The sequence below is a fragment of the Erwinia sp. LJJL01 genome (assembly GCF_047300805.2).
GTDB classification, from domain to species: domain Bacteria; phylum Pseudomonadota; class Gammaproteobacteria; order Enterobacterales; family Enterobacteriaceae; genus Erwinia; species Erwinia aphidicola.
Genome location: NZ_CP178576.1, coordinates 978,274 through 1,205,898 on the forward strand (window position 1 = coordinate 978,274; position 227,625 = coordinate 1,205,898).

Sequence of the window (227,625 nt, forward strand, 5' to 3'; positions counted from 1 at the left end):
GGTTTTCGATAATATGCCCGAGGTGCGCCAGCCCCTGCTGCTCATCGTCAAACGCGATATGCCCGAAGCTGTCGCGGTCCCAGACTTCCATGCCATGGTAGGCGCTGGCGCGAGCGGCGAGGATGGTGCTCCAGACGCCAAGATGCTGCAGCAGGCGTTCGCTGGCGGCGTTGATCGCCGAGACGCGCAGCCCAGGGGCCGCATCGGCCTCAACTGCCGTCGGCACTTCGCGCTCCAGCACGGCCACGCGTAGCCCGCTGCCCTGTAGGCCACAGGCCACGGCCAGCCCGACCATACCGCCACCGGCGATGATCACATCATAGGTTTGCATTACTGCTTTCTCCTCAACGCTTAACCCAGCCCAACGTGCGCTCGGCCAGCAAATTACGTAACAGCGGCAGATGATCCATCGCCAGCAGTCCCAGATTGCGCCCAATAACCAGCGGCGTATAACGGTTTGCAAACAGTCTGACCAGCCCATCGGTAATGCCGATGGTGGCCTGCGCGTCCGGCTGACGGCGCTGCTGATAGTGTTGCAGGGTGGCGAATGCGCCCACGCCCTGCCCGGCGCGCCATGCCGCCGCCAGCGTTTCCGCCAGCGACATCACGTCACGAATACCGAGATTAAAGCCCTGCCCGGCGATGGGGTGCAGAGTCTGTGCCGCATTGCCGACCAGCGCAAGACGATGGCCAACATGCTGTGCAGCGGTTTGCAGCTGCAGTGGATAGCTGTGGCGCTGGCCGACATGAGTGATGCGCCCCAGCCGCCAGCCGAATGCACGCTGCAACTCCGCAATAAAACGCCCGTCGTCCCAGCCGTCCACAGCGGATTTTTGCGCGAGCGGATGGCACCACACCAGCGAACTGCGCCCGTTCTGACATCGGCAACAGCGCCAGCGGGCCATGTTCGGTAAAGCGCTCGAACGCCCGCCCCTGATGCGGCAGCTGAGTTGAGACATTGGCAATCACCGCGACCTGCTGATAATCCGCCCGCTGCCAGCTGATGCCACAGGCGGTTGCCACCTGCGAATGCGAACCATCAGCGGCCACCAGCAGTTCGCCGCCGAGCGTTTCCCCACTGGCGAGCGTGACGCTGACGCTATTCTGGGTACGCGTCACCTGCAACACTTTATCCGGGCAGCGCAGCGTGACCCCTGGCGCCTGCTTCAGGCGGTTGAACAGCCGCTGCCCGACCTCGTGCAGCTCAACCACCTGACCCAGTGCAGAAACGCCGTAGTCGGCCGCGCTGAGTGAAACAAAGCTAGCGTGGCCGCGATCGCTGACGTGAACGTCGGTAATAGCCGTGGCGCAGGAGGCCAGCAGCGGCCACAGATCAATCGCGGCAAGCTGCTGACAGGTACCTTCCGCCAGAGCAATAGCACGCCCGTCGTAGCCAGGATGCGCCCGGCTGGCAGGTTCTGTGGCTTCCACCAGGGTGACCGCCAGCTTTCCCTGAGTCAGATGGGAAATGGCTAACGCCAGCGTGGCCCCCGTCATCCCGCCGCCTGCGATAATTATGCTCATGAACGCTTCGCTGCCGCCATTAGTGCTTCAATCTCATCCGCATCTTTCACCACCGTGTCGGTCAGGTTTTCATTGCCATCTGCGGTGATAATAATGTCATCTTCAATTCGGATACCGATACCGCGATACTCAACGGGTACGTCCGCGTCCGGAGCGATATACAGCCCCGGTTCAATGGTCAACACCATGCCCGCTTCAAGAATGCGGTCGCGGTCCACGCCGTAGTGACCGACATCGTGCACATCCAGACCCAGCCAGTGGCTCAGACCATGCATAAAGAACTGGCGATGGGCATTTTCAGCGATCAGGGTATCGACATCGCCCTGCATCACGCCCAGCTCCACCAGGCCGCTCACCATAATCTTCACCACTTCCGCCGTCACTTCACGGATGCTGATGCCGGGTCGATACAGTTCCAGCGCCTTATTCAGCGAAGCCAGCACAATATCGTAAATGGCGCGCTGCGGTGCGCTGAATTTGCCACCGACCGGGAAAGTGCGGGTGATATCGCCAGCATAGCCCTTGAGCTCGCAGCCCGCGTCGATCAGCACCAGCTGGCCGTCGTGCATCTGGCTCTCGTTTTCGGTGTAGTGCAGAATGCAGCCGTTCTCCCCGGCACCCACGATGGTGTTGTAAGAGGGGTAGCGGGCGCCGTGGCGGTTGAATTCATGATGAATCTCCCCCTCCAGCTGATATTCATACATTCCCGGACGCGATTTCTGCATAGCGCGGGTATGAGCCAGCGCGCTAATACGGCCCGCTTCACGCAGTACCGCCTGCTCTTCCGCGGACTTAATCAGGCGCATCTCATGCACCCACGGGCGCCAGTCGGTCAGCGTGGCCGGAGCGGAGAGATTCTGGCGCGAGCCACGGCGCAGGGTATCCAGCGCGCTGAACACGATGCTGTCGGCCCCGGCGTACTGGCCCTGCGCGTGGTACACCACGTCCAGCCCGTTAAGGAGCTGGTGCAGCTGCTCACCGATATCGTCCCACGGCAGCGCACGATCCACCGCCAGAACCGCAGGCGCAGCATCCTGCCCCAGACGGCGGCCAAACCAGATTTCAGCCGTAAGATCGCGCACGCGGTTAAACAGCACGCTGTGATTGTGATTCTCATCGCTTTTAATCAGCACCAGCACCGCTTCCGGTTCATTAAACCCGGTGAAGTACCAGAAATCGCTGTTCTGCCGATAGGGATACTCACTGTCGTTGCTGCGAGTTGCTTCCGGGGCGGCAAAAATCAATGCCGCACTGGCCGGGGCCATTTTTGCTAACAGCGCCTGGCGGCGGCGCAAAAACTCTTGCTGGGTCATACGATCTCCTGAATGCTGTTCCATTAAACCGCTGAGTAGCGACAGTTTAGTGCAGCGTTGGCTTTTTCATTACCACATTGGTAGGCACGACACGGGTGAAGGTGTCGTGGCACAGCAGGGCCGCTACGCGCACGTATTCGATCACCTCTTCCAGCGACTGCTCCAGCTCTTCTTCATCTTCGTCTTCGTCATAGCCCAGCTGGGCAATGGTACGCAGATCGTCGATGGCTTCTCCCGTCTCCCCTTTCACTTTGTCGAGCTTCGGCTGCGTGACGCCAAGGCCGAGCAGGAAGTGATTCACCCAGCCCGCCAGCGCATCGGCGCGGTCAAACACAGTGATATCATCGTCCTCAGGCAGGTAAAGCTGGAACAGGAAGCCTTCATCTTCCAGCGAGTTGCCCGTCGCTTCGTGCAGCTGCTGCAAAGGCAGTGACAGCGTCTGTGAAAACGCCATGCCCTCGTTAGTCAGGTCGTGAACCAGCGATTGCCAGCTGCTGTCCTGGTTGCCGCCACAGATCAATCCGCTGATCAGGCCGTGCATTTCGGCAGGGGTCATTCCGACTCCCTGCTGCGTCAGTACTGAGGCCAGCTGGTCATAGCCCGGCATTGTGTTAGTTAGTGACATACGTTTTGGCCGTCGTTGGCGAGTTTAGTTCGTGATATGCTACCACCAGGTGCCTCAACGATTCCAGAAAGGGGTTGTTTCTTCTATTAGGGGTAGTTATAGTGGCGCCCCTCCCAAGCCATTGAGTGGTAAGGGTGATTGCGGGCGCAGTAATCAGTCAGGAAGGTGGCATGTCTGCACAACCGGTAGATATTCAAATTTTTGGCCGTTCATTACGAGTAAATTGTCCGCCGGAACAGCAAGATGCGCTGAACCTGGCCGCCGAGGACCTCAATCAACGGTTGCAAGACTTAAAAGTTCGCACTAGAGTCACAAATACTGAGCAGCTGGTTTTCATCGCCGCACTCAATATTTGCCATGAACTGGCGCAGGAAAAAGTCAAAACTCGTGACTATGCGTCCAACATGGAGCAGCGTATTCGCATGCTGCAGCAGACCATTGAACAGGCATTGCTTGAGCAGGGTCGCATAACTGAACGCACTGGTTCTAAGTTCGAATAACACTTCAACGTTAGCTATGATAGAGTGACGGTGAAGTAAAAAATTCTCTGAGATGTTTGCAAGCGGGCCCGTCCCCTGAGCCGATAATTAATACCAAACAGAGTGTGACGCTCTGTAACCTGTGCGCAAGCTCGGTCCGTCCGAGAAGCCTGATGGTTACGACGGCATACTCACCTTGAACCATGGGTTCAAGGGTTACAGCCTGCGGCGGCATCTCGGAGATCCCCATTTTTTAAGATCTCCCCTTCTTTCTGGCATTTACACTCCCAGCCTTACCCGGCAATCTGAAAACACCATCCGCACATGGAGTTGCCAGAAAATGAGCCTCAATCTTCTCGACCGTCAGGATATCCGCACCCACGTCCGCCACCTGCGGCGCGAACTCAGTGATGAGCAGCAGCAGCTTGCCGCCGTGCAGGTCGCCGAACACGCGCTCAATTTTGCCCCGCTGCAGCAGGCAAAAAACATTGCGCTGTTTCTGTCGGTAGATGGTGAACTCAATACCCGTCCGTTAATTGCCAAGCTCTGGCAGCGCAAACAGCAGGTCTATCTGCCCGTGCTGCATCCGTTTTCTGCGGGCCAGCTGCTTTTCCTGCGCTATGACGAGCATACCGAGTTGAAGATTAACCGCCTGCGCATCCCGGAGCCGCCGCTGGATATCCGTCGTCTGCTGCCGTTAAGCGAGCTGGATGTGCTGATGGTGCCGCTGGTGGCGTTTGATGCCGAAGGGCAACGTCTGGGAATGGGTGGCGGATTTTACGACCGCACCTTGCAGAACTGGCAGCAGCATGGCTTTTTGCCCGTGGGGCTGGCGCATGACTGTCAGCAGGTCGAGAAGCTGCCAGTGGCGAAGTGGGATATCCCGTTACCGGCGCTGATTACGCCGTCGAAGATCTGGCAGTGGTGATTGATTGCGGCGGTGTCAAACACCGCCCGGGGCCGATCGAAAAGAAGATCGGCCCCTATAGCATTTAGTAAAGCAGACGGGCGCGAATGGTACCCGGTATCGCTTTCATCAGCTGCAGCGCTTTGTCGGCTTCATCCTGCGACGCATCAACATCAATGACCACATAACCCATCTGCGGTGTGGTCTGCAGATACTGGGCTGAGATGTTGATGCCCTGATCGGCGAAAATCAGGTTGATAGCCGTCAGCACGCCTGGACGGTTTTCATGAATGTGCATCAGACGGCTGGCATTAGCACCGTGCATTGGCAGCGAGGCTTCCGGGAAGTTAACCGCTGACAGCGTTGAGCCGTTATCAGAGTATTTCGCCAGTTTGCCCGCCACTTCAATACCGATATTTTCCTGCGCTTCCTGAGTTGAACCTCCAATGTGTGGGGTCAGGATCACGTTATCAAACTCGCACAGCGGTGACAGGAAGGGATCGCTGTTGGTCGCTGGCTCTTCCGGGAACACGTCAATCGCCGCGCCGGCCAGATGCTTGCTCGCCAGCACTTCGCACAGCGCAGGGATATCGACCACGGTGCCGCGTGAAGCGTTAATCAGCAGCGCACCTGGCTTCATCAGCGCCAGCTCTTCCGCTCCCATCATATTCTGCGTCGACGGCGTTTCCGGCACGTGCAGGCTTACCACGTCGCTCATATTCAGCAGGTCGGAGAGATGCTGCACCTGGGTCGCATTGCCCAGTGGCAGTTTGCTTTCGATATCGTAGAAGAAGACGTGCATACCAAGGCTTTCCGCCAGCACGCCCAGCTGCATACCGATATGGCCATAGCCAATGATACCGAGTTTTTTACCGCGCGCTTCAAACGAACCTACCGCCAGCTTGTGCCAGACGCCACGGTGCGCTTTGGCATTAGCCGCAGGCACGCCGCGCAGCATCAGCAGCAGTTCGCCGATAACCAGTTCAGCTACGGATCGGGTGTTGGAGAAAGGTGCGTTAAACACCGGAATACCGCGGATAGCAGCGGCATGCAGATCAACCTGGTTGGTCCCGATGCAGAAGCAACCGACGGCAACCAGCTTTTCCGCCGCCGCGAAGATCTCTTCGGTGAGGTTGGTGCGCGATCGAATCCCGATGAAGTGTGCATCGCGGATGGACTCTTTCAGCGCTTCGCTGTCCAGTGCGCCTTTATGAAATTCAATGTTGGTGTAACCAGCAGAGCGCAGGTTATCGATGGCGCTTTGATGCACGCCTTCCACCAGCAGGAATTTAATCTTGTCTTTCTCCAGTGATACTTTTGCCATTTCCCGACCCTATTTAGCAGACTTCAATGATGGCTGATATAAGCCAGCCTTCTGTCAAAATAACAAAATTTACGCCTGCGGCAATACAAACGATTGCCTGACGCTCAGCACGGCGATGCTCTGAGCCAGAACAAAGCGATAGAAAATCATGGTGCAATGCGCACGACCAGGAGGATAGTGCGGCAGGCAGGCACAATGTGACATAAGTCACCAAATTTAGCCTGCAAAAGAAAAGATGTTTTTTGGCAAAAAATATCTGGCGCCGCGTGGGCGCCGGACAGATCATTTTTTGATGGTCTTCACGCCATCCGGCGTACCAATCAGCGCCACGTCAGCACAGCGCGCGGCAAACAGCCCTACGGTGACCACGCCTGGCAGCGCATTGATCGCGGCTTCCAGCTTAATCGGTTCCATAATCTTAAGATTATGCACGTCGAGAATAATGTTGCCGTTGTCGGTCACCACGTTCTGACGGTACTCCGGCAGCCCGCCGAGCTTAACCAGTTCCCGTGCCACATAGGCACGCGCCATTGGGATCACCTCAACCGGCAGCGGAAAATTGCCCAGCACATCAACCTGTTTGGAGGCATCCGCAATGCAGATGAAGCGATCGGCCACCGCAGCGATAATCTTCTCGCGCGTCAGCGCCGCACCGCCGCCTTTTATCATCTCCATCTGGCGGTTGATCTCATCGGCACCGTCAACATACACCGCCAGCTGGTCGACTTCGTTAAGGTCAAAAACGGGAATGCCGTACTCTTTCAGCTTCGCGGTGGAGGCTTCAGAGCTGGAAACAGCCCCTTCGATCTGATGCTTAATCGAGGCCAGCGCATCAATAAAGTGTGCGGCGGTCGAGCCAGTGCCCACACCAACAATCGTGCCCGGCGTGACGTAATCAAGCGCTGCCCAGCCAACGGCTTTTTTCAGTTCATCCTGCGTCATGGTATGTTTAAAACCTGTGCTGCATTGTGTGCGCGTAGTATAAAGCAAGGCTGCAAAAAAAAACCGCTATGCGCGGCATTTGATTGGCAGGATTGGAACACAGCCCACAAAGTGGTTGATTCATAAAGTGAGGTTAGCACGGCGCAAAATGCGTAAAATATGGCATAGTGCAACTTCCACACCTGAAAGAGAGTAGAACGACTGATGAAACGCCCGGATTATCGAACGCTTCAGGCGCTGGATGCAGTGATTCGCGAGCGCGGCTTTGAACGTGCAGCACAAAAGCTCTGTATTACCCAGTCTGCGGTTTCCCAGCGCATTAAGCAGCTGGAGAATATGTTCGGACAGCCGCTGCTGGTGCGCACCGTACCACCGCGTCCGACAGAACAGGGGCAAAAACTGCTGGCGCTGCTGCACCAGGTCGAGCTGCTGGAAGAGGAGTGGCTGGGCGATGATAACGGCGGCACCACTCCCCTGCTGCTGTCGCTGGCGGTCAACGCCGACAGCCTGGCAACCTGGCTGTTACCGGCGCTGAAAACCGTACTGACGGATTCGCCGGTGCGTTTGAACATTCAGGTGGAAGATGAGACGCGCACGCAGGAACGCCTGCGTCGCGGTGAAGTGGTCGGCGCAATCAGTATTCAGCCGCAGCCGTTACCGAGCTGTCTGGTCGATCAGCTGGGCGCGCTGGACTACCTGTTCGTCGGCTCAAAAGAGTTTGCCGCCCGCTACTTCCCCAATGGCGTCACGCGCTCCGCGCTGCTGAAAGCCCCGGCGGTCGCCTTTGACCATCTGGACGATATGCATCAGGCATTTTTACAGCAGAACTTTGACCTGTCGCCGGGCAGCGTACCGTGCCATATCGTTAACTCGTCGGAAGCCTTTGTGCAGCTGGCGCGTCAGGGAACGACCTGCTGTATGATCCCACACCTGCAAATTGAGCGTGAACTGGCGGAAGGTGAACTGATTGACTTGACCCCGGGGCTGTTGCAGCGCCGCATGCTCTACTGGCATCGCTTCGCGCCGGAAAGCCGGCTGATGCGTAAAGTGACCGATGCGCTGCTGGCGCACGGCCATCGCGTGCTGCGTCAGGATGCGGAATGACCGCATGCCGGGCATTTGTAGGGGCCGATCTTCTTTTCCGATCGGCCCGTGCAAGATTAAGGATTACGCTGCAATTCAAACACCACGTCAACCTGGTCGTCGAAGTGAATGCTCTGCTGCTCGTAGGTCTGCGCGGCAGACGTCATCGGGGCGGCATCTGCGGTTTTATACATGCGCGCCATCGGCATGGGTTGATAGTTCGCCACGTGATAACGGATGCTGTAAACCGGGCCAAGCTGGGTGTTAAAGCCCTGCGCCAGTTCGCCTGCCTGCCTGGTGGCATCCTCGATCGCGGCTTTACGCGCTTTCGCTTTATACTCTTCAGGATTGGCCACGCCCAGCTCCACTGAACGGATCTCATTCAGGCCCGTCTTCAGCGCACCATCCAGCAGATCGTTAAGCTTATCGAGCTTGCGCAGCGTTACCTGCACCTGGCGCACCGCACGGTAGCCTTTCAGCACCGATTTGCCATCTTTGGTGTAGTCATATTCAGGTTGGGTCCGCAGGTTGGCGGCGTTGATATCTTTCTTCTCAATACCGTTCTTATCGAGGAAGTCGAAATACTGCTGGACGCGGCTGTCCGCCTGTTTCTTCGCTTCGCCCGCATCCTTCGCGGAAACATTCACTTCGATAGCCAGCGTGGCGATATCCGGGGTGGCATCGACGCTGGACTGCCCGGACGTCACCACGTGCGGGCCATTAGGTAACTCGTCTGCCTGCGCAGCTAATGGCAGCGTTCCCAATCCAATCATTGCGGCCAGGGCCAGTTTAGTCAGCTTCACTGCTTCCTCCATGGGGTATTTCATCGGCTTCGTATGAGCAGCTGCCGCAGAAAAGCGCTGCGGCAGCGAATTGTTCCGTCTCAGAGCAACGGTTCAGCATATTTTAGTGCGTGATAACCGCTCACGCTATGACATCAATTCCTGGAGTGAAGTTCCCGTCAGAGGAAAGAGAGGGCCTGCAGTGCCAGTTTGAGGGCGATGGCCCACATAACCAGCCCGACCAGCAGGTTGATGATGCGCTGGGCTCGGCGGGTGTTGAGCAACGGCGACAGCCAGGAGGCCAGCAGGGCAAGACCGAAGAACCACACCACCGAGGCACTGGCGGAGCCGAGCGCAAACCAGCGGCGCGCTTCTTCAGGCAGCTGTCCGCCCAGGCTGCCAAGCACCACAAAGGTATCAATGTAGACATGCGGATTGAGCCAGGTGACGGCCATCATTGTCGCCACGATACGCCAGCGCCCCTGCTTTAACGCCTTAGCCGACGCGAGATCAACATCGCCGCTAAACGCGGTGCGCAGGGCACCAAAGCCGTACCACAGCAGGAAGGCCACACCGCCCCAGGTCACCAGATTAAGCATCAGCGGTGACTGGTTGAGCAAGGCGCTACCGCCAAAAATCCCACCGCAAATCAGCACGATATCGCTCAGCGTGCAGAGTGCCGCCGTCATCAGATGATACTGACGTCGCACGCCCTGGTTCATCACGAACGCATTTTGCGGACCGAGCGGTAAAATCAGCGCTGCGCCCATGGCAACACCTTGAAGGAAAACAGATAACACAGGAAAGCCCTCACCGGATAACGATGGCGGCAAGTGTATAGCGCGGGCATTATTAGTGGAAATGGAAAAAATTAATGGTTAATAAGAAAATCTAATAAAGGGTCAGCCCTGTGACTGGCTGACCCGGAAAGCATTACTCCGCTTTTGCCGTTTCGGCTTCAGGCGCTTTGACCTGATGCAGGTGCACGTCCATCTGCGGATAAGGAATACCGATCCCTTTAGCATCCAGCGCGCGCTTGAAGTTCTTCATCAGATCCCAGTACACGTTCTGCAGATCGCCCGCTTTGCTCCAGCAGCGGATCACCACGTTGACGGAAGAGGCCGCCAGCTCGTTCAGGCCGATCTGCACGCCGCGCTCCTGCAGTACGCGTGGCTCCGCATCAACCACCTCACGCAGCAGGGTCAGCACTTGATCAATATCGGCATCGTAGGCCACGCCAATGATGAATTCGTTACGGCGCTCCGGCTCGCGCGAGAAGTTAACGATGTTACCGGCGATAATTTTGCCGTTAGGCACCACCACGATTTTGCCGTCGGCAGTTTTCAGGGTAGTGGAGAAGATCTGCACGTTCTGCACAGTGCCCATTACGCCAATATCGATAAACTCACCCGTGCGGAACGGACGGAAAGTGACCAGCAGGACTCCGGCCGCCAGGTTTGAGAGCGAGCCCTGCAGTGCAAGGCCGATAGCCAGGCCGGCAGCACCCAGAACGGCAATTACCGAAGCAGTCTGCACACCCACGCGGCCCAGCGCGGCAATCAGGGTGAAGGCAATGATTCCATAGCGCACCAGAGCCGACAGGAAGTCAGCCACCGTGGCATCGATATGGCGCGCACGCATCACTTTGTTAATCGCGTTGGAGATAATGCGTGCGACGATCATCCCGACGATGATGATTGCCAGGGCAGCCACGATATTGACTGCATAGCTCAGCAGCAGCGCCTGATTGCGCACCAGCCAGCCCCCGGCACTGTTAATACCACCAACTACATTTAAATCGTCCATAAACTGATCCCGTTGTTGCCCAAAAGGGCGTTCAAAACTCTGCCAGCAAGCGGCAGCCGATGCCGTTAAGGGTATGCAAAAAATTGCAGTTTTGCCAAACAAGTCACGAAATCACCTGAACATTCCGAATTGATTGCATAAAAAAAGGCCCCTCAGGGCCTTTTTTGAGCAGAAGCTGAATTACAGTACGTCGACCGCGTTCAGTTCTTTAAATGCCTGCTCCAGGCGAACAATCATTGAAGACTGGGAAGCACGCAGCCATACGCGTGGATCGTAGTACTTCTTGTTCGGCTTATCAGCGCCTTCCGGGTTGCCCAGCTGCGCCTGCAGATAACCTTCGTTCTTTTTGTAGTACTGCAGGATGCCGTCCCAGGTTGCCCACTGGGTATCGGTATCAATGTTCATTTTGATCACGCCATAACCGATAGACTCTTCGATTTCAGCCGCAGATGAACCGGAACCGCCGTGGAATACGAAGTCCAGAGAGTTCACTGGCAGACCGTGTTTTTCGCTGACGTATTTCTGAGAATCACGCAGGATGGTCGGGGTCAGTTTCACGTTGCCTGGCTTGTACACGCCGTGCACGTTACCGAATGAAGCAGCGATAGTGAAACGTGGGCTGATGGCGTTCAGCTTGGTGTAAGCGTAATCAACGTCTTCTGGCTGGGTGTACAGCGCGGAAGCGTCCATGTGGCTGTTGTCCACGCCATCTTCTTCACCACCGGTGCAGCCCAGTTCAATTTCCAGGGTCATGTCGATTTTCGCCATGCGCGCCAGGTACTTGCTGCAGATCTCGATGTTTTCTTCCAGCGACTCTTCAGACAGGTCGATCATGTGAGAAGAGAACAGTGGCTTACCGGTTTTGGCGAAGTGAGCTTCACCCGCTTCCAGCAGGCCGTCGATCCACGGCAGCAGTTTCTTCGCGCAGTGGTCGGTGTGCAGGATAACCGGCACGCCGTAATGTTCAGCCATCAGATGCACGTGGTGTGCGCCAGAGATTGCGCCAAAGATAGCAGCAGCCTGTGGCTTATCTGATTTCAGGCCTTTACCGGCGATGAAGCCAGCGCCACCGTTGGAGAACTGAATGATGACCGGTGCTTTTACTTTCGCAGCGGTTTCCAGAACGGCATTGATGGAGTCAGTACCCACGCAGTTAACTGCTGGCAGGGCGAACTTGTTCTCTTTCGCCACTTTGAAGATCTTCTGAACGTCGTCACCGGTGACAACGCCTGGTTTTACGAAATCAAAAATTTTAGACATGTTAGCTTGTCCTGTTTCTTCGGTCGTATTAAAGGATTCAGATCTCACGCGGGGCATCAAACACCCCGCACTGAGGATTAATTAGTTCTGCTTCGCACGCTCTTCCAGCATGGCAACCGCAGGCAGAGTTTTGCCTTCCACGAACTCGAGGAATGCACCGCCACCGGTAGAGATATAGGAGATTTTATCTTCAATACCAAACAGGTCGATGGCCGCCAGCGTATCACCGCCGCCAGCGATGGAGAATGCGTCACTGTCTGCAATCGCTTTAGCAACGATTTCAGTGCCTTTACGGAAGTTAGGGAATTCGAACACGCCAACCGGGCCGTTCCACAGAATAGTTTTAGCTTCTTTCAACAGCTTAGCCATTGCTTCTGCGGTTTCATCACCGAAGTCCATGATCTCTTCATTGTCCTGAACTTCAGACACTTTCTTCACGGTAGACGGTGCAGTTTCAGAGAATTCCGTGCCGACGCGAGAGTCGGTAGGAACCGGGATTTTGAACTCATCGCGCAGTTTTTTCGCCGCTTCAACGAAATCTGGCTCGTACAGTGATTTACCGACGTTGTTGTCGATAGCCACGAAGGTGTTAGCAATACCACCGCCAACAATCACGGTGTCAGCAATCTTCACCAGCGAGTTCAGCACGTCAAACTTAGTGGAGACTTTTGAACCGCCAACCACTGCCACCATTGGGCGTGCAGGGGTTTTCAGGGCTTTACCCAGCGCTTCCAGTTCGTTGGCCAGCAGCGGGCCAGCACAGGCGATTGGGGCAAATTTACCCACGCCGTGCGTTGAAGCCTGTGCGCGGTGCGCGGTGCCGAAGGCGTCCATCACGTAGACGTCGCACAGGGCCGCGTATTTTTTAGAGAGCGCTTCGTCGTCTTTCTTTTCGCCCTTGTTAAAACGAACGTTTTCCAGGACCACCAGCTTGCCGGCTTCCAGCTCAACGCCGTCGAGGTACTCTTTCGCCAGGGAGACGTTTTCCGCGCCCAGCTTATCTTTCAGGTAGTTCACTACCGGCAGCAGTGAGAACTCTTCGTTGTATTCACCTTCGGTCGGGCGACCAAGGTGGGAGGTTACCATCACTTTTGCGCCCTGCTTCAGGGCCGCTTCGATGGTCGGCAATGAAGCACGAATTCGTGCATCAGACGTCACTTTCCCTTCTTTCACTGGCACGTTTAAATCGGAGCGAATTAGTACGCGTTTACCAGCAAGATCCAGATCGGTCATCTTAATTACAGACATGGTGAATCCTCTCGTTTAACTCTTAAGTTTTACAGGCGCAAACCGCGCCCTACCTGAAACCGCTTGCGGCCATCGCTAACGTGGTATCAATCATCCGGTTAGCAAAGCCCCATTCGTTGTCGCACCAGACTAAAGTCTTAATCAGGTGCTGACCGCTGACCCGCGTCTGCGTGCCGTCCACTATGGCACTGTGCGGATCGTGGTTAAAATCTATCGAGACTAACGGTAATTCCGTATAGTCAACTATACCACTAAATGCCCCTTCTGACGCACTTTGCAGCAGGGCGTTGACCTCACATGCCTTTACCGCATCACGCACGCTGACGCTCAGGTCAATGGCCGTCACGTTGATGGTCGGCACGCGCACCGCAATCGCTTCGAAGCGATCGTTAAATTTCGGAAAAATACGCGTAATGCCGGCGGCCAGTCGGGTGTCGACCGGAATAATCGACTGGCTGGCAGCGCGGGTGCGCCGTAAATCCGGGTGATAAGCATCAATCACCTGCTGGTCATGCATCGCCGAATGAATCGTGGTGACGGTGCCGGACTCAATACCCCAGGCATCATCCAGCAGCTTGATAATCGGAATGATGCAGTTAGTGGTACAGGAAGCATTCGACACCAGCAAATGCTCCGGCAGCAGCGCTTTCTCATTCACGCCGTAAACCACGGTGGCGTCCAGATCGTGGCCGCCCGGGTGAGAGAACAACACCTTTTTCGCCCCAGAGTGCAGGTGGGCTTCACCATCGGCACGGCTGCCATAAACGCCGGTACAGTCAAGCACGACATCAACATTCAGCTCTCGCCACGGCAGGTGCTCGATTTCTGCCACATGCAGCAGGCGGATGGTGTCATCCCCTACCGTCAGCAGGTCGCGCTCCTGACGCACGTCCCAGGCGAATCGCCCGTGGCTGGTATCGTATTTCAGCAAATGTGCCATGCCCGCGGCGTCCGCCAGCTCATTGATGGCGACGACCGTAATTTCAGCACGTCGCCCGGTCTCGTACAGCGCGCGTAAAACATTGCGCCCAATGCGACCAAACCCGTTTATGGCAATGCGAACCGTCATATTACTCCTGCACCAGAATTCACCGTAAAATCGGACAATTAGCCTGAGCCAGCCGTGGCGATTTGTACAGCAGATTCTTATCGAATGGTCGGCGAAAATAACAGGGCCCACTGACAACTGAAACGCTTCAGCCAGAATAATAGAAGTCAGGAATAATAGGAATGACTGGGATCAATTGCGGCGCGTAAGTTTGGATCTACGTCACAAATTTAGAATTTATCGGTGGGAACAAAAAAGGGGCGGGTATGCCCGCCCCCTACGCTATAACATCCTGAGGCGAGGCATGCCTCGCCCGCTGCGTGATTACAGCAGCGCTTTCGCTTTAGCGACCACGTTATCCACGGTGAAGCCAAACAGGTCGAACAGCTTCTCGGCCGGTGCAGACTCGCCGAAGCTGGTCATACCGACGATGGCACCGTTCAGGCCGGTGTATTTGAACCAGTAATCTGCGATACCGGCTTCAATCGCCACGCGCGCGCTGACAGCTTTCGGCAGCACCGATTCACGGTAAGCGGCATCCTGCTTGTCGAAGGCATCAGTAGACGGCATGGAAACCACGCGCGCCTTACGGCCTTCAGCAGTCAGCTGCTCATAAGCGCCCACCGCCAGCTCAACTTCTGAACCGGTAGCGATGAAGATGACCTCCGGCGTACCGTCGCAATCTTTCAGCACGTAAGCACCACGCGCAACGTTAGCCAGCTGCTCAGCGGTACGATCCTGCTGTGCCAGGTTCTGACGCGACAGGATCAGCGCAGTTGGGCCATCCTGACGTTCGATGCCATATTTCCACGCAATCGCCGACTCAACCTGGTCACACGGGCGCCAGGTGCTCATGTTCGGCGTCACGCGCAGGCTCGCCAGCTGCTCTACCGGCTGGTGAGTTGGGCCATCTTCGCCCAGACCGATAGAGTCATGGGTATAGACCATCACCTGACGGATCTTCATCAGTGCAGCCATACGCACCGCATTACGGGCATATTCGACAAACATCAGGAAGGTCGCGGTGTACGGCAGGAAACCACCGTGCAGGGTGATACCGTTAGCGATAGCGGTCATACCGAATTCGCGCACGCCGTAATGGATGTAGTTACCCGCTGCATCTTCGTTGATTGGCTTAGAACCAGACCACATCGTCAGGTTGCTTGGCGCCAGGTCAGCGGAGCCGCCCAGATATTCCGGCAGCAGTTTGCCAAAGGCTTCGATGGCATTCTGTGACGCTTTACGGCTGGCGATTTTCGCCGGGTTCGCCTGTAGCTGTTCAACAAACTTCTGCGACTCAGCAGCCCAGTTTGCCGGCAGCTCGTTATTCATGCGGCGCTTGAACTCAGCGGCCAGCTCCGGGAAGGCTTTAGCGTAGGCAGCAAACTTCTCGTCCCATGCAGCTTCTTTCGCCTGGCCCGCTTCTTTCGCGTCCCACTGTGCATAGATGTCTGAAGGAATTTCAAACGGCGCGTGGTTCCAGCCCAGCTGCTTACGGGTCAGTGCAATCTCTTCATCGCCCAGCGGCGCACCGTGGGAGTCGTGAGTACCGGCTTTGTTCGGCGAACCGAAGCCAATAACCGTTTTGCACATCAGCAGGGAAGGCTTATCGCTCACCGCTTTGGCTTCTTCCACCGCTTTCTTAATCGCGTCCGCATCATGACCGTCCACGCCGCGCACCACGTGCCAGCCGTAAGACTCGAAGCGCTGCGCGGTGTCATCGGTGAACCAGCCATCAATGTGGCCGTCGATGGAGATACCGTTGTCATCATAGAACGCGACCAGTTTACCCAGCTTCAGCGTACCCGCCAGCGAGCACACTTCGTGCGAGATGCCTTCCATCATGCAGCCGTCGCCCATGAACACGTAGGTGTTATGGTCAACAATATCGTGGCCCGGACGGTTAAACTGCGCGGCCAGCGTGCGTTCTGCAATAGCAAAACCGACCGCGTTGGCGATACCCTGGCCCAGTGGACCGGTGGTGGTTTCCACGCCTACGGTGTAGCCGTATTCAGGGTGACCTGGGGTTTTGGAGTGCAGCTGACGGAAGTTAGCCAGTTCACTGATTGGCAGATCGTAACCGCTGAGGTGCAGCAGGCTATAGATCAGCATTGAGCCGTGGCCGTTTGACAGCACGAAGCGGTCGCGGTCTGCCCACAGCGGGTTAGTCGGGTTGTGATTCAGGAAGTCACGCCACAGAACTTCGGCGATATCGGCCATGCCCATTGGGGCGCCCGGGTGGCCGGATTTGGCTTTTTGCACCGCATCCATACTCAATGCGCGAATGGCGTTGGCAAGCTCTTTACGAGAAGACATTTTCTACTCCAGGTCGGATTTAACGCTTCGCCGTCCTTAACCTATTGTAATGAATGAGTTATCAGGCAAAGCCGAAGGAAAGTCGACAATCAATGTACATGAAACACGGGTAACATGTACATGGCGCAGGATGTAAAAAAAGTCACATTAGTGGCCCTTTCGGAGCAGTGGTGCTATGCATTTATACCAGCAAAGGCTATAACTCCGGTTTCGCTGGCAATAATTCGCCCAGCATAAATTGACAACTTTTTGATTTCTATACCTTGTTACCTAAATGGATGAACTGGAATGATGAAACGTATTTCTGTTAGCGCGATCGCACTCGCGACATTAGTTTCCGGCTGTCAGAATTTTGACAGCAATGCCCTGATGCAGTCAGGCGCGCAGGCTTACCAGGCTGCTACCCTGAGCGATGCGCAGGTTAAAGAGCTGAGCGAAAAATCCTGTCAGCAGATGGACAGCGAAGCGCAGATTGCTCCCGCCAGCAGCACTTATGCTCAACGCCTGAAGAAGATCTCCGCTGCGCTGGGCGACAATATCAACGGCACGCCGGCTAACTACAAAGTCTACGTCACCAAAGATGTCAACGCGTGGGCGATGGCAAACGGCTGCATCCGCGTTTACAGCGGCCTGATGGATATGATGACCGATAATGAAGTGGAAGGTGTGCTGGGCCACGAAATGGGCCACGTCGCGCTGGGCCACTCGCGCAAAGCGATGCAGCTGGCTTACTCCACCACCGCTATCCGCACCGCGGCCGCTTCTGCTGGCGGTATTGCCGCTTCGCTGTCTCAGTCGCAGCTGGGTGACCTGGGTGAAAAACTGGTGAACGCGCAGTTCTCCCAGAGCCAGGAATCACAGGCCGATGACTACTCGTTTGATCTGCTGAAAAAACGCAACATCAACCCGCAGGGTCTGGTGACCAGTTTCGAGAAGCTGGCCAAGCTGGAAGGCACGCACGAAAGCAGCATGTTTGACTCGCATCCGGCTTCTCAGGCGCGCGCCGACCATATCAAAGAGCGTATCGCGGCCGGTAAGTAATTCCGGGCGCGGCAGGGGGCGGGCATGCCCGCCCCGAATCATTAATATAAGGTTTTCTGCGGCGGACCGGCAAAATGCAATGGTCCGATTTCGCTCATTTTAACCTCCACCAGCGTTGGCCCCGGCATCGCTATCGCTTCCGCCAGCACGCTGCTGAACATGGCGGCATCGCTGATGCTCCAGGCCTGCATCCCCATCGACTGCGCCAGCAGGGTATAATCCGGCGTGTGCAGTTCGTTGTAATACTGCCGCCCGCCAAAATACTTATCCTGAATGCCACGCATCACGCCGTAACCTCCGTCGTTCATCACCAGCAGCGTCACGTTAGCCCGCTCCTGTACCAGCGTCGCCAGCTCGCCGACGCCCAGTGCCAGCCCGCCGTCTCCGACCAGACCAACCACTTTACGCTGCGGATTGGCCAGCGCGCTGCCAATCGCCATCGCCAGCCCCATCCCGATTGCCCCCGCCAGCGAATGAATATTGGCTAAGGCACCGTTGGCACGCAGTAAACGGCTGCCCCAGACGCTGCCGGAAACGGTAATATCACGCACCAGAATCCCCTGCGCAGGCAGCGCGGCGGCAACGGCATCGTTCAGCCCGGCATACACTCCGCACTGCGCGCGCAGTTCACGCTCCGCTTCTGCTACCGCCTGCGCAATCTGACGATCGCCCGCCACATCACTGACCGGTGACAGGCGCTGTGCCAGTGCATTCAGCAGCGCACGGCAGTCGTAGTTCAGCACCTCATCCGCCAGATAATTTCGGCTGGCCGCTGCCGGGTCGATATCAATCTGCACCCGCGGCTGTGGCAGCGTCAGGGTCCAGCTGCGCGTCTCATTACTGCGCAGGCGCGAACCGGCGATCAGCGTTAAGTCACATTCTGCCATCACGCTTTCCACCGCAGAAGAGTTGTGAAATGCGCGCAGGCTGCGCGGATGAGCATCCGGTAAAATACCGCGACCGTGCGCGCTGGAGATCACCCTAAACCCGGCATCGGCCAGTTTTCTTATGGCCTCACTACAGCCTGATGCTCCGCCGCCGACCCACAGCAGGGGGCGGCTGGCACGTTTCACCTTTTCCGCCAGTGCGGCAATCACGCTTTCCGGCGGCGCTGGCGGAGAAAGAGGAGCGACCGGCGTCGTCACCAGCGAGTCGGGTATCAGGCTGTTCTGGATATCTATCGGGATCTCAACCGAAACCGGACCGCACGGCGGCGTCTGAGCTATCTGAATTGCCCGGTGCAGCAGCGCCACCGCCTGCTGCGGCGAGTGCACGCGCAGCGCGGCTTTACCGCTGCTGCGCAGCAGCCCGAGCTGATCGCGGGCTTCGTGAATAAATCCGCTGTCGGCATCAAGATATGCCTTCTCAACCTGCCCCGTCAGATGCAGCAGAGGCGTACCGGCGTTCATCGCTTCGAGCAGCGATCCCACCGCATTGCCCGCTCCGGCACCGGTACTGGTTAACGCTACGCCCAACCCGCTGAACCTGCCGTGCGCATCAGCCATGGTCACCGCACCCGCCTCGCCGCGAGCGGGAACAAAGTGCAGCCTCCCGCGCTGGCCGATGGCATCGGCAATTGGTAAATTGTGAATAGAGATAATCCCATACAGCGTTTTAACCCCGTATAACTCAAGAGTCCGCGCCAGCGCTTCACCCACCGTTATCATTTCGCTCATCGCTACTTCCCGTTCCATAGTTAGTCACTCCAGGCGTTAATTGCCGGGGTCATAGCCAGATAGATGCTCTTCTGCTGCATCCAGGCCTTAATGCCCTGCAGCCCCTTTTCGCGCCCAAGCCCACTCTGCTTGAAACCGCCAAACTGCGTGGCTATCGAAAAGACTTTGTAGGTGTTGATCCACACCGTTCCGCACTCCAGCCGATCGGCAAGCTGCAAGGCATAAGGGATGTCGCGCGTCCAGATGCCGGCCGCCAGGCCATAGATCGAATCATTGGCCTGCGCTATCAGCTGCTGCTCATCATCGAACGGCATCACCACCAGCACCGGGCCGAAGATCTCCTCCTGGCACACTCTTGCCGCGTTATTCAGCCCGGCGATAATCGTCGGCTGGAACCAGTTACCTTTCGCCAGCGCCGGATCGGCAGGGATCTCTCCCCCGCACAAAATCTCGCCACCCTCTTCCCGCGCCAGCGCCACATAGTCCATCACCGACTGGCGATGCTCGGGGCCGATCAGCGGGCCAATATGGGTGCCGGGACGCAATGGGTCGCCAAGACGCAGGCCATCCGTTAACTGCAGCAGTCTGTCGATCAGTCGTGGGTAGAGCGCGCGATGAATAAACAGCCGCGATCCGGCAATGCACGCCTGCCCGCCAGAGCTGAAAATACCGTAGCAAATGCCGCGTGCGGCCTGCTCAATATCGGCGTCGGCCAGCACAATGGTCGGGGATTTCCCCCCCAGCTCCAGCGAAGTGCCGATCAGTTTGTCCGCCGCGATATGCGCCAGCCGCTGCCCGGTGCGGGTTCCACCGGTAAAGGAGATCTTCTTCACCAGTGAATGACGCGCCAGCGCTTCCCCGACTATTGAGCCTTTGCCCGGCAGTACGCTCAGTAGCCCCGGCGGCAGCCCGGCCTGCTCAAACAGCGCGGCCAGCTCCAGCGCCATCAGCGGCGTGGCTTCCGCCGGTTTCAGCACCACGGCATTGCCTGCCGCCAGCGCCGGGGCAATTTTTTGCATCTCACTGGCAATCGGTGAGTTCCACGGCGTGATTGCCGCCACCACGCCGATCGGCTCATAGCGACTGAGAGTAATAAAGTCGTTGCTGCGCGGCGGCGGGAGCTCCCCCTCCATCACTTCACAGACGGCCGCAAAATAGTGGGCGGTTGCGGCAGCGCTGGCGACCAGCCCGCGCGTCTCCGCCAGCGGTTTGCCGTTGTCGCGCGTCTGCAGCTGCGCCAGTGCCTCCAGCCGTTGCGTAATCAGCTCACCCACACGATGCAGGATCGCGGCACGCTGGTGTGGCAGCCTCTGCCGCCACTGCGGCGCCCGCCAGGCGCGCTCGGCCGCGTTAACGGCCAGCTCAACATCGTCCAGGCTGGCGGCATGCAGCCAGGCATTAACCGATCCATCGGCCGGGTTAGTGCTGCAAAAACGCTCACCGCGCCCTTCGCGCCACTCGCCGGCCAGGTACAGCTTTAACGTTTCCATCAGGATTCCTTAGAGATAGAGCAGCTGACGGCAGGCCTGTACGGCACTGAGTGCTGCCAGCATGGAGGTTTTCGCATTGCTGCTTAGCGGGTAACCACGAAGTTCCAGGTACAAATCGCCGAACTTTCCCGCCGCCTGTAGCGTATGGGTATTGCGCTGCGTTGTCGGGTCAACCATCAGCTCAACCTGCGTCTGGTCCATCCCAATCCCAGCCAGAGCAATGGTTGCCGCCACATTGGCGTTAGCCGGGAACAGTCGTGCAGCTTCACGCGCGCTGCCGCGCCAGAACACCTGACGTTCGCTGACCGCCATCAGGTCTATCTGCGTTTCTGCATGGCTACCCCGCCAGCTGGCCGGGCTTTTACACGACTGATAGATCACATGATCCAATCCGCCCTCGCGCGCGGCAGCCAGCCCGTCCAGCCCGGCGACGGCACCAGAAAGCGGGATCAACCGTCCCTCCCCGCTATGGCAGGCCGCCAGCAGGCGCTGATGCAGTAACTCATCCGCCAGCGCGCCGGTAGAAATCACCGCCAGCCACCAGCCGCGCAGCAGAACATATTGAGCATATTCGACGACTGCCTGCTGGCTGGCGCACTCCAACACCAGCTGCGGCTGCCCGTCACAGGCTGCGGGAGAAGTCAGTGCGGCAACCCGAGCGCCAAAGCGATCGCGGATCGCCGCATGATGGCTTTCCCGCGCCACTATCCAGCCAGGCTCAACGCCCTGCGGCAGCCGCGCCAGGACTTCCTGGGCCATGGCACCAAAGCCGATTAGCATGATCTTTTTCATCATTTACCCTCATAGCTGGCGGGAAAAGCCGCCTGAGACATCCAGCGCCGCCCCGGTAGTGAAAGAAGCCAGCGGCGAGGCGAGAAACAGCAGCGCGCGGGCCGCCTCTTCCGGCTTGCCAAGCCTGCCGAGCGGGATCCCGCGCCGCCGGGCCAGCGCAGTCGTCCACTGCTCCCAGTTGAGATCGCGATCTTCCCGCTGCTCAAAGCGCCGCCGCCACTGGCCGGACTCCACCATGCCGAGCAGGATCGAATTCACCCGAACACCTTTAGCGATCAGATCTTTCGACAGCGTTAGCGTCATGTTCAATAGCGCAGCCCGCGCCGCAGAGGTGGCAATCATGTGCTCCTCCGGCTGGCGTGCCAGCAGCGAATTGACGCAGGTCACCGAAGCCATATCCGACTGTTCCAGCCACGGCAAAAATGCCTGCAGCGGGTTGAGCACGCCAAACAGTTTCAGCCCGGCTTCCTGCAGCCAGGCATCGCGCGGCGTGTCTGCGTAGTTCGCCACATAGCCCTGCCCGGCGTTGTTAATCAGCATATCCACCGCGCCAAAACGTTTGCTGACCGCCAGCGCAAAGCGCTCAACCTGCTCCTGCACCAGCACATCACAGTGGTGCGCCAGCATATCGGCATCGGGGAACTGCTCCCGCAGCGCAGCCTGCGCACTGGCCAGTCGCGCCGTATCGCGCCCGCAGAAGGCCACTCTGGCGCCGGCTTCCAGTAACAGCTGTAACGTGGCGAAGCCGATGCCGGAGGACCCCCCGGTAACCACCGCCACGCGCCCGTTAATTTGCAGGTTCATTTTCGGCCTCCGTTATACGCTGCAGCTGGCGATTAAAAAAAGCCGCATTATCGAGATAGCAGGCATGCCCGGCAGTCGGGATCGTCAGGTAAGGCAGACTCCAGCGGCGCGCAAGCTCACGCACCCGTGCTGGCGGCGTAATCTCATCCTGCTCACCGCACCACACCTCTGTCGGGCAGTGAATATCCGCCAGCCAGTGATGGATATCCTCCGTGGCCAGCATGGATGCCGCCTGGAGATATGCCGCCCGATTTAGCCGCCGCATTCCCGCCGCCACCGTGGCAATATCGCGCTCGTCAGCCCGCGGGCGCAGCAGATGCGCAGCACGGTCGTCGGCCAGCGTCTTCAGCCCGCCAGCCAGCTGCTGTTCCCGCTGTTCCAGCACCTGGCGTTGCTGCTCCGGCGCGGCGCTGCCGTAGCCCTGCGCCGGATCGGCCAGCACCAGACGCGTAACGCGCTGTGGATAGCGCGCGGCGAACGCGCTGCCGATCAGCGCCCCCAGCGAGTGCCCGACCACCACCGCCCGTGAGATATGGGCATCATCCAGCATCTGCGCCAGCATATCGGCATACAGCGCGGCGGTGGGATGGGGGTGAGTGAGCGGCTGGCTCTGCCCGTAACCCGGCGCATCCCACGCCAGCATGTGGCAACACTGCTGCAGGCCGCTGTTATTTAGCTGCTTATGCCAGTTGCCGCTGCCGGAGCTGATGCCGTGCAGCAGCACCAGCGCCGGTCCATTTCCGGTCTCCCACCATTGGATCATTGACGTTTCACCTTAGCCAGCGGGTGATCGTGCGGATAGGTCGGGATATGCGGTTTCGCGGTGCCCAGCATCACGCACATCAACGCTTCTTCCTCGCCATGGTTAAACAGGCCGCGGTAAATGCCGGCAGGAACCGAGATCAGGTCACGTTCGTTGAGCACCGTTTCGCAGTAGCTGTCGCCCTCTTTGATCATCAGCGTGATGCAGCCTTTCAGCATGAAAAATACCTCTTCCACATCGTCATGCAGATGCAGCGGGCCTTCACTTTTCGCCGGTAGCACCATGGTTGAGAAGGTGAAATGCTCAGCAGGAACGGTGTTGCTGTCGCTGGACACGCCCGTCGCTCCGGTGCCGATATAGCGCATTTGAGCGCGGCGATATTTCGGGTCGAAGTCGGCCTGAAATTTCAGCGCGCTCCAGTCATATTTACGCCCGGAAAAACGTGCAATGCGCGACTCCACCCACTCATCCATTGACAGGTTGGCAGGTTTAACGGCAGCTTTAGTGATGCTTTCTGACATGGTTGATACTCCTCAGTAACGTTTCAGGATCGGCAGTAACAGCACGCAGCCCGCTGCGGCCACCACCACCAGAAACAGCAGGCCGCTGTCCATGCTGTGAGATTCGGCGATTATTGCCCCCATCAGTAGCGGTGCCAGCGCGCCGGCAAAATTCCCCAGCCCGTTAAACACACCGCCGGCGGCCGCGCTAACGTTGGGTGGCGTGGCTTTTGCCAGCAGGGCAAAGATATTCGGCGCCCCCGCGCCCCACATAAATGTGCTGAAGCTCATGGCAGCAATCACGCCCCCCTGCTGCTGGAGATGCAGCACTGCCAGCAGGCCGATTGCCGCGCCCCCCAGAGAGATAAAACAGGCCAGCGCACGGCGATCGGCACGGTCAGAGAGCCAGGACCCCACCCCTTCGCCTGCCAGCATGGCGATAAACGGCAGCGAAGAGAGCCAGCCCACATCCCGCAGATGAATGCCGCGCCCCTCCACCAGATAGCTGGGCAGCCAGCCGTTAATGCCCCACAGGTAGGTGAGATAGGTGATGTTGAACAGGCAGATAAGCCAGAAGTGACCGTTTCGATAGAGCAGCGCACGTGCCGCTTTGCGCGGCTGAGCGTTGCTGCGCGTCGCCGTCATTCCGCGGCGAATATTGCGTAGCGCGAGACAAATCCAGCCCACCACAGGCAGCGTCAGCAGAGCCATAAACCAGAAGGTGCTCTGCCAGCCAAAGTGGCCGAGAATAAACAGCGAGAGCGGAAAACCGATGGCGGCACCGATAGGCGTTCCCAGCAGCCACAGCATGGTGGCGCGCGCCTGCAGGTGCTGCTGGAAGTTATTGCGCACCACGGCAAATGCCAGCGGGAACAGCGGCCCTTCCGCCACGCCCAGTGCGATGCGCAATCCCAGCATGGTCCGATAGGAGTGACAGAAGCCCATCGCCACCATCAGCAGGCACCAGAGCAGCATCATGCCCACCAGTAAACGCTGCGGGTTGATGCGGTCGCCCAGCCCGCTGAGCAGCATCGAGGAGAAGCCATAGCTGAGCAGAAAGGCACTCATTAATAGCCCCAGGCGGGTGGTGTCAAAACTCAGCCCCATCGCCTGCTGAAATTGCACGTCAGAAAACAGGGCGGCAATGCTCACCTTGTCAAAAAAGGCCAGCAGCACGCAGGCAAACAGTGCCAGCGGGATCGACCAGCGAACCGTTTCAGCCTGCTGAGCGACCGTAAGCGGTGGGTGTTCAAGAGTACTCATCTGCCCGATCTCCGCTTACCGTAACGACATCAGTGAAAAGTCGGGGTCAGCCAGCTGCGCCGCATCCAGCTGGCGCTGAGCCAGCATCCAGCGCTTCGCCAGCTTAATGCTGCGCGCATCGTTAAACGCCACCAGCTGCTGCAGACGGCTGTCCGCTCCCAGACGGAACCACAGCCCACCTCCGGGCTGCGGCCGGACAATCGTCCTTCCCGCGTCACCGGGCAGGCCGAGGATCTGAATATTGACGTCGTATTGATCCGACCATAGCCAGGGGATCTCGCCATAGCCTGCCGCCTGCGGATCGAGCAGGGCCTGCGCGGTAGCAATGGCCTGATTTTGGGCAAAGGCCCAGGACTGCAACGAGATACCGTATTGCGGATGGCGCGCCACATCGCCGATGGCAAAAATTGCCGGATCGCTGGTCTGCCCGCGGGCATCCACTACGATGCCATTCGCCACCTCAAGCCCGGCCTGCTGCGCCAGTTCAAGATTTAGCTCAATCCCAATCCCCACCACCACGCGGTCAAAGGTTTCGGCTTCGCTGCTCGCGCAGCTCAGCTGTGGCCGATCGTGCTGTTGATGAAGTACGATTTCACCGCAGTCGAGATGCAGCCGCACCCCGTGCCGCTGATGTAGCGCCAGCAGCGCCGCCGACACCGCCGGGTCAATACTGCGTTGGCACAGCGCGGGCTGCCGTTCAAACAGCGTGACGGCAATACCTTTGCTGCGGGCAGAAGCGGCAATTTCTAATCCAATCCAGCCGCCGCCAACCACCGCCAGGTGCTGACAGTCGTTGAGCCCGGCTTTCAGCGAGATGGCGTCCTGCCAGCTGCGTAAGCTGTGAATACGGGGATGGTTATGCCACTCGCGCCCCGGCAGGCGAGGACGGCTGCCGGTAGCAATCAGCAGCCGATCGTAGGCCAGCTGCTGACCATCGCTGAGCAGCACGCGCTTTTGCCCGCGCAGGATCTGTTCGGCGCGCAGCGGGCGATACCAGCTGAGATCGAGTGCTGCCTGCACGGGCTCGCTAAACAGGCGAGTCAGGGCGACCTCATCCTGCAACAGCACACTTTTCGACAGCGGCGGTCGCTCATAAAAGTCCCACGGCTCGTCGGCCACCACGCTGATACGCTGGTCGTAGCCACCATCGCGCAGGGTTTTTGCCGCCCAGCCCGCCGCCTGCCCGCCGCCGATAATGACGATCCCGGCGCTCATAGCGCTTCCTCACGCTTAAGCTGGCGGCGGGTGGTGTAGTCGATACCCCCTTCTACCGCCCATTCAGTAAAGGAGACCAGCGAGTGCTCCAGCTCACGCGGCTGCCAGTTTTCCGTCAGCCAGTCATCGTTGGTGTAATACTCAAACGCACCACCAGCCGGGCTGTTGACGTACCAGAAATAGGCGGAAGAGACCGGATGGCGGCCGGGGCCAATAAAGGTGCTCCAGTGCTGTTTGTTCATCGCCAACCCACCGCCGACCACTTCATGGATATCGCGCACGGTGAACGCCACGTGGTTCAAACCGCGTTTACCATTCGGCAGCTGCAGTAAAAACAGGGTGTGATGGCCACCGCGCTGCTGAGCCCGCAGGAAGACCGCGCGATCGATATAGCGGTCAGAAATCTCGAAGCCGAGCACTTCGCGATAAAACTTCTCCGTCTGCGCCAGGTCGCTAACAAAAAACACCACGTGACCAATATTGATTGGCGTAGCCTGGGAATAGACCGGGCTGGGCTGGTCGATACGGCGAATATCGTCCCACTGGTTGATGCCCGGAACATCGAGCTCAACCTTTCGCTGCTGGCGGACAACAATACGCAGCGCCATACCATTAGGATCGGTGCAGTACAGCGCCCCGCCGCGCTCCTGATAACTGGGCTGGTCACGCATTTTCTGCGCAATGGCGGCCAGTGCCGCTGCGTCTCGTACGCCCCAGGTGACGCGCCGCAGGGTGGAGCCTGCTTCGAAGGGCACTGGCAGGTCAGGATTGTCCAGCGGGCTGAATTCAACCTGTGCGCCGCTCAGCGTTTGAAACAGACGATCGCTGCCGTTCACCGGCGACAGGCCAAAATCACGGATGAACTTGCTGCACAGTGGCGGGTCTTCAACGCCAAATTCCAGCTTTTCAATTCCAGTTACGCGCATGCTCTCTGCCTCTTTTTTGTTCAAAATGACGAATCTGGACGTAGAGATCCCCGACGCAATTAAGCGCCTGAAAAATTTACGCAGTTATTGGGTTAGCCAGCCTGGGCGTGATGCCCTAACAAGCCGGAGATTTTCAGCGCGGCATCGGCCACCAGCTGCTGCAAATGCCTGCGGTCAGCGGCCGGAATTTCATGCATTGGCACCATGATGCTGACCACTGCCGCCACCCGACTTCTGGGCCCGAAGATCGGGTAAACAATCGACGAAATCCCCGGACGAAAGAAGGATTCACCAATCACATAACCGCGCTGGTTGTCCTGCTGTACCATCTCCCACAGCGTTTCACGATCCTGGGATGGCACCTGGGCTGCGCCTTCAATCAGCGGCTCCGGATAGAGCTGTTCAAAATCGCTGCGGCTCAGATCGGTTAGCAGCACCCTGCCGAGGGAAGTGCAGTGAACCGGCAGCCGTGAACCGACGCTAACCTGATTAATCCGCGCACCTGCGGCGCTGACGCGGGCGATATAAATCAGATCGCGCCCATCGCGAATCGCCAGATGGCTGTTGCACAGGCTGCGGTCGCGCAGCTGCTCAATCACCGGCTGCCCCGCCTGCGCTACGTCCAGCGAGGCGATATATTCAAACCCCAGCCGCAGCACCATCATGCCAAGAGTAAAGGTGTTGTTACGCGGGTTACGCTGTAAAAAACCAAGGTGCTCCAGAGTCTGCACCACGCGGTAAGCGCTGGCTTTTGGCATGTCGACCAGCCGGTGTAGCTCGGCGAAGGTCATTTCGCGCTGCTGCGCGCCGAAGGCGAGTAGCAGCTGCAACCCGCGATCTAATCCCGGGATCAGGTAGCGGCAGCTTGATGCTTCAGACATAACGACTCCTGCACCTCAGTTAAAAACAAATCCACCGTTGACCGGCAGCAGCTGCCCGGTAACGAAATCAGACAGCGATGACAACAGCCAAATCACGCTACCGCTGACGTCCTGCGGATGCTGCGCTCCGGCGAGCGCGCGCCCCTGCTCATACAGCTGATGCCGCGCCGCCGGCACGTACTCTGTGGCGGCGACGCGCGTCAGCCCTGGGGCAATGGCGTTGACGCACAGCCCGCGCTCTCCCAGTTCCCGCGCCATGGAACGCGTCATCGCAATAATCGCGCCCTTACTGGCAACATATGCCAGCAGGTTCGGCGCGCCCCATAGGGCGGTATCCGACGCGACGTTAACGATTTTTCCACCGCGTTTCATCAGCGGCACCGCCGCTTTCGAAACCAGCCAGCTGCCACGCACATTGACCTGCATCACCCGGTCCCACAGCTCAATGTCGTACTCCAGCATGTTTTTGCCACCAACGCCGGTCGCCAGCGCGGCGTTATTGACCAGCCCATCAATGCCGCCCTCGCGGGCGACAAGCTGCATAACGTCGTTAATCGCCTGCGGGTCGGCAATATCCAGCGGCAGCGCTTCGACTCGCGCGCCCTGCTTGCGCAGCTGCTCAGCACTGGCTTCCAGCTCGGCTGCAAGAATATCGAGCATCACTACGCGTGCCCCCTGGCCTGCAATATCCTGAGCAAACTGCCAGCCCAGGCCACGCGCCGCACCGGTGATGACGATGCGTTTTCCTGCCAGCAGCCCGCCCATTACGAGGTCTCCTGGGCTGCTAACTCTGCCAGTCTTGCCAGCTGCTGCTTCGCCGCTTTCTGCATGTTGCGGCGCAGGCGTGACAGCCCGACATCATGCTGATAGAGATATTCATAGTTACGCGCAGCCGGGGCCATTGACTCAAGGATAATCCGGTCCTGTTCCAGCACGTCCCAGTGCAGCTTCTCCAGCCGGTTGCGGTAGAAGAAGCGCCACATATCACGCTGCCAGCCCTCAACCTGGCGAATGCGCCAGAAGAACACGCGGCAGCTCTCCTGGCTTTCCGGCACCGCCATGCCGATGATCCAGAACGGGCCGCCCGGTCCAAAACGTTTCTGATAGGGGATCGAGAGCCGCATCCACTGCACTCCGCTTTCACCAAACTCCACCCAGTCAAAATTCACCCCTTTCTGCCCATCCTTCTGGAACAGGAACCCGGTTTCAGTAGGCTGCAGTGACATATCCGCCTTACGGTCACCGTCCGCCATCGAGTGCGAAGAGGAGTGGAGGTAGGTGCCGTGCATCGGATCCATCACGTTTTCCAGCGCGTACTGATAATTGCAGTTCCATGCAGCGGTGCAGAGGAAATTGCTGTAAGACTTGCTGTCGGCCAGCTCCTGCGGGAACACCAGCTCCGTGGGTGGATCCTCTGCGGTCACGCCAAACCAGATAAAGATTGCGCCATGCGCTTCCTGCACCGGATAGGCGCGCACGCACGTCTGACCAACCAGTGGGCAGCGCTCGACCGCCGGTACATCTTTCACCGTACCGCTGCCCGCCACCTCCACACCGTGATACCAGCAGGCAATACGGTCGCCGAGGTTCCAGCCCATCGACAGGCGCGCACCGCGGTGCGGACAGCGATCTTCCAGCGCCTGCAGTTTGCCTTCTGCATCTCGCCATACCACCAGCTGCTGCCCCAGTCGCGTGATCCCCAGCGGCGCGGAGTGCACTTCCCAGCTCGCCAGCACCGGATACCACAGGCCGCGTAATCCTTGATCGAGATATTTCTGTACGTCAGTCATCTTCGCCTCCCCGTTCAGTAACCATTGACCTGAAGAAATTCGCGCAAGCTGGCATCGCTCCACGGCTTACCGCCGCGGTCGAAGATCCGCTGCTGATTAAGTGCCGCCACCAGCTGTTCCAGGGTATTTATCTCCTGGGAAAACAGCGTTTCCAGCGCGCTAATCAGGGTGATTTCAAAGGCATCAGGTTCACGACGACGCGTCTGCCAGATGATATTTTGATATTCACCCGGCTGATGGATGGCACCGTTCCCCCCCTCTTTCGGGGGAGTGAATTGCCAGCTCTGCGGCAAATGTGGATTAAATTCCGCTTGATTGCTCATGGTTGCTCATCCTCCGCAACGACAGTGATTTGTATTTGGTTATCGACTATCCGTAATGGATAGCGTTTCAGGTCGCGCTCCCCCGGCTCGCGCAGGCAGCGTCCCGTTCTGATATCAAAAACAGCCTCGTGCAGCGGGCACTCCACTTTGCCATCCTCAACAAACCCCTGGCTCAGCAGGGCGTAAGCATGTGGGCAGATATCCTCCAGCGCGTAATATTCACCCTCGACCAGATAAATTCCGATCTCCCGGCCATCAATATTGCCGGCGAAGGGAAAATCGGCCTGCACCTGCGAAATATCACAAATAGGGCTCCAGCTCATTATTTAACTCCAGCATCTGTTTCAGATATAAAACTTTGTTTCCTATCTAATACGGTCAATATAGAAGCGGAGGATTACGCGTCAATAGGCGATATTTGCTAAAAATTAAATGAGATGATTTTTATTTAAAACAAACGTGCAAGAGATCACGAAATAAAATAAATTCACCGCATTAAATCAAATCAGTAGCAAAAATCAGATCCAGACAACAGCAGCGAAAGATATTCTTTTAAAACAGCAGGAAAGCGACCTTCAGCGGGATAGCCAGTGCAAAAAATATTTTCCCTGGCTAATTATCACCGTTGAATAAGAATAATTGAAAGTTTCATCAGTAAAACAATTATGGCAACTTCCGGGAGGATTTTAAAAAAACACTACTAACGGCAGGGTCACGCTCTCTTCGGGGTAAATTAAGAGCAGGGTTAATTTGGGGGGCAGAGAGAGGGAGTATTTACCCCGCAGCGCATTTACCGCCGCGGGGCAGAATGATTAACCTTTGTTGGAAGCCTGCACGTGCAGCATATCCAGCGCCAGGCTGGCCGCCGCCAGCGCGGTAATATCAGACTGGTCGTAGCCCGGTGCGACTTCAACCAGATCCATCCCCACGATATTCATACCCTGCAAACCGCGGATCAGCTTGCTGGCCTTGTCACTGGTCAGGCCGCCGATCACCGGAGTACCGGTGCCCGGTGCATGTGCCGGGTCGAGGCAGTCGATATCAAACGTCAGGTAGATTGGCAGGTCGCCCACAATCTGCTTCACCTGCGCCAGAATATCGTCGACGCTGCGATCGTTGATCTGCGCGGCATCCAGTACGTTAAAGCCCAGTGACTTATCAAACTCGGTACGAATACCGATCTGCACGGAATGCTCCGGTGAGATCAGCCCTTCTTTCGGTGCCGTATAGAACATGGTGCCGTGGTCAAAGGTCGGGCCGTTAGAGTAGGTATCGGTGTGCGCATCAAAGTGCACCAGCGCCATCTTACCGAAAGTTTTGGCATGGGCGCGCAGCAGCGGCAGCGAGATGTAATGGTCGCCGCCAAAGGTCAGCATACGCTTGCCGTTCGCTAGCAGCTTCTCAGCGTGCGCCTGCAGCTTGTCGCTCAGATCCTGTGAATCACCGAAGGCATAGACCAGATCGCCGCAGTCAATCACGTTCAGGCGCTGACGCAGGTCAAACTCCCACGGCCAGCGGCAGCCTTCCCAGGCGAGGTTGGTCGAGATCTGGCGGATAGCGCCGGGGCCGAGGCGGCTGCCCGGGCGGCCGGAGGTTGCGGCATCAAACGGTACGCCGGTAATCACCCACTCGGCATCGCTGTCGTAGGGCTGGAAGTTAACCGGGAAACGCATAAAACCAAAGGCGTTAGACACCAGCGAGTTATCGTACTGATTACCCAGGGTGTTATACATAGCTGTTCCTCTCTGACTGACCAAAAAAAAGATGAAAAAAAATCCCCACCGCGTCGTTAAGCCCGACGAGGAAGGGATTGATTAAGCACTATTTTAACCTGGTTTAACGTTTAAAAATATCGTTAACAAAGTTACCTAAATCGGCAGAACCGGACTTCACTTCCGGCTTCACTTCGCCACCCGGCGAAATACCGTCGACAAAGTTCGGCAGGAACTGGCTGAGCAGATCGGTGGCCCCCTGTCGATCGGTGCCCAGCTTATCGGCCAGCGACTGGATCTCGCCACCGCCAAACGCCGACTGAATTTCACCGCTGCCAATCGCTGCATTCTGGCCGTTGCCAATCCAGGAGTTCAGAATGGCACCAAGACCGCCCTGCTGAAACTTATTAAACAGCACTTCAATGCCGCCCTGCTCCTGAATCCATTCCCAGATGGCCTGAAACTGTCCCGCGTTAAGCCCGCCGGCCGCGTTACCGCCGCCGCCGCCCAACGCACTTTTTAGTAAACCGTCAAGCAAACCCATATTCGACTCCTTCACTCTCGGCACTGAGTGCCTGGCTGGAGGCTTCTTATTTGCTGCGCGCCTGTAATAGCGCGCAGCGCCGGAAGATTATTCGTCTTCCAGATAAGTGTAGCCGTATAAACCGGCTTCGAACTCTTCCAGGAACTGCGCACGCAGCTCCTCATCCAGATCGCTCTGTTTGATCTGATTACGGAAGTGGGTCAGCAGCTCGGCCGGGTTCAGCTGCACATACTCCAGCATGTCCGCCACGGTATCCCCTTCATCGGACAGCTGAACTTCCACGCTGCCGTCAGGGAAGGCAAACACGTCGACCGCTTCGGTGTCGCCGAACAGGTTGTGCATGTTGCCGAGGATCTCCTGATACGCCCCGACCATAAAGAAGCCCAGCATCGGCGGGTTATCAATATCGTACTGCGGCATCGGCATGGTGGTGGCAATACCGTCGCCGTCAACATAGTGGTCGATGGTGCCGTCCGAGTCACAGGTGATGTCCAGCAGCACCGCACGGCGCTCCGGCACCTGATTCAGCCCTTCCAGCGGCATCACCGGGAACAGCTGGTCAATACCCCATGCATCCGGCATCGACTGGAACAGTGAGAAGTTGACGTAAATCTTATCCGCCATGCGCTCCTGCAGTTCGTCAATAATCGGACGGTGCGCGCGGTTGCTCGGGTCCAGATGCTGCTGAATGTAGTGGCAAATGCTGAGATAGAGCTGCTCCGCCCAGGCGCGCTGGGTCAGATCGTAAGTCCCCTGCGAATAACCGGTATGGATGTCAAACAGGTCCATCTGGCTGTCGTGCAGCCATTCGCGCAGCGAGCGGCGGTTATTCGGCTCGTGCATCTCCTGCCAGGTATCCCACATGCTGACAATCGGGCGCGGGGAATCTGCCTGCGGCGGCTGCGGCTCGCTGAACTCGTTGCGTTCCACACCAATGATGTTGGAAACCAGTACGGTGTGGTGCGCTGTCACGGCGCGGCCCGATTCAGTAATCACCGTTGGATGCGGCAGGCCGTGCTCTTCACAGGCATCGCCAATCGCCCAGATAACATTGTTGGCATATTCGTTCAGGCCGTAGTTGACCGAGCAGTCGCTCTGCGAGCGGGTGCCTTCATAGTCAACGCCCAGACCGCCGCCCACGTCGAAGCACTGGATATTGACGCCGAGCTTCGCCAGCTCAACGTAGAAACGCGCCGACTCGCGCACGCCGGTGGCGATATCGCGGATGTTGGCCATCTGCGAACCGAGGTGGAAGTGCAGCAGCTGCAGGCTCTCCATACGGCCCGCTTCGCGCATGATCTCTACCAGCTTCAGTACCTGAGTGGCAGAGAGGCCAAACTTGGATTTCTCCCCGCCGCTCGACTGCCATTTGCCGGAACCCTGCGATGCCAGGCGCGCGCGGATACCAAGGCGCGGCACCACATTCAGGCGCTCCGCCTCTTCGAGGACCAGTTTCACCTCGGTCATTTTTTCCAGCACCAGATAGACCTTGTGGCCCATCTTTTCGCCGATCAGCGCGAGGCGGATATATTCACGGTCTTTATAGCCGTTACAGACGATCACCGAACGCGTCATGCCCGCATGGGCCAGCACGGCCATCAGCTCGGCTTTGGAACCGGCTTCCAGGCCCAGCGGCTCGCCGGAGTTGATTAGCGACTCGATAACGCGCTTATGCTGGTTAACCTTAATCGGGTAAACCAGGAAGTAGTCACCGCGATAGCCGTAAGACTCGCGCGCGCGTTTAAACGCGGCGTTAATCGAACGCAGGCGGTGCTGCAGAATTTGGGGGAAGCAGAACAGGGCGGGCAAACGCTGGCCTTCGGCTTCGCGCTCTTTCACCAGCTTCGCGAGATCGACGCGCGCTTCCGGCACATCCGGATCCGGGCAGACGCTGATATGGCCCAGCTCGTTGACGTCGTAGTAGTTATTGCCCCACCAGGCAATATTGTAAGTGCGCAGCATGCGGCTGGCATCTTGATCGCTCATTGCTACCTCCTGCATCGAGCGGAGTACACCCTGTTCGCCAGCTGACGAACCCTTAATATTCTTCATGTCGTCAGACATCGCGAACCTCAAGTTGTAATGAAGCAAAACAGCCAGCAGCTACAGGAGCATCCTGTAGCAAGAAATCATCGACCGTCGCCCGGTTCAGCCCGACAGGCTGAGAGCGAAGAGTCGGCTTATGCAGTATAACATTGTAAAACAAGTCGCGGACTCCGTATCACCAGCCAGAGAGCCAACAGGGACAATACTCAGGATAATCCGAGAATATCGTGGTGTTGTGACAGTTTAACCCGTGTGTGGAAAAGCAAGAACTGAGGCTGAAAGTCAGTAAAAACACGGTGACTGACAGTCTGGTGCGGCGCAAGTCAAAACCGCAACGGCAGGCGCGGCGTTTTATACAGCTAACCCTGGGGAATTGCAAAATCTTACTGTGCTAAATGCGACCCCTGTCAGGATTAATTGCCACTCTTTACGCTAACTGAAAAATCCTTTAAGCAAAAAAAACTGGCAATCCGCTTAGCGTGTAACCTAAAATAGCCGTCCAGATGTTAATCCGTCTATACTGGTTAACTTCTAAGCGTCTTGTATTACTGCTCATGGCTTTGCCTGTGGGGGCGCTAATTCTGAGTGACCGGCTGGTTTCCAGTCTTTGCGCTATGCAGTCGATCTTCCACCCGTTCAAGTCAAGGTAAAGAATAAAATGGCTAAACACCTTTTTACATCCGAGTCCGTATCAGAAGGACATCCTGATAAAATCGCCGACCAGATTTCTGATGCCGTGCTCGATGCCATCCTCGAGCAGGATCCGAAAGCCCGCGTTGCGTGCGAGACCTATGTGAAAACCGGCATGGTGCTGGTCGGCGGTGAAATCACCACCAGCGCATGGGTTGATATCGAAGAGATCACGCGTCAGACCGTGCGTGATATTGGCTATGTTCATTCTGATATGGGCTTTGATGCCAACTCCTGCGCCGTACTGAGCGCCATTGGCAAGCAGTCACCTGATATTAACCAGGGCGTTGACCGTACCGATCCGCTGGAACAGGGTGCAGGCGACCAGGGCCTGATGTTTGGCTATGCCACCAACGAAACCGACGTGCTGATGCCAGCTCCCGTGACCTACGCTCACCGTCTGGTGCAGCGCCAGGCAGAAGTGCGTAAAAGCGGCACGCTGCCGTGGCTGCGCCCGGATGCAAAAAGCCAGATCACCTTCCAGTACGATGACGGCAAGATCGTGGGCATTGACGCGGTAGTGCTGTCGACTCAGCACGCGGAAGATATCTCGCAGAAAGATCTGCAGGAAGCGGTGATGGAAGAGATCATCAAGCCGATTCTGCCTGCTGAGTGGGTCAACGCCAGCACCAAATATCATATCAACCCGACTGGCCGTTTCGTTATCGGTGGCCCAATGGGTGACTGCGGTCTGACCGGTCGTAAGATTATCGTTGATACCTACGGCGGCATGGCTCGTCACGGCGGCGGTGCATTCTCCGGTAAGGATCCATCAAAAGTGGACCGTTCGGCGGCCTATGCTGCGCGCTACGTAGCGAAAAACATCGTTGCTGCCGGTCTGGCCGATCGCTGTGAAATTCAGGTTTCCTACGCTATCGGCGTGGCAGAACCCACCTCAATCATGGTGGAAACCTTCGGCACCGAGAAAATCTCCACCGAAACCCTGACCCTGCTGGTGCGCGAGTTCTTCGACCTGCGCCCTTACGGTCTGATCCAGATGCTGGACCTGCTGCATCCGATCTATCGCGAAACTGCCGCTTACGGTCACTTTGGTCGCGAACATTTCCCTTGGGAAAAAACCGACAAAGCAGCCCAGCTGCGTGAAGCTGCCGGCCTGAAATAACCTTTTCGGCTAACAGTTTCAAAGGGGTACCTTCGGGTGCCCTTTTTTTATTGGCGAGATGATAGCGGTTACATTTATAAATATCTTACTTTTCTGATAATTAAGATTTTCCTCTCTTAACATTTCGACATAAAATGCGCTATTTTCAGCACTGTCTGATGTTGATTGGGCTGCGAAATAATACACACTATAAATTGCTATGACTTACAGGTTACAAAGCGCAGCGGCAGGGAAAAAAGGCATTTTCAGATACTTCTGGTGTGTAAGCGATTACACCAGTGTGATCTGAAGCACAGTCTGATGCGCCTGGGTTTTCTAACATCTATAACAACAACAAGCGGTACTACCTAAACGGAGGCGTTATGCCTGATAATAAAAAACGCAGCAGAACATCGAACAAGGCCATGACCCTGTTCGTCTGTTTTCTTGCAGCCCTGGCCGGTCTGCTTTTCGGCCTGGATATTGGCGTTATCGCCGGTGCATTACCTTTCATCGCGAAAGACTTCAACGTCACGGCGCATCAGCAGGAGTGGATTGTCAGCTCAATGATGTTTGGTGCCGCCATCGGTGCCGTCGGCAGCGGCTGGATGTCTTCCTATCTTGGTCGTAAAAAGAGCCTGATTATCGGCGCGGTGCTGTTCGTTATCGGCTCCCTGTGGTCCGCATTTTCGCCAAACCCGGAAATGCTGATTGTTGCCCGCGTCCTGCTGGGCCTGGCGGTCGGTGTCGCTTCCTATACCGCCCCGCTGTACCTGTCTGAAATCGCCCCGGAGAAAATTCGCGGCAGTATGATTTCGCTGTACCAGCTGATGATCACCATCGGTATTCTCGGTGCGTATCTTTCCGATACCGCCTTTAGCTTCACCGGCGAATGGCGCTGGATGCTGGGCGTGATTACCATCCCTGCCCTGCTGCTGCTGGTTGGCGTCTTCTTCCTGCCTAACAGCCCACGCTGGCTGGCGGCGAAAGGTGACTTCCGTAGCGCCCAGCGCGTGCTGGACCGCCTGCGTGATACCAGCGAGCAGGCCAAACGTGAGCTGGATGAGATCCGTGAAAGCCTGAAGATCAAGCAGTCCGGCTGGTCGCTGTTCAAAGACAACAGTAACTTCCGCCGTGCGGTTTATCTGGGCGTGCTGCTGCAGGTGATGCAGCAGTTCACCGGGATGAACGTTATCATGTACTACGCGCCGAAAATCTTTGAGATTGCCGGTTTCACTAATACCACCCAGCAGATGTGGGGTACGGTGATTGTCGGTCTGGTGAACGTGCTGGCCACCTTTATTGCTATCGGCCTGGTTGACCGCTGGGGCCGTAAGCCGACGCTGATCCTCGGCTTTATGGTGATGGCGCTGGGGATGGGTATTCTGGGTACCATGCTGCATGTGGGTATTCACTCCGACACCGCACAGTACTTCGCGGTTGCCATGCTGCTGATGTTTATCGTTGGCTTTGCCATGAGTGCCGGTCCGCTGATCTGGGTACTCTGTTCTGAAATCCAGCCGCTGAAAGGGCGCGATTTCGGCATCACCGTTTCCACCGCCACTAACTGGATCGCTAACATGATCGTTGGCGCCACCTTCCTGACCATGCTGAACAACCTCGGCAACGCCAATACCTTCTGGGTGTATGCCGCGCTGAACCTGTTCTTCATCGTGCTGACGCTGTGGCTGATCCCGGAAACGAAAAACGTTTCGCTGGAGCACATCGAACGCAATCTGTTGGGCGGTAAAAAACTGCGCGATATCGGTCAGCGATAACTGACCTGTACTCTGGCCGGGGCAACCCGGCCAGCTTATTGCTTATCCCCTCATCCCACCGTATCCTTGCCCTGATGAAACCTCAGAGACTCCCCATCGCCCTGCAACAGGCGGTTATGCGCCAGCTGCGTGAAAAATTGCAGCAGGCTAACCTGCGCCTGGAACGTAGCTACCCGGAACCGGCGCTGGTCTATCAGCAGCGCGGCACCGCGGCGGGCACGGCATGGCTGCAAAGCTGGGAAATCCGCCTCAACCCGGTACTGCTGCTGGAGAATCAGCAGGCGTTTATCGATGAGGTGGTGCCGCACGAGCTGGCACACCTGCTGGTATGGAAGCATTTTGGTCGCGTCGCCCCGCACGGCAAAGAGTGGAAGTGGATGATGGAGAGCGTACTCGGCGTCCCTGCACGCCGCACCCATCAGTTTGAAATCAGCTCGGTGCGCAGCCGTGCTTACCCCTATCGCTGCCGCTGTCAGCAGCACCAGCTCACCGTACGCCGTCATAATCGGGTGATGCGTGGCGAGAGCGAATATCGCTGCCTGAAGTGCGGGGATATTTTAACAGCGGGTGATTTCCAGGATTCTTAAAAAAACCCATTTCGTTTAATAATCAGTCGATATCGGGCTGATATCTCAGCCAATTATTCGTAATTACGGGTACTTCTGTTACTCTCCACGCCTCTTTCATGGATTACAGATTTACTGGAATATGTCTCGCAAAATTTGGGCCGTTTTGGCTGTTACCCTGCTGCTTCCCTCCTTCTTTACCCAGGCACTCAGCCTGGATAACTATCACCAGAATAGCTTCAGCCAGGCTAAAGCCTATGCGGCGCAGATCAATGCCGCCGCCCCTGGTAGCTTTTACTGCGGCTGTAAAATTACCTGGCACGGCAAAAAAGGCGTGCCGGACCTCGCGTCCTGCAGTTACCAGGTACGTAAAGACGCTAATCGCGCCGGGCGCATCGAGTGGGAGCACGTGGTTCCGGCCTGGAGCTTTGGCCATCAGCGCCAGTGCTGGCAGAACGGCGGGCGTAAAAACTGTGCCAAAGACAGCGGTTATCGCCGTATCGAAACTGACCTGCACAACCTGCAACCATCGATTGGTGAGGTGAACGGCGACCGCGGCAACTTTATGTACGGCCAGTGGAACGGTGGGGAGCAGCAGTACGGTCAGTGTGCGATGAAGGTCGACTTCAAAAATAAGCTGGCCGAGCCACCCGCCAGGGCACGCGGCGCCATTGCCCGCACCTGGTTTTACATGCGCGATCGCTACCAGCTGAGTATGTCGAAGCAGCAAACGCAGCTGATGACCGCCTGGAATAAACTCTATCCTGTCAGCCGGTGGGAGTGTGAGCGCGATGAGCGCATAGCCAGCGTACAGGGCAACCACAATCCGTATGTACAGCGAGCTTGCCAGCGGTAAAATCACTGACCTACACTAAGCCGCATTCACAGCGATTTGATAACTTTCAACAGGATTTCCATGCGTATACCCCGCATTTATCACCCCGAAACTTTAGACGTGGGCAGTGAAATCGCCCTGAATGACGATGCGGCAAACCATATCGGGCGCGTACTGCGCATGGCGCCGGGCCAGCACCTGGAATTGTTCGATGGCACAAATCTGACTTTTTCCGCCGAGATTATTCAGGCCGATAAAAAAAATGTGCGCGTCAAAATCACCGCAAGCCGCGCCGATAGCCGCGAGTCACCGCTGCACCTGCACCTGGGGCAGGTCATGTCACGCGGTGAAAAGATGGAGTTCACCATCCAGAAAGCGGTAGAACTCGGAGTAAATGTCATTACCCCCTTGTTTTCTGAACGCTGTGGCGTAAAGCTGGATGCCGATCGACTGGCGAAAAAAATCCAGCAGTGGCAGAAAATCGCCATTGCCGCGTGCGAACAGTGCGGACGCAACAGCGTGCCGGAGGTTCGACCCGCGATGGCACTTGACGCCTGGTGTGCCGAGCAGGATAGCGGGTTAAAATTAAATCTTCATCCGCGGGCAGAGCACAGTATTAATACCTTACCGCTGCCGGCTGAGCGTGTTCGCCTGTTGATTGGCCCGGAAGGCGGGCTGTCAGCGGATGAAATCAACATGACAGCGCAGCACGGCTTTACCGATATCCTGCTCGGGCCGCGCGTATTGCGTACCGAAACCACCGCCCTGACGGCCATTACCGCCCTGCAGGTGCGCTTTGGTGATTTGGGTTAAACACAGCTAACTAATTTAGAGCGTAGTGGAGAAAAGAATGATCAAGCTTGGCATCGTGATGGACCCGATTACTTCCATCAACATAAAAAAAGACACCAGCTTCGCCATGCTGCTTGAAGCTCAGCGCCGTGGTTATGAAATTCACTACATGGAGATGAACGATCTCTATCTGCGTGGCGGTGAAGGCCGTGCGCGTACCCGTTTGCTGAGCGTTGAGCAGAACGTTGATAAGTGGTTTGAATTTGGCAGCGAACAGGACATCCCCCTGTCCGATCTCAATGTGGTGCTGATGCGTAAGGATCCGCCGTTTGATACCGAATTCATCTATGCCACCTACATCCTTGAGCGTGCAGAAGAGAAAGGCACGCTGATCGTCAATAAGCCGCAGAGCCTGCGCGACTGTAACGAGAAGCTGTTCACCGCATGGTTTGCCGAGCTGACGCCGGATACGCTGGTAACCCGCAACGCCAGCCAGATCCGTGAATTCTGGCAGCAGCACGGCGACATCATCCTGAAGCCGCTGGACGGCATGGGTGGGGCCTCCATTTTCCGCGTGAAGAAAGAAGACCCTAACCTGTCGGTGATTATCGAAACGCTGACCCAACACGGCAGCTTCTACTGCATGGCGCAGAACTTCATTCCCGGCATCAAAGACGGTGACAAGCGCGTGCTGGTCGTGGATGGCGAGCCGGTGCCTTACTGCCTGGCGCGCATTCCAAAATCGGGCGAAACCCGTGGCAACCTGGCCGCAGGTGGTCGTGGCGAAGCGCGTCCGCTGACCGAAAGCGACTGGGAGATTGCCCGCCGTGTTGGTCCAACCCTGAAAGCAAAAGGACTGATCTTTGTCGGTCTGGATATTATTGGCGACAAGCTGACGGAAATTAATGTGACCAGTCCAACCTGCGTTCGCGAGATCGAAGCCGCATTCCCGATTTCTATCACGGGTATGCTGATGGATGCGATCGAAAAACGCCTGGCCTGATTGTTGCGGCGGGGCCGGATTGCCCCGCTGCTCACCCTTAACGCCCGGGCTTTAGAGCCCGGGCGTTAACCAGACTACAGAACATTAAGTATGAATTTACAGCATCACTTTTTGATTGCCATGCCTACGCTGCAGGACCCGCTGTTCAAACGTTCAGTGGTCTATATCTGTGAACATAATAGTGATGGAGCGATGGGGATAATCGTCAACAAACCGATGGAAAACCTGACGGTTGACGGCATCCTGCAAAAATTGAAAATCTCCCCGGCACCGCGTGATAGCGAAGCGAAGCTGGATAAGCCGGTGTTTGCCGGCGGTCCGCTGGCGGAAGATCGCGGATTTATTCTGCATTCGGCGCAGAAAACCTTTTCCTCCAGCATTCGGGTATCGGATAACACCGTGATCACCACTTCGCGTGACGTACTGGAAACGCTGGGCACGCCCGAGCAGCCCGAGCACGTGCTGGTGGCGCTGGGCTACTGCGCCTGGGAGAAAGACCAGCTGGAAACCGAGCTGCTGGAGAATGCGTGGCTCACCACCCCGGCCAACAGCAATATCCTGTTCCACACGCGTATTGCCGAGCGCTGGCGTGAAGCGGCGAAAAGTATTGGCGTGGATATCCACAATATCGCCAGTGATGCAGGGCACGCCTGATGAGCCCTCAGACTCTGCTCTCTTTCGACTTCGGCACCAAAAGCATTGGCGTGGCCATTGGCCAGCAGCTGACCGGTACCGCCCGCCCGCTGGCTGCACTTAAGGCCAACGATGGCGTTCCCGACTGGAACAAAATTGAAGCGCTGCTGAAAGAGTGGCAGCCGGACCGCGTGGTGGTGGGGTTACCGCTCAATATGGATGGAACCGAGCAACCTCTCACCGCGCGGGCGCGTAAGTTCGCTAACCGCCTGCACGGCCGCTTTGGCGTACAGGTTGATCTGCACGACGAGCGCCTCAGCACCGTCGAGGCCCGCGCCGAACTGTTTGAACGCGGCGGCTTTCGCGCCCTGAGCAAGGGCAGCGTCGACTCGCTCTCTGCGGTGATTATCCTGGAGAGCTGGTTCGAGAATAATTACGAGTAGCCAGAGTAGATAGTGCATATCCCCGGCACGGTGCGACCGGAACAAATGGTCGCACCCTACAATTCCGGTCGCCCCGCAATCAACCTGCGGCCAATAACCCCCTTCTCTGCCGCTCCGCCATGCTCTGCTCGAAGGTCTGCATCCCCAACTGACTGCCGGTCTGCAACAGCGCGGGCAGCTGGTGTGTTTTTCCTTCGCGGATCAGGTTCGCTACTGCCGGGCTGTTGACCAACACCTCGAACAGCGCTACCCGCCCCTGCTGCGCCGCCACTAAACGCTGAGCGATCACCGCTTGTAAACTGCCTGCCAGCTGGCTGCGCACCAGATTCTTTTCGCTGCCCGGAAACACATCCACCAGCCGCTCCACCGCCTGAGCGGCGCCGCGGGTGTGCAGCGTCGCCAGCACCAGGTGCCCGGTCTCCGCGGCGGTCAGCGCCAGCTGGATTGTCTCGGCATCGCGCAGCTCGCCCAGCAGGATCACATCAGGGTCCTCACGCAGCGCCGCGCGCAGCCCATCACCAAAGCGGGTAAAATGCTGCCCCATTTCACGCTGCTGGATCAGCGACTGCGCGCTGCTGTGCAGAAACTCGATCGGGTCCTCCAGCGTCAGGATATGGCGCCGCTGCTGCTGATTCATCGCCGCAATCAGCGCCGCCAGCGTGGTCGACTTGCCGCTGCCCGTCGCGCCGACGACCAGCACCAGCCCCTCCTGCAGCTGTAGCAGCGTCTGGCTGATGGCGGGCAGGTGCAGCGCTTCCAGCGGCGGACAGTGGCTGGCAATCAGGCGCAGCGCCAGCGACAGGCCGCAGCGCTGGCGAAACAGGTTGGCGCGCAGCCGCACGCCATCCGGCAGGGTCAGGGCAAAATCCACCTGCCCGCTGCGCGCCAGCTCCTGATGCTGGGCCGTGCTCAGCCAGCGCAGCGCGAAGCTCTCCAGCCACTCATCGCGCATCACCCCTTCCCCCTCAATGCGCTCCAGGCGACCATTACAGCGCCAGAAGGGATAATGACCACTGCAAAGGTGCAGATCGCCTGCATTATGCTTTACACTAAGGGCCACAATTTCTTCAATATCCATATTTTCTCCCTGACTATGACTTCGATTGAGCACAACTTACAGCAAGTCCAGCTGCGGATCTCAGCGGCGGCAGCACAGTGCGGGCGCGATCCGAAAGAGATTACGCTGCTTGCAGTGAGCAAAACCAAACCCGCGAGCGCGATCGAAGAAGCAGTGGCTGCCGGGCAGCGCTGCTTCGGCGAAAACTACGTGCAGGAAGGCGTGGATAAAATCCAGCTGCTGGCGAATCCCGCACTCACCTGGCACTTTATCGGTCCCCTGCAATCCAACAAGAGTCGGCTGGTGGCGGAGCACTTTGACTGGTGCCATACCGTTGACCGTCTGCGCATTGCCAGCCGCCTTAACGACCAGCGCCCGGCAGGGTTAGACGCACTGAATGTTCTGATTCAGGTAAATATCAGTGACGAACAGAGTAAATCAGGCATTATGCTGGCTGACCTGCCTGCGCTTGCTCAGCAGATAGCGGAAATGCCGCGCCTGAAACTGCGCGGGCTGATGGCAATCCCGGCGCCGGAAAGCGACTACGCACGCCAGCTGGCGGTGTGTCAGCAGATGGCGCAGGCGTTCACGCAGCTGCAACAGGATTACCCCGGCGTCGACACGCTGTCGCTGGGAATGAGTGACGATATGGCTGCTGCTATAGCGGCGGGCAGTACCATGGTGCGTATTGGCACTGCAATTTTCGGCGCGCGCGACTACGGTCAGGCCGCTGCTAATCACAACAACTGAGGAACCTCATGCTAGCGTTGATCTTTCTGGTAACAACCGTGATGGCGATTTATATCAAAGTGTTGTTACTGCGCATCTGGATGCAGTGGGCGCGCTGCGACTTCTACAACCCGTTCTCACAGTTTGTGGTGAAAATCACTCAGCCGGTGGTAAAACCGCTGCGACGCATTATCCCCTCTATCGGGCCGCTGGATAGCGCTTCCCTGCTGATTGCGTATATCGTCAGCGTACTGCTGGGGCCGGTGCTACTGCGTCTGTTCGTGCCGGATCCGATCTTCCTCTACCTCGGACTGGTGATCCTGGTGAAAGCCGCCGGCGTGCTGGTGTTCTGGGTGATCATCGTGCGCTCACTGATGAGCTGGATAAGCCAGGGGCGCAACCCGGTTGACTATGTGCTGATCCAGTTGACCGAACCGTTAATGGCCCCGGTACGCCGCATTATTCCGGCGATGGGCGGCATCGATTTCTCAGCGATGGCGGTGATCCTGATCCTCTACATGCTGAATTTCTTAGGATTAGAGTACATCCCAGGCTGGGCCCAGTTTTAATTAATATCTCTTGGATTGAATATGCAAAAAGTCGTACTCGCCACCGGCAACCCCGGTAAAGTTCGTGAACTGGCTGACCTGCTGGCCGCGTTTGGCCTTGATATCGTGGCGCAGACGGAACTGGGCGTGGAGTCAGCCGAAGAGACCGGCCTGACCTTTATTGAGAATGCCATTCTGAAAGCGCGCCACGCGGCAGCCGTCACCGGCCTGCCGGCGATTGCCGATGACTCCGGTCTGGCGGTCGATGCGCTCGGCGGCGCACCGGGAATCTACTCGGCGCGCTACGCGGGCCTTGACGCCAGCGACCAGCAGAATCTTGACAAGCTGCTGGTCACGCTGGATCCCGTGCCGGATGGCCAGCGTCAGGCGCAGTTCCACTGCGTGCTGGTCTATCTGCGCCACGCTGAAGACCCAACCCCGCTGGTATTCCACGGCAGCTGGGAAGGTGAAATCACCCGCGCTGAAGCAGGCCAGGGAGGATTTGGCTATGACCCGATCTTCTATGTGCCGGAATTAGGGAAAACGGCGGCAGAGCTGACAAAGGACGAAAAGCGTGCGGTTTCTCATCGCGGTAAAGCGTTGAGCCTGCTGCTGGACGCCATGAAAAATGGTTAAGCTGCCCCCGTTAAGCCTGTACATCCACATTCCGTGGTGCGTACAGAAATGCCCGTACTGCGATTTCAATTCCCACGCATTAAAAGGCGAAGTGCCGCACGAGGAGTACGTGCAGCACCTGCTGAACGATCTGGATATCGACCTGCCGCTGACCGGGGGGCGCGAGGTCAGCACCCTCTTTATTGGTGGCGGCACCCCGAGCCTGTTAAGCAGCGAAGCGATGCAGATGCTGCTGGACGGCGTGCGGGCGCGCCTGCCGCTATCGCCAACGGCTGAAATCACCATGGAAGCCAACCCCGGCGCCGTGGAAGCCGACCGCTTCAGCGGCTATCAGCGCGCGGGCATTAACCGCATCTCGATTGGCGTGCAGAGCTTCAGCGCCGCCAAGCTGGAGCGGCTGGGGCGCATTCATGGCCCCGAAGAGGCCCGGCGTGCCGCAAAGCTGGCGGAAGACCTCGGCCTGCGCAGCTTTAACCTCGACCTGATGCACGGCCTGCCCGATCAGTCGCTGGCCGAAGCGCTGGACGATTTACGCCAGGCAATTGCCCTCAACCCACCGCACCTGTCGTGGTATCAGCTGACCATTGAACCGAACACGCTGTTCGCCTCACGGCCGCCGCGCCTGCCGGATGAAGACGATCTGTGGGATATTTTCGAGCAGGGGCATCAGCTGCTGAGCGCCGCCGGCTATCATCAGTATGAGACTTCGGCCTACGCCAAACCGGGCTATCGCTGCGAGCACAACCTAAACTACTGGCGCTTTGGCGATTACCTCGGCATCGGCTGCGGCGCGCACGGCAAGCTTACCCAGCCAGATGGCACGATTATTCGCACCACCAAAACCAAGCATCCGCGCGGTTTTATGGCCGGAAAATATCTTGATAAGCGCCATGAAGTGGCGGACAGCGAGAAGCCATTCGAGTTCTTTATGAACCGTTTCCGCCTGCTGGAAGCCGCGCCGCGTGCCGAATACAGCCTTTACACCGGTCTTGCGGAAAGCACCATCCGCGCGCAGATCGACGAGGCACTGGCGAAGGGTTACCTGACGGAAACCGCGGAATACTGGCAGATTACGGAGAAGGGGAAGCTGTTCCTGAATTCGCTGCTGGAGCTGTTTTTAACGGAATAAAAAAGGCCGACCGGAAAAAAGGGTCGCCCCCGACAGCAGTAGGGGCTGACCTTCTTTTTCGGTCAGCCCGCATAAACCACGATTACTTCAATCCGGCAATCAGCGCCTTGCGTTGCCCTTCCAGCGCGGTCACGCGATTACACACCTCATGACCAAAGTTCTGGAAATCCTGCTCCTGATTGCTCCACTCGGCCTGAATTGCCTGCTGTAAGCCACCAAGGTTGCCCATAATCGCCTGCAGCGGATTATCGCCGCTGGTCTGCTTGCTGCCCATCTCGTTCAGGCTGTCCTGCACCACGCCACCCAGCGCGTTCTGCACCAGCTGTTCACCGTCCTGACGTACCTGATTGACCGCCTGATGGTGGAAGGTCAAGCCGTCGCTGCGGTGCTCAATAATGCGGTTCATCTGCTGCTTGAGCTGGCCGTCCAGCGTCGTCAGGCGCTGACGCACCTTGCTGTTTTCACCCAGCTTCTGCACCACCACCCGGTCCAGCGCCACGCGGCCTTTCTCCAGGCGCTGCTGGGCACCACTATCAATCCACGGCAGATCGCGGCGCAGCGCGCCTTGGTAATCAATGGCTTTCTGGCGCGTGGCGGCGTCAACATCGACCACTTTGCCGTTGCGCTGCACATCGCCTACCGGAGAGATTGCCAGTTTACCGCTGGCACCCACCACCTCAACCTGGTTTGGGCTGATGATGATGTCGTCCTGAGGATTCACGCTGCACTGATAATCTGCCTGTGCCTGACCGGCGGCCAGCAGCAGTAATGCCCCGCTGAAAAGCGCTTTGCGCATAAATTTCGCTCCTTGATTGAGAAAGGGCCGATCGGAAAAAAGATCGGCCCCTACAATGGGTGATGTGCTTTCTTTCGTAAGGGCTGACCCTCTTTTTCGGTCAGCCCTGACAAGTTAGTCCCACCAGACGTCGAAAAGTTCGGTCACTTTAACATCGTTTAACTTACGCGCTTCCAGCCAGTTCTTCACCAGTTCGCGGTGCTCATCGGTGCATTTACCGATTTTCTGCAGGCAGATCAGACCTTCCCACTGCAGGTAGCCGCTGCCGTCAAACGCCAGGCCGTTAGGGTCGATCACTTCATTGATCAGGGCATCAACCGTACTGTCGATGGTCTCTTCGCTACTGCCTTCCGGGAAAGTGAAGCCCACGGAAAAACCTAACTCCTGAAACTCATCAATGTGCATTTTCTTACGAAGACGACGACTGCGTTGTGTAGCCATTATTTAACCCTCTCAAACATCAGATCCCAAACACCGTGGCCAAGACGCTGGCCGCGCTGCTCAAATTTAGTTAACGGTCGTGATTCCGGGCGTGGCACCCAGTTAGCCGTTTCCGACTGGTTTTTGTAACCGTCGATGCTGCTCATCACTTCGAGCATATGTTCGGCATAGGCTTCCCAGTCGGTAGCCATATGGAACACGCCGCCCAGCTTCAGCTTGCGCATCACCAGTTCGGCAAACGGCACCTGTACGATGCGGCGCTTATTGTGGCGCGCTTTATGCCACGGATCGGGGAAGAACAGCTGCACCATACGCAGCGAATTATCCGGGATCATGGTGTTCAGCACTTCCACCGCGTCATGGCACATTACGCGCAGGTTATCGACGCCCGCTTCCTGCGCGGTAGCCAGGCAAGCCCCTACGCCAGGCGAGTGCACTTCAATGCCGAGGAAGTTCTGCTGCGGATTGCTGGCCGCCATTGACACCAGCGAAGCGCCCATACCAAAACCAATCTCTAACACCACCGGCGCATCACGGCCAAACAGCGTGGTTAAATCGACCGGTTCCGGCTGATACTCAACGCCCATCACCGGCCACAGCTGATCCAGCGCCTGCTGCTGGCCTTTAGTCAGACGGCCCTGGCGGCGCACAAAGCTGCGGATCCGGCGCATAGCGCGGCCGTTTTCGTCAAATTCCGGTGAGATAACATCGTTTTTCATGATTCTGCCTGCGGCTGTGCACTTTGGAAAGCGGGCATTATGCCTTCAGGAAGGCAAAACATAAAGACCGCGCTGCTTGTCAGCTTACCCGGCTAGCAGTATAGACGCCGCAGGCATCGCTGGCTGCCTCCGGCCAGCAATGCGATAACAAATTACCGTGATTATCCGGTTTACACTCCTTACTGTCTGTGCTGGAATCCCTGCCTGATTTTTAGCAACGACAGGGCGGCGGTTCCGATGATGCAGGCAGCACAATTTTCTCAGCAGGTCCTGGCGTGGTATCAGCGCTTCGGGCGGAAAACCCTGCCGTGGCAGCTGGAAAAAACGCCGTACAAAGTCTGGCTGTCCGAGGTGATGCTGCAACAGACGCAGGTCACCACCGTCATCCCCTATTTTGAACGCTTTATGTCACGTTTCCCGACCGTCACCGACCTCGCCGCCGCGCCGCTGGATGAAGTACTGCATCTGTGGACCGGCCTCGGCTATTACGCCCGCGCGCGCAACCTGCATAAAGCGGCGCAAAGGGTGGCCGAGAAGCATGGCGGTCTCTTCCCGCAAACCTTCGCAGAGGTCGCTGACCTGCCCGGCGTCGGGCGCTCCACCGCCGGGGCTATCCTCTCTCTGGCGCTCGGTAAGCACTTCCCTATTCTTGACGGCAACGTGAAGCGCGTGCTGGCGCGCTGCTATGCGGTGGACGGCTGGCCGGGGAAGAAAGAGGTGGAGAAACGCCTGTGGCAGATCAGCGAAGAGGTCACTCCTGCCGAAGGGGTCAGCCAGTTCAATCAGGCGATGATGGATCTGGGCGCAATGGTTTGCACACGCTCCAAACCCAAGTGCGAGATCTGCCCGCTGAACCTCGGCTGCATTGCCTATGCGAACAGCAGCTGGGCACAGTATCCTGGCAAAAAGCCGAAGCAGACTATCCCACAGCGCACCGGCTGGCTGCTGCTGATGCAGCAGGGGCAGGATGTCTGGCTGGAGCAGCGCCCGCCGGTGGGGCTGTGGGGCGGCCTGTTCTGCTTCCCGCAGTACAGCACTGAAGAGGAGCTGCGCCATGCGTTACGTAACAATGGAGTGGATGACCAGCGGCTGCAGCAGATGACTGCCTTTCGCCACACCTTCAGCCATTTCCATCTGGATATTGTGCCTATGTGGCTGGATCTGCCTTCGGCCCGTGTGGCAATGGATGCCGGGCCGGGTCTCTGGTATAACTTAGCGCAGCCGCCCGCCGTAGGGCTGGCCGCGCCGGTGGAACGTCTGCTACAGCAGCTGCGTCAGCCGCAGCAAATGGCGCTGAGCGCTCGCGCGACAGAAGAAGAGGAAGAGTAATGAGCAGAACTATTTTTTGCACGTTCCTGCAACGTGACGCCGAAGGGCAGGACTTTCAGCTGTACCCGGGCGATGTGGGCAAGCGCATCTACAACGAGATTTCTAAAGAAGCCTGGTTAAAGTGGATGGCTAAACAGACTATGCTGATCAACGAAAGGAAACTCAGCATGATGAACCCAGATGACCGTAAGCTGCTGGAGCAGGAGATGATTAAGTTCCTGTTTGAAGGCCACGACGTCCATATCGAAGGTTATACCCCGCCAGAAGAATAAGCGTTGGGCCTCACAGATGAGGCCCTCTCAATTGTGGGCGAAGCATTAAACGATGAATAAGAAACTGATAAGTCTGCTGGTTATTGCACCATTACTGATCTCCTGCTCCGGCAAGAAACAGAATAACTATCATGAAGAGTGGGTGAAAGACACCAACGGCTTTGATATCCTGATGGGTCAGTTCGCCCACAACATTGAGAATATCTGGGGCATTAACGAAGTACTGATCGCCGGTCCAAAAGACTACGTGAAGTACAGCGATCAATATTACACCCGTAGCCACATCAACTTCGACGCCGGTAGCATTACCATTGAAACCATCGCCGGAACGGATCCCATGGCCAGCCTGCGCCAGGCGATTATCACGACCCTGCTGATCGGCGAAGATCCGGGTAATGTCGATCTCTACTCCGACGTTAACGATATACAGATCAGTAAAGAGCCGCTGCTGTACGGCCAGGTGCTGGATAACACCGGCCAGCCGATCCGCTGGCAGGGGCGCGCCGCCAGCTTTGCGGATTACCTGATCCAGAATAAGCTGCAAAAGCGTAACTCTGGCCTGCATGTGATCTGGTCCGTCACTATTCCGATGGTGCCAAACCACCTCGACAAGCGTGCGCACAAATACCTGCCGATGGTGCGTAAAGCCGCCGAGAAATACGGTGTCGATCAGTCGCTGATCCTGGCGATTATGCAGATTGAATCGAGCTTTAACCCCTATGCGGTCAGCCATGCGGATGCGCTGGGTCTGATGCAGGTGGTGCAGCACACTGCCGGGGTCGACGTTTTCCGTATGAAGGGGAAATGGGGCAAGCCGAGCCGTAGCTATCTGCTGGACCCGGAAAACAACATCGATGCCGGTACCGCGTACCTGTCGATCTTGCAGGGCAGCTATCTGTCCGGCATCAGCAACAGCACCTCGCGCCGCTATGCGGTGATCACCGCCTACAACGGCGGAGCGGGCAGCGTGCTGCGGGTATTCTCCAGCGATAAAAATCGCGCCTTCAGCAACATTAACGATATGTCACCGGCGCAAGTCTATCAGCAGCTAACCACCAACCACCCGTCAGCGGAATCACGCCGCTACCTGGTGAAAGTGACCAACGCGCAGAAAGGCTATCACCGCTACTGACAGCCGCAGAGGCCGGGCATGCCCGGCCTTGTTTTTGGCTGCTATTTAGCGACTGATGTTTTTGAATTTTTTGGTGGTGTCGGTCAGCGCCACTTCGGTTGGCAGGCGTTCCATCGAGCTGGCGCCGTAGAAGCCGTCGCACTGCGGGCAGTTTTCGAGGATGTACTGCGCATCTTGCGGGCTGGAGATGGGTCCGCCGTGGCACAGCACAATTACATCTTCGCGCACCGCTTTGGCCGCGGCGGCCCACTCGTTGACCAGCGGCACACAGTCCCTGAGCTGCAGCGCAGTTTCTGCACCGATGTTTCCGCCGGTGGTCAGGCCCATATGCGGCACGATGATATCCGCCCCCGCTTCGGTCATGGCCACCGCGTCTGCGGCGCTAAACACGTAGGGGGTGGTCAGCATCTCTTTCTGATTCGCCAGAACGGATCATCTCCACTTCCAGCCCGTAACCCATGCCGGTCTCTTCCAGATTGGCGCGGAAATTGCCGTCAATCAGGCCCACCGTCGGGAAGTTCTGCACGCCGGAAAAACCCAGCGCCTTGAGGTCGTCGAGAAACTTATCGAAATTGCAGAACGGATCGGTGCCGTTGACGCCAGCCAGCACCGGCGTCTGTTTCACTACCGGCAAGACCTCTTTCGCCATATCAACGACGATCTCGTTGGCATTGCCGTAGGCCAGCAGCCCGGCCAGTGAACCCCGCCCGGCCATGCGGTAGCGGCCGGAGTTGTAAATGACGATCAGATCGATACCGCCAGCCTCTTCGCACTTGGCCGACAGCCCGGTCCCCGCGCCGCCGCCGATGATCGGCTCGCGGCGGGCAATCATCTGTCTGAACTTAGTCAGCAGCTGCTGACGATTAAAAGCAGGCATAGTTATTTTCCTCTGGGTGCCAGTTGGCGAAATTGAGCCACCGCCGCAGCGGCAAATTGTGGATGATTAATATTCCACGGCAGTCTGATTATTTGTCGCAGCGTGGTTTGCTTTAGCTCAGCTTCCAGCGTGCGGATAAAGGCCCGATCCGCTTCCGGTGACCAGAACGGCTGGCCTTCTGCATCCAGCGCCGAGAAGCCACCTTCCGGGATCAAAAAGCGGATCTCACCCGCGCAGCGGTTGAGCTTTTCCGCGATCCAGCGTGCCATCGCCACATTCTCTTCCACCGTGGTGCGCATCAGCGTCACCTGCGGATTGTGGTGATAGAACTGGCGAGCCGCGTACTTTGCCGGAATAGTGGAAGGATGGCCGAAGTTGACCATATCCAGTGCCCCGCAGGAGATGACGCAGGGTACTTCGCTGCGCGCCAGCGCATCAAAACGATCTTCACCGCAGGCCAGTACGCCCTCAAACAACAGATCGCACACCTCGGTGGTGGTCAGATCCAGCATCCCGCAGAGCATATGGCTGTCTGCCAGCTTCTCCATGGCTTTGCCGCCGCTGCCGGTGGCGTGGAATACCAGACAGTCATAGTCGGCCTCCAGCCCGCTGCTGACGGCCTCAACGCACGGCGTGGTAACGCCAAACATCGTCAGGCCGATAGCCGGCTTATCGCTGCTGTCCGGCGGCACGGAAAACATTACCGCCCCGGCAATCTGATGCGCGGCATTGCCCAGCACCCGGCGCGAAATGCGGTTCAGCCCGGCAACATCCGTCACCGAGTAGAGCATGGCGATATCGCTGGCGCCGATATAGCCGGAAACGTCACCGGACGCCATGGTGGAGACCATCAGCTTCGGGATGCCCACCGGCAGCGCCTGCATTGCGGGCGTGATCAAGGCCGTACCGCCCGAACCGCCTAAGCCGATCACCCCGGCTACATCATCGCGCTGGCTAAGGAAAATCTCAAAAGCCCTGGCCATCGCCACTATCGCCTTCCCCCTGTCGCCACAGAACACCGCACCGCGCCCTTCAGGGTGGAAATCCGCCACGGTTTCGGCAGAAATATCACCGGTAAAAGGTGTGCTAAGTTGTTGAGTTGACAGGTCAACTGTAACGACTTTTACTCCAGCCTGAGCAATCAGCCCGCTGACGTAAAACAGTTCCCTTCCTTTAGTATCCGCTGTCGCAACAGCGTAGATGGATCCAGTATCATTATTCATTGGCGTTAAAAAAACCTGTTATTTAGATTAATAAAGAGTTGATTAACTTGAGATAAAAACGTAAATAACCATAAGGTACAAAGAAACCACACTAAGTGACGCTAACAGTAGCACCTTGAAGATTGATAAATCAATTGAATGAAATATGAGTCTCGTGGTGATTTTGACTACGCTTATAGTACCGGGAAACAGCCATAACCGTTCCCGGGCAGTCAACGCCGGTGACACATATAGCTGTCTGCCGACCCGAAGATGAGATCGTTTGAACTGGAAAAATGAGGTTATCGTGGAGCAAAGGGATTCCGCTGGGGTGTTAGGGTTAACATCAACACGCGCAAGAACACGCCGCTTACTGATTGATACAGCGATGAAATTGTTTGATAGCGGGGCCTTTCCCTCTATCACTGAAGTAGCCCAGGAAGCGCAGCTGTCGCGCGCCACGGCTTATCGCTACTTCCCCACGCAAAGCGCGCTGGTCTCAGCTATCGTCACGGAGACGCTTAGCCCGATTAAACACTGGCAGCCGACCAAAAAGGATGCCAGCGAGCGCATTGATGAGCTTCTGAGCTTTGCCTTTCCGCGCATGCTGAAGCATGAAGGTACGCTGAGGGCTGCGCTGCACCTGTCACTAACCCAGTGGGCGCAGTCGCAGTCGACCGATGCGGTGCCGCCAAAAGAGAAGCTGGTGCGCGGCAATCGTAAAGCGATGCTGACCCAGGTCGCCGCGCCGCTGAGTAAAGAGCTGCCGCCCGCGCTAATGGAGCGCGTGCTGCAGTCGCTGTCGCTGGTTTACGGCTCAGAGATTTTTCTGGTGATGAAGGATATCTGGGGCTGTGACAACGATGAGCTACAGGATATCGGCAAGTGGATTGCCAAAGCTATCGTGCGCCAGGCGCGGGAAGATGCTCTTGAACTGCAATAAAGCGTGGGTTAGTACCGGGCGAGGCATGCCTCGCCCCTGCGCTGAACCACCTTAATGGTCGGGCATGCCTCGCCCCTGCGCTGAACCACCTTAATGGTCGGGCATGCCTCGCCCCTGCGCTGAACCACCTTAATGGTCGGGCATGCCTCGCCCCTGCGCTGAACCACCTTAATGGTCAGGCATGCCTCGCCCCTGCGCTGAGTCACCGTAGTGGTCGGGCATGCCCGACCCAGTTTTTCACGCCAGCACATACCCCTGCAGGCGCTTCACGCCGTCTTCACCCGCTTCGACATACACGCCCTGCAACTCCGGTGAGAAGCCCGGCAGCAGGTTCAGCCCCTCTTCCAGCGCCAGGAAATAGCGCTGAACCGCCCCGCCCCACACTTCGCCCGGCACCACGCACAGCACGCCCGGAGGATAAGGCAGCGCGCCTTCCGCCGCGATGCGTCCTTCTGCCTCAGCGATCGGCACCAGCTCCACGTTCCCGCGAATAAATTCGATATTGGCATCCTGCGGGTTCATCGCCACTTTTGGCAGGCTCTGCTGGCGGAACATCGCCTTTTGCAGATCCTTCACGTCGTGGCTGACGTACAGATCGTGCATCTCCTGACACAGGCGCTTCAGCGTATAGCCCGCATAGCGGGCCGCATTTTTGCGGTAAATGGTCGGCAGCACGTCGCGCAGCAGGGCATCTTCTTTGATGTGCTGCTCGAACTGCGCCAGCTTCGCCACCAGCTTCGCCATCTTCTCTACGCTCTCCGCCGGGGTCAGCAGGAACAGGATCGAGTTAAGATCGCACTTCTCCGGCACCACGCCATTCTCACGCAGGTAGTTGGCGAGGATGGTGGCTGGAATGCCGAACGAGGCATATTTGCCGCTGGCGGCATCAATGCCCGGCGTGGTCAGCAGCAGCTTGCATGGGTCGACCAGATACTGATCCTTCTCATAACCGGCAAAGCCGTGCCACGCTGCGCCTGGCGCAAAGCTGAAGTAGCGCGGATCGGCGGCGATCGCATGCGTTGGCGCATCTTGCCAGGGTTTACCGTCAACCTCGTCGGGAATAAATGGTTGGATCATCTCACAGCGCGCGAGGATCGCCTTACGCGCATCAATCCCCAGCACCACGCACTCGTGCCACAGGCGGCGTCCGGCCTCGCCCTGATGCATTTTCGCGTTGATATCCAGCGCGGCAAACAGCGGATAGAACGGGCTGGTAGAGGCGTGCAGCATAAAGGCATTGTTCAGCCGCTTGTGGCTGCAAAAACGCTGCTGGCCGCGCAGGTGGTTATCTTTTTTATGGATTTGCGAGGTCTGCGAGAAGCCCGCCTGCTGCTTATGCACCGACTGAGTAACGAAAATGCCAGGGTCTGAGGGTTTGAGATCCAGCAGCAGCGGCGAGCAGGCCTGCATCACCGGAATAAACTGCTCGTAGCCGACCCACGCCGAGTCAAACAGGATGTAGTCACACAGGTGGCCGATGCTGTCGATCACCTTACGCGCGTTGTATACCGTACCGTCATAGGTGCCAAGCTGGATCACCGCCAGGCGGAACGGGCGCTCGTCGCTGGCGCGATGCGGCGCAACCTGCTGGATCTGTTTGCGCACGTACGCTTCATCAAAACAGTGCGCGTCAATGCCGCCGATAAAGCCAAACGGGTTGCGCGCGGTTTCCAGATAAACCGGCGTCGCCCCGGCCTGGATCAGCGCTCCGTGATGGTTGGATTTATGATTATTGCGGTCGAACAGCACCAGATCGCCACGCGTCAGCAGCGCATTGGTCACCACTTTATTGGCGCTGGAGGTGCCGTTAAGCACGAAGTAGGTTTTATCGGCGTTGAACACCTTCGCGGCAAACTTCTGCGCATGCTTGGCCGAGCCTTCGTGGATCAGCAAATCGCCCAGCTTGACGTCCGCATTGCACATATCAGCGCGAAACACGTTCTCGCCAAAGAAGTCGAAGAACTGCCGTCCTGCCGGATGCTTTTTGAAGAACTCACCGCCCTGATGGCCGGGGCAGGCAAAGGTGGTGTTATCCATCGCCACGTATTTGGTCAGCGTCTGGAAGAACGGCGGCAGCAGCTGCGCCTGGTACTGCGCGGCGGCGGCTTCCAGCAGCGCAGCATCTTCCGCCTCTCCGCTCAGCACGCCGTCCACCGCCGGCAGATCTTCCGCCTGCGAAGCATCATCCAGCGCGATAAATACCGGCAGGTTAAAACCGGTATGACGCAGCAGCGCCAGCACGCCGGAGCGCGAATCAGAAACGGAGAGCACCACCGCTGCCACATCGGTAAAGTCGGTGTTATCCAGCGTCACGACTTCGCGCCCGGTCTGGAGGTGAATAGCGACGGTGGTACTGGCTGCAATTTTCAAAGGTGTCATAGCACAAATCCCAGGCGGTCAAGGATGAGTGGGTGCCAGAGGCACAGCATAGCAAGGCGCAAAAACGCCTTGCTGGCGAAAGAGTCACAGGCTGTCAGCGATGAAGTGCCGCTCAGACCGATAGACATCAGTAAAATCAGATCGCGTCTGTTTTTACGCATGGCCAAAAGTTAAGCGTAAGAAAACCTCACCGCACGGTGAAAGAATTTATCAACAGGGTATTACAGCAGGAAGATCGGCGGGCGCCCGGCATCAGCAGATGTCGGTTACAGATGCTGGCTGGCAGCAGTGAACCTCTCATGGCGGCGACCTCGATACGGGGATGATGAACACGTCAGAATTTTCGCAATAATGGCATTTTTTAATTGCTGGTTCAACCGGCAAAACAGCCTGCGCGGCAGGGAGTTCAGCGCCTCAATGCTATAGATTTGCCCGAAAAAGTGACGATAAGTTGGTCTTTCAGAACAGTATTGATGGAAAAGAGTGCAATCAGTCGCTGTTCTTCAATAAAGCCGTTGACGGGATCGATGGCATACGGTTTAATGCGCCCCGTTGCCCGAATAGCTCAGTCGGTAGAGCAGGGGATTGAAAATCCCCGTGTCCCTGGTTCGATTCCGGGTTCGGGCACCACATTCAGAAGAACCCGCCTATGGCGGGTTTTTTGCTTTCTGCGGTATCTCACAGCGGAATCATCACGGCACATCTCCTTCTGCAAACTCACGCTGAAAGTTTTTATCCATCGCAACTAGACGACTGGTCTAATTGGTGTTAACTTTACTTCAGCCACACCGCAGGCACGAATCTCACCGCGCCATAGACGACTGGTCTAATTTAAACGCTAAACTTAACGGCAGGAGATTGATGATGAAGATTCTTATGGTGTTAACCTCACACGATCGGCTGGGCAATACCGGACGCAAAACCGGTTTCTGGCTGGAAGAGCTGGCTGCGCCCTACTACGCATTTAAAGATGCCGGCGCGCAGATCACCCTGGCCTCGCCAAAAGGCGGCAACCCGCCGTTAGATCCAAAAAGTAATGAGCCTGACTTCCAGACTGAGCATACTCACCGCTTTGAGGCCGATGCGGCAGCAACCGCCCAGCTCGCCGCGACAGTTCGCCTGGACAGCATTTCAGCGGCTGACTACGACGCAGTATTCTATCCAGGCGGCCACGGTCCACTATGGGATCTGGCCGAGGATGAAAACTCCATCAGGCTTATCGAGAACTTCCTGGCGGCTAACAAACACGTCGCCCTGGTTTGCCACGCGCCGGGCGTGCTGCGCCACGTCACAACGCCTGAAGGAAAACCGCTGGTGGCAGGCAGAAAGGTGACCGGCTTCACCAACAGTGAAGAAGAAGCGGTCGGCCTGACTGAGGTGGTGCCATTCCTGGTGGAAGACGAGCTGATTGCCAAAGGCGGGATCTACTCCAAAGGCCCGGACTGGAGTTCCTATGTGGTCAGTGATGGCCTGCTGATCACCGGACAAAACCCAACGTCGTCTGCAGCGACGGCAGAACAGCTGCTTAAACAGCTGGCTGAATAGCAGCAGGCTGATATTGTGGCGTGGACGAGTAGAGCCGTTTTTGTGAAAATAGGGTTCTACTCTCCCGCGAACAGACAACCGACCTGGCTTTTGATAACGTGACCCTATGACAACTGCAACTCAATTCCATGGCAATGAAATCCGCGACCACATTCTTGCTACAGGCCAGCGCATCATGGCCGGTAAGGGATTTTCTGCCGTTGGATTGAATGAAATACTCAAAGATGCGGGTGTCCCTAAAGGCTCGTTCTATCACTATTTCAGTTCGAAAGAAGCCTTCGGCGTTGATATGCTGGCGCACTATTTTGCGGATTATCTGGCAGAGCTCGACAGCACGCTCAGCCAGCCCGGTCTGACGATGGCGCAGCGGCTGATGAATTACTGGCGACTGTGGCAAGAAACACAGTCATTCTCCGATTGCCAGGGTAGGTGCCTTGCCGTCAAGCTCGGTGCCGAAGTGGCCGATCTCTCAGATAATATGCGTGCAACCCTTCGGTCTGGTACGTCTGGAATTATTTCGCGCCTGGCAGATGCGCTGGAGAAGGGCGTGGCCGAAGGCTCACTGGTGATTGATGATACTGCCGCTAACGTCGCTGAAAGCCTTTACCAGCTCTGGCTGGGTGCCAGCGTGATGGTCAAGATCGTGCGCAATACCAGCCCGTTTGATTCCGCCATGAGCCTGACGCAGAAAGTGATTCGCGTTACCCCATAGCGGCAAAGAGTACCTGATCAATCCAGAGAGCGTCTCCTCTCTGGATGTGATCCACAAAGGTATTACTCTGGACTCTCTTCCACTATCACCTTCTTCTTCGCCGCAAAGTTGTACACCACCAGCAGCGCAAAAATACCGGTAATGATCATGGTGATGGTGCCTTTATCCATAAAGCGCGCCATATTGCCGAGAAGAATACCCACCACGCCAAAATCGGTATCCGAGAAGGTGGTATTGGTCAGCCCAATCGCACCGAGCACCGGCAGCAGGGCCACAGGCAGGAAGGTGATCAAAATGCCGTGGGCAAACGCGCCGCAAATCGCACCGCGCTTGCCGCCGGTCGCATTACCAAATACCCCAGCCGTAGCGCCGCAGAAGAAGTGAGGTACCACCCCCGGCAGGATCAATACCCAGTGCAGCTGGCCGAGGATAAACAACCCCACCAGGCCGCCTACAAAGCTGGAAATAAAGCCCACCAGCACTGCGTTAGGGGCATAAGGGAAGACGATCGGGCAGTCCAGCGCAGGCCGTGCGTTGGGCACCAGCTTCTCAGAGAAGCCGGTAAAGGCCGGGACAATCTCCGCAAGGATTAAGCGCACGCCCTGCAGAATGATAAACACCCCAGCAGCAAAGGTGATCGCCTGAATAAAGGAGTAGACCAGGTAGTTTTGACCGTTGCTGAAGTGGCTCTCGACATACTCTTTACCTGCGGAAACAGACAGGATCAGGTAAATGATCATCATGGTCAGGGAGATGGAGATGGTGCTGTCGCGCAAAAAACTCAGGTTTTTTGGCATGTTCATCTCTTCTGTGGATTTCGAACCTTTCCCCACTACCGAACCAATCCAGCCCGATAACACATAGCCAATCGTTCCGGTGTGCGCCAGGGCTACATGATCGCCACCGATGATTTTACGCATATAGGGCTGGGCCAGCGCCGGGAAAAATGCCATCAGCATGCCCAGAGCCAGGGAGCCGGTGTAAATCAACTGCACCCCTTCAAAACCGGCCACCGACAAAATAATGGCCACCATACAGGCCATATAAAAAGTGACGTGGCCTGACAGATAGATATATTTCAGTCGGGTAAAACGGGCAACGACAATGTTAGCCACCATACCGAAAGCCATAATCAGCGTGGTCGGTGCGCCATACTTCGCCAGTGCAATGGATACCATCGCCTCATTGTTGGGGATGATCCCCTGCACATCAAAAGCGTGTTTGAAAATGTCACCCAGCGGCGTCAGCGAGCCGACCAGTACCGTTGCCCCGCCAGCCAGCACCAGAAAGCCGAGGATGGTTTTCACCGTCCCTTTAATCACCTCGGGGAAAGGCTTTCTCTGTGCCACCAGCCCGAATAGCGCCACCAGCCCCACCAGAATGGATGGCACCTTCAGCACGTCGACGACAAATTGCAAAAGGTTTTGAGTAAACATAGTAACCTCTAGGGTAAGGTGTTCATCTAAAGTGACAAATTTTTTATTTATCAAAATACTCGCGTATTTTATTTTCGACTTCTTTCAGGTCGATAATATTATTAATAATGATAACTTTTCCCTCCGGAAGGTTGGCGCTATAAGCAATATCCTTCGCCATGACGAAGACATCTGCCACATCAGGGGTCACAGACCCGAGATCGGAATGGTCAACATCCGCTTCGATTTCGAGTTTCTTCAGCACTTTCTTGATATTCATTTCCATCATGAAGCTGCTGCCTAAACCTGAACCACACACCGCCATAATTTTCATCTCAGACCTCATCACCTGTTGTTGATAATCACACTGTCAGTTAAGCATTGTCTGCTAACAGAATCTTTTTAAGCGCTTCCTGACTGCGCGCATTAAAAACTTTGTCCATTATCTCTTCGTCAGAAAGGACCTCCGCCAGCTGCGAGATCATTTCAATATGGCTATGACTGTCCGGGGCAGAAAACATAAAAATAGCGTCGACCGGGTCATTCTCTTCCGAATCAAACTTCACCGCCTGCCCCAGCTTGACGATAGATAACCCCAGCTGACTGGCCCCCTCTTCCGGGCGCGCATGGGGCATGGCAATATGTGGGGCGATGACAAAATAAGGCCCAATCTCCTCTTTCTGCCGAATAATGGCATCAATATAGCTCTGTGCGATTGCCCCTTCATTAAGCAGAGGACGCGCGGCAATTTGCAGCGCTTCTTTCCAGTCCGCCACGTTATCAACATACTGAATTTTTTCGTTATTCAACCACTGTGCCAGCTGCGACATCGCTTTTCTCCTGGGAAAGCTCGCAGTGATGTACAGTCAGCTTCGGGATCTGTGAATGAAGCTGATAGCGTTATCTGTCACATCATTGAGAGCTGCTGCCCCTGTCGCTTGAATTTAGTACTCTATAATCAAGTCTAGACAGGTTTAAGATGTATAGTCATCTTGATGATGAACCCGGAGGTGTACAGATACAATATGTAAAGTTAAAATAGTGCTGGACATGTTGAGCTTGAATGTAAATTCGTTAACTTGATCACAACTCGATGTCACTGAAGTGGCATACAGCAATAATAAAGAGCACACCTGTGCAGGCACGACTCAGGCGAGTCGGCCCTCACTCTGAGCGGGATGAATTGAAATGATCGATGGCATTACAGAAAAACAGAAAGAAGTTGTCGATTATATCCTGACAAAAATTAAAGCTGACAAACTGCTGCCCGGAGATAAGCTCGATACGGAAATTGCCATCGCCAAAAATATTGGCATTACGCGCGCAACCGTGCGCGAAGCGACGCGGATCCTGATTGAGCAGCAGCGAATATACCGGGTGAAAGGATCCGGGCTGTTTGTTGGCTCTATTGGCATCAGCAATAACGCCGGAAGGTTTCATGCCCTCTCCCCTTTTGATTATCAGGCGCAAAAGCACGGCCACAAAGGGGTGAGAAAAATTGTCTCGGTCAGTATTATGCGCGTGCCCTCGGCGGAAATAGCGCAGGCGTTACGCATTAAGAACAGCGACCAGGTCTATAAAATATTACGCCTGATGTGCTTCGATGATATTCCCGTGGCGCTGGAACACATTCACCTGCCGGTCAGCCTGTTTAGCAGCATGGAGTTCAGCAAGCTGGAAATATCCAAATACTCTTACCTTGAGCAGATAACCGGTAAAAAAATACAGCGCAGGGATCAAAACTTAACGGCGCTCAATCTCACCGATCCTGACGTGCTGGCCCTGCTTAACCTGGCGCAAAACGATGCGGTGATTGAAATCAACGAAACCGTGTTTCTTGATGATGGTCAGCCGTGCGAAGTGAATATTGCCATTATCAATACCCGCCTGTTCCCGCTGCGGCAAAACTCGCAGCGGCCGTGACCAAACGGCGAAAAAAAACCCGCCAGCGGCGGGTTTAATTTTATGCGGCGTATGCGGCTAATCTTTCTCTATTCTTTGCTACAAGAATCACGCCACGGCGCGATTCATCGGGGTGTAATGACCAGATCGCATCCTCTGGTATTGATACGCCATTATATATCAGGTGCTGCCCGTCATACGGGAAAAATGCTCCGAGGTCAGTATCGAGAACAAATATGGCGAGACTCTTTGATTGTTCCGCAATCTTTTTCCACAATGCTTTCCCGCCTGGGTAGTGCATGTGATTGCTCATAAGAACCACCCCACACTCATTAACCAGCGTTTCATACAGTAGAGTGGCTAACCCTAATTCGCGCTGTGTACCCTCTACGCAAACGCTCTCGACCTGTAAAGCATCGTCTTGCCAGAACCGTTCAACAGAGAGCACTACATCACCTACTGTCTTCTTACGTTCGAGCTCCAGGATAGCGATAGCGCGGTTACGCTTAACGCCATCGATTTCTTCCGGTTCAGTCTTAATGATGGCCGCACGTGGCGTCGCTGCATCATAAATAACAGCCATAGCCACGCCTGCAATCTCGAAGGAATGCACGATTTTGAATGCCCGCGCTACAGCGGATGGGCTGTAAGAGACTGGATAAACAATCATTGTACTATCCTCTTTCATGAGTACAGGCATAACAGACATCATCCTTGATATATAATTTCAAACGGTGACCATTCAGCCACTATGCGACTTTAAGGTTAAAAAATCAACAACCCGTCAAGTGAAAAATAATCAGAATTTATTTTTACCATTTGTATTTTAATGATTTTTTATCATTCCCCAAGCGGAACGAAACGGTAACGCCCCGGGTACGTCAGACTGAAAGTCCTCTTTACCTCGGGGCAACAAGCCCGGCTACAGCTATTCAGAGTGCCGCAGTGCCCCCTTGCCCTTCACCACTTCCTGCGCCTCAAGCTCCTCCGGGGTTTTTAGGAACGGGGTGAGCACACCGCTGAGCACATACAGCCCGGCATATATCCCCAGTACGCCGCCAGCACCCAGCGAAGAGTAAAATAGCGCGGTGATGGCAGGTGCGATAAACGCCCCCAGACCGGCCCCCAGGTTCAGCACCGACATCGCCGCCCCTTTGCTGTCCGGCGCCAGCATCGGGAACAGGGCCGACAGCGGCACATAGCCCGCCATGGTGATCCCGCACAGGCACAGCACAAACATCATCACATAGAAGTTGTGGCCCAGTACCTGCGGCACCGCCCACACCAAAATCAGCACCGCAGCATAAGCGAAGCCACCGACCCACATAATGGTGGTGCGCCAGCCAAATTTATCGCCGAAGAAGCCAAAGAACAGGTTGGCAAAAATCGCTACCAGGAATACCGCCGACCACATATGCAGCCACTCGGTTTTACTGTAGCCATAGCTGATCAGGTAGAGCGGCAGAAACGTCGCCAGGCCATATTGCGCAATGCCGTTGACCGATTTCACCACCAGCCCCATGGCAATCACCGGGCGTTGCAGGATGGTGATGCCCTTCAGCAACTCGGCGGCGCTGAACGGGTGGATCTCGGAAGCGGGCACCACGTCGCGATTCACCCAGATCCCCAGCACGGAGCCGACGATCACAAACAGCATCCCTACCCACAGCACGTGGATTTCGCCCAGCACCGGCAGCGCCAGCGAGGAGAAGAACGGCCCGATCACGCTCAAGCCCAGCGAGAAGGTGAACCAGAACCAGCCGACCGCCGTCGCGCGTCGTTCCACCGGCGTGCTGTAGTTAATCCAGATCAGGAACGAATAGGCAAACAGCGGATAGCCAATGCCGCGTATCGCATAGAACGGCAGCATCCACGCCATATGCATGGTTTGCAGGCCGAGGGCGATAAAGCCAATGCTGCCAACCACAAAGGTCAGCAGACCAAACAACATCACCTTACGCGGGCCGAGGGTTTGCACCAGCACGCCGGTCACCCAGGCGGCCAGCGTTACGGTCACGCCATAAGCGGTCAGCAGGTAAGAAGCCTGAGCGACGGAAAGCCCTTTTTCCACCAGCCAGATAGAGATCCAGGCTTGTTCAACCCCGTCGCCGATCATAAAAATAGTCAGGCCGATATAGCCCCACAGCAAGTTCTTAGGCAAACCTATTTTATTCAACATAGTTTCCCCCAGTGTCTGACACCGACTGGTAGTAAGTAAGAGGTAAGAGTCTGATTTTGTTTTTATTCGGCGATCATTTTCATCAGCATGCCCTGCACTTTCAGCGCGTCCTGGCTTTTGATCAGCTGGTCGATTTCAGCGATGCTCAGGCGGTCAATAAAGCCGGCCAATGCCTTGTACATACGGATGTTCTGCGCGCACTCGGCCACCGGGTCTTCGCGGCTTGGGAAAGTATCGAAATAGATCAGGCCGCTGAAATTCACGCGTTTTGCGTAATAGATGTATTCCAGGGTCTGCATCAGATGCACCGAGCCCAGCATCAGGCCATCGTCAAAATGTCCGTAGCCGTCATTCAGATGGAAGCCGACCAGGCGATTTTTGCGAGCCGACTGGAACAGTGAGAAAGCCGGGTTCTCTTTCTTCATGATCATGTGGCAGAAGTCGAGAGTAATGCCGAGATTATCCGCGCCCACATCGTCAATCAGCATCAGGGTCGATGACACATCGCCGATAAAGGAGAAGGTGCGAGGCTCGTAGGGTTTGTATTCAAAGCTGAACTGCATATCCGGGTGTGCATGGGTGACGGTCTGCAGGGCGCTGACCAGCAGCTCGTAAGCGCGGAAGTAGTCCTGCTGGAACGGATAGTCATAGCCATCGTAGCCAAACCACAGCGTGACGGTATTGCCACCGAGGTACTTGCACACTTCTGCCGCTTCCAGCGTAATATCAATCGCTTTTTGGCGCAGCGCGGCGTCGGGATTAGTGAATTCGCCGTCGATAAACTCCTTGTTATAGCGCAGCGCGATGCCACCTACCTGCAGGTTGTTATCGGCGATGGTCTTTTTAATCAGCTCTTTACTCTGGCCAACAAAGTGTTCCGGGTAGTTAAGTTCTATATGCGTTAAGCCATCTACGCTACCCATACGGGTAATCAGATCGCAGGTGTCCATTTTATTCTTAGCATCAAATAACTCGGGACGTGAACGAAATGAATTAATACGGGAAGAGAATTTCATTTTAAATATCCTTGCATGAAGTTTCCCTTGCGTTATAAGTGACTTTACCCGCCTGGTAAATGGTAAAAATCAAATAACACCGAAAATAAAACTGACAGAGAGTTTTTAATAGTGAAAATTTTACTATCAGTAAAACACTTTTAAAACAGATGTTTATACTTTCATTTTCCTGCCAGTAAAATGAAATCGCGTAATACGATGATTTTATTTTACTCACAGTAAAATGACATAGTAAAACGTTTTACAGCATGTGATCTGGTTAACACTTTTCGTTTACCCCCCATGCTAGTTTACGGATAAAGTTTTCTACGAGCCCTAATCATGCATAACCGACTTAAAGGCAATGAGATATTTTTACTGGCGCGAACGCTTGCACCCGAGCTGGGTAAAAAAGAACGTTCAATTGCCCGCTTTATTGATGACAACCCCCAGTCATTATCTAAAATGTGTATCACGGATATCGCTAATTATCTCAACGTCAGCGTTTCCAGTATTACCAAAGTGTCGAAAAAGCTGGGGTTCACCGGTTTTCACGATCTCAAGCTCAATATTGGCAGGCAGGTTAACTCGCAGGAGGAGATCGTCGATATTCCACTGATCCCCGACTCGGAAAAGTATGTCGAACAGGTTATTGAGAGCACCTTCCTGAATTCAGTGATGGCGCTCCAGGAGTCGTTGAGCGTGATTAACAGCGCGGTGATCAAGGCCGTCGCCTGGCTGTTCATTAACAAGCCGGAAAGCGCGCGCATCTTTATTGCCGGCTGCGGGGGGTCGGGATCGATCTGCGATGACTTCAATCATAAGCTGCTCAAGATTGGCATCTTCTCCTCGGTGTTCAGCGACAGCCACAAGCAGCTGATGACCGCCTCGCTGATGCAGCCGGGCGATATTCTGCTGGCGATTTCGCACTCCGGGCAGACCACCGATATTATCCAGATGGTCAAAGCCGCTAATGAGCACGGTGCCGAAACCATCTGCCTGACCAACTATCCCAACAGCCCGCTCAGCCTGATCGCCAAGCACTCAATTATCTCCTCGGTGAAAAACAACCCGATTACCGGGGAAAATGCCACCACGCGTATTGTCCACCTCAATATTCTGGACGCCATTTTCACCATTATTGCCAGCAAAACCAGTGAAAAGAGCCAGACCAGTTTACACAACACCAGAAATGCGGTGGCGTCCAAACGCACCGCCAATTAAGGGCCGAAATGATGAAACATCATGTTGTTGTTATTGGCAGTCTTAACTATGACATTCTCGTCCAGCAGGATCGCCTGCCGGAGATTGGGGAGACCTTCACCGGTAATGAGCTGATGCTGATGCCCGGTGGAAAAGGCGCAAACCAGGCGGTGCAGTGCGCCAAACTGGGGCTGAATGTGAATATGGTGGGCTGTGTCGGCAACGATATTTACGGTAGCGAACTGCTTAAATCGCTGAGCGAGAACGGGGTTTCCGTGACGCAAATTAGCCAGCGCGGAAAAACCTCCGGCATTGGCATCGTGCAGATCCTCGAGTCCGGTGACTATTGCAGCACGATTATTAAAGGGGCGAACTATCTGATCGGCGAAGCCGATATCACCGACGATCTGTTTCGCGATCGGCCGCTGGTAATACTGCAGTCCGAGATCCCTGAACAGGTGGTGGATCGCGCCATCGCCCTGGCGCGCCAGCACCACTGCCAGATCCTGCTGAACAATGCCCCTGCCCGCCACATCTGCGCGCAGGCGCTCAGCCAGGTCGATTTCCTGGTGGTCAACGAGACCGAAGCCAGCCTGATGAATCAAAGCTCCGTCGCCTCGGTGAGCGATGCCATCGCCTGCGCGGCGGAGCTGCATCAGCGGGTTAATGGCCAGGTGATTATTACGCTGGGGGAAAAAGGCGCCGTGCTGTCGAATCAGGCGGGAGCGCAGCACTATCCGGCGGTGTTTTGCCCGGACGTGGTGGATACCACCGGGGCGGGGGATTCATTTATCGGCGGCATCGCTTACTGCCTGGTCAACCATATTGCCCTGGAGGAAGCGATTCCCTTCGCGGCGGAGATCAGCTCCTGCTCAATTCAGAAATATGGCGGCCAAAGCTCCTTCCCGATGCTGCCCGACGTGGCGCACGCGCTGACGCAAAACCGCCAGCGGCTGTTTGGCTGATGGCGCAGGAGTAATAAAGCCCCGGCGATCGGACCGGGGCTTTGCCTGAAACCGTCAACCTCCTTCACGCGGGCCCCTGTTGCCGATGTTGCAGCGCAAAAGCGCGAAAATCTTCCATACTCAGCGGGCGCGAAAAGTAGAAACCCTGAAACGCCGTACAGCCGAAATCCTGCATCAGCGACCACTGCTCCGCCGTTTCAATGCCTTCCGCCAGCACTTCCAGCTTCAGCTCCAGCCCCATGCGCGCAATATTCCTGGCGATCACGGCACCCTTACGATTTTCACTGGCGCCGGAGATAAAGCTGCGGTCGATTTTGATCTGCTCCAGCGGCAGGCGGCGCAGGTAGCTCAGCGATGAAAAACCGGTGCCAAAATCATCGAGCGAGAAGCGGAATCCGGCGGCGGCCAGGGCAACCATTTTCGCCACCACGGCGTCAATATCGGAGGCAAACACGCTCTCTGTCAGTTCAAGCTTAACCCGCGCAGGGGGGATCTGCGCCCTGTCCGCCTGCTGGATCAGGCGCGCAACGAACTCAGGTTTCATCAGGTGATCCACGGTAACGTTGATCGACAGCGTAAGATGCGCCGTCGCCGGGTTCGCCTGCCAGTGTGCCAGCTCGCGAAAAGCGCTGCCGATCACCCAGTCCCCCACCGCAGGCATCAGCCCGGCCTGCTGGGCAGCGGGAATGAACCCGGACGGTGGCACCATTCCCTTACCCGGCAGCTGCCAGCGCAGCAGCGCTTCGGCTCCGTTAATCTGCCCGGTCGCATTCAGCAGCGGCTGATAAAACAGCACGAATTCGTCATTGTAGAGCGCATGCTGGATCGCGCGGATCTTCTCGCTGCGGCGGGAAAAGTCGGCCTGCATCGCCACGATGCCAGCGCATAAAATCCCCGTGGCTAAAATGACATTCACCAGCGGGATATAAATACGCAATTGGTGTTGCATGGGGTGGGCAAAGGGATAGACCAGGTCGGCACTGCTGAGAATAATAAACGCCAGCAGCGTGCTGGCGATAAGCGCCAGCTGTGCCAGCGTGTGCCTGCGCTGATAATTGATATAGCCCACCAGCGCGATAGTCAGCAGATACAGGTGCGTGGTTCGCGGGATCCCCTGGTCGGGAATATCATAGCGCAGGCAAAACACCACGACGTAAATAAGATGAAGCAGCTGGGCCAGCATCAGCCCGCTGGAAAAATTGCCGCGCATTGCCACCCGCCAGCTGGCCAGGGCTGCACCTGCCATCACCAGCAGTGATTCAACCTCTCCCCATTGGTGCATCAAACTAAATACCGCCAGCCACCCGACAATAACCCCTAAACCACTCAGGAAAGCCATCCGGCAGAGATATTCGAGATGTTCTTCGTTAGGGGTTTTACCTGTTCTTCGTCCTGGCATAATGCAAATAGCTCCAGTGAAATTGGATTTTTTTTATTATTTTAATGTGACTAAAAATAGCGAATCAGAAAGGCTCCAGTGATTTAACGTATTTTCCGAAACGCGTCAACAATTTACATATGGCACTCATTACTCATTTTCGTTACCGGGACCGGTCCTGTTCAACTCGCCGCACGGTTGATTCCTGGTAATAATTAAGGCTCAATCAGGCAGCCCATTTGATATAAGGATAAACTGGTGATGCCTCCGCTCATAAAACGCAGCCTGATCGTCTGGCTGATCCTGATGCTGATCCCGCTGGTGCTGGTGCCTGGCATGCAGCTTTATCAGCAGTGGAAAAGCTTTGAGGCCTCTTTTCAGGCACTGGAAACCCAGATTGCCTACCGCTTAACGCAAAATGCCGCCGTGCTGCCGCTGATCTCCCCCGGCAGCGATGCCGCCGCCCTGAACCATAAATTTCCGCAAATTGTGGCGATTGAGCCGCTGCCTGCCAACGCTTCGCAGGAGATCCGCATTACCCCAGCGGACAATGGCCGCTACTGGCTGAACAACCCCTGGCAGCAGGTGCGCGAACTGGTCGACTTCCGCCCGGTGATTGACGACGCGAGAAAACAGTCTGGCTTTCAGCATCTGGCGCTCAACTGGCAGGGCACCGTGCTGCTCAGCTCCCAGGCTCAGGAGAGCAGCGGCTGGTGGCACTGGAGCACCACCTTCGCCCAGGAGCTGCAGCCGTTCACGCTGACGGCCAGCGCATCGCCACGGTGGCAGGCGCTCGCACTGTGGCCACCGCTGCTGCTGGCGGTATTGCTGACGCTGATGATGGTGTTCGTGCACCAGTACCAGCGCCAGCGCCAGGCCGACCGCCGCGCGCAGTTTTATCAACATACCCGGCTGAATGCGCTGGGGGAAATCACCACCGGCATGGTGCATGAGATCAATCAGCCGCTGGCGGCGATTCAGAACTGGTTAAAGGCGGCACAGCATTTGCTGGCCAAAGGCGACGTCAGCCAGATACCTGCCGCGCTGGAAGGCGCGCTGGGTCAGACACAGCGCATCGCATCGCTACTACAGCGTTTTCGCGACCATCTGGAACAGCGTGAAGTCACGCTGGGCGCGGTAGAGATCAAACGCGTCTGGACGCGAGTGGAGGATCTGCTGGCGCGTGAAATTCGCGAAGGCGATATCACCGTGCAGCGCGACTTCTCCCCGCCTTCCCTACAGGTAAAAGCCGATCCGCTCTGGCTGGAACAGGTGCTGCACAACCTGCTGAGCAATGCGATACAGGCGCAAAGCAGCCAGCGCAAAGGCTGGGTGCAGGTGCACTGCCGCCGCGAAGAGGAGAGCGTGGTGCTAACCTTAACCGACGGCGGGCGCGGATTCTCAACCGAAGGAATGGAGCAGGCGCTGATGCCGTTTTACACCACCCGCAGTGAAGGAATTGGCCTTGGGATGTCGCTGGCTGAAACCCTGATGTTGCGCATGAACGGCAAAATCACCCTCGCCAACCATGCGGGCGGTGGTGCCTGTATCCAGTTGCATTTTCAGTTATGGGAGCAGCAATGAGTACCTCACCTATCTGGCTGATTGACGATGATGCCTCAATCCGCGACTCACTCAGTTTTCTGCTGCAAACGCTGGGCTGGCAGGTCACTACCTACAGCAGCGTGGCCGCCTTTGAAGCCGATAGCAGCGTAACGCCCACGCTAACCGGCTGCCTGCTGATGGACATTCGCATGCCCGGCAAAAGTGGCCTGAGCTGGCTGGAGGAGACCTCGCAGCACTATCCGCTGGTTCCGGTGATCCTGATGACCGGGCACGGCACCATCGACCTCTGCCGCCGCGCCTTTCAGCACGGTGCCTGGGAGTTTTTCACCAAGCCGCTCGACAGCGACAAGCTGATCGACTGCATCAGCGAAGCGCTGGTAGAGAGCGAGCAGCGGGCCGCGCAGCAGCAGGAGCGACAGCTGCTGGAGAACAAATTCGCCCAGCTCACCCTGCGTGAACGCGAAGTGCTCGAACTGCTGGTCGAGGGCCAAAGCGCCAAGGAGATCGCCCGCGCACTTTCGCTCTCACCGCGCACTGCCGAAGCTCATCGCGCCTCGATCTTCGCCCGGCTGGAAGTCAGCAGCCTCGCCCCGCTGGTCTGGGAGTACGCCCGGCTGAAAATGCTGTCGCAACCTGGTAAATCTACCAGGTCGAACGGGTAATTAACCGAATAGTTGTTACAGGGTATATTTCGCAAAATAGGGTTCTCTGAAAAATAACCGGAACCTCTAAAATGAAACTGACCTTCCCTGTACTCGCCGTTCTGGCTGGCCTGACGGCTCAGCCCCTGCACGCCGCCACCCTGACCGAAAAAAACATCTCACTGCAGCAGGCTAACGACCTCGCTGCTGCGGTGATCAAATCCTGCTCGGCCAAAAATTACAACGTTAGCGTGACCGTACTGGATCGCGGCGGCAATGTGAAAGCCCTGCAGCGCATGGACAATGCTGGCCCGCACACCATCGAAGCCAGCAAGATGAAAGCCTTCACCGCGCTCAGCACCAAAAACCCGTCTGGCAAAGTGATGGAAGCCGCTCAGTCTAACGCGGGCGCCGCCGGCATGCGTGAAGTCCCTGGCTTCCTGCTGCTGGCTGGCGGCCTGCCGCTGCGTGACGGCGACCAGGTGATCGGCGCAGTCGGCGTGGGCGGAGCACCGGGCGGCAATCTGGATGAGCAGTGTGCTCAGGCCGCAGTGGATCGCGTTATCAAAGGCTGATTACGCCTCGCGGGGTAACTTCCGCTCTTCCCTTCCCCGGCTGGCGATGCTGGCCGGGTTCCAAATCTTAAATTCCTCGGCTGAGCTGGGGATAAATCACAGAGGTATTCACCATGAAAATTCGTCTTCTGATGGCTTCACTGCTGATGGTCATGGGTTCAGCTCATGCCGCTGAAACCCTGACCGGCTGTGCCGCGAAACGTGCCGAAGTGGCGCAGCAGATCCAGTACGCCGAAGCCCATGGCAACAGCGCACAGAAAGCCGGTCTGGAGAGAGCGCTGAAAGAGATCGATCAGCACTGCACCGACAGCAGCCTGATGGCCGACCGTCAGCAGAAAGTGCAGGAAAAGATGGAAAAAGTCGCCGAGCGCCAGGCCGACCTGCGCGAAGCTCAGGCCGGTGGTAGCAGTAAGAAAATTGCTAAACAGCAGGAAAAACTGGCACGCGCCCAGCAGGAACTGCAGGAAGCACGCGACAGCCTCAGCCAGTAATCACTTCAACATCGGGCTAACGGGTGGTTTTTACCACCCGAGCCAAGGCCAGCTGCCAAACACCTTGACATCAACGAGACCTTAATCACAGTTTTCAATCCCTTAACTGCGCCGAAAAACCGCTTAGTCCGGCGAGCAACCGCTTATCGTTCTATACAACCGCTCAAGCAATAATCCCCCCTGATGGTATTGAAATTCGCCACCATAGACCCGTCTCTCTTACCCCTTTTTTCAACACGAAAATGACCAGGTTCCCTATGAATAAAAATAATTTTTTCAAACATATACCCTGGATGATCCTCGGCATCATCGGGGCTTGCTGCCTGGCTGTGGTGGCGCTCAGGCGCGGCGAACATATCAGCGCGCTGTGGATTGTGGTGGCCTCGGTATCGGTCTATCTGGTGGCATATCGCTACTACAGCCTGTACATCGCCCAGAAGGTGATGAAGCTCGACCCAACGCGCGCCACGCCTGCGGTGATCAATAACGACGGCCTCAACTATGTGCCGACCAACCGCAACGTGCTGTTTGGTCACCACTTTGCTGCCATAGCCGGCGCTGGCCCGCTGGTCGGCCCGGTGCTTGCGGCGCAGATGGGCTACCTGCCCGGCGTACTGTGGCTGCTGGCTGGCGTCGTGCTGGCCGGGGCGGTGCAGGACTTTATGGTGCTGTTTATCTCACAGCGGCGCAACGGTGAATCGCTGGGCGAGATGATCAAAAAAGAGATGGGTGCCGTGCCGGGCACCATTGCCCTGTTTGGCTGCTTCCTGATCATGATCATCATCCTCGCCGTGCTGGCACTGATCGTGGTGAAAGCCCTGGCGGAAAGCCCGTGGGGCGTGTTTACCGTCTGCTCGACGGTGCCGATCGCGCTGTTTATGGGCATCTATATGCGCTTTATCCGCCCGGGGCGCGTCGGGGAAATTTCGCTTATTGGCGTAGTCCTGCTGGTCGCCAGCATCTGGTTTGGCGGCGTAGTGGCCCAGGATCCGTACTGGGGCCCGGCGCTGACCTTTAAGGACACCACCATCACCTTTACTCTGATCGGCTATGCGTTTATCTCCGCGCTGCTGCCGGTGTGGCTGATCCTCGCGCCGCGTGACTATCTCGCCACTTTCCTGAAGATCGGCGTGATCGTTGGCCTGGCGATCGGCATCGTGATCCTCAACCCGGAGCTGAAAATGCCGGCGCTCACCCAGTACATTGACGGCACCGGGCCGCTGTGGAAAGGGGCGCTGTTCCCGTTCCTGTTTATCACCATCGCCTGCGGTGCCGTCTCCGGCTTCCACGCGCTGATCGCCTCCGGCACTACGCCAAAGCTGCTGGCCTGCGAAACCGATGCGCGCTTTATTGGCTACGGCGCGATGCTGATGGAGTCCTTTGTGGCGGTGATGGCGCTGGTGGCGGCATCGATTATTGAGCCGGGTCTCTACTTTGCCATGAACACCCCGCCTGCGGGCCTCGGCATTACCATGCCAAATCTGCACGAGCTGGGCGGCGATAACGCGCCGCTGATAATGGCGCAGTTAAAAGATGTCACGGCGCAGGCCGCGGCCACCGTCAGCTCTTGGGGCTTTGTGATTTCACCTGAACAGATCATGCAAACCGCTAAGGACATCGGCGAGCCTTCGGTGCTCAACCGCGCCGGCGGTGCGCCAACGCTGGCAGTGGGGATCGCCCACGTGTTCGATAAAATCATGCCGATTGCCGATATGGGGTTCTGGTATCACTTCGGTATCCTGTTCGAAGCGCTGTTTATCCTGACCGCGCTGGATGCCGGTACGCGCTCCGGCCGCTTTATGCTGCAGGACCTGCTCGGCCACTTTGTGCCGTTCCTCAAGAAAACCGACTCGCTGCTGGCGGGCATCGTGGGCACGGCGGGCTGCGTCGGCCTGTGGGGTTATCTGCTGTATCAGGGCGTGGTTGATCCGCTGGGCGGGGTGAAAAGCCTGTGGCCGCTGTTCGGCATCTCCAACCAGATGCTGGCTGCCGTCGCGCTGGTGCTGGCGACCGTGGTGCTGATTAAGATGAAGCGCACGCAGTATATCTGGGTAACGGTGCTGCCTGCTGTGTGGCTGCTGATCTGTACCACCTGGGCGCTGGGGCTTAAGCTGTTTAGCAGTAACCCGCAGATGGAAGGCTTCTTCTATATGGCCGGGGAGTATAAAGCGAAGGTGGCGGCAGGGGGTGAGCTGACGGCGAAGCAGATCGCCGACATGAACCATATCGTGATCAATAACTACACCAACGCAGGCCTGAGCATCCTGTTCCTGGTGGTGGTTTACAGTATTATCTTCTACGGTTTCAAAGCCTGGCTGAAAGCGCGCCAGATCGCGCAACCGACCGATACCGAAACGCCGTACGTGGCGGTGCCGAAAGAGGGGGTGAAGATTTCATCCGGCCATTAGCCACCGTGTGCGGGACATATCCCGCACTTTCGCAGGGGCTGGGCATGCCCAGCCCGCACAACGGGGAAGACACGATGTTCGACAACTTAGGCGCGGCAAAAAAATACCTCGGCCAGGCGGCGAGGATGCTGGTCGGTATTCCTGACTACGATACTTATGTGCTGCATATGCAGACCCATCATCCGGACAAACCGATGATGACCTACAAAGAGTTCTTCCGTGAGCGCCAGCAGGCGCGCTACGGCGGAGATGGCAAAGGCGGCATGCGCTGCTGCTGATAAGGAAAACACCATGAAACCGATTGCCGTTACCGTGCTCACCGGCTTTCTCGGCGCGGGCAAAACCACCCTGCTGCGCCACATTCTGCACGATCAGGATGATTACAAAATCGCGGTGATCGAGAACGAGTTCGGCGCCGTGGCCGTAGACGATCAGCTGCTCGGCGCACGCGCCACGCAGATCAAAACCCTGACCAACGGCTGCATCTGCTGCACGCGCTCCGGCGAGCTGGAGCAGGCACTGCTGGAGCTGCTCGCCAGCCTCGATAGCGGTGACGTTACCTTTGACCGTCTGGTGATTGAATGCACCGGCATGGCCGACCCCGGCCCGATTATTCAGACCTTTTTCGCACACGAGGTGTTGTGCGAGCGCTATCTGCTTGATGGGGTGATCGCGCTGGTCGATGCCGTACACGCCGAACAGCAGATGGACCAGTTCACTCTGGCGCAGTCGCAGATTGGCTATGCCGACCGCATTCTGCTGAGCAAAACCGACGTTGCCGGAACCCCAGCCAATCTGCTGGCACGGCTGCAGCGCATCAACGCCCGCGCGCCGGTTTATCCGGTGGTGAACGGTGAGATAGACCTCAGCCTGCTGTTTAACACCCGCGGTTTTATGCTGGAAGAGCAGGTCATCAACAGCGCACCGCGCTTTAATTTTATCGCCGATAAGCACAACGATATCAATTCAGTCGTGGTCGAGCTGGACTACCCGGTCGCGCTGGAGGCAGTATCAAAAGTCATGGAGGAACTGCTGTCCGGGTTCGCCGACAGCCTGCTGCGCTACAAAGGCATGTTGTGGATCGACGGTCAGCCCTGCCGCCTGCTGTTCCAGGGCGTGCAGCGCCTGTACAGCGCCGACTGGGACCGGGAATGGCAGCCCGAGGAGCAGCCCGCCAGTACGCTGGTGTTTATCGGCGTACAGCTGCCGGAAGCGCAGATCCGCACCGCATTTGCCGCGCTGAAGCCGCAGCCTGTCATTTAAGCGACACCCTGCCGTGTAAACTACAACCTGCCGTGTAAACTACAGCCCCAGCGCCTCCTTCAGGCTCTTGAGATAACGGCGGCTCACCGGCACGGTATGACCATCACGCAGCAGCAGTTCCGCCTGGCCGTTATCCTCCAGGCGGATCTCTTTCAGATGCGCCATATTCACCAGATACTGACGGTGGCAGCGCAGCAGCGGCGTGCGGTGCTCCAGCACCCGCAGCGTCAGCTCGGTAAACCCCTCCTTGCCGTCGTGGCTGGTGACGTAAACGCCGCTCAGGCGGCTGCTGACAAACGCCACCTCCTCCATCTGTAACAGCCAGATGCGGCTGTGCCCACTGCACGGAATAAACTTCAGCGGCTGCTGGCTCTCCGGCAACACCGAGACATCCTGCACCTCCTGCTGCTGATGGCCCTGGCGCAGGCGCGCCAGCGTCTTGCCCAGGCGCGCTGCCTCTACCGGCTTCAACAGATAGTCAAAGGCGTGCTCCTCAAAGGCCTGCACCGCAAACTCGTCAAAGGCGGTGAGAAACACAATCCACGGCCGCTGCTGCGGATCAAGCATGCTGACCATCTCCAGCCCGCTGATGCGCGGCATCTGGATATCGAGAAACACCACGTCTGGCCGCAGCTTGTGCACCATGGCGATGCCCTCAATGGCGTTGCCGCACTCGCCGACAATCGCGATATCGCCCTCCTGCTGTAGCAGGATGCGCAGGTTCTCCCGCGCCAGCGGCTCATCATCGACAATTAAAACGCTTAACATACTGGCTCCTCCAGCGGCAGGCGCAGGGTAATACGGGTAAAACGGTCCGGCTCGCAGGTCACGCTGATGCCGTAGCCGTCACCAAAACGCACGCGCAGGCGCTTATCCACCAGGCTCATGCCCAGCCCGCTGCCTTCACTCTTTGGCTGGTACAGCCCGGCGTTATCCTCAATCGCCAGCAGCAGATGCTGCCCGTCGCGGCTGGCGCGCAGCGTAATCTCGCCGTTGCCCAGCAGCTGTGAGGTACCGTGCTTGATCGCGTTCTCGACGATAGGCTGCAGGGTAAAGGCGGGCAGCTGGTGATGCGCCAACTCCGGCGGCACCAGCAGCTGCACGCAGAGCCGCGACTGAAAGCGCGCCTGCTCGATCTGCAGATAGGCATTTACATGCTCAATCTCATTGGCCAGCGTAACAATCTCCGACGGCCGCTTGAGGTTCTTGCGGAAGAAGGTCGACAGATACTGCACCAGCTGCCCGGCCTTGTCGCTGTCGTGGCGGATCACCGCCATCAGGGTATTGAGCGCGTTAAACAGGAAGTGCGGGTTGACCTGCGCATGCAGCAGTTTGATCTCTGACTGCGCCAGCAGCGCCTTCTGCCGCTCATACTGTCCGGCGAGGATCTGCGCCGACAGCAGCTGCGCGATGCCCTCTCCCAGCGTGCGGTTAATCGAGCTGAACAGGCGGTTACGCGGCTCGTAAAGTTTGATGGTGCCGATCACCCGCTGGTTTTCCCCGCGCAGCGGGATCACCAGCGTCGAACCCAGCTTGCAGTTAGGGTGCAGCGAGCAGCGATACGGCACTTCATTGCCGTCGGCGTACACCACTTCGCCGCTGTCGATAGCGCGCCAGGTCAGGGAAGAGGAGATCGGCCTGCCCGGCAGATGGTGATCATCACCGGTGCCGGTAAACGCCAGCAGCCGCTCGCGGTCGGTGATGGCCACCGCGCCGATATCCAGCGCCTGATACAGCACCTGCGCCACCTTCATGCTGTTCTCTTCGTTAAACCCCTGGCGCAGTATCCCCTCGGTTGAGGCCGCTACCTTGAGTGCGGTGGCGGAGAACGCCGAGGTGTACTTCTCAAACATCGCCCGCTTGTCGAGCAGAATGCGCATAAACATCGCCGCACCGACGGTATTCGTCACCATCATCGGCGCGGCAATGCTCTGCACCAGGTGCAGCGCATCGTTAAATGGCCGGGCGATCAGCAAAATAATCGCCATCTGCATCAGCTCGGCAAAAAAGGTGACCAGCCCTGCGGTGAGCGGGCTGAAGACCTTATCGCTGCGCCCGCGCCTGATCAGCACGCTGTGCACCACGCCGCCAATCAGCCCTTCGGCGATGGTCGAGATCATGCAGCTCAGCGCGGTCATGCCGCCAAGGGAATAGCGGTGCAGCCCGCCCGTCAGCCCCACCAGCCCGCCGACCACCGGCCCCCCCAGCAGCCCGCCCATCACCGCGCCAATCGCCCGCGTATTGGCAATCGAATCTTCAATATGCAGGCCAAAATAGGTGCCCATAATGCAGAAGATCGAGAAGGTGATGTAGCACAGTAGCTTGTGCGGCAGCCGCACCGTGACCTGCATCAGCGGGATAAACAGGCGGGTTTTACTCATCAGCCAGGCGATAACCAGGAACACACACATCTGCTGCAGCAGCAGTAAAATCAACGTAAATTCGTACATCCCTATAGCCCCCCGTTCAGGATGTTTGCAACATACACCGCTGCGCGGCAATTTGCCTGGCCTGGCACGACAAAATGCGAGCCGCTACGCAGGAAATATCCTGAAAAGATGGTTTACTGTCCGGCAAACCACCTCAGAAACACCTCAGAAATGAAATTTTCCATCAAGCAGATCGCCGCTCAGGCTGGCGTCAGTAAAGCCACGGTCGACCGTGCGCTGCATCAGCGCGGCGCGGTTCACGCCCAGACGGAGCGCCGAATAGCGCAGGCGCTGCGCGACCTTGAACAGCAGCAGCGCATGAGCCTCGCCAGCGGCCGCACTATCCCGATCGACGTTATCCTGCATACGCCCACGCGTTTCAGCCAGCTGGTGACCGATGCGCTGCTGGCGGAGATTGCCAGCTTTGCCCCTTTCCGCCTTACCCTGCGCCTGCATGTCTTTGAGAACACCGACCCCCAGCAGATCCGCCGGCTGATGCAGCGCTGCGCCAGCGACAGCTACGGCATTATTCTCAAGGCGGAAAATGACCGCATGCTGACGGAGGTTATTGAAGAACTGCTAAAGCAACGGGTGCCGGTAGTGACGCTGGTGACCGACCTGCCGGACAGCCAGCGCATTCGCTACGTCGGTATCGACAACCACTCGGCCGGGCATACGGCGGCGTATCTGATGGCGCGCCTGCTGGGGCAGCGCACGCCACAGGTGGCAGTGGTAACGGGCAGCGAACGCTTTCAGGGGGAACAGGATCGCGCCGCCGGGTTCTGCGCGGCGCTGGCGCAGATGGCCCCGGCGTTGACCACGCTGCGCATCAGCGCCGGATACGGCATCGATCACCCCACTTTTTGCGCGCTGGCGCAGCAGCTGGAGCGCCATCCGGCACTGGGGGCGGTGTACTGTGCAGGCGGCGGCAACAGCGCCATCGTGCGCGCTTTTGCCGCTGCCGGGCGGGAAATCGCGGTATTCATCGGCCACGACCTGGATAGTGAGAACCGCCAGCTGCTGAGCGAGGGAAAAATGGACCTGCTGATCCACCACGAGCTGCAGCAGGATGCACGCTGCATTTTCCAGAGCCTGCTGGCCTTTCACGGCTATATCCCACAGCCTGAAGTGAGCGCGCCGTTCTCACGCGTCAGTGTGATCACGCCATGGAACGCTTAAGCAGTCGGAATAACTAAACAAACCATCAATACCAGGGTAAAGAATCGCAAACAGCAAGATAAACACCACATCCGCATGTTATAACAGAGCCGTGTTCAACTACCGGAGACAATTTCCTTTCCGCACCGACGAAAAGCAACAACGCGGATAAGTTGTAAAAATTATGGATAATATGGTCAGGCTCGACCCCATCATGCAGTGCCCCGCTTTCTCTTCTGCCTTATCCCTTTCCGGTGAACAACACTGGCGTAACGCGCTTTAGTCCCGCTTTAACCCTACGACATTAAGCTGTTATATCCTGCCGCCAAGGCGGGCGCGTTATCCCCTGTTCTGTGGAAAATAAATCATGCTGTACTGGATGTTACTGGCTCTGGCGATCGCGCTGGAAATCACCGGCACCCTGCTGATGAAATGGTCTAGCGTAAGCGGCAATCCGGCGGGCTACCTGCTGATGCTGCTGTTGATTGCTCTCTCTTATATTGCCCTGTCGATTTCGATTAAAAAAATCGCCCTCGGCGTCGCTTACGCGATGTGGGAAGGCGTGGGTATTCTGTTTATTACGCTGTTCAGCGTGCTGCTGTTTGACGAGTCGCTCTCGCTCATGAAAATCGCCGGACTGGCGACGCTGGTGGTGGGCATTGCGCTGATTAAATCCGGCACCCGCACGGGAGGCCGTCATGTCAGCGTTTGAGTGGATTCATGCCGCCTGGCTGGCGGGTGCGGTGGTGCTGGAGATTGCTGCCAATATCTTTCTCAAGCTTTCCAACGGCTTTAAGCGCAAAGGCTACGGTCTGCTGTCGCTGCTGGCGGTGCTGGCGGCGTTCAGCGCGCTGGCCCAGGCGGTAGAAGGGATCGAGCTGTCGGTCGCCTACGCGCTGTGGGGTGGCTTTGGCATTGTGGCCACCATCGCGGCAGGTCGTGCGCTTTTCGGCCAGCGCCTGAGCGGCAAAGGTTGGCTGGGCGTGCTGTTGCTACTGGTCGGTATGGTGCTGATTAAATTCGCCTGACGGGCTGCCAGCCTGTAAAGTCAGCTAAAAATTTTCGGGCAGCGGATAATATGGATTACAGAAAAGCAACGGGGATTGGCCTCATCGCCATCCTGCTGTGGAGCACGATTGTCGGGCTGATACGCGGCGTCAGCGAGGGGTTAGGCCCGGTCGGTGGCGCCGCCGCTATTTACAGCCTCAGCGCGCTGATACTGCTGGTGACGGTCGGCCTGCCCAGGCTGAATACCTTTCCGCGTTCCTATCTGCTGCTGGGCAGCCTGCTGTTTGTCAGCTACGAAATTTGCCTCTCTTTATCCCTCGGCTATGCCGCCAGCAGCACCCAGGCCATTGAAGTGGGAATGGTTAACTATCTCTGGCCGGCGCTAACGGTACTGCTGTCGATAGCGGTGCTGCGGCAAAAGTGCAGCCTGCTGATCGTTCCCGGTCTGGCGCTTTCGCTGATCGGCATTTGTCGGGTGCTGGCGGGCGATCATCCGCTGTCGCTGGCGGAGATTGACCGCAGCGTCGCCTCGAACCCGCTCAGCTATGGGCTGGCCCTGAGCGGCGCGCTGATTTGGGCGCTGTACTGCGTGGTAACCAAAAAAATCGCCAACGGCAGCAACGGTATCACCCTGTTCTTCCTGCTTACTGCACTGGCGCTGTGGCTGAAATACTTCTCCGCTCCGCAGCCGGAGATGGTGATGAACTGGCGCGTCGGCGCTTGTCTGGCGCTGGCGGCGCTGGCGATGGGTTTTGGCTATGCCGCGTGGAATATTGGCATCCTGCACGGCAATGTCACCGTGCTGGCGACCGCCAGCTACTTTATTCCGGTGCTATCGGCGCTGCTCGCCGCCCTGCTGCTCAACTCCAGCCTCTCCTTAGCCTTCTGGCAGGGCGCAGGGATGGTCAGCGCGGGATCGCTGATCTGCTGGTGGTCAACGCGGCAAAAGGGTCAGCGCGGGGGGGGGCGGTGAACAGCGCTGTTGTAGCTGATTGGCTTGATGAGTTCCCATCTCCCAGCCAGATCATAACGAACGGTCCTACCAATTCAGAAAAAATCTGAATCCCGTCCACAGAAAACTAAAAAACTGCGCGCTGCGATTGTCTTTTCTGCACAAAATATTAACTATCAGCCCCTGAAAGCCGTAGATGCGCTGAATTGGTCGGACCGAGTTCAGCGGCGGAAATCCCTTCCACCAGCAGGAGCTGCCCAGACATGACCACCCGCGCTGACCACCTGGCGAGCCGCATTCAGGCGCTGATCGCGCAGCGACAGCTGGCCCCCGGCAGCCGCCTGCCTGCGGAGCGCAAGCTGGCGCAGGAGCTGACGGTATCACGCTCTTCGCTGCGCGAAGCACTGCAGAAGCTGGTCGGCGAAGGCGTCCTGTTCAGCCGCACCGGCGGTGGACACTATCTGTGTGACGCGCCCTCGCCGTGGTCGGAACAGCGTATTGTGCAGCCGCTGAAAGCGCTGGTCGCCGCCGATCCGGACTATCGCGATGACATTCTTGAGGCGCGCCACGCCATTGAAGCCAGCACCGCCTGGTTTGCCGCACTGCGCGCCACCGATGCCGATAAAGCAAAGCTGCAAACCTGCTTCGATGCCACGCTGAATTGTACCGAGAGCGATGCCCCGGAGCTGGCGGCGCAGGCCGACGTGCGCTTTCATCTGGCGATTGCCGAAGCCTCGCACAATGTGGTGCTGCTGCAGACCATGCGCGGCTTCTTCGATCTGCTGCAATCTTCGGTGATGCACAGCCGCCAGCGCATTTACAGCGCGCCGCACATTTTTGCCCAGCTGACCGAACAACACGAGGAGCTGCTGCTGGCGATCCTCGCCGGGGAGCCGGAGCGCGCCAGCCGCGCCGCCCGCGTCCACCTCGGCTTTGTCCACAGCACGTTGAAAACCATGCAGGAAGATGATGCCCGGCAGCAGCGCAGTACCCGCCTGCCGGACGATACAATCGATACACTCCAGGGAGAGAAACGATGATTATTTCAGCCGGCACCGACTACCGCGCCGCCGCAAAACGCATTCTGCCGCCGTTCCTGTTTCATTACATCGACGGGGGTGCCTACGCCGAACATACCCTGCGCCGCAACGTGGATGACCTGGCGAATATCGCCCTTAAGCAGCGCGTGCTGAACAACATGTCCGAGTTGAGTCTGCACACTACGCTGTTCAACGAAACTCTGGCGATGCCGGTGGCGCTGGCACCGGTCGGGCTGTGTGGCATGTACGCACGCCGTGGCGAAGTGCAGGCGGCGAAAGCGGCGGCGGCGAAAGGCATTCCATTTACCCTTTCCACCGTCTCGGTGTGCCCGATTGAAGAGGTGGCTCCGGCGATTAACCGCCCAATGTGGTTCCAGCTCTACGTGCTGAAAGATCGCGGCTTTATGCGCAACGCGCTGGAACGCGCTAAAGCCGCGGGCTGCTCGACGCTGGTGTTTACCGTGGATATGCCCACCCCGGGCGCGCGCTACCGCGATGCCCACTCCGGTATGAGTGGCCAGAACGCCGCGCTGCGCCGCTACTGGCAGTCGGTTACCCATCCACAGTGGGCGTGGGACGTTGGGCTGAACGGCAAACCGCACGATCTCGGCAATATCTCCACCTACCTCGGTAAACCGACCGGGCTGGAAGACTATATCGGCTGGCTGGCGAACAACTTCGACCCGTCGATCTCGTGGAGCGATCTGGAGTGGATCCGCGAGTTCTGGGACGGCCCGATGATCATCAAAGGCATCCTCGACGCTGATGATGCGCGCGATGCGGTGCGCTTCGGCGCCGACGGCATTGTGGTCTCTAACCACGGCGGTCGTCAGCTTGATGGGGTGCTGTCAACGGCGCGTGCGCTACCCGCCATTGCCGACGCGGTAAAAGGCGACATCACCATTCTGGCCGACAGCGGCATCCGCAACGGCCTGGATGTGGTGCGCATGATTGCGCTGGGTGCCGACAGCGTGCTGCTGGGCCGCGCTTATCTTTATGCGCTGGCGACCGCGGGTCAGGCGGGCGTGGAAAACCTGCTGACGCTGATTGAGAAAGAGATGCGCGTGGCGATGACGCTGACCGGCTGTAAAACCATTGCCGATATTTCGCGGGAATCGCTGGTGAACCGCGGCCTGGCATAAGGCTTGCTTCACTTTCCGCAGTGAGCGGAAAGTGAGGCTAACGTTTCCTGAACCCATCAATAACTTAATTGGTTTGCCCGCCAGGAACCGTTATACTGATTATAAATCCATCAGTTATGGAGCGAATCATGACCCACAAATTATCCCCTATCGTCTCGGAGTTTGAGACACAGGAGCAAGCGGAAAGCTATGACCGCTGGTTTCGCGATAAAGTCGAAACGGCCATCAACAGCAAGGCACCGCACTCCCCGCATGATGAAGTCATTGCCGGGGCAAAAAAAATGATTAAACAAGTGAAAGCAAGGAGAAAGCTGGCTTAATGCTCCCCATCAAATGGACTGATGAAGCAAAGAGGGACCTCTACGCACTTATTGCTTTCATTGCTGAAGAAAACCCTTACGCAGCGGAATCGCTGCTCCAGCAATTGCAGGAGTCTATTCTGCCTGTCGCTGAGCATCCCTATATGTTTCGCGCGGGCAGGGTTCCCGGAACCCGAGAAATTGTGGCCCATCCCAATTACATCCTCATTTACAAGGTCCTTAATGATGCCATTCTGGTGCTGGGCGTGCTTCATTCGCGTCGTGAGTATCCGTAGCGCATTATCACTCCCTCTCGCTTTTGTCTGTTTGAACATAAAAGGGGGCACAATCATTCCGCACTGGACACGGACTGTAACGATCGGTACAGTCAAGGCTCTTTAGTACACAAGCGGAGTTTTCCATGTCAGCTCTTGTCCCTCCCTTTACCCGTGAAAGCGCCATCCAGAAAGTTCGCCTGGCGGAAGATGGCTGGAACAGCCGCAACCCTGAAAGAGTGTCGCGGGTCTACACCCCCGACAGCCAGTGGCGCAACCGCGCCGAGTTCGTCAGCGGGCGTGAGGAGATCGTCTGCTTCCTCACACGCAAATGGGCCAGGGAGTTGGACTACCGCTTGATCAAGGAGCTGTGGGCGTTTGGCGATAACCGCATCGCGGTGCGCTTTGCCTACGAATGGCATGACGATAGCGGCAACTGGTTCCGCTCCTTTGGTAATGAGAACTGGGAGTTTGATAAGCAGGGGCTGATGCAACAGCGCTTCGCCTGCATCAACGATCTGCCGATTAGCGCGGACGATCGCAAGTTCTTCTGGCCGCTCGGCCGCCGCCCGGACGATCACCCCGGCCTGTCTGAGCTGGGACTGTAAGCGATGCGCAGCGTATATCAACGCGAGGACGTGCTGCCGCTGGTGGCGGGCGTATTCCGCGAGCTGGGCTATGACGGCACCAGCATCAGCCGCATTACGGAAAAGACCGGGCTGGGAAAAGGCAGCCTGTATCACTTTTTTCCCGGCGGTAAAGAGGAGATGGCCGCCGCGGTGCTGGCCGAGGTCGACAGCTGGTTTACGCTGAATATCTTCACTCCGCTGCATGAGCAGGCAGCGGCCAGCGCCATCCCTGCCATGTGGCAGGCGGTGGAGAGCTATTTTCACTCCGGCCAGCGCATCTGCCTGCTGGGCGCATTTGCACTGGATGAGACGCGCGACCGCTTTGCCAGCACCATCAGCCGCTACTTCTCGCGCTGGATTGAGGCGCTGACTGCCGCGCTTATTCGCAACGGGCAGCAGGCCGCATCAGCGCGGGAGAACGCTCAGGACGCGGTGCTCGGTATCCAGGGGGCCATCACTCTGTCGCGTGCAATGAACGACCCCGCACTCTTTACTGCCGCGCTGGTGCGCCTCTCGCAGCGCCTGTAACGCGGGTTTGGTACCAGGCAAATCGACCGCCACCCGCTCAATCTGCGGGCTGCCGATGGCGTAAATCCGCAGAGAGGGTTATACACAACCTTACGCCTCCTTTCCGCATGATTTTTTTCACTAATTTCAGACAATGCGTCATTTAATAACATCTTAATATTTGCCAATAATAGCCGATAAGGTAGTGTTTACTCTTTACAGAACCCGTGCTTACTGGGGCTACTCATCGTCTTTCCGGAACTTCAATGAAAATCGAACACAGCACGGTTGCTGAACTACGCCGCGAGTTTATGCGCAACGTTGTCGCACCAGTGGTTGCGGTCGTGGTGTTCGCCCTGCTGGGATGCGGATTTACCGCGTACTGGGTAACGGCACAGAGCAATGCGAAAGCAGAAGAAAAACAGCAGCAGGTCATTGAAAATATTTTTGCCCAGCATCTGGCTGATTTTGGCAACCAGCATAAAAATCTGCTGAAAGGCGCGGATTTACTGGTACAGATGGCAAAGCCGGACGAGTTTGGCAGCTGGCTCTACAGCCTCGCCGGTGACAACGAAATCTATCTGATGGACGCGCAGCACCGGCCAATTGCCGCCTGGCTGGCTGGCCGCGCAGCCCCGCTTTCCCGCTATGGCGGTGTCAGTCAGTCGCTCGCCAACTGGCTGCATCCTGCCGGCGGGGAGGATTTCACCCGCGATTTTATCCGCCTGCGCGGGCGGGTGGCGGAAGTGGTCATTGGCAGCCTGCCGGGCGATCGGGCTAATCGCCAGCTGGTGTTTATCCGCTATCTGCACTACAGCTTTATCGATTTTCTTGAACACCGTGGCGTCGTCAGCCGCTTCCGCTTTATCCCCAGCGATCCTGAACAGGCCAACAGCGCCGGTTTTCTGCTGACCTCGCAGCGCGGTATCCCGGTCAGCAGCGTCTCGTGGGAGCCGATGCGCCCGGGCACGCAAATGCTGAAAGTCACCGGGCCGCTGATTGCGGTGGCGATCCTCAGCATTACTCTGATGTGCATCCTGATGACGCACCGCCTGTGGTTCTCCTCGCTTAAACTCTCCAGCTCAATGCGTCGCCTGGCCGCCAGCGAAGCGCACGCCAGGCATCTGGCGCATCACGATACCCTAACCGGCTTGCCAAACCGTGCCTGGATTGAGGAGCAGCTCAACCGTCGCCTCTTCCAGCTGCCGCTAAAGGGCGAAAAACTGGCGCTGCTGCTGCTCGATCTCGACCGTTTTAAAATGATCAATGATACCTACGGCCATCATACGGGTGACGATCTGATCGTCGAAATCGGCCAGCGCCTGTCAAGACTGCTGCCGGGAGAGAATGCCGTGGGCCGTCTCGGCGGCGATGAGTTTGTGGTGATGCTCAGCAAGATCGAGAGCGAACAGCAGGTCGCGGAGATGTGCCAGCAGATCATCACCCAGCTGGCCGCGCCGATGACGCTGCGCGGCCACAAGCTGTGGGTTGGCGTCAGCATCGGTGTGGCGCTGGCTCCCGAGCACAGCACGGACCTGCTGGAGCTGATGCGTAAGGCGGATATTTCGCTGTACGCCGCCAAAGCGGAGGGCGGCGGGCGCTACTGCCTGTTTATCCCAATGATGGATGAAGCGCTGCAAAAGCGTCAGCGGCTGGCCCAGCAGCTGCGTATGGCGCTGGAAAACAATCATCTCGGACTGATGCAGTGGTATCAGCCGATTATGGATATCAGCGGCACTAGGCTGTTCGCCGTCGAAGCCCTGCTGCGCTGGCAGCACCCGACGCTGGGCGCCATTTCGCCGGCGGAGTTTGTGCCTATAGCGGAGGAGACCGGGCTGATTATTCCGCTCGGCGAGTGGGTGATTGAGCAGGCGTGCAGGCTGGCAACCCGCTGCCCGAAGCTGATCGTCGCAATCAATGTTTCGCCACTGCAGTTCCTGGCGCCCGGCTTTGTTGATACGCTGCGCGAAATTATCACCCGCCACAACGTAAATCCGCGTCATATCGAGCTGGAAATTACCGAGGGCGTGTTGCTGGAAGATGAGCAGCAGGCGCTGAGAACCATCCGCACCCTGCGCGCGGCCGGGTTCTGCATCGCGCTGGATGATTTTGGCACCGGCTACTCCAGCCTGAATTATTTGATCCAGTTCCCGGTGGATACGATTAAAATCGACCGCGCATTTATCCAGTCGCTGGGGGTACGTGCGAATTCGGCCACTATCGTGAAGTCGGTGATCAACCTCGGTCACAGTCTGGGGATAACGGTCACAGCGGAAGGCGTGGAAACCGAAGAGCAGCGTTTAATGCTGGAAGCCGCCGGCTGCGACCGGCTGCAGGGTTTCCTGCTGAGCCGCCCGCAGCCGGCGGAGCAGTTACGTCAGCTGCTCCTGGAAAAATTCACCTGACCAACGGGCGGACCGAACAAAATGGTCCGCCCCTACAGGACAATATAACCGTAGGGGGCGACCCTTTTTTCCGGTCGCCCCGTGCCAATGATTCGCAGCAAAATTTAACCTAATAAACGGAATAAAATGAAAAAGCTCTCCCTGGCAATAATCATGCTGGCCATCGCACTGCTGACCTGGTGGTTTGGTTTTCGCACTCCGCCGCACGACCCGCACTATGACGCCGCCGCCTGCGTGGCGCTGGATGTGCTGGGCACGCCAACCAGCGAGCAGGATTTTGTCGAGAAAATCCGCACGGTGATCGTCAACGAGAACAACTCATACTCGTTCAAACAGGTGAGCTACGACGACCAGCAGGGCCAGATGTCGATCGCTAAATATCGGGCGTTAAGCGCAGAGCAGAAAGCCACGGCGGCCAAAGACGTCGACAGCTGCATCCGCGTGATCTCCGCCAGCCACTGATTGTCCTCAGGCGAAGCGGAACACCGCAATCGCCTGCTGAAGCGCCTCAGCCTGCTGCTGCTGCTGCTGTGCAACCTCCAGCGTCTCCGCTACGTGCTGCAGGTTGTGCTGCACGCTGCTGTCAATGCTCTCCACGCTCTCCTTCATCTGCGTAATGCTGCTGAGCTGCTGGTCGTTCATTTGCATCAGTTCCTCAACCAGCTGCGCCAGGCCGCTGATAGTGGCGATCGCTTCCTGCATGGTTTTGCCTGCTGCGGCTACCTGCTCGCTGCCGCTTTGGCTGCGTTCCACCGAGGTGGCGATCAGTGTACGGATCTCCTTCGCCGCGTTTTCACAGCGCATCGCCAGGGTGCGCACCTCCGCCGCTACCACGGCAAAGCCCTGGCCGTGCTGACCGGCGTTGGCGGCTTCTACCGATGCATTTAGCGACAGGATATTGGTCTGGAAGGCGATGCCGTCGATCAACTCCAGAATCACGTTAATGCGCCGCGACTCCTGCTCGATCTGCGCCATTGAGCCGATGGCCTGTTCGAGATTTTCACCTCCACGCCGCGCCACCGCATTAGCCTCGTGCGCCAGCTGCTGTACCGCATGGGCTTTTTTGCTGGTCAACGAGGCCGCCGCATTCATCTGCTCCATCGCGCTCGCCGCCACAGCCAGCGCGTGCGCCTGCTCATCGGTGCGCTGCGACAGTGCGGCATTACGTTGCAGAATACTGTCGGACTCCTCCAGCAGCAGCCCGACGCCATCACTGACGCGGTTTAGCGTGCCGTGCATGGCGCCGAGCGTGGTGCTGAAGGTCCGGGCGAACGGCGTGCTGCTGCGGCTGTCTTCCGCCGTCAGCGTCAGGCGGCCCGGCTCGCGGTTGATCCACGCGGCTAACTGCGCCACTTCGCTGGCGGCACGGGCATCCGCCGCCATGCGCTGCGCAATGAAAATCAGAATGGCGGTTTGTGCCACGACGAATACCGCGTGGAACAGCACCATATGAAAACCCGGGTGCGTAAAGCAGACGATGCCGTAAAGGTCGTTTTCCTGCAAATAGTTGAACAGGGCGTGATGAATCGCGGCGGTGGCGGCACCCATCAATAACGGGCGGTAGTCGCGGTAGGCTAGCAGTGCCGAGAGCAGCACAAAAATAGAGAAGTGATATTCGACTTCACCTTCTCCAAGCTGGATCATCAGCGCCGAAAAGGCGATCAGGGTAACGGCAAACCACAGGCGGGTGGCCAGGCTTCCCGGCAGCAGCGCGCGCAGCAGTGTGCTGGCGAACGCCAGCGCGCCGCCGACAATCAGCGCCAGCATCAGCGAATCCATCACCCAGCCCACCACACTGGTGATAGTGAACATCCCCCACACCAGAAACAGCATCAGCAAATCGGCCTGGCGCCAGATTTTTTCCAGCGAGATAACTTCTACCGCCTGACCATTGCCCTGCTGAAACGTTGTAGCGTCCATAGGTACCCCAAAAAGAGAGATGATTGAGCAGATCATCGGCACGCGCTGGGTAAACATGAATCACTGCGAGGCTTTTTGCGATTGCGGTCACCTTTCAGCCAATGAAAAAAGGGACCGCGAGTTAGGCGGTCCCTTTAGGCAGGAATTTTCTTTTATAAAAGATTAGCTGAAGTTACTTTTGGCATCATCTTCAGTAATCTTTACTATTTCTCTTTCTGTCCGCTACCTGAGGTAGTCGCCGAAAAAGGTGCTGCGTGAGTAATTTCCCTGGTGAGGCGGAATATTTGCCTTGCCAAACTGCCGAGACGAAATGATATTAGTGTGATCTTGTTCACGGCTTCGTCTGATGGGTGACACCATAAGCGTTTTTGGCACCCGAGGGAACGGGGGGAAAACACTCTTGAAAAAAAGGCAAATTAATGATAATTACCCATCAGTAATATGCAGGTTATCTTATTAATTTTTAGTCAAATAATGAGTGCACGAAGCCAATGAAGATCCTTGTTACCGATACACCCGCTGCTGCTGATGAAGAGTACGTCATCGACAGCCTGTGGGCACATAATGCAAAAATAACGCCGGTGGATATCCATCCGCTGTTTATCACCCTGCGTGATGACGACAACCAAATCTACGCAGGGCTGGTTGCCAGAACCTGGTGGGGTGGACTGGAAGTTCAGTATTTATGGGTCAGCGATGCGTGCCGGGGGAAAGGGACCGGTCGTGACCTGATGCAAACCGCCGAAGCAGAAGCCCGCAAGCGCGGCTGCCATATGGCGTATGTCGACACCTTTGATTTTCAGGCGAAAGGTTTCTACGAAAAATTAGGTTATGCGCCTTACGGTGAGCTGGGCGATTACGCCCATCTGCACACCCGCCACTACCTGGCAAAAAAACTCTGACCGCACGCCCCCAGGAGGAAAATGGAATTGTCACCGGATAAGCCCGCATCCAGCTTCAGCGCATTGATTGCGATGATGGAGCATTTAACCGATCCCTGGGGGATTAAAGATCCCGAATCGCGCCATCTGTATATGAACCGCGCCGCATACAGCTACACCAATACGCCGGCGGATTTTAATATTGAAGGTCGCCTGGACAGCGAGTTTCCCGCCGCCTGGGCCGAATGCGAAGATGAGCTGATCGAACACGACCGCCGCACTCAGGCTTCTAACAGCCGGGTGGCGGTGATTGAGACCCACTACTGGTTCGGTCAGAAAACCTTAACGCCGTACGTCAGCGAGAAGCTGCCGCTGTATGACGAGCGCGGCGAGTATATCGGCGTGGCCTGGAATGCCAGGATCCTCGATACCATGTCGCCACTGAAATACATCACCCAGCAGAAGCCGGGGGTGCTGACCACCGAAGTCAGCAGCGATCTGTTCACCCGCTCCGAGCTAGATACGCTGTTTTTAATGCTGCAGCGCCTGTCGACCAAGGAAATTGCCCGCATTTATAACCTCAGCCATCGCACGGTAGAAAACCGTATTTACAACATCTACCAGAAAGCTGGCGTGCATACGCTGAGTCAATTTGAAGAGTACTGTCGCCACACCGGGCTGGACAACTTTATACCGGACCGCCTGATCGAAAAGGGCATTCAGTTTATTTAACTTTTAAGCAAGGAACCTCTCTGTGATCCGTATTGAAGATTACCCGCTCGAGCGCGTGCCGGACAATAAGCGCGTCTCATTTCTCAGCGTTGCGGTGGTGCACATGGGCATGCTCACCGCGCTCGATCAGTTTATGCTCGGCGCCGTGCTGGGTGACTCCATGAGTCTGGCCTCGGCCTTTATCGCTATTCTGGCCGGCAGTGTGATTTTCGGTATTGTCACCTACGGACTGGGCTATGCCGGGATGCGCGAAGGAATTTCCGGCAGCCTGCTGGCGCGCTGGTGCGGATTTGGCCGTATCGGGTCGGTGCTGATTGGCCTGGTGGTGGCGGTCAGCCTGCTGGGCTGGTTTGGCATTCAGAATGCTATCTTCGCCAAGTCGCTGAACTTTGCGCTTGGCGGCGTGCTGGGCTTCCCGCTGGCGGCCAGCCTTTCCGGCCTGCTGCTGACGGTGCTGGTCACCTTTGGCTTTAAGGCGCTACGCGTCACCGCACGCATTGCCGTGCCGCTGTTTATCTGCCTGGTCGGCTTTATCTCCTTCCATACACTGGCTGGCCACACCCTGCAGCAGATTATCGACCTGCCGCCAAAGGGCAGCCCGCTGACCATCAGTGCGGCAATCACCATGGTGGTGGGCGGGGCGATTGTTGCCAGCCTGATGACCCCCGACCTGACGCGCTATTCGCGCTCGTCGAAGCACGTGGCGGGTATAACCCTGATGACCATTATTGCCGGGGAGTTTATCGTGAACGGGCTGGCGATTATGATTGCCCGCACGCTGCAAACCGCTGATGTGGTGACGATTATGTCGCAGGTCGCGGGCGGCGTTGGCCTGCTGGTGGTGATCCTCTCCACCCTGCGCGTCAATGACCTTAACCTTTACTCTTCGTCCCTTGGGGTGATAAACGCCGTTGAGGGCATCTGCGGCGTCAAGCTGCAGTACCGTTACACCACGCTGGTGATTGGCCTGCTCGGTACGCTGCTGTCGGTGCTGGGCATTCTCGACCGCTTTGTCGACTTTCTGACGGTGCTGGGCGTGGTGTTCCCACCGATCCTCGGTATCATGCTGGTCGATTATCTGCTGCTGCGCAGCCATCGCGCCGCACTGGATAGCAGCCGCGCCGCCGGCAAGCTGCCAACGGATGCCGAGACGCCGGTGATTGGCTGGACGGCGATTGTCGCCACGCTGATAGGAAGTGTGATTGGCCTGATGACCGAGTGGGGCGTACCAACCATCAATTCGCTGCTGGTGTCCTGTGTGATCTACATCGTGCTATCGCTGGCGCTTCGCCGCAACCGCGTGGTGCAACCTTCCGTATAAACGTTCAGGGCGACGCACGCTGCGTCGCCCTGAACGTTCCTGATTACTTCACGCGCTCAGGCAGTAAATCAATCGTCTGGCTGCGCCTCTTCATCACGCTGTTCAGCAGTACCCAGGCACAGCTTGCCACCAGCCCCGCCAGAGCAAACAGAACCGCAATCAGCATCCGCTTCGGACCATCACGCTTAATGGGCTCGTAAGGCGCACGCATGTACTTGAACGGCTCAACGGTCAGCTCATCAATTTTCAGGTTGTTCAACTTTTCAATATACAGGCGTCGGTTTTGCAGGTCAGCGCTCAGTTGCGACGGGTCGGTAATTGACTTTTCAATCGCCAGTTTACGCTCCAGACCGTCGGCACCCAGGGTGACGGAAAAGTCCGGGTCATCCTGAATGGCAGTGCCGTTGCTCCAGGAAGGTTTTTTCAGGCCGGCAGAGCGGGCGATATCGAGGGCATACTGCAGGCGGTCAAGCTTAATCTGATGCAGATTTTTCGCCTGCACTAAATCAAATTCATAGCGCCCAATCTCTTTGCCTTTCAGCATATCAACCTGATATTTCAGGCGCTGATGCAGCTCCTGCTCCACCACCGTGGTGACATAGTTGATATAGCCTTCCAGCAGGTCGCGTGCGGCGGTGGGCGTTTCGGCGGTGTATTTGATCTCGTAATAACGGTACTCTTTTTTATCCCCGTCTTTGTCCTGCACCGAACTGTGCGAATCGATATTGCCATTGAGAATGGCATTGATCAGGTGATTACGCATCTCCGGGCTGTCGGCTTTGTCCTGCACCAACTCTTTAAAATAGGTAGTGTTAACCAGATATTTTTCGCGCAGAGTGCGTGAATCGAAGTTGCGCATAAAATCAGACAGCAGCGAGTCCGGGTTGATATCGGTTTTGATATTCAGCACCGCCAGCTCGGTCAGTACCTTTTCCATGCTGCGCAGCTGCGGCGCTTCGGCAGGTACCAGCACAGTGGAGCTGGTCCAGCGCTGCGGCATCAGATAGCTGACGCCAATCCCCGCCAATAATGCCAGCACGGTAAAACCCGCAATCAGATATTTTCGCTTTAGAATAATAGAGAGCAGCTCAAGCAGATCAATTTCGTCATCGGGGTGAGAATATGAATGGCCAGAATTTTCGATTCGCCGGGGGTGCGAATGCTCGTCAGAGGTGATGTAACTCATAGGTTCCTTTCCTGTAAAACTTGCAATAGCTCAGGGCGGGAGACACAGCGACTATACGTTAACCGATTGATATTTAACGAAATACATCACATTACTGCCATCACATCCCTTGATGGGCATTAATGTAACACAGACTATTCTTATTTTAAAAATAAAATTAACCGCAAATTAATCGTTAACAAAAAGTTATTTACTGGCAAAAAAGAATTAATAGGCTTACCTAGCTTGCGTCTTATTTACTCGCGACAAGCTAAGAATTGTCCTGGTATGGCAAGCGTATTAACCTGGCGGCGAAGCATTATCGCCCCGCCGCCGGTTGCAGCATTACTTCGCGTAAGCTTCGGTGCTGACGTGGATTTTCACCTCATCACTGACTGCCGGAACATACTTGTCGAGCTTAAAGTCAGAACGTTTGATGGTGGTTTCAGCATCAAAACCTATCGCCTGTTTTTTCACCATCGGATGCTCACCCTGCTTGTTCAGCACCGCGTGCAGGATCACCGGTTTGGTGATGCCTTTGATGGTCAGGTCACCATACACGTCCAGCTTGTTCCCGTCTTTGCTGACCACTTTGCTACTGCTGAAGGTCGCCGTGGGGTATTTCGCCACGTTAAAATAGTCCGCGCCTTTAAACTCGCTGGTCAGCGCCGCTACGTGCGTATCAATAGTGTCAATCGGCAGGCTAACCTGTACTTTCGATGCCGCCACGTTGGCCGCATCATAGGTAATTAAACCAGTAACGTTAGAGATATCCGCCGTGGGGTTAGAAAAACCAAAATGGTTCCAGGAGACCACCACGGCGGTATGGCCCGGGTCGATATCATAATTTTGTGCTGCGGCCATGGTGAACTGAGAATAGAGTGCGGCGCTCATCAGCAGCGGCAGGGCGATCTTTTTCATTGCAGACATTCAGGGGCATCCTGTTAGTAGAGTGACCTTTGAAGTCTGCAAGAGAAAGCGCGCCAGTGATATTGAAGATATTTGACCGCGACGTTCAAAAAAGCCACCTAATACCGGCAGGTTAATATCCCGATAACTTACTGTTTATATCGGTGATTATATTTATTACGTCCGCCCTTTATACGGCCCGGCCGCCACTGAATCACGCAGCACCAGCTGGCCATTGAATGCTGGCAGCGGTGCGGTTGGCTGACCATCCAGCATCAGCACCAGTTTTTCCAGCGTGTGTTTGATCATCTCGCCAACCGGCACATGTACCGTGGTCAGCGGCGGCACAAAGAAGGAGGCCATCGGGATATCATCAAAGCTGAGCAGCGACACATCCTCAGGAATGCGTTTACCGCTGGCGTACAGCGCCCGCGCCGCGCCAATTGCCATATCGTCGTTGCTCGCCACCAGCGCGGTAAATTCAACTGCGCGCTGCAGCAGCAGCTGTCCGGCTTCAAACCCGCTAAGCGGTGTCCAGCTGCCGTGAGCGACTAGCCGTTCATCAAACGGCAGATGATGCGAATGCAGAGCCGCACGATAACCGTTGAGTCGGCTGGTGCCGGTCGGCGAACCGGGCGAGCCGGCAATAAACGCGATGTCGCGATGCCCCTCGGCGACCAGGTAATTAACCGCATCAAAAGTATTTTGCTCGTGGGCGGCAAAGACGCAGTGCTGCGGATGCTGTTGCAGCTGACGATTGACGACAATAATCGGCTTGCTGGTTTGCTCAATAATCTCATCCAGCTCGGCGGTATTGAGAAAGCGCGGATAGATAATGATCGCATCACAGCGCAGATCGAGCAGGAATTCGATGGCCTGGCGCTCCTGACGGGCGTCATGCTTGCCATCAGCGAGGATCAGCTGGCGCCCATGCTGCTCGGTGACGGTGGCTGCCTGAAATAACAGTTCACTGAAATAGGGGCCGTTATATAAGGTATTGGTCACTACCAGCCCGATATTTTGCGATTTACTGGTGGCCAAATTGCGCGCCAGCAAATTAAGACGATAGCCCGTCTCTTCAATCGCCTTAAATACTTTATCCTGGGTAGTTTTACTGACGTAACTGTTTCCCGCTAATACCCGGGAAACGGTGGCTTTTGATACGCCCGCTTTTTTCGCAACATCCAGCATAGTAATCATTGAGGCATCCTGAAGACTAATTCCTGTTTGCCATAATACCCTGTTTTATCACCTGCCCCAACCTGATGTAGTAACAGCATGAAATTATTAGCTTTGTTGAGGTTCACTGTTGCCCTCCTTCGACTTTAATGCTGATAGATCCGTGAGTTAATAATAATTAAACTCGCTGATAACCTGCAGGTAACCTGATTAAAGATATATCTATTACCAGCATAAAACTGAGGTTTTACTCGGGCGATAACGGGCGATTGGGATCGCGCTCACAGAACGATTCAAAGAATATGAAACCGGTTGCAGAAACGGGGTTCTTTCGGCTATTTATTAAAAAAACCAGACCGGAGAACAACCATGAATAAGATCTTACTCTGTTGTGCTGCAGGTATGTCCACCAGCATGGTGGTACAGCGAATGGAAAAATCCGCGCAGGAAAAAAATATTGATGTTGAGATCAATGCCGTAGGTTTTGATGAGTTTAACCAGCAGATAGGCAGCTACGACTGCTGCCTGCTTGGCCCACAGATCAAGTACAAGCTGGTAGATTTCAAACCGATCGCCGACAAGCTGCACAAACCGATTGCCGTTATCAACATGATGGATTACGGCATGATGAACGGCGAGAAGATCCTTACCGACGCGCTGGCAATGATTGCCAATAACGGGGCAGCAAAATGAGTCGCCTCAGCGAGAAGCTGTTTGGCGTCATTGAGAACCGCATCAGCCCGATTGCGGCACGCTTATCCAGCCAGCGTCACGTGGTGGCGATCAAGGACGGCTTTATCTCCTCGATGCCGTTTCTGATTGTCGGTTCGTTTATGCTGCTGTTCGCTCACCCACCGTTTGGTGCCGACAGCCAGTGGGCATTTGCCCAGTGGTGGCTCGGCATGGTTGAGCGCCACAGCGAACAGATTATGATGCCGTACAACATGACGATGGGCATCATGGCGGTATATATCTGCGCCGCCATCGCTTACAACCTGGCGATTAGCTACAAAATGAACGGCTTTATGGCCGCCTGTCTGGCGCTGATGTCCTTCCTGGTGGTGGCCGCGCCGCAAACTAACGGCGCGTTACCGGTCAGCTCGCTGGGAGGGGAAGGGATCTTCACCGCGATTATTGTCAGCCTCTACGCCACCGAACTGATGCACTTCCTGCAAAAACACAATATCGGTTTTAAGCTGCCGGAACAGGTGCCGCCAAAGATCCGTCAGTCGTTCGATCTGCTGATCCCGATCCTGGCGATCTTCCTGACGCTGTTCCCGCTCAGCCTGCTGGTGCAGGATCAGTTTGGCATGCTGCTGCCGCAGGCGATTATGGCGATCTTCAAACCGATTATCTCCGCCTCGGATTCACTGCCTGCCATTCTGATTGCGGTGCTGCTGTGCCACCTGCTGTGGTTTGCCGGGATCCACGGCGCGGTGATTGTCGGCGGTATTTTGCAGGCTTTCTGGCTGACCAACCTCGGGATAAACCAGCAGGAGCTGAACGCCGGGCAGCCGATTACCCAGATCTTTATCGAGCCGTTCTGGCAGTTCTTTATCGTGGTCGGCGGTTCCGGTTCCACGATGGGGCTGGTGTTCCTCTACCTGCGCAGCCGCTCGGCGCACTTGCGCTCAATCGGCAAGCTTGGCCTGGTGCCCAGCATGTTCAATATTAACGAGCCGATTATCTTCGGTTCCCCGGTGGTGATGAACCCGCTGCTGTTTATCCCGTTTATTACCGCCCCGCTGGTCAACGCGGTGATCGCTTACGTTGCCACGCGCACCGACCTGGTCAATCACGTGGTGTCGCTGGCACCGTGGACCACGCCCGGCCCGATTGGCGCGGCCTGGTCTACCGGCTGGGATTTCCGTGCGGTGATCCTGGTTGGCGTGCTGATCGTGATTTCCACGCTGATCTACTACCCGTTTTTCAAGATGTACGAGCGCCAGTTACTGGCAGCAGAAGCCCCTGCCCCGTCCGAGGGTGAACTGAAAACAGTGGAGAATGCATGATGGATATGGAAAGCACGGTGATGGAGCTGATCATTAACGCTGGCGAAGCCCGCTCCTGCGCGATGCAGGCGCTGCGCGCAGCCCGCCAGTATGACTGGCTGGAAGCGGACGCGCAGTTGACGGCAGCGACCGCGGCGGCAAAGGCAGCGCATAAGATCCAGACCGCCTTAATCGGTGAGGATGAAGGCGTTGGCAAGCTGCCGATGAACCTGATTCTGGTGCATGCCCAGGACCACCTGATGAACGCCATGCTGTGCCGCGAGCTGGCAGAAGAGATTATCCTGCTGCACCGCGAGATTGCGGCCTTGAAGCACAAGGGCTGAGGCTGCGGGCAGACCGAAAAGAGGGTCAGGCGCGCCTGCCTCGTTAAACACGCAAGGAGAACCGGATGCAATACCCACAGTTAGCGCCCTTCCCTGACGGATTTTTATGGGGAGCGTCCACTTCGGCCTACCAGGTTGAAGGGGCGTCACTTGAGGATGGCAAAGGGCCATCGGTGATTGATAAAGCCAGCTTTGACCCGCGCCTCACCGACTTCACCGTCACCAGCGATCACTACCACCGCTTTAAAGAGGATGTGGCCCTGTTCGCTGAGCTGGGCCTGAAGACTTACCGTTTGTCGATCTCCTGGAGCCGCCTGTTCCCGAACGGCAGCGGCGAGCTGAACGCGAAAGGCGTGGAGTTCTACCAGCAGCTGCTGAGCGAATTGACCCAGCACGGCATTGAACCGCTGGTCACGCTGTACCACTTCGATCTGCCGTGGGCGCTACAGGAGAAAGGCGGCTGGTCCGATCCGGCGACGGTCGATGCATTCGAGCGCTTCGCCCGCACCTGTTTTGAACTGTATGGCGACCGGGTGAAATACTGGCTGACCATCAATGAACAGAACATGATGATCCTGAAAGGCGACGTCATCGGTACGCTGCCGGCAGGAACGCCCGATCCGCACAAAACCCTGTATCAGCAGAATCACCATATGATGCTGGCACAGGCGCGGGCGATGATCGCCTGCCATCAAATGCTGCCGGGCGCAAAAATCGGCCCGGCGCCAAATATCTCCTGCGTCTATCCGGCCAGTTCTAAACCTGAGGATGTGCTGGCGGCCCATAACTTCACCTCTATTCGCAACTGGCTGTACCTCGACCTTGCCTGCCATGGCCGCTACAACACCGTGGCGTGGCGCTTTATGCAGGAGAAAGGCTGGCTGCCAAAGATTAATCCGGGAGATATGGAACTGCTGAAGCAGGCGAAGCCGGACTTTATTGCCTTCAACTACTATGCCTCTGCCACCGTGGCTGCCGCGCAGGATGAGGCGGGCGAAGGCAGCCAGAAGGTGGATCAGCAGATGGCAGGCATCGATAAGGATGTTTACGTCGGCACCAATAACCCGCACCTGAAGAAAAACCAGTTTAACTGGTATGTTGACCCGGTGGGCTTCCGCATTACCGCACGCGAGATTTACGATCGCTACACGCTGCCGCTGATTATTACCGAAAATGGCCTCGGCGCCTTTGATGAACTGACTGCCGACAACAAGGTGCATGATGACTACCGCATCGCCTACCTCAGCGACCACCTGGCACAGCTGCAGCTGGCGATCAGCGACGGCGTGGAGATCTTCGGTTATTGTCCGTGGTCGGCTATCGATCTGGTCAGCACGCATCAGGGCATCAGCAAGCGCTACGGCTTTATCTACGTCAATCGCGACGAGCACGATCTGAAGGATCTGGCGCGCTACCGCAAGAAGAGTTTCAGCTGGTACCAGCGGGTGATCGCCTCCAACGGCGCGAATTTGCACAAAGATATCGGGTATTAAACCCGTGGGGATCGGGCATGCCGATCCCTACGGATTTCTCGGTTTCGCTGGGCGCGGCTCACCCGACCCCAGCGGATGTTCCACTATTTTGTAGCGGCGAGGCATGCCTCGCCCAGGACGTTGTTAATCTCACCAGATAAGGAAAAGGTTATGTCACAGCAGTTACCCAACGATTTTTTATGGGGCGGCGCGGTCGCGGCACATCAGGTTGAAGGCGGCTGGAATGAGGGCGGCAAAGGCCCGAGCATCGTTGACGTATTGTCCGGCGGCTCCCACGGCGTTGACCGCCAGATCACCGACGGCATCGACCCGTCGCTCAACTACCCGAATCACCTGGCGGTAGATTTCTACCATCGCTACAAAGAAGATATCGCGCTGTTCGCCGAGATGGGCTTTAAGTGCTTCCGTACCTCGATTGCCTGGACGCGCATCTTCCCGAAAGGCGACGAGCAGGAGCCAAACGAAGCCGGATTACAGTTCTACGATGACCTGTTTGACGAGCTGCTGAAGCACGGCATTGAGCCGGTGATCACTCTCTCGCACTTCGAGATGCCGCAGCATCTGGTCAAGGAGTACGGCGGCTGGCTGAATCGCAAAGTGGTCGACTTCTTTGTGCGCTACAGCGAAGTGGTGCTGAAGCGCTATCAGCACAAAGTGAAATACTGGATGACCTTTAACGAGATCAACAACCAGCGTAACTGGCGCTATCCGCTGTTTGGCTACTGCAACTCCGGGGTGATTTTTACCGACCACGATAAGCCAGAGCAGGCGATGTACCAGGTGCTGCACCACCAGTTTGTTGCCAGCGCACAGGTAGTGAAGCTGGGCCATGAGATTAACCCGCAGCTGCAGATTGGCTGCATGCTGGCGATTGTGCCGCTCTACCCGTGGTCGTGCCACCCGGACGACGTGATGTTCGCCCAGGAGTCGATGCGCGAGCGCTACCTGTTCGGCGATGTGCATCTGCGCGGCTACTACCCCTCTTACATCCTGAAAGAGTGGCAGCGTAAAGGCTACCAGATCGAGATGCAGCCGGGCGACGAGCAGGTGCTGCGCGACGGCTGTGCCGATTACCTTGGCTTCAGCTATTACATGAGCAATGCGGTGCAGTTCTCCGCCAGGGACAGCGATGATGGCCGCCATATTGAGGGCTTCCCCGGCAGCCGCCCGAACCCGCACGTGAAAGCGTCCGACTGGGGCTGGCAGATTGACCCGGTAGGCCTGCGCTACACGCTGAATGCCTTCTGGGAACGCTATCAGAAGCCGATGTTTATCGTGGAAAACGGCTTTGGCGCTTACGATACCGTGGAAGCCAACGGCGAGATCAACGACGACTACCGCATTGCCTACCTGCAGGCGCATATCGAGCAGATGAAGATTGCGGTGCTGGAAGATGGCGTTGAGCTGATGGGCTACACGCCGTGGGGCTGTATTGACTGCGTATCGTTCACTACCGGTCAGTACAACAAGCGTTACGGCTTTATCCACGTGGATAAAAACGATGACGGTACTGGCACCCTGGCGCGCGCTAAGAAGAAGAGTTTCGCCTGGTATCAGCGGGTGATCGCCAGCAACGGCGCAGATCTGTAAAGCTGGAAAACACCGGGCCGATCGATATTCTGTAGGGGTCGACCGCTTTTCTGGTCGACCCGCATATCGATGCACAAGGTAAAACGGGCGAGGCATGCCTCGCCCCTGCGAGAAAACTACGCTTTCTTGCCAATCGAACGGTGCAGATCCTGAATGCGTTTCATCGACTTCATGGTTTTTTGCGGCGCCGTGGATGCCACCGACATCACCAGCATCTCCAGACACAGCAGCACCGAACCGTGCAGCGCCACTTTGCCGTTTTCCCCGCCGCGCGGGACGACGATCACCGTATGCGCTTCGCGACTGAAGCGTGAATCCGGCGCATTGGTCAGCAGAATCGCCGGAATACCGAGACGCCGCGCTTCGGCCAGCGTGGTCAGCCCCTCCCGATGCGCCGACTTCTGCCCCATCATGATCAGCACGTCGCCACGCTGCAGGCTCAGCAGCTGTTCTGCCAGCAGAATGCCGGTGCGGTTGAGCGCATAAGCCGGGGTGCCAATGCGCGTCATCATGCGCGCCGTATAGTCCGCCAGCACGCCGGAGGCACCAATGCCGAAAATCGCTATCTGCTGCGCCTCGGCCAGCAGCGCCACGGCCTGCGCCATCGCCAGGCGATTTTTCGGCTCGCTTAATACTTCGCAGGCGCGCTGGTGCCCCTCAATGACGAAATCGATACTGGCATTGATATCGCAGGAGAGCGCGCTGACGGTGGTGTTCATCTTCTCCGCCGAGTTCAGTCCCGGCCCGAGAAAGCCTTCCATCGTCAATTTCACATCGCGCAGGCCAGCAAAACCCAATGCCTGAATGGCGCGGATCACCGTCGCATCGGAGCTTTGCGTGGCGACCGCAATTTCCATGGCCGTATGTTCCAGTACCACGTGGCGATGTTCGTTGATATAGCTGGCAACGGCATACAAACGGGGAGAAAGCTGATGCGCCCGTGCTCGAAAGCGCTCGCCGTACAGATCGGTGCGCCGGCGGCTGCCATGGCTCATTGCGCCTCCGCTTTTTCCGGCAGCGTGCGCCCGGAAAGATGGGATTGAACTTGCGCCACCAGCAGGCCGAGCGAAGCGAATGAGTTAGAGATCACCTCATCGCGCGACAGCAGAATGTAGTGCCCGCTGCGGCAGGCTTTGAGGAAGTCACAGAAGCCGGGGATGACCCGGTTCATGTCGGCGATCTCATCTGCTGGCTTACCGCCAGTATCGGCACGCCAGGTATCAAAGACGAAATCGGCATCCAGCTCCGGCAGGCGTTCTGCACTGACATCGATGCGGCCCCCGTCCGGGATGCTGTCGACCAGCGGCGGGAACCTGAACCCGGCATCGCGCAGCACCCGGCCCAGCGAGTGATAGCTGTGATGCACGGTAATTTTGCCGTTGTTAGCCTGGATAACCGACACGCTGATGTGCTGCGTGTCGACGACGTGCTTCAGCTGCGCGATCTGCTGCTGATAGCGGCGTTCGAGGATCGCCAGCTGCGCCTGGGTGCCGGTGAGCTGCGCCAGCTTGCTGTAGATGCGCGGCGCCCCGCCAACCAGATGATCGATGCTGACGGTCGGCGCGATTTTCTCCAGCTGCTCTACCGCCACGTTGCGGCTCGGTTCGGTGATAATCAGGTCCGGTTTGGCGGCGGCAATCGCTTCGATATCCATGTCAGCGCTGCCGATAAACTGGATAGCGGAGTTATCAAAATCGACCCCGGTCAGCAGCCCGCTGGAGCGCAGGAAATGGCTACCGTCCGGGCGCGTTCGGCCGTGGCTGGCCACCGGCGGCGCGCCAAGCTCGATCAGCGGAATCGTGATATCAAGATCGTGCAGTGAGACGATGCGCGTGGGGTGCAGCGGCACGGTCACCGTGCGCCCGAGGTCGTCGGTAAATTGCTGGGTGGGTGCAGCCGCGCCCGCCGAAGCTGCCAGCAGCAGCAGGAAAACAGTGAGAATACGCATCAGATATCCATGAAGTAAGGCTTACAAAATATCGCGCCGCCGCCACAGCAGCAGCAGGAAAAACGGGCCGCCAACCAGCGCCATCACAATGCCCGCCGGAATTTGCAGCGGGGCAAACGCCAGCCGCCCCAGATTATCAGTGACCAGCACCAGCAGAGCGCCAATCAGCGCGCTGCCGCTCAGCAGGGCCACCTGGCCGCCGCGCAGCAGAAAACGCGCCATGTGCGGAGCGATCAGGCCGACAAAGCCCAGGCTGCCGACGCAGGAGACGCTGGCCGCCGTCAGCAGCACTGGCGCGAAAAAACGCACCAGCGACAGCCGCTGCAGGCGCACCCCAAGCCCGGTTGCCGCCTGATTGCCAAGCAGCGCCACATCGGATGCGCGCGCAGTGAGAAACAGGATCAGCGCAGCGGGCAGCGCCCAGGCGAAGGCCACCGTCAGCAGAGGCCAGGTAGCGGCATGCAGGCTGCCCGCCATCCACACCAGCGCCGTCTGCACGTCACGCACATCGGCAGTGGTGATAAAAACGCCGATGCCCGCGGCAAACAGCCAGGAAACGCCGATGCCGATCAAGATAAAACGCGGCCGTGAGAAGTCGCGCGCCAGCGCCATGACCAGCAGCGCCACCATCACTCCGCCCGCCATCCCCGCCAGCGGTCGCCACAGCAGGCTGAGCGCCGGAAATAACAGGATCAGCGTCAGCACTACCGCGCTGGTGCCCTCTTTCACACCAATCAGGCCGGGGTCGGCCAGCCCGTTACGGGTGATCGACTGCATTGCCGCCCCGGCCATGCCGAGCATCGCGCCGCACAGGGCCGCCATCAGCAGGCGCGGCAGGCGGATATCCCATACGATATAGTGCTGCTGTGCCGGCAGCGGCTGCGGATAAAACAGCGCCCGGCCAATCGCGGAAGCCGGAACCGGCAGCGAGCCTTGCGTCAGGCCGAACGCCAGCAGCGCCACGGCGCAGGCGGCCAGCAGCAGGCCAATCATCAGCAGGCGCGGGCGCAGCAGCAGCGTGCAGCGCGCCATTTGCAGGCGGTGGAAACCGACGCGCTGTGCGGCACTTTTCATTTGAAGAACCTTGAGGCAATAAAGATAAATACCGGGGCGCCGACCAGCGCGGTCATCACACCGGTGGCCAGCTCCTGCGGGGCAATCAGCGTGCGTGCGGCAATATCCGCCAGCAGCAGCAGCAGGGCCCCACACAGCGCCGACAGCGGAATACCAGCACGAATATCATCGGTCATCAGTCGCCGCACGATATGCGGCACCACCAGGCCGATAAAGCCGAGCGGGCCGGCAACCGACACCGCCGCACCGCACAGCAGCGCCGCCGCAATCAGCCCCAGCAGACGGGTACGGGCGATATTGACGCCCAGCCCGCTGGCGACAACATCCCCCAGCGCCAGCACGTTAAGATAGGGCGCAATCGCCAGCGCCAGCAGCAGGCCGATCAGCGCAGGCAGCGTAGCCGCCGCCGTCACCGCCCAGCTCAGCCCGGCAAGATCGCCAGCCAGCCAGGTGCGCATGGCCAGCAGAGTCTGCTCGTCGAGGATCAGAATGGCAGCGGTAATGGAGGAGGCAAAGGCCGAGAGCGCCACGCCGCACAGCGTCACCTTCAGCGGCGTCAAACCGCTGCGCCCGGCAGAGGCCAGCAGCATCACGACGGCAAACAGCGCGGCAGCCCCGCAGGCGGCAATCAGCGGGCGGCCAAACAGCATTCCGCCCCAGCTGGCGCCAAGCGCCGAACTGATGACCACCGCCAGCGCCGCCCCGGCATTTAAGCCAAGAATATGCGGCTCGCCGAGCGGGTTGCGGATCACCGCCTGTAACAGCATCCCGGCCACGCCGAGCGCGGCGCCGGTCAGCAGCGCCGCCGCCAGCCGCAGCAGGCGCAGGTCGACAATCACCCTATGGTCAAAGTTGCGCGGGTCATACTCCAGTAACGCCCGCAGCACGGTTGTCGGGCCGATATAGCGCGCCCCCAGCCCGAGATGCACCAGCGAACAGGCCAGCAGCAGCGCCAGCAGGGTCAGCAGCGCGCTGAACGGGCGAGCGCGACGACGGCGCAGGATAGCGGCGAGAGCGCTCATCCGGCAGGTGTCTCGCGGCGGCGAAATGGCATAAAGAGAGGCTTGCCGGTCAGCGGGTTAAGCGACATCTGCACCTCGACGTCGAACACCGTTTTGATCAACTCCGGAGTGCAGCTTTCACCCTCGTTAATCACGCCCGCCAGTCGCCCCTGCTTGAGGAACACCAGCATATCGGCGTAGTTGACCGCAAAGTTAAGGTCATGCAGCACCACCACCACGGTACGGCCATGCAGGCGCGTAAGGTCGTGTAGCAGTTCGAGGATCTCCACCTGGTAGCGCAGGTCGAGGAAGGTGGTCGGTTCATCCAGCAGGATAGTGGCGGTCTGCTGCGCCAGCGCCATGGCGATCCAGCAGCGCTGACGCTGCCCGCCGGAGAGGCTGTCGACGGGCTGATGAGCAAACTCCAGCGTGCCGGTCAGGCGCAGCGCCTCTTCCACCGCCTGCTCATCCTGCGCTGACCACTGGCGCATAAACCCCTGCCAGGGAAAGCGCCCGCGCGATACCAGCTCAAACACCGTCAGCCCTTCCGGCAGCAGCGGCGACTGCGGCAGCATGCCGAGCTGGCGCGCTACCGCTTTGGTCGGCTGCTGATGAATGGATTTGCCGTCGAGCCGCACGCTGCCGCCGAGCGGTAACAGCATGCGCGCCATCGTGGTCAGCAGCGTTGACTTGCCGGAGCCGTTAGCCCCCACCAGTACGGTCATTTTCCCGTGCGGAATGTGCAGGCTGACGCCATTAACAATCAGCTGCTTGCCGTAACCTGCTGACAGCTGGTCAAGGACCATTCCGTGCTCTGCTGGCGCAGTGATTTCATCTGCTGTGTTCTCCACCCGCTGTGGCATTGCTGGCTCCTGCACCGCCACGGCGTGACGGCAGAGCCAGCGCGCGCGTAGGTATCAAATAAAAATAACTCTCATTCGTTTTCTCGATCATGCGTAGAATGACTGTAGTAGTCAAGAACTAATAGCGAGCTGAACTACCGCGCAGGCTCACCCTTTTTATGGAAATAACAGGAAAGATAAATAAATATAATACCTTTTATTTTCAATTGACTAATAAAAAACAACCTTAAATAAAACAGGACAATGATCCGCTTTTATTCTTGTCGGTTTGATTGCTGTTTTTTACGTTTACTACTACATCACTACGTGTTTGAATGATTCTCAATTACATATCCGACTCCCGTTTGCCGGGTCTCACGGATAGCGCTGCGCAGAGACGCAATCATCGGGCAATGACAATAACTCACCATCATCCCCGGAAAGGGGAGAGAATCGCTTGCGGGAAAAAGAACCAATGAAAGAATTATCCTGGCTTCTGGGGAAAAAAGGATCGGCTTTATTTTCACTGCTGTTTGTCGGTGCTCTTGCCTCGCCTGCCGCTCTTGCAGCGGAGAAGGAGAGCGCAAAAACTTCAGCGGATGCCAGCGATGGCGGGACGCTGACCGTAGAGGCCAGCGTCGCTGACGCAGACGCGGCAATGACTTCCGGCTATCAGCCGCTCAGCTCCTCCACCGCCACCCTGACCAATATGCCGCTGCTGGATATTCCGCAGGTGGTGAATACCGTCAGCGACCGGGTGATTCAGGATCAGCACGCCACCACGCTGGATGAAGTGCTGAATAACGTCAGCAACGTGGTACAGACCAACACGCTGGGCGGCACTCAGGATGCGTTTGTACGCCGTGGCTTCGGCAGTAATCGCGACGGCTCGGTGATGACTAACGGGCTAAAAACCGTGCTGCCGCGCAGCTTCAACGCCGCCACCGAGCGGGTGGAAGTGTTAAAGGGCCCGGCCTCAACGCTGTACGGCATTCTCGATCCGGGCGGAATGATTAACGTCATCACCAGGCGCCCGCAGACCACTTTTGGCGGCGCGATTGAAGCGACCTCCACCAGCTTCGGGGGCGGTACTGGCAGCATCGATCTGACTGGCCCGATCGCCGGAACCCGGCTTGCTTACCGCCTGATCGGCTCATATCAGCACGAAGATTACTGGCGTAATTTCGGCAGCGAGCGCAGCAGCTTTATCGCCCCCTCCCTGACCTGGTTTGGCGATGACGCGACGGTAAACGTCTCTTACGCACACCGTAACTACAGCACGCCGTTCGATCGCGGCACTATCTTTGACCTGGATACCGGCCATGCGGTCAACGTCAGCCGCGAAACGCGCTTTGACGAGGCTTACAATATCACCGACGGCGAATCCGACCTCGCGCAGCTCAACACCGAGTACCGCATCAACAATCAGTGGACGGCTAAGTTTGACTACAGCTTTAGCCAGGATAAGTACAGCGATAATCAGGCACGCGTGATGGCCTATGATGCGGCAACCGGCAACCTGACACGCCGCGTCGATGCCACCCAGGGATCGACCCAGCGCCAGCATTCCGCGCGCTTCGACCTGCAGGGCGATGTGGTGATCGGCGGGTTGTATAATGAGATCCTTACCGGGCTGTCGTATGAGAACTACGATCTGCTGCGCACCGATATGATCCGCTGCAAAAACGTTAAAGATTTCAATATCTACAATCCGTCCTACGGCGCAACCGGCAAATGCACCACCGTGTCGGCCTCCGACAGCGACCAGACTATCAAGCAGGTCAGCTATTCCGGCTACGTGCAGGACTCGCTCTACCTGAACGATAAATGGATTGCCGTCAGCGCCATGCGCTACACCACCTTCACCGAATACGCTGGTAAAGGCCGCCCATTCAACGTCAATACCGACAGCCGCGACAGCCGCTGGGTGCCGAAATTTGGCCTGGTGTATAAGGCCGCACCGAACGTCTCCTTCTTCGGTAACGTCTCGCAGTCGTTTATGCCGCAGTACTCTATCGCCAGCTACATCGGCGAGCTGCCGCCGGAAACCGCCACATCATATGAAGTGGGTGCCAAGTTCGACCTGTTCAGCGGCGTGACCGCTAACGTTACCCTGTTCAACATCGACAAGCGTAACGTGCTGTATACCGACACGGTGAACGGCGAAAGCGTGGCGAAAACCGCCGGAAAAGTGCGTTCGCGCGGCGTTGAGGTCGATGTCGCCGGGGCGCTGACGCAGAACGTTAACGTGATCGCCAGCTACGGTTATACCGATGCCAAAGTGCTGGAAGACCCGGATTATCAGGGCAAGATGCTGCCTAACGTGCCGCGTCACACCGGCTCGCTGTTCCTGACTTACGATTTCCACAACGTCATCGGCGGTAATACGCTGACCGTCGGCGGCGGCGGCCACGCGGTCAGCCGCCGTTCCGGCGACAACGATGAGGATTATTCGCTGCAGGGCTATGCGGTGGCCGATGCGTTTGCCTCGTATAAGATCAAGACGCAGAACCCGGTCACCCTGCAGGTCAACGTGAAGAACCTGTTTGATAAGACTTACTACACCTCGTCTATCGCCAGCAATAATCTGTCCAACCAGATTGGCGACCCGCGTGAAGTGCAGTTTACCGTGAAGATGGATTTCTGATAGCCGCCGATCAACGTAAAAAAGGGCTGCCCGGGAAGCGGACAGCCCTTTATAAAGGCGCTTGCGGTGCCAGCACAGCATCGGCTGCCTGAAAAGGCGGGGATCGCTCCCCGCCTCCAGGTTGCTACTTACCGGATTCGTAAGCCATGAAAGCCGCCACCTCCCTGTCTCCATCTCTGTAGCGAATTTCGCACAGCGACTTTCGCGTCAGCCAGGTGAATATTAACAGTGTGAAACACACGATTAATATGCACCAGATAAGGGTACTGCGTGGCAGTTTCATAGCCGGCTACTCCTTGCCTTGCGGCGGGTAAGAGGCTATCCTGATGTTGGTTGGACATAGGGTGAGCCTCGTGGGTTAATGAAAATTAACTTACGGGGCTTTCTTCTTTCTGCCTCACTACAAACCAGCATCACTACCGGCCACATGAGGCAAAAAGCCTCAAGCGCCGCGCCGACTATAGCGCCATACCCTCCGAATTGACAAAGGTTAAATTTCAAAAAAACCTTTCTAATTAGTTAGTTAAATAACATGCACCGTTAATCGGTATCCACGCCCGGGCCGGGTCGCCGCAGTGATTTGGGCTTAAAAGCCGTAGCGGATTGCGTCCTTGCTCTGCTGCATCAGGCCGTCAATTTTCTCTGAGTACAGCTCCATCCCTTTGCCGTCCCCGGCCTGCGAGCAGGCGCGGCGTTTGGCGTTGTAGGCCTTCATCAATTGCGCCTGGGCAAAGCCCGGCTTACCGTAGCTGGCCATGCTCTGCTCCCAGCACTGGATGGCGCTGTCGCCGTCACCCGACTCAGAGAATGCTTTACCCAGTTCGTTAAGCGCGGCGGCGCACTCCTTCGGCGCCAGGCCCTGCTGTAAGATCTTGTCAATTGCGTCCATAAAGCCTCCGGTTAATTAATGGAAGAAGTTAAGGATGTGGCCAAACACCAGACCGACGCCGATCACGTCCGAATCGCTAAAGGTGACGTTCTGGAAGCCGTACTGACCGAGCAGCGGCAGCAGCAGCGCCGGTAACAGGGTAATAAACAGCCCGTGGAACACGCCGCCGATAATCGCCCCGCGCCGCCCGCCAACCGCGTTAGCAAAGATGCCTGCGGTGCCGCCTGCGAAGAAGTTAGTCAGCATGCCCGGCAGGATCATCGCCAGCCCAACCCACGGGAACAGGAACATGCCAATCACCGCGCCGACGGTGGTCGAAATAAAGCCAACAATCACCGCGTTCGGTGCATAGGGGAACAGCACCGGGCAGTCGAGCGCCGGAACCGCATCCGGCACCACGCGCAGGGCGATGCCGCGAAACGCCGGGACGATCTCCGCCAGCAGCAGGCGCACCCCGGCCAGCAGCACGTAAACGCCAACCACAAACTGAATCGACTGCAGGAAGGCGTATACCAGATAGTTGACGCCGTTAGAGGATGCCGCCACCACTTCCGGACCGGCCGCAATCGCCGGGATCAGGTAGATCGGGATCATCACCACCATCATCGACAGATAAGTATCCTGCAGGAAGGAGAGCGCGGGTGGCAGCTCCATATCCTCGGTGCTTTTGCTGACGTCGCCGGTGACTTTAGCGACCCCGGCCTGCACCATATAGCCGATAGTGCAGAAGTGCCCGAGGGCGATATCATCACCGCCGGTGATCTTACGCACAATCGGCTGCGCAATCGCCGGCATCAGCACTGCCATCAGCCCGGCAATCACCCCGCCGAGCAGGATCAGTTCCACCCCGCGCAGGCCGCCCATGTAGCCGATAACCGAACAGACGGTCGCCATCCACAGCGAGGCCTGCCCGGTGAGGAAGATATACTTCCAGCGCGTCAGGCGGGCAACCAGGATATTGACGATAAACGCCACCACCATGATCAACGCCGTCTCACGGCCGAGAGTTTGCTGTGCAATCCCGGCGATAGAACCCACATCGGTTACCACGCCGCGCATATTAAAGCCTTTCTGGAATATCTCCCCGAGGAAGGTCAACGTGGCGACAATAATGCTGGCACCGGATAGCAGAACTAAAAAACCCAGTAACGTTTTTAATGTTCCGGTAATGACCTGTCCGGGGCTTTTTTTCAGGGCGATCAGGCCGATCATGGCAATCAATGAAATAAGAATTGACGCCTGCCCCAGTACATCATGGACAATAAAGGTAAGGAAAGACATAATACTCCCCTGTTCACTTATAATCGGATTTAAATGAAAAATTAAATAAGATAGCCTTTCTCTTTAAGGATTGGCTCTAGTTTTGTTTTTATTTCGTTTTTATCCACCAGCCGCTTGAGGTAAATAATGGTGGAGTTAATGGTGTAATGCTGAAACTGTGAACGGAAGTTTTCACCGGTCATGATAATATCAACGCGAGATGAGGTGGCACTGGATATATCACAGTGCGACAGGTCCGCATCGACACCCAGATCTTTTAGCGCCGCTTCAATACTCATTTCGCAGGCAAAGCTGCTGCCAAGCCCGGCGCCACATACCGCCAGAATGGATAATTTTTTCATCAGGCATACCTTAATTAAGTGTCTGTTAGTCCGCGACTACTGACTGCGGGTATGTTGACGGGCATCCCTTCCCCTGACCGCTCCGGGCTTCAGAACTGGCGTAAAATCTCCAGCACTGCTGATGGTTCTCTCGCCTGGCGCAGCCTCTCGACTACGCCATCTTCACAAAACAGCTGTGACAGACTGGCGATCATTTCAATATGAGAATGGCTGTCGACAGCAGCCAGGGCAAATATCACGTACACCGGGTCATTATCTTCACTGCCAAAACTCACGCCCTCTGAAACAATTAATAAAGAGAGCGCGGTTCTGATAACCCCTTCTTCTGGCCGGGCATGCGGCATCGCAATACCTTCACCCAGCACATAATAGGGGCCAATCTGCTTGTGCATATCATAAATAGCATTAAGGTATCGGGGTTCCACTGCACCATTATCGATCATCGGCTGCAGCGCAATCTCTACCGCTTTTTGCCAGTTATCAGTATGCGTTAACAGTTTCAGATTACTGTTATTAATCCAGTCGGTTAACATTCGGCTACCCTTGTTTATTGTTCAGAGAGTTAATTCACTATACTTTCTGTCGAATATTAAAAACGTGATCAAACTGACTTATTGAATAATAAATAATTAAATATCACTCAATTAAAATTAAAGCCATGGCATCAAGCTGGTTATTTCAACCAGTATTCGTCATTAATTTAATTCCTGTGAACCCTCAGGAAAGATCGACTTTAATTATCGGCGATAGTTAAAAGGTTTATTACCCCCGTTCGATGATCTCCCGCACCCACTGGGTTAACTGGCTGAAGTCGATGTCGCTGCGCTGATCGGCCAGCCATACCGGCCCCAGACTCATCGGCTCAGCGCTGTCGGCTAGCAGCTGCAGTTCGGCGACATATTCCGCCCCCGGATGACCCGGCAAGCGTGTATTCAGCCTCGCGGCGTAGCGCTGTGCCGCCAGTTCACCTGGGATCTGGCACCAGATCTCTGCCACCGTTTCAATGCCTGCACCGCAGATAAAGTCTTCGAGATCCGCCTTCGGCTGAAAGCCAAACCACGCATCGACAATAAAGGTGTTCCCCGCAGGTGCCGCCGCAATAATCGACCAGATCGCCTGATAAGCCGCAATGCCCAGCTTACGGTTCATCGGACGATCCACGCCGGTCAGCTGGCGCATAAACGGCTCTTTAATCGTGTCCAGCGTCAGCAGCGGCCAGCCGGTTTCCGTTGCCAGACGGGTCGCGATATGGCTCTTGCCCGACGCGGGTACGCCGTTAACCATCACCAGGCGTTTAGCGCCGGGCTGCTGGGCGGTGGGCTGCAGAGTGGACGTATCAGGCATGGCTGGTGCTTTCCTCTGTGGTAGTACGCGGCTGGAAATGTTTGCCAATCACCGCCTGGATTTCACGCAGGCGCGGGATAGCCAGCGTCTCCAGCTTTTCACGAGTGACGCGGTGATCGAGCGAGATGCAGTCCTTCCACAGCGCCCGCCCGGCAATCACGCCGGAAGCACCGTTGCTCATCGCATCCGCCACCTGGCCTAAGAAGGTACTGTGATCGACCCCAGCCGAGAGTACCGCCCACGGCACGTCCCCGGCAAGTTCGGTGATCGCCGCACAGTCTTTGGCCGAGCCAGGATAAGGGATTTTCAGCACTTTGGCGCCCAGCTCCAGCGACAGCCTGGTGCCTTCGTAGATCAGCGACGGCACGCGGCTTTTATACGCTTCTTCGCTTTCGTCGGGCAGAGCGTAGGTGAGGAACTCAACCACCAGCAGCAGGTCTTCACGGACGAAGTCCTCTATACAGTGGCGCAGAATATCGAGGTTATGACCGTTGGCGTCCGGGCGATCGGCGCGCAAATAGACCATAATTTTCCCCCCGTTAGCGCCCAGTTCGCGCACGCGGCGGGCGCTGATGCCCTCCACCAGGCGCGAATTGCGGTAGCCTTCCGGCGTGGTGTCAAAGCCGGATGCGTCAAGGCCGATCAGCAGCGCGGTATCGCGGGCAATAATGCCGTCATCAACCAGATCCGGCACCGCGCAGACGGCGTCCACCAGTACGCAAGAGGCCTGGCTGGCAAGATAGCGGGTGATATCGGCTTTAATGCCGCCCAGCTGCTGCTCGGAGATCGCTTTCTGCTGTTCCGGGTCGGCGCTCAGCAGGGTACGCATGGCCCCGCGCTGATCGCAGGCGATCACCAGCATCGCGCCGTTGCTGCCACAAATTTGCTGATAGCCGCGCAGCTCGGAAGTAGACATGTGTGACATAGGGTGGTCCTCACTTAGTACTAGGGTAAAAAAAGCCGTCATCGACGACCAGAAAGTTACCTTTAGCCTGTGTGCACGACCGCGGGCTGATTCCGCTGAATCTCCTGTCCTGTCAGGGGTTTCTGCCACCTGTGCACATTGCAATTTGTCTGGTGTTGCGCAATAATTCTCCAACCGATGAACTGAGTGTAATACATTGCAGAAAGGAATTACAACCTGAAAGAGCCACTTTTACAAGATCCCGCCACCACCCGGGCGATGATGCACATGGTGGCGAAGCTGCACTATCAGTCCGATATGTCGCAGGTTGATATCGCTAAAAAACTGGGCGTTTCCACCGCTACCATCTCGCGTCTACTGACCAAAGCGCGCGCGGCGGGGATCGTGCGGATCGAGGTGATTGAGCTGACGTCCCCCGAGGAGATCACCGCCGATCTCATTGCTCAACTGGGGTTAAAAAGTGCAGCGGTAGTGGAGTCGCCACCCGCAAACGTGCTGAGCGCGCTGAGCGCTCCGCTCGCCTCGCTGCTGCAGCAAGCGGATCTGGTTAGCGGTTCTGTGGTGGGTATCGGCTGGGGGCGGGCAGTGCGTGAAGTCACGCTCTCCGGTCTGCCGCGCCTGCCGGGAGTCATAACCGTGGCGCTGAACGGCGGAATGCAGCAGGCGGCGGCGCATTTTCAGATTAACGAATTTGTGCGCCAGGCCGCAGAACAGATGGGCGGCACACCGCATTTTCTGCATGCGCCCTATATCTCCTCCCCGGTGCTGCGCGATGCGTTTCTTTGCGACCCCGGCGTGCAACAAATTACCTCGCTGTGGGACAAGCTCGACGTGGCGATTGTCGGCGTGGGCCTGACGCATCATGCGCCGCAGCCGATGGAAGCCAGCACCGCCACGCCGGACGAGCAGGCGCTGAGCCACGCCGCTGGCGATGTGCTGCGCCATTATGTTACCGAAGCGGGAGAAGTGCTGGACTGGGAGGGGGAACAGCGGATGATCGCCGCCTCCCCCGATCAGCTGCGCCGCACGCCACTGTGCATTGGCGTGGCCGCCACCCCGGAAAAAGCGGCCGGGATCATCGGCGCCGTGCGTTCCGGCATGATCAACGCGCTGGTCACCGATATTAAAACTGCCCAGGCGATACTCGACCGCCTGGTAAGCGAAACGCTCTGACTCTTGCGGTGTGCCTTTACCTTAAGGGTAGAGGCACTTAACCTCATAAAAATCATCAGTTATTAGAAATATCTTATATCTAAGTTATTCTCATTTCGCTTTTTTAACCTGCCAGTTATTAATAAGAATAATTATCAAACTTATTTAAAAAACAGAACAATTTAGATTGAGCAAGGAATGATTATCACTTACCAATCATAACTTTAGGTAAGCAAATTTAATTTAGCCTTTGCTATATAAAACGGTTTTTATTTGTTCTTAATGCATGCATAATGCGCAGAAATCACCTGTTTGCTTCACCCTAAAAATAAATTAAAGGAGTCACCATGCTGACTAACGAAATGACTGCTCAGTTGAACGATCAGCTGAATCTGGAATTCTATTCTGCCAACCTGTACCTGCAGATGAGCGCATGGTGCAACGACAAAGGTTTTGAGGGCGCGGCTGCTTTTATGCGTGAGCACTCTAATGAGGAGATGCAGCATATGCAGCGTCTGTTCAACTACCTGAGCGACACCGGCGCGATGCCAGTGCTGGGTACGATTGAGGCACCGCCGGTGACCTTTAACTCCCTGCACGAAGTGCTGGAACAGGCCTATCAGCACGAGCAGCTGATCACTGGAAAAATCAACGAGCTGGCGCACGCGGCGATCACCACTCAGGACTATTCGACCTTCAACTTCCTGCAGTGGTATGTGGCTGAGCAGCACGAAGAAGAGAAGCTGTTTAAATCAGTACTGGATAAGCTGGCGCTGGTAGGCAACAGCGGCCAGGCGCTGTTCTTCGTGGATAAAGATTTGCAGAAGCTGAGTGAGCCAGGCGCAGGCGCGCACGGTTAACAAGAGGCAAAGGGCCGATCGAAATGAGGGTTGGCCCCTGAGTTATCCTCAGAAGTGACTGCGGTTGCTAAACGTCGGCTAACCGGTCTGCGCTCAGCCTGAGCACGCCGGAACGGCGACGCTCCCTGCGGGCTTCGGCACGCGGCATCCCTGCCACGTGACGTCCGGCTTATCTCCGTCCGATCTCCTTCCCCGCTATTACCGTGCTCGCAGTGGATCTATCACCGCAACGATAAGGCTCTGGGTGAAAGCAGCCCTGCCCCCTGTTACCCTTTCGGCTTCAACGTCACCCAGTATCCCGGCTGATAGTCGATCGGCAGGAAACGCTGGTGGAACTCGCGGAAGGTGGCATCGGGGTCGATATCCTTGAACAGCTCAGGATGCAGCCACTTTGCCAGCGCCTGAATGGCGACGAACTGGTACGGGCTGTCGTAAAACTGGTGCCAGATAGCGTGCGCGTTGCCGTTGGTTGCCACCGGCAGCGTGCGAAATGCCGGGCGGGCCATCAGCGCCGTCAGCCGCTGGGTGGCTTCGCTGATATTGGCGCCGGGACCCACTCCGACCCAGCCTCCGGCGGTGTTGTAGTTCTTCCAGTTAGCGCCGGTCACCACCACCACATCCGGGCGGGCGGCAATAATCTGCTCCGGATTAAGGGTGCCGAAGGTGCCGGGAATCAGCCCTTTAGCGATATTAATCCCGCCAGCCACTTCGACCATGCGGCCAAAATTCTCATCGCCGAATGACATGCAGCACTCTTCGGTATAGCCACCCGCCCTATCCAGCATCACTTTAGGCCGTGTACCCTGAAAGTTTTTCAGACGATCGGTAACGATGTCGATCTGCTGCTGGCGGAAGGCAATAATCTCCTCCGCCCGCTGCGGCTTGCCTACCAGCTGCCCCATGATGCGGATACTTTTCTCGGCATTCTCAAACGGCTTCTCGCGGAAATCGATAAACACCACCGGAATGCCCAGCTTATTCAGTTTTTCCGTCAGCTGGGATTCATCAGTTGCGGCTTTTGACTCAAGATTCATCAGCACCAGATCCGGCTTCAGCGTCAGCGCCTGCTCAACGTTGAAGGTACCATCTTTCGCGCCGCCAAAAGTTGGCAGCCGGGTAATAGACGGGTATTTTTTCGCGTAGACCTGGTAGCTGTCAAAGTCTGCTTTGGGCAGATCGTCACGCCAGCCCACCACGCGCTTGAACGGGGCATCGGTATCAAATGCGGCCAGCAGGTAGATTTGCCGCCCTTCACCCAGGATCACCCGCTGCACTTCGGATTTGATCTCAACTTTACGCCCGCTGACATCTTCCACCACGAACGGCGCGGCCAGCAGACTGGCGGATGAGAGCAACCCGCCAGCAACGATTAATGCTTTACCCCAGAACGTCATAGCCAACCTCATAAAAGAAAATGATTATTATTATCAATATCGCAATTACGTGGCGATGCTACGACGAGCGGCTGATTATTACAAGATGTGTCAGAGAGAAATTTCGGGCAGTGATTATCACGGCGCCCGGCGGCGCCATGATTCAGAAGCTAAACTGGTAGAATTTGCTGTCAACCGCCATCAGCGGGAAACTGGCGGGCAGCTCCGCGGGGAGGATTTCACTGAAGCCATTTTTTTCGTAAAAACGATGCGCGGCGAGGAAGGCGGAGGTGGTACCAAGAAACACGTCCTTTACGCGGCGATCGCGCGCCGACATGATCAGCGTGTTCAACAGCGCCGAGGCTACGCCGTGCTGCCTGCCGCGCCATTCTGCCGCAACAAACATCTTGCGCAGCGCCGCCTGCTGGTTGCCGATATCCTTCAGGCCGATGCAGCCCACCACCTTATTGCCCACCAGCGCCAGCCAGAAATCCCCGCAGCCCTGCTGATAAAAGTTTTCAATATCTCTGAGATCCGGCTGCTGCTCCGCCGTGATATTAATGCCGAACTCTTCGGTCTGGATCGGCAGGATCAGATCGACAACTCCAGCCTGAAACTCCGACCGATAGCGCTGAATGGTGACATGCTGTGTGGGCATCATGGTGAGCTCCGCTTTGGTTAAGATAATTCTGGCATTGCGGATTAATCTAGCGCTTTGGTCATGCATTGGCGAATGAAAATTCGCCAATGCTGAGATGAAATTTTCTCCACTCTCTGCTGGAACTGCTTAGAAATTATAGTAAAACGTCAGCCAGGTTTCATCGGGATCGTTGTCACTGCTGGCGGTGAACGTCCGCTCCAGGTAAACGCTGAAGCCCCATCCGATATCGGCCCCCATCCCAACATAGGTGTGATTCGCATGGTAGTTTTCATCGCTTTTCAGGCGCAGACTGTCCACCGCCACATAGGGTTGAATCGATTGTAGGCCGGGTTTGTTAATCTTGAAGGTGTAGCCGCCAAACGCCTCCAGGCCGTAGCCATCCCCTGCCAGATAGCGATCGGTGCGCTCGGCGTGCTGATTAGGCAGGAAGTGACGGTAATAGGTCGCGGTCCCCGCCAGATACCAGTTATTTGGCTGCCAGGTTAACGCCATGCCGGAATAGTGCTGCTGATAGCTGGTTTGCGTGCCGTTGCCATGTTTTATCGTTGCTTTGGTCTGATCCCACGCCGCACTGAGCGTCAGATCTTTATCCAGCTGATAATCGAAGCCAATCGCCGCGCCGCGATCGCGACGGTAATATTTGTTGCCGCCGAGCACCAGATCATTCTGCGGCAGCAGCCAGGCGGTATACAGCGTCAGGTCGCCAAAGGTGTTGGTGTAGTGGATGCTATTTTTGGGGCGGTTGCCACCGTCGTAGTCCCCTGCCACCCCGCTGCCATCCGCCGCCGCATGACCGTCATTATCCCAGACGTCACTTTTTACCCCGACGGTCTCATAATAAACGCCGTACTGATGGCCGAATGTCAGCGTGCCGTAGCGATCGTCTTTGATACCGCCATACAGCTGGCGCTGCTTGTCCCAGTTGCCATCGTGATCGTAATGATTTTTCAAACCGAGCATATGTGCGGTATCAATACCCCATTCGTAATAGGCAATAATGGAGGTGTCTGACGTCAGGGCATAATCACTGCTGAAGCGTAAACGCGTGCCGCCATCATGACCATTATGATTATCCGGCCCGCGGTTCCAGATAAATTCCGGGCGGATACTGCCGCCAATTTGCAGGCTTAACGGATCGAGCCAGCCAATATCAAAAGCCTGCTTCTTTAATAGCGTCACTTCCGCATGAGAGGCCGGAACCAAAGCCATCAGCGCGCTCGCGCCCAGTAACATCCTTGTATATTGCAAAATATCGCTCCATTGCTGTTAATAAATTCTGATAAGAAATCCGCGAATGGAGACGTATAAAATATCAATTAGATCATCGTCGTGATCTTTAGTGCTTTAACCATTATTTAACCGATTTTCCGCAATAAATGCGAAATAAACGCGCCAGCTCGGCCCCCATTGGCGTTAGCGTAGTGTCCTTCCGCTGAATTAAATAGAAGGTGGCATTAGGCAGCTGCTCTTTGATATTTAGCGCTACCAGCTGATTGCCCAGAATAGGATCGCCAATCACATCGCTGGAGAGAATACTGACAAAGTCACTCTGCGCAATCAGGCTGGTGCAGGCCATAAAGGTTTCGCAGGTAACGCTGATGGCCGGGGCCATGCCCATATCGTGCAGCAGATCGTGCAGCAGGCGGTAGTAGCTACCGCGCGGCGTTGGCATGGTCCAGTCGCAGTGCTGCAGCTCCGCCAGCGAAGTCGCGTGCTGGCACGGGTGCCCCTTGCGTACCACGACGCGGTATTCGCGCTCCATCAGCCGTTCATAGCTCAGCTCGCTGTCCAGGTGGCCGGGATAGGAAGTGTTAATGGTGAAATCCAGCTCGCCCTGGCGCAGTTCGGGGATCATCGAGACCAGCTGCCCTTCAACGATGCGGATCTTCACGTTGGGAAACTGACGCCGGAACTGGGTGATCACCTGCGGCATCAGGGTGCGTGCAATGCTGCCGCCCACCCCGATATTGACCGTACCGCCCGCCAGCCCCAGGCGCTGCTGGATATCCTCCTGCGCGACGCGCAGCTCTTCTATGATCAGGCTCGCATGTTGGAAAAAGTTATCACCGATTTCGGTGAGCGCCACGCCCTGACGACGGCGTATAAAAAGCCGCGCGCCGAGCACCTCCTCCAGTTCCTGAATCGATTTTGTTAAAGCGGGCTGAGACAGGCCTGCGGCGCGGCTGGCGGCGCGAATACTGCCGTGGCGCGCCACATCAACAAAGGCGCGTAGCTGGTGCAGCTTGATGGATGCGGGCATCGGATCTCCGTTTTTGTGATAACTGTTGATTATCAATCACAAGATATTGGCATCTTCTGCCTGCGGGATCCATTGTGTAGAACAGAAGGTGAACCCCTGAAAAAATTAAGCCCAATTCAGAAGGATGAACCGATGCACCAGGCTATTGCTGACTTTGTGAAAGAGATTGCGCCACGCCTGCAGGCACAGCGCCGCGACCTGCATAAATTTGCCGAATCCGGCTGGCTGGAGTTCCGCACCGCCACGCTGGTCGCCGCTGAACTGCATCGTCTTGGCTACGCGCTGCAGCTCGGCAAAGAGGTGGTCAACGCCGAAGCGCGCATGGGGCTGCCCCCCGCGCACGTGCTGGCCCAACACGAACAGCGCGCGCTTGAGCAGGGGGCGCTGCCCGAATGGCTGCCGCACTTCTCCGGCGGCTTCTGCGCGATTGTCGCCACGCTGGCAACCGGCCGGCCCGGTCCGGTGATGGCATTTCGCGTCGATATGGATGCGCTCGACGTGGTTGAGAACCAGAGCGCGGAGCACCGCCCGCACGCCGAGGGCTTCGGCTCTATTAATCCAGGCATGATGCACGCCTGCGGCCACGACGGCCATACCACCATCGGACTCGGGCTCGCGGCGGTGCTGAAACAGTTCGCCGGGGAGCTGTGCGGCACAATTAAGCTGATTTTCCAGCCTGCCGAAGAGGGCACGCGCGGCGCGAAATCGATGGTTGCAGCGGGGGTGGTCGACGATGTCGACTTCTTTACCGCTATTCACATCGGCACCGGGGTGCCCGCCGGGGAGCTGGTGTGCGGCAGCGATAACTTTATGGCCACCACTAAGCTCGACGTTAGCTTTCGCGGCAATGCCGCCCATGCCGGAGCGCGCCCGGAAGAGGGCAGCAACGCCCTGCTGGCCGCCGCGCAGGCCGCGCTGGCGCTGCATACCCTGACTCAGCACAGCGGCGGCAGCGCCCGCGTCAACGTTGGCGTGTTGCAGGCAGGCACCGGGCGCAACGTCGTGGCCGACCGCGCGATGATGAAGGTGGAAACCCGCGGTGCCACCAACGAAATCAACGACTTTATCTATCAACGCGCCCTGCAAACCCTGGCCGGTGCCGCCGCAATGTACGGTGTGGAACATCAGGTGACGCTGGTGGGTGCGGCGCGCAGCAGCCAGCCGACCGCGCCGTGGGTACGCTATATCCGCCGCCAGGCGCGGCATATTCCCGAGCTGACCTCGCTGGTGGACACGCGCGGTGCGGCCGCCGGTTCGGAAGATGCCACCTACATGATGGAGCGGGTAAAACAGCGCGGCGGCCAGGCCTCCTACATTATTTTCGGCACCGAGCTGAGCGCCGGGCATCACAACGAAAAATTCGACTTCAACGAGCAGGTGATGGCCGTGGCGGTGAAGACCCTCGCGGCAATTGCCTTCAATATTGAACAGTTTGAGCCGGAGGCCGCATGAACCCTGAGATGAATGACTTTGTCGCCCGCTACATCGACCAGCATCAGGCGCGCTTTACCGCCTTAAGTGACGCCATCTGGGACCAGCCGGAAACGCGCTTTACGGAAACCTTCGCCGCCGGGCTGCTGTCCGGCGCGCTGGAACAGGAGGGTTTTCGCATAGAGCGGGCGGCGGGCGGTATCGAAACGGCATTTATTGCCAGCTACGGCAGCGGCCAGCCGGTGATTGCCTTGCTGGGCGAATATGACGCGCTGGCCGGCCTGAGCCAGCAGGCGGGAAGCAGCACGCGCACGCCGCTGGTGGCCGACGGCAACGGGCACGGCTGCGGGCATAACCTGCTCGGCACCGCCGCGCTGGCCGCCGCCTGCGCGCTCAAAGCCTGGTTACAACAGCATGGCACTAAGGGCACCCTCCGCTTTTACGGCTGCCCGGGCGAAGAGGGCGGTTCCGGTAAAACCTTTATGGTGCGCGAAGGGCTGTTTGACGACGTCGACGCCGCGCTCACCTGGCATCCTGAAGGGTTCAGCGGCATGTTTAATACCGCTACCCTCGCCAATATCCAGGCGGCTTTCCACTTCAGCGGCGTCGCCTCCCACGCCGCCAACGCCCCGCATCTCGGGCGCAGCGCGCTGGACGCCGTCACATTAATGAACACCGGCGCTAACTTCCTGCGCGAACACATTATTCCTGAAGCGCGGCTGCACTATGCGGTGACCAACAGCGGGGGCAGTTCCCCCAATGTGGTGCAGGCGGAGGCGGAAGTGCTCTACCTGGTGCGCGCCCCGCAGCTCGACCAGCTGCAGGATATTTACCAGCGGCTGACCGATATTGCGCGCGGTGCAGCGCTGATGACCGGCACGGAAATGACGCTGCGCTTTGAAAAAGCCTGCTCTAACTATCAGCCCAATCGGACGCTGGAACGGCTGATGTATCGCCAGCTCAGCCACTTCGGCCTGCCCGAATACAGCCACGCTGAGCGCCAGTTTGCCAGCGAGATCCGCCAGACGCTGAGCGCGGACGATCTGCGCAACGCGGGCCTTAACGCCGCGCGTACCGGGGGGGATGCAGGCCGTAAATGGGTTGAGGAGTTGGGGGACCGCGTGCTGATGGACAGCGTGGCGCCCTACTGCGCCAGCGAGGAGGTACTTTACGGCTCCACCGACGTTGGCGACGTCAGCTGGGTGGCGCCAACCGCGCAGTGTTTCACCCCCTGCTTCGCCTTCGGCACCGCGCTGCACAGCTGGCAACTGGTCGCCCAGGGACGCACGTCGATTGCCCATAAAGGCATGTCTCTTGCAAGTAAAACGCTGGCAGCGACCGCGCTGGCCCTGTTCAGCGATGCGCAGCTGCTGGCAGAGGCGCAGCAGGAGTTTCGCCAGCAGCGGGCAAAACAGCCCTATCACTGCCCTATTCCGGCCGGAGTAAAACCGACGCCGCTGGCATAACGCATCAAGCACCACCCGGAGGCCTGGCTCGATCCCGGCCCCGTAAAAAAAACCAAAAAACGCAAACAACACCGTAACGACGACAAGGCTAAGGATGATCCATGAGCGAAACCACAGCGGCCAACAAAAGCCCGGGAAAAATCTTTTACTGGATTGAGCGCATCGGCAACAAAGTGCCCAATCCGTTTCTGTTATTTGTTTACCTGATCGCGGTGCTGATGGTGTCGACCGCGCTGCTCTCCTGGTTTGGCGTAGCGGTGAAAAACCCGGCCAGCGGCAAAATGGTCGAGGTAAAGAACCTGCTGAGCGTGGCGGGCATTCAGTGGATCCTGCCGAATATCATCAAGAACTTCAGCGGCTTTGCCCCGCTTGGCTCAATCCTTGCCCTGATGATCGGGGCCGGTTTAGCCGAGCGCACCGGGCTGCTGCAGGCGCTGATGAATAAGATGGCCTCGTTTGTCAGCGCCCGCTACGCCAGCTATATGGTGCTGTTTATCGCCTTCTTCAGCCATATCTCGTCCGATGCCGCGCTGGTGGTGATGCCGCCGCTCGGCGCGCTGATGTTTATCGCCGTCGGCCGCCACCCGGTCGCCGGGCTGCTGGCGGCGATTGCCGGAGTGGCTTCCGGCTTTACCGCTAACCTGCTGATTGTCACCACCGACGTGCTGCTCTCCGGCATCAGCAGCGAGGCAGCGAAAGCCATCAGCGATACGGTGCACGTCAGCGTAGTGGACAACTGGTTCTTTATGGCAAGTTCGGTGGTGGTACTGACGATTGCCGGCGGGCTGCTGACCGATAAATTTGTCGAGCCGCGCCTGCCCGCGTGGCAGGGCAGCAGTGAGGAGAAGCTCGCCAGCCTGACGCCGTTGCAGAACCGCGGCCTGCTGATGAGTGCGATTGCCGCCGCGGTGTTTATTGGTCTGGTCGCGCTGATGGTGGTGCCGGAAGGCTCGATGCTGCGCGATCCGGCCAGCGGTTCGATCATTCCCTCGCCGTTTATCAAAGGCATCGTACCGCTGATTATTCTGTTCTTCTTTGTGGTGGCGATTACCTACGGCGTGGCGACGAAGCAGATTAAACGCCCGGACGACGTGCCCGCCCTGTTGATTGAGCCGATGAAGAGTATGGCCGGATTTATCGTGATGGTGTTTCCGCTGGCCCAGTTTGTCGCCATGTTTAACTGGAGCAACATGGGAACGTTTATGGCGGTCGGGCTGACCGACCTGCTGGAGCAGCTGGCGATGACCGGCGCCCCGGCGTTTATCGGCCTGATGTTCCTGTCGGCATTTCTGTGCATGTTTATCGCCAGCGGTTCGGCTATCTGGTCGATTCTCGCGCCGATTTTCGTACCGATGTTTATGCTGCTTGGCTTCCATCCGGCTTTTGCACAGATGATTTTCCGCATCGCCGACTCCGCCGTGCTGCCGCTGTCGCCAATGTCCCCTTTCCTGCCGCTGTTCCTCGGCTTCCTGCAGCGCTACCGCAAAGATGCGCAGCTCGGCACTTACTACACGCTGATCGTGCCGTACCCGCTGGTGTTTTTCGCCGTGTGGATTGCACTGCTGCTGGCGTGGTATGCGCTGGGCCTGCCGATTGGACCGGGCGTGTACCCGGCAATGCCGTAGGATCTTTGTAGGGGCTGACCTTTTTTCCGGTCAGCCCTGAATACCGATACAGGGCCGATCGGAAAAGATGATCGGCCCCTACACTGTGCACACAAAACATTTATTATCCATTTATAAACGCCACCATATCTATTTCGTCAAAAAACCACTTTACCTAACAAAAAAATGCCACATTCGCCATCAGCAGATTTTCATTTAAAAAATAGAACCCATACAGAAGACATAAATGATAAATACCTCATTAAATTCAATAAGGTATCATCATGCGATCCCAAACTAATAAAACCCAACAATTTAACGAAAGAAAACTTTTTTAGTAAAAAACACAATTCAATTCAAAAACCAAAGCGAGTATTAATAAAAATACTCATCAATTATGGTGAGAAAAAAGGAGTAAGCAATGTCTAAATTATCTAAAGAGATAGCTAAAAACCAGGCTGAGGTCATCACGTCCAAAGATAGAAATGAAGAGAAGAAAGCATTAGCACAATCTATGCTTGACAGCATCTCTGGCGGCTGGGTTAATGCCTTTGCTCGCTGGGGAAAAAGCTTTTAATTAGCATCTGATACAGGGTGATTTAGCCCTGTATCATTTGAAAAACTGGAGCCAAAATGACCTTAAAAAAATAAAGCACCTTGAAATAATCTTAAAAGTCAGTGAAAGATGCAACATCAATTGCTCTTACTGCTACATGTATAATTTAGGGAATAACATTTCGATAAAATCAAAACCTGTAATCCCCTTCTCTGTAGTTAAAGACTTAAGGAACTTCTTTGAACAAGCAACTAAAGAACATGAAATTGAAACTATTCAGGTTGATTTTCATGGTGGCGAACCACTGATGATGGGTAAGGAAAGATTTGAAGTAGCTTGTGATGAGTTAGCCAAAGGCCATTACAAAAACACAAAACTGAACATGGCATGTCAAACAAACGCAACACTCATCGATGATGAGTGGATCGAGGTTTTTTCAAAATACAACATCAGTGTTGGTATCTCTATTGACGGACCCAAACATATCAATGATAAACACCGGCTTGATAAAAAAGGGCGTAGTACATATGATAAAAAAGTAAACGGCTTAAAGATGCTACAAAAAGCGTGGCAAGAAGGAAAACTAGCCGATGAGCCGGGCATTTTATGCGTAGCAAATCAATCAGTTAATGGAGCGGAGATTTATCGACATTTTGTTGATGATTTAAAATCTAAAAAATTTGATTTTCTTATTCCTGACGAAAGCCATGATACTTGTTCGAATCCAGAATGGATTGTCAAAATTTTATTGCGATGCAATGGATGAGTTTTTTTCTGACGCTAATAAGAATGTCTATGTCAGGTACTTTCATACCCATATGCAGTCAATGTTAAGTCAGGAATTCCGTCCGGTAATGGGGATCAGCAAATCAAATGATGATATTCTTGCTTTCACAGTCTGTTCTAATGGTGATATATATATTGACGATACTCTCAGAGCCACTAATGATTCCATCTTCACGCCAATTGGTAACATTAAAAACTTGACATTATCCGATGCGCTGTCTTCATGGCAGATGAAAAAGTATATTTTGATAAAAAAAACATTGCCAGAAAACTGCACTGACTGCGTATGGAAAAAAATATGTGGTGGTGGACGTCATATTCAGCGCTACTCAAAGGATGATGACTTCAACCGTGAAACAGTATTCTGCCCCTCAATAAGAAAAATCATGAGCCGGGCGGCCTCTCACCTGATATCATCTGGCATTCCGGAAGAAAAAATAATGATGAATCTGGAGATAATATAATGACCAGGATTTTTATTTTTTTGATATTAATCTCTCTCAATTGCATGGCTGATACCATTACTGACTCATGGCGATTACGATATGATGAGCGTGGATTACCATTAATAGATGTAAAGATTGCTGACCGCTATCACACCCTGATGTTAGATACGGGTAGTGGGCAAGGTTTACACCTCTATTTATACAATTTAGAAGCTATTATTGCCAACCCAAGTATCGATGCCATAAAACTTACCTCGCGTCGAATGATAGATATAACTGGGCTTGATAACAACATTCCTGTATGGAAAATCGATAAACTTCGTATTTCCAACACTATATTTCATAATGTCGAAGCCGCTGGCTTCAAACCATGGGGACTGACGGTGGGAGGAAAACAACCCATTAGTGAAGTTTTGGGGTTAGGTGTCTTTCAGGACCAAAAAATCCTTATAGACTTCAAAAACGACAAATTAAAAACACTTAAAAACCTTCCAGCCAATATTAAAAACTGGTCATCTTTCCCAATTAAAAAAACAGACTCTGGGTTAAGAATCTCTGTTAATGCCAATCAAAAAAAACTAAATTTGATTATTGACACTGCAGCCAGTCACTCATTTCTTTTTTCAGACCGCTTACCGAAGAACATGAAATTTTCAGGCTGCCGTAGCATTGAGCCTGAAGCATCGAATTTAGATTGCACGGTAGCAAAAATAACATTAAAAGATAATAAAGACAAAATCACAAATAGTTTAGCCATGGTGACAAATAGCGTAACACCTAAGGAATTAGATTTTGATGGTTTGTTGGGCATGAATTTTATGCGTGGCCACCAAATAATCATTGATACAGAAAAACAAATGCTGTATTTAAGAAAGTAGCCCCATGAAAGAACGGAATTCAATTTTTAGGCCAGAATCCCTGAAATTCAAAAAAGACGCATGGCTGGGGAGTTTTACTGTATCGACGCCTTCTGTACTTCCTGCCGCCCTAGGGTGTGCCATTGCGGTCATAATCATCTTTGTCATTCTATCATTTACAACATATTCTAAGAAGGTTCCAGTAAATGGTCGCATAATTTACAACCCAGCAGCAGTAGAGGTTGTATTTAATCAAGATGGTATAATAGATAACATCGCTGTAAATCAGGGGAGGAAAGTAAAAAAAGGAGACACTATTGCCAGCATTTCACATGATGTTTCCTACGCTGGTGGTGGAATGAATAAATCATTACAGGATGCAGCTCAAAGCCAACTTAACAAACTTCAAAAACGAGAAGTTGAGCGACATCAAGAGGGAGAGAAAGAACGCCAGCTCTTGCTAAGAATGATCAGTACCAAATCCGCAGAAATTTCCGCTATACACCTTGCAATCACCACTGAACTTGAGCGCCAAATCAGTTTAAAAAAACGCCTGGGCTTTTATCAAAAATTACTCGAAAAAGGTGTTTCTACCGTACAAGAAAAAAACGAGCGAGAAAATGATTATTACAACACTTCCACCCAAATAAATATGCAAAAAATTAATTTATTACGTGCACAAGGGGAGAAAATTCAACTTGAGGATGAACTTTCCCATTCCAGTTCAAAAGAAAATCAATATATTACCGACATATACCAGCAAAAAGTCACGCTGCAACAGAAAATAATCAGTGCATCTGCTGTGGTTGAATCCAGGGTTTTAGCTCCCAGAGATGGCATTATAACATCAATGAGCATATTTGAAGGTCAGAGAGTCAGTGCAGGTAAAGTTGCCGCAGTTATTGTACCAGAAAACTCCCACCCATTTATCGAAATGTGGCTCCCACCCTTTGCGTTGCAAGAAGTAAAATTAGGCCAACACGTTATGCTGCGGGTTGAATCATTACCCTGGGAATGGTTTGGCAAAATACACGGTAAGGTCACAACTATAAGTTTAAGCCCTGAATTAATTACGGGTAGCAATCAACGTTTTCGTATACTTATAACCCCAGATGCCACTACACAGATTCTTCCTGCTGGAGTCAAGGTTGAAGCAGATATAATGACTTCGCATCGGAGAATTTGGGAATGGATCTTCTCACCAGTTAAAAATAGCATTCAAAGAATTTTGAATGAGGAATAACAGATGATTTTTTCATGGAAGAAAACACCTCTGACTTTACAATCGGAGACAAATGAGTGTGGATTAGCATGCCTGGTAATGATAGCAGGATATTTCAGAAAAAAAATGGATTTAGCTTCAGCACGTTTAATTCATGAGGCGTCCCGTCATGGAATGACATTGAGAGAACTTGTCGCCGCCTTTGACAGAATTGAAATGACGGCTCGCGCTGCAAGAATCGAGCTTAACGAACTTCGCTTATTATCATACCCAGTCATACTCCATTGGTCATTCAATCACTTTGTAGTACTTGTCAAGATAACTCGACGTGGTGCTATTATTCATGATCCTGCCACTGGCAGAAGAAATATATCATTACGTGAACTTTCTGATAAGTTTACTGGTATAATACTTGAAGCATGGCCCACTGAAAAATTCGATAAAAAACCATTAAAAATGAATGTTAAAACAACTGATCTTTTTCATGGAATCAGGGGGATTCGAACGATTTTCTCAGGTGTTTTGCTGCTATCAGTTTTGTTAGAACTACTGTCGATAGCTGTGCCAGCAGCGTCACAATTTACTATCGACATACTGGTTCGCTCATCAGATCGTGAAGGCATAATTTTAGTGGGATTTGTTGTTATCACTGCGTTACTGATCAAAGGTGCTTTTTCATTGGTAAGAGCTTGGGTATTGATGAATCTTCGCTATACGCTTAGCGTCAAGTGGGCTGAAATGTTCTTTAATAGACTAATTCAATTAACATTAGCATTTTTCGAAAAGCGCCACACCGGGGATATAGCATCGCGTTTTCAATCATTAACGGCCATTCAGGAGGCTTTTACTGCTGATATGGTAGCCTCGATACTCGATGCTATTGTCATCATTATCTCGTTAACTATCATTATTAACTACTCTGCTGTTTTGTCTATGGGGCCAATTTTTGCAGCCACCATTTTCATTGCCATAAAATTGAGCATGTTTTCAGTATACCGGATGAGTAAAATAGAGCATATCACCTCTGAAGCGTTACAATCATCTCATTTCCTCGAAACGGTTAGAGCCATAAGTGCTATAAAGATGCTTAATTTAGCCCCCATCCGTCGACATGAGTGGCTAAATCATGTTGTCAATAGTACTCATGCAGGAAACAAAATATTCAAATTAGATCTTCTGACAAACACTGCAGCAGCTCTTCTCATCGGACTATCGAGTATTTATGTACTAAGTATCGGAGCTGTAGGGCTTGATAATGGGATAACTACAGGAACATTATTAGCGATAATAATTTATTCTGACATGGTCATTTCTCGTACTATTAAAGTCGTCAACGCAATTTCTGACTTCTGTCTGTTATCAATGCATAGTCAACGCTTGACTGATATTGCTGTTTCGCCTATTGAGCAAGCACAAGATAACCCTCACCATCTTAAATTCAATGGAAATGTTATTATAAGGAATTTATCCTTTCGACATTCACCTAATGAGGAAAATATATTTGAAGGTATAAATATTGAGATTATGGATGGGGAGAACATAGCTATTGTAGGACCCTCTGGCTGTGGTAAATCAACGCTCCTTCATGTTATTTCTGGTCTCTACGCCCCTACTGATGGTGAGATTTTTATTAATGGCATTAACACATCACGCATTGGAAAAGAGAACTTTAGAGAAAATGTTTGTTTCGTTATGCAAGATGATAAATTATTAGCGGGCACCATAAAGAAAAACATAACTGGTTTTTCAGAAAACCCAGACGTCGAGCGAATGTTAGAATGTGCAAAATATGCATCGATTGATAAAGAAATTTGCAATTTCTCATTGGGCTATGACTCAATGATTGGCGATATTGGCAGTACCCTCTCAGGTGGACAGCGCCAACGTATTTCTATTGCCAGGGCACTTTACCGGCAACCTAAAATTTTGCTACTTGACGAAGCAACAAGCGATCTTGATATTGAAAACGAAAAAAAAATCACCCTCGCTATTAGTAATCTGTCAATCACACGTATTTTTGTCGCTCATCGCCCTGAAATGGTCAAATCAGCAGACCGCGTGTTTAATCTTCAATTGAAAAAATGGATCAAAAATATTTAATATTTATTTACATATTACACTTGTTGGCAATACCCTATTATATAAATATAAAATCACTCATAAAGAATATGGGGCGGGGCTTGCCCCGCCTGGAGCAACAGGGGTTAGTCGACGATCGGAGTTTTGCTTTTATTCAGCGCAGCCATAAAGGCGTCGTCCAGATGCAGGTGCTGCTTCACCAGCGCAGGCGGGGTCAGCGCCAGCCACTGATTGAGCGACAGATCCGCATAGTAATCGCTTTTGAACAGCTCTAAGAAACGCAGCGGCTTATCGCCGGTATTCTCAATGTAGTGCCCCATGGCAAACGGCACATAGCCGACGTCGCCGGCACGGAAATCAAAGGTGCGTGCCTGGCCGGAAGAGGCAAATACCCCCATGCGCCCCTGACCTTCAAGATAGTACTGCCACTCGTCGTTGTTCGGGTGCCAGTGCAGCTCGCGCATCGCGCCCGGTTCCAGCTCGACCAGCGCGGCGGCAATGGTTTTGGAAATTTTAAAGGTGGAGGAGTCGGTAATCCGCACCGTGCCGCCCTTCAGGGTTATCGGTTTCTGCGCCATCATTCGGTGGCTGAACTGCAGCGTGGAGCGCTTTGCCCCACTCATCGCATCCGCACTCAGCGCGCCGGGAACCTCGCCGGCAAAAATATACTCATCTGACGGCGACGGCAGCCGGTCGAAGGTGCTGGCGGGCACGCCGAAGTTTTTCGCCAGCACCTCCGGGGGAATATGCTTAAACCAGTCGCTAAGCAGGAAAGTGCTGTCCTCATCGAAATTACCGTCATCGAAGGCCAGCAGGAACTCGCAGCCGTCCGGCCCCAGCCCCTGAATTGAGTGCGGCATACCGGGCGGGAAGTACCACAGGTCACCCACGCCAACGTCATCCACAAACCAGCCACCGTCGGTATCCAGCGCGGTAATGCGCGCCCTGCCGTAAGTCATATAGGCCCACTCCCCCTCTTTGTGCCAGTGCAGCTCGCGGATGCCGCCCGCGTTGAGGCGCATGTCCACCCCGGCAATGGTGGTGGAGATCCCCAGCTCACGCTGAGTGACCTGGCGCGTCCAGCCGCCGCTGCCTTTGCGCACATGGGCGTCGCTGAAGGAGAAACGCAGATTGGGCAGGGTCCCGCTATCGGTCGCAGGGGGGTTCACGATATCCGGGTTCTCTGCTTCGCGGATGGGATCGTGCGGGCCAGGATCGGTGCCGCCCATTTTTCCGTTCCACGGCTGGGCGGTAATCTTGTTGTCATGGGCGTGGACGCTGCCTGCTGCCAGGGCCACGGTGCCGCCGGCGGCAAAGGCCATAAAACCACGACGTGTAATAGGCTTCATAATGCTGTTCCTTTTATCAGCTCAAATCAGACCACAATCAGAAGCGGAATAAACCACTCATTGATTAGCCTAAGCGATACTTCGTAACTCGCCAGCAACAGCCGAAGGGGATTAACGCATGAATTGTAAATAGAAATCCATTGAAAAATTTAATTAATCCGCTGAAAAACATCAATAAGATTAACGTTATCTAATTGTTGTTTAGGTTATATTGATGTTAAATATCGCAGCAGCGATTTTTTAGCACAAAACGGCGCTTAAACATCAAGTCTGTTTATCAACATTATGCTGCTGTTGTCATGGCTGGTTACACGCACTGCGCTACGATGCGTCAAGAAAACCCCTCTCGCCGGCCCTAAAATAGCCGGCTCACTCTGACTTCTTTTTACCTTCAACGCGGGCAACTATGAAAATCGATTCGGATATCACTTTTCGTAAGCTGGAGATCTTCATCGCCTTTATGAGCCGTGGCAACCTGGCACGCACCGCAGAAGCGCTGGGGATCAGCAGCGTCAGCGTTCACCGCGCCCTGCACAGCCTGGAAGAGAGCGTGCGCTGCCCGCTATTTATCCATCAGGGACGCAACCTGGTGCCGCTGCCCGCGGCGCAAACCCTGTGGGAATACAGTCAGGAGGCGCTGGATACCCTGTCGCGCGGCGTGGAGGAGACGCGTAAAGCGGCGGGTATCGGCCAGGGGCATATTCGCCTGGGCACGCTCTACTCGCTGACGCTGGAAACCATTCCGAAGCTGATTATGGGGATGAAGCTGCGCCGCCCGGACCTCGAAATGGAGCTGACGATGGGGTCGAATCAGCTGCTCACCACAAAGCTGGAGGATGGCTATCTTGATGCCATTCTGATTGCGGTGACGCCTGGCGAGATCGACTACAGCCGCTTTGAAATGCTGCCGCTGTTCGATGACGATATCTTTCTGGCGGCTCCGGCCGCTTCCGGGCTGGACACCAGCTTCCCCGCCGATCTGCGCGATTTTCGCCAGCAGAAATTTGTCTCGCTGGCGGAAGGATTTGCTACCTGGCAGGGCTTTCAGGAGGCGTTTAACGTTGCCGGATATGAGCCGGATATTGTCACCAGGGTAAACGATATTTTTTCTATGCTGAGCCTGGTGCAGGCGGGTGTCGGCTATACCCTGCTGCCGGGGAGGATGAAAAAAGTGTATGAAAATTCGGTGCAGCTGCTGCCGCTGGCGGAGCCATACCAGATGCGCCAGAACATCGCGATTGTCTTCGAGCGCAACCGCGAGCATGACCCCAACCTGCTGGCGCTGGTGGCGGAAGGCCGCATGTACAGCCGCCAGCGTCAGCAAACTAAGGCTTAATTCGCGCCACCAGGCGGCGGGCCAGCAGCAGCCCGCCCTGCTCCAGCGCTATCGCCTCCCCACGAGATAACGGCCCGCGCGTTAGCCCCGTCAGCACCGCGCCGGGCGGCATCTCAATCGCCAGCCCGACTTCCCGCTCGTTCGCCGCCACCATGGCTTCATGCCAGCGCACGGTACGCGCCATGTTCTGCGCCAGATCGTCGGCGATCTGCTGCGGCTGCCACAGCACGCGGGCGCTGCTGCCGCTGAGATAAGCACAGCGCGGGCGCTGGAGGGTTAACCTGTTGAAGGCGGCCGCCAGCTTAGCCGCCGGAGCGGCCATTAGCGCGCAGTGCGAAGGCACACTCACCGCCAGCCGATGCACTTTCTGCGCCCCGGCGGCCAGCGCTTTGTCTGCTACCTGCGCCATCAGCGCATCGCTACCGGCAATCACCAGCTGCTGCGGCGCGTTGATATTCGCCAGATAACAGCCCGTCTCCAGCAGCGGTTCCAGCTGCTGCTGCTCCAGCCCGACAATGGCCGTCAGGCCGTAGCCCTGCGGATAAGCCTGCTCCATCAGCGCGCCGCGCAGCGACACCAGCCGCAGCGCATCGTCAAACGCCAGCGCCCCGGCAACCACCGCCGCCGGAAACGCACCGATCGACAGGCCGCAGGTGATATCCGCTTCCACCCCCTGCCGCTGCAGCGCGTGCGCATGCGCCACTGCGGTAATCAGCAGGCACAGCTGCACAGCCCGCGTGTGCTGCAGCGCCTGCGCACCGTCAAGCGCTCGGGCATCCTCATGCAATACTTCACTGGCGCGATCCAGCAGCGCATCCCCCTGCGGCAGCTGTTGCAGCATCCCGGGGCGCTGTGGCCCCTGGCCGGGAAAGGTGAACAGCACTTTCATCATGGGCTACTCCACGGCTGAGCGGTGAGGCGCGGGCCAAGGTTGGTTTTCAGCAGAACCTGACCATCGCGCAGCCATTCATTGAGGGCAAAGGCACCGTACGGCGTTTCGACCTGGGTATCGACCCGGCACGGCAGCTGGCTGACAAACGCCTGCCAGCGCCGCAGCTCCGTCTCCGCGGCCGGATGCGGGCAGCGGATCAGCAGGTCGAGATCGCTGGTCGCTGACAGCACCGGCACTTCGGTCGCCAGCGCGTAGCCGACGCTGCCGGTAATGCCCCAGGGCCACCACCAGCGCTGCTGCGCCAGCTGGATCGCCGCCTGCACCGGCTGCTGCGAAACAAACGGCGAGGCCAGCAGCCGCTCCACGCTGCTGAACGCTTCCGGGTTTTGTACATGCTCGATGTCAGCGGCAGCCACCCAACCGGCCGCACGCTCCTCGCGCCGCAGCCCGCGCACGCCAACCGGGACACGCCCGTTCTCATCGCTGTCGCGGCGCACCACCAGCGGCAGCGCGCTGCGCCACTGGCTGCTGACCCAGGCGGGCAGATCGCCCGTCAAAGCCTGCGAGTGGCGGATCCAGACCAGATCGTGGGGCGTATAAGTCATATCAGAGTCCTGCAGTCAGCGTAATAAATAGCGGTAAGGTAATAATACATAACAGCGAACTGATCAGCAGCGTGGCTTCCGCGTCCGGCGAATAGACGCCAAAACGGTTGCCAAATACCACGCCGAAGAAACCCGCCGACAGCGCAATCATCAGAATGCCGGTCACGGCAACACGCCCATGCAGCCCGAACAACAGCACCAGTCCCCATGCGATAAAGGGCTCGATCAGCATGGTGGTAAGGCTGGAGATCACCACGATCCGGCTGAGCTTCAGTTTGCGCGCAGAGAGAATAACGCCGGTCAGAAACAACGCAGCCGCCGTCGCGGACAGCCCGAGAGGATGGATCGCCGCCAGCACCAGGTCCGGCATTTTCAGCTGCACCCCGGACAAGACAACCCCAAGCAGCGGCCCCCAGACTATCGGTTTGGTGACGGAACGCCACATCAGCAGTGGCAGCATCCCTATTCCGCCATGCTGACTATGGCCCGCTGCACGCGCTTTTTCACGCTCAAGGATCAGCAGGCAGAAGGGCGTCATCAGCACCGAGCCGCAGGCAATCGATGCCGCCACCGACAGTGAGGTTGCTGGCCCTGGCCCCAGCACGCTACCGAGGATCGGCAGGCCCAGCGCGGCATAGTTAGGCAGTGCCACGGTGAGCGTCAGCACTGCCGCATCCTGCGGTGACTTATGAAAGTATCGGGTACTAATAAAATAGATCGCGGCATAGGTCACCCACATGGTTAATGCCAGCACCACAATCAGCGGGGACTGCGCAATAATACCCTGCCACGGCGTCTGGACGGTCGCGCCAAATAGCGCAGCGGGCAGGGCGAAATCCATCACAAAGATATTCAGCGTCACGACGTTTTTATTATCAACCATTCCGGCTTTACCCGCATAAAAGCCGAGTAACATGATGACAAAAATAGGGGCAAGAGCATGGATAATAACGTAAGTCATAGCATCACCTGTTAGTTAACGCCGCGCGCAGGCGCGACAATTATTATTGTTTTCAGGCGGGAGTGAGGGCTATTTGCTTGCTGCTCCCGCCCTGCAGGTAGTTATGTTACTTATTGCCGTCAGGTGGCCGTTCACCAGGCCGCGCGCATTCTCTCACGCACCGCTTTCGAGCTGCGGCGATGCTCCGCCTGCAAACGGCACTGCAGACCCGGATCGCGCCGGGCTGCCGTCACGGCATCGTTCAGCGCCTGCTGCACCTGCTTAACGTCAGCCTCATCGGGCGCGTCCGGCTGGCGGATATTCAGCAGCGCTTCCAGCAGCCCCAGCGAGTGGTAATTTTTGATGTCGTAGGCCATCGGTGGAATGGTCTGAGCCAGTTTTTCCAGCGCCGCAACGCTGCGCAGGGTGATACGCGCCGCAGCCTCTTTACCCATCGCGTGGATCTGTACGCCCGGGTCGTTAAAGGCAATCAGCCGGTTGGCCTGATAGCCGTGCGCGAGGAAGGCGCCGGACATCGCCTTGCCGACGATCAGTCCGATGACGATATGCCCGGCGAGACGCGCTTCGGCATAGGCTCCGGCGGCGGCGGCCAGCGCCTGATGTATGCCAAAAGCCTCTTCCCGGCGGCCGTAGGCCTGGCTTGGCACATCAATCACGGCGATAATCAGCCGCTTGCCTGCTTTACCCGCATCCTGCTGCACCGCTTCACTGACCACTTTCGCCAGCGTCCAGCCCTCCAGCAGCCCGACCTCACCGCCCGCCGCTCGCGGATAGTGGTTAGCGGCATCCGGCACCACCGCGATAAAGCGTGCGGCCTCGCCGTTCAGCTCGCCATCCGCAGCCTGTACCGATGGGCAGAGCCCGGGCAGCCGGCTGGCACCGGCGGTGAGCTGTTGCAGCCAGGTTTCGCCGCGTGTGATGGTTTTTTTCATCCTCAATCCTCCCTGCTAAAGAGCTGTGTAATCCGCTGCGCATCCGCCTGCTGGCGGCTGTCGAACTGCGTCAGGCGCGGCAGATACTCCTGCCAGCGCTGCGAACGATGCTGCGCAGGAATGCCTTTTGCCAGCGCTGCGCGCATGGCGTTCTTTACTGCCTGCTGGCCATCCGCTACCAGCGTATCCACCAGCCCGCTGCGCGCGCGCACTTCGCCGCCGGTCATGCTCCAGATAAACGGCCGGTCGCGGGAGTCGTACTCGTCGATCCCCGCCTCCTGCTCTATCACCTGCGGACCATTCAACCCGAGGCGTGCTTCGCGGGTGGCGATCAGCGTGCTGCACAGCCCGGCGGCTATCGACATGCCGCCAAAGCAGCCAACGGTCCCGGCGATGATGCCAATAACCGGGGTGTAACGGCGCAGGTCGACGATTGCCGCATGGATATCTGCAATCGCCGCCAGCCCGAGGTTGGCTTCTTGCAGGCGCACGCCGCCGGTTTCAAAGCACAGTACGGCACGGGTTGGCGTGCCGTTACGGTTATCTTCTGCGGCCAGTTCAAGCGCGGCCGCCATTTTGGCCCCGGACACTTCGCCCATGCTGCCGCCCTGGAAAGCCCCTTCGATGGCGATGGCGACCGCGGGCTGGCCGTCAATGGTGCCCTTTGCCACGACCATGCCATCATCCGCCTGCGGCACGACGCCCTGCGCAGCAAGCCACGGCGACATGACGCCGTCAAACGGGTCGAGCAGTTCGCGGTAGCTGCCCTCATCCAGCAGCAGTCGTGCGCGCTGGCGGGCATTAAGCTCGATAAAACTGCGGTCGTTACGCATCGGCGACCTCCTCAAATACCTGTTCAATGCGGATGCGCGCCACGCCGGGCGTGGCGCCAAAATCGTGGATGGTCATCTGCCCGGCGGGCAGTGCGCCCAGGCTGCTCAGGCGATTAAACAACGCCTGCCAGCGTGCAGCGCTGTTATCCACCGAGGTGGTGACATCGACCTGGAGGAGATCGCTATCACTGGCGATGTACAGCACCTCCATGTCGCCGGAGCCGACCACGCCCGCGAGCGCTCTACCGCTGAGCTGGCGCGAAGCCGGAAATGAAAACGTGAACTGTTGCATAAGAACCTCTGAAAATGTGTTTTCCCTTTGCGGGCGGACCGAAAAAGAGGGTCCGCCCCTACAGCAATCATCTGGCGTTGTAGGGGACGACCTTCTTTTCCGGTCGTCCCGAAGCCATCCGGTCAAGAAACAATGCGGCGGACAGCAGGTCGGCCGCACCTCCGGGTGAGGCATTCAGCGCCAGCATCTTTGCATCCAGCTGCGCCAGCGCCTGCCTTCCGGCGGGTTGATGGCTTCCCCCCGCTGCCAGCACCGCACGGGCGCCCTGCTGCATCGCCGTCAGGCCGTTCATCCCGGCACGCGACAGCACGCAGGTGTCGCTCAGGGAGGTCATGATCGCCATCAGGGCATTCAGCTGCGCTGCGCTGTCATCGGCCCCCTGCTGGCGGCTGTGCCACAGCTGCGGCAGCGCAAGATGGATCACGTGCGGGAATCCGCGCTGCGCCTCTTCCCGCGCGCCCGGTACCTGATAGCGGGCGCTGGCACGCTGCCCTTTGCTGAACTGCTTCGGTGCGGCATCATCCGGCAGCTGCGCCAGTGCGGCGGCGCAGGTGACGATCTGCTGAGCATCCCCCATGCCGCCGCACATCGCCGCCGCACTGACCAGCAGTCCCAGCGCCCAGATCGCTCCGCGATGGGTATTCACCCCGCCCGTTTCCTGCATCATCTGCGCTTCCCCTGCGCGCCCCAGCAGCCCGACGCGCTGACGCAGGGCGATATCCGCCGGGCGCTGCCAGCTGTGCAGCGCCAGCGCATAAAACGTCGGGCGGAGGCTTAAGGCCGAGCGCTCCATCAGCGCCAACGTCAGGTCACGATGTGCGCCGCTGCCGCGCTGGTCCACCAGGCCGGGTTTAGGCGTCAGCCGGGCTTCATCCAGCAGGCAGGCGCTGGCCAGGTCGGCCAGCCGCTGCGCATAATGTTCAGCCGGGGAGGCGGCGAGCTGCCGCTGCAGGCTCATTACCAGCTCCTGAATTTTGCCGGTGGCTGATAGAGACCGCCGGACCATTCAACCAGATCGGCGACGCTGCCCGCCGCCAGCAGCGACCGGCTGGCATCCGTGCGACGAATGCCAAGATCTTCCGGGAAGGCCACTTTGCCCTCGCGCCTGAGCTGCGCGACGCGCTTCGCGTCGGCGCCGAGGCCGATATCGGTGATGCCCGCGACCGCAGCCACCATCGCCCGCCGCTCCTCCAGCGTTTTGGCGCGATAGAGGTAGGCAATGCCCTCTTCGGTCAGCACGTGGGTGACGTCGTCGCCGTAAATCATCACCGGGGCCAGCGGCATACCGGAGGCTTTCGCCACATCCACCGCTTCCAGCTTCTCGACAAAGGTCGGTTTTGCGCCCGCCTGGAAGGTTTCCACCATCTGCACCACCAGCTTGCGGCCGCGTGCCAGCGGGTCGGGTTCATTGATCATCGCCAGCCAGGCAGCCGTGGCATGACGGCGGCCGTGCGGATCGTGCCCCATATTGGGCGCGCCGCCAAAGCCGGAGAGGCGGCCTTTGGTCACCGTCGAGGAGTTAGCCAGCCCATCAATCTGCAACGTGGAGCCAATAAACATATCCGCCGCGTACTGGCCGGCCATCTGGCAGAAAGCACGATTAGAGCGCATCGAGCCATCGGCACCGGTGAAGAACACATCCGGGCGCGCGGCGACGTAGTTTTCCATCCCCAGCTCGCCGCCGAAGCAGTGCACGCTTTCCACCCAGCCACTCTCGATCGCCGGGATCAGCGTAGGGTGTGGGTTTAGCGTCCAGTGACGGCAGATCTTGCCCTTCAGCCCCAGCTGCTCGCCGTAGGTTGGCAGCAGCAGCTCAATGGCGGCGGTGTTAAAGCCGATACCGTGATTGAGCGACTGCACCTGATGCTCGGCATAGATGCCTTTGATCGCCAGCATCGCCATCAGCACGTGTTCCTGCTTAATCAGGCGCGGATCGCGGGTAAACAGCGGTTCAATAAAGAACGGCCTGTCGGCCACCACCACGAAGTCGATCCACGACCCCGGAATATCGACACGCGGCAGGTCGCATTCGTCATCCACCAGTTCGTTGACCTGGGCAATCACGATGCCGTCATGGAAGGCGGCGGCCTCGACCAGCGCCGGAGTGTCTTCGGTGCTCGGCCCGGTATACAAATTGCCCTTACGGTCAGCTTTGAATCCGGCGATCAGTGCCACGTTAGGCGCGAGATCGACATACAGCCGCGAGTAGAGTTCGATGTAGGTGTGGATCGCGCCGATCTCTAACAGGCCATCTTCCAGCAGCTGGGAAATGCGCAGGCTTTGCGTGCCGGAGAATGAGAAGTCGAGCTTGCGGGCAATACCTTTTTCAAAGATATCAAGATGTTCGCTGCGGCCCACGCTCGGCATAATCATATGCAGATCATGGATTTTCTGTGGGTTAACCTCGGCCAGTGAGCGGGAGAGAAAATCCGCCTGCTTCTGGTTATTACCCTCCAGCACCACGCGATCGCCGGGCGCGATAAGTTTTTCCAGCATCGGGATAAGATCGTCGGTGGGCAGGACTTTGTGATTCAGCCCGAGGCTGGCGATACGGCGCTGTTTTTCACGGCGGCGCGTATCCCAGACGCGGGGAGAGGGGGTGGATATCATGCGGTAACCTCCTGTGAGCGCACCCATTACGGGGTGCTTCAGTCTGGCTACGAGTCTGCGCCTGCGGAGGCTCTGCAACAATTACGCGCAAAGCCTGACCGTTAACCGATAAGTAACGTTCAAATAAAGATGATTTAATTCAGCAGGATAAGAAATTTGATTTCGGAGGAGTGTCACAGAAATGGGCATATTGCGGGACGGGTTGACCGTAAAAGAGGGTCAACCCCTACACGTTGAACCTTGCTGCTAACCCTGATGCACCGCGATATAGCGCTGGTAGCGGCTCTCTTTTAAGCGGGTGAGGTCCACCAGCACCAGCCCATCAATACAGTGGTTAAAGTCCGGGTCGCTGCCGAAGTCGATAAACTGAACCCCGCCGGTTTCACACAGCTCGGAATACTGCTTATACAGCGGCGGAATGCCAGTGCCGAGGTTGCTCAGCAGGCGCTTCAGGCGTTTGAGATCCTCAACATAATCATCACCGCTGAACTGCGCCAGCACGTCCGGCAATGATGCCGGGTACGGGCGGCGTGAGGTAGCCAGCGGCAGCGCAGGCGCGAAGTAGAGGCGATAGAATGCCACCAGCAGGTCGCGCGCTGCCAGCGGCAGACCGCCGGAAATTGACACCGGGCCAAACAGATAACGGTATTGCGGATATTTCGCCAGGTAAGCACCAATGCCCATCCACAGATAGTCGAGGCCGCGTTTGCCCCAGTAGGCCGGCTGAATAAAGCTGCGCCCCAGCTCGATCCCCTGCATCAGAACGGGGTTCATCTGGTGGTCATAATGAAACAGGCTGTGGCTGTAGATCCCCTCAAAGCCTTTGCGCTCGAACTGCTCGGCGGTCGGGATAAAGCGATAGGCCCCGACGATGTCCAGCGCCTCTGCATCCCACAGGATCAGGTGGTAATAATCGTCGTCGTAATCGTCAAGGTCGCGCCGCGTGCCGCTGCCCTCGCCCACCGCGCGAAAGGCAATTTCCCGCAGCCGCCCCAGCTCGCGCAGGATCGGGACATAATCTTCGCCGTGGCGGCGATAAAGGTAAATCATCTTGCCGTCCGGCAGCTGGCCGAGCACTTCACATCCGGCCAGCGCGCGTTTCAGCACCGCCCGATCTTCCGCACGCGCTATCGCCGCTTCGGTCTGGAACAGGGCAGACTTGCCCTGCGCAATACGGTAGAGATGACGCCGGAAGCGCGCCGCCAGCTCTTTCGCCGGGGTACGGCCATCGTGCCAGCTGGCGAAGGGAATGCGCTTGCCCACCTTGAGCTTTAACCGCGCACCGCGATTGACGAACATCTCGCGTACCAGCAGCAGCATCGACAGCGGCTGGTAAATTTTTGACGTAAGGTAGAAAAGCGCGCTGTTGCGGCCGCTGACGTGGATCGGCACGATCGGTGCGCGGTAGCGGGCGGCGATGCGCAGGAAGCCGTGGCTCCACTGGCTGTCTTTTACCCCCTTGCTGCCGAAGCGCGACACTTCACCCGCCGGGAAGAAGATCAGCACGCCCTGGCTTTCCAGCTGCTCCTGCATCTGTTCGACCTGCTGGCGGCTGGTGCGGTTGCCCATATTGTCCACCAGCACCATCAGGCTGCTGAGGGATGCGAGACAGTTCAGCAGACGGTTAGTGACGATTTTCACATCGCGCCGCACCTGCGACACCGCGTGCAGCAGCGCCAGGCCATCCAGGGTACCGAGCGGATGATTAGCGACGACCACCACCGGCCCATGACTGGGGATTTGCTCCAGGTCGCGCTCGCTCAGCTCGCAGCTGACGTCGAGGTATTCCAGCACCTGCTCCACCATGTCCAGCCCTTTCAGGTGGCGATTTCGCTGATTGAACTGCTGGAACTCTTTTTCACGCAGCAGGCGGCGCAGCAGGCTTTTCTGCCACGATGGCGTCTGATGGCCAGGGCTGAGGTCGTCTAAAACACTTTCAACAGTAAACACAGGCTTATCTCCGGGTGTTTTAGCCGCACACTAACCAGCCCGGATGACGATGATGTGTCAGTGAAATGACAGCTGCAATATTCTGTAAATTTACCGATGGCGCAAAGCAGGGAGGCGGTGGGAGATAACGGTAAAACGGGTTGGCCGATTGTAGGGGCTGGGCATGCCCAGCCCGGATTATTCGTCGAGCTGTAACGGCGGCAGCTGCGAAAAAACGCTGAGCAATCCGCTGCTCCACAGCTGGCGGATCTGAGAAAAATAGGGGTGCTTTTCGGTGATGTGGTACTGCTGCATGCTGCTGAAGCTGTCGGTGGGATAGACCATCACATCCAGCGGCAGGCCGACGGAGATATTACTCGCCAGCGTCGAATCCATCGAAATCAGCGCGCACTGCATCGCCTGGTCCAGCGCGGTGTCATAGCGCAGCACCCGGTCGATAATCGGCTTGCCGTATTTGCTTTCGCCTATCTGGAAATAGGGGGTATCGGTACTGGCTTCAATGAAGTTGCCCTGCGGATAGATCTGGAACAGCCGCGGCTCTTCACCCTTAATCTGCCCGCCGAGCATCAGCGTACCGCCAAACTCCTCGCCGTCACGCTTGATCACCGTACGCAGCGTGTCCCCGACCAGCAGTGCCACATCGTACATATTGGTGCAGCTCATCAGGTTAGGCTGTTTACCATCTTCACAGCCGCGCCGCAGCAGGCTCAGCGCGCTCTGGGTGGTGGCGAGGTTGCCCGCGCTTTGCAGCACCAGCGTGCGCTCGTCATCCTGCTGAAAAACATGGAGCTTACGGAACGAGGAGATATGATCCACGCCCGCGTTGGTCCGGGAGTCGGAAACGAAAATCATCCCTGACGATAAGCGCATTGCCACACAATAGGTCATAGTTTGCCCGATCAAAAATTACTGCTGCGAGAACACCAGTTGTACCGCAGCCACGGCCTGCATATCTTCACTGCCGCCGCCCAGGCGCATGCCGCGCACCGGACAGGCATCAAGATAATCCACACCGACAGCCAGCTTGAGATGCTGCCGGGTGCTGCGGGTATTATTGGTAATATCGAAACTGTGCCAGCTGCCGTCGAGCCACACTTCCACCCATGCATGGGTCGCCACATGTTCCACATTTTCAGTATACAGATAGCCGCTAACATAACGAGCGGGGATGTGCAGACTGCGACAGCAGGCTAAAAATACGTGACTGTGGTCCTGACAAACGCCACTTCCGGCGGCAAAAACTTTGGCGGCGGTATCGGTCACCAGCGTGCTGCCGGGCTGATACGGCATCTTCAGCAGCAGCTCGCCCATCAGGCGTTCGAGGCTGGCGAGCGGCGCTTCTTCACGGTAATAGCGGCGGGCGAAATCGCGGATAGCCATATCAGGCTGCGTCAGCGGCGTGATACGCAGGAACACCAGCGGCGACAGCACGCAGTCCGGATCCGGCGAGCTGTCCTCTTCATCAAGAATATCGACCACGCCGCGCGCGGCGATCTCTATCTCCTGATGCGGGCGGTCAAGCGTCAGTACGTGCATCACATTGCCCCAGGCATCGGTGGTGCAGATCGCCTGCTCCGGCAGGAGGAGATCCCACGAGATAATGTGCTGATGGACAGAGTCCTGCGGCGTCAGGCGCAGATACTGCGTGCTCTGGCGCACCAGACTCTGGTAGCTGAAACAGGTTTTATGCTCAATATTCAGCTTCATGTTATTTCGCCTCCAGATAGGTTTGGTGAATGCTGTCGGCAATCGCCGCCAGCTCTGCCAGAAAACGTTGCAGCCAGGCGTGCAGCCCGTCCGTCATCAGAGATTCCCAGCTACTAAAGCGCAGCTGCGCATGCAGCACCGTGAGCAGGTAACGCGGACGATCTTCACCGCTGCTGCCGATCAGATTGAGCTGATTCGCGATCTCTTCGACGCAGGATCGCAGCGATCGCGGGCTCTCTTCGCGCAGGATCAACATCTCATTGACGTTATCCGCCGCCATCTGCTGTTTGTAGATAGTGTGATAAGCCTCGCGCGCCGAGACCGAGCGCAGCAGGGTATCCAGCCGGTAATACTCACGCACCGTGTCGTCATCTTCATCGGTCAGATGCTGGTAGACGTCGAGCAGCCTGGCGGTGCAGTCGGCGCGCTCCAGCAGCGTGCCGAGGCGAATAAAGCTCATCGCATCGCCGCGCATCAGGGTGCCGAACATGGCGCCACGGAACAGGTGTGAGCGCTCTTTCACCCAGTCGAAGAAGGCATCCGCCCCACCGTTGCTAACGCCGTTGCGCCGCAGCTTGCGCAGTTCGATCCAGCTGGAGTTGATGCTCTCCCACACTTCCGATGAGAGGCTGCCGCGCACCGCATGCGCGTTATTCCACGCCGCCTGCCAGCAGTTATAGATGCTGCCGGGATTGCGCTCGTCGAGGGCAAAAAAGTTGAACAGCTCCGGCATCGCCAGCCGATCGTTGACTGACCAGTACAGGTCACTGGTGTTGGTGAGGTTCAGCGGGACGCGCAGCTCATTGTTGTGGCTGCCGCGCACCGGCATCAGGGAGAGCCGATTGGTGACGTCGAGCACCCTGGCAATATTTTCCGCGCGCTCTAAATAGCGCGCCATCCAGTACAGGCCACTGGCCGTGCGGCTTAGCATGCGTCATCCTCCAGAACCCAGGTGTCCTTGGTCCCACCGCCCTGCGAGGAGTTAACCACCAGCGAGCCTTCGTTCAGCGCCACGCGGGTCAGCCCACCGGGCACCAGCCGAATATCGGCGCCGCTGAGGGCAAACGGACGCAGGTCAATATGGCGCGGGGCCAGCCCCTGTTCGACAAAGGTCGGGCAGGTAGAGAGCGCCAGCGTATTCTGTGCAATATAGTTCTGCGGTTTGGCTTTCAGCAGCGCGCGGAACTCCTCCAACTGCTGTTTACTGGCAACGGGGCCGATCAGCATACCGTAGCCGCCGGCACCGTGGACCTCTTTCACCACCAGCTGCTCAAGGTTTGCCAGCACCCACGACAGATCCTCCGGGCGGCGGCATTGCCAGGTCGGCACATTGTTGAGGATCGGATCTTCGTTAAGGTAGTAGCGGATCATCTCCGGCACGTAAGGGTAGATCGACTTGTCGTCCGCCACCCCGGTGCCGATAGCATTTGCCAGCACCACGTTGCCGGAACGGTACACCGACAGCAGGCCCGGCACGCCAAGCATTGAGTCCGGGCGGAACGCCAGCGGGTCGAGGAAGGCATCGTCGACGCGGCGATAAATCACATCGATTTTGCACGGCCCGGCGGTGGTACGCATCAGCACTGCGCCATCTTTAACAAACAGATCGGCGCTCTCAACCAGTTCCACCCCCATCTGCTGGGCAAGGAAGCTATGTTCAAAGTAGGCGCTGTTAAAGCGCCCGGGGGTTAAAACCACCACCACCGGGTCGTTAACCGGGGAACTTTCTCGCAGGGTTTGCAGCAGCAGCGACGGGTAGCGCTCAACCGGGGCAATACGCTGGTCGGCGAACAGCTCCGGGTAGAGGCGCATCATCATCTTGCGGTTCTCCAGCATGTAGGAGACGCCGGACGGGGTGCGCAGGTTATCTTCCAGCACGTAATATTCGCCGTCGTTGTTGCGCACCATATCGACGCCGATAATGTGGGCATACAGGTCGCGGTGCAGGTTGATGCCCTGCATGCAGGGCTGATACTGATCGTTGACCAGCACCTGCTCGGCGGGAATCAGGCCCGCTTTGAGGATATGCTGCTGGTGATAGATATCATGCAGAAAAGCGTTCAGGGCCTGCACGCGCTGGCGGATGCCTTTATCCAGCATCGCCCATTCACTGGCCGGAATAATGCGCGGAACGCTGTCGAAGGGGATCAGCCGTTCGGCTCCGCCGTCTTCACCATAAACGTTAAAGGTGATCCCAAGGCGGTGAAACAGCAGTTCCGCCTCTTCGCGCTTGCGCGCAATCGCCTGCTGGTCGGCCTGCTGTAGCCATTGCCAGTATTCCCGGTAGTGCCGACGATAGTGTCCATCGCTCAGCAACATTTCATCATAAAAGTGTGACGCTATTTCATAGCTTTGATTCATGATTTCCCTACCGCTGTCTGTGAACCTGTGATGAGATCTGCACAAAGTGTGCCAGAGTCAGGCGTGGCGTCCTGAGCCGCACGGCATGCGGATCGACAACAGGCGAAAGCTTTTCCTGGCAACTGGGGAAGCGAAACGCGGCGGCAGACTGCACCAATAAAGTGCAGCCCGCTGCGCTAAAGAAGAGGTGAAACTATTGTGCGGCCAGCGGGTGCCAGACTTCGGTCAGTGCGCCTACCCCACCGGTGATCGGGTCGGCTTGCGGCATCACCACGCGTTTTATTTCAAGCATAGACTGTTCCATTAAGGCCTGCTCGTCACGCAGCGTCCGCGGTACAACGCCTGGGGGATACGCCCCCACCGCGAGGAAATCATCGCTGGCGGCGATCTGCTGGTGCCCTACCCCGGCCGGGATCAACACCGCATCCCCGGCGTACACCGTGACCATTCTTCCGCTCTCGCCGCCAAACAGGATCTCGGCCCAGCCGCAGGTAATCCCCAGCAGTTCATGGGTGTTCGGGTGATAATGGGTGTAGGGGAAAACCGGCGCTTGCCAGCTGACCGGCCAGCCGTGCGCGGCAAACTCGGCTTTAAACCACGCGCTCATATCCTCGTCGGTTTCATCAGGAATGACCTGCGGATAAATGATCAGCGGCAAAGGATTATTGGGGACGCCCTGGGAAGGTTGCGACAGCATCAGATGTCGCGGGTTGGTGGATGCGCCCGCAGCAAAAGTTCCGGCAGCAAACGACATCAGCAACATCACACTGCGAGAGTCAGACAGCATAACAGGCTCCTGTGGCTTCAAAAACGGTGTTGAATGATTGTTAAATTAAGTGTGGCACCGTTTAGCCAGCTTGCAATGTTTCCTGCACGCGAGAGATCACATAACACATTAATTTAATTGGACATAAGCCAAATTCATGCTGTTGTCATACCCGCACAATAACTTTCACTTTTTTACCACTGCCTGTGATAAAATTAAATATTGCTCAGTGACACTATCACTATTAACAATCATCATCACTGGCAATTATTTTTTACAAACGCTCATTTACTGATATTTCCAGAAATATCGAATTATCAGTTAATATGGATTTTGCCCTCGCATAATAAAGATCCTGGCCATGATAATATCCAGGACGCTTTATCCGGCGGTCACATGGACAACTCTGATACAAGATCACTATGACTCCTTATTGTATTATCCATCACTGGTATGTCGACTTCTCGGTCGGGACGCTTACCCACAAAAATACGGGTGAGCAACGGCGTCTGGGCGAGTTTCAGGTCAGGCTCCTGCAGGTGCTGGCAGAGCACGCCGGAGAAATACTGTCACGCGATGAGCTGAATCAGCTGGTGTGGGAAAGGCGCGTTATTGGCAATAACAGTTTACCTAATGCGATTCATGCCCTGCGCGTGGCGCTGGAAGATGACGGTAAACAGCAAAAGATTATTAAAACCATTCCTAAAAAGGGCTACATCCTCGAAAAGGAATATTGTCAGTTCGTCCCGGTACCTGAACTGGATGACGTTGAAGAGAACCCCTTTTTCAACCGGCTACCCACGCAAAGCATCGCCCCTGAAGCCCCCGCCACCGACAGCCAGCTGCTGGACAACCCGCCAGCTGTGGTCACCAGCGATCGGGCATCCTTCTGGCGCTGGCTGGTACCGATGCAGGCGCTCGTGCTGCTGGTGATTCTGGCATGGATTGTCTGGCCGTACGTTACGCCACCGGCACAGCAGTTAAAGAGGAATGACGCGACGGTTTACAGCAACATTCGCTTGCAGGAGCTGGTGACCAGAGGGGAGCCTTCCGCCGGCATTGAGCTGAACAAGCAGCTTGGTCCCACCCTGTTTATGCTGAATCAACATCTGAAAAATCAGGATGTGACCATGGACGTGGTGTATGCCTTTGACGGCACGTCGCTAAATTACACGCTGACGCTTAAAAACGCCTGCGGGCAAAAACAGCTGGCGATGAAAGTACTGAACTGGCGTACCAACAGCAATGTGCTGAGCGCGCTGATCTACCGGGAAACTGAGAGAAAATTTAATGAAATGGCGAACTGCGTCAATTAGTTTACTGCTGGTCAGCGCAGCGCTACTGCTGGGCGCGCTGCTGATGAAGCCCCTGCAGGGCAGCAGCAGCGCTGAATTTGTGCCAGCGCTAAACCGGGAAGATGTGCAGCTGGGTTATTACGACCTGCTGTCGCGCCAGCGTGAGCTGTACGATCCGCACTTCGCGCAGCATGAGGGTAAAACCACTCTGATGCTCACCAGCCCGGATGACAGCCAGTTTATGATTAAGGTCAATTTGCAGCAGCTGGCCAGCGGTCCTGAGGGTATGACCTTCATTTATCAGCCCCTCTACTATGCTGATACGGGCGAAGCGCGGATCATCAAGAGTATTCTCGGCCCCGGTGGGCAAAACCGGGTGCAGTTTAACGACCTGCGCTTCAGCGACCGCCGCCTGATTGTCTTCCCATCAGGACAGATTTTAAACGTTACGGCAGGTTAAAGCGCGCCTGCCAGTTTGCCAGTGTATTAGGCAGCGTTTTTTTGTCCTGCTCGGTGGTGACATAGTGCTGGCTGACCTTGTTGCCCGCTTCAGGATCGACGCGTAGCGCCCAGATTTTCCCCTGCGGGGTGGTCATGATCATCGCCGCCTGACGGTCAGCCCGACCTTTCATCCACATCGTCACCACTCTGGCACCCAGATCGTCGAGGTCCTTTTCGTGATTAAAGGCGGTGGCGGTATCAACATACTTCTGATAATCCTTACCGACCAGCTGACGAAATTTCTCATCGGTCTGCTGGTCGGGCAGGATGCCAAGGCTCAGTAACGTGGCGGACGGGCGCGGATCGTGGTCACTTTTCACATAATCGCCATCGATGGTCATTCCTCCCGGCATCAGCAGCTTGCAGCTGTTCTTGCTGTCGCTGCGCACCTTGATTTTGCCATCGTGTAGGGGGATCAGCACAACGGTACAATCGCCGCCCCAGGCAATGCTATCGGTGAATCCTACCCCGGAATAGAGGCGCACATCGCCGCGTAACGCGCTCTCATAGACGCCCGCCTGAACGCTGGCATCCATGCGAAACTCCCAGCCGGAGAGTTTACCGATCAGCAATTTTCCACTATTGCCATGAGCGGCCGATGCGTTCCACCAGGTCCCCTGCCAGTCAAAATCCTGGCCGGTGCCGTGCAGAACCCCCAGCATATACAGGTAGGCTCCGCGCAGGCAGCCCTCGCTGCTGCAGGCATCAGGTGCATGGTGCATGGGGGCAATCAGTTGCTGCGCATGCTGCGGGTCCTGCTTCACCTGAGTGTAAAAATCCTCGTTATAAACACTGTCGAGCCACAACAGTTGCGGGCTGCTGCATACCGTCTGGTCGGCAGTTCCTTTTATACGCGTGCAGTCGTAGGCACTCGCGGGTACAGCCCAAACCATGGCGAGTGTGAAAAAGGTAAGGATAAAGATCTTTTTAAACATCATGTTATAACCCATTGTTCCATCATCCGTAGACCTGATGCTGCGGGGCCAGGATTCTACACGCAAATCAGCCAGCAGGCTACATTATAACCAGCCAACTGTTATAGCTTAATAGCAGTAAACTGTGTCTGCTGCTATGGGTTAAGAGATGTTTTAATTGCACTCTGCCAGGACTTTTACCCTGAGGTACATGATGGAAGAAGTAAAACAGATACTGCTGCGCGAGATCGACAGTTTGAACCGTGCAGAGCAGCGTGATAACAAGCCGCGCTTCAGCTTTCAGTTTTTGAAAAAGCATCCCGGCCTGTGGGCCTCAATGTATGGCTGCTACGTGCTGACCGTGGCGCTGATTTTTACCACCGATTTTCTCGGCTGGCCCGCCTTCTGGGGCGCGACCATTTTTATCCTGCTGATGAGCGGCCTGATGCTGATGGATGTGAATCCGAAGTACCGCTTTGAAGATATCGACGCGCTAGACCTGCGCGTCTGCTACAACGGTGAATGGTATTACGTGCGTACTCTGTCAGACCAGGCGGTGAGCGATATCCTGCACAGCGAAAACGTGCCGGATAAGGTGAAACAGGGGATTAATAAGCTGCTATCCCTGAAGGGTGAAGTCGACTTTTACGACGTATTCCACCTGACCTGGGGCCATCAAAGCGCGGCAGCGGTGTAAATGTACTGCTCCGAAGGGGCGTGGCATGCCGCGCCCGCGGATGGCTTTGCCTACAGCAGATCGGCGATCAGTTCGCCGAGGGTTTGGACTGCTGCTTCCTGCGCCCCATTCCACCAGGCCGTGTTGAAACGGAAATAGTTGGCGTACTGCTCGCTGGAGGAGAACATCTTCCCCGGCGCGATGCTTATCTTCTGCTGCAGCGCGCGATAATAGAGATCGGTGGTGTTGACCTGCTTCGGCAGCTCTATCCACAGAAAGTAGCCGCCGCGCGAATCATTAATCTGCGCCCCCGCCGGCAGATAGCGTTTCAGCGCCTGGCGCGCCAGGTTTTTGCGCTGTTCCAGTATCTGGCGCAGCCCGCGCAGATGGCGGTCATAGCTGTGGGTGCCAAGATAGGTGGCGAGCGCCTGCTGCATTGGGGCACTGGTGGAGAGCGTGCTCATCAGCTGTAAGCGCTGAATACGCTGCGCGTGCTGGCCAGCCGCCACCCAGCCAACGCGAAATCCAGCCACCAGATTCTTCGAAAACGACGAGCAGTGCAGCACGTTATTTTGTCGATCAAAGGCCTTGGCCGGCAGCGGCTTTTCACGCCCGCTATAGAGTTCGCTGTAGACATCATCCTCAATCAGCACCACGTTGTGCTGCGCCAGCAGTTCAACCAGCTGCTGTTTCTTCTCGCGGCTCAGCGTGCAGCCCACCGGGTTCTGCTGGCTGGTCATCATCCACAGCGCTTTGATCGGCCAGCGCTGAAGCGCGCGGCTCAGCTCATCCAGGTCGATCCCGCTTTGCGGATCGGTGGCAATTGCCACGCTTTTCAGCTTCAGGCGTTCTATAGCCTGCAGCGCACCGTAAAATGACGGGTTTTCAATCGCCACCCAGTCGCCCGGTTCGGTCACTGCCTGCAGGCTGAGATTGAGTGCTTCCATCGCGCCATTGGTGATGACGATCTCATCCGGCGAAACCTGTATCCCCTGCAGGGCATAGCGCTGCGCCAGCATTTTGCGCAGCGCTTCATTACCGGGCGGCAGGTTATGCAGGGCATCTACCGCTTTCATGCTGTGGGAGACGGTGGTCAATGCACGCATCAGCTGGCGCTGGGGAAACAGCTCAGGGTCGGGAAACGCGGAACCGAAGGGGATAATATCCGGGTCGCGGCAGGCTTGTAACACATCGAAAATAAAGGCGTTGATATCCACCGACTCGGCCAGCTGCACTTTCTGGTGGCTCATCGGCTGGCGCAGGAATTCAGCGCGTGGGGCAACATAATAGCCCGACTGCGGACGCGACTGGATGCGCCCCTGACTTTCCAACACCTGGTAAGCATGCATCACGGTCATCAGGCTCATGCCGCTGAGGTTCACCTGCTCACGCAGCGAGGGCAATTTTTCCCCGGGCAGCCAGATTTCCGTCTCGATTTGCTGGCTGATTTGCTCAACCAGCTGTTCATATTTTGCCACGACTGTTACAGGCCATTTTAAGCGAATGGGGAACTATTATACCCCATACTCGCTAAACGGCGTCAGAGAGCGGTGCCACTACGCTCAGCTTTGGGGCGTTGGCCACCGGTGCTTCGACCCCTTCGCGCTCGACAAAATGTTTGAGATCCGGCACTTGATCCGGCGGAACAGGGCGACCCAGCAGGTATCCTTGCAGAGTGTTACAGCCCAACCCGGTCAGGAACTGCTGCTGCTCGGCGGTTTCCACTCCTTCGGCAACCACTTTCAGATTCAGGGTCTGTGCCAGGGCAACAATGGCGGTGACGATGGTGGCATCTTCCGTCTGCGCCTGCAGCTCATTGACAAAGGCACGGTCAATTTTCAACTCGCTGGCCGGCAGGCGCTTCAGGTACAGCAGGCTGGAGTAGCCGGTGCCGAAGTCGTCAATTGAGGCTTTCACCCCCAGCTCGGTCAGCTCGGTCAGAATGCGCACGCTCTCATCCGGGTCGCGCATGGCGGTGGTTTCCGTGACTTCCAGCGTCAGCAATTCCGGTGGGATGCGGTGCGTTTCCAGCGCATTGACCACCGTTTCCACCAGCCCTGCCTGCTCGAACTGCAGGGCGGAGAGGTTGACGGCCACCGACCAGTCGGTATTACCCTGCAGATGCCACTCGCGCAGCTGGCGACAGGCTTCATTAATGACCCAGTTGCCCATGGTAACGATCAGCCCGGTTTTCTCTGCCAGCGGCAGGAAGACGTCTGGCGCCAGCAGGCCACGCCGTGGATGCTGCCAGCGCAGCAGCGCTTCAAAGCCAATAATCGGCCCGCGTGGCGCACAGAACTTCGGTTGATAGAACAGACGCAGTTCGTTGTTATCCTTTGCCAGCCACAGGTCATTGATCAGCTGTAGCTGGTTCTGTGCGATGATGTTCATCGACGGCTGGAAAAAGCTGTGACCGTTGCGTCCGTTGTTTTTGGTGTGATACATCGCGGCATCGGCGTTAAACATCAGTTCACGCTCATCTATGCCGTCGCCCGGAAACACTGCGATACCAATACTGAGCGATACCACCAGCTCGTAGCGGGAAATATCAAACGGCCGCTCCACGGCTTTCACCAACGCATCCGCCACGGTAGCGGCATCGTTGGGATCCTCAATTTCAATCAGCAGCACAAATTCGTCACCGCCGAGGCGCGCCAGGGTGTGATGCCCCTGCACGATCTCTTTCATGCGTTCGGTCACGGCGATTAACAGGCTGTCGCCAATATGGTGGCCAAAGGCGTCATTGACCGCTTTAAAGCCGTCGAGATCCATAAACATCAGGGCGAATTTGGAGTTCTCGCGTGAAGCTTTATTGATCGCCTGGTCGAGGCGATCCTCCAACAGAATGCGGTTTGGCAGGCGGGTCAGGTTGTCGTGCAGCGCCAGCTGCGCCAGTTCGCGGTTGGCTTCCGCCAGCGAAGACGCCAGCACCGAGGTGCGGGCCTGCAGGCGCGCATCCAGCATCGACACCAGCAGCGTAATGCCGAGAATAGCCAGCGTCACCACCACCACCAGGATCGCCAGCCAGCTGCTGTTCACGCCAAGATGGGTGGCATGACTGCTGGCCGGGAAGCTGGCCGCCGCCATGCCGGTGTAGTGCATCCCGGCGATAGCAATCCCCATAATTAATGCCGCGCCGCTGCGCATCAGCGCCAGTCTGCCGGTGCCCCGGCGCAGATGGAATGCCAGCCACAGCGCGGCGCCGGAGGCACCCAGTGCGATCGCTACCGATAGCCAGATCCAGCGCCAGTCCCAGACAATCCCGGGGTTTACCATCAGCGCCGCCATGCCGGTGTAGTGCATCGCTACCACGCCGCTGCCCATCACAATCGCCCCGCCGCACAGCCGGTACCACGGCAGCTCACCGTAGCAGACGATCCACAGCGCAAAAATCGATGCGGCCACGGCGATCACCATCGACAACACCGTCAGGCTGACGCTATAGCTCATCACCATCGGCAGGCTCATCGCCAGCATGCCGATAAAGTGCATTGACCAGATCCCTACGCCCATGGCGAAGCCGCCACCGAGCAGCCAGACCAGCGCCACCTTGCCCGTTGAAGTTGCCACGCGCCCCGCCATATCCAGCGCGGTATAGGAGGCGAGGAACGCAACAATAAAAGAGACGATAACCAGTAATTGATCGTACGAACTCATGAGCATATGACAATCCCGACTGCTGTAGCCATTTTTGACTTTGTGTGTAAGTTACCCGGGGCCATTAAATTAATGGCCAGGCTGATGCTTAATTTATCGGCATAAACGCCCGGGTCTTTAGTACTGCCCTGGAAAGAGAAAAACTGAAGAAGTGCGGTTAAGGGGTAATCTGATATATCCCTATAATTTATATCGTTTAGTAAAACTCCGCTCTGCTGCTGAGAACATAGCATTGAGGCCAGTCATTCACCTAGACTCTCTTAGGATTATTCTTGAAAATTTTACCAGCCCAGTACCCGCGCGGGCTGCCAGCGCCTCACTTTAAAGCGTCAGACACATAAATAATATTTTCCGTTTCGCTTCACAGGCTTTCTCAGCCTGATCTATAGTAAGAGAAACTTGTGTTAACTTATTCATTCAAATAACAGATTGTTCCTCGCGTTATATTTTACCCACTAAAGGGTTTTTATTATTTATCCCGTTGCGCTTAGCCCTGCTAACGTCAATATTCCACCAGGCGAAAAAGCACGTTCATCTCTCTAATCAGTAAGGAATGGTTATGAAAATGAAGCTTTTTCTGCTGGGCTGCAGCCTGAGCTTTGGCGTCGTCAGTTCGGGATTCGCCGCCACCACGACAGGGACTATCGCGGCCAGACTGGTATTAACCACCGGCTGCCTGGTGAACGGTCAATCCGCCACCTCCGCCGTCAACTTTGGTACCCTCGACTTTGGTAGCAGCGCGGCGACGTTTGATACGCTGAATGCCACCCTGGTCGGTTCACTGGGTAACGGCATCTTCGTTCGCTGCACCACCGGGCAAACCTACAACGTCCAGCTCACCAGCAGCAACGCCGCCCCCGCCACCGTTTACGGGACGGTCACGGCGCAGCCGCGCTATCTGGTCAGCGCCACCAATGCCACCCAGGGTGTCGCTTACACGCTGTACGGCACCACCTCTTACACCACGCCGATTGCTAACAACACCAACCTGACCAATACCGGCACTGCCGACCCGGTCAACGGGGACAACTATCCGATTTATGGTCGGATTGCTGGCGGTGGCTATAACGCCGCTATTCCGGCTGGTACCTACACGGACACGATTAACGTCGCAGTGAATTACTGATTGCGGCAGCAAGGGAAGAGATGGTGTGGAAGCTGGTTCAAGGACTGGCGGGCGACGCTCGTCCGCTCATTCTCGTGCTGCTGGTTTACAGCGGTTGCGCAGCGTCATTGCCCACGCAAACCTTCCAGGTTACCGCTTCGATCGTTAACGGCTGCGTGGTCTCCGGCACCAATACCGGCGTGTTTGGCACGCTCGATTTCGGTACGCAGCCCGGCGTGGGGAGCGCCACGGCGAATGCTGCCTACGTGCAGAGCTCAACCATTGCCCTGGCCTGCACGCCGGGAACCACGCTCAGTATGAGCATCGACGGCGGCAGTAATTACACCACCACCCGCAATCTGAAGGTGGCTAACAATAGCAACCTGGTGGCGTACAACCTCTACACCAACGCCAGCCATACCACGGCGATCCCGGTGAATCAGAACGTGGCACTGACTTACAGCAATGCTAACAACATTACGCTGCCAATCTACGGGCAGCTTCAGCTGAGCGGCGTCAACCGCGCCGGGACCTACAGCGATACGCTGACGGTCACGTTGAGCTGGTAACAGCAGGGAAAAAAGGAGAAGTGATGACCAAATTCGCGCTTACAGGGCCGCTGCTGGCACTGTTACTGGGTGTTGTGTCCCCTACTGCCAGCGCCGGGAATTCCGTGCTGATTTGGCCGATCGACCCGAAGATCGCGCCGCAGGAGAAAGCCAGCGAACTGTGGCTGGAGAACCGGGGCGAGAGCACCACGCTGATGCAGGTCAGGGTGTTCAGCTGGCAGCAGATCAATGGCCAGGAGCAGTACCAGACTCAGCAGCAGGTGCTGGCCAGCCCGCCGCTGGTGAGGATTGAGCCAGGCAAGCGCCAGATGGTGCGCCTGATTAAGCAGACGCCGCCAGCGGGTGGCAAAGAGGCCGCCTACCGCGTGCTGCTGGATGAGATCCCGACCCCGCAGCAGGCGGGCGATAATCAGGCCGGGCTAAATTTCCAGATGCGCTATTCGGTGCCGCTCTTTGTCTATGGCGACGGGCTGACGCCGGAGAGCGCGCGCCCGCAGCTGAGCTGGCGCCTGGTGAATCAGGGCGGCAAGCAGGCGCTGGAGATCACCAATCGTGGCAGCGGTCATGCCCGCCTCAGCAACGTCTCGCTCGGCGGTCGCAGCCTCTCCAGCAGCCTGTTCGGCTATGTGCTGGCCGATGCCAGCAACACATTCCCGCTCAGCGTGCCGGTTTCCGGCGGGGCTGAGCTGAGCGCCGAGCTGGAGCATAAACAGAGTTGGCGTAGTACCCGCTCAGCACCATAGTCGATGAGCAGATGCCGTCGGGTGCCGGGCCGGCACTGCACACTGGCCGTTACTGGCCTGTTAAGCTGCCTGTCACCGCTGACCGGCAGCGCGGAAACCTATAGCTCGCTGCCGCCCCCGCCGAGCGCCGCTGCCAGCCAGCAGCAGCAAAATTATATGCTGGGGCTGGTGGTCAATGGCGAGGAGAGAGACCAGGTGGTGCCGGTGCAGTTTCAAAACGGCCACTATCTGCTGCGCGCCGCCGACCTGCAGCGGGCGGGTATTCCGACTGCGCGCATCACCGCCTCGATTATCGATGTTTCCGCTATGGATCAGGTGCAGGCGGAGTACGATCGCCAGCGGCAACGCATTCTGCTGACGGTGCCGTCCGAATGGCTGCCAAAGCAGACCTTTGGGGGTGCCGCGCAAAACGGCCCGCGCTATCCCGGTCGCAGCAGCAACGGCCTGCTGTTTAACTACGATGTTTACGCCAGCCAGACCACCGACGGCGGTACCCGCATGTCTGCCTGGAATGAGCTGCGCCTGTTCGGGAATGCTGGCCAGTTCTCCAGCAACGGGGTATATCAGCAACAGCTTACGGGTGACAGCGGCTACCTGCAGGATGGCTATCTGCGCTACGACACCTGGTGGGCGAATCAGGATGAAGAGCGGGCACTGAGCTGGCGCGTGGGGGATTTAATCACCGATTCGCTGGCGTGGAGCAGCAGCGTGCGCCTCGGCGGTATTCAGATTGCGCGTGACTTCTCGGTACGCCCTGACCTGGTCACTTATCCCCTCCCCTCATTTTCCGGCCAGGCGGCGGTCCCCTCGACCGTTGATCTGTTCGTCAACGGCTATAAGACCAGCAGTAACTCGGTACAGCCCGGCCCTTACTCGCTGACTAATATGCCGTTTGTCAACGGTGCCGGTAATGCGGTGGTGGTGACCACCGATGCCCAGGGGCGGCGGGTCAGCACCACCCTGCCGTTTTACGTGGCCAGCGATCTACTGAAAAGCGGCCTGTCTGACTTTTCCTTTTCCGCCGGGGCGCTGCGCCAGAATTACGGGCTGAAGAACTTCGACTACGGTTCTGCCGCCGGCAGCGGCTCTTATCGCTACGGGATCGCCGACTGGCTGACGCTGGAGACCCATGCCGAGGCGGCGCAGTCGCTGGCGCTTGGCGGGGCGGGCGTGCAGCTCAAAATGGGAGCCTGGGGGGTGGTGAACGGTGCCGTCACCCAGAGCCAGATGCAGGGCGACAGCGGCCGTCAGTACAGCTGGGGCTACCAGTACAACACCAGCCGCTTCAGCGTGGGAATGCAGCAAACCCGCCGTACCACCGGCTTTGGTAACCTTGCGCTGTATGGCGACCGTGAGAGCGGGGTGGCAACGGCAGAGACCTATACGCTGAGCCGCAGCAGCGCGCAATACAATGCCAGCGTGGCGCTCGATCGCTACGGCAGCCTCGGCGCGGCGCTGATTGATATCACCAGCGGCAGCGGCGATCGCACCCGCCTGCTCAACCTCTCCTGGAGCAAAAACCTGTGGGGCAATACCAGCCTGTACCTTTCCGCCAGTCGCGACCAGCAGGAGGGGAACTGGTCCGGTGCCGTTTCGCTGATGATCCCGTTCAGCGATCTGAGCAATGCCAGCATCAGCATGGAGCGCGATCGGCAGGGCGGCACCGCTGAACGGCTCTCCGTTTCGCGCGCGATGCCGACCGATGGCGGGATCGCTTACGATGCCTCCTGGGCGAATCAGAGCAGCGGCGGCAGCTATCGTCAGGGCAATCTGCGCTGGCGTAATCAGCAGTTTGAAACCTCGGCGGGCTTCTATGGCGATGATAATTACAGCACGGAATTTGCCGATCTCTCCGGTTCGCTGGTGCTGATGGATAACAGCGTATTTGCCGCAAATCAGGTGACGGACTCCTTCGTGCTGGTGAAAACCGACTACCCGAACGTCAACGTGCGCTATGAAAACCAGCTGATGGGAAAAACGAATAGCGACGGCTACCTGCTGGTTCCGGCCATCAGCTCATACTACCCGGCGAAATACGATATCGACACGCTTGACCTGCCTGCTGACATGGCGGCCAGCAGCGTCGAGCAGCGCTTCTCGGTGAAGCGCCAGAGCGGTTATCTGCTGCACTTCCCAATTGAGCCGCTGCGCGCCGCCAGCGTGATCCTGCATGACAGCAACGGCGAGCCGCTGCCGGTCTCAACCGTTATCAGCCGCGAGGGTCAGCAGAGCGGGTACGTTGGCTGGGACGGCATCACCTGGATGGAGAATCTGTCTGAACATAACCCCCTCCGCGCCGAAACCCCGGACGGACGCCACTGCGATACCGAACTGACGGTGCCGGGCGGGCGGCCAAAATCCCTCACCACTTACGGCCCGCTCACCTGTGTGCTCTCCCCGTTACCGACAGGAAATACCCGATGAAAAAACTGTTGCTGCTGTGTAGTTTTATCCTGCTGATGGGCGGTTCGCTTCCAGCCCTGGCGGCCTGTACCACCGCGCCGGTCAGCGCGGCCTTTGGCGGTGTCAGCTCGTTTACCGTCAATACGACGGCCAGCACGGTTTCTGCGCCCGGCACCCTCAACTGCGGCACCGGGGTGCTGGCGCTGCTGTCATCGGACAGCGTCACCGTGCAGTTAGTCAGCGCCACCAGCTCCACTGGCAATCGGGGCACGCTGCGCCTGAGCGATACCATCCCGGTGCAGCTGTGTACCGACTCCGCCTGCGCCACGGAGTTGGGCATTGGTGGCACCATCGTTACCTATAGCCGCAGCCAGCTGCTGGGGCTGAGTATCGGCACCGGCAACCAGGTAGTGTTCAGCCTGCCGTTCTTCCTGCGCACCGTGCCCGGCGCCGTGGTGGCGGCCGGCACCTACACCGTGACGCTCAACGTGCAGGTGGTGTACAGCGTCTGCACCGGGGTAGGCATTGGTGGCCTTTGCCTGCTCGGTTCGCAAAACAGCGGCACCACGACCCTGCCGCTGACCGCGACCATCGCCATTGCCAACGACTGCACCACCATTACTTCGCCTGCGGTGAACTTCGGCAGCGCCCCGCTGGTCAGCAGCTTTACCGGCGTCAGCCAGTCGATCAACGTGATCTGCACCAAGGGCAGTACCTACAGCGTGGGGATGAACAACGGGATCCATGCGGTGGGAGCGCAGCGCTACATGGCCAGCGGGACGAACCTGCTGGCCTATGAGATTTATAAAGGGTCGGGCACTGCCAGCCGTTGGGGGGGAACCGTGACTGCAGAACGCATGCAGAGCACGGCGGCTAACAGCGTCAGCACCGACGGGCTGACCCGCACCTTTAACTATAATGCTCAGGTGCTGACCAGCCAGGCAACGCCGGTAGCGGGGAGCTACAGCGATACCATTACGGTGGACTTGTCGTTCTAACCCAGGTGATTACCACCGGTGACGCCGTGTACTTCAGCGGTCACGTAGCTTGACTCCTGCGACGCCAGATAAACGTACACCGGCGCCAGTTCTGCAGGCTGTCCGGCACGTTTCATCGGCGTCTGCTGGCCGAATTCCGGGATCTTATCCTGCGTCTGACCGCCCGCAATCTGCAGCGCCGTCCAGATTGGACCCGGTGCCACGCAGTTCACGCGGATGCCTTTCTCAGCAATCTGCTTCGCCAGGCCGCGGGTGTAAGCCAGGATAGCCGCTTTGGTCGACGCATAGTCGAGCAGGTGTGCGCTGGGCTGATAGGCCTGAATCGACGAAGTGGTGATAATGCTGCTACCCGCCGGCAGATGCGGGATCGCTGCCTGGGTGATCCAGTAGAGCGAAAACACGTTGGTCTCGTAGGTTTTACGGAACTGCTCGGTGGTCAGGTCAGCAATGTTTTCTACCGCCACCTGCTTACCGGCCACCAGCGCCAGAATGTCCAGGCCGCCTAAATGCTCGCGCGCATCTTCCACCAGCTTCTTGCTGAACGCTTCATTGCTGATATCACCCGGCAGCAGCACCGCTTTTTGCCCGGCCTGCTCAATCAGTTTTGCCACTTCTTCGGCATCGCGCTGCTCGTCAGGCAGGTAGGAGAGCGCCACGTCCGCGCCTTCGCGGGCATAGGCAATGGCTGCCGCGCGGCCAATGCCGGAGTCGGCACCGGTCACCAGCGCTTTACGCCCCTGCAAACGGCCGCTGCCGCGATAGCTTTTTTCGCCGCAGTCCGGCACCGGCCGCATCTCAGCCTGCACGCCGGGCGCAGGCTGGCGCTGCTTGGGGAAGTCTTCCGCTGGATATTGCGTGAGAGGATTCTGCATTTCGTATTGGTCTGCCATGGTTCCTCCGCTTGGCGATATATTCATTTCGTTTCGTTCGGGGTTAAGCGTAGTCCACGCTCATCGGCTGTCGACGAGGGAAACATTAATATCGAGTATCGAACTGATTTCAGAGGAAAAAATGGCAAAAGTTAAATGCAATAAAATATAACTAAATATGAACAGCCCCCCTCAGGCGAATAATATCGACGCAAATGATGTGCAAATTTTAGCCAAAACTACCACTGTTAATTATTGGTTACTAATGTGAACATTTTGTAAGCCAGTAACAGTGATCGCCGTCACATTAAAACCCGCCCCGGCAGGCTAAAAACGAGGAAAAAACCCACAGGAAGTAACATGAGCAACTCAATGACAGGGACATCGCGGCAGGGCGGTGCCAGAACTATCTTCAACGTTACCAGCGGTAACTTCCTCGAAATGTACGACTTTATGGTGTTTGGCTACTATGCTACCGCCATCGCAAAAACCTTTTTCCCCGGAGATGACCCGTTTGCCTCACTGATGCTGACGCTGATGACCTTTGGCGCCGGCTTCCTGATGCGGCCGCTGGGGGCGATTATCCTCGGCTCTTATATTGACCGCCACGGCCGCCGTAAAGGGCTGCTGCTGACGCTGGGACTGATGGCGATCGGTACGCTGACCATTGCGGTGGTGCCCGGCTATGCCACGCTGGGCATGGCGGCGCCGGTGCTGATCCTGCTGGGCCGACTGCTGCAGGGCTTCTCGGCCGGGGTCGAGCTTGGCGGGGTTTCCGTTTATCTCTCTGAGATCGCGCCCAAGGGCAAGAAAGGCTTCTACGTCAGCTGGCAGTCCGGTAGTCAGCAGATTGCGGTGATCTTCGCCGCGCTGCTCGGCCTGCTGCTCAATCATCTGCTGGCAAAAGAAGCCGTTACCGACTGGGGCTGGCGTATTCCATTTGTGATTGGCTGCCTGATCGTGCCGTTCCTGTTCTGGATCCGTCGCATGCTGGAAGAGACCGAAGCCTTCAGCCAGCGTAAACATCACCCGAGCATGGGGCAGATTGTCCGTTCGGTTGGCCGCAACTGGGCGCTGGTGCTGGCAGGCATGCTGATGGTGGTCACCACTACGGTGATGTTCTATATGATCACCGCGTTCACCCCGACCTTTGGCAAAACGGTGCTAATGATGAGCGATAAAGAGAGCTTCTTTGTCACCCTGTGCATTGGTATTTCCAACCTGTTCTGGCTGCCAGTGATGGGGGCGCTTTCTGACCGCTATGGCCGCCGTCCGCTGCTGCTGATCTTTACTATCCTGATGATTATCACCGCCTGGCCGGTGCTGCACTGGCTGGTCGGTTCACCGAGCTTTGCCCACCTGCTGGAAGCCGAGCTGTGGCTCTCATTCCTGTACGGCAGCTATAACGGCGCCATGGTGGTGTATCTGGCGGAGGTGCGTGCCACCGGTTTCTCGCTGGCCTATAGCCTGGCGACAGCGCTCTTCGGCGGTTTTACTCCGGCGGTGTGCAGCTATCTGATCCATGTGACGGGAGATAAAGCGATGCCGGGCGTCTGGCTGACGTTTGCGGCAGTGTGCGGATTAATTGGGACGTTGATTATCAAACGGCTGGTGAAGCAGTATCAGGCAAGGCGCCTGATGGAGCCGGCAATTCAGGTATAACGCGATTATGACAAGGGCCGATCACAATACGATCGGCCCCTGCGATCCGGGCATGTAGGGGGCGACCACTGAGGGATCCCCACAAAAAATCGTTCTGAATTTTATCGCTGGATGAGAGGTGGCAGGTTTCAGGAGGGAGGGCTGCTTTCCGCACCGGCATCAATACATCCCTGTAGCCTGGCTCACGGCCATCCCTGGCCGTGGGCCTGCTGCAATCAGCCCTCCCTCCTTGCACCCAAAGCCGCAGCGTCGCGGTTTAAACCCACAGCGAGCACGATGATAGTGGGGGATGAGCTTGGCCTGAGGTAAGCCGGACGTCACGCGGCAGGGATGCCGCGTGCCGAGGCCCGCAGGGAGCGTCTTTTGCCGTTCCGGCGTGCTCAGGCTGAGCTCAGACCGGTTTGCGGACGTTTAGCGATGGAAGTTATTTCTGGGGAGACCTCAGGGGGCGACCACCGTTTTGGTCGACCCATTACACGGGATTATTTCCCGGCAGTTTCCATACCCATCAAACCAATCTTCAGATATCCCGCCTGACGCAGTTTATCCATCACGCCCATCAGCGTTGCGTAATCGACGGACTTATCGGCCTGGAAGAAAATCGTGGTGTCTTTCTTACCTTCGGTCTGTTTGGTCAGTGCATCGACCAGCGTCTCTTCGGTTACCGCATCATTGCCAATAAACAGCTGCTTGTCGGCTTTGATAGACAGATAAACCGGCTTTTCCGGGCGCGGCTGTGGCGCACTGGTGGAGGCAGGCAGATTGACGCGCACGTCAACGGTGGCAAGCGGCGCGGCGACCATAAAGATAATCAGCAGCACCAGCATGACGTCGATAAACGGCGTCACGTTGATTTCATGCATTTCACCGTTGTTATCGAGATCTTCGTTTAATCGCATTGCCATAGTGCTTAACCTACCCGCAGTTTCTGTGCGGGCTGAACGCGCGGTGCGCTGGCGGCGAGGTCAAGGTCGCGGCTCTGCAGCAGCAGAACCTGGGCGGCCAGGTCACCGAGAGAAGCTTTGTAGCTGCCAATGGTGCGGGCAAAGACGTTATAGATAACCACTGCAGGGATAGCAGCAATCAGGCCCACCGCCGTCGCCAGCAGCGCTTCCGCAATACCCGGCGCAACCACGGCGAGGTTAGTGGTCTGCGTATGAGCGATGCCGATAAAGCTGTTCATAATGCCCCACACGGTACCAAACAGACCGACGAACGGTGCGATAGCCCCGATGGTGGCAAGGAAACCGTTACCGCGACCGGCATGACGGCTGATGGCCGCGACGCGGCGCTCAAGGCGGAAACCGGTACGCTCTTTAATACCGTTGTTGTCATCAGAGCCTGCAGACAGCTCCAGCTCGTTTTCCGCTTCTTTTACCAGTAGCGTGCTCAGGCTAAAGCCTTTAAAACCGGCACAGGTCTGGCTGGCCTCTTCCAGCGAACGCACGTTGGCCAGCGCCAGCTGCTCGCGCTTAAGGCGCTTGCGTGCCGCGCTGAGTTCGATACTTTTGCTGAAGAAAATGGCCCAGGTGACAACCGATGCCAACAGGAGGCCAATCATCACCGCTTTCACCACGATGTCTGCATGCTGGTACATGCCCCAGACGGAAAGGTCCATCTGCATCAAATCATTTGTCACGCTGTGTCTCCAACGTCTAATAGCCGATAGCGGAAAAATTCAGTGCGGATCATACCAAAACAGCCGGGAATTGATAGTAGTTCTCATTACTATTTACAACTTAATGGACATTTTTTGCACATTTTTTTATCTCCCGCGCTGCGCTGTCGCAGCGATAATGAATTTTTATCACTTATCCGCAGGCTGCATACCGCGCGGCAGGCTGGCGTGTTAACGTTGAAACAGGGCAAAAAATCATACGGGTATTTATGAGCAGCAAAAAAATTGAAACCGCGCTGATCGCGGCCGGACGCGCTAAACGCTACACGCAAGGCTCGGTTAATCCGATTATCCAGCGCGCATCATCGCTGGTGTTTGATAGCGTGGCCGATAAAAAACGCGCCACCGCCGGGCGTGCCGACGGCGAACTCTTTTACGGGCGTCGTGGCACCCTCACCCACTTCTCCCTGCAGGAGGCGCTGACCGAGCTGGAAGGCGGCGCGGGCTGTGTGCTCTATCCCTGTGGTGCAGCGGCGGTAGCCAACGCTATCCTCGCCTTTGTCTGCGCGGGGGATAACGTGCTGATGAGCGGCAGCGTGTACGAGCCGACTCAGGATTTTTGCACAAAAATCCTCAGTAAAATGAATGTCACGACCACCTGGTTCGATCACAGCGCGGGCAGCGAAATCGCCGAGCTGGTGCAGCCCAATACGCGCGTGGTGTTCCTCGAATCTCCGGCTTCGATCACCATGGAAGTGCAGGACGTTCCAGCCATTGTCGCGGCGATCCGCAGCAAAGCGCCGGATGCGATCATCATGATCGACAACACCTGGGGTGCCGGGATCCTGTTCCGCGCACTGGACTTCGGGGTGGACATCTCGATCCAGGCCGGAACCAAATATCTGATCGGCCATTCGGATGCGATGATCGGCACCGCCGTCGCCAACGCGCGCTGCTGGGCGCAGCTGCGCGAGAATTCCTACCTGATGGGCCAGATGGTCGATGCCGACACCGCCTATATGACCAGCCGCGGCCTGCGCACGTTGGCAGTGCGCCTGCGTCAGCATGAAGAGAGCAGCATTCGCGTCGCCAACTGGCTGGCCGAACGCCCGGAAGTGGCGGTGGTCAACCACCCGGCGCTGCCACAGTGCAAAGGACATCAGTTCTGGCAGCGTGATTTCAGCGGCAGCAGCGGTCTGTTCTCCTTTGTACTGAAGGCGAAGCTGAGCCGCGAGCAGCTGGCACACTACCTCGACAACTTCAGCCATTTCAGCATGGCCTACTCGTGGGGCGGCTATGAGTCGCTGATTCTGGCGAACCAGCCGGAAGAGCTGGCGGCGATCCGTCCCGCGGGCGGCATTGATTTCAGCGGCACGCTGGTGCGCCTGCATATCGGGCTGGAAAACGTCGACGATCTGATTGACGACCTTGCTGTCGGGTTTGCACGCTTAAGCCAGTCATGCCCTAAAGCTTCAACAAAGTGTTAATAGCCTCCCGGCTTCGCGCCTTTGATCAAGGTGTTGAAGCGAAATTGCAGCTACAATGGACAGCGAAATTTCAATAGCCAAAATAATTGGCGTGACGGCAAGGCGGCAAGTACGCGCATCCCCGGGAGCTTACAGAAGTCAGTCACCTGGGTGTTCGTACGCAGCTAATGCAGCTGTGGCGTCAAGTATCAAGGCTATGCAGGTTACGGGATAACTAATGGGTGTATTACACGAGATTGTTCAGGCGCTGTGGCATCAGGATTTCGCCGCGCTGGCCAATCCGGACGTGATTTGGATTGTGTACGGAATTATGTTTCTGACGCTGCTGCTGGAAAACGGCTTGCTGCCCGCGGCGTTTCTGCCCGGTGACAGCCTGCTGCTGCTGGCAGGGGCGATGATCGCCAAAGGGGCGATGGCATTTATCCCCACGCTGCTGATCCTGACTACCGCTGCCAGCCTCGGCTGCTGGTTGGGTTATCTGCAGGGGCGCTGGCTGGGCAACACCAAAATGGTTCAGGGCTGGCTTATGCACCTGCCCGCTCAGTATCACCAGCGGGCATGGAACCTGTTCAACCGCCACGGCCTGATGGCGCTGCTGGTCGGCCGCTTCCTGGCTTTTGTCCGTACCATATTGCCCACCCTTGCCGGGATTGCCGGATTAAAGAACACCCGTTTCCAGCTGTTCAACTGGCTGAGCGGTCTGCTGTGGGTGCTGATTCTGGTGGGATTCGGCTATGCCATTAGCCAGGTACCGTTTATTAAACGCCATGAAGACCAGGTGATGGCCTGCCTGATGGTGCTGCCGCTGGTGATGCTCTCCATCGGTCTTATTGGCAGTATTGCGCTGGTGATGCGCAGAAAAAAAGCCCGGTGAATCCGGGCTTTTTGCTTAACCGCTCTGGCGCATGCGCGTCATCTCTTCGCCCGGCGTCACGCCAAAATAGCGCTTAAACTCGCGGGAAAACTGCGATGCGCTCTCATAACCGACCTTCATCGCCGCCACGCTGGCCTTCATCCCTTCCTGTAACATCATCATGCGCGCCTGGTGCAGGCGGTAACTTTTCAGATACTGCAACGGCGAGGTGCTGGTCACCGCCTTGAAGTTGTGGTGGAACGCGGAGACGCTCATATTCGCCTCCGCCGCCAGCAGATCCACGCTCAGGCTGTCGGTGAAATGGTGCTCGATGCGCCGCAGCGCCCTGGCTATCTGGCTGAACTGCGTCTGGCGGCTCACCAGCGCCAGCAGCGCACCGCCGCACGGCCCCTGCAGGACGTGGTAGAGAATTTCGCGCACGATCTGCGGCCCGAGCACGCGGGCATCGCGCGGGTCTTTCATCACGTCCAGCAGCCGCTCGGTGGCGCACAGCATCTCTTCCGTCAGCAGCGCCGAGTGGATGCCGCGGGTTTGCGGCTCCGGGTGGAAACCGTCGTCATCGCCAATGTCGATCAGCAGATCCTGTAGCTTCAGCGCATCAACGCGCAGCGATAGCCCGGCCAGCGGCGCTTCCGGCGTGGCAAAGGTTTCGCATTCGAACGGCAGCGGCACGGTAAGCATCAGATATTTGGTGGCGTCATAGCTGAACACGCTGCTGCCAAGGTAGCCGGTTTTCTGCCCCTGAAACAGGATGACAATGGCAGGCTGGTACATCACCGGCTGGCGCGCCCAGTGCTGGTCGGCATAGATCAGGCTGATGCCCGGCACCGGGGCAACGCGGGTTTTATCCTGCGTAACCAGCCCAATAACCTGTTGCGCCAGTCGGGCGCAGATTGCCTTACGATCCATAGAGGTTCCCGCTGCTGAAAAAACAGTGACGATATCATCGCCTGCCGCCTGCGAATTCTCCAGCCCTTTGGAGGATCAGGCAAGAAACAGGCAGAAATGTGCATTGAGCAAAGCAGCAGCACTGCTCACAATCAATCTCAGACTTTGCCGCCGCCACTCACCAGGATTATCGACATGAATAATTTTGTACTGCATACGCCGACCCGCATTCTGTTTGGCCAGGGCCAGATTGCCCATTTAGCCGCTGAGATCCCCGCTGACAGCAAAGTGCTGATCACCTTCGGCGGCGGCAGCGTGAAAAACAACGGCGTGATGCACCAGGTGTACAGCGCGCTGCAGGGCTTTGACGTGCAGGAGTTTGGCGGAATTGAGCCGAACCCGAGCTATGAAACGCTGATGCAGGCGGTGGAGGTAGTGAAGCGCGAGAAGATCACCTTCCTGCTGGCGGTCGGCGGCGGCTCGGTGCTGGACGGCACCAAGTTTATTGCCGCAGCGGCGTTCTACCCGCAGGACCCGTGGCATATCCTGCAAACCGGCGGAGCAGAGATTAAACAAGCGCTGCCGATTGGCTCGGTGCTGACCCTGCCCGCCACCGGTTCGGAGTCCAACCGCAGCGCGGTCATCACCCGCCGTGCGACCCACGACAAGCAGGCGTTTCGCAATAACCACGTCTTCCCGCGCTTTGCCGTGCTCGACCCGGTTTACACCTACAGCCTGCCGCCGCGCCAGATTGCTAACGGCGTGGTCGATGCCTTTGTGCATACCATTGAGCAGTATCTGACTTACCCGGTTGATGCCCGCGTGCAGGACCGCTTCGCCGAAGGCCTGCTGCTGACGCTGATTGAGGAAGGCCCGCGCGCGCTGGCCGAGCCGGAAAACTACAACGTGCGCGCCAACGTGATGTGGAGTGCCACCATGGCGCTTAACGGCCTGATTGGCGCCGGGGTGCCGCAGGACTGGGCCACCCATATGCTCGACCATGAACTCACCGCGCTGCACGGGCTCGATCACGCTCAGACGCTGGCGATTGTGCTGCCGTCGCTGATGAACGTTAAGCGCGATACCAAGCGCGAGAAGCTACTGCAGTTCGCTGAACGCATCTGGGGAATTAACGAAGGCAGCGAGGAGCGGCGTATCGATGACGCGATTGCCGCCACCCGCAGCTTCTTCGAACAGATGGGCGTGCCGACGCGCTTTAGCGATTATCAGCTCGACGGCTCCTCAATCCCGGCGCTGCTGGCAAAACTGGAAGAGAAAGGCCTGACCGCGCTGGGCGAACGCCAGGATATCACCCTCGACGTCAGCCGCCGTATCTACCAGGATGCCTCCTAATCGCCCGGCATTCGTCTGTGATTCAACTAGACTTGATCACATCTACCGCTGCTGAGCGGCGGTAACTTGCTGAAAAGGAGATTAACATGGCCGATCAACCGATGATTAAACTGCACGATGGCAACATGATGCCGCAGCTGGGGCTGGGCGTCTGGCAGGCCACGATTGACGACGCGCGCGCCGCCGCCGTGAAAGCGCTGGAAGTGGGCTACCGCTCCATAGATACCGCCGCCATCTACAAGAACGAAGAGGGCATTGGCCAGGCGCTGAAAGAGACCGACGTGGCACGCGAGGATATTTTTGTTACCACCAAACTGTGGAATGACGATCAGCTTAATGCCGAAAGCGCGATGGAAACCAGCCTGAAGAAACTGCAGCTGGACAGCGTCGATCTTTATCTGATGCATTGGCCCTGCCCGCAGAAAGACAACTACGTTGAAGCCTGGAAAGCGATGATCAAGCTACAGCAGCAGGGGCTGACCAAAAGCATCGGCGTCTGTAACTTCCAGGAAGCGCATCTCAAGCGCCTGCTGGATGAAACTGGCGTCAGCCCGGTCGTCAATCAGGTGGAGCTGCACCCGATGCTGCAACAGCGCACGCTGCACGCGTGGAATGCCATGCACCAGATCCAGACCGAATCATGGAGCCCGCTGGCTCAGGGCGGTAAAGGGGTGTTCGATCAGGAGGTGATTAAGCACCTGGCGAAAAAATATGGCAAGACTCCGGCGCAGATCGTCATCCGCTGGCACCTCGATAGTGGCCTGGTGGTGATCCCGAAATCGGTCACGCCATCGCGTATTGAAGAGAACTTCAAGGTGTTTGATTTCCGTCTGGAAAAACCGGAAATTAGCGAAATTGCCAAGTTAGATCGGGGCAATCGTCTGGGCCCGAACCCGGATGAATTGAATTAATTGACAGACCGCCAGAAGGGGCGACCGGAAAAAAGGGTCGCCCCCTACGCTTAAGTCCGGGGTCAACGTGTAGGGGCGGACCCTTTTTTTCGGTCCGCCCGCATCATTTATTACAACGTTGGATTCACCGCCAGCTGCCCCGCCGTCCCGCGATCCGCCATCTCCAGCGTCTGGCTGTAATAGGTGAACGGGAAATGCTCCGAGGTTGACTGCGGGAAGGAGACAAACAGCTCAACGCTGCCATCCACCCACACCGTATCTTTCCAGCCGCGATCTTCCGCCATTGGCTGCGCCCCGTTGACGTTTTTAATCAGGAACATCACGCCCTGAATATGGAACGCCTGCGGCGTGTCAGCATGGACAATCCAGCGTTCAAAGCTGCCCTGCTGCGCCTGCACGTCAGTGCGGTTCATATCCCACAGCGCGCCATTGATACCCGGTACGGAATCGCCAAGGCGGAATTCACGGGTGCGGCTGACCGCGCCTTCAATCATCTGATCCGCCAGCAGACGCATCGGTAAGTTATCGGTCACTAACGGCAGCAGCCCGGTGGGCCGCAGGTTGAGTATTTGCGTCGAGGTCAGAATGCTGGATGGCTCAAAGAACCCGCGCAGGCGATCCATGACGCCGGCGGCTTCCCCGGCGGTGATCGACACTTCATCCCCCTGCGACATATCCACCAGGATCTCCCGCCGCTCGCCCGGGGCCAGCGACAGCTGCTCAACCGCCACCGGCGCAGGCAGGAAGCCCTGATCGCTGGCAATCACGTTGAACGGGCGACCGTCGCTCATCCGCAGCTGATAGCGCCGCGCATTCGAGGCATTCAGCAGGCGCAGGCGTACCCAGCCGCGCGACACTTCCACGTAAGCATTCTGAATACCGTTTACCAGCAGCGTATCGCCGATAAAGCCGCCGTTTTCCGGCGGGTCGTACTCCGGCGCACCAAAGTTGTCGAGACGTTTATCCTGAATAATCAGCGGGAAGTCATCGACGCCGTAGTGGTTCGGCACGGGTAAGGACTTACTCACTTCATCTTCAATCAGCCACATCCCGGCCAGCCCGTTATAGACGTGGGGTGCCATACGGTTCGGCGTGTTGGCGTGATACCAGCAGGTCGCGGCAGGCTGACGGATCGGCACCACCGGCGCCCAGTCAACGCCCGGCGACATCATGCGCGCCGCGCCGCCCATCAGGGCCCCCGGCACCTGCAGGCCGCTGACCGTCATGGCCACCGGCTCATTCAGGCGGTTGCTGTAGATCAGCTTCACGTCATCACCCGCCCAGACGCGCACCGTCGGGCCCAGGTACAGGCCGTTAACGCCCCATACCGGCACTTTGCTGTTGCCATCAAATGACCAGTGGCTGCGCTGCAGCGTCAGAAACAGCGGCTGCCCACGGCGGGATTCAATCAGCGGAGGAACAGGTAAGGGATTACCCGGCCCCGCTGCGCGGGCGCTGAAGGGTAAGGCAGAAGCACACAGGGCAAGGCCCGATGCCTGAATAAATTGACGACGACTGAAGGACATACCCACTCCGTAAGCCAAAAAACCGACCACCGCAGTGACCGTATTCCATTTTTTATCATTGTGCACGGGCTGTGCTGCCGCGTCCTGTGCTGCCGTTTTTCGCGGTCAGCCTGGCCGCCAGTGCGGCCACTGCGTTAATTTATAGTTTACCTGCGGCTTCGCGCTCGGCCACTTCGGCATTTAATTCATCCAGCTTAGCCGCCATCAGCTCGCGACAGTGGGTCGCCAGCTTACGCACCGACTGGTCAGCAAAGGCTGCGGTATCCACCGGCGGCAGCATTTCGACAATCGCCAGGCCGTTTTTCAGGCGGTTGAGCTTAATTTTGCCGTGGGTGTTGGAGACCACCACCGGAATAATCGGTACGCCAGCCGCGACGGCCGCGTGGAAGGCACCGGTTTTAAACGGCAGCAGGCCGCGGCCGCGGCTGCGCGTCCCTTCGGGGAACATCCAGAATGAGATCTTCTTCTTCTTAAACTGCGCCACCAGCTCGCCGATGGTGCCGTGCGCTTTAGCGCGGTTATCACGGTCGATCAGCAGGTTACCGGTCAGCCAGTACAGCAGGCCGAAGAACGGCACCCACAGCAGGCTGGTTTTGCCCACGGTCACCGTGGTGGGCTGCACAATCGCGGCAGCGGTGATCATGTCGTAGTTATTCTGATGGTTACAGATATAAATTGCATTCGGATAGTTCTCTGCGCCCTGCGGCTTACGCAGCTCCACCTTCAGGCCAAAGACCGGCGCCAGACGGCCAAACAGGTGGCCAAAGGTTGCCACGTGGCGCGGGTTACGCGGGCTGAACAGGCAGTAAATACAGCCAAAGACACACAGCAGAATCGAGTACACCACCACGATGATGGTACGTAAAATAGCAAGCATCAAAACCTCGTCGTCACTTAAAGGCAGCGGCCCGCATGCAGGCCGCCGTCGTTACTCTTCGCTGTCATCCACCGGAGCAGCGCGCACCGGCCCTTCGATTTCTACCTTGTCGATACGCTGCAGGCCGCGCGGCAACAGGGTGCCACGGCGGCCGCGTTCGGCGCGGAATTTCTGCAAATCGGCAGCTTTCAGCGTCAGCTTGCGCTTGCCCACGTATAGCGTGATGTCGCTTTGCGGCGTCAGCAGCAGCAGCCAGGCCAGCTTGTCTTCACCCGAAGCGGCCTGCGCCGCAGGGATAGAGATAATCTTGTTGCCCTTGCCCTTCGACAGCTGCGGCAGGTCGCCCACCGGGAACATCAGCATCCGTCCGGCAGTGGTGATCGCCAGCAGCAGATCGTCATTGCTGTGGATCGCCATCGGCGTCATCACTTTGGCGTTTTCCGGCAGGCTCAGCAGCGCTTTACCGGCGCGGTTGCGCGAGACCAGATCGCTAAAGGTACAGACGAAGCCGTAACCGGCGTCGGAAGCCATCAGCAGTTTCTGATCGTCATTCTCCATCAGCACCTGCTCCACCACTGCCCCCGGCGGCGGGGTGAGTTTGCCGGTCAGCGGCTCACCCTGCCCGCGTGCCGAAGGCAGCGTGACCGGGTCGAGCGCATAGCTGCGCCCGGTGGAGTCGATAAAGGCCACCGGCTGATTGCTCTTGCCGCGTGCGGCAGCGCGGAAGCTGTCACCGGCTTTGTAGCTCAGGCCGGTCGGGTCGATATCGTGCCCCTTGGCGCTGCGTACCCAGCCGCTCTGCGACAGCACAATCGTGACTGGCTCAGACGGCACCAGCTCATTTTCGCTGATCGCTTTCGCTTCTTCACGCTCGCGCAGCGGGGAACGACGATCGTCGCCGTAGGCATCGCTGTCCGCCTGCAGCTCTTTCTTCAGCAGGGTATTCATTTTGCGCTCGGAGGCCAGCAGTGCTTCCAGATGGGCGCGCTCTTTCTCCAGCTCATCCTGCTCACCACGAATTTTCATCTCTTCCAGCTTGGCGAGATGGCGCAGTTTCAGTTCGAGGATCGCTTCGGCCTGGGTCTCTGAAATGTCGAAGCGCGACATCAGCACCGGCTTCGGCTCATCCTCACTACGGATGATGTGGATGACTTCATCAATATTGAGGAAGGCCACCAGCAAACCGGCAAGGATATGCAGGCGCTTGAGCACTTTTTCCAGACGATAGTTGAGGCGGCGGCGCACCGTATCACGGCGGAACACCAGCCATTCGGAGAGGATCTCCAGCAGGTTTTTCACCGCCGGGCGGTTATCCAGGCCGATCATATTCAGGTTGATACGATAGCTGCGCTCCAGATCGGTGGTGGCAAACAGGTGGTTCATCACCTGATCCATGTCCACGCGGTTAGAGCGCGGCACAATCACCAGCCGCGTCGGGTTCTCGTGATCGGATTCATCCCGCAGATCTTCCACCATCGGCAGCTTTTTATTGCGCATCTGCGTGGCAATCTGCTCCAGCACGCGCGCACCGGAAACCTGGTGCGGCAGCGCGGTGATCACCACGTCGCCATCCTCTTTTTTCCACACCGCGCGCATACGCACCGAGCCACGACCGCTCTGGTAGATTTTGCGGATTTCATTGCGCGGCGTGATGATTTCGGCCTCGGTCGGATAGTCCGGCCCCTGCACGATATCCAGCAGCTCATCAAGCGTGGTTTTCGGGTTATCGATAATCGTGATGGCGGCTTTCGCCACTTCGCGCAGGTTGTGCGGCGGAATATCCGTTGCCATGCCGACCGCGATGCCGGTGGTGCCGTTCAGCAGAATATTCGGCAGGCGCGCCGGCAGCATGGAGGGCTCCTGCATGGTGCCATCGAAGTTCTGTACGAAGTTAACGGTACCCTGACCCAGTTCGCCCAGCAGCACTTCCGCATACTTCGACAGGCGCGATTCGGTGTAACGCATCGCGGCGAAGGATTTTGGATCGTCCGGTGCCCCCCAGTTGCCCTGGCCATCGACCAGCGGATAACGGTAGGAGAACGGCTGCGCCATCAGCACCATCGCTTCATAGCAGGCGCTGTCGCCGTGCGGATGGTATTTACCCAGCACGTCACCGACGGTACGTGCCGATTTTTTAAATTTGGCGCTGTTGCTCAGGCCCAGTTCGGACATGGCGTAAATAATGCGGCGCTGAACCGGTTTCAGGCCATCGCCGATATAAGGAAGCGCACGGTCCATGATGACGTACATGGAGTACTTCAGGTACGCATCTTCGGTAAAGGTGTGCAGGGGAAGGCGCTCTGCGCCATCCTGCGTCAGGTCACTCATTGTTCTCTTTTCCTCACTTCGCGGCGCGTTAAGGGCAAGGCGCCACACAGCGGTAAGTTTGGCGAGGATAGTACCTTATCTGGTGAGGGTCTGTCACAGGGATCAGCGGTTAAGCCGTGCTGTCAGCCACAAATTGTCGCTAACGAGCGAAAAATGTAATTTATGCCCGCTATAATCATTCATGAAAATAATATGAGAACGCGATCACATTTATTCAGAAATGGATTAATGTGATCTCCCTCCCAAATAATTACCTCTTGCGGGATCGTTTTAATTTTGTCCCGCCTGACGGACAACCTTTAGTATTGTCCCCTTTCCCCGCAGCGACTAAATTCATCATCATAAGTTGGCGCCAGATAAATTCAGTCCGGCACGGTGAATGAATAAAACATGAGAATCTATTAACAATAAGACACCGCCGAACGGGCAAAAAAGGGTGATATGATGCAAATACTTAGCTCCCGACAAAACAAATTACTTAAGTACCTGCTGCAACATCAGGAGTATGTTCCGGTTAAAAATATCGCCCAGCTGCTGGCGGTATCGGAAAAGACGGTCCACCGCGATATCCAGTTTATCGAAGAGATGCTGGCCGAGTGGAATATCGCCAGCGATAAAAAAATTGGCAGCGGCATTATGCTGCTGGTCGACGACAGCCAGCGCCTGATGCTGCTGGAGCAGCTCATCACCCCGGAAGACGGCGGCGCTGAAGCGCTGGCAAACAATTCGCGCCGGGTGAAAATTGCTTCGCAGCTGCTGAGCGATACGCCGCGCGAAACCTCCATCAGTAAACTGTCCGAACGTTACTTCATCAGTAGCGCCTCGATCGTCAATGACCTGAAGATGATTGAGAGCTGGATTGCCCCGCTCGGCCTGACGCTGGTGCGCAGCCAGAGCGGAACGCATATTGAGGGCAGCGAAAATCATATCCGCCAGGCGATGGCCACGCTGATTAACGATGTGATGAACTATCAGGAGCCGGGCAGCGTCAATCATTCCCGCCTCGACCCCGGCAGCTATAAAGCCCTGACGCACTATTTCGGCGAGGAGGAGGTGCTGTATGTGCAGCAGATCCTGCAGCAGATGGAGCAGCAGCTGGGCTACCCGCTGGGTGAACCTTATTACATCAATCTGTTTACCCATATTTTAATTATGATGCACCGCATGTCTTTAGGTAACCCGCTTATTCTCAATGAAGAGAATATTAATCAGCAGCCGGATGAGGCTATTTTTAATATCGCGCAGCAGATGGTCAATCACATCGAACGGCGTATTGGTAATATCCTGCCACGCGATGAAGTGTGGTTTGTTTATCAATATATTATTTCCTCCGGCATTGTCATTGAGGTGAGTGAAAATAATCCACCACTGTACTGCCAGCTATCCAACAGTGAATCACGCCGTTTAACGCTGGATTTAATCGCCACTTTTTCCGAGGTGATTAATATTGATCTGCGCGATGACCGCCTGTTGCACGAAGGATTACTGGTGCACATTAAGCCGCTGCTGAACCGCCTGAAATATCATATCCGCATTCGTAATCCGCTGCTGGAAGATATTAAACAGGAGCTGGCGGATATCTATCAGCTGACGGGCCACGCCATTCATCGCGTTTGCCAGCGCTTCCAGCTGGCTGACATTGCCGACGATGAGGTGGGCTATCTGACGGTGCATTTTCAGGCCGCGCTGGAGCGGCAAATTGCCCACAAGCGCATCCTGGTGGTGTGCTCCAGCGGCGTCGGCACCTCACACCTGTTGAAAAGCCGCATTCTGCGCGCTTTCCCCGACTGGACGATCGTTGGCGTGGTCTCCGCCAGCACCGTGACGCAGCACTGCCAGCAGCAGGATATTGAGCTGGTGATCTCTACCGTTCATCTGGCCGAGCTGCCGCTGCCGGTGGTGTATGTTTCGGCCTTTTTTAACGATGACGATATCAAGCGCGTCACCGAAAGAGTTATCGCCAGCAAACTGCTGCTGGCTTCCGATCGCATCAAGGCGTGTGAACACGCCTTTTCATAACGTTTTTAAAGAGGTTTGCCGATGGATATTAATAAGATTCTCAGCGCCCGGCGCGTCAAGTTAGACATGAACGCCCGCAGTAAAGATGAAGCGATCCGTGAACTGACCGACCTGCTGTATGCGGATGGCGCCCTGACCTCAAAAGAGGATTTTATTCACGACGTCTATTTACGTGAAGCAGAGGGCTCCACCGGCTTTGAGAATCATATCGCCATTCCACACGGCAAATCGCTGGCGGTGAAGCAGACCACCCTGGCTATCGGCCGCACCCGCGCCGATATTCCGTGGGAAACGCTCGACGGCAGCGAAGTGCGCTGCATTATTTTGTTCGCGGTACGCATGGAGGATCAAAACACCACGCATATTCGCCTGCTGTCTCAGGTGGCCTGCGCGCTGGCCGATGATGAGGTGATTGCCCAACTGTTACAGGAGCAGGATGCCGACAGCATTATCCAACTGTTCAGCCAGTACGCGGAAACAGACCTCTGTTAATAAGAAGCGAGGCACATCATGAAAATCGTTTGTGTGGCCGCCTGCACCGCAGGCATCGCGCATACCTACATCGCGCGTGAAAAACTGATTAAGGGCGCGAAAGCGCTCAACTTCGACATCCTGGTGGAGACCCAAGGCACCATCGGCACCGAGCATGCCCTGAGCGCAGCGGATATCGCCGCCGCTGACGTGGTGATCCTCGCGGTGGATATCAAAATCAACGGCGAGGAGCGTTTCAAAGGCAAGCCGGTGGTACGGGTCAAAACCGATATCGTGATCAAGTCCCCGGTGAAATTCCTGGAAAAAGTGGCCGACTCGTTAGAGCGCGCCTGAACCGTCATTCGGGGAAATCACTATGCGTACGCAAACCAGCAACATAGGACAAGAGATAAAGGGGCATCTGCTGACCGGCATCTCGTGGATGATCCCGCTGATCGTCGCCGCCGGGATCTGTATTGCGCTTGGCCAGGTGATCGGCGGACCGGACGTGGGGAAACACCCGGGGACTATCGCCTGGATGCTGAATCAAATTGGCGGCTGGGGGATGGGGCTGATCGTGCCGCTGATCGCGGCTGCCATTGCCTGGTCGATTGCCGACCGCCCCGGCTTTGCGCCGGGACTGATCGTTGGCTTTATCTGCGGACAGATCGGCACCGGGTTTATCGGCGGCATCCTCGGCGGATTCCTGGTCGGTTACACCGTGCTGCTGCTGCGGCGCACCATCAAACTGCCTGCTTCAATGCAGGGGCTGATGCCGGTGATGATCCTGCCGGTACTCAGCACCATTATCGCCGGGCTGCTGATGATGACCTTGATTGGCCAGCCGATCGCCTGGCTGCAGAAAGCGCTGTACCACCTGCTGGAGTCGATGCAGGGCGGTTCCCGCTTCCTGATGGGGGCTATCCTCGGCGCAATGGCCACCTTCGACTTCGGCGGGCCGGTAAACAAAACCATGTCGCTCTTCGCTGACGGCATGCTGGTCGACGGCATTTACGGGCCGGAAGCGGTGAAGTTTGTCGGCTCAATGATCCCGCCGTTTGGCATCACCCTCTCCTTCCTGCTGACGCGCAACAAGTACACCCGGGCAGAGAAAGAGGCGCTGAAGGCGGCGTTCCCGATGGGCATCTGCCTGATCACCGAAGGGGTGATCCCGATTGCCGCCCGCGACCTGTTCCGCGTGGTCGGCAGCTGCGTCGTTGCCTCGGCCATCGCTGGCGGGCTGATCATGGTCTGGGGCGTGGAGGCACCGGTACCGCACGGCGGAATGTTTGTGGTACCGCTGTTCACCAAACCCGCGCTGTTCTGCCTGGCGCTGGGCATCGGCACGGTCATCTGCGGCGTGATGCTGTCGCTGCTGAAGAAGCCGGTGACGGCGGCGGATGAAGAGTTCGACGACGTGGACGACGCCAGCGTGCGCGACGAAGACATTAAATTTACCCTGGAATGAAGTGGGGCTGGAGCCTCTCTGCGGCTCCCGCTCTGCCCGTAAAGCGTCACCGTTAATTTTTTCCGTTCGCCCTGCATTCCGTCAGTGACCCGTCACTGGTGCAGGAAAGTCTTGCCTGAAATCTGACCCTGAGGAAATAGACCATGTTGATGTCAATGCACGAACTGTTAAAACCCACCCGTGAAAACCGCTTCGCCATTGGGGCGTTTAACGTCGCCGACAGCTGCTTTATCCGCGCGGTGGTTGAGCAGGCCGAAGCCAGCAACAGCCCGGCGATTATCTCCATCCACCCCAGCGAGCTGGAGTTCGTGACCGATGAGTTCTTTGGCTACGTGCGCGAGCGCACGCTGCGCAGCCGCATCCCGTTTGTTATCCATCTCGACCACGGCGCGTCGGTTGAGCACGTGCAGCGCGCCATTCGGTGCGGCTTTACCTCGGTGATGATCGACGGGTCGCTGCTGCCGTATGAAGAGAACGTGGCGCTGACGCAGGAGGTGGTAAAGCTGGCGCACGCGGTGGGGATCTCGGTGGAGGGCGAGCTGGGCACCATTGGCGATACCGGCACCTCGGTAGAGGGGGGCGTGAGTAAAGTGATCTACACCGATCCGGCACAGGCGGAGGATTTTGTCGCGCGCACCGGCGTCGATACGCTGGCGGTGGCCATTGGTACCGCGCACGGCATCTATCCGAAGGATCTCAAGCCGGAATTGCAGATGCATATTCTGCGCGAGATCTCGCAGCGCGTGACGATCCCGCTGGTGCTGCACGGCGGCTCGGCGAACCCGGATGCGGAGATCGCCGAATCGGTGATGCTCGGCGTTGGCAAGATCAACATCTCCAGCGATATGAAGTATGCCTACTTTGCCAAAGCGCGTGAGATCTTAAGCCTTGAGGCGTGGTGGGATCCGAACGTGATCTATCCGCAGCCGATCCAGGCGGCAAAAGAGGTGATCGCCTACAAGATGTCGCTGTTTGGCTCGGCCGGGAAAGCGGATCTGTATCGTTAACCGGGAAGTGAATCCAGGGTCGGGCATGCCCGACCCTGTCAGGTTATTTGGCGGCTAACCACTGCCCGACAACCTGCTGATACTCACCGGTGGCTTTGCTGAGGTGCAGCCACTGGTCAACGTACATCTTCCAGCTGATATCATCACGCGGCAGCATCCACGCCTTTTCGCCGTACTGCAGCGGCTTATCCGGGTTGATCGCGCACAGCTGCGGAAAACGCTTCTGCTGGTACAGCGCTTCCGACGCATCGGTGATCATCACATCGGCTTTCTTATCCACCAGCTGCTGGAAAATCGTCACGTTGTCATGGAATAACGTCAGATTTGCCTGCGGCAGATACGCATGAACAAAGGCCTCATTGGTGCCGCCCGCCGGTTCGATCAGGCGCACCGACGCTTTGTTCATCTGCTCAACGGTGCGGTATTTCTTTTTATCGGCGCAGCGCACCAGCGGGATTTTGCCGTCGGTGTCCAGCGGGTTAGCAAACCACGCCGTCTGCTGGCGCTTCAGCGTCACCGATACGCCGCCCAGCGCCACGTCACACTGCTTGGCGATAAAATCGGGGGTCATGGTTTTCCAGCTGGTCGGCACCCACTTCACTTCCGCACCGAGGCTTTTCGCCAGCGACTGCGCCAGTGAGATATCAATGCCTTCGTAACTGCCGTCCGGGCGCAGGTAGGTGTAAGGCTTATAATCCCCGGTAGTACACACGGTTAAGGTCTTGCTTTGCATCACGCGGTCGAGGCGCGATTGGGCGCTGGCACTACCTGCCACTAGCATCAGGGCGATGACCACCCCGGATTTCATCATCATGCTTTTTCTCTCATTGTTGTTATCACTGTCGGTCCTGTTCCCTGCATTGTTGCTTAAAACGCAAGAGTATTGTGATTGATACCACATTTTTCCCGGCGCTGTCCTCCGGTAGACTCACAGAAATTGCACACAGCTGAGAGAAATTCATGAGCCAGATTTTAATTATTGATGCCGGTAAAGCCTTCGCCCACTCCAAAGGCGAGTTAAACCATACCCTGACCAACGTTGCCGCCAGCTTCCTGCGCGATGCCGGTCACCAGGTCGATGTCACCGTGGTCGACGACGGGTATGTGGTCGCGGACGAAATTGAAAAATACCTCGCCGCCGATACCCTCATTTACCAGATGCCGGGCTGGTGGATGGGCGAACCGTGGACGCTGAAAAAATATATCGACGAAGTGTTTACCGAAGGTCACGGCAAACTGTACGCCAGCGATGGCCGGACCCGCTCCGACGCGGCGAAAAAATATGGTTCAGGCGGCCTGCTGCAGGGTAAAAACTATATGCTCTCCCTCACCTGGAATGCACCGCTGCAGGCGTTTACCGACCCTGAGCAGTTCTTTGAGGGCGTCGGCGTCGACGGCCTGTATCTGCACTTCCACAAAGCCAACCAGTTCCTTGGCATGGAAGGTCTGCCGACCTTTATCTGTAACGATGTGATCAAACAGCCGGATATTGCCGGGGATATCGCACGCTATCGGACTCATCTGAGCGAAATTTTTGCTTAACTGGTAGTTCGCCCATTCGAGTAAGAAGGAAAACAGTATGCTGACCGTGATTGCGGAAATTTGTATCAAGCCAGGCCGCCGTACTGCTGTTCTGCAGGCGATAGAGACGTTAACGCCAACCGTGCTGGCTGAAGAGGGCTGCGGCAGCTATCAGACGCTGATCGACCACAAAGCCCAGGTGCCGTGGAAGCAGCATTCGCCGGAGTCGATCTTTATGGTTGAGCACTGGGAGTCGCTGCGCCACCTTGAGCAGCACCAGCAGGCCGACCATATGGAACGCCACCGCACGGCGATTAAGCATGACGTGGTTGATGTGAAGATTTTCGTCTTAGAGCCGGCGTTTTAAACCTTCGCATCAGGTAGGGGCCGACCTTCTTTTTCGGTCGGCCCTTGAACGTCCTATAACAGCGTTTTGCTGGCAAACTGTTCGCTGAGGTAGTCCAGAAAACAGCTGATGCGCGTCGACAGCGTACTGTTGCGATAGTAAACCGCATGGATGGGATGGCGCATCTCATGCGTTTCCGCATCCAGCACCGGGATTAACCGGCCTTCAGCCAGATCCTCGCGGCTGAGGAAATCAGAAATACGCGTAATCCCCATGCCGTTAACCGCCAGCTGGCGCAGCGTTTCGCCACTGGAGGCAAACACCGTCGGTTTGATCTGCAAAAACACCCCTTCCGAACGCCACACCGGCCAGACGTTGTGCTGATCGAGATTGCTAAAGCCCAGCAGCTGATGATTCTCCACCATATCTGCCACGCTGTGCGGCGTACCGTGGCGGGCAAGATAGTCCGGGCTGGCCATCAGCCGCAGCTTACTGCTGCCGAGCGCGCGCGCGTGCATGGTGGAGTCGCGCAGGTCGCCGATGCGGATAGCGATATCGGTCTGCTGCTCCAGCAGGTCGATCACCACCTCATCAGTATTTAACTCCAGCTGGATCAGCGGGTAGCGGCGTGAAAACTCCGCCATCAGCGGCACAATCACATGCAGCATAAACGGCGTGGCGGCATTGACGCGCAGGCGCCCGGAAGGGATTTCTCGCCGCTGGGCGATCTGCTCTTCGGCGGTCTCTACCGAACGAATAATCTGGCGGGCGTGCTCCAGGAAGATCTGCCCTTCCTCAGTCAGCGCAATACGGCGGGTGGTGCGGTGCAGCAGCGTAGTCTGCAGCTTACTTTCCAGGCGGCTCAGCGCACGGCTGATGCCGGAGGTGGTCTGGTTTAGCTGGTCTGCCGCAGCGGTGATCGAACCGGTGTCGACCACCACCACCCACGCACGTAACTCTTCAAGGGTGATTTTCACGAGAGGACCTTGTGGTTAGAAGAGCGCACCCAATTGGATGCGATTAGCGCATCAATTCTAACAGAACTTGATAAAAAACATGCCGTTTTAGCCTCTGCCCAGCCGCAGTTCTGTTTTGCCAGAATAAATATCATCCTTCATTTTTTCATTAAGGTTAATTTAATAATTCCTTGTCACAATCGATAGCATCAGTAGGAAAATAGAATTGACGGGAACATCTTCATGAAAAAAGCTATCGGGATCTCGCTACCACACGCAGACGCACCATTTTTTCGCGGCCTGCATATCCTCGTTGCGCTGATGATCCTTGCGCAGATTATTAATTCTAACTTTACTGAAAGGGAAGCCCTGGATGAGCAAGGCCTGACGACGATTATCACCTGGCTGCATGTTATTTCCGGGTTCTCTCTTATTATTTTAGGCGTCATCATGCTGGGCTGGATGTTAGCGCAGCGCGGTGCGCGCTATTATTTTTCCTGGTTACATTTTGATTTTAGCGACATTGCGCAAGATATCGCCACGCTGAAGCGCCTGCGTCTGCCTGAAGCCCATTCAGGAGGTATCGCTGCCACCATTCAGGGGCTGGGCGTGCTGTCACTGCTGGGCGTTGCCCTTTCCGGGGGGATCTGGTTTCTCTTGAATGCTGCGCAAAACCCGCTGGCGCATAGCGTGATGCACTGGCATAAAAATCTGACAACGTTTGTTGAAATCTATTTTTTCGCTCATGGAGCCATGGGATTACTTCATATTTTTCTCAACAGTAAGCTATTTCAACGCTGAAGTTAGAAAACAGCCTAATTCATCAGCTCTCAATGCAACTCAATTTATAAAAGAGAAAATGAGGTAATCCTGTGAAAATACACTCTCCCTACAGCCTGAAGTGGTGTAATGGCGGCCAGGAAATTAACGATACCAGTATTTTTATTCGCGAAAAATATCGTGAGACGTATAACGCCCAGTTAACAGAATGTATGCCCTGGCTACTGAGTCTGCATGACGCACAAGGGGAGCTTAACGCTGCCTGCGGTATCCGGCTGGCTGGCGCAGGGCCGCTCTATCTGGAGCAGTATCTCGACGCCCCTGTTGAAGTGCTGATGTCTGACCATTTCCCGCAGGAGATCGCGCGCAATACCCTCGTTGAGGTAGGGAATTTCGCCGCCAGCGACGGGGCATCCGCAAGGGTGATGTATGCCGCTGTCTGTCTGTTGCTTAATCGCTATCACTTCACACACATTGTTTTTACCGGGACCCATAAAATTCGCAATATCTTTTCACGCCTGCGCCTTAGCCCTGTGCTGTTAAGCGATGCTCACCCTGAACGCCTGCGCGGCAGCCGCGACAGGTGGGGTAGCTACTATCAGTATCAGCCACAGGTCATGGTGGGGGAGCTCGCTGGCGGCCAGTCAACGCTTAGCCAGAGCAGTCTGCTTTTTAGCCTGTTTGCCACGCTGCCAGACGCGCCATGGTCCTGTCCGGGGAGTACAGCATGCTTATAACGCTGCTTGAACAGTGGGCAGATCAGCGCCCCGCACAGCCCGCTCTGACCAACGAGAGCCGCAGCTGGAACTGGCGAGAGTACCGTGATGCCGTGTTCAGTATCGCGGCACAGCTTTCAGCCTTAAACATACGCCGCCTTGCACTGGCCGGTAATAACAGCGCTGAATGGGCCATCTTCGATCTTGCCTGCATTCATAGCGGGATTGTCTGCATACCCGTACCGCCTTTTTTTTCCAGTACCCAGCAGAGCTGGCTGCTCGAATCCTGCATGGCAGATGCCATCGTCGGGGGAGAACGGCGTTCAGGCTGGACCCGTGCGGCCTCCACTCTCGGTGAGCTGCAGATTCGCCGGGTTGAGGCGGCCACCGAGCTGCCTGCGGAAACGGCAAAAATCACTTACACCTCGGGAACTACCGGTGAACCAAAGGGGGTCTGTCTCAGTCTTGCAGGCATGAGCTGGAGTGCGCATACCCTCGCCATGCAAATGCGCCCTCTCTCCCTGCAGCGCCATATGGTGACGCTGCCTCTGTGCACGCTGCTCGAAAACCTGTGTGGCATCTATATTCCGCTCTGCTTAGGGGTTGAAACGATTGTCCTGCCTCCTGCAATGATCGGTTTTGAAGGATCCAGCCAGTTTAATCCTGCCAGCTTCGCGCAGGCGCTGACGCGCTGGCAGCCACAAAGCCTGGTTCTGGTGCCTGAGTTGATTCGCGTGCTTTATCAGTTACATCTGAAGCAGCCGGTCTGTACCGCCTCACTGCGTTTTGTTGCCGCAGGGGGCGCTAAGATTTCATCAGCCCTTCTCGAGCAGGCGCAACAGCTCGGGCTTCCTGTCTTTGAGGGCTATGGCCTGTCTGAATGTGGCTCTGTGGTGAGCCTTAACCTGCCTGGCAGCAATCAAACGGGCAGCGCGGGCAGGCTGCTTCCGGGCATCAGTGCAGCGCTTAACAATCGTGGAGAGCTGGTCATTGACAGCCCGGCAAACACCCTCGGCTATCTCAACGGTTCGCTTCAGCATGGCGCTGTATGCAGCGGCGATATCGCTCATCTTGATGAGGCGGGATTTGTTCACATCACCGGACGCAAAAAAAACGTCCAAATTACCGCCTTTGGCCGTAATTTTTCACCGGAATGGATTGAGGCGGAAGCGATGGTTTGCCCTGCCGTGCGCCGGCTGGTGATCTTTGGTGAAGGATTGGCCACCAATGTGGCACTGGTCGATGCGATGCCGGGCAAGGAGGAGGCCGCGCGCGCGCAGCTGCACCAGCTGTCGCAGCGGTTACCCGATTACGCCCAGCTGCATCACCTTTTGTTTACGCCGACGATCTCATCGCCGGCGGTATTAACCCCCAACGGTCGGCCACGGCGTGATGCCATCTGGCAATTATTCCATGAACAGATTCTCAGCTATAGCGAGGCGTCATAATGTCCTTCTACCAAACTCTTCAGGAGCAGACCCGTTCTGCGCGCGAAAAAATGCTCTCAACCCCGGTTATTGCCCACTGCAGCCAGGGCACGGTCACTCGTGAAATGTATATCGCCTTTCTGACTCAGGCTTACTACCACGTTAGCCATACCGTACCGCTACTGATGTGCGCCGGAAGCCGGCTACCCGCCTCGCATGAATGGGTACGTGGTGCGCTGGCAGAATATATTGAGGAAGAGTATGGCCACCAGGAGTGGATACTCAATGATATCCAGCACTGCGGCGGCGATGCTGAACGCGTCAGAAACGGCCAGCCTGAAAAGGCCATCGAGCTGATGATCGCCTATCTCTATCACCGCATTGAGCGCGTTAACCCCATGAGTATATTTGGCATGGTTCACGTGCTGGAGGGCACCAGCGTCGTGATTGCCACCCCCATCGCCGAAGCGCTGCAACAGTCGCTTGGGCTGGCGGAGAGTGCAACAACCTATTTGCGTTCCCACGGTGCGCTCGATATGGAGCACCTGAAATTCTTTGAATCACTGATGGATCGCGTGACCTCACCAGAAGACCAGCAGGCGATTATCCATACCGCACGTCGGGTCTATTCCCTGTATGGCGATATGCTGTCTCAACTGAGTGAACCGACTTATGAATCTGCATAATAAAAATATCGTGCTGACAGGCGCCAGCGGCGGTATTGGTCAGGCGCTGGCGATGAGCCTGGCACAGAAAGGTGCCCGGCTCTGGCTGGTTGGTCGCAATGCAGCGGCTCTGACTGAGCTTTGCGAGCGGCTTCCGCATCGGGCACACCACCGGGTGGTGGTCATGAACAGTTACAGCGACGAGGAAATTCAGAATCTGACGGAGACATTCTGGGGCAGTTCACGCCTGGATGTGCTGATCAATAATGCCGGTACCAGTCGCTTCGCACTGTTCGATGAACAGTCATTCAGCGACATTCGCGAACAGATCCACGCCAATGTTGAACTGCCGTTATTACTGACCAGAGCTTTGGCCCGGCAGTTTAATGCCGACGGCATCATCCTGAATGTGGGATCTATTCTCGGTGAGATTGGCCATCCGGGCTATAGCGTTTACAGTGCCACCAAGGCGGCGCTTCATCGCTTTTCTGAAGCGCTGGGGCGAGAGCTTAGCTCGTCTGGCCTGTCCGTACTTTACGTCGCCCCGCGTGCCACCCGCACCGGGTTCAATTCCGCCTCTGCCAACGCCCTGAACCACTCGCTGAAAAATGGTGTGGATTCGCCGGAATTTGTTGCCAGCAAAATCGTATTTGCGCTGGAAAAACAGCGTAAGCGTCTGCGTCTCGGACTGGCAGAACGTCTGTTTGTCAAAATTAATGCTCTGTTTCCTTCGCTGGTCGACAGTGCGTTAGCTAAGAAAATGTCAGCCATTAATCACTTTGCCCGCCAGTCGGAAAAAGGAGCGGTAAAATGAAGGCGTTGAATATCTTTGTCGCGACTATCGCTATTTCACTGCCTGCGCTCTCTCAGGCAGCGGCCCCTCTTTCTGAATTGCAGCAAGGCTGGTCCGTTTGCCAGTACCGCACGCTGGAAGATCAGAAAGTCGCCTGCTTTACTGCGCTAAGTGACAAAGCGCATCAGGCCTCCAGCGCCAGAAAGGACCAACAGGCCGATCTGCTTATCTGGTCAGCTATTATTGACAGCAGCTGGGCGGGGGCCAAAGGCGGACTGGGAGCGCTCAGCCTGGTCAAACAGGCGCGCAGCAGTCTGGAAAAAGCCATCGCACTGGAGCCTGATGCACTTCAGGGATCGGCCTGGACCAGCCTGGGCGCACTTTACTATCAGGTGCCGGGCTGGCCAGTGGCTTTTGGGGATAATGATAAAGCCGATGAACTGCTGAAGAAGGCTCTGGCGATCAACCCTGATGGGATTGATTCCAATTACTTTTATGGCGATTTCCAACTCAAACAGGGTAATAAGGCGTTAGCCCGATCCTATCTGGAAAAAGCGCAACGGGCAGCGCCACGCCCGGGAAGAGAGATTGCGGATAGCGGTCGCCAAAGCGATATTCAGCGCGATCTGGCCAGGCTGGCAGGCGAATAATAAAAACTCAGCCCGAAGGGGGGTTCCCACTTCGGGCTGGCTGTTAATGCGACTACGAAGCGTTAAACCTCGATTTCCGCGGTGTCGCCTTTCTCCTGCAGCCAGTTGCGGCGATCTTCGGAGCGCTTTTTCGCCAGCAGCATATCCATCACTGCCAGGGTCTGCGCCACGTCCTCTTCGCTGATGGTCAGCTGCACCAGGCGGCGGGTATTGGGGTCGAGGGTGGTTTCACGCAGCTGCAGCGGGTTCATTTCGCCCAGCCCTTTAAAGCGCTGTACGTTAGGTTTGCCCTTCTTGCGCTTCAGCTGCTCCAGCACGCCCTCTTTCTCTTCCTCATCCAGCGCGTAATAGACCTCTTTGCCCAGGTCAATACGGTAGAGCGGCGGCATGGCAACATAGACGTGGCCGTTCTGCACCAGGGTACGGAAGTGACGCACGAACAGCGCGCACAGCAGGGTCGCAATGTGCAGACCGTCGGAGTCCGCATCCGCAAGGATACAGATCTTACCGTAGCGCAGCTGGCTGAGATCTTCGCTGTCGGGATCGATACCGATCGCCACCGAGATGTCGTGCACCTCCTGCGACGCCAGCACTTCATCCGAAGAGACTTCCCAGGTGTTCAGGATCTTACCCTTGAGCGGCATGATCGCCTGATACTCACGATCGCGCGCCTGCTTGGCCGACCCGCCCGCTGAGTCCCCTTCCACCAGGAAAAGTTCGGTACGGCTGAGATCCTGCGCGGTACAGTCCGCAAGCTTACCCGGCAGCGCCGGACCGCTAGTGAGCTTTTTACGCACCACTTTCTTAGCGGCACGCATGCGGCGCTGAGCGCTGGAAATGGCCAGCTCGGCCAGCATTTCTGCCGCCTGCACGTTCTGGTTCAGCCACAGGCTGAAGGCATCTTTCACCACGCCGGAAACAAAGGCGGCGCACTGGCGCGAAGAGAGGCGCTCTTTGGTCTGCCCGGCAAACTGCGGATCCTGCATTTTGACCGACAGCACGTAGGCGCAGCGATCCCAGATATCTTCCGCCGACAGCTTCACGCCGCGCGGCAGGATATTGCGGAACTCGCAGAACTCGCGCATCGCATCCAGCAGGCCCTGACGCAGACCGTTAACGTGCGTGCCGCCCTGCATGGTCGGGATCAGGTTAACGTAGCTTTCGGTGAGCAACTCACCGCCTTCCGGCAGCCACAGCAGCGCCCAGTCCACCGCTTCCACATCTCCGGCGTAAGCACCGACAAAGGCTTTTTCCGGCAGCGTTGGCAGGCCGTTAACCGCCTCCATCAGGTAGTCGGTCAGACCATCGGCGTAGCACCAGCTCTGTTCGGTATTGTTCAGCTTGTCTTTAAAGACAATTTCTACGCCCGGGCAGAGTACCGCTTTGGCTTTCAGCAAGTGGCTGAGGCGCGAAACCGAGAAGCGCGGGCTGTCGAAGAAGGATTCATCAGGCCAGAACTGCACGCGGGTGCCGGTGTTGCGTTTACCGACGGTGCCGGTTACCACCAGGTCCTGAACCTTATCGCCGTTCTCAAACGCCATTTCGTAGATTTCGCCATTACGGCGTACGGTCACTTCCACGCGTTTGGAGAGGGCGTTAACCACCGAGATCCCCACGCCGTGCAGGCCGCCGGAGAACTGGTAGTTTTTGTTGGAGAATTTGCCCCCGGCATGCAGGCGGCAGAAAATCAGCTCAACGGCCGGCACGCCCTCTTCAGGGTGGATATCCACCGGCATGCCGCGCCCGTCGTCGATAACTTCCAGCGACTGATCGGCGTGCAAAATCACTTCCACGCGCTTGGCGTGACCGGCCAGCGCTTCATCCACGCTGTTGTCGATCACTTCCTGACCTAAATGGTTAGGGCGCACGGTATCGGTGTACATGCCCGGGCGGCGACGCACGGGTTCAAGGCCGCTGAGAACCTCAATGGAATCAGCGTTATAGCTGGATTGAGTCATCGTTACAATCTGATTGATAATGGCTAAAAATGCGTGTCCAGACTCCGGCTTATCTCAGTCCCGGAAGCCCAGGAAATCGATCATTGCGGAGAAATGGCGTTCGAATCCGATAAAAGCATGGTTTCCGCCCTCTTCTACCGTTTGACGGCAGGCGCTGTAGTAGTCCAGAGCCTGGCGGTAGTCGAGCACTTCATCGCCCGTTTGTTGCAGCAGCCAGATCAAATCCGGCGACTCTAACGGGTCAATCTGCATCACTTTTAGATCGTAAATATGGCGAGACTCTAACACATATTGCTGGCCGGTGTATGGGTTCTCATTATTGCCAAGGTAATCCGCCAGCAGCTCAAACGGGCGTACCGCCGGGTTCACCACCACCGCAGGCAGCGCAAAGCATTGCGACAGCCAGGTGGCATAGTAGCCGCCAAGAGAAGAGCCAATAATACCCAGCGGTTCGCCCGCCGATTTCATGACGAACTCCTCCAGCAGGGCCGCAGCCTCAGCGGGAAATGCCGGCAGTTGCGGCACATGCAGGGTAATATTTGGGTGGTGCTGTGCCAGCCACTGTTTAAAGATGGTCGCTTTTGCCGACTGCGGAGAGCTGTTGAAACCGTGCAGATAGAGCAGGGTTGCCATCGATCAGTATCCTTCTGAGTCGAGATCGGGGTTGAATTTGCGGGTCGCCAGACGCTGAACTCCCGTTTCCAGCCGTCCGTCATCATACAGATCCAGCCAGCGCCATCCCGGCGCTTCCGCATCAATGGTGAAGTTGGTGCAGTGGGGTTTAAACTGGACGCAGGTGGACGGGCTGGCCAGCACGCGCCGTCCGTGCCAGTCGAGGTCAAGCTCCTGATGAATATGCCCACACAGCAAGGTTTTTGCCAGCGGGTAGCGCTGTAATACCGCATCCAGCATATGCGGATTGCGCAGGCTGTGCTGATCGAGCCAGGAGCAGCCGGAAGGCAGGGGATGATGGTGCAGCAGTACCAGCGTGTGGCGCTGGGGTTCAGCGGCCAGCGCGCGCTCCAGCCACTCCAGCTGGTAGTCACTTAACTCGCCGTGCGGGACGCCGAACACCTGGCTGTCCAGCAGCACGATTTGCCAGCGATCGCCCACCAGCACCTGCTTTTCATCGGCAATACTCGACTCCGCCAGCGTGCTGAACATCGCCGGCTGAAAGTCGTGATTGCCGGGCAGCCAGACGCAGGGAGCCGGCAGGCGAGCAATACCCTCAGCAAAATGCTGATAGGCTTCGACCGAGTGATCCTGCGCCAGGTCGCCAGTGGCGACAATCAAATCGTAATGACGCTGCCCGGCGGCGATCGCCTCCAGTACCGCGTCATAACTGGCCCAGGTGTTCACACCGAGTAACGTTTCGTGTTTACCTGCAAAAAGGTGGGTATCCGTTATCTGTAAAATCCTGACTCTGGACCCACTCGCCACAGGAAGTTTTAACAGGCTATCCAATCAAAGTCCTTAACTCGCTCTGAAATTGTCGCAGCGTTCTAAAAAACCGGGGCTGCCATTGCGCCATGGAACAAACAGTAGCGCAGCCAGTCCGCAAGAAACTGGTTAATCTGATGCTTTTCATCACGCTGATGCAGCTTTTTATTTGGATAATCATAGCGTGCTTTAAAGCGGTAGATCTGCTGAGTGGAACACACTTCCGCCACCATCGCGTCATGATACAGGCGAACCGACATCGATGGCAGGCTCCAGTAACTGACGGCTGGTGCGGTCTGTTTTACCTCAACCAGCGTGGTGTAGCGCGTTGATTCCAGGATAGTTATCTGGTAACTGGCGCCATTAACCTGATACGTCACGGACTCCCCCGCCTGGTCCTCTTTGGGCAACAGACGACGCAGTTGCGCAAAATTGGTTTCGCAAACGCGCATCATTTCTGGAAAGTCAGGGACATAACGTTTCATTATTCGGGGTTCCATTCATCACAAAGCTGTTTATGGTGCAGCTCCAGCCATTGCAAAGCAATGACAGCAGCGGCGTTATCTATTTTCCCCTGTTCCACCCACTGGTAAGCCTGAGTACGGCTGACCACATGCACAAGAATATCCTCATTCTCTTCCTCCAGACCGTGGTTTCCCTGCGCCACGCTGGCATCCACTTCTCCCACAAACACCGCAAGGCGTTCTGAGGTTCCTCCCGCGCTGGAGAGGTAGTTAATTATGGGTTTAATGCGCCCGGGAGTCAGCCCGGCTTCTTCCAGCGCTTCGCGTCTGGCGACCTCTTCCGGCGTTTCACCCGGTTCCATCATCCCCGCCACCAGTTCAAGCACCCACGGCGTTGGGCTGGTGTCGTAAGCGGCGATACGGATCTGCTCGATTAACACCACTTCGTCGCGCAGCGGATCATAGGGTAGCAGCACTGCGGCATGACCGCGCTCCAAAATTTCTCGTGATACTTCACCACTCATCCCGCCATTAAACAAGCGGTGACGAAAGCGGTAGCGCTCCAGCGAAAAAAAACCACGATAGAGGGTCTCTCGTGCAATAATTTCTACATCGTTTTTGGTGAAAGTCACCGGGTATTTGTTACTTGTTGCCATAACAACAGCTCCTGTGAAATGGTGGCCAAAACGTAAAATGCAATCGTAATCCGCCTGATGTCTGGTTCTTAATGAAATATTTAAGTAAATTAAGGCAGGATGGCACTTTCAGCCAACTTACCTTCTCGGAACTCTCTGCTATCATCGGCGATAATTTTTGGCTTACGTCAGCGCTACCATAGCAATTTTGCTGCACTACAAGGAATGCAAATGAACAAACTGCTCCCTTTACTCATCGGTCTGAGCCTGGGCGGCTTCAGTGTTGCCAGCCAGGCTGAGAACCTGCTGCAGGTGTATCAGCAGGCTCGTTTATCCAATCCTGACCTTCGTAGCTCAGCAGCCGATCGTGATGCGGCATTTGAGAAGATTAATGAAGCACGTAGCCCGCTGTTACCTCAGCTGGGGCTGGGTGCCGACTACAGCTACAACAACGGCTACCGCGACGCGCGCGATTCGAACAGCACCTCGAAAAGCACCTCACTGCAGCTGACTCAGACCATTTTTGATATGTCAAAATGGCGCGCGCTGACCCTGCAGGAAAAAACCGCCGGGATTCAGGATGTCACTTATCAGACCGCGCAGCAAACGCTGATCCTCAACACCGCGACAGCGTATTTCAACGTGCTGAATGCGATTGATACCCTCTCCTACACCGAAGCGCAGAAACAGTCGATCTACCGTGAACTGGATCAGACCACTCAGCGCTTTAACGTGGGCCTGGTCGCCATCACCGACGTGCAGAATGCGCGCTCACAGTACGACACCGTGTTGGCCAACGAAGTGACGGCGCGTAACGATCTTGATAACGCGGTTGAAACGCTGCGCCAGGTGACCGGGAATTACTACCCGAGCCTCGCCTCGCTTAACGTTGATAACTTCAAAACCGAGAAGCCACAGCCGGTTAACGCGCTGCTGAAAGAGGCCGAGAGCCGCAACCTCAGCCTGCTCTCTGCCCGTCTGTCGCAAGACCTGGCGCGTGAGCAGATCCGCTCTGCGGAAACTGGCCATATGCCAACCGTGGACCTGACCGCGTCAACCGGTTTGTCGAACAACCGTTACAGCGGCGATCGCGCCACCAATAACGACAACATCAGCGGTAGCAACCAGGTTGGCTTAAGCTTCAACCTGCCGCTGTACAGCGGCGGCTCGGTGTCGTCACAGGTGAAGCAGGCGCAGTATGCGTTTGTGGCAGCCAGCGAGCAGCTGGAAGGCGCGCACCGCTCCGCCGTGCAGACCGTCCGCTCCTCGTTTAACAACGTGAATGCCTCCATCAGCAGCATCGAAGCGTACAAGCAGGCCGTGGTTTCTGCCCAGAGCTCGCTGGATGCAATGGAAGCGGGTTACTCCGTGGGTACCCGTACCATCGTTGACGTGCTGGATGCGACCACCACGCTGTATGAAGCAAAGCAGAAGCTGGCTAACGCCCGCTACAGCTATATGATCAACCAGCTGAACATCAAATCTGCGCTCGGTACGCTGAACGAGCAGGATCTGGCGACGCTGAATAATCATCTGGGCAAGGATATCAATACCTCACCGGAAGCTGTGGCACCAGAAAATCCACAGCAGGTTGCCCGCGTCGACGGCAATGAAAGCGCCCCGGCCGCGCGCCAGGCAGCAGCCACCAGCCGCCCGGCAGCAAACCGCAGCAGCGGCAATCCGTTCAGTCAGTAATCTCCCCGCGGGGCAGCCAACGCTGCCCCGTTTTATTTCGATCCCACCTGTCTTAACCTCTCCTTCACAATCAAACGTATAGCTAAGTAAAGATCCCCGGTCTGTCACGCCTCATCGCTTCATTTTTCACCGCTATTCCCCTATCCTATGCACTACCTTTGGGCACAGGACGAAAAGTGATGAAACGGACTAAACAGATTAATCATGCCTCCTTTCGCAAAAGCTGGAGCGCACGCCATTTAACGCCGGTGGCGCTGGCGGTTACCGCCGTATTTATGCTGGCCGGTTGTGAGCAGTCAGACGAGACCGTCTCGACTTATATGAACGCCGATGACTGTTCGAGCGCCAACCCGGGCAAGAGCGAGCAGTGCACCACGGCCTATAACAAAGCTAAAGAAGAGGCGGTGAAAACCGCACCGAAATATGCCACCCGCGAAGACTGCGTGGCGGAATTCGGTGAAGGCCAGTGTCAGCAGGCTCCGGCTCAGGCTGGCGTGGGCACCACCAATGCTGAATCTCAGTCCAGCGGCAGCTTCTGGATGCCGCTGATGGCCGGTTACATGATGGGCCGCATGATGGGCGGCGGTATGGGCCAGCAGCAGCCGCTGTTCTCCTCTAAAAACCCAGCCAGCCCGGCCAACGGCAAATTCGTTGATGCCAGCGGCAAAAGCTACGGCGCAGCTACCCCTGGCCGTACCATGACGGTGCCTAAATCCGCCATGGCACCAAAACCTGCCACTACCAGCACCGTAATGCGCGGCGGCTTTGGTGAAAGCGTTGCCAAGCAGACCAGCATGTCACGCAGCAGCGCGGCTTCCGGCTCCAGCCGCAGCTTTGGGGGCTAATCGCTGATGAAGCGTATTGCCATCACTGAACGCCCAGGCTGGCGGGAAAAGGCCACGGAGTTTGGTTTTCGTTTTCACACCATGCACGGCGAGCCGTACTGGTGTGAAGATGCCTATTACCAGTTCACCTTAGAGCAGATTGAAACGCTGGAAGATGTCACCAGCGAGCTGCATCAAATGTGCCTGCAGGCGGTGGAGATGGTGGTCGGCAGCGACGAGCTGCTGGAGAAGTTTCGCATACCGAAACACACCTGGGACTTCGTGCGCGAGTCGTGGAAAAGCGGCCAGCCGTCGCTCTATTCCCGCCTCGACCTCGCCTGGGATGGTGTGACGCCGCCTAAGCTGCTGGAAAACAACGCGGATACGCCAACTTCGCTGTATGAAGCGGCCTTTTTCCAGTGGCTGTGGCTGGAAGACCAGCTAAACGCCGGCCAGCTGCCGGTCGGTAGCGACCAGTTCAACAGCCTGCAGGAGAAGCTGATCGAGCGCTTCGCCGAGCTGCACCAGCAGCACGGTTTCAGCTGGCTGCACTTCGCCTGCTGCCGCGATACCGATGAAGATCGCGGCACGGTGCAGTATCTGCAGGATTGCGCTACCGAAGCGGGCCTGCCGAGCGAATTCCTCTATATGGATGAGATCGGCCTCGGCGAGAAAGGGCAGTTTACCGACCAGCACGACCAGGTGATCGCCAATCTGTTCAAACTCTACCCGTGGGAATTTATGCTGCGCGAGGTGTTCTCTACCAAGCTGGCCGATGCGGGCGTGCGCTGGCTGGAGCCGGGCTGGAAGAGCATTATTTCTAATAAAGCGCTGCTACCGCTGCTGTGGAAGATGTTCCCGGATCACCCGAACCTGCTACCGGCCTACTTTGCCGAAGACAACGTGCCTCACATGGATAAATACGTGGTGAAGCCGCTGTTCTCCCGTGAAGGCGCGAATATTCGCATCGTGGAGAACGGCCAGGAGATTGCCCGCGTTGACGGACCGTACGGTGAGGAAGGTATGATTGTGCAGCAGTTCCATCCGCTGCCGAAGTTTGGCGATAGCTATACGCTGATTGGTTCGTGGCTGATCAACGATCGGCCAGCAGGAATTGGTCTGCGCGAGGATCGCGACTTGATCACCCAGGATCTGTCACGATTTTATCCGCACGCGTTTATCGAGTCATAGCGTAAACGGGCGAGGCATGCCTCGCCCCTTCAATCATCCCACCTGCACCGACAGCATACTCAATGAGCCCATCACAATCCCGTCCACCGGGATCGCTATCGCCTCGCCTGCGGCGCGTGCGCCCAGCACATACAGCAACGGCAGATAGTGCTCCGGCGTCGGGTTCGACAGGGCGGCGCCTTCATGCTGCATAAAGTTCACCAGCGGATGCTGCGCTGACTCTCCTTCCCAGTTCAGATTATCGCGCACGTACTGATTGAATGATTCCGCCCAGGGATAGGCTGCGGCATCGCCGCCCCAGCGCACCATGCGCAGGTTGTGCACCACGTTACCGCTGGCAACGATCATGATGCCCTGTTCGCGCAGCGCCGCCAGCTTGCGACCCAGCTCAAAGTGGTAAGCAGGCGGCTTTGTCCCGTCAACGCTCAGCTGCACGACCGGAATATCAGCATCGGGGTACATCTTGATCAGCACGCCCCAGGAGCCGTGGTCAAAACCCCACTCGCGATCGAGCTCTACCGCAACCGGAGCCAGCGCATCCGCAACCTGCTGTGCCAGCGCGGGCGAACCCGGTGCCGGATAGTGGGTATCGAACAGCGCCTGCGGGAAACCGCCGAAGTCATGGATGGTGCGCGGCTTCTCCATCGCGGTGACGGCGGTGCCGCGCGTATACCAGTGTGCGGAAACCGCGATAATCGCTTTCGGGCGCGGCAGCGTTTTACCCAGCTCACGCCAGGTTTCCGTGTAAATATTCTCTTCCAGCACGTTCATCGGGCTACCGTGACCGAGGAAAAGCGCAGGCATACGTGAGTGGCTCATGTTAAAACTCCAGGCAGTGTTGTGCTCAATGACGCCTACATTACGCGCTTTATTTCACGGATGAACCTGGATAAGCCTGACGGAGATATTCAGAAAATTTGAAGGGGAAAAACGGGAAGGAGAAGATTAGCAGGGCCGGATAAACCGGCCCTGAAGGGCTTAACTGGCCTGACGCGTCTCGTGACTGCGGCGGTAAGCCACCAGGTCTTCGATGGTCACAACCGGCATGTCGTGCTGCTTAGCAAACACGATAGCTTCAGGGGCATGCGCCATTGAGCCATCGTCGTTAGTCAGCTCACACAGCACGCCCGCAGGCTTAAAGCCGGCCAGCGTCACCAGGTCAATGGTCGCTTCGGTGTGGCCGCCACGGGTCAGCACGCCGCCAGCACGGCCGCGCAGCGGGAATACATGGCCAGGGCGATTCAGATCGCTCGGCTTAGTATCATCGGCAATCGCGGTGCGGATGGTAGTCAGGCGGTCAGTAGCTGAAACGCCGGTGGTGACGCCTTTGGCGGCTTCGATAGTCACGGTAAAACCCGTACCGTAAGCGCTGGTGTTGTCCTGCACCATCATCGGCAGCTCAAGCTCCTGCAGACGCTGTTCGGTCAGACACAGGCAAACAATACCGCTGCCGTGACGGATGGTCAGCGCCATCTGCTCAACGGTCATGGTTTCCGCGGCGAAGATCATATCGCCTTCGTTCTCACGATCTTCATCGTCTAAAACCATCACACCGCGGCCAGCGCGCAGCGCTTCGATAGCACGGGTTACACGCTGTTCAGGCGTGCCAAATTCAGAAAGTAGCGACTGATTCATGGTAAAAAAACCTTAATTAATTTATGGGTTACCAGAACCAGGGCGTGCTTAGGAGTGTCATGCAGTGACAAAAAATAACGCGAGGCAGGCAAAAGCCCGACAAGATTCGTTACTCTCTCCCATCCGGACTCTAACCGTCGGCCCCGGAATCACACCGGGTCTGCTGTCCTTCAGAATTGCTCCTGAAGCGCTCGCGGGCTTTCAGCGTCAGCTGATTTACCGCCGGTGGGGAATTTCGCCCCGCCCTGAGAATAAGCAAAAACATCATAACGCTGAAAAAGTAGCAGAGCAACGAACAAAAACATCAAATAGATTGTCAGCAGATGACTAAGGCATTTCCTGTTTATTCATTTCAGGTTTAACCTTTTAGCGTCAGGGATTACACTAAGGTAAAACCCGCTGCTACCAGGAAGCCGCTATGATCGACGCAAAAAAAATTGAACAACTGGCCCGTCAGGTCCATGACTCCATGCCGAAAGGGATCCGCGAGCTGGGTGATGATGTGGAGAAGAAAATTCGCCAGACATTACAGGCGCAGTTAACCCGTCTGGACGTGGTGAATCGCGAAGAGTTTGATGTGCAGACTCAGGTGCTGCTGCGCACGCGTGAGAAACTGGCCGCGCTGGAACAACGCCTGGCCGAGCTGGAAGCGAAAGTGGCACAGCCTGCTACAGCTGCAACGCCAGCGGTTTCTGCAACACCAGCGACCTCTGCAACAGCGGCCACCAGCGAGCCGAAAGCGCCAAACTGAGTGAGTTAAGCGGCTGCCCGCAAGGGCAGCCGACAGCCATCAGCTTTTACCGGTGCCTGAAATAATTGTCTTGATGATATTACTGGTTGAAATACCGTCTTCGAAGTTCAGCACCCGCACGTCACCGCCGTTAGCCCACACTTCTTTACTGCCCGCGATATCTTCCGGCTTATAGTCTCCGCCTTTCACCAGCAGGTCCGGCAGCACCTCAGCAATCACCCGCTGTGGCGTGTCCTCTTCAAAACCGATGACCCAGTCCACGGCTTCCAGCGCACCCAGCACGATCATACGATTGACCAGCGGGTTTACGGGGCGCGTTTCGCCCTTCAGGCGACGGGTTGAAGCATCGCTGTTGACCGCCACAATCAGGCGATCCCCCAGCTTACGCGCATTAGCAAGATAGGAGACGTGGCCCGCGTGCAGAATGTCGAACACGCCGTTGGTCATCACCACTTTCTCGCCGCGCTGGCGCGCCTTGGCGACTTCAGCGATCAGCTGTGCTTCATCCATCACGCCAAAGCCGGATTCAGGGCGCGCATGAATGGCGTTCTCCAGCTCAACCGGGGAAACCGTCGAGGTCCCCAATTTACCGACCACCACGCCCGCCGCGGCATTCGCCAGGAAGCAGCTCTCTTCCAGCGTATTGCCTGCCGCCAGCGCAGCCGCCAGTACGCCAATCACCGTATCACCGGCACCGGTAACGTCGAACACTTCCTGCGCCTGGGTTGGCATATGGAACGGCTCTTTGCCCGGCTGCAGCAGCGTCATACCGTGCTCGGAACGCGTGACCAGCAGCGCCGACAGGCCGTGCTGCTGCATCAGTGCCGTACCGCGCTCGACGATATCCGCTTCGCTTTTACATTTGCCCACCACCGCTTCGAACTCGGAGAGGTTTGGCGTCAGCAGCGTTGCACCGTGATAACGTGAGAAATCAGTCCCTTTCGGGTCGACCAGCACCGGTACGCCCGCTTCGCGTGCCAGCGCGATCATGGTTTCAACGCTGGCCAGCGCGCCTTTGGCGTAGTCAGACAGCACCAGCGCACCAATTTTCGGCAGCGCCTCACGGATGCGCTCGTGCATTGGCTCCGGATTAACCCCGTCAAAGCCCTCTTCAAAATCGAGGCGGATCAGCTGCTGGCTGCGTGACAGCACGCGCAGTTTGGTGATGGTTGGATGCGTCGGCACCGCCACGAAATCACACCGCACGTTCACCCCGGCCAGGGTCGCGCTCAGCGCCTGCGCGGCTTCATCAATCCCGGTCAGGCCCACCAGACGCGAACCGGCACCGAGAGAAGCGATATTCATCGCCACGTTGGCCGCGCCTCCCGGGCGCTCCTCCACATGGTCCACTTTGACCACCGGCACCGGGGCCTCTGGGGAGATGCGACTGGTTGGGCCGTGCCAGTAGCGATCCAGCATCACATCGCCAACCACCAGAACACCCGCGCGCGAAAAATCGGGCAGTGTAATTTTCATTCCAGACACTCCAGACTGCAGTTTAAACAGGAAAAATTATGCGCGCGATGATAGCACAACTTGCTGCTGACCATCATCACGCGCCGAACACCCACTCAGGCTCCCAGCCACTTCTGCCAGCTGGCATTGACCTGGGCCTTTTCCGCGCTGAATGCGCTCTCCTCTACGTGCCCCGGCAGCTCCTGCAAAGCGAGATGGTGCAGCGCATCGCGCAGCGAAACGTAGGCCTGGGTCAGCGCTTGCGCCTCGGCCTGCGCCATCTTGTCACCATTTGCCAGCAGTTCGAGGATGCGTACGTTATCGGACCAGCGCGTCAGCGTCGGATCCTGGGCAGCGTAGCGTAAGACCAGGTATTGCGTAATGAATTCAATATCGGTGATACCGCCCTCATCCGCTTTCAGATCCCAGCGCCCTTTATGCTTGTGCCCAAGGTGCGCGCGCATCTTCTCGCGCATTTCCCGCACTTCGGTTTTCAGCGCGTCAGGCTCGCGCGGCAGCGAAAGAATGCCACGGCGGATCTGGTCAAAGCGCTGACTCAGCGCCCCGTCACCAAACACAATGCGCGCCCGCACCAGTGCCTGATGCTCCCAGGTCCAGGCTTCAGTGCGCTGATAATCATCGAAGGCATCGAAGGTACTGACCAGCATCCCCGCCGCACCGGACGGGCGCAGGCGCGCATCGACTTCATACAAAATGCCGGAGGAGGTGCGGGTGCTGAACAGATGCATCACGCGCTGCGCCAGGCGCAGGTAAAACTGGCGCCCGTCGATGCTGCGCTCACCCAGCGTCACGGCATCCACCGGGCAGTCGTGCAGGAATACCAGATCGAGATCGGAACTGTAGCCCAGCTCCCAGCCGCCCAGCTTGCCATAGCCGACCACGGCAAAGCCCCGCTCGCTGTCGCTGGTCAGGTGCGACGGGCGACCGTAGCGCTGCACCATCATATTCCATGCCTGCTGTACCACCGCTTCGATCATCGCTTCGGCCAGCCAGGTCAGATGGTCGCTGACCTTCATGACCGGCAGGGTTTTGGCGATATCGGCGGCGGCAATGCGCAGATGCTGCGCCTGTTTAAACTGGCGTAGCGCCTCCAGCTGCTGCTCTTCGTCCTCTTCCGGGATGCGCAGCAGATACTGGCGCAGCTCGTCGCGGTAGGCATCGGTGGCGGTCGGCTGGTACAGCGTGGCCGGGTCGAGCAGCTCATCAAGCAGCAGCGGGTGGCGCGCCAGCTGGCTGGCAACCATCGGTGAGGCGGCGCACAGGCGGATCAGATGTTTCAGCGCGCCGTCGAATTCGGTCAGCAGTTCGAGATAGGTCGAGCGGGTGACCACGCCTAGCAGCAGCGGGGTCAGGCGGCTGAGCGTAACCGGGGCATCATCGCGCGGCACCACTTCACTCAGCAGGCGCGGCATCAGCTGATCCAGCGCCTGGCGGCCGCGTGGACCAATGGTGCGTTTATCCACATCCAGGCGAAATTCGGTGATGGTGCGCCACAGCAGCTGGCGGGCGGCGCTGTCGAGATGCGGCACCAGCGGTGCCAGCTCGGCTTCTTCCAGCTGATCCTGCCACAGCACGCCGTATTCACCCGCGTCGCGACTGTCGCCGCTCTCTGAGCTATCGTCGCCGATCAGATCGTTAAAGATGGTGCGCACCTGCGCCATATGGATATCAAGCTGGTCATGCAATGCCTGCCAGTCGCTGAAATCCATCGCCCAGGCAAGGCGGGCGCGGTCCAACTCAGCCACCGGCAGCGTCTGCGTCTGTTCGTCGTTGATGCTCTGCAACAGATTCTCCAGGCGACGCAGGAACAGATAGGCATCGCGCAGCTGGCTAACCTGCCCTTGCGGCAGCAGATGCAGCTCGCCAATCGCGTGCAGCGTCGGCAATAAGGAGCGCATTTGCAGCGATCGTTCGCGACCGCCGCGTATCAGCTGGAAGACCTGCACGATAAATTCGGTTTCGCGGATACCGCCAGCGCCCAGCTTGATGTTATCGGTCAGCCCGCGCCGCCGTACTTCACGCGCGATCATGCTTTTCATATTGCGCAGCGACTGGATCACGCTGAAATCAATGTAGCGGCGAAAGACAAACGGGCGCAGCGTCTGGCGCAGCTCTTCGCTCCAGCGGTCGTCGCTGTCGCCCATCAGGCGCGCTTTCACCATCGCGTAGCGTTCCCAGTCGCGCCCCTGCTCCTGGTAATAATCTTCCAGCGCGGCAAAGCTCAGCACCAGCGGGCCGCTGTCGCCAAACGGGCGCAGGCGCATATCCACACGGTAAACAAAGCCATCCACGGTGGGCTGATCCAGCACCTTAATCAGGCGCTGCCCAAGGCGGGTGAAGAACTGCGCATTATCCAGCTCGCGGCGGCCCCCCTGGGTGGTGCCGTTTTCCGGCCAGGTGAAGATAAGGTCAATATCAGAGGAGAAATTAAGCTCGCCACCGCCCAGCTTGCCCATACCGAGGATCAGCAGCGGCTGCGGCTCCCCGGCGGCATTCACCGGCGTGCCGAAATCGCGGCAGCAGGCGTGCCACAGCCAGTCGCGCGCAGCGACTATCAGCGTCTCCGCCAGCTCGCTCAGCTGGCGCAGGCTCTGCTCTGTACTGCTGGTCGCCAGCGTCTGCATCCAGGCGATACGCGTCAGCATATGGCGGCGGAACAGGCGCAGCTCGCGCATCAGCGCATTTTCATCCTGCGCCGCGGCCAGCTGCGTCTGTAACCACTGCGGATAGTGTTGCCATTCATCCGGCTGCGGCGGCTGCTGCTGGATCTGCTGCCACCAGTCGGGGCATTTTGCCAGGTTATCGCTGATAAAATCGCTAAATGCCAGAACCGCCTTTTGCTGTTCACTGGCCCCGCTGAAAATGGGATCGAGCAGTGCGATCTGCCCGGTCAGTAACGATGGCAACATAATCACTCCCTTATAAAAAGCCGCACGCCAAAGGTTTTACACGCTGCCGTTCTTCCAGAACGCCGCCTGTTTCAGCGCCTGCTGGCGATGACTGTCCAGCCAGACTTCCTGCTGGCTGACAATCGCCTGCTGCAGCTGCTGCCAGCTTTGCAGCCAGCTGTTGACCACATCAGGTTGATAGGCACCGGCCAGCAGATGAACGGCCAGCAGCTGACGATGCAGGCGCGTCAGTTTGTCCTGATACTCGCCCGAATGGTTGACGTGAGCGAAGGTCTCTTTCAGGTCGGCGGCAATGCGCCCGAGCATGATATCGCTGAAGCGTTTAAATGAGCCCTGCAGCTTGGCATCCGCCTTTTGATCGACAAACGCACGCCAGCCTTCGGTGACAATCCAGTTAGTAAGCGCTAACTGGGTCTCCAGCCAGACCGGACTGAAACAGAGCTTTTCAGCGCTGACATTCTCTTCCAGCAGCGCCTCTTCCAGCATGGTTAGTTTTTGGCGCAGATCGCTGCTGGCCTTGCGCGGAACCAGCGCGCCGTAAAGAGAGAAGACCTGACGCAGCGTCTCCAGCGCATCCTTGATCTGCGGCAGTGCGCCGCTAACGCCGCGCAGCCACAGCTCTTCGTGATACTGCCACTGGCTGAGAGCGAGCAGGAACCCGCTGCGCATCCCCTCTTCTACCGTTGCTTTCGGCTTGACCTTCAGCAGCGGAACCGGGCGCAGCGGGCGCGGTGGATTGCCCTGCGCCAGCGCATAGCCGCGTGCGGCTTTGCTCAGGCTGCCGAGACGCAGGCCCTCCAGCGTAGCCAGCTCGGCGGCAAAGGCCAGCAGATCGTCACGCTGGCCACTTTTCAGCTCCAGCTCGATTTCTCTCAGCGGCTCGCTTAACGCACCGGCACTGACTTCCCCGCAGTCGTAAGCCACTTCAATCTCGCTTTGCAGGTAAGTAACCACCCACTTTTCGCGCACGAAATGGGTACTGAACAGCGCGTTGAGGCGCTGTTGCAGCGCGGCCACGTCGGTGCCTGCAGGCCAGACGTCGGCAGGCAGCAGGGCGATATCGAGCTCAGGCTGGCCGAGGGCCACATTGTATTCCGGCCGCTGATGCAGCCCGCCCACCGTTTGCCCGGCGGTTTTTAGCGTCATCTCGTAGCTGTCGCCAAAGCCGCGAATGCGCAGGCCCATATCCCAGCGGCGCAGCTGGCTGTCGTCGGTTTCAAAGTAGATGTTGGTGAGCTTCTGCCCCGCGCTGTGCTGGTGAGGCCAGTTCGCCAGTTTATCGGCAATTTTTGATGCAGCTTCTGCCGCGGCGATGAACTTTAATTCGATTTCGATGGTCATATTGTCTTATTTACGTCGTTAACGGCACGGTAAACGGTTAAGGTAACTGATTATGCCTGCTTTATGACAGGTAGCTTAACCCGAAGAGTAATGCACAAGCGACAGGGCTGTCTCTGCTTTATTACGCTTTCGCGTGCCCGCTCTCACGCTCTTTGAGACCAGGATAGTTCTCATTCAGCTTTCTGCGAGGCCGCTCCAGACTGTGCCTTTACTTTTTTCCAGCACTTACGAATAAGAGTTCGAATGAATAAAACTCACCTTATTGGACTGACTTTACTCACTTTTAGCGTTGCAACATCGGTTCATGCTGAAGAAAAACGCTACATTTCCGACGAGCTTTCCACCTGGGTCCGCAGCGGTCCTGGCAATGATTATCGCCTGATCGGCACCCTGAACGCCGGCGAAGAAGTCACCCTGCTGCAGTCAAACGACAATAGCAAATATGGGCAAATCCGCGACAGCCAGGGGCGCACCACCTGGATCCCGCTGGCACAGCTGAGCGAGCAGCCAAGCCTGCGTTCGCGCGTGCCGCAGCTGGAGCAGCAGGTCAAAGACCTGACGGCCAAACTGGCCAATATCGACGGTAGCTGGAACGAACGCACCGCCGAGATGCAGAAAAAAGTCGCCGGCAGCGATGGGGCGATCAACAGCCTGAAAGAAGAGAATCAGCAGCTGAAAAACCAGCTGGTGGTGGCGAAAAAGAAAGTGGATGCCGCCAACGTACAGCTTGACGATAAACAGCGCACCATCATTATGCAGTGGTTTATGTACGGCGGCGGCGTAGCCGGTGTCGGCCTGCTGCTTGGCCTGCTGTTGCCGCATATGATCCCGCGCAGGAAGAAAAGCGACCGCTGGATGAATTAATCCAAACGATGACAAATCAGGGTATCTGCGGATGCCCTTTTTGTCGTGCCTGCGATTTATCATTTGTGCAACATGGATGTTATAGTGTTCCGATTAATGATCGGTTAATTCCGATTATCCGCTTTGTGGAGACCCGCAGTGAAAACATACCTTGTCGGCGGCGCCGTGCGCGATGGACTGCTGAATTTGCCGCTGAAAGACAAAGACTGGGTGGTGGTGGGAGCCTCTCCCCAGCAGATGCTGGATGCTGGCTACGAGCAGGTTGGCCGCGATTTCCCGGTATTTCTGCACCCTTCCAGCCACGAAGAGTATGCGCTGGCGCGCACCGAGCGTAAGTCCGGCAGCGGTTATACCGGCTTCGTCTGCTATGCCGCGCCCGACGTCACGCTGGAAGAGGATCTGGCCCGACGCGATCTGACCATCAACGCCATTGCCCAGGACGCTGACGGCAACTTTTACGACCCTTATCGCGGGCGTGAAGACCTTAAGCTGCGCCTGCTGCGCCATGTTTCGGCCGCATTCAACGAAGATCCGCTGCGCGTACTGCGCGTGGCGCGCTTTGCGGCACGTTTTGCCCACCTCAATTTCCGCGTCGCTGACGAAACCATGGCGCTGATGCGCGCCATGGCGGCAAGCGGCGAGCTGGCGCATCTGACGGCGGAGCGCGTATGGAAAGAGACGGAGAGCGCCCTGCTCACCCGCAACCCGCAGGTCTATTTCCAGGTACTGCGCGACTGCGGTGCGCTGGCGGTGCTGTTCCCCGAGCTGGATAATCTGTATGGCGTGCCGGCCCCGGCCAAATGGCACCCGGAGATTGACACCGGGGTGCATGCGCTGATGACGCTGGCGATGGCCGCCCAGCTCAGCCCGGAGCTGGATATTCGCTTCGCCACGCTGTTTCACGACGTCGGCAAGGGCCTGACGCCGCCGGAGAAGTGGCCCAGCCACCACGGGCACGGCCCGGCTGGCGTGCCGCTGGTTGCCGCGCTGTGCGAGCGCCTGCGCGTGCCGAATGCCGTGCGCGACCTTGCCCTGCTGGTTACCGAATTTCACGATCTGGTGCACACCGTACAGAATCAGTCAGCCGCTACGCTGATTGCCCTGTTTGACCGCGTGGATGCCTGGCGTAAGCCGCAGCGCGTTGAGCAGATTGCTATCACCAGCGAAGCCGATGCGCGTGGGCGCACCGGTTTTGAAAGCAATCCTTATCCGCAGGGCGACTACCTGCGCACCGCCTGGCGGGTGGCACAAAGCGTGTCGACCAAAGAGGTGGTTGAGGCCGGATTCAAGGGCAGCGAAGTCAGAGAAGAGCTAACGCAGCGGCGAGTGGCCGCGCTGGAAGAGTGGAAGTCGTCATAACATCGTAACGGGCCAACCGAAACAAACGACCCCAGGGCCGATCGAAACAAAAGATCGGCCCCTACGGGTAGTTTTACAGAACGAACACCGCGTAAACCGCTGCCGCGATAATAAAGCGGTAGATAGCAAACGGGATAAACGAGATACGTTTGATGATGTGCAGGAAGGTCTTGATCGCGATCAGCGCGACAATAAAGGCGGTGACAAAACCGACGGCGAACATCGGGAAGTCGGCCAGGGTCAGGAAGCCCATGCTCTTATAGAGATCCAGCGCGGTAGCGCCCATCATCATCGGCACGGCCAGCAGGAAAGAGAACTCAGAAGCCGCATAGCGGCTCACGCCCATCAGCATCCCGCCGGAAATGGTCGCACCGGAACGTGAGAAGCCCGGCCACAGCGCCAGACACTGGAAACAGCCAATCACGAATGCCTGGCGATAGGTAATATCATCCACGCCCACCGCTTTTGGCTGCTTCGGCTTCAGCAGCTCCGCCGCGATCAGCAGCACGCCACCGACCACCAGCGCATACATCACGTTAATCGGGTTAAACAGCGTTTTGATCTGGTCGTGCAGCAGCAGACCAATGACTACCGCCGGCACCATACCCAACAGAATATGAATCAGCGTCAGTTTGCCGGTACCGGTACCTTCATGCGGCTCTTTGCCGAAGTGAATACCGATCAGGCCAAACAGACGGCGCCAGAACATCACCACCACGGCCAGAATTGAACCAAGCTGGATAACCACTTCGAAAGTCTCTGCTTTCTCGCCTTCAAAACCTAACAGATGACCGACAATGATCATGTGCCCGGTGGAGGAAACAGGAAGGAACTCCGTCAACCCTTCAACAATGCCGAGTATTGCTGCCACCCATAGCTGATGAATATCTGCCATCAAATTCTACCTCTAACCAAGTTAAAACCATTAAAAAGGCGGTCGCTTTGCGCTACCGCCAAATTGTGCCCGGACTGAATTAGGGCAACCTTAAGACAGACCATAATGTGGTTTGGTTTCATTGTCATGGCAATGAGATTGCGTTTATTTCGGATTAGTCCCGCGTTCGATGATCACCCCGACCTCACGCGCCTGAGCGACGGCTCCCGGTTTGCTGACCTTAATCCGCACCCACGGCGAGGCGAATCGAGCCAGCAACAGCGTGGCAATCTCCTCCGCAACGCGCTCAACCAGCGCGAATTTGCCGTTAGCAACGTGATCGATAATCGCCTGTGAGACGTCGGCATAGCTCAGGCAGTCATTGACGTCATCGCTGGCCGCGGCTTTGCGGTTGTCCCACGCCATTTCGACATCGAACACCAGCTTCTGCTGAATCGTCTGTTCCCAGTCGTAAACGCCAATGGTAGTGATGACGGACAGGTGATCTATAAATACAATATCCATGATACGGCTCTCTGTTTTTACGGTTGCCGGATATCATCCCCGGCGGTTTATGCGTATTATCCACGGATGCAGACTTTAAGACGACCCCAACAAGACGGAATAGAGTTATGAGTGTATTCGCGCTTGGTATGATCATTTTCGCGTATCTGTGTGGCTCCATCTCCAGCGCGATTCTGGTTTGCCGGCTGTTTGGATTACCGGACCCTCGCCACCACGGTTCGCGCAACCCCGGCACCACTAACGTATTGCGCATCGGCGGTAAAGGTGCGGCAGCCATGGTGCTGGTGTTTGATGTGCTTAAAGGCATGCTGCCGGTCTGGCTGGCGTATCACTTCGGCGTCACCCCGCTCTACCTCGGTCTGACCGCCATTGCGGCCTGTCTTGGCCATATCTACCCGGTATTCTTTAAGTTCAAAGGCGGTAAAGGCGTCGCCACTGCCTTTGGTGCTATCGCGCCTATCGGCTGGGATTTAACGGGATTGATGACCGGGACCTGGCTGCTGACGGTGCTGCTAAGCGGCTACTCTTCGCTGGGGGCGATTATCAGCGCGCTGATCGCGCCGTTCTACGTCTGGTGGTTTAAACCGCAGTTTACCTTCCCGGTCGCCATGCTCTCCTGCCTGATCCTGCTGCGTCATCACGACAATATTCAGCGCCTGTGGCGCGGGCAGGAAACCAAGATCTGGAAGAAGAAAAGAAAGGATCCGTAAAGATACGGGCGAGGCATGCCTCACCCCTGCCAAATCACGGTGAATTCGCATCGGTAAGCGGGTTGCTGAACCCCGACAAAAACGCGCTGAATGTGCTGATGGGCCAGGCATGCCTGACCCACAACAGGCGAGCAGTTAAATAGCAGGTAACTCTGCCAGCGGCCAGCGCGGGCGCACCGTGACGCTCAGCTCCGCATGCACACCACCTTTCATCCGCACCATCCCTGCATAGGCGATCATCGCGCCGTTATCGGTACAAAATTCCGGGCGCGCATAAAACACTTCGCCGCCCCGCTTCTGCATCATCTCTGCCAGCTTACTGCGCAGCGTGCGGTTAGCGCTGACGCCCCCGGCAATCACCAGGCGCTTAAAACCACTCTGGTCGAGTGCACGGCGGCATTTAATTGCCAGCGTATCGACGACGGCATCTTCAAAAGCGCGCGCGATGTCAGCGCGAGTCTGTTCGCTGCTGTCATTATCGCGAATGGTATTTGCCGCGAAGGTTTTCAGGCCGGAGAAGCTGAAATCCAGCCCCGGGCGATCGGTCATCGGGCGCGGGAAGACAAAGCGCTTTTCCACCCCCTGCTGCGCCATTTTCGACAGCATCGGGCCGCCGGGATAGTCCAGCCCCAGCAGCTTGGCGGTTTTATCAAAGGCTTCGCCTGCCGCATCATCTATGGATTCGCCCAGCAGGGTGTATTCCCCGATGCCCGTGACGCTGATCAGCTGCGTATGGCCGCCGGAAACCAGCAGCGCGACAAACGGAAACTCGGGCGGGTTATCTTCCAGCATCGGAGCCAGCAGGTGCCCTTCCATATGGTGCACGGCAATCGCCGGAACATCCCAGGCAAACGCCAGCGAGCGACCAATGGTGGCGCCAACCAGCAGCGCACCGACCAGGCCCGGGCCGGCAGTGTAGGCCACCGCATCGATATCCTGCGCCTGCAGCCCGGCTTCTTTCAGCGCGGCCTGGATCAGCGGCACCGTTTTACGCACGTGATCGCGCGAAGCCAGTTCGGGGACCACACCACCGTAGTCGGCGTGGAGCTTTACCTGGCTATAAAGTTGATTAGCGAGCAAACCGGCCGCATCGTCATAAATGGCAATACCGGTTTCATCGCAGGATGTTTCAATTCCGAGAACACGCATGGCTTTTTCACCTCATTCTTGCGGCGCGCAGTGTAGCATGACGGCGCTTTGCCGGGCGGCAATTTTAGCGACTCAACGGTTATGCCTTGACCAATAAGGCGTTTTTTTTCCCACCAGGGACGCTGGTTTCGTGTATAATCAGCCCCCTGAAAAAAACCGGCAGCCGCACAGGCGCATCTGTTGGTTACATTAAGCTATGGTGCTTTACAACGCAGCCTGTGTTGGAGTAAAATTCCGCACCATTTTGAAATGAGCTGGCACCGATGTCAGCAGCAAAACCGAATTTATCGAGGTGAGAGTTACATGCCGGTAATTAAAGTACGTGAAAACGAGCCATTCGACGTAGCACTGCGTCGCTTCAAGCGTTCTTGTGAGAAAGCAGGCGTTCTGGCTGAAGTTCGTCGTCGTGAGTTTTATGAAAAACCTACTACCGAACGTAAGCGCGCTAAAGCGTCTGCAGTAAAACGCCACGCGAAGAAACTGGCTCGCGAAAACGCACGCCGCACTCGTCTGTACTAGTAGCCTGAGGGTTCGCCCTCTCGTTATACAGACCAGTTAGTAGTTATCAGGCCGTGCTTCCGAAAGGAATGCGCGGCTTGTTGTCGTTTATGAGCTGATCAACCGGGGCTTATGGCAGGAAGAATTCCACGCGTATTTATCAATGACTTACTCGCACGCACGGACATCGTGGATCTTATTGATGCCCGGGTGAAGCTGAAAAAGCAGGGTAAAAACTATCACGCGTGCTGCCCTTTCCATAATGAGAAAACCCCCTCCTTCACGGTAAACGGCGAGAAACAGTTTTATCACTGTTTCGGCTGCGGTGCACACGGCAACGCCGTCGACTTCCTGATGAATTACGATCGTCTGGAATTTGTCGAAAGCATCGAAGAACTGGCGACCCTGTATGGTCTGGAAGTGCCGTATGAAAGCGGTAACGGTCCCAGCCAGCTTGAGCGTCACCAGCGTCAAAGTCTTTATCAGTTAATGACCGGTCTGCGCGATTTCTATCAGCAGGCGCTGGCTCAAAGCCAGTCGGCAGGCGCGCGTGAATATCTGGCGCAGCGCGGGCTAAGCGAAGAGGTCATTAAGCATTTTTCTATCGGTTTCGCCCCTGCGGGCTGGGACAACGCGCTTAAACGCTTTGGCCGTAATCCTGATGACCGCCAGTCGCTGATCGACGCCGGTATGCTGGTCACCAACGATCAGGGCCGCAGCTACGATCGCTTCCGTGAGCGCGTGATGTTTCCTATCCACGATAAGCGTGGGCGGGTGATTGGCTTTGGTGGCCGGGTACTCGGCGACGGGATGCCGAAATATCTCAACTCGCCGGAAACCGATATTTTCCATAAAGGCCGCCAGCTGTACGGCCTGTATGAAGCACAAAAAAATTATCCTGAACCGCCTAAGCTGTTGGTGGTTGAAGGGTACATGGACGTGGTGGCGCTGGCGCAGTTTGGCGTGGATTACGCCGTGGCCTCGCTGGGGACCTCCACCACAGCTGAACATATTCAGCTGCTGTTCCGCGCCACCAACACCGTGATTTGCTGTTACGACGGTGACCGTGCAGGCCGCGAGGCAGCCTGGCGTGCGCTGGAAACCGCATTACCTTACATGAATGACGGTCGTCAGCTACGCTTTATGTTCCTGCCTGACGGCGAAGACCCGGATACGCTGGTGCGTAAAGAGGGTAAAGAGGCGTTTGAAGCGCGGATGGAGCAGGCAATGCCGCTCTCCGGGTTTCTGTTCGATACGCTGATGCCGCAGGTCGATTTGCGCTCGCCGGATGGCCGCGCGCAGCTCAGCACCCTGGCCCTGCCGCTGATTAGTCAGGTGCCGGGCGAGACGCTGCGCATCTACCTGCGTCAGGAGCTGGGCAACAAGCTGGGGATCCTTGACGATAGCCAGTTGGAGAAGCTGCTGCCGAAGCAAGCGGAAAATGCGAAACCGCCCGCGCAGCCCCAGCTAAAACGCACAACCATGCGTATACTTATTGGGCTGCTGATCCAGAACCCACAGCTGGCGATGATGGTGCCCTCGCTTGATGGGCTGGAGCAGTCGGATTTACCCGGTTTTCCGCTGTTCGTTGAGTTAGTGAGCACTTGCGTTGCTCAACCTGGCCTGACGACCGGACAGCTACTAGAGTTATACCGCGGCACAAAATTTAGCCAGAGCCTTGAAACCCTGGCAACATGGAACCACATGATAGTAGATGACGAAGTGGACACCATGTTTAAGGATGCGCTGGGCAGTATGTACGATGACGCACTGGAGCGTCGGCTGGAAGAGCTGATTGCCCGTGACCGCACGCACGTACTGAGCGCAGAAGAGCGCCGCGAGTTCTGGACGCTAAGCCAGGCTCTGAAGAAACAGTAATCGCAGCAGGCTTAACCAGGCGCTGCGGGCTGACCGGAAAAGAGGGTCAGCCCCTACATCACAGAAGATTTTAGGGTTCGCCCCAAAGTCACACAGAATTTAGAGGCGTTATCGGCGCAGTCAGTTCAGGTGCGGCCAGCGCGGAGAAACCGCAGCGTACTGTTGTACGTGAGGATTTCGAGCACTGCCCAATCCTAAAATGGCAAGCAAGATAGCTTCGGACAGAACAAAAGCGGCTTAAGTGCCGAATTCTAGTCAGGCAGCCCCTGACAGCCGCCATGACGGGCAGCGGCAATAATCTAAACGCCCTCACTGTTATTGTTGGCATCTTAGCCGACCCGACACCAATCTAATTTAACAGAAGTGTGGATACCGTCTTATGGAGCAAAACCCGCAGTCACAGCTGAAGCTACTTGTCACCCGTGGTAAGGAGCAAGGCTATCTGACCTATGCCGAGGTCAATGACCATCTGCCGGAAGATATCGTCGACTCCGATCAGATTGAAGACATCATCCAGATGATTAACGACATGGGCATCCAGGTAGTGGAAGAAGCGCCTGATGCCGATGATCTGATGCTGAATGAAAACAACAACGATACGGACGAAGATGCTGCTGAAGCGGCTGCTCAGGTGCTATCCAGCGTAGAGTCCGAAATCGGGCGTACTACTGACCCGGTGCGCATGTACATGCGTGAAATGGGTACCGTTGAACTGTTGACTCGCGAAGGCGAAATCGACATCGCGAAGCGCATCGAAGACGGTATCAACCAGGTACAGTGCTCGGTTGCTGAATATCCTGAAGCCATTACCTACCTGCTTGAGCAGTACGATCGCGTTGAAGCGGGCGAAGCGCGCCTGTCAGACCTGATCACCGGTTTTGTTGATCCCAATGCGCAGGAAGACATCGCACCGACGGCGACCCATGTCGGTTCCGAGCTGTCTGAAGCCGAGCGTGACGAAAACGAAGAAGAAGACGAAGAAGATGACGACAGCGCGGACGATGACAACAGCATCGACCCGGAGCTGGCGCGTGAAAAATTCAACGATCTGCGCGTACAGTACGAAAAAACCCGTACCGTTATTAAAGCGAAGAGCCGCAGCCACGCTGATGCCATCGCTGAGATCCAGAATCTCTCCGACGTCTTTAAGCAGTTCCGCCTGGTGCCGAAGCAGTTCGACTTCCTGGTAAACAGCATGCGCGTGATGATGGACCGCGTACGTACTCAGGAACGCCTGATTATGAAGCTGTGCGTTGAACTGTGCAAAATGCCGAAGAAGAACTTCATTACCCTGTTCACCGGCAATGAAACCAGCGAAACCTGGTTCAAAGCGGCGCTGGCAATGAATAAGCCGTGGTCAGAAAAGCTGAACGACGTGTCAGACGATGTGCACCGTGGCCTGCAGAAACTGCAGCAGATTGAGCAGGAAACCGGCCTGACCATTGAGCAGGTGAAGGATATCAACCGTCGTATGTCCATCGGTGAAGCGAAAGCGCGCCGTGCGAAGAAAGAGATGGTTGAAGCAAACTTACGTCTGGTTATCTCTATCGCCAAGAAATACACCAACCGCGGTCTGCAGTTCCTTGATCTGATTCAGGAAGGTAACATCGGCCTGATGAAAGCGGTGGATAAGTTTGAATACCGCCGTGGTTATAAGTTCTCAACTTATGCTACCTGGTGGATCCGTCAGGCGATCACCCGTTCGATCGCCGACCAGGCGCGTACCATCCGTATTCCGGTGCATATGATTGAGACAATCAACAAGCTCAACCGTATTTCGCGCCAGATGCTGCAGGAGATGGGCCGCGAGCCAACGCCAGAAGAGCTGGCTGAGCGCATGCTGATGCCGGAAGATAAAATCCGCAAGGTGCTGAAAATTGCCAAAGAGCCGATCTCCATGGAGACGCCAATTGGTGATGATGAAGATTCACATCTGGGTGATTTTATCGAAGATACCACGCTGGAGCTGCCGCTGGACTCTGCCACCTCTGAGAGCCTGCGTTCTGCTACCCACGACGTGCTGGCTGGCCTGACCGCGCGTGAAGCGAAAGTGCTGCGTATGCGTTTCGGTATCGATATGAACACCGACCACACGCTGGAAGAAGTGGGCAAGCAGTTTGACGTGACGCGTGAGCGTATCCGTCAGATTGAAGCGAAGGCGCTGCGTAAACTGCGCCATCCAAGCCGCTCTGAAGTGCTGCGCAGCTTCCTCGACGATTAACCGACGGCCTGCGTAACAAGATGGCTCCTCACTGAGGGGCCATTTTTTTGCCGACACTTTGGGCCGGATAGCTTAACGCCCCTGCTCACGCAATGCCCGATCGAGTGCCGCATAGGCCGCCGTCATCTCCTGCTGCGAGGCACGATTCAGGCCGCTGGGATTCGGCAATACCCAGATTTCCGTGCCAGCAATCGTCAGAGGCTGCCTGCCCCACTCCACCTTGCTGCGGCGAAATGCCTGCTGATAAGCCTGCTTGCCGAGCACCGCCAGCGCCGCGGGCTGATAGCGCTCAATCTTATCCACCAGCGCCTGGCCGCCCTCACGCAGCTCGCTGCCCGCCAGTTCACTGGCCAGCACCGTTGGCCGCTCCACCAGCATGGTAATACCGCAACCGGTCTCCAGCAGCTGCTGCTCCTGCTCGGGCTTGAGCTGGCTGCGGGTAAAGCCCGCCTGGAAAATGGTTTTCCAGAAGCGGTTACCGGGATGGGCAAAATGAAAACCGGTGTGGGCGGAGGATTTTCCTGGGTTAATGCCGCAGAACAGCACTCTCAGTCCGGGCTGGATAATATCGCTGATGCCGTGTGCTTCCATGGATAACTCTCTCCCTGCTGGCGGGCTGCCACACCTGCGGCAGCCATGGTGATTTAAATCGCGGCAATGACCGCTGCGGTGATCTCTTCGGTGCTCAGCCCGTGATCTATTTTCTGCTGCGCGCTGACGGTTTCAACGGCGTGCAGAATCGCGCGTGCCGCCTGTTGCTCGCCAAGATGTTCCAGCATCATCGCCGCAGACCAGATAGCGGCAATCGGGTTAGCGATGCCCTGCCCTGCAATATCCGGCGCGGAGCCGTGCACCGGCTCAAACATCGAAGGCACAGCGGGGTCGGGATTGAGGTTGGCAGAAGCCGCATAGCCCAGCCCGCCCTGAATGGCCGCGCCGAGATCGGTGAGGATATCGCCAAACAGGTTGGAGGCGACGATCACGTCGAGCGTTTCCGGGTTCATCACCATTCGGGCGGCAATCGCATCAATATGATAGCGGTTAACCGTGACATCCGGGTAGTCGCGCGCCACCTCCCCGGTGACTTCATCCCACATCACCATGGTGTATTTCTGCGCGTTGGATTTGGTGACGGAGGCCAGCCGCTTGCTGCGCTTTTGCGCCATCTCAAAGCCAAAGCGCAGAATGCGCTCAACGCCGCGACGGGTGAAGATCGAGGTTTCTACCGCCACTTCCGCCGGGGTTCCCTGGTGAATACGCCCGCCCGCGCCGCTGTACTCCCCTTCGGTGTTCTCACGAATGCAGAGGATATCAAACTCGCTTTTGCGCAGCGGGCCTTCCACTCCCGCCAGCAGGCGGTGCGGCCGTACGTTGGCATACAGATCAAACTGCTTGCGGATGGGCAACAGCAGGCCGTGCAGCGAGACGTTATCCGGCACTTTTTCCGGCCAGCCCACCGCCCCCAGCAGCACCGCATCAAATTTCTTCAGCGTATCGATACCGTCTTTCGGCATCATCTCACCGTGCTCAAGATAGTATTCGCACGACCACGGGAACCACTCGCCGCCAAGGGCGAAATCAAATTTGGCCGCGCTGTGGACCAGCACGTGCCAGGCAGCGTTAATCACGTCCACGCCGATTCCGTCCCCGGGGATCACCGCCACTTGATAGCTTTTCATGATGCTCCTTAGATGATTAATATAACCAGCAAGATAACATCTTCGCCCAGGCGGCGGGTTTGTGCTGCTTTTTTTGGGGGATCTGGCGGCAGAAGCTGCCGAACAGGCACGCTATACGCATCAGCCATTGCGGGCCGCGCAAGGCCCGCGTTCAGACTAGCGGAACACGCTGACTGCCTCTACCAGACGGCTGGCCTGGTTTTTCATACGCTGCGCCGCCTGCGCGCCTTCGCTGACCAGCGCGCTGTTATCGTGCGTCAGGCGGTCGAGCGCTTCTACCGCCTGCCCGACCTCGCCCAGCCCGGCGCTCTGCTCGGCCGTTGCCACGCTGATCTGCTGCAGCAGTTCGGTGACGTTCTGCACCTTATCGACAATATCGCCGATCGCCTTGCCCGCTTCATGCACCTGCCCGGCACCGGACTCCACCTTGAGATTACTGGCGGCAATCAGTTGGCGGATCTCACTGGCTGCACCGGCGCTGCGCTGCGCCAGGCTGCGCACTTCTCCGGCGACCACGGCGAAGCCTTTGCCCTGTTCGCCGGCACGCGCGGCTTCCACCGCCGCATTCAGCGCCAGGATATTGGTCTGGAAAGCGATGCTGTCGATCAGGCCGGTAATGGTGGCAATCTGGCGCGAGCTGGCGGCGATCTCATCCATCGTCACCACCACGTTCTGCATCACCTCACCACCCTTCACCGCCGCGTTGCTGGCGGTATGCGAGAACTGATTGGCCTGCTCGGTACTCTCGCCGTTGCGCTGCACCGTGCTGGTCATTTGGTTCATGGTGCTGGCCGTCTGCTGCACGCTGGCTGCGGTCTGTTCGGTATGGCTGTTGATCTTGTCGTTACCGCGCGCCAGCTCGTCGCTGGCGCGATGCACGTCGAGTACCTGATCGCTGACGTCTTTAATCAGCCAGCGGAACATCAGGCCCAGCTGCCCCACCGCCCGCAGCGTCATACCGATCTCATCCACACGGTTCAGGTGCTCAACCTGCGGATTAGCGCCGCTGGCCACGTCCAGCGCCTGGCGACAGACGGCAGCCATCGGCCGGGCAATCTGGCTTTGCAGCCAGACATCCACCAACAGCGCGATCAGCACCGAAAAGGCGCTGAAACCGGCCAGCGCCGTGCCCTGCAGCCCGGCGAAGGCTGCCGCTGCCACCAGCGGTAGCCACAGCGCCAGCACCGCGCTATGAATGCGCCAGCGCAGTGACAGCGTTTTCAACAGGGAGAGCGGGCGCAGCCAGCCGGTGCGCAGCAGCAGGCCGCGATGCAAACGCCAGCCCTTAAGCCGCCCCTGGTTCATCTTCTGATACAGCTGCTCAGCGCCACGCACCTCTTCGGCGCCGGGCTTGACCCGCACCGACATATGGCCAAGGATTTCGCCATGGCGGATCACCGGCACCACGTTGGCGCGCACCCAGTAGTGGTCGCCATTTTTACGGCGATTTTTCACCAGCCCGGTCCACGGCAGTCCCTGGTTCAGGGTGCTCCACATATCGGCAAAGGCGGCTTTCGGCATATCGGGGTGGCGTACCAGATTATGAGGCTGACCGTCGATTTCACTGCGATCGTAACCGCTCACCTCAATAAACGCGCTGTTGGCGTAGGTGATATAGCTGTCAGCATCGGTGGTGGTCATCAGAGTGGTATCGTCGTCGAGCAGATGCTCCTGTTGGGTCACGTGCTGATGGGTTTGCATATAACGGCCTTGTTATGAATGTTTAGATCCTGCATGAACTTGCATGCACTATGCTAAACCATCGGCAGAAAGTGGCGAAAACTTTAACAATTCTCACCAGATTTATGCGCAAACGCCTCACGCAGCCAGTGGATAAAAGCGCTGACGGCGCGCGGCACCTGAGCCGACCACGGGCGCACCACGTACAGCATCTCGGCAAAGGCGCCCACCGCCTGCCACTGCGGCAGCAGCTGCACTAACGAGCCATCCTTGAGCGCCGCCTGTGCGCTGAAGTCCGGCAGCAGCGCAATCCCCAGCCCTTCCAGCGCCGCGTCGCGAATCGATTCACTGTTGTTGGTGGCAAACGGCCCGCTCACGTTCACCGCAATCTGTTCACCCCCGGCCAGCGGCTGAAAACGCCAGCGCGGCGCTTCCACGCCGCGTGGATAGTAAAGGCAGAGGTGTTCACTCAGGGCCTGCGGGCTGGCGGGGTGACCGAAGCGTGCCAGATAGGCCGGAGAAGCCACCACCACCGCGCGCGTCGGGCAGAGCGGCAGCGCAACATGGGTTTCCGGTAGACTCGTGCTGTGGCGGATCGCCAGGTCAAACCCTTCGCAGGCCAGCGATACCAGGCGGTCAGAAACCTCCAGCTGCACGCGCACCTGCGGATGCTCGCGCAGGAAGGTGGTGATATGCGGCACCAGCTGCTGGCGGGCAAACGCCACCGGTGCCGTCACGCGCACCATCCCGCGCAGCGGCCCGGCCGAGTCGCGCACGCTGAAAAAACTTTGGGCAATCTGTGCAAAGGGCGCGCGCAGGTCATCCACCAGCTTTTCCCCGGAGCTGGTCAGGCGCAGGCTGCGCGTGGTGCGCGTCACCAGCGGTACTCCTGCCAGCTGTTCCAGCTCTTTGATCTTCTGCGACATCGCCGCCTTGCTGACCTCCAGCCGCTCCGCGGCAGCGGTAAAACTGCCCTGCTCGGCCAGCACCGTCAGCCAGTGCAGATGCGTCCACAGCGCATCCGTTTTGAGCTCTTTCATTTTCATTGTTCACTATAGTAAATAATCATTTCAAGCATAGCGCTTTTTCCCGCCGCGCATCAGGGGTAAATTGCCCTCACTGACAGGCGATACAGCCTGCACCACTTAACAATGATGACGTCGGGGTGTCTATGCCATTACTGCAATTTGATGTGATTCAGGGCCGTTCAGAGTCTGAGCTGAAAACCCTGCTGGATGCCGCACACCGTGCCGTCCTGGCGGCGTTTAATGTGCCAGCGCGTGACCGCTACCAGATTGTTCACGAAAATAAAGGCTATCAGATGGTGTTCGAGGATACCGGGCTGGATCTGCCGCGTACCGATAACCTGGTGATGGTGAGGGTGTTTACCAGCCCGCGCAGCAGCGAGCAGAAGCAGTTCTTTATGGCCGAACTGTGCCGCGAACTGGAAGAGAGCTGTGGGATTTTACCAAGCGACGTGATGATGACCTTTATCACCAACGACAAAGGCGACTGGAGCTTCGGCAACGGCGTGGCGCAGTATCTCACCGGGGAACTTTAGCGCAGAGAAGCAGCCCTCCCCGACTGGCCGCCGGGGAGGGTACAACGTTTAGAAGTCGTAACGCAGACGCACCAGGTTCATATCACCCAGGTTGTCGGTGCTGGAAGTAAACACGTGCTCGTAGTCAACGCGGAAGCCGTAATCCAGCTTGAAGGTCACACCCAGGCCGTTATCGATGCGCTGGTAATCACGCCCCGACACGTACTGCAGGCGGTCGCCCATAAAGTACGGCATCACCGACTTCAGGCCATACTGCCCCACCGGCACGGTATAACCGGCCAGATACTCCACGCCCCACGCATCACCGGCGAAGTAGTTGTGAACATCGGCCTTTTTGGTGGTCAGGAAGTTGTCGTACCAGCCGCCGCCCACGGTGAAGGTCCAGTTATCCGGCGTCCAGCTCAGCGCGGTACCGAAAATGTTCTGGTCGTAAGATTTGTCATCGCCGTTGTTGCGGTTACGCATATCTGCGCGGGTGTAGTTCCACGCGGTGCCCCAGGTCAGATCCTTCGCGATGTGGTAATCCACGCCCAGCGATCCGCCGCCCTGACGCTTGTAGCCGAGGCTGTTGCCATTGACCAGGTAGTCATTGTCGGCAAACAGGTAGGAGGCATACACATCCGCATCGCCGAAGGTATTTTTGTACTTCAGCATTTTGCGTGAACGATAGGAGCCGTCATAGTCGCCGTTAATGCCGTTGCCCGGCGCCTGGGCCAGCATGTCGTAGTCCCAGATATCGGTTTTCGCGCCGACCACATCGTAATAAACGCTGTTCTGCTGGCCGAAGGTCAGCGTACCCCAGGTTTTACTTTTCAGGCCGGTGTAGAGCATACGGCGGGAGGTGTCGTGCGCGCCCGGTGCGTAGTGGTTATCCCAGTCGAACACCGCCGGGATGTTGACGCCCAGCTCGTAGTAGCTGATCCAGCTGATATCATCAAACAGATAATAATCAGCGGCAAAGCGGAAACGCGAACCGCCGTCAAAGCCGTTACGACGGTAGGCGTTGCTGCCATCGTTGCCGGTCAGGTTGTTGAACTGTGGACGAATACTGCCGCCCACGGTGAAGTTCAGACGGCTCAGCGGATCGCCCGCCTGCGGATCTTGTTTAAGCAGGGTAATCTCAGCATTAGCAGCAAAGGAAGCGCTGCCAACAATCAGCCCCAGACCCATGGCCTGAGTTAAAACACGCATTTTAGTTAACATTATGTAGCCCTGTGTAATATTGCCAAATATAACGGCGAGATATTAGCCCGAAATATGTGACAATTTGTTCATCTGCATGACAATTTTGTGCGATTTTGCGCACGAAGAGATTAAGCAAATATTTCATTATGTTTTTTTATTCACACAAATTATCAAAATGTGCGGTATTTATTGACCGTGCCTAAACAAAAGCCAAATATTTTTCAGAAGTCATAGCGCAGGCGAAATAAATTTAAATCACCCATATGGTCATTACTGGAGCGAAAAACATGCTGATAGTCAAAGCGGAACCCTTTATATAAAAAGAACTCCACGCCCAGACCATTCTCTCGCTGGTAGCGCTCACGATGATGCCCGGCGCGCAGCTGGGCACCAAAGTAGATCGGCATGATGCTTTTCAGGCCGTAGCGATGGACCGCAAAGTCCCGCCCGACAAAATAGCTCAGCCCCCAGGCGCGGGTGGCAAAATAGCGCCGCAGCGGTCGGCCAGCCAGAGGGGTAAAGTTTCGGAACCAGCCGCCGGTCGCCGCCACCGTCCACTGCCCCGGCTGCCAGGAGAACCCGGTTCCCAGGATCTGTTGATCAACCCGTTTACGCTGCTGCTGTGCATCAGTCATGGAAGCCCGGGTGCGGTTCCACGCCAGCCCCCACGACAGCCGGGGCGTCAAATGGTCGTTGATCCCCAGTGACTGACCATCATGCCGCTTGTACCTTGCGCCACGGCTGTAATACGGATTGAGCGGGAAAAGATAGCTGGCGTAGAGATCGACGGCGCCGAAATGTTGCAGGTAGTTGAGCGATCGGCGGGCGTGCCAGGAACCATCGGCATTCGCATCGATACCGTTCTCCACCGGCTCGGAGTGCATATCGTTGCCCCAGATATCGGTTTTAGCGGTCACCACCTGGTAGTAGATACTGTCCCGGTGCCCCCAGGTGAGTTCGCCCCAGCGCCGACTGCGCACCCCGGCATACAGCTGCCGATTATTGGTGTTGCGTGCGCCTTCAGCATAGTGGCCGTGCCAGCCGATCAGCGCAGCGGTATTCACCCCCGTTTCAGCGTAGCCTACCAGGCTGAGGTCGTTATCCAGCTGATAGCGCAGGTGGAAACGCAGGCGCGAGCCGCCATCAAACAGGTTGCGCTGGTAAGAACCGCGATCTTTTCCGCCCATCACATCGTAGATACTCATACGGATATCGCCGCCAACGCGAAAATTGAAGCGGCTAAAAAAACGGGCACCCTGCGGATCGGCCCTGAGCAGGGTGATCTCAGCACGGCATGAGGTGGCAAAAAGTAGCAGCAGCAGCGCGGAACGACACGGGTGAAGCGTGCAAGCGAGTTTCATCATTACCCTCCCTGAGTCCACCACTCCCCCCGGCGGGGAGCAGTTTTCACGAAATGCACAATCATAAAAACGCCTGTTTGTTAGCCGGGTTTTATCCCTGAGTGTGAACTCACCCTTTTCTGCTAAGCGAAATTGCAAAATTTTGGCCTAATTAACATTTTTGCAACATCGCTGCGGATTTTGGTGGATTTTTAAATGAACAGCGGCTGACTCGCAATTTATGTGAGCTAAATCTTAATTTTAAGATTATCCCCTCCAGCACTAACCCATTAATTATGTTTAAGATAGTTCGCACCAAATCAGGATTATTCGCTTGTCTGGTCGTGGCTGAGTGATGATGACTGCGCCTGTAGCAACGAAAAGCGCCGTCAAATAGCCTCATCGCCCCGCAAACAGCAGATTGAAAAAAGTCATCATTGCGTCACTCAAAGTTAAACGAAAGGTAAACGGCGGGGTTGCAGGCGGGGGCACTATCACATTTTCCTGTCTCCCTGGTTGGTTGCCAGAGATAATTCGCTGCGTTAAATTAATCCGTTGAACTTAATATTTTCTTTTCGCAGGCACCTGACAGGGATTGCGTCACATACAGGGTAAAATTGATCCGATGGTTTCAGAATGGTTATCACTCCTATTTTTTATCGCTTCTGTATCACTTTACACATGGAAGGCAGGACGCCATAAGCTGTGGTTCTCGGCCGTGCTGGTACTGCTGGGCGTCTACATTGTGCTCAATGCTTCCCTGCTGGCGAGTAATTATTTCACCGGCGAAGGCATTAACGATGCGGTTATTTACACCATCACCAGCAGCCTGAGCGGCGCCGGGGTGCAAAAGTATATTCTGCCGGCGGCGGGGCTGATAATAACATTATTATTGCTCTTCCTGTTATTATCCTGGGTATTACGACTGCGTAAAAACCATAATTACAGCAAATTATATAGCCTGCTGGCATTGGTGCTTGCCGTACTGTCGATAAAAACCACGCCGGCTTATCAGCAGGTTGCCAATTTAATTAAGTCACAAATAACCAAAGGCGACTCGGATTTCTACAGTCACTACCAGGTGCCGGGTAAAACCTTACGCGGCGATCGCCCCAACCTGGTGTATATCTATGCCGAAAGCCTGGAACGCACCTATTTTGATGAGCGTGCGTTTCCAAAACTGGCACCTGAGCTGAACGAAATTAAAAATAACGCGCTGGACTTCAGCAATACCGAACAGCTGCCCGGCACCGAATACACCATTGCCGGCATGGTGGCCTCACAGTGCGGCATCCCGCTGTTTGCGCCGTTTGACGGCAACGCCTCCAGCTCGCTGTCGACCTTCTACCCGCAGAATGTCTGCCTTGGCGATATCCTGAAATCTTCCGGTTATCAGAACTATTTCTACCAGGGTGCCAGCCTGAGCTTCGCGGGCAAGGATCTGTTCCTCTCCTCGCACGGCTTTGACCATATGTACGGCTTTAAAGAGCTGGCTGGCGTGGTGAAGGACCCGAAATACCGCAACGACTGGGGCTGGTACGACGATACCGTGCTGGAGGTGGTGTTCGACAAATATCTGGAGCTGGCGCAGAAAAACCAGCCGTTCTCGCTGTTTGCCCTGACCGTGGATACCCACCATCCGGACGGTTTTATCTCCCGCAGCTGCCAGCGCAAGTCTTATCCGTTTGACGGCAAAGAGAACAAATCCTTCGCCGCGGTTGCCTGCGGCCAGGAGCATATTGCCAGACTGATTGAAAAAATCCGCGCCACGCCGTACTTCAAAAACACCATTATCGTGGTCAGCTCCGACCATCTGGCGATGAACAACACCGCCTACAAATATCTCAACCAGCATGAACGCCGCGATCTGTTCTTTATGCTGCGCGGCGATGACGTCAGCAGCAGGGTGATTTCGCTGAAGCGCAACACGCTGGATAACGGCGCCACGGTGCTGGATGCGATGGGCGGCGATAACTTTATCGGCCTCGGGCGCAGCAGCCTCTCCGCCACCTCCCTCTCCGCCACCTATCTCAATATTAAAGAGAAGATCAACGAGTGGAAGCCGGACGTGATCGCGCTGTGGAACTTCCCGAAAGCGATCTCCGACTACAAAATTGATAGCGAGAAAAACACCTTCAGCTTCTCTGGCGCCCACTTCAAGCTGCCGCTGTTACTGTCAGTGATGCCAAATAAGATTGAACCGAAGCTGGATGCTTACCTGGCGACCCCGCTGAAACAGCAGCTGGCAAGATTCGCCGCCGACGAGAAGTTTGTCTGGATCGATCGCTGCTACAAAATAGGCAGCGTATGGGATGACCAGCTGATAATGAACAACGGCCTGTGCGTGGCGAACGGTACGCTGAATGCGCACCCGACCATCATCCAGGTTAAACCGGGCAACACGCTGGGGAAAATCACCTTTAGCAAAGGTGAGCAGAGTGACGATCGCTATCAGCGCAGCCTGACGCGCCTGAAGATAGCCGACGCCGATCTGAAATACACCTCGGACAGCATCCAGTTCAATCTGCCTGGCCTGCCGCAGCAGGTGCAGAAAGTGTCCGGCCTCTCCTACGCTGAAAACTGGGGACGCTGGTCGGATGCCAACCTGCTGCCGGATGTCACCATCCAGTATCTGGAACCCTTACCGGCGAAGTTTGCGCTGACGATCAGCGCCCGCGCCTTTGGCAATAACAGCCTGCGCCCGGTGCAGGTCAGAGTCGGCGACTGGCAGCAGCAGGTGACCTTCGGCGCGCAGGACACCACGATGACGCTGCAGGTGGATAACCCGTCACGGGCGCGCAGCATCGTCATCACGCCGCCGGAGCCGATAGAAACCAGTGAAGGTACGGTGGATGGTTTTGCAGCACGTAAGCTGGGGATTGGGCTGGTCAGCCTGAAGGTCACGGCTCAGCCCTGAGATGAGCGTGGCCCCGGCATGCGCGGGGCCACGCTGACGTTATATGGCCAGCTCAACCTGGTAGTTTTCCATCCAGCGATTCAGGCCAACGACCATCTCCAGCCCGACGCGAATATCCATTGAGCTGCTGCTGCCCATCGCCAGCGCCAGCTTATCATTCACCTGTTTATCATCCAGCAACGCCCGCACGGGCGCATCCTTATCCGCCATAATCGCGGACGTCAGCTCGCGCAGTGCCTGCTCGTAAGCCGGGTCCTGCGTGGAGGGATAGGGGCTTTTCACCCGTTTAACGATCGACTCGGGCAGCAGATCCTGACCCGCGGCACGCAGGATGCTTTTCTCACGACCGTCAAAACACTTCATCTCCCACGGAATATTGAACACATACTCCACCAGCCGGTGGTCGCAGAAAGGCACCCTGACCTCCAGCCCCACCGCCATACTCATGCGGTCTTTACGATCGAGCAGGCTGCGCACAAAGCGCGTCAGGCTCATATAGCTGATTTGCCGCATACGCTGATTGGTCGGGCTTTCACCGGGCAGCCGTGGCGTCTCGCGCTGTGCCTGGGTAAAGCTGTCGTGCAGGAACTCATCAATATGCAGCCGCTGCAATAAGCTGGCGTCCAGCAGCGTTGTGCCATCAAAATACTTACCGGAACCCTGCGCCAGCCACGGGAATATCTGGCCCTGCACCGCATCGGCATCATGGAACCAGCGGTAGCCACCAAACACCTCATCCGCTGACTCCCCGGACAGCGCGACGGTGGAGTGGTGGCGGATCGCCTCGAACAGCAGGTAGAGTGACGGCCACATATCCCCCCAGACCACCGGCGGCAGATCCAGCGCGCGGATAATCTTGTCGCGCAGTTTGCTGTCGGCCATGCTGCGGCTATCAAGCACAATTTCACCGTGCTGCGAGCCGATCATCGCCACCAGATCGCGCACGAAGGGCGCATCGGGCGTGCCGCGCAGCTCGTCCTTCACGAAATCAATGCCGTGTGAACGAAAATCCACTGAGAATGAGCGGATATTCTCTTTCCCCTGGGACAGCAGCTTTTTTGAGGCCAGCGCGGTGATGACCGAGGAGTCCAGCCCGCCGGAGAGCAGGCTACAGAGCGGAACATCGGCGACGATCTGCCGCCCGACGATATCATCCAGCAGCTCGCGCGTATGGGCAATTGTCTGCTCAAGCGTGTCGGTATGCTCCAGCGCCTCAAGCTGCCAGTAACGGTGATGCTGTTTTCCCCGGCTGGTGAACTGCAGCATCTCACCCGGTAATACTTCATACATCCCTTTAAATATCGCCTGGCCGGGCGTTTTTACCAGCTTCAGTAATTCACGCAGGCCGTCCGCATCCACCCTGGCCTTGACCAGCGGATTAGCCAGCAGGGCTTTGGCTTCTGAACCAAAAATAACGCCATCCTCGGTGGGATAATAATAGAGCGGCTTCACCCCCATGCGATCGCGTACCAGCAGCAGGCTCTGGCGGCGGATATCCCAGATAGCAAAGGCAAAGATGCCATTGAGCCGTTGGGCAAAATCATTGCCCCACTGCAGCCAGGCACGCAGCACCACCTCAGTATCGCTGCGGCTTAAAAAGCGCTGGCCTGCGGCCTCCAGCTCTGCGCGTAGCTCCTTGAAATTGTAGACTTCTCCGCTGTAGGTAATCACTGCCTCCAGATTGCCGCGATTGCCGGCCATCATCGGCTGGGCACCGCCGGCCAGATCGATAACCGACAGCCGCCGGTGCCCTAACCCGACCGGCCCGTCAATCCATAGCCCGCCTGCATCCGGGCCGCGCAGGGCCATGGTATCGGTCATGGTTTGCAGTACATCGCGCTGCTGCTGCATTTGGCGACTAAATGACAACCATCCTGTTATTCCACACATAATAAGCTCCTTTTAATGGCGCAATAATTTGCCTGTTAATATGTAGCGGAAAAAAATTAAATAATCCTGCATGAGCAACTTAATTAGTAAAAGTATGAAGCAAAAAGGCAACAAAACATAAAAAGTGTATTGAAGTATATTTAATCACGAAAATAGCTTATTCGATTTCAATTACAATTATGGACGACTCGCGACTTAATGATTGACCGATAAAAAATGAAAGGGTATGACACTTTTTTTTACTCAGGAAAGGCTTGCAGTTAGGAGCAGAAAATCTACTATGAAGCGGTCAATCATTCACTTACAGGGATGCACGCCCGTTGAAATCTTCGCTCTATGCTTTTCTGCTGCTTCCCGCCCTGGCTCTGCCACTGCTGAGCCAGGCGCGAACCACGCCGGACCCGCTGCTGGCTTCGCAGACCGTCGAACGCTACGCCGATAATATCTTCTACAACACCAAGGCCAGCGGTATGGCGATGGTGGCGATTGATGCCAACCAGCGGGTGTTCGTCAGCCGCGGCTCCGTGCGCCCCGGCAGCAGCCAGCGGCCACAAAAAGATTCGCTGATCCGCATCGCCTCGCTCAGCAAGCTGATGAGCAGCGAGCTGATGGTTAAACTGGCCGAAGAGGGGCGCTTACAGCTCAATGACCCGCTCAGCAAATACGCCCCGCCCGGCAGCCGTGTACCGAGCTACAACGGCCAGCCTATCCGCCTGATCAACCTGGCCACCCATACGGCCGCCCTGCCGCGTGAACAGCCCGGCGGCAAAGCAAACCGTGCGGTATTTACCTGGCCAACTTACAGCCAGCGCTGGGCCTGGCTGCGCAGCGCGCAGCTAAAATATGCGCCGGGCGAACGCGCCGCCTATTCGAACCTGGGCTTTGACCTGCTGGGCGATGCGCTGGCGCGCGCGGGCGGCAAGCCCTATCCCGCGCTGCTGCAGGAGAAGATCACCCGACCGCTGGGTATGAAGGACACCACCTTTACCCCTTCCCCCGACCAGTGCGCACGCCTGATGATCCCGGCGAAAAGCCCAAGCCCGTGCAACAACTCGCTGGCGGCGATTGGCAGCGGGGGCGTATACTCAACGCCTGACGATATGGGCCGCTGGATGCAGCAGTTCCTCTCCTCCGACGTTCACACCCGCAGCCCGCAGGCTGACCGACTGCAGACCATGATCTACCAGCGCGCGCAGTTGACCAAAGTCGACGGCATGGACGTGCCGGGCCGCGCCGACGCGCTCGGCATGGGCTGGGTTTATATGGGTCCGCGTGACGGCCGCCCGGGCATTATTGAAAAAACCGGCGGCGGCGGCGGCTTCATCACCTATATGGCGATGGTGCCGCAGTACAGCGTGGGCGTCTTTATCGTGGTAGCCCGCTCAGCAGAGACCCGCTTTACGCCAATGAGCGACGGGGTCAACAACCTGCTGACCGAGCTGATCGGTAACAGTTCTGGCAGCGCACAGCTTGCCGCCAGCATTATGGCGCAGTGATATCCTCATCCTCTGCGCGATCCGTTGCCTCCGACCGTTGGCGACGGATCAGATTTTCTCTTGGCAGCAGGCGCCCCCGCCTGTCGTAGTACCGCGTTGGCCAGATGTCCGCCGGATGCTTGCCTAACGCACCCGCAATAATAAACTCCCCTTTCGGCCAGGGCCGTTTCAACGCATTGCCCAGCGTTCCCGAACTCAGCCCAACCTGTCGCGACAGCTGCGCCAGGGAGATCCCCTTTTTCTTAAATGCCGCAATGATATCGGCCGGATGCATATCTTTTCTTTTCATCGCTCCCTCTGCTGCTGGCTAAACTCCTGAGCCTGTAAAATTAACACTAAGTATAACTTAGTACAATTTGCATAAGCAGCTAAGAGAATCCTGTTACTTGTTAACGCATCAGGATCGCCATGCTGTCACACCGTTTAAAGGAAGCCCGCCTGCGTAAAGGGATCTCTCAGCAAAAACTCGGCGTATTGGCCGGGATTGATGAAGCGACCTCCAGCGCGCGCATGAACCAGTACGAACGCGGCATTCATGTGCCGGACTTCGAGCTGGTGTGCCGCCTTGCGTCGATATTGAACGTGCCTTCCTGCTATTTCTACACCGTCGAAGATGAGCTGGCCGAGCTGGTGCGCCAGTGGTATTTACAACAGCACCCAGAGTAACGCCTGCGCTTTACCTGCCGCGATACCCCCTCTTACTCCTC

216 protein-coding genes, 1 tRNA gene, 1 other RNA gene, 4 pseudogenes and 1 riboswitch (1 of these 223 only partly in view) are annotated in these 227,625 nt (G+C 56.9%); of the genes and pseudogenes, 107 read left to right on the forward strand and 115 right to left on the reverse strand.

The window, feature by feature from the left end; genetic code table 11:
• The 4 genes and pseudogenes from ubiI to ACLI4M_RS05335 form a co-directional block, all read right to left on the reverse strand.
• Positions 1–331, reverse strand: partial view of an FAD-dependent 2-octaprenylphenol hydroxylase gene (ubiI, locus tag ACLI4M_RS05320; RefSeq protein WP_048917223.1) — the 5' portion only. The gene continues 872 nt to the left of window position 1, outside the view; the window shows 331 of its 1,203 coding nt (coding positions 1–331); its start codon is at positions 329–331; its stop codon lies beyond the left edge, outside the window.
• A 13-nt stretch (positions 332–344) separates the two neighbouring features.
• Positions 345–1,524, reverse strand: a pseudogene (gene ubiH / locus ACLI4M_RS05325) (2-octaprenyl-6-methoxyphenyl hydroxylase).
• The gene (pepP, locus tag ACLI4M_RS05330) at positions 1,521–2,837 is read right to left on the reverse strand and encodes a Xaa-Pro aminopeptidase (protein WP_133622821.1); all 1,317 of its coding nucleotides are present in this window, start codon (positions 2,835–2,837) and stop codon (positions 1,521–1,523) included. The pseudogene ubiH and the gene pepP overlap by 4 nt, the downstream one beginning before the upstream one ends.
• A gap of 46 nt (positions 2,838–2,883) precedes the next feature.
• Complete coding sequence (locus ACLI4M_RS05335) at positions 2,884–3,462, reverse strand: YecA family protein (protein WP_048917226.1); 579 nt, start codon at positions 3,460–3,462, stop codon at positions 2,884–2,886.
• A 170-nt stretch (positions 3,463–3,632) separates the two neighbouring features.
• Here ACLI4M_RS05335 and zapA point away from each other — a divergent pair, with 170 nt between their 5' ends.
• From zapA to ACLI4M_RS05350, 3 genes are all read left to right on the forward strand, one after another.
• Positions 3,633–3,962, forward strand: a complete 330-nt coding sequence (gene zapA, locus ACLI4M_RS05340) for a cell division protein ZapA (RefSeq protein WP_048917238.1) — start codon at positions 3,633–3,635, stop codon at positions 3,960–3,962.
• Positions 3,963–4,003: 41 nt separating this feature from the next.
• Positions 4,004–4,188, forward strand: a non-coding RNA gene (ssrS, locus tag ACLI4M_RS05345) — 6S RNA.
• Between the two features lie 93 nt (positions 4,189–4,281).
• Positions 4,282–4,869 carry a 5-formyltetrahydrofolate cyclo-ligase gene (locus ACLI4M_RS05350; RefSeq protein WP_048917227.1) on the forward strand — a complete coding sequence of 196 codons (588 nt, stop codon included), beginning with the start codon at positions 4,282–4,284 and terminating at the stop codon, positions 4,867–4,869.
• Positions 4,870–4,933: 64 nt separating this feature from the next.
• Here ACLI4M_RS05350 and serA read toward each other — a convergent pair whose 3' ends face one another.
• The gene (gene serA, locus ACLI4M_RS05355; protein ID WP_048917228.1) at positions 4,934–6,172 is read right to left on the reverse strand and encodes a phosphoglycerate dehydrogenase; all 1,239 of its coding nucleotides are present in this window, start codon (positions 6,170–6,172) and stop codon (positions 4,934–4,936) included.
• A 282-nt stretch (positions 6,173–6,454) separates the two neighbouring features.
• On the reverse strand, positions 6,455–7,114 hold the full coding sequence (rpiA, locus tag ACLI4M_RS05360) for a ribose-5-phosphate isomerase RpiA (RefSeq protein WP_048917229.1): 660 nt from the start codon (positions 7,112–7,114) through the stop codon (positions 6,455–6,457).
• Positions 7,115–7,318: 204 nt separating this feature from the next.
• Between rpiA and ACLI4M_RS05365 the strand changes: the two genes are divergently transcribed.
• Positions 7,319–8,218 carry a LysR family transcriptional regulator ArgP gene (locus ACLI4M_RS05365; protein WP_133622820.1) on the forward strand — a complete coding sequence of 300 codons (900 nt, stop codon included), beginning with the start codon at positions 7,319–7,321 and terminating at the stop codon, positions 8,216–8,218.
• A 56-nt stretch (positions 8,219–8,274) separates the two neighbouring features.
• Here the strand turns inward: ACLI4M_RS05365 and ACLI4M_RS05370 are convergent, their stop codons facing one another.
• From ACLI4M_RS05370 to tkt, 7 genes are all read right to left on the reverse strand, one after another.
• The gene (locus ACLI4M_RS05370; protein ID WP_413449781.1) at positions 8,275–9,012 is read right to left on the reverse strand and encodes an oxidative stress defense protein; all 738 of its coding nucleotides are present in this window, start codon (positions 9,010–9,012) and stop codon (positions 8,275–8,277) included.
• Positions 9,013–9,158: 146 nt separating this feature from the next.
• Entirely contained in the window at positions 9,159–9,779 is a 621-nt protein-coding gene (gene argO / locus ACLI4M_RS05375; RefSeq protein WP_133622818.1) for an arginine exporter ArgO, read from the reverse strand.
• Positions 9,780–9,912: 133 nt separating this feature from the next.
• The gene (gene mscS, locus ACLI4M_RS05380; protein ID WP_133622817.1) at positions 9,913–10,785 is read right to left on the reverse strand and encodes a small-conductance mechanosensitive channel MscS; all 873 of its coding nucleotides are present in this window, start codon (positions 10,783–10,785) and stop codon (positions 9,913–9,915) included.
• Between the two features lie 180 nt (positions 10,786–10,965).
• Positions 10,966–12,045, reverse strand: coding sequence for a class II fructose-bisphosphate aldolase (fbaA, locus tag ACLI4M_RS05385; protein ID WP_048917233.1), 1,080 nt, complete (start codon positions 12,043–12,045; stop codon positions 10,966–10,968).
• A gap of 81 nt (positions 12,046–12,126) precedes the next feature.
• Positions 12,127–13,293, reverse strand: coding sequence for a phosphoglycerate kinase (pgk, locus tag ACLI4M_RS05390; protein WP_099753472.1), 1,167 nt, complete (start codon positions 13,291–13,293; stop codon positions 12,127–12,129).
• A 49-nt stretch (positions 13,294–13,342) separates the two neighbouring features.
• Positions 13,343–14,362, reverse strand: coding sequence for an erythrose-4-phosphate dehydrogenase (epd, locus tag ACLI4M_RS05395; protein WP_133622816.1), 1,020 nt, complete (start codon positions 14,360–14,362; stop codon positions 13,343–13,345).
• A 303-nt stretch (positions 14,363–14,665) separates the two neighbouring features.
• Positions 14,666–16,657, reverse strand: coding sequence for a transketolase (gene tkt / locus ACLI4M_RS05400; RefSeq protein ID WP_099753471.1), 1,992 nt, complete (start codon positions 16,655–16,657; stop codon positions 14,666–14,668).
• Positions 16,658–16,945: 288 nt separating this feature from the next.
• Between tkt and ACLI4M_RS05405 the strand changes: the two genes are divergently transcribed.
• Positions 16,946–17,698, forward strand: coding sequence for a M48 family metallopeptidase (locus tag ACLI4M_RS05405; protein ID WP_048917237.1), 753 nt, complete (start codon positions 16,946–16,948; stop codon positions 17,696–17,698).
• Between the two features lie 41 nt (positions 17,699–17,739).
• Here ACLI4M_RS05405 and ACLI4M_RS05410 read toward each other — a convergent pair whose 3' ends face one another.
• The 17 genes and pseudogenes from ACLI4M_RS05410 to speA all read right to left on the reverse strand — a co-directional run bounded on the left by ACLI4M_RS05410 (position 17,740) and on the right by speA (position 34,441).
• Positions 17,740–19,374: a thiamine pyrophosphate-binding protein gene (locus tag ACLI4M_RS05410; protein ID WP_133625013.1), complete on the reverse strand. Its 1,635-nt coding sequence runs from the start codon at positions 19,372–19,374 to the stop codon at positions 17,740–17,742.
• Positions 19,375–19,394: 20 nt separating this feature from the next.
• Positions 19,395–20,864 (reverse strand): aldehyde dehydrogenase, encoded by a 1,470-nt coding sequence (locus ACLI4M_RS05415; protein WP_133622815.1) that lies wholly within the window; start codon positions 20,862–20,864, stop codon positions 19,395–19,397.
• Positions 20,865–20,873: 9 nt separating this feature from the next.
• Positions 20,874–21,656 carry an aspartate dehydrogenase gene (locus tag ACLI4M_RS05420; RefSeq protein WP_133625012.1) on the reverse strand — a complete coding sequence of 261 codons (783 nt, stop codon included), beginning with the start codon at positions 21,654–21,656 and terminating at the stop codon, positions 20,874–20,876.
• Between the two features lie 9 nt (positions 21,657–21,665).
• On the reverse strand, positions 21,666–22,460 hold the full coding sequence (locus tag ACLI4M_RS05425) for an SDR family oxidoreductase (RefSeq protein ID WP_048918399.1): 795 nt from the start codon (positions 22,458–22,460) through the stop codon (positions 21,666–21,668).
• Positions 22,444–23,223, reverse strand: coding sequence for an alpha/beta fold hydrolase (locus ACLI4M_RS05430; protein WP_133622814.1), 780 nt, complete (start codon positions 23,221–23,223; stop codon positions 22,444–22,446). Before ACLI4M_RS05430 ends, ACLI4M_RS05425 begins: the two co-directional genes overlap by 17 nt.
• A complete protein-coding gene (locus tag ACLI4M_RS05435) occupies positions 23,220–23,744 on the reverse strand; it encodes a cupin domain-containing protein (protein WP_048918401.1) in 525 nt (174 codons plus the stop codon). Before ACLI4M_RS05435 ends, ACLI4M_RS05430 begins: the two co-directional genes overlap by 4 nt.
• A gap of 12 nt (positions 23,745–23,756) precedes the next feature.
• Positions 23,757–24,986, reverse strand: coding sequence for an MFS transporter (locus ACLI4M_RS05440; protein WP_133622813.1), 1,230 nt, complete (start codon positions 24,984–24,986; stop codon positions 23,757–23,759).
• Positions 24,987–25,001: 15 nt separating this feature from the next.
• The gene (locus ACLI4M_RS05445) at positions 25,002–26,201 is read right to left on the reverse strand and encodes an FAD-dependent oxidoreductase (RefSeq protein WP_133622812.1); all 1,200 of its coding nucleotides are present in this window, start codon (positions 26,199–26,201) and stop codon (positions 25,002–25,004) included.
• Positions 26,198–27,127 carry a VOC family protein gene (locus ACLI4M_RS05450; RefSeq protein WP_133622811.1) on the reverse strand — a complete coding sequence of 310 codons (930 nt, stop codon included), beginning with the start codon at positions 27,125–27,127 and terminating at the stop codon, positions 26,198–26,200. Before ACLI4M_RS05450 ends, ACLI4M_RS05445 begins: the two co-directional genes overlap by 4 nt.
• Before the next feature lie 92 nt (positions 27,128–27,219).
• Positions 27,220–28,008, reverse strand: a complete 789-nt coding sequence (locus tag ACLI4M_RS05455) for an IclR family transcriptional regulator domain-containing protein (RefSeq protein ID WP_133622810.1) — start codon at positions 28,006–28,008, stop codon at positions 27,220–27,222.
• 15 nt (positions 28,009–28,023) lie between these two features.
• Positions 28,024–28,773 (reverse strand): SDR family oxidoreductase, encoded by a 750-nt coding sequence (locus ACLI4M_RS05460; RefSeq protein WP_099753467.1) that lies wholly within the window; start codon positions 28,771–28,773, stop codon positions 28,024–28,026.
• On the reverse strand, positions 28,773–29,798 hold the full coding sequence (locus tag ACLI4M_RS05465) for a Rieske 2Fe-2S domain-containing protein (protein ID WP_133622809.1): 1,026 nt from the start codon (positions 29,796–29,798) through the stop codon (positions 28,773–28,775). The genes ACLI4M_RS05460 and ACLI4M_RS05465 overlap by 1 nt, the downstream gene beginning before the upstream one ends.
• A 14-nt stretch (positions 29,799–29,812) precedes the next feature.
• Positions 29,813–30,121: a recombinase-like helix-turn-helix domain-containing protein gene (locus tag ACLI4M_RS05470; RefSeq protein WP_133622808.1), complete on the reverse strand. Its 309-nt coding sequence runs from the start codon at positions 30,119–30,121 to the stop codon at positions 29,813–29,815.
• On the reverse strand, positions 30,118–30,444 hold the full coding sequence (locus ACLI4M_RS05475; protein WP_133622807.1) for a non-heme iron oxygenase ferredoxin subunit: 327 nt from the start codon (positions 30,442–30,444) through the stop codon (positions 30,118–30,120). Before ACLI4M_RS05475 ends, ACLI4M_RS05470 begins: the two co-directional genes overlap by 4 nt.
• Positions 30,445–30,933: 489 nt before the next feature.
• Positions 30,934–31,854, reverse strand: coding sequence for an agmatinase (speB, locus tag ACLI4M_RS05480; protein ID WP_062818407.1), 921 nt, complete (start codon positions 31,852–31,854; stop codon positions 30,934–30,936).
• 103 nt (positions 31,855–31,957) lie between these two features.
• Positions 31,958–32,404 (reverse strand): annotated as a pseudogene (locus tag ACLI4M_RS05485) (YidB family protein); the annotation flags it as partial.
• A gap of 60 nt (positions 32,405–32,464) precedes the next feature.
• Positions 32,465–34,441: a biosynthetic arginine decarboxylase gene (speA, locus tag ACLI4M_RS05490; RefSeq protein WP_048917241.1), complete on the reverse strand. Its 1,977-nt coding sequence runs from the start codon at positions 34,439–34,441 to the stop codon at positions 32,465–32,467.
• Positions 34,442–35,081: 640 nt separating this feature from the next.
• On the opposite strand from speA, the gene metK reads away from it, so the two are divergent.
• From metK to ruvX, 8 genes are all read left to right on the forward strand, one after another.
• Positions 35,082–36,236 (forward strand): methionine adenosyltransferase, encoded by a 1,155-nt coding sequence (gene metK / locus ACLI4M_RS05495; RefSeq protein WP_133622804.1) that lies wholly within the window; start codon positions 35,082–35,084, stop codon positions 36,234–36,236.
• Positions 36,237–36,598: 362 nt separating this feature from the next.
• Entirely contained in the window at positions 36,599–37,993 is a 1,395-nt protein-coding gene (locus ACLI4M_RS05500; RefSeq protein WP_133622803.1) for a sugar porter family MFS transporter, read from the forward strand.
• A 74-nt stretch (positions 37,994–38,067) separates the two neighbouring features.
• Entirely contained in the window at positions 38,068–38,580 is a 513-nt protein-coding gene (locus tag ACLI4M_RS05505) for a SprT family zinc-dependent metalloprotease (protein WP_133622802.1), read from the forward strand.
• Between the two features lie 121 nt (positions 38,581–38,701).
• A complete protein-coding gene (gene endA, locus ACLI4M_RS05510; protein WP_133622801.1) occupies positions 38,702–39,415 on the forward strand; it encodes a deoxyribonuclease I in 714 nt (237 codons plus the stop codon).
• 60 nt (positions 39,416–39,475) lie between these two features.
• Positions 39,476–40,207: a 16S rRNA (uracil(1498)-N(3))-methyltransferase gene (gene rsmE / locus ACLI4M_RS05515; protein WP_133622800.1), complete on the forward strand. Its 732-nt coding sequence runs from the start codon at positions 39,476–39,478 to the stop codon at positions 40,205–40,207.
• A gap of 37 nt (positions 40,208–40,244) precedes the next feature.
• Positions 40,245–41,189: a glutathione synthase gene (gshB, locus tag ACLI4M_RS05520; RefSeq protein WP_048917246.1), complete on the forward strand. Its 945-nt coding sequence runs from the start codon at positions 40,245–40,247 to the stop codon at positions 41,187–41,189.
• 90 nt (positions 41,190–41,279) lie between these two features.
• A complete protein-coding gene (locus ACLI4M_RS05525; RefSeq protein ID WP_048917247.1) occupies positions 41,280–41,843 on the forward strand; it encodes a YqgE/AlgH family protein in 564 nt (187 codons plus the stop codon).
• Positions 41,843–42,265, forward strand: a complete 423-nt coding sequence (ruvX, locus tag ACLI4M_RS05530) for a Holliday junction resolvase RuvX (RefSeq protein ID WP_208864869.1) — start codon at positions 41,843–41,845, stop codon at positions 42,263–42,265. Before ACLI4M_RS05525 ends, ruvX begins: the two co-directional genes overlap by 1 nt.
• A gap of 79 nt (positions 42,266–42,344) precedes the next feature.
• On the opposite strand, the gene ACLI4M_RS05535 is transcribed toward ruvX, so the two are convergent.
• On the reverse strand, positions 42,345–43,343 hold the full coding sequence (locus tag ACLI4M_RS05535) for a type IV pilus twitching motility protein PilT (protein ID WP_133622798.1): 999 nt from the start codon (positions 43,341–43,343) through the stop codon (positions 42,345–42,347).
• A 15-nt stretch (positions 43,344–43,358) separates the two neighbouring features.
• On the opposite strand from ACLI4M_RS05535, the gene ACLI4M_RS05540 reads away from it, so the two are divergent.
• From ACLI4M_RS05540 to hemW, 4 genes are read left to right on the forward strand one after another with little or no spacing between them, the layout of a single operon-like run.
• A complete protein-coding gene (locus ACLI4M_RS05540) occupies positions 43,359–44,072 on the forward strand; it encodes a YggS family pyridoxal phosphate-dependent enzyme (protein ID WP_048917262.1) in 714 nt (237 codons plus the stop codon).
• Positions 44,073–44,080: 8 nt separating this feature from the next.
• On the forward strand, positions 44,081–44,620 hold the full coding sequence (locus ACLI4M_RS05545; RefSeq protein ID WP_048917250.1) for a YggT family protein: 540 nt from the start codon (positions 44,081–44,083) through the stop codon (positions 44,618–44,620).
• Between the two features lie 21 nt (positions 44,621–44,641).
• Positions 44,642–45,235 carry an XTP/dITP diphosphatase gene (locus tag ACLI4M_RS05550; protein WP_048917251.1) on the forward strand — a complete coding sequence of 198 codons (594 nt, stop codon included), beginning with the start codon at positions 44,642–44,644 and terminating at the stop codon, positions 45,233–45,235.
• Positions 45,228–46,364 carry a radical SAM family heme chaperone HemW gene (gene hemW / locus ACLI4M_RS05555; RefSeq protein WP_133622797.1) on the forward strand — a complete coding sequence of 379 codons (1,137 nt, stop codon included), beginning with the start codon at positions 45,228–45,230 and terminating at the stop codon, positions 46,362–46,364. The genes ACLI4M_RS05550 and hemW overlap by 8 nt, the downstream gene beginning before the upstream one ends.
• Positions 46,365–46,446: 82 nt before the next feature.
• Here hemW and ACLI4M_RS05560 read toward each other — a convergent pair whose 3' ends face one another.
• From ACLI4M_RS05560 to trmB, 3 genes are all read right to left on the reverse strand, one after another.
• Positions 46,447–47,160, reverse strand: a complete 714-nt coding sequence (locus ACLI4M_RS05560) for a DUF2884 domain-containing protein (RefSeq protein WP_048917253.1) — start codon at positions 47,158–47,160, stop codon at positions 46,447–46,449.
• Positions 47,161–47,274: 114 nt separating this feature from the next.
• Positions 47,275–47,601: a YggL family protein gene (locus ACLI4M_RS05565; protein WP_048917254.1), complete on the reverse strand. Its 327-nt coding sequence runs from the start codon at positions 47,599–47,601 to the stop codon at positions 47,275–47,277.
• Positions 47,601–48,320 (reverse strand): tRNA (guanosine(46)-N7)-methyltransferase TrmB, encoded by a 720-nt coding sequence (trmB, locus tag ACLI4M_RS05570; RefSeq protein ID WP_133622796.1) that lies wholly within the window; start codon positions 48,318–48,320, stop codon positions 47,601–47,603. The genes ACLI4M_RS05565 and trmB overlap by 1 nt, the downstream gene beginning before the upstream one ends.
• A gap of 240 nt (positions 48,321–48,560) precedes the next feature.
• On the opposite strand from trmB, the gene mutY reads away from it, so the two are divergent.
• Genes mutY through mltC form a run of 3 tightly spaced genes read left to right on the forward strand, consistent with a single transcriptional unit; the run spans position 48,561 to position 51,053 of the window.
• Positions 48,561–49,649 carry an A/G-specific adenine glycosylase gene (mutY, locus tag ACLI4M_RS05575; protein ID WP_208864907.1) on the forward strand — a complete coding sequence of 363 codons (1,089 nt, stop codon included), beginning with the start codon at positions 48,561–48,563 and terminating at the stop codon, positions 49,647–49,649.
• Positions 49,649–49,921: an oxidative damage protection protein gene (locus ACLI4M_RS05580; protein ID WP_133622794.1), complete on the forward strand. Its 273-nt coding sequence runs from the start codon at positions 49,649–49,651 to the stop codon at positions 49,919–49,921. The genes mutY and ACLI4M_RS05580 overlap by 1 nt, the downstream gene beginning before the upstream one ends.
• A gap of 52 nt (positions 49,922–49,973) precedes the next feature.
• Complete coding sequence (mltC, locus tag ACLI4M_RS05585) at positions 49,974–51,053, forward strand: membrane-bound lytic murein transglycosylase MltC (RefSeq protein ID WP_048917258.1); 1,080 nt, start codon at positions 49,974–49,976, stop codon at positions 51,051–51,053.
• 45 nt (positions 51,054–51,098) lie between these two features.
• Here mltC and ACLI4M_RS05590 read toward each other — a convergent pair.
• Together ACLI4M_RS05590 and ACLI4M_RS05595 are read right to left on the reverse strand one after the other, a co-directional pair.
• A pseudogene (locus ACLI4M_RS05590) lies at positions 51,099–51,930 on the reverse strand (phosphoenolpyruvate hydrolase family protein).
• Between the two features lie 2 nt (positions 51,931–51,932).
• A complete protein-coding gene (locus ACLI4M_RS05595; RefSeq protein WP_048917260.1) occupies positions 51,933–53,153 on the reverse strand; it encodes a Tm-1-like ATP-binding domain-containing protein in 1,221 nt (406 codons plus the stop codon).
• 286 nt (positions 53,154–53,439) lie between these two features.
• On the opposite strand from ACLI4M_RS05595, the gene ACLI4M_RS05600 reads away from it, so the two are divergent.
• Positions 53,440–54,075 (forward strand): TetR/AcrR family transcriptional regulator, encoded by a 636-nt coding sequence (locus ACLI4M_RS05600; protein ID WP_048917263.1) that lies wholly within the window; start codon positions 53,440–53,442, stop codon positions 54,073–54,075.
• Between the two features lie 237 nt (positions 54,076–54,312).
• Here ACLI4M_RS05600 and ACLI4M_RS05605 read toward each other — a convergent pair whose 3' ends face one another.
• A complete protein-coding gene (locus tag ACLI4M_RS05605) occupies positions 54,313–56,454 on the reverse strand; it encodes an ornithine decarboxylase (protein ID WP_133622792.1) in 2,142 nt (713 codons plus the stop codon).
• A 554-nt stretch (positions 56,455–57,008) separates the two neighbouring features.
• Between ACLI4M_RS05605 and ACLI4M_RS05610 the strand changes: the two genes are divergently transcribed.
• The 3 genes from ACLI4M_RS05610 (at position 57,009) to ACLI4M_RS05620 (ending at position 58,711) form a co-directional block, all read left to right on the forward strand.
• A tRNA-Phe gene (locus ACLI4M_RS05610) sits at positions 57,009–57,084 on the forward strand.
• A 234-nt stretch (positions 57,085–57,318) separates the two neighbouring features.
• Positions 57,319–57,999: a type 1 glutamine amidotransferase domain-containing protein gene (locus tag ACLI4M_RS05615; protein ID WP_048917265.1), complete on the forward strand. Its 681-nt coding sequence runs from the start codon at positions 57,319–57,321 to the stop codon at positions 57,997–57,999.
• A gap of 106 nt (positions 58,000–58,105) precedes the next feature.
• Complete coding sequence (locus ACLI4M_RS05620; protein WP_133622791.1) at positions 58,106–58,711, forward strand: TetR/AcrR family transcriptional regulator; 606 nt, start codon at positions 58,106–58,108, stop codon at positions 58,709–58,711.
• Positions 58,712–58,773: 62 nt separating this feature from the next.
• On the opposite strand, the gene ACLI4M_RS05625 is transcribed toward ACLI4M_RS05620, so the two are convergent.
• The 3 genes from ACLI4M_RS05625 to ACLI4M_RS05635 are packed head-to-tail and all read right to left on the reverse strand — an operon-like array spanning position 58,774 to position 60,956.
• Positions 58,774–60,147 carry a PTS ascorbate transporter subunit IIC gene (locus ACLI4M_RS05625; RefSeq protein WP_133622790.1) on the reverse strand — a complete coding sequence of 458 codons (1,374 nt, stop codon included), beginning with the start codon at positions 60,145–60,147 and terminating at the stop codon, positions 58,774–58,776.
• A 43-nt stretch (positions 60,148–60,190) separates the two neighbouring features.
• Entirely contained in the window at positions 60,191–60,460 is a 270-nt protein-coding gene (locus ACLI4M_RS05630; RefSeq protein WP_048917272.1) for a PTS sugar transporter subunit IIB, read from the reverse strand.
• Positions 60,461–60,500: 40 nt separating this feature from the next.
• A complete protein-coding gene (locus ACLI4M_RS05635; protein ID WP_133622789.1) occupies positions 60,501–60,956 on the reverse strand; it encodes a PTS sugar transporter subunit IIA in 456 nt (151 codons plus the stop codon).
• 358 nt (positions 60,957–61,314) lie between these two features.
• Here ACLI4M_RS05635 and ACLI4M_RS05640 point away from each other — a divergent pair, with 358 nt between their 5' ends.
• Positions 61,315–62,049 (forward strand): GntR family transcriptional regulator, encoded by a 735-nt coding sequence (locus ACLI4M_RS05640; protein ID WP_133622788.1) that lies wholly within the window; start codon positions 61,315–61,317, stop codon positions 62,047–62,049.
• Between the two features lie 40 nt (positions 62,050–62,089).
• Here the strand turns inward: ACLI4M_RS05640 and ACLI4M_RS05645 are convergent, their stop codons facing one another.
• The 3 genes from ACLI4M_RS05645 to ACLI4M_RS05655 all read right to left on the reverse strand — a co-directional run bounded on the left by ACLI4M_RS05645 (position 62,090) and on the right by ACLI4M_RS05655 (position 65,223).
• A complete protein-coding gene (locus ACLI4M_RS05645) occupies positions 62,090–62,698 on the reverse strand; it encodes a hypothetical protein (protein WP_166643153.1) in 609 nt (202 codons plus the stop codon).
• A gap of 258 nt (positions 62,699–62,956) precedes the next feature.
• Positions 62,957–64,207 carry an MFS transporter gene (locus ACLI4M_RS05650; RefSeq protein WP_133622786.1) on the reverse strand — a complete coding sequence of 417 codons (1,251 nt, stop codon included), beginning with the start codon at positions 64,205–64,207 and terminating at the stop codon, positions 62,957–62,959.
• Positions 64,208–64,269: 62 nt separating this feature from the next.
• Positions 64,270–65,223, reverse strand: coding sequence for a sugar phosphate isomerase/epimerase family protein (locus tag ACLI4M_RS05655; RefSeq protein WP_133622785.1), 954 nt, complete (start codon positions 65,221–65,223; stop codon positions 64,270–64,272).
• Between the two features lie 321 nt (positions 65,224–65,544).
• Here ACLI4M_RS05655 and ACLI4M_RS05660 point away from each other — a divergent pair, with 321 nt between their 5' ends.
• A complete protein-coding gene (locus ACLI4M_RS05660; protein WP_048914687.1) occupies positions 65,545–66,426 on the forward strand; it encodes an SIS domain-containing protein in 882 nt (293 codons plus the stop codon).
• Between the two features lie 11 nt (positions 66,427–66,437).
• On the forward strand, positions 66,438–67,370 hold the full coding sequence (locus ACLI4M_RS05665) for a ribokinase (RefSeq protein ID WP_133625011.1): 933 nt from the start codon (positions 66,438–66,440) through the stop codon (positions 67,368–67,370).
• Between the two features lie 64 nt (positions 67,371–67,434).
• Here ACLI4M_RS05665 and ACLI4M_RS05670 read toward each other — a convergent pair whose 3' ends face one another.
• Complete coding sequence (locus ACLI4M_RS05670) at positions 67,435–68,769, reverse strand: putative bifunctional diguanylate cyclase/phosphodiesterase (RefSeq protein WP_133622784.1); 1,335 nt, start codon at positions 68,767–68,769, stop codon at positions 67,435–67,437.
• A 240-nt stretch (positions 68,770–69,009) separates the two neighbouring features.
• On the opposite strand from ACLI4M_RS05670, the gene ACLI4M_RS05675 reads away from it, so the two are divergent.
• The 7 genes from ACLI4M_RS05675 (at position 69,010) to yjiA (ending at position 75,692) form a co-directional block, all read left to right on the forward strand.
• On the forward strand, positions 69,010–70,332 hold the full coding sequence (locus ACLI4M_RS05675) for a sensor histidine kinase (RefSeq protein ID WP_253539454.1): 1,323 nt from the start codon (positions 69,010–69,012) through the stop codon (positions 70,330–70,332).
• Entirely contained in the window at positions 70,329–70,976 is a 648-nt protein-coding gene (locus tag ACLI4M_RS05680) for a response regulator transcription factor (protein ID WP_133622782.1), read from the forward strand. The genes ACLI4M_RS05675 and ACLI4M_RS05680 overlap by 4 nt, the downstream gene beginning before the upstream one ends.
• Before the next feature lie 71 nt (positions 70,977–71,047).
• Entirely contained in the window at positions 71,048–71,530 is a 483-nt protein-coding gene (locus ACLI4M_RS05685) for a GlcG/HbpS family heme-binding protein (protein WP_133622781.1), read from the forward strand.
• Between the two features lie 113 nt (positions 71,531–71,643).
• Entirely contained in the window at positions 71,644–72,021 is a 378-nt protein-coding gene (locus tag ACLI4M_RS05690) for a DUF1090 domain-containing protein (RefSeq protein WP_133622780.1), read from the forward strand.
• A 257-nt stretch (positions 72,022–72,278) separates the two neighbouring features.
• Complete coding sequence (locus ACLI4M_RS05695) at positions 72,279–74,429, forward strand: carbon starvation CstA family protein (RefSeq protein ID WP_133622779.1); 2,151 nt, start codon at positions 72,279–72,281, stop codon at positions 74,427–74,429.
• Between the two features lie 74 nt (positions 74,430–74,503).
• Entirely contained in the window at positions 74,504–74,707 is a 204-nt protein-coding gene (locus ACLI4M_RS05700) for a YbdD/YjiX family protein (protein ID WP_048914688.1), read from the forward strand.
• Positions 74,708–74,720: 13 nt separating this feature from the next.
• Positions 74,721–75,692 (forward strand): GTPase, encoded by a 972-nt coding sequence (gene yjiA / locus ACLI4M_RS05705; protein WP_133622778.1) that lies wholly within the window; start codon positions 74,721–74,723, stop codon positions 75,690–75,692.
• Positions 75,693–75,731: 39 nt separating this feature from the next.
• Here the strand turns inward: yjiA and btsR are convergent, their stop codons facing one another.
• A complete protein-coding gene (gene btsR, locus ACLI4M_RS05710) occupies positions 75,732–76,460 on the reverse strand; it encodes a two-component system response regulator BtsR (RefSeq protein ID WP_048914678.1) in 729 nt (242 codons plus the stop codon).
• A complete protein-coding gene (locus ACLI4M_RS05715) occupies positions 76,454–78,142 on the reverse strand; it encodes a sensor histidine kinase (RefSeq protein WP_133622777.1) in 1,689 nt (562 codons plus the stop codon). Before ACLI4M_RS05715 ends, btsR begins: the two co-directional genes overlap by 7 nt.
• Before the next feature lie 150 nt (positions 78,143–78,292).
• Here ACLI4M_RS05715 and ACLI4M_RS05720 point away from each other — a divergent pair, with 150 nt between their 5' ends.
• From ACLI4M_RS05720 to ACLI4M_RS05775, 12 genes are all read left to right on the forward strand, one after another.
• On the forward strand, positions 78,293–79,300 hold the full coding sequence (locus tag ACLI4M_RS05720; RefSeq protein WP_048914673.1) for a LacI family DNA-binding transcriptional regulator: 1,008 nt from the start codon (positions 78,293–78,295) through the stop codon (positions 79,298–79,300).
• A 343-nt stretch (positions 79,301–79,643) separates the two neighbouring features.
• Complete coding sequence (gene mdtJ / locus ACLI4M_RS05725) at positions 79,644–79,991, forward strand: multidrug/spermidine efflux SMR transporter subunit MdtJ (protein ID WP_166643207.1); 348 nt, start codon at positions 79,644–79,646, stop codon at positions 79,989–79,991.
• Positions 79,978–80,307, forward strand: a complete 330-nt coding sequence (gene mdtI, locus ACLI4M_RS05730; protein WP_133622776.1) for a multidrug/spermidine efflux SMR transporter subunit MdtI — start codon at positions 79,978–79,980, stop codon at positions 80,305–80,307. The genes mdtJ and mdtI overlap by 14 nt, the downstream gene beginning before the upstream one ends.
• Positions 80,308–80,357: 50 nt before the next feature.
• Complete coding sequence (yddG, locus tag ACLI4M_RS05735) at positions 80,358–81,260, forward strand: aromatic amino acid DMT transporter YddG (RefSeq protein ID WP_133622775.1); 903 nt, start codon at positions 80,358–80,360, stop codon at positions 81,258–81,260.
• Between the two features lie 242 nt (positions 81,261–81,502).
• Positions 81,503–82,279 carry a transcriptional regulator LldR gene (gene lldR / locus ACLI4M_RS05740; protein ID WP_133622774.1) on the forward strand — a complete coding sequence of 259 codons (777 nt, stop codon included), beginning with the start codon at positions 81,503–81,505 and terminating at the stop codon, positions 82,277–82,279.
• On the forward strand, positions 82,276–83,421 hold the full coding sequence (gene lldD / locus ACLI4M_RS05745; protein ID WP_133622773.1) for an FMN-dependent L-lactate dehydrogenase LldD: 1,146 nt from the start codon (positions 82,276–82,278) through the stop codon (positions 83,419–83,421). The genes lldR and lldD overlap by 4 nt, the downstream gene beginning before the upstream one ends.
• Positions 83,422–83,549: 128 nt before the next feature.
• On the forward strand, positions 83,550–83,741 hold the full coding sequence (relB, locus tag ACLI4M_RS05750; protein ID WP_133622772.1) for a type II toxin-antitoxin system RelB family antitoxin: 192 nt from the start codon (positions 83,550–83,552) through the stop codon (positions 83,739–83,741).
• Positions 83,741–84,016: a type II toxin-antitoxin system RelE/ParE family toxin gene (locus ACLI4M_RS05755; protein ID WP_133622771.1), complete on the forward strand. Its 276-nt coding sequence runs from the start codon at positions 83,741–83,743 to the stop codon at positions 84,014–84,016. The genes relB and ACLI4M_RS05755 overlap by 1 nt, the downstream gene beginning before the upstream one ends.
• A 125-nt stretch (positions 84,017–84,141) precedes the next feature.
• Positions 84,142–84,603 (forward strand): DUF1348 family protein, encoded by a 462-nt coding sequence (locus ACLI4M_RS05760; protein ID WP_048914667.1) that lies wholly within the window; start codon positions 84,142–84,144, stop codon positions 84,601–84,603.
• A gap of 3 nt (positions 84,604–84,606) precedes the next feature.
• Complete coding sequence (locus ACLI4M_RS05765) at positions 84,607–85,152, forward strand: TetR/AcrR family transcriptional regulator (RefSeq protein WP_133622770.1); 546 nt, start codon at positions 84,607–84,609, stop codon at positions 85,150–85,152.
• A gap of 245 nt (positions 85,153–85,397) precedes the next feature.
• Positions 85,398–87,536, forward strand: a complete 2,139-nt coding sequence (locus ACLI4M_RS05770; RefSeq protein ID WP_133622769.1) for a putative bifunctional diguanylate cyclase/phosphodiesterase — start codon at positions 85,398–85,400, stop codon at positions 87,534–87,536.
• Between the two features lie 126 nt (positions 87,537–87,662).
• On the forward strand, positions 87,663–87,998 hold the full coding sequence (locus ACLI4M_RS05775) for a hypothetical protein (RefSeq protein WP_048914664.1): 336 nt from the start codon (positions 87,663–87,665) through the stop codon (positions 87,996–87,998).
• 6 nt (positions 87,999–88,004) lie between these two features.
• On the opposite strand, the gene ACLI4M_RS05780 is transcribed toward ACLI4M_RS05775, so the two are convergent.
• Positions 88,005–89,456: a methyl-accepting chemotaxis protein gene (locus ACLI4M_RS05780; RefSeq protein ID WP_133622768.1), complete on the reverse strand. Its 1,452-nt coding sequence runs from the start codon at positions 89,454–89,456 to the stop codon at positions 88,005–88,007.
• 491 nt (positions 89,457–89,947) lie between these two features.
• On the opposite strand from ACLI4M_RS05780, the gene ACLI4M_RS05785 reads away from it, so the two are divergent.
• From ACLI4M_RS05785 to ACLI4M_RS05795, 3 genes are read left to right on the forward strand one after another with little or no spacing between them, the layout of a single operon-like run.
• Positions 89,948–90,358 carry a GNAT family N-acetyltransferase gene (locus tag ACLI4M_RS05785; RefSeq protein ID WP_048914663.1) on the forward strand — a complete coding sequence of 137 codons (411 nt, stop codon included), beginning with the start codon at positions 89,948–89,950 and terminating at the stop codon, positions 90,356–90,358.
• Between the two features lie 21 nt (positions 90,359–90,379).
• On the forward strand, positions 90,380–91,069 hold the full coding sequence (locus tag ACLI4M_RS05790) for a helix-turn-helix transcriptional regulator (RefSeq protein ID WP_062818080.1): 690 nt from the start codon (positions 90,380–90,382) through the stop codon (positions 91,067–91,069).
• 22 nt (positions 91,070–91,091) lie between these two features.
• Entirely contained in the window at positions 91,092–92,390 is a 1,299-nt protein-coding gene (locus ACLI4M_RS05795; RefSeq protein ID WP_133622767.1) for a cytosine permease, read from the forward strand.
• 43 nt (positions 92,391–92,433) lie between these two features.
• On the opposite strand, the gene wzz(fepE) is transcribed toward ACLI4M_RS05795, so the two are convergent.
• The 3 genes from wzz(fepE) to ACLI4M_RS05810 all read right to left on the reverse strand — a co-directional run bounded on the left by wzz(fepE) (position 92,434) and on the right by ACLI4M_RS05810 (position 95,664).
• Positions 92,434–93,576: an LPS O-antigen length regulator Wzz(fepE) gene (wzz(fepE), locus tag ACLI4M_RS05800; RefSeq protein ID WP_133622766.1), complete on the reverse strand. Its 1,143-nt coding sequence runs from the start codon at positions 93,574–93,576 to the stop codon at positions 92,434–92,436.
• A gap of 324 nt (positions 93,577–93,900) precedes the next feature.
• Positions 93,901–94,485 carry a YceI family protein gene (locus tag ACLI4M_RS05805; RefSeq protein ID WP_133622765.1) on the reverse strand — a complete coding sequence of 195 codons (585 nt, stop codon included), beginning with the start codon at positions 94,483–94,485 and terminating at the stop codon, positions 93,901–93,903.
• Positions 94,486–94,641: 156 nt separating this feature from the next.
• Complete coding sequence (locus ACLI4M_RS05810) at positions 94,642–95,664, reverse strand: LacI family DNA-binding transcriptional regulator (protein WP_133622764.1); 1,023 nt, start codon at positions 95,662–95,664, stop codon at positions 94,642–94,644.
• Positions 95,665–96,012: 348 nt separating this feature from the next.
• On the opposite strand from ACLI4M_RS05810, the gene ACLI4M_RS05815 reads away from it, so the two are divergent.
• From ACLI4M_RS05815 to ACLI4M_RS05835, 5 genes are all read left to right on the forward strand, one after another.
• Entirely contained in the window at positions 96,013–96,336 is a 324-nt protein-coding gene (locus tag ACLI4M_RS05815) for a PTS sugar transporter subunit IIB (RefSeq protein ID WP_048914657.1), read from the forward strand.
• Positions 96,333–97,655 (forward strand): PTS sugar transporter subunit IIC, encoded by a 1,323-nt coding sequence (locus ACLI4M_RS05820; RefSeq protein WP_133622763.1) that lies wholly within the window; start codon positions 96,333–96,335, stop codon positions 97,653–97,655. The genes ACLI4M_RS05815 and ACLI4M_RS05820 overlap by 4 nt, the downstream gene beginning before the upstream one ends.
• Positions 97,655–97,978: a PTS lactose/cellobiose transporter subunit IIA gene (locus ACLI4M_RS05825; protein WP_048914675.1), complete on the forward strand. Its 324-nt coding sequence runs from the start codon at positions 97,655–97,657 to the stop codon at positions 97,976–97,978. Before ACLI4M_RS05820 ends, ACLI4M_RS05825 begins: the two co-directional genes overlap by 1 nt.
• A 65-nt stretch (positions 97,979–98,043) precedes the next feature.
• Positions 98,044–99,471 carry a glycoside hydrolase family 1 protein gene (locus ACLI4M_RS05830; protein WP_133622762.1) on the forward strand — a complete coding sequence of 476 codons (1,428 nt, stop codon included), beginning with the start codon at positions 98,044–98,046 and terminating at the stop codon, positions 99,469–99,471.
• Positions 99,472–99,621: 150 nt separating this feature from the next.
• The gene (locus tag ACLI4M_RS05835; protein WP_133622761.1) at positions 99,622–101,061 is read left to right on the forward strand and encodes a 6-phospho-beta-glucosidase; all 1,440 of its coding nucleotides are present in this window, start codon (positions 99,622–99,624) and stop codon (positions 101,059–101,061) included.
• A 116-nt stretch (positions 101,062–101,177) separates the two neighbouring features.
• Here ACLI4M_RS05835 and ACLI4M_RS05840 read toward each other — a convergent pair whose 3' ends face one another.
• From ACLI4M_RS05840 to ACLI4M_RS05860, 5 genes are read right to left on the reverse strand one after another with little or no spacing between them, the layout of a single operon-like run.
• A complete protein-coding gene (locus ACLI4M_RS05840; RefSeq protein ID WP_133622760.1) occupies positions 101,178–102,056 on the reverse strand; it encodes a MurR/RpiR family transcriptional regulator in 879 nt (292 codons plus the stop codon).
• On the reverse strand, positions 102,053–103,009 hold the full coding sequence (locus ACLI4M_RS05845) for an ABC transporter substrate-binding protein (protein ID WP_133622759.1): 957 nt from the start codon (positions 103,007–103,009) through the stop codon (positions 102,053–102,055). Before ACLI4M_RS05845 ends, ACLI4M_RS05840 begins: the two co-directional genes overlap by 4 nt.
• A 21-nt stretch (positions 103,010–103,030) precedes the next feature.
• Entirely contained in the window at positions 103,031–104,083 is a 1,053-nt protein-coding gene (locus tag ACLI4M_RS05850; RefSeq protein WP_133622758.1) for a FecCD family ABC transporter permease, read from the reverse strand.
• Positions 104,080–105,105: a FecCD family ABC transporter permease gene (locus tag ACLI4M_RS05855; RefSeq protein WP_133622757.1), complete on the reverse strand. Its 1,026-nt coding sequence runs from the start codon at positions 105,103–105,105 to the stop codon at positions 104,080–104,082. The genes ACLI4M_RS05850 and ACLI4M_RS05855 overlap by 4 nt, the downstream gene beginning before the upstream one ends.
• Positions 105,102–105,947: an ABC transporter ATP-binding protein gene (locus tag ACLI4M_RS05860; RefSeq protein WP_048914649.1), complete on the reverse strand. Its 846-nt coding sequence runs from the start codon at positions 105,945–105,947 to the stop codon at positions 105,102–105,104. The genes ACLI4M_RS05855 and ACLI4M_RS05860 overlap by 4 nt, the downstream gene beginning before the upstream one ends.
• A 454-nt stretch (positions 105,948–106,401) precedes the next feature.
• On the opposite strand from ACLI4M_RS05860, the gene ACLI4M_RS05865 reads away from it, so the two are divergent.
• Positions 106,402–108,573: a TonB-dependent siderophore receptor gene (locus ACLI4M_RS05865; RefSeq protein WP_133622756.1), complete on the forward strand. Its 2,172-nt coding sequence runs from the start codon at positions 106,402–106,404 to the stop codon at positions 108,571–108,573.
• 124 nt (positions 108,574–108,697) lie between these two features.
• Here ACLI4M_RS05865 and ACLI4M_RS05870 read toward each other — a convergent pair whose 3' ends face one another.
• The 8 genes and pseudogenes from ACLI4M_RS05870 to ACLI4M_RS05905 form a co-directional block, all read right to left on the reverse strand.
• Positions 108,698–108,823, reverse strand: a complete 126-nt coding sequence (locus tag ACLI4M_RS05870) for a type I toxin-antitoxin system Hok family toxin (protein WP_366521325.1) — start codon at positions 108,821–108,823, stop codon at positions 108,698–108,700.
• Positions 108,765–108,914: pseudogene (locus tag ACLI4M_RS05875) on the reverse strand (DUF5431 family protein); the annotation flags it as partial. The pseudogene ACLI4M_RS05875 and the gene ACLI4M_RS05870, both read right to left, overlap by 59 nt.
• A gap of 245 nt (positions 108,915–109,159) precedes the next feature.
• Entirely contained in the window at positions 109,160–109,462 is a 303-nt protein-coding gene (locus tag ACLI4M_RS05880; protein ID WP_048914646.1) for a hypothetical protein, read from the reverse strand.
• A 15-nt stretch (positions 109,463–109,477) separates the two neighbouring features.
• Positions 109,478–110,743 carry a PTS sugar transporter subunit IIC gene (locus ACLI4M_RS05885; RefSeq protein WP_048914648.1) on the reverse strand — a complete coding sequence of 422 codons (1,266 nt, stop codon included), beginning with the start codon at positions 110,741–110,743 and terminating at the stop codon, positions 109,478–109,480.
• A gap of 41 nt (positions 110,744–110,784) precedes the next feature.
• Complete coding sequence (locus ACLI4M_RS05890) at positions 110,785–111,084, reverse strand: PTS sugar transporter subunit IIB (protein WP_062818079.1); 300 nt, start codon at positions 111,082–111,084, stop codon at positions 110,785–110,787.
• An 89-nt stretch (positions 111,085–111,173) separates the two neighbouring features.
• Positions 111,174–111,617: a PTS sugar transporter subunit IIA gene (locus ACLI4M_RS05895; RefSeq protein ID WP_099755201.1), complete on the reverse strand. Its 444-nt coding sequence runs from the start codon at positions 111,615–111,617 to the stop codon at positions 111,174–111,176.
• Positions 111,618–111,846: 229 nt separating this feature from the next.
• Positions 111,847–112,428: an AAA family ATPase gene (locus ACLI4M_RS05900; protein ID WP_133622754.1), complete on the reverse strand. Its 582-nt coding sequence runs from the start codon at positions 112,426–112,428 to the stop codon at positions 111,847–111,849.
• Positions 112,421–113,353, reverse strand: coding sequence for a tagatose-bisphosphate aldolase (locus ACLI4M_RS05905; RefSeq protein ID WP_133622753.1), 933 nt, complete (start codon positions 113,351–113,353; stop codon positions 112,421–112,423). Before ACLI4M_RS05905 ends, ACLI4M_RS05900 begins: the two co-directional genes overlap by 8 nt.
• A gap of 267 nt (positions 113,354–113,620) precedes the next feature.
• Here ACLI4M_RS05905 and ACLI4M_RS05910 point away from each other — a divergent pair, with 267 nt between their 5' ends.
• Both ACLI4M_RS05910 and ftnA read left to right on the forward strand, forming a co-directional pair.
• The gene (locus tag ACLI4M_RS05910; RefSeq protein WP_133622752.1) at positions 113,621–114,526 is read left to right on the forward strand and encodes a sugar-binding transcriptional regulator; all 906 of its coding nucleotides are present in this window, start codon (positions 113,621–113,623) and stop codon (positions 114,524–114,526) included.
• Positions 114,527–114,852: 326 nt separating this feature from the next.
• Positions 114,853–115,365 (forward strand): non-heme ferritin, encoded by a 513-nt coding sequence (ftnA, locus tag ACLI4M_RS05915; protein WP_048914644.1) that lies wholly within the window; start codon positions 114,853–114,855, stop codon positions 115,363–115,365.
• 266 nt (positions 115,366–115,631) lie between these two features.
• Here the strand turns inward: ftnA and ACLI4M_RS05920 are convergent, their stop codons facing one another.
• The 4 genes from ACLI4M_RS05920 to ACLI4M_RS05935 all read right to left on the reverse strand — a co-directional run bounded on the left by ACLI4M_RS05920 (position 115,632) and on the right by ACLI4M_RS05935 (position 119,659).
• Entirely contained in the window at positions 115,632–116,759 is a 1,128-nt protein-coding gene (locus ACLI4M_RS05920) for an ABC transporter substrate-binding protein (protein ID WP_133622751.1), read from the reverse strand.
• A 142-nt stretch (positions 116,760–116,901) separates the two neighbouring features.
• Positions 116,902–117,399 carry a GNAT family N-acetyltransferase gene (locus tag ACLI4M_RS05925; protein WP_133622750.1) on the reverse strand — a complete coding sequence of 166 codons (498 nt, stop codon included), beginning with the start codon at positions 117,397–117,399 and terminating at the stop codon, positions 116,902–116,904.
• 126 nt (positions 117,400–117,525) lie between these two features.
• The gene (locus ACLI4M_RS05930) at positions 117,526–118,632 is read right to left on the reverse strand and encodes a porin (protein ID WP_133625010.1); all 1,107 of its coding nucleotides are present in this window, start codon (positions 118,630–118,632) and stop codon (positions 117,526–117,528) included.
• Positions 118,633–118,750: 118 nt separating this feature from the next.
• The gene (locus tag ACLI4M_RS05935) at positions 118,751–119,659 is read right to left on the reverse strand and encodes a LysR family transcriptional regulator (RefSeq protein WP_048914638.1); all 909 of its coding nucleotides are present in this window, start codon (positions 119,657–119,659) and stop codon (positions 118,751–118,753) included.
• Positions 119,660–119,791: 132 nt separating this feature from the next.
• On the opposite strand from ACLI4M_RS05935, the gene ACLI4M_RS05940 reads away from it, so the two are divergent.
• The 9 genes from ACLI4M_RS05940 (at position 119,792) to ACLI4M_RS05980 (ending at position 130,127) form a co-directional block, all read left to right on the forward strand.
• Entirely contained in the window at positions 119,792–121,111 is a 1,320-nt protein-coding gene (locus ACLI4M_RS05940; protein ID WP_133622749.1) for an amidohydrolase, read from the forward strand.
• The gene (locus tag ACLI4M_RS05945; protein WP_048914636.1) at positions 121,108–122,556 is read left to right on the forward strand and encodes a M20 family metallopeptidase; all 1,449 of its coding nucleotides are present in this window, start codon (positions 121,108–121,110) and stop codon (positions 122,554–122,556) included. The genes ACLI4M_RS05940 and ACLI4M_RS05945 overlap by 4 nt, the downstream gene beginning before the upstream one ends.
• Before the next feature lie 101 nt (positions 122,557–122,657).
• Complete coding sequence (gene abgT / locus ACLI4M_RS05950; protein ID WP_133622748.1) at positions 122,658–124,181, forward strand: p-aminobenzoyl-glutamate transporter; 1,524 nt, start codon at positions 122,658–122,660, stop codon at positions 124,179–124,181.
• A gap of 400 nt (positions 124,182–124,581) precedes the next feature.
• Positions 124,582–124,737, forward strand: coding sequence for a XyeA family cyclophane-containing RiPP triceptide (gene xyeA, locus ACLI4M_RS05955; protein WP_133622747.1), 156 nt, complete (start codon positions 124,582–124,584; stop codon positions 124,735–124,737).
• Positions 124,738–124,774: 37 nt separating this feature from the next.
• On the forward strand, positions 124,775–125,482 hold the full coding sequence (locus ACLI4M_RS05960; protein ID WP_413449782.1) for a radical SAM protein: 708 nt from the start codon (positions 124,775–124,777) through the stop codon (positions 125,480–125,482).
• A 61-nt stretch (positions 125,483–125,543) separates the two neighbouring features.
• Complete coding sequence (locus ACLI4M_RS05965) at positions 125,544–125,966, forward strand: SPASM domain-containing protein (protein WP_413449783.1); 423 nt, start codon at positions 125,544–125,546, stop codon at positions 125,964–125,966.
• Complete coding sequence (locus ACLI4M_RS05970; RefSeq protein ID WP_133622745.1) at positions 125,966–126,826, forward strand: hypothetical protein; 861 nt, start codon at positions 125,966–125,968, stop codon at positions 126,824–126,826. Before ACLI4M_RS05965 ends, ACLI4M_RS05970 begins: the two co-directional genes overlap by 1 nt.
• Positions 126,827–126,830: 4 nt before the next feature.
• Positions 126,831–128,048, forward strand: a complete 1,218-nt coding sequence (locus ACLI4M_RS05975; RefSeq protein ID WP_133622744.1) for an HlyD family secretion protein — start codon at positions 126,831–126,833, stop codon at positions 128,046–128,048.
• 3 nt (positions 128,049–128,051) lie between these two features.
• Positions 128,052–130,127 carry a peptidase domain-containing ABC transporter gene (locus ACLI4M_RS05980; protein WP_133622743.1) on the forward strand — a complete coding sequence of 692 codons (2,076 nt, stop codon included), beginning with the start codon at positions 128,052–128,054 and terminating at the stop codon, positions 130,125–130,127.
• 104 nt (positions 130,128–130,231) lie between these two features.
• Here the strand turns inward: ACLI4M_RS05980 and ACLI4M_RS05985 are convergent, their stop codons facing one another.
• Complete coding sequence (locus tag ACLI4M_RS05985; protein WP_133622742.1) at positions 130,232–131,455, reverse strand: oxalate decarboxylase family bicupin; 1,224 nt, start codon at positions 131,453–131,455, stop codon at positions 130,232–130,234.
• Positions 131,456–131,861: 406 nt separating this feature from the next.
• On the opposite strand from ACLI4M_RS05985, the gene ACLI4M_RS05990 reads away from it, so the two are divergent.
• The gene (locus ACLI4M_RS05990; RefSeq protein ID WP_133622741.1) at positions 131,862–132,791 is read left to right on the forward strand and encodes a LysR family transcriptional regulator; all 930 of its coding nucleotides are present in this window, start codon (positions 131,862–131,864) and stop codon (positions 132,789–132,791) included.
• Here the strand turns inward: ACLI4M_RS05990 and mdcH are convergent.
• The 14 genes from mdcH to ACLI4M_RS06060 all read right to left on the reverse strand — a co-directional run bounded on the left by mdcH (position 132,781) and on the right by ACLI4M_RS06060 (position 146,721).
• Positions 132,781–133,680 carry a malonate decarboxylase subunit epsilon gene (mdcH, locus tag ACLI4M_RS05995; RefSeq protein ID WP_133625009.1) on the reverse strand — a complete coding sequence of 300 codons (900 nt, stop codon included), beginning with the start codon at positions 133,678–133,680 and terminating at the stop codon, positions 132,781–132,783. The two genes, ACLI4M_RS05990 and mdcH, sit on opposite strands and share 11 nt — an antisense overlap.
• Positions 133,680–134,288, reverse strand: a complete 609-nt coding sequence (locus tag ACLI4M_RS06000; protein ID WP_133622740.1) for a malonate decarboxylase holo-ACP synthase — start codon at positions 134,286–134,288, stop codon at positions 133,680–133,682. Before ACLI4M_RS06000 ends, mdcH begins: the two co-directional genes overlap by 1 nt.
• Before the next feature lies 1 nt (position 134,289).
• Positions 134,290–135,249, reverse strand: coding sequence for an AEC family transporter (locus ACLI4M_RS06005; RefSeq protein WP_133622739.1), 960 nt, complete (start codon positions 135,247–135,249; stop codon positions 134,290–134,292).
• 131 nt (positions 135,250–135,380) lie between these two features.
• The gene (gene mdcE / locus ACLI4M_RS06010) at positions 135,381–136,181 is read right to left on the reverse strand and encodes a biotin-independent malonate decarboxylase subunit gamma (RefSeq protein ID WP_133622738.1); all 801 of its coding nucleotides are present in this window, start codon (positions 136,179–136,181) and stop codon (positions 135,381–135,383) included.
• 2 nt (positions 136,182–136,183) lie between these two features.
• Positions 136,184–137,014, reverse strand: a complete 831-nt coding sequence (locus tag ACLI4M_RS06015) for a biotin-independent malonate decarboxylase subunit beta (RefSeq protein ID WP_133622737.1) — start codon at positions 137,012–137,014, stop codon at positions 136,184–136,186.
• On the reverse strand, positions 137,007–137,306 hold the full coding sequence (gene mdcC, locus ACLI4M_RS06020) for a malonate decarboxylase acyl carrier protein (RefSeq protein ID WP_133622736.1): 300 nt from the start codon (positions 137,304–137,306) through the stop codon (positions 137,007–137,009). The genes ACLI4M_RS06015 and mdcC overlap by 8 nt, the downstream gene beginning before the upstream one ends.
• Positions 137,307–137,373: 67 nt before the next feature.
• Positions 137,374–138,264 (reverse strand): triphosphoribosyl-dephospho-CoA synthase, encoded by an 891-nt coding sequence (locus ACLI4M_RS06025; RefSeq protein ID WP_208864868.1) that lies wholly within the window; start codon positions 138,262–138,264, stop codon positions 137,374–137,376.
• Positions 138,264–139,916: a malonate decarboxylase subunit alpha gene (gene mdcA / locus ACLI4M_RS06030; RefSeq protein ID WP_048914625.1), complete on the reverse strand. Its 1,653-nt coding sequence runs from the start codon at positions 139,914–139,916 to the stop codon at positions 138,264–138,266. The genes ACLI4M_RS06025 and mdcA overlap by 1 nt, the downstream gene beginning before the upstream one ends.
• Positions 139,917–140,162: 246 nt before the next feature.
• The gene (locus ACLI4M_RS06035) at positions 140,163–141,866 is read right to left on the reverse strand and encodes a lysophospholipid acyltransferase family protein (RefSeq protein WP_133622734.1); all 1,704 of its coding nucleotides are present in this window, start codon (positions 141,864–141,866) and stop codon (positions 140,163–140,165) included.
• Between the two features lie 177 nt (positions 141,867–142,043).
• Complete coding sequence (locus ACLI4M_RS06040) at positions 142,044–142,754, reverse strand: proteasome-type protease (protein ID WP_133625008.1); 711 nt, start codon at positions 142,752–142,754, stop codon at positions 142,044–142,046.
• Between the two features lie 18 nt (positions 142,755–142,772).
• Positions 142,773–143,573, reverse strand: a complete 801-nt coding sequence (locus ACLI4M_RS06045; protein WP_133622733.1) for a transglutaminase family protein — start codon at positions 143,571–143,573, stop codon at positions 142,773–142,775.
• 1 nt (position 143,574) lies between these two features.
• Positions 143,575–144,504 carry an alpha-E domain-containing protein gene (locus tag ACLI4M_RS06050; RefSeq protein WP_048914621.1) on the reverse strand — a complete coding sequence of 310 codons (930 nt, stop codon included), beginning with the start codon at positions 144,502–144,504 and terminating at the stop codon, positions 143,575–143,577.
• Positions 144,498–145,934: a circularly permuted type 2 ATP-grasp protein gene (locus tag ACLI4M_RS06055; RefSeq protein ID WP_133622732.1), complete on the reverse strand. Its 1,437-nt coding sequence runs from the start codon at positions 145,932–145,934 to the stop codon at positions 144,498–144,500. Before ACLI4M_RS06055 ends, ACLI4M_RS06050 begins: the two co-directional genes overlap by 7 nt.
• Before the next feature lie 193 nt (positions 145,935–146,127).
• Positions 146,128–146,721, reverse strand: a complete 594-nt coding sequence (locus tag ACLI4M_RS06060) for a hypothetical protein (protein ID WP_133622731.1) — start codon at positions 146,719–146,721, stop codon at positions 146,128–146,130.
• A gap of 401 nt (positions 146,722–147,122) precedes the next feature.
• On the opposite strand from ACLI4M_RS06060, the gene ACLI4M_RS06065 reads away from it, so the two are divergent.
• Together ACLI4M_RS06065 and ACLI4M_RS06070 are read left to right on the forward strand one after the other, a co-directional pair.
• Positions 147,123–148,016, forward strand: a complete 894-nt coding sequence (locus ACLI4M_RS06065; RefSeq protein WP_133622730.1) for a winged helix-turn-helix domain-containing protein — start codon at positions 147,123–147,125, stop codon at positions 148,014–148,016.
• The gene (locus ACLI4M_RS06070) at positions 147,991–148,455 is read left to right on the forward strand and encodes a hypothetical protein (RefSeq protein ID WP_133622729.1); all 465 of its coding nucleotides are present in this window, start codon (positions 147,991–147,993) and stop codon (positions 148,453–148,455) included. Before ACLI4M_RS06065 ends, ACLI4M_RS06070 begins: the two co-directional genes overlap by 26 nt.
• On the opposite strand, the gene ACLI4M_RS06075 is transcribed toward ACLI4M_RS06070, so the two are convergent.
• Entirely contained in the window at positions 148,442–149,434 is a 993-nt protein-coding gene (locus tag ACLI4M_RS06075; RefSeq protein WP_133622728.1) for a hypothetical protein, read from the reverse strand. The two genes, ACLI4M_RS06070 and ACLI4M_RS06075, sit on opposite strands and share 14 nt — an antisense overlap.
• A 190-nt stretch (positions 149,435–149,624) precedes the next feature.
• On the opposite strand from ACLI4M_RS06075, the gene ACLI4M_RS06080 reads away from it, so the two are divergent.
• Positions 149,625–150,107: a YlaC family protein gene (locus ACLI4M_RS06080; protein WP_048914617.1), complete on the forward strand. Its 483-nt coding sequence runs from the start codon at positions 149,625–149,627 to the stop codon at positions 150,105–150,107.
• A gap of 50 nt (positions 150,108–150,157) precedes the next feature.
• Here the strand turns inward: ACLI4M_RS06080 and ACLI4M_RS06085 are convergent, their stop codons facing one another.
• Positions 150,158–151,564 (reverse strand): PLP-dependent aminotransferase family protein, encoded by a 1,407-nt coding sequence (locus tag ACLI4M_RS06085; protein WP_133622727.1) that lies wholly within the window; start codon positions 151,562–151,564, stop codon positions 150,158–150,160.
• 52 nt (positions 151,565–151,616) lie between these two features.
• Positions 151,617–153,749 (reverse strand): putative bifunctional diguanylate cyclase/phosphodiesterase, encoded by a 2,133-nt coding sequence (locus ACLI4M_RS06090; RefSeq protein ID WP_133622726.1) that lies wholly within the window; start codon positions 153,747–153,749, stop codon positions 151,617–151,619.
• A gap of 553 nt (positions 153,750–154,302) precedes the next feature.
• On the opposite strand from ACLI4M_RS06090, the gene ACLI4M_RS06095 reads away from it, so the two are divergent.
• Genes ACLI4M_RS06095 through ACLI4M_RS06115 form a run of 5 tightly spaced genes read left to right on the forward strand, consistent with a single transcriptional unit; the run spans position 154,303 to position 159,561 of the window.
• Entirely contained in the window at positions 154,303–154,869 is a 567-nt protein-coding gene (locus ACLI4M_RS06095; protein WP_133622725.1) for a spore coat protein U domain-containing protein, read from the forward strand.
• Positions 154,870–154,889: 20 nt separating this feature from the next.
• Complete coding sequence (locus ACLI4M_RS06100; RefSeq protein WP_133622724.1) at positions 154,890–155,417, forward strand: Csu type fimbrial protein; 528 nt, start codon at positions 154,890–154,892, stop codon at positions 155,415–155,417.
• Positions 155,418–155,440: 23 nt separating this feature from the next.
• Positions 155,441–156,160, forward strand: coding sequence for a fimbrial biogenesis chaperone (locus ACLI4M_RS06105; protein WP_133622723.1), 720 nt, complete (start codon positions 155,441–155,443; stop codon positions 156,158–156,160).
• Positions 156,161–156,163: 3 nt separating this feature from the next.
• The gene (locus ACLI4M_RS06110) at positions 156,164–158,584 is read left to right on the forward strand and encodes a fimbria/pilus outer membrane usher protein (RefSeq protein ID WP_133622722.1); all 2,421 of its coding nucleotides are present in this window, start codon (positions 156,164–156,166) and stop codon (positions 158,582–158,584) included.
• Entirely contained in the window at positions 158,581–159,561 is a 981-nt protein-coding gene (locus tag ACLI4M_RS06115) for a Csu type fimbrial protein (RefSeq protein ID WP_133622721.1), read from the forward strand. The genes ACLI4M_RS06110 and ACLI4M_RS06115 overlap by 4 nt, the downstream gene beginning before the upstream one ends.
• On the opposite strand, the gene ACLI4M_RS06120 is transcribed toward ACLI4M_RS06115, so the two are convergent.
• Positions 159,558–160,451 carry an SDR family oxidoreductase gene (locus ACLI4M_RS06120; protein ID WP_048914607.1) on the reverse strand — a complete coding sequence of 298 codons (894 nt, stop codon included), beginning with the start codon at positions 160,449–160,451 and terminating at the stop codon, positions 159,558–159,560. The genes ACLI4M_RS06115 and ACLI4M_RS06120 overlap by 4 nt on opposite strands.
• A gap of 339 nt (positions 160,452–160,790) precedes the next feature.
• On the opposite strand from ACLI4M_RS06120, the gene ACLI4M_RS06125 reads away from it, so the two are divergent.
• Positions 160,791–162,092, forward strand: coding sequence for an MFS transporter (locus ACLI4M_RS06125; RefSeq protein ID WP_133622720.1), 1,302 nt, complete (start codon positions 160,791–160,793; stop codon positions 162,090–162,092).
• A gap of 482 nt (positions 162,093–162,574) precedes the next feature.
• On the opposite strand, the gene exbD is transcribed toward ACLI4M_RS06125, so the two are convergent.
• Entirely contained in the window at positions 162,575–162,997 is a 423-nt protein-coding gene (gene exbD, locus ACLI4M_RS06130; protein WP_099753685.1) for a TonB system transport protein ExbD, read from the reverse strand.
• A 5-nt stretch (positions 162,998–163,002) separates the two neighbouring features.
• Entirely contained in the window at positions 163,003–163,731 is a 729-nt protein-coding gene (exbB, locus tag ACLI4M_RS06135; RefSeq protein ID WP_099753684.1) for a tol-pal system-associated acyl-CoA thioesterase, read from the reverse strand.
• A gap of 248 nt (positions 163,732–163,979) precedes the next feature.
• Between exbB and metC the strand changes: the two genes are divergently transcribed.
• Positions 163,980–165,197: a cystathionine beta-lyase gene (metC, locus tag ACLI4M_RS06140; protein WP_133622719.1), complete on the forward strand. Its 1,218-nt coding sequence runs from the start codon at positions 163,980–163,982 to the stop codon at positions 165,195–165,197.
• Positions 165,198–165,414: 217 nt separating this feature from the next.
• On the forward strand, positions 165,415–166,071 hold the full coding sequence (locus ACLI4M_RS06145; protein ID WP_048914602.1) for a DedA family protein: 657 nt from the start codon (positions 165,415–165,417) through the stop codon (positions 166,069–166,071).
• Between the two features lie 15 nt (positions 166,072–166,086).
• On the opposite strand, the gene ACLI4M_RS06150 is transcribed toward ACLI4M_RS06145, so the two are convergent.
• Entirely contained in the window at positions 166,087–166,980 is an 894-nt protein-coding gene (locus ACLI4M_RS06150) for an AraC family transcriptional regulator (protein WP_048914601.1), read from the reverse strand.
• 174 nt (positions 166,981–167,154) lie between these two features.
• Between ACLI4M_RS06150 and yqhD the strand changes: the two genes are divergently transcribed.
• Both yqhD and dkgA read left to right on the forward strand, forming a co-directional pair.
• Entirely contained in the window at positions 167,155–168,312 is a 1,158-nt protein-coding gene (gene yqhD / locus ACLI4M_RS06155; protein ID WP_133622718.1) for an alcohol dehydrogenase, read from the forward strand.
• 86 nt (positions 168,313–168,398) lie between these two features.
• Positions 168,399–169,223, forward strand: a complete 825-nt coding sequence (gene dkgA / locus ACLI4M_RS06160) for a 2,5-didehydrogluconate reductase DkgA (protein WP_133622717.1) — start codon at positions 168,399–168,401, stop codon at positions 169,221–169,223.
• 110 nt (positions 169,224–169,333) lie between these two features.
• Here the strand turns inward: dkgA and ftsP are convergent, their stop codons facing one another.
• From ftsP to parC, 3 genes are all read right to left on the reverse strand, one after another.
• Positions 169,334–170,749 carry a cell division protein FtsP gene (gene ftsP / locus ACLI4M_RS06165; RefSeq protein WP_048914598.1) on the reverse strand — a complete coding sequence of 472 codons (1,416 nt, stop codon included), beginning with the start codon at positions 170,747–170,749 and terminating at the stop codon, positions 169,334–169,336.
• A gap of 139 nt (positions 170,750–170,888) precedes the next feature.
• Entirely contained in the window at positions 170,889–171,626 is a 738-nt protein-coding gene (locus ACLI4M_RS06170; protein WP_048914597.1) for a 1-acylglycerol-3-phosphate O-acyltransferase, read from the reverse strand.
• A 51-nt stretch (positions 171,627–171,677) separates the two neighbouring features.
• Positions 171,678–173,954: a DNA topoisomerase IV subunit A gene (parC, locus tag ACLI4M_RS06175; protein WP_048914596.1), complete on the reverse strand. Its 2,277-nt coding sequence runs from the start codon at positions 173,952–173,954 to the stop codon at positions 171,678–171,680.
• A 444-nt stretch (positions 173,955–174,398) separates the two neighbouring features.
• Between parC and ACLI4M_RS06180 the strand changes: the two genes are divergently transcribed.
• From ACLI4M_RS06180 to ACLI4M_RS06200, 5 genes are all read left to right on the forward strand, one after another.
• Positions 174,399–175,973 carry a BglG family transcription antiterminator gene (locus ACLI4M_RS06180; protein WP_166643206.1) on the forward strand — a complete coding sequence of 525 codons (1,575 nt, stop codon included), beginning with the start codon at positions 174,399–174,401 and terminating at the stop codon, positions 175,971–175,973.
• Between the two features lie 21 nt (positions 175,974–175,994).
• On the forward strand, positions 175,995–176,465 hold the full coding sequence (locus ACLI4M_RS06185; RefSeq protein WP_048914594.1) for a PTS sugar transporter subunit IIA: 471 nt from the start codon (positions 175,995–175,997) through the stop codon (positions 176,463–176,465).
• An 18-nt stretch (positions 176,466–176,483) separates the two neighbouring features.
• Positions 176,484–176,798: a PTS fructose transporter subunit IIB gene (locus tag ACLI4M_RS06190; RefSeq protein ID WP_133622715.1), complete on the forward strand. Its 315-nt coding sequence runs from the start codon at positions 176,484–176,486 to the stop codon at positions 176,796–176,798.
• Positions 176,799–176,820: 22 nt separating this feature from the next.
• Positions 176,821–177,912 carry a PTS fructose transporter subunit IIC gene (locus ACLI4M_RS06195; RefSeq protein WP_048914592.1) on the forward strand — a complete coding sequence of 364 codons (1,092 nt, stop codon included), beginning with the start codon at positions 176,821–176,823 and terminating at the stop codon, positions 177,910–177,912.
• Between the two features lie 143 nt (positions 177,913–178,055).
• Entirely contained in the window at positions 178,056–178,919 is an 864-nt protein-coding gene (locus ACLI4M_RS06200; protein ID WP_133622714.1) for a ketose-bisphosphate aldolase, read from the forward strand.
• 43 nt (positions 178,920–178,962) lie between these two features.
• On the opposite strand, the gene ACLI4M_RS06205 is transcribed toward ACLI4M_RS06200, so the two are convergent.
• Entirely contained in the window at positions 178,963–179,733 is a 771-nt protein-coding gene (locus tag ACLI4M_RS06205) for a transporter substrate-binding domain-containing protein (protein ID WP_396018878.1), read from the reverse strand.
• Between the two features lie 146 nt (positions 179,734–179,879).
• Between ACLI4M_RS06205 and ACLI4M_RS06210 the strand changes: the two genes are divergently transcribed.
• Positions 179,880–180,461 (forward strand): NAD(P)H-dependent oxidoreductase, encoded by a 582-nt coding sequence (locus ACLI4M_RS06210; protein ID WP_133622713.1) that lies wholly within the window; start codon positions 179,880–179,882, stop codon positions 180,459–180,461.
• A gap of 37 nt (positions 180,462–180,498) precedes the next feature.
• Complete coding sequence (locus ACLI4M_RS06215) at positions 180,499–180,807, forward strand: putative quinol monooxygenase (protein ID WP_048914589.1); 309 nt, start codon at positions 180,499–180,501, stop codon at positions 180,805–180,807.
• Between the two features lie 53 nt (positions 180,808–180,860).
• Here the strand turns inward: ACLI4M_RS06215 and ACLI4M_RS06220 are convergent, their stop codons facing one another.
• The gene (locus ACLI4M_RS06220; RefSeq protein WP_133622712.1) at positions 180,861–181,763 is read right to left on the reverse strand and encodes a LysR family transcriptional regulator; all 903 of its coding nucleotides are present in this window, start codon (positions 181,761–181,763) and stop codon (positions 180,861–180,863) included.
• Between the two features lie 222 nt (positions 181,764–181,985).
• Here ACLI4M_RS06220 and ACLI4M_RS06225 point away from each other — a divergent pair, with 222 nt between their 5' ends.
• The 6 genes from ACLI4M_RS06225 to ACLI4M_RS06250 all read left to right on the forward strand — a co-directional run bounded on the left by ACLI4M_RS06225 (position 181,986) and on the right by ACLI4M_RS06250 (position 186,773).
• Positions 181,986–182,543, forward strand: coding sequence for a cytochrome b/b6 domain-containing protein (locus tag ACLI4M_RS06225; RefSeq protein WP_133622711.1), 558 nt, complete (start codon positions 181,986–181,988; stop codon positions 182,541–182,543).
• A 71-nt stretch (positions 182,544–182,614) separates the two neighbouring features.
• The gene (locus ACLI4M_RS06230; protein ID WP_133622710.1) at positions 182,615–183,259 is read left to right on the forward strand and encodes a thermostable hemolysin; all 645 of its coding nucleotides are present in this window, start codon (positions 182,615–182,617) and stop codon (positions 183,257–183,259) included.
• Positions 183,250–184,686, forward strand: coding sequence for an AMP-binding protein (locus ACLI4M_RS06235; RefSeq protein WP_133622709.1), 1,437 nt, complete (start codon positions 183,250–183,252; stop codon positions 184,684–184,686). The genes ACLI4M_RS06230 and ACLI4M_RS06235 overlap by 10 nt, the downstream gene beginning before the upstream one ends.
• On the forward strand, positions 184,686–185,351 hold the full coding sequence (locus tag ACLI4M_RS06240) for a TenA family transcriptional regulator (RefSeq protein ID WP_133622708.1): 666 nt from the start codon (positions 184,686–184,688) through the stop codon (positions 185,349–185,351). Before ACLI4M_RS06235 ends, ACLI4M_RS06240 begins: the two co-directional genes overlap by 1 nt.
• Positions 185,338–186,144: an SDR family oxidoreductase gene (locus ACLI4M_RS06245; protein ID WP_133622707.1), complete on the forward strand. Its 807-nt coding sequence runs from the start codon at positions 185,338–185,340 to the stop codon at positions 186,142–186,144. The genes ACLI4M_RS06240 and ACLI4M_RS06245 overlap by 14 nt, the downstream gene beginning before the upstream one ends.
• Positions 186,141–186,773 carry a tetratricopeptide repeat protein gene (locus tag ACLI4M_RS06250; RefSeq protein ID WP_133622706.1) on the forward strand — a complete coding sequence of 211 codons (633 nt, stop codon included), beginning with the start codon at positions 186,141–186,143 and terminating at the stop codon, positions 186,771–186,773. Before ACLI4M_RS06245 ends, ACLI4M_RS06250 begins: the two co-directional genes overlap by 4 nt.
• Positions 186,774–186,835: 62 nt before the next feature.
• Here ACLI4M_RS06250 and parE read toward each other — a convergent pair whose 3' ends face one another.
• Genes parE through nudF form a run of 5 tightly spaced genes read right to left on the reverse strand, consistent with a single transcriptional unit; the run spans position 186,836 to position 191,291 of the window.
• Complete coding sequence (parE, locus tag ACLI4M_RS06255) at positions 186,836–188,731, reverse strand: DNA topoisomerase IV subunit B (RefSeq protein WP_048914586.1); 1,896 nt, start codon at positions 188,729–188,731, stop codon at positions 186,836–186,838.
• A gap of 54 nt (positions 188,732–188,785) precedes the next feature.
• The gene (gene yqiA / locus ACLI4M_RS06260) at positions 188,786–189,364 is read right to left on the reverse strand and encodes an esterase YqiA (protein ID WP_133622705.1); all 579 of its coding nucleotides are present in this window, start codon (positions 189,362–189,364) and stop codon (positions 188,786–188,788) included.
• Positions 189,365–189,367: 3 nt separating this feature from the next.
• Entirely contained in the window at positions 189,368–190,195 is an 828-nt protein-coding gene (gene cpdA / locus ACLI4M_RS06265) for a 3',5'-cyclic-AMP phosphodiesterase (protein ID WP_133622704.1), read from the reverse strand.
• 38 nt (positions 190,196–190,233) lie between these two features.
• On the reverse strand, positions 190,234–190,656 hold the full coding sequence (locus tag ACLI4M_RS06270) for a DUF1249 family protein (protein ID WP_048914583.1): 423 nt from the start codon (positions 190,654–190,656) through the stop codon (positions 190,234–190,236).
• A complete protein-coding gene (nudF, locus tag ACLI4M_RS06275) occupies positions 190,656–191,291 on the reverse strand; it encodes an ADP-ribose diphosphatase (RefSeq protein ID WP_048914582.1) in 636 nt (211 codons plus the stop codon). The genes ACLI4M_RS06270 and nudF overlap by 1 nt, the downstream gene beginning before the upstream one ends.
• A gap of 210 nt (positions 191,292–191,501) precedes the next feature.
• On the opposite strand from nudF, the gene tolC reads away from it, so the two are divergent.
• From tolC to ACLI4M_RS06290, 3 genes are all read left to right on the forward strand, one after another.
• The gene (tolC, locus tag ACLI4M_RS06280) at positions 191,502–192,965 is read left to right on the forward strand and encodes an outer membrane channel protein TolC (RefSeq protein ID WP_048914581.1); all 1,464 of its coding nucleotides are present in this window, start codon (positions 191,502–191,504) and stop codon (positions 192,963–192,965) included.
• A 179-nt stretch (positions 192,966–193,144) separates the two neighbouring features.
• On the forward strand, positions 193,145–193,810 hold the full coding sequence (locus ACLI4M_RS06285) for a DUF1190 family protein (RefSeq protein WP_048914580.1): 666 nt from the start codon (positions 193,145–193,147) through the stop codon (positions 193,808–193,810).
• A 6-nt stretch (positions 193,811–193,816) separates the two neighbouring features.
• Complete coding sequence (locus ACLI4M_RS06290) at positions 193,817–194,980, forward strand: glutathionylspermidine synthase family protein (RefSeq protein WP_133622703.1); 1,164 nt, start codon at positions 193,817–193,819, stop codon at positions 194,978–194,980.
• A gap of 33 nt (positions 194,981–195,013) precedes the next feature.
• Here the strand turns inward: ACLI4M_RS06290 and ygiD are convergent, their stop codons facing one another.
• Positions 195,014–195,799, reverse strand: coding sequence for a 4,5-DOPA dioxygenase extradiol (gene ygiD / locus ACLI4M_RS06295; protein WP_133622702.1), 786 nt, complete (start codon positions 195,797–195,799; stop codon positions 195,014–195,016).
• 159 nt (positions 195,800–195,958) lie between these two features.
• Entirely contained in the window at positions 195,959–196,615 is a 657-nt protein-coding gene (gene ribB, locus ACLI4M_RS06300) for a 3,4-dihydroxy-2-butanone-4-phosphate synthase (protein WP_048914577.1), read from the reverse strand.
• Positions 196,616–196,722: 107 nt separating this feature from the next.
• A riboswitch (FMN riboswitch) is annotated at positions 196,723–196,872 on the reverse strand.
• 161 nt (positions 196,873–197,033) lie between these two features.
• Between ribB and ubiK the strand changes: the two genes are divergently transcribed.
• On the forward strand, positions 197,034–197,366 hold the full coding sequence (ubiK, locus tag ACLI4M_RS06305) for a ubiquinone biosynthesis accessory factor UbiK (protein ID WP_133622701.1): 333 nt from the start codon (positions 197,034–197,036) through the stop codon (positions 197,364–197,366).
• A gap of 39 nt (positions 197,367–197,405) precedes the next feature.
• On the opposite strand, the gene hldE is transcribed toward ubiK, so the two are convergent.
• The 3 genes from hldE to ACLI4M_RS06320 all read right to left on the reverse strand — a co-directional run bounded on the left by hldE (position 197,406) and on the right by ACLI4M_RS06320 (position 203,092).
• On the reverse strand, positions 197,406–198,842 hold the full coding sequence (gene hldE / locus ACLI4M_RS06310; RefSeq protein ID WP_048914575.1) for a bifunctional D-glycero-beta-D-manno-heptose-7-phosphate kinase/D-glycero-beta-D-manno-heptose 1-phosphate adenylyltransferase HldE: 1,437 nt from the start codon (positions 198,840–198,842) through the stop codon (positions 197,406–197,408).
• Positions 198,843–198,937: 95 nt separating this feature from the next.
• Positions 198,938–201,751 carry a bifunctional [glutamate--ammonia ligase]-adenylyl-L-tyrosine phosphorylase/[glutamate--ammonia-ligase] adenylyltransferase gene (gene glnE, locus ACLI4M_RS06315; RefSeq protein WP_133622700.1) on the reverse strand — a complete coding sequence of 938 codons (2,814 nt, stop codon included), beginning with the start codon at positions 201,749–201,751 and terminating at the stop codon, positions 198,938–198,940.
• Between the two features lie 36 nt (positions 201,752–201,787).
• Positions 201,788–203,092, reverse strand: a complete 1,305-nt coding sequence (locus ACLI4M_RS06320) for an inorganic triphosphatase (protein ID WP_133622699.1) — start codon at positions 203,090–203,092, stop codon at positions 201,788–201,790.
• Between the two features lie 243 nt (positions 203,093–203,335).
• Between ACLI4M_RS06320 and ACLI4M_RS06325 the strand changes: the two genes are divergently transcribed.
• Together ACLI4M_RS06325 and ACLI4M_RS06330 are read left to right on the forward strand one after the other, a co-directional pair.
• A complete protein-coding gene (locus ACLI4M_RS06325; RefSeq protein ID WP_048914572.1) occupies positions 203,336–203,956 on the forward strand; it encodes a TIGR04211 family SH3 domain-containing protein in 621 nt (206 codons plus the stop codon).
• Positions 203,957–204,094: 138 nt separating this feature from the next.
• Positions 204,095–205,315: a multifunctional CCA addition/repair protein gene (locus tag ACLI4M_RS06330; RefSeq protein WP_133622698.1), complete on the forward strand. Its 1,221-nt coding sequence runs from the start codon at positions 204,095–204,097 to the stop codon at positions 205,313–205,315.
• 73 nt (positions 205,316–205,388) lie between these two features.
• Here the strand turns inward: ACLI4M_RS06330 and bacA are convergent, their stop codons facing one another.
• Together bacA and folB are read right to left on the reverse strand one after the other, a co-directional pair.
• Positions 205,389–206,210, reverse strand: a complete 822-nt coding sequence (bacA, locus tag ACLI4M_RS06335) for an undecaprenyl-diphosphate phosphatase (RefSeq protein ID WP_133622697.1) — start codon at positions 206,208–206,210, stop codon at positions 205,389–205,391.
• Between the two features lie 144 nt (positions 206,211–206,354).
• Positions 206,355–206,714, reverse strand: coding sequence for a bifunctional dihydroneopterin aldolase/7,8-dihydroneopterin epimerase (gene folB, locus ACLI4M_RS06340; protein WP_048914569.1), 360 nt, complete (start codon positions 206,712–206,714; stop codon positions 206,355–206,357).
• A gap of 107 nt (positions 206,715–206,821) precedes the next feature.
• On the opposite strand from folB, the gene plsY reads away from it, so the two are divergent.
• The gene (gene plsY, locus ACLI4M_RS06345; protein ID WP_048914568.1) at positions 206,822–207,424 is read left to right on the forward strand and encodes a glycerol-3-phosphate 1-O-acyltransferase PlsY; all 603 of its coding nucleotides are present in this window, start codon (positions 206,822–206,824) and stop codon (positions 207,422–207,424) included.
• Positions 207,425–207,559: 135 nt separating this feature from the next.
• Here plsY and tsaD read toward each other — a convergent pair whose 3' ends face one another.
• A complete protein-coding gene (tsaD, locus tag ACLI4M_RS06350) occupies positions 207,560–208,573 on the reverse strand; it encodes a tRNA (adenosine(37)-N6)-threonylcarbamoyltransferase complex transferase subunit TsaD (RefSeq protein WP_048914567.1) in 1,014 nt (337 codons plus the stop codon).
• A 303-nt stretch (positions 208,574–208,876) separates the two neighbouring features.
• Here tsaD and rpsU point away from each other — a divergent pair, with 303 nt between their 5' ends.
• From rpsU to rpoD, 3 genes are all read left to right on the forward strand, one after another.
• Positions 208,877–209,092 (forward strand): 30S ribosomal protein S21, encoded by a 216-nt coding sequence (gene rpsU / locus ACLI4M_RS06355; RefSeq protein ID WP_001144069.1) that lies wholly within the window; start codon positions 208,877–208,879, stop codon positions 209,090–209,092.
• A gap of 111 nt (positions 209,093–209,203) precedes the next feature.
• Positions 209,204–210,949 (forward strand): DNA primase, encoded by a 1,746-nt coding sequence (gene dnaG / locus ACLI4M_RS06360; RefSeq protein ID WP_133622696.1) that lies wholly within the window; start codon positions 209,204–209,206, stop codon positions 210,947–210,949.
• 379 nt (positions 210,950–211,328) lie between these two features.
• Positions 211,329–213,170 (forward strand): RNA polymerase sigma factor RpoD, encoded by a 1,842-nt coding sequence (gene rpoD / locus ACLI4M_RS06365; protein WP_133622695.1) that lies wholly within the window; start codon positions 211,329–211,331, stop codon positions 213,168–213,170.
• Between the two features lie 72 nt (positions 213,171–213,242).
• Here rpoD and mug read toward each other — a convergent pair whose 3' ends face one another.
• From mug to ACLI4M_RS06385, 4 genes are all read right to left on the reverse strand, one after another.
• Positions 213,243–213,761, reverse strand: coding sequence for a G/U mismatch-specific DNA glycosylase (gene mug / locus ACLI4M_RS06370; protein ID WP_133622694.1), 519 nt, complete (start codon positions 213,759–213,761; stop codon positions 213,243–213,245).
• 53 nt (positions 213,762–213,814) lie between these two features.
• On the reverse strand, positions 213,815–214,849 hold the full coding sequence (locus ACLI4M_RS06375; protein WP_133622693.1) for a tartrate dehydrogenase: 1,035 nt from the start codon (positions 214,847–214,849) through the stop codon (positions 213,815–213,817).
• A gap of 156 nt (positions 214,850–215,005) precedes the next feature.
• The gene (locus ACLI4M_RS06380; protein WP_133622692.1) at positions 215,006–216,550 is read right to left on the reverse strand and encodes a methyl-accepting chemotaxis protein; all 1,545 of its coding nucleotides are present in this window, start codon (positions 216,548–216,550) and stop codon (positions 215,006–215,008) included.
• A gap of 83 nt (positions 216,551–216,633) precedes the next feature.
• On the reverse strand, positions 216,634–217,569 hold the full coding sequence (locus tag ACLI4M_RS06385) for a LysR family transcriptional regulator (RefSeq protein ID WP_133622691.1): 936 nt from the start codon (positions 217,567–217,569) through the stop codon (positions 216,634–216,636).
• 131 nt (positions 217,570–217,700) lie between these two features.
• Here ACLI4M_RS06385 and ACLI4M_RS06390 point away from each other — a divergent pair, with 131 nt between their 5' ends.
• Positions 217,701–218,090 (forward strand): tautomerase family protein, encoded by a 390-nt coding sequence (locus ACLI4M_RS06390; RefSeq protein ID WP_133622690.1) that lies wholly within the window; start codon positions 217,701–217,703, stop codon positions 218,088–218,090.
• Between the two features lie 48 nt (positions 218,091–218,138).
• Here the strand turns inward: ACLI4M_RS06390 and ACLI4M_RS06395 are convergent, their stop codons facing one another.
• A complete protein-coding gene (locus tag ACLI4M_RS06395) occupies positions 218,139–219,293 on the reverse strand; it encodes a porin (RefSeq protein WP_133622689.1) in 1,155 nt (384 codons plus the stop codon).
• 203 nt (positions 219,294–219,496) lie between these two features.
• A complete protein-coding gene (locus ACLI4M_RS06400) occupies positions 219,497–220,639 on the reverse strand; it encodes a porin (RefSeq protein WP_413449784.1) in 1,143 nt (380 codons plus the stop codon).
• A 601-nt stretch (positions 220,640–221,240) separates the two neighbouring features.
• Between ACLI4M_RS06400 and opgB the strand changes: the two genes are divergently transcribed.
• Positions 221,241–223,532, forward strand: a complete 2,292-nt coding sequence (gene opgB, locus ACLI4M_RS06405; protein WP_133622688.1) for a phosphatidylglycerol--membrane-oligosaccharide glycerophosphotransferase — start codon at positions 221,241–221,243, stop codon at positions 223,530–223,532.
• Positions 223,533–223,571: 39 nt separating this feature from the next.
• On the opposite strand, the gene asnB is transcribed toward opgB, so the two are convergent.
• On the reverse strand, positions 223,572–225,422 hold the full coding sequence (gene asnB, locus ACLI4M_RS06410; RefSeq protein WP_133622687.1) for an asparagine synthase (glutamine-hydrolyzing): 1,851 nt from the start codon (positions 225,420–225,422) through the stop codon (positions 223,572–223,574).
• A 320-nt stretch (positions 225,423–225,742) separates the two neighbouring features.
• Between asnB and ampH the strand changes: the two genes are divergently transcribed.
• Positions 225,743–226,918, forward strand: coding sequence for a D-alanyl-D-alanine-carboxypeptidase/endopeptidase AmpH (ampH, locus tag ACLI4M_RS06415; RefSeq protein ID WP_048914554.1), 1,176 nt, complete (start codon positions 225,743–225,745; stop codon positions 226,916–226,918).
• Here ampH and ACLI4M_RS06420 read toward each other — a convergent pair.
• Positions 226,905–227,207, reverse strand: a complete 303-nt coding sequence (locus tag ACLI4M_RS06420) for a helix-turn-helix domain-containing protein (RefSeq protein ID WP_133622686.1) — start codon at positions 227,205–227,207, stop codon at positions 226,905–226,907. The genes ampH and ACLI4M_RS06420 overlap by 14 nt on opposite strands.
• A gap of 119 nt (positions 227,208–227,326) precedes the next feature.
• Here ACLI4M_RS06420 and ACLI4M_RS06425 point away from each other — a divergent pair, with 119 nt between their 5' ends.
• Positions 227,327–227,584, forward strand: a complete 258-nt coding sequence (locus ACLI4M_RS06425; RefSeq protein WP_048914552.1) for a helix-turn-helix transcriptional regulator — start codon at positions 227,327–227,329, stop codon at positions 227,582–227,584.
• The last annotated feature ends 41 nt before the right edge of the window (positions 227,585–227,625 follow it).

Bases quoted from the DNA above. Each gene is read 5' to 3' on its own strand.
- ACLI4M_RS05895 (WP_099755201.1), bottom strand. From the start codon at position 111,617: ATGTTAACCGACTGGATTAATAACAGTAATCTGAAACTGTTAACGCAT.
- ACLI4M_RS05650 (WP_133622786.1), bottom strand. From the start codon at position 64,207: ATGTTGAATAAAATAGGTTTGCCTAAGAACTTGCTGTGGGGCTATATC.
- ACLI4M_RS05410 (WP_133625013.1), bottom strand. From the start codon at position 19,374: ATGAGCGAAATGATAACGGTGGGTGAAGCGCTGGCGCGGACTCTTGAG.
- ACLI4M_RS06290 (WP_133622703.1), top strand. From the start codon at position 193,817: ATGAAGCGTATTGCCATCACTGAACGCCCAGGCTGGCGGGAAAAGGCC.
- endA (WP_133622801.1), top strand. From the start codon at position 38,702: ATGTCTCGCAAAATTTGGGCCGTTTTGGCTGTTACCCTGCTGCTTCCC.
- ygiD (WP_133622702.1), bottom strand. From the start codon at position 195,799: ATGAGCCACTCACGTATGCCTGCGCTTTTCCTCGGTCACGGTAGCCCG.
- ACLI4M_RS05670 (WP_133622784.1), bottom strand. From the start codon at position 68,769: ATGCCAGGACGAAGAACAGGTAAAACCCCTAACGAAGAACATCTCGAA.
- epd (WP_133622816.1), bottom strand. From the start codon at position 14,362: ATGACGGTTCGCATTGCCATAAACGGGTTTGGTCGCATTGGGCGCAAT.
- ACLI4M_RS05595 (WP_048917260.1), bottom strand. From the start codon at position 53,153: ATGAATAATGATACTGGATCCATCTACGCTGTTGCGACAGCGGATACT.
- speB (WP_062818407.1), bottom strand. From the start codon at position 31,854: ATGTATAACACCCTGGGTAATCAGTACGATAACTCGCTGGTGTCTAAC.
- ACLI4M_RS05935 (WP_048914638.1), bottom strand. From the start codon at position 119,659: ATGCCCGCATCCATCAAGCTGCACCAGCTACGCGCCTTTGTTGATGTG.
- ACLI4M_RS05770 (WP_133622769.1), top strand. From the start codon at position 85,398: ATGAAAATCGAACACAGCACGGTTGCTGAACTACGCCGCGAGTTTATG.
- xyeA (WP_133622747.1), top strand. From the start codon at position 124,582: ATGTCTAAATTATCTAAAGAGATAGCTAAAAACCAGGCTGAGGTCATC.
- ACLI4M_RS05840 (WP_133622760.1), bottom strand. From the start codon at position 102,056: ATGAGCCATGGCAGCCGCCGGCGCACCGATCTGTACGGCGAGCGCTTT.
- folB (WP_048914569.1), bottom strand. From the start codon at position 206,714: ATGGATATTGTATTTATAGATCACCTGTCCGTCATCACTACCATTGGC.
- relB (WP_133622772.1), top strand. From the start codon at position 83,550: ATGACCCACAAATTATCCCCTATCGTCTCGGAGTTTGAGACACAGGAG.
- ACLI4M_RS06090 (WP_133622726.1), bottom strand. From the start codon at position 153,749: ATGCTCATGAGTTCGTACGATCAATTACTGGTTATCGTCTCTTTTATT.
- gshB (WP_048917246.1), top strand. From the start codon at position 40,245: ATGATCAAGCTTGGCATCGTGATGGACCCGATTACTTCCATCAACATA.
- ACLI4M_RS05440 (WP_133622813.1), bottom strand. From the start codon at position 24,986: ATGAGTACTCTTGAACACCCACCGCTTACGGTCGCTCAGCAGGCTGAA.
- ACLI4M_RS05975 (WP_133622744.1), top strand. From the start codon at position 126,831: ATGAAAGAACGGAATTCAATTTTTAGGCCAGAATCCCTGAAATTCAAA.
- tsaD (WP_048914567.1), bottom strand. From the start codon at position 208,573: ATGCGTGTTCTCGGAATTGAAACATCCTGCGATGAAACCGGTATTGCC.
- ACLI4M_RS05445 (WP_133622812.1), bottom strand. From the start codon at position 26,201: ATGAGCGCCGGGATCGTCATTATCGGCGGCGGGCAGGCGGCGGGCTGG.
- ACLI4M_RS05690 (WP_133622780.1), top strand. From the start codon at position 71,644: ATGAAAATTCGTCTTCTGATGGCTTCACTGCTGATGGTCATGGGTTCA.
- ACLI4M_RS05925 (WP_133622750.1), bottom strand. From the start codon at position 117,399: ATGATGCCCACACAGCATGTCACCATTCAGCGCTATCGGTCGGAGTTT.
- ACLI4M_RS06325 (WP_048914572.1), top strand. From the start codon at position 203,336: ATGAATAAAACTCACCTTATTGGACTGACTTTACTCACTTTTAGCGTT.
- opgB (WP_133622688.1), top strand. From the start codon at position 221,241: ATGGTTTCAGAATGGTTATCACTCCTATTTTTTATCGCTTCTGTATCA.
- ACLI4M_RS06055 (WP_133622732.1), bottom strand. From the start codon at position 145,934: ATGAATCAAAGCTATGAAATAGCGTCACACTTTTATGATGAAATGTTG.
- ACLI4M_RS06245 (WP_133622707.1), top strand. From the start codon at position 185,338: ATGAATCTGCATAATAAAAATATCGTGCTGACAGGCGCCAGCGGCGGT.
- ACLI4M_RS05565 (WP_048917254.1), bottom strand. From the start codon at position 47,601: ATGGCTACACAACGCAGTCGTCGTCTTCGTAAGAAAATGCACATTGAT.
- ACLI4M_RS06200 (WP_133622714.1), top strand. From the start codon at position 178,056: ATGTTGATGTCAATGCACGAACTGTTAAAACCCACCCGTGAAAACCGC.
- nudF (WP_048914582.1), bottom strand. From the start codon at position 191,291: ATGGCAACAAGTAACAAATACCCGGTGACTTTCACCAAAAACGATGTA.
- mdtI (WP_133622776.1), top strand. From the start codon at position 79,978: ATGTCAGCGTTTGAGTGGATTCATGCCGCCTGGCTGGCGGGTGCGGTG.
- ACLI4M_RS05665 (WP_133625011.1), top strand. From the start codon at position 66,438: ATGAAACATCATGTTGTTGTTATTGGCAGTCTTAACTATGACATTCTC.
- ACLI4M_RS05435 (WP_048918401.1), bottom strand. From the start codon at position 23,744: ATGTCAGAAAGCATCACTAAAGCTGCCGTTAAACCTGCCAACCTGTCA.
- ACLI4M_RS05945 (WP_048914636.1), top strand. From the start codon at position 121,108: ATGAACCCTGAGATGAATGACTTTGTCGCCCGCTACATCGACCAGCAT.
- lldR (WP_133622774.1), top strand. From the start codon at position 81,503: ATGACCACCCGCGCTGACCACCTGGCGAGCCGCATTCAGGCGCTGATC.
- ACLI4M_RS06270 (WP_048914583.1), bottom strand. From the start codon at position 190,656: ATGAAACGTTATGTCCCTGACTTTCCAGAAATGATGCGCGTTTGCGAA.
- hemW (WP_133622797.1), top strand. From the start codon at position 45,228: ATGGTTAAGCTGCCCCCGTTAAGCCTGTACATCCACATTCCGTGGTGC.
- fbaA (WP_048917233.1), bottom strand. From the start codon at position 12,045: ATGTCTAAAATTTTTGATTTCGTAAAACCAGGCGTTGTCACCGGTGAC.
- ACLI4M_RS05765 (WP_133622770.1), top strand. From the start codon at position 84,607: ATGCGCAGCGTATATCAACGCGAGGACGTGCTGCCGCTGGTGGCGGGC.
- parE (WP_048914586.1), bottom strand. From the start codon at position 188,731: ATGACTCAATCCAGCTATAACGCTGATTCCATTGAGGTTCTCAGCGGC.
- ACLI4M_RS05860 (WP_048914649.1), bottom strand. From the start codon at position 105,947: ATGCCACAGCGGGTGGAGAACACAGCAGATGAAATCACTGCGCCAGCA.
- ACLI4M_RS06005 (WP_133622739.1), bottom strand. From the start codon at position 135,249: ATGACTTACGTTATTATCCATGCTCTTGCCCCTATTTTTGTCATCATG.
- ACLI4M_RS05940 (WP_133622749.1), top strand. From the start codon at position 119,792: ATGCACCAGGCTATTGCTGACTTTGTGAAAGAGATTGCGCCACGCCTG.
- mltC (WP_048917258.1), top strand. From the start codon at position 49,974: ATGAATAAGAAACTGATAAGTCTGCTGGTTATTGCACCATTACTGATC.
- ACLI4M_RS05715 (WP_133622777.1), bottom strand. From the start codon at position 78,142: ATGTACGAATTTACGTTGATTTTACTGCTGCTGCAGCAGATGTGTGTG.
- ACLI4M_RS05540 (WP_048917262.1), top strand. From the start codon at position 43,359: ATGACTTCGATTGAGCACAACTTACAGCAAGTCCAGCTGCGGATCTCA.
- lldD (WP_133622773.1), top strand. From the start codon at position 82,276: ATGATTATTTCAGCCGGCACCGACTACCGCGCCGCCGCAAAACGCATT.
- ACLI4M_RS05920 (WP_133622751.1), bottom strand. From the start codon at position 116,759: ATGACGTTCTGGGGTAAAGCATTAATCGTTGCTGGCGGGTTGCTCTCA.
- ACLI4M_RS05965 (WP_413449783.1), top strand. From the start codon at position 125,544: ATGTTAAGTCAGGAATTCCGTCCGGTAATGGGGATCAGCAAATCAAAT.
- ACLI4M_RS06145 (WP_048914602.1), top strand. From the start codon at position 165,415: ATGGGTGTATTACACGAGATTGTTCAGGCGCTGTGGCATCAGGATTTC.
- speA (WP_048917241.1), bottom strand. From the start codon at position 34,441: ATGTCTGACGACATGAAGAATATTAAGGGTTCGTCAGCTGGCGAACAG.
- rpsU (WP_001144069.1), top strand. From the start codon at position 208,877: ATGCCGGTAATTAAAGTACGTGAAAACGAGCCATTCGACGTAGCACTG.
- abgT (WP_133622748.1), top strand. From the start codon at position 122,658: ATGAGCGAAACCACAGCGGCCAACAAAAGCCCGGGAAAAATCTTTTAC.
- trmB (WP_133622796.1), bottom strand. From the start codon at position 48,320: ATGAAAAACGATGTTATCTCACCGGAATTTGACGAAAACGGCCGCGCT.
- ACLI4M_RS06390 (WP_133622690.1), top strand. From the start codon at position 217,701: ATGCCATTACTGCAATTTGATGTGATTCAGGGCCGTTCAGAGTCTGAG.
- ACLI4M_RS05830 (WP_133622762.1), top strand. From the start codon at position 98,044: ATGCAATACCCACAGTTAGCGCCCTTCCCTGACGGATTTTTATGGGGA.
- ACLI4M_RS06235 (WP_133622709.1), top strand. From the start codon at position 183,250: ATGCTTATAACGCTGCTTGAACAGTGGGCAGATCAGCGCCCCGCACAG.
- mdcC (WP_133622736.1), bottom strand. From the start codon at position 137,306: ATGCAACAGTTCACGTTTTCATTTCCGGCTTCGCGCCAGCTCAGCGGT.
- ACLI4M_RS05985 (WP_133622742.1), bottom strand. From the start codon at position 131,455: ATGAAGCCTATTACACGTCGTGGTTTTATGGCCTTTGCCGCCGGCGGC.
- ACLI4M_RS05460 (WP_099753467.1), bottom strand. From the start codon at position 28,773: ATGGGCGGGCTGCTGGCAGGAAAACGCATCGTCATCACCGGTGCGGCG.
- ACLI4M_RS05890 (WP_062818079.1), bottom strand. From the start codon at position 111,084: ATGAAAAAATTATCCATTCTGGCGGTATGTGGCGCCGGGCTTGGCAGC.
- ACLI4M_RS05450 (WP_133622811.1), bottom strand. From the start codon at position 27,127: ATGCGCGTAACTGGAATTGAAAAGCTGGAATTTGGCGTTGAAGACCCG.
- ACLI4M_RS05680 (WP_133622782.1), top strand. From the start codon at position 70,329: ATGAGTACCTCACCTATCTGGCTGATTGACGATGATGCCTCAATCCGC.
- ACLI4M_RS05620 (WP_133622791.1), top strand. From the start codon at position 58,106: ATGACAACTGCAACTCAATTCCATGGCAATGAAATCCGCGACCACATT.
- ACLI4M_RS05335 (WP_048917226.1), bottom strand. From the start codon at position 3,462: ATGTCACTAACTAACACAATGCCGGGCTATGACCAGCTGGCCTCAGTA.
- mutY (WP_208864907.1), top strand. From the start codon at position 48,561: ATGCAGGCAGCACAATTTTCTCAGCAGGTCCTGGCGTGGTATCAGCGC.
- ACLI4M_RS05640 (WP_133622788.1), top strand. From the start codon at position 61,315: ATGATCGATGGCATTACAGAAAAACAGAAAGAAGTTGTCGATTATATC.
- ACLI4M_RS05845 (WP_133622759.1), bottom strand. From the start codon at position 103,009: ATGCGTATTCTCACTGTTTTCCTGCTGCTGCTGGCAGCTTCGGCGGGC.
- ACLI4M_RS05580 (WP_133622794.1), top strand. From the start codon at position 49,649: ATGAGCAGAACTATTTTTTGCACGTTCCTGCAACGTGACGCCGAAGGG.
- ACLI4M_RS05500 (WP_133622803.1), top strand. From the start codon at position 36,599: ATGCCTGATAATAAAAAACGCAGCAGAACATCGAACAAGGCCATGACC.
- ACLI4M_RS05930 (WP_133625010.1), bottom strand. From the start codon at position 118,632: ATGTTACTGGGCGCGAGCGCGCTGATGGCTTTGGTTCCGGCCTCTCAT.
- ACLI4M_RS06045 (WP_133622733.1), bottom strand. From the start codon at position 143,573: ATGAAGCTGAATATTGAGCATAAAACCTGTTTCAGCTACCAGAGTCTG.
- plsY (WP_048914568.1), top strand. From the start codon at position 206,822: ATGAGTGTATTCGCGCTTGGTATGATCATTTTCGCGTATCTGTGTGGC.
- ACLI4M_RS05660 (WP_048914687.1), top strand. From the start codon at position 65,545: ATGCATAACCGACTTAAAGGCAATGAGATATTTTTACTGGCGCGAACG.
- ACLI4M_RS06060 (WP_133622731.1), bottom strand. From the start codon at position 146,721: ATGCTGTCTGACTCTCGCAGTGTGATGTTGCTGATGTCGTTTGCTGCC.
- rpoD (WP_133622695.1), top strand. From the start codon at position 211,329: ATGGAGCAAAACCCGCAGTCACAGCTGAAGCTACTTGTCACCCGTGGT.
- ACLI4M_RS06125 (WP_133622720.1), top strand. From the start codon at position 160,791: ATGAGCAACTCAATGACAGGGACATCGCGGCAGGGCGGTGCCAGAACT.
- parC (WP_048914596.1), bottom strand. From the start codon at position 173,954: ATGAGTGACCTGACGCAGGATGGCGCAGAGCGCCTTCCCCTGCACACC.
- ACLI4M_RS06075 (WP_133622728.1), bottom strand. From the start codon at position 149,434: ATGATGTTTAAAAAGATCTTTATCCTTACCTTTTTCACACTCGCCATG.
- ACLI4M_RS05700 (WP_048914688.1), top strand. From the start codon at position 74,504: ATGTTCGACAACTTAGGCGCGGCAAAAAAATACCTCGGCCAGGCGGCG.
- ACLI4M_RS05835 (WP_133622761.1), top strand. From the start codon at position 99,622: ATGTCACAGCAGTTACCCAACGATTTTTTATGGGGCGGCGCGGTCGCG.
- ACLI4M_RS05505 (WP_133622802.1), top strand. From the start codon at position 38,068: ATGAAACCTCAGAGACTCCCCATCGCCCTGCAACAGGCGGTTATGCGC.
- ACLI4M_RS06185 (WP_048914594.1), top strand. From the start codon at position 175,995: ATGGATATTAATAAGATTCTCAGCGCCCGGCGCGTCAAGTTAGACATG.
- ftsP (WP_048914598.1), bottom strand. From the start codon at position 170,749: ATGTCCTTCAGTCGTCGTCAATTTATTCAGGCATCGGGCCTTGCCCTG.
- ACLI4M_RS06070 (WP_133622729.1), top strand. From the start codon at position 147,991: ATGAAATGGCGAACTGCGTCAATTAGTTTACTGCTGGTCAGCGCAGCG.
- mscS (WP_133622817.1), bottom strand. From the start codon at position 10,785: ATGGACGATTTAAATGTAGTTGGTGGTATTAACAGTGCCGGGGGCTGG.
- pepP (WP_133622821.1), bottom strand. From the start codon at position 2,837: ATGACCCAGCAAGAGTTTTTGCGCCGCCGCCAGGCGCTGTTAGCAAAA.
- ACLI4M_RS05990 (WP_133622741.1), top strand. From the start codon at position 131,862: ATGAAAATCGATTCGGATATCACTTTTCGTAAGCTGGAGATCTTCATC.
- yqiA (WP_133622705.1), bottom strand. From the start codon at position 189,364: ATGGCAACCCTGCTCTATCTGCACGGTTTCAACAGCTCTCCGCAGTCG.
- ACLI4M_RS05820 (WP_133622763.1), top strand. From the start codon at position 96,333: ATGAGTCGCCTCAGCGAGAAGCTGTTTGGCGTCATTGAGAACCGCATC.
- ACLI4M_RS05405 (WP_048917237.1), top strand. From the start codon at position 16,946: ATGATGAAACGTATTTCTGTTAGCGCGATCGCACTCGCGACATTAGTT.
- mug (WP_133622694.1), bottom strand. From the start codon at position 213,761: ATGGAAGCACACGGCATCAGCGATATTATCCAGCCCGGACTGAGAGTG.
- ACLI4M_RS05430 (WP_133622814.1), bottom strand. From the start codon at position 23,223: ATGATCCAATGGTGGGAGACCGGAAATGGACCGGCGCTGGTGCTGCTG.
- ACLI4M_RS05865 (WP_133622756.1), top strand. From the start codon at position 106,402: ATGAAAGAATTATCCTGGCTTCTGGGGAAAAAAGGATCGGCTTTATTT.
- ACLI4M_RS05370 (WP_413449781.1), bottom strand. From the start codon at position 9,012: ATGGAGGAAGCAGTGAAGCTGACTAAACTGGCCCTGGCCGCAATGATT.
- ACLI4M_RS06100 (WP_133622724.1), top strand. From the start codon at position 154,890: ATGGTGTGGAAGCTGGTTCAAGGACTGGCGGGCGACGCTCGTCCGCTC.
- ACLI4M_RS06190 (WP_133622715.1), top strand. From the start codon at position 176,484: ATGAAAATCGTTTGTGTGGCCGCCTGCACCGCAGGCATCGCGCATACC.
- ACLI4M_RS05775 (WP_048914664.1), top strand. From the start codon at position 87,663: ATGAAAAAGCTCTCCCTGGCAATAATCATGCTGGCCATCGCACTGCTG.
- ACLI4M_RS06095 (WP_133622725.1), top strand. From the start codon at position 154,303: ATGAAAATGAAGCTTTTTCTGCTGGGCTGCAGCCTGAGCTTTGGCGTC.
- ACLI4M_RS05655 (WP_133622785.1), bottom strand. From the start codon at position 65,223: ATGAAATTCTCTTCCCGTATTAATTCATTTCGTTCACGTCCCGAGTTA.
- ACLI4M_RS05550 (WP_048917251.1), top strand. From the start codon at position 44,642: ATGCAAAAAGTCGTACTCGCCACCGGCAACCCCGGTAAAGTTCGTGAA.
- yjiA (WP_133622778.1), top strand. From the start codon at position 74,721: ATGAAACCGATTGCCGTTACCGTGCTCACCGGCTTTCTCGGCGCGGGC.
- pgk (WP_099753472.1), bottom strand. From the start codon at position 13,293: ATGTCTGTAATTAAGATGACCGATCTGGATCTTGCTGGTAAACGCGTA.
- ACLI4M_RS05525 (WP_048917247.1), top strand. From the start codon at position 41,280: ATGAATTTACAGCATCACTTTTTGATTGCCATGCCTACGCTGCAGGAC.
- ACLI4M_RS06000 (WP_133622740.1), bottom strand. From the start codon at position 134,288: ATGACTTATACGCCCCACGATCTGGTCTGGATCCGCCACTCGCAGGCT.
- ACLI4M_RS05630 (WP_048917272.1), bottom strand. From the start codon at position 60,460: ATGAAAATTATGGCGGTGTGTGGTTCAGGTTTAGGCAGCAGCTTCATG.
- ftnA (WP_048914644.1), top strand. From the start codon at position 114,853: ATGCTGACTAACGAAATGACTGCTCAGTTGAACGATCAGCTGAATCTG.
- ACLI4M_RS06120 (WP_048914607.1), bottom strand. From the start codon at position 160,451: ATGGCAGACCAATACGAAATGCAGAATCCTCTCACGCAATATCCAGCG.
- ACLI4M_RS05805 (WP_133622765.1), bottom strand. From the start codon at position 94,485: ATGTCTGCAATGAAAAAGATCGCCCTGCCGCTGCTGATGAGCGCCGCA.
- ACLI4M_RS05615 (WP_048917265.1), top strand. From the start codon at position 57,319: ATGAAGATTCTTATGGTGTTAACCTCACACGATCGGCTGGGCAATACC.
- ACLI4M_RS05625 (WP_133622790.1), bottom strand. From the start codon at position 60,147: ATGTTTACTCAAAACCTTTTGCAATTTGTCGTCGACGTGCTGAAGGTG.
- ACLI4M_RS05855 (WP_133622757.1), bottom strand. From the start codon at position 105,105: ATGAGCGCTCTCGCCGCTATCCTGCGCCGTCGTCGCGCTCGCCCGTTC.
- exbD (WP_099753685.1), bottom strand. From the start codon at position 162,997: ATGGCAATGCGATTAAACGAAGATCTCGATAACAACGGTGAAATGCAT.
- ACLI4M_RS05475 (WP_133622807.1), bottom strand. From the start codon at position 30,444: ATGAGCTGGAGCCCTATTTGTGATATTTCGCAGGTGCAGGCCGATTTT.
- rpiA (WP_048917229.1), bottom strand. From the start codon at position 7,114: ATGACGCAGGATGAACTGAAAAAAGCCGTTGGCTGGGCAGCGCTTGAT.
- dkgA (WP_133622717.1), top strand. From the start codon at position 168,399: ATGGCCGATCAACCGATGATTAAACTGCACGATGGCAACATGATGCCG.
- ACLI4M_RS06215 (WP_048914589.1), top strand. From the start codon at position 180,499: ATGCTGACCGTGATTGCGGAAATTTGTATCAAGCCAGGCCGCCGTACT.
- ACLI4M_RS05755 (WP_133622771.1), top strand. From the start codon at position 83,741: ATGCTCCCCATCAAATGGACTGATGAAGCAAAGAGGGACCTCTACGCA.
- tolC (WP_048914581.1), top strand. From the start codon at position 191,502: ATGAACAAACTGCTCCCTTTACTCATCGGTCTGAGCCTGGGCGGCTTC.
- ACLI4M_RS06250 (WP_133622706.1), top strand. From the start codon at position 186,141: ATGAAGGCGTTGAATATCTTTGTCGCGACTATCGCTATTTCACTGCCT.
- ACLI4M_RS05685 (WP_133622781.1), top strand. From the start codon at position 71,048: ATGAAACTGACCTTCCCTGTACTCGCCGTTCTGGCTGGCCTGACGGCT.
- ACLI4M_RS06080 (WP_048914617.1), top strand. From the start codon at position 149,625: ATGGAAGAAGTAAAACAGATACTGCTGCGCGAGATCGACAGTTTGAAC.
- ACLI4M_RS05465 (WP_133622809.1), bottom strand. From the start codon at position 29,798: ATGACTGACGTACAGAAATATCTCGATCAAGGATTACGCGGCCTGTGG.
- ACLI4M_RS05900 (WP_133622754.1), bottom strand. From the start codon at position 112,428: ATGCCTGATACGTCCACTCTGCAGCCCACCGCCCAGCAGCCCGGCGCT.
- ACLI4M_RS05420 (WP_133625012.1), bottom strand. From the start codon at position 21,656: ATGAAAAAGATCATGCTAATCGGCTTTGGTGCCATGGCCCAGGAAGTC.
- ACLI4M_RS06420 (WP_133622686.1), bottom strand. From the start codon at position 227,207: ATGAAAAGAAAAGATATGCATCCGGCCGATATCATTGCGGCATTTAAG.
- tkt (WP_099753471.1), bottom strand. From the start codon at position 16,657: ATGTCTTCTCGTAAAGAGCTTGCCAACGCCATTCGCGCATTGAGTATG.
- ruvX (WP_208864869.1), top strand. From the start codon at position 41,843: ATGAGCCCTCAGACTCTGCTCTCTTTCGACTTCGGCACCAAAAGCATT.
- hldE (WP_048914575.1), bottom strand. From the start codon at position 198,842: ATGAAAATTACACTGCCCGATTTTTCGCGCGCGGGTGTTCTGGTGGTT.
- ACLI4M_RS06385 (WP_133622691.1), bottom strand. From the start codon at position 217,569: ATGAAAGAGCTCAAAACGGATGCGCTGTGGACGCATCTGCACTGGCTG.
- ACLI4M_RS06380 (WP_133622692.1), bottom strand. From the start codon at position 216,550: ATGCAAACCCATCAGCACGTGACCCAACAGGAGCATCTGCTCGACGAC.
- ACLI4M_RS05635 (WP_133622789.1), bottom strand. From the start codon at position 60,956: ATGTCGCAGCTGGCACAGTGGTTGAATAACGAAAAAATTCAGTATGTT.
- ACLI4M_RS05825 (WP_048914675.1), top strand. From the start codon at position 97,655: ATGGATATGGAAAGCACGGTGATGGAGCTGATCATTAACGCTGGCGAA.
- ACLI4M_RS05645 (WP_166643153.1), bottom strand. From the start codon at position 62,698: ATGATTGTTTATCCAGTCTCTTACAGCCCATCCGCTGTAGCGCGGGCA.
- ACLI4M_RS05350 (WP_048917227.1), top strand. From the start codon at position 4,282: ATGAGCCTCAATCTTCTCGACCGTCAGGATATCCGCACCCACGTCCGC.
- ACLI4M_RS05470 (WP_133622808.1), bottom strand. From the start codon at position 30,121: ATGAGCAATCAAGCGGAATTTAATCCACATTTGCCGCAGAGCTGGCAA.
- ACLI4M_RS05780 (WP_133622768.1), bottom strand. From the start codon at position 89,456: ATGGACGCTACAACGTTTCAGCAGGGCAATGGTCAGGCGGTAGAAGTT.
- ACLI4M_RS05885 (WP_048914648.1), bottom strand. From the start codon at position 110,743: ATGTCTTTCCTTACCTTTATTGTCCATGATGTACTGGGGCAGGCGTCA.
- metK (WP_133622804.1), top strand. From the start codon at position 35,082: ATGGCTAAACACCTTTTTACATCCGAGTCCGTATCAGAAGGACATCCT.
- mdcH (WP_133625009.1), bottom strand. From the start codon at position 133,680: ATGAAAGTGCTGTTCACCTTTCCCGGCCAGGGGCCACAGCGCCCCGGG.
- ACLI4M_RS06015 (WP_133622737.1), bottom strand. From the start codon at position 137,014: ATGCGTAACGACCGCAGTTTTATCGAGCTTAATGCCCGCCAGCGCGCA.
- ACLI4M_RS05905 (WP_133622753.1), bottom strand. From the start codon at position 113,353: ATGTCACACATGTCTACTTCCGAGCTGCGCGGCTATCAGCAAATTTGT.
- ACLI4M_RS06170 (WP_048914597.1), bottom strand. From the start codon at position 171,626: ATGCTTGCTATTTTACGTACCATCATCGTGGTGGTGTACTCGATTCTG.
- ACLI4M_RS06320 (WP_133622699.1), bottom strand. From the start codon at position 203,092: ATGACCATCGAAATCGAATTAAAGTTCATCGCCGCGGCAGAAGCTGCA.
- ACLI4M_RS06115 (WP_133622721.1), top strand. From the start codon at position 158,581: ATGAAAAAACTGTTGCTGCTGTGTAGTTTTATCCTGCTGATGGGCGGT.
- ACLI4M_RS05675 (WP_253539454.1), top strand. From the start codon at position 69,010: ATGCCTCCGCTCATAAAACGCAGCCTGATCGTCTGGCTGATCCTGATG.
- ACLI4M_RS06285 (WP_048914580.1), top strand. From the start codon at position 193,145: ATGAAACGGACTAAACAGATTAATCATGCCTCCTTTCGCAAAAGCTGG.
- ACLI4M_RS05815 (WP_048914657.1), top strand. From the start codon at position 96,013: ATGAATAAGATCTTACTCTGTTGTGCTGCAGGTATGTCCACCAGCATG.
- glnE (WP_133622700.1), bottom strand. From the start codon at position 201,751: ATGTTGCCATCGTTACTGACCGGGCAGATCGCACTGCTCGATCCCATT.
- ACLI4M_RS06240 (WP_133622708.1), top strand. From the start codon at position 184,686: ATGTCCTTCTACCAAACTCTTCAGGAGCAGACCCGTTCTGCGCGCGAA.
- yddG (WP_133622775.1), top strand. From the start codon at position 80,358: ATGGATTACAGAAAAGCAACGGGGATTGGCCTCATCGCCATCCTGCTG.
- ACLI4M_RS06195 (WP_048914592.1), top strand. From the start codon at position 176,821: ATGCGTACGCAAACCAGCAACATAGGACAAGAGATAAAGGGGCATCTG.
- ACLI4M_RS06065 (WP_133622730.1), top strand. From the start codon at position 147,123: ATGACTCCTTATTGTATTATCCATCACTGGTATGTCGACTTCTCGGTC.
- ACLI4M_RS05880 (WP_048914646.1), bottom strand. From the start codon at position 109,462: ATGGACGCAATTGACAAGATCTTACAGCAGGGCCTGGCGCCGAAGGAG.
- ACLI4M_RS05980 (WP_133622743.1), top strand. From the start codon at position 128,052: ATGATTTTTTCATGGAAGAAAACACCTCTGACTTTACAATCGGAGACA.
- ACLI4M_RS05785 (WP_048914663.1), top strand. From the start codon at position 89,948: ATGAAGATCCTTGTTACCGATACACCCGCTGCTGCTGATGAAGAGTAC.
- ACLI4M_RS05720 (WP_048914673.1), top strand. From the start codon at position 78,293: ATGAAATTTTCCATCAAGCAGATCGCCGCTCAGGCTGGCGTCAGTAAA.
- ribB (WP_048914577.1), bottom strand. From the start codon at position 196,615: ATGAATCAGTCGCTACTTTCTGAATTTGGCACGCCTGAACAGCGTGTA.
- ACLI4M_RS05455 (WP_133622810.1), bottom strand. From the start codon at position 28,008: ATGTCTGAAGCATCAAGCTGCCGCTACCTGATCCCGGGATTAGATCGC.
- metC (WP_133622719.1), top strand. From the start codon at position 163,980: ATGAGCAGCAAAAAAATTGAAACCGCGCTGATCGCGGCCGGACGCGCT.
- ACLI4M_RS05605 (WP_133622792.1), bottom strand. From the start codon at position 56,454: ATGACACCTTTGAAAATTGCAGCCAGTACCACCGTCGCTATTCACCTC.
- mdcE (WP_133622738.1), bottom strand. From the start codon at position 136,181: ATGAAAAAAACCATCACACGCGGCGAAACCTGGCTGCAACAGCTCACC.
- ACLI4M_RS06025 (WP_208864868.1), bottom strand. From the start codon at position 138,264: ATGAGCCTGCAGCGGCAGCTCGCCGCCTCCCCGGCTGAACATTATGCG.
- ACLI4M_RS05560 (WP_048917253.1), bottom strand. From the start codon at position 47,160: ATGCGCAAAGCGCTTTTCAGCGGGGCATTACTGCTGCTGGCCGCCGGT.
- ACLI4M_RS05970 (WP_133622745.1), top strand. From the start codon at position 125,966: ATGACCAGGATTTTTATTTTTTTGATATTAATCTCTCTCAATTGCATG.
- ACLI4M_RS06105 (WP_133622723.1), top strand. From the start codon at position 155,441: ATGACCAAATTCGCGCTTACAGGGCCGCTGCTGGCACTGTTACTGGGT.
- ACLI4M_RS05760 (WP_048914667.1), top strand. From the start codon at position 84,142: ATGTCAGCTCTTGTCCCTCCCTTTACCCGTGAAAGCGCCATCCAGAAA.
- ACLI4M_RS05695 (WP_133622779.1), top strand. From the start codon at position 72,279: ATGAATAAAAATAATTTTTTCAAACATATACCCTGGATGATCCTCGGC.
- btsR (WP_048914678.1), bottom strand. From the start codon at position 76,460: ATGTTAAGCGTTTTAATTGTCGATGATGAGCCGCTGGCGCGGGAGAAC.
- ACLI4M_RS05415 (WP_133622815.1), bottom strand. From the start codon at position 20,864: ATGGAAACGTTAAAGCTGTACCTGGCCGGCGAGTGGCGCGAAGGGCGC.
- ACLI4M_RS05425 (WP_048918399.1), bottom strand. From the start codon at position 22,460: ATGAACCTGCAAATTAACGGGCGCGTGGCGGTGGTTACCGGGGGGTCC.
- zapA (WP_048917238.1), top strand. From the start codon at position 3,633: ATGTCTGCACAACCGGTAGATATTCAAATTTTTGGCCGTTCATTACGA.
- ACLI4M_RS06425 (WP_048914552.1), top strand. From the start codon at position 227,327: ATGCTGTCACACCGTTTAAAGGAAGCCCGCCTGCGTAAAGGGATCTCT.
- ACLI4M_RS06040 (WP_133625008.1), bottom strand. From the start codon at position 142,754: ATGACCTATTGTGTGGCAATGCGCTTATCGTCAGGGATGATTTTCGTT.
- ACLI4M_RS06400 (WP_413449784.1), bottom strand. From the start codon at position 220,639: ATGATGAAACTCGCTTGCACGCTTCACCCGTGTCGTTCCGCGCTGCTG.
- ACLI4M_RS05810 (WP_133622764.1), bottom strand. From the start codon at position 95,664: ATGATTACTATGCTGGATGTTGCGAAAAAAGCGGGCGTATCAAAAGCC.
- dnaG (WP_133622696.1), top strand. From the start codon at position 209,204: ATGGCAGGAAGAATTCCACGCGTATTTATCAATGACTTACTCGCACGC.
- ACLI4M_RS06110 (WP_133622722.1), top strand. From the start codon at position 156,164: ATGAGCAGATGCCGTCGGGTGCCGGGCCGGCACTGCACACTGGCCGTT.
- ACLI4M_RS05910 (WP_133622752.1), top strand. From the start codon at position 113,621: ATGGTGGCGAAGCTGCACTATCAGTCCGATATGTCGCAGGTTGATATC.
- bacA (WP_133622697.1), bottom strand. From the start codon at position 206,210: ATGGCAGATATTCATCAGCTATGGGTGGCAGCAATACTCGGCATTGTT.
- ACLI4M_RS05545 (WP_048917250.1), top strand. From the start codon at position 44,081: ATGCTAGCGTTGATCTTTCTGGTAACAACCGTGATGGCGATTTATATC.
- ACLI4M_RS05535 (WP_133622798.1), bottom strand. From the start codon at position 43,343: ATGGATATTGAAGAAATTGTGGCCCTTAGTGTAAAGCATAATGCAGGC.
- ACLI4M_RS05365 (WP_133622820.1), top strand. From the start codon at position 7,319: ATGAAACGCCCGGATTATCGAACGCTTCAGGCGCTGGATGCAGTGATT.
- ACLI4M_RS06050 (WP_048914621.1), bottom strand. From the start codon at position 144,504: ATGCTAAGCCGCACGGCCAGTGGCCTGTACTGGATGGCGCGCTATTTA.
- ACLI4M_RS06395 (WP_133622689.1), bottom strand. From the start codon at position 219,293: ATGTTAACTAAAATGCGTGTTTTAACTCAGGCCATGGGTCTGGGGCTG.
- ACLI4M_RS05850 (WP_133622758.1), bottom strand. From the start codon at position 104,083: ATGAAAAGTGCCGCACAGCGCGTCGGTTTCCACCGCCTGCAAATGGCG.
- serA (WP_048917228.1), bottom strand. From the start codon at position 6,172: ATGGCAAAAGTATCACTGGAGAAAGACAAGATTAAATTCCTGCTGGTG.
- asnB (WP_133622687.1), bottom strand. From the start codon at position 225,422: ATGTGTGGAATAACAGGATGGTTGTCATTTAGTCGCCAAATGCAGCAG.
- ubiK (WP_133622701.1), top strand. From the start codon at position 197,034: ATGATCGACGCAAAAAAAATTGAACAACTGGCCCGTCAGGTCCATGAC.
- ACLI4M_RS05790 (WP_062818080.1), top strand. From the start codon at position 90,380: ATGGAATTGTCACCGGATAAGCCCGCATCCAGCTTCAGCGCATTGATT.
- ACLI4M_RS06180 (WP_166643206.1), top strand. From the start codon at position 174,399: ATGCAAATACTTAGCTCCCGACAAAACAAATTACTTAAGTACCTGCTG.
- ACLI4M_RS06210 (WP_133622713.1), top strand. From the start codon at position 179,880: ATGAGCCAGATTTTAATTATTGATGCCGGTAAAGCCTTCGCCCACTCC.
- rsmE (WP_133622800.1), top strand. From the start codon at position 39,476: ATGCGTATACCCCGCATTTATCACCCCGAAACTTTAGACGTGGGCAGT.
- ACLI4M_RS06205 (WP_396018878.1), bottom strand. From the start codon at position 179,733: ATGATGATGAAATCCGGGGTGGTCATCGCCCTGATGCTAGTGGCAGGT.
- mdcA (WP_048914625.1), bottom strand. From the start codon at position 139,916: ATGATATCCACCCCCTCTCCCCGCGTCTGGGATACGCGCCGCCGTGAA.
- ACLI4M_RS06225 (WP_133622711.1), top strand. From the start codon at position 181,986: ATGAAAAAAGCTATCGGGATCTCGCTACCACACGCAGACGCACCATTT.
- yqhD (WP_133622718.1), top strand. From the start codon at position 167,155: ATGAATAATTTTGTACTGCATACGCCGACCCGCATTCTGTTTGGCCAG.
- ACLI4M_RS06375 (WP_133622693.1), bottom strand. From the start codon at position 214,849: ATGAAAAGCTATCAAGTGGCGGTGATCCCCGGGGACGGAATCGGCGTG.
- ACLI4M_RS06150 (WP_048914601.1), bottom strand. From the start codon at position 166,980: ATGGATCGTAAGGCAATCTGCGCCCGACTGGCGCAACAGGTTATTGGG.